The 230,686-nt window shown below is 58.3% G+C and carries 210 protein-coding genes and 4 tRNA genes (1 of these 214 cut by a window edge); 69 read left to right on the top strand and 145 right to left on the bottom strand.

Going from position 1 to position 230,686, the window contains the following annotated elements; translation table 11 throughout:
• A protein-coding gene (locus EIY72_RS10760) for an undecaprenyl-diphosphate phosphatase (RefSeq protein WP_093223849.1) crosses the window boundary here: on the top strand, positions 1-217 show its 3' portion. The gene continues 656 nt to the left of window position 1, outside the view; only the last 217 of its 873 coding nucleotides appear in the window; the start codon falls outside the window, past its left edge; the stop codon is at positions 215-217.
• 68 nt (positions 218-285) lie between these two features.
• Here the strand turns inward: EIY72_RS10760 and cysS are convergent, their stop codons facing one another.
• Together cysS and EIY72_RS10750 are read right to left on the bottom strand one after the other, a co-directional pair.
• The gene (gene cysS / locus EIY72_RS10755; RefSeq protein WP_093223852.1) at positions 286-1,668 is read right to left on the bottom strand and encodes a cysteine--tRNA ligase; all 1,383 of its coding nucleotides are present in this window, start codon (positions 1,666-1,668) and stop codon (positions 286-288) included.
• 16 nt (positions 1,669-1,684) lie between these two features.
• The gene (locus EIY72_RS10750) at positions 1,685-3,385 is read right to left on the bottom strand and encodes a glutamine--tRNA ligase/YqeY domain fusion protein (RefSeq protein WP_093223855.1); all 1,701 of its coding nucleotides are present in this window, start codon (positions 3,383-3,385) and stop codon (positions 1,685-1,687) included.
• 252 nt (positions 3,386-3,637) lie between these two features.
• Between EIY72_RS10750 and EIY72_RS10745 the strand changes: the two genes are divergently transcribed.
• Positions 3,638-4,141, top strand: coding sequence for a peptidylprolyl isomerase (locus EIY72_RS10745; protein WP_093223858.1), 504 nt, complete (start codon positions 3,638-3,640; stop codon positions 4,139-4,141).
• On the top strand, positions 4,138-4,887 hold the full coding sequence (gene lpxH / locus EIY72_RS10740) for a UDP-2,3-diacylglucosamine diphosphatase (RefSeq protein ID WP_093223861.1): 750 nt from the start codon (positions 4,138-4,140) through the stop codon (positions 4,885-4,887). The genes EIY72_RS10745 and lpxH overlap by 4 nt, the downstream gene beginning before the upstream one ends.
• A gap of 148 nt (positions 4,888-5,035) precedes the next feature.
• Here lpxH and EIY72_RS10735 read toward each other — a convergent pair whose 3' ends face one another.
• The 7 genes from EIY72_RS10735 to EIY72_RS10700 all read right to left on the bottom strand — a co-directional run bounded on the left by EIY72_RS10735 (position 5,036) and on the right by EIY72_RS10700 (position 16,346).
• Positions 5,036-6,568, bottom strand: a complete 1,533-nt coding sequence (locus tag EIY72_RS10735; RefSeq protein ID WP_093223864.1) for a DHA2 family efflux MFS transporter permease subunit — start codon at positions 6,566-6,568, stop codon at positions 5,036-5,038.
• A 230-nt stretch (positions 6,569-6,798) separates the two neighbouring features.
• Positions 6,799-8,001 (bottom strand): HlyD/EmrA/EmrK family protein, encoded by a 1,203-nt coding sequence (locus EIY72_RS10725; protein WP_093223867.1) that lies wholly within the window; start codon positions 7,999-8,001, stop codon positions 6,799-6,801.
• A 15-nt stretch (positions 8,002-8,016) separates the two neighbouring features.
• The gene (locus EIY72_RS10720) at positions 8,017-9,486 is read right to left on the bottom strand and encodes an efflux transporter outer membrane subunit (protein ID WP_093223870.1); all 1,470 of its coding nucleotides are present in this window, start codon (positions 9,484-9,486) and stop codon (positions 8,017-8,019) included.
• On the bottom strand, positions 9,483-9,956 hold the full coding sequence (locus tag EIY72_RS10715; RefSeq protein ID WP_093223873.1) for a MarR family winged helix-turn-helix transcriptional regulator: 474 nt from the start codon (positions 9,954-9,956) through the stop codon (positions 9,483-9,485). The genes EIY72_RS10720 and EIY72_RS10715 overlap by 4 nt, the downstream gene beginning before the upstream one ends.
• Before the next feature lie 275 nt (positions 9,957-10,231).
• On the bottom strand, positions 10,232-13,906 hold the full coding sequence (locus tag EIY72_RS10710; protein WP_093223876.1) for a translocation/assembly module TamB domain-containing protein: 3,675 nt from the start codon (positions 13,904-13,906) through the stop codon (positions 10,232-10,234).
• Positions 13,903-15,630 (bottom strand): autotransporter assembly complex protein TamA, encoded by a 1,728-nt coding sequence (locus EIY72_RS10705; RefSeq protein ID WP_093223879.1) that lies wholly within the window; start codon positions 15,628-15,630, stop codon positions 13,903-13,905. The genes EIY72_RS10710 and EIY72_RS10705 overlap by 4 nt, the downstream gene beginning before the upstream one ends.
• A gap of 65 nt (positions 15,631-15,695) precedes the next feature.
• Complete coding sequence (locus EIY72_RS10700) at positions 15,696-16,346, bottom strand: GNAT family N-acetyltransferase (protein ID WP_093223882.1); 651 nt, start codon at positions 16,344-16,346, stop codon at positions 15,696-15,698.
• A 260-nt stretch (positions 16,347-16,606) separates the two neighbouring features.
• Between EIY72_RS10700 and xthA the strand changes: the two genes are divergently transcribed.
• Positions 16,607-17,419, top strand: coding sequence for an exodeoxyribonuclease III (xthA, locus tag EIY72_RS10695; RefSeq protein WP_093223887.1), 813 nt, complete (start codon positions 16,607-16,609; stop codon positions 17,417-17,419).
• A gap of 132 nt (positions 17,420-17,551) precedes the next feature.
• Positions 17,552-18,892 (top strand): substrate-binding domain-containing protein, encoded by a 1,341-nt coding sequence (locus tag EIY72_RS10690; RefSeq protein WP_093223889.1) that lies wholly within the window; start codon positions 17,552-17,554, stop codon positions 18,890-18,892.
• 155 nt (positions 18,893-19,047) lie between these two features.
• Here the strand turns inward: EIY72_RS10690 and EIY72_RS10685 are convergent, their stop codons facing one another.
• Positions 19,048-20,277 carry an acyl-CoA dehydrogenase gene (locus EIY72_RS10685; RefSeq protein ID WP_093223892.1) on the bottom strand — a complete coding sequence of 410 codons (1,230 nt, stop codon included), beginning with the start codon at positions 20,275-20,277 and terminating at the stop codon, positions 19,048-19,050.
• A 165-nt stretch (positions 20,278-20,442) separates the two neighbouring features.
• On the opposite strand from EIY72_RS10685, the gene EIY72_RS10680 reads away from it, so the two are divergent.
• The 3 genes from EIY72_RS10680 (at position 20,443) to EIY72_RS10670 (ending at position 22,908) form a co-directional block, all read left to right on the top strand.
• Entirely contained in the window at positions 20,443-21,372 is a 930-nt protein-coding gene (locus EIY72_RS10680; protein WP_093223894.1) for a LysR family transcriptional regulator, read from the top strand.
• 133 nt (positions 21,373-21,505) lie between these two features.
• On the top strand, positions 21,506-21,907 hold the full coding sequence (locus EIY72_RS10675; protein WP_093223896.1) for a MerR family transcriptional regulator: 402 nt from the start codon (positions 21,506-21,508) through the stop codon (positions 21,905-21,907).
• A gap of 101 nt (positions 21,908-22,008) precedes the next feature.
• Complete coding sequence (locus tag EIY72_RS10670; RefSeq protein WP_093223898.1) at positions 22,009-22,908, top strand: hydroxymethylglutaryl-CoA lyase; 900 nt, start codon at positions 22,009-22,011, stop codon at positions 22,906-22,908.
• A gap of 652 nt (positions 22,909-23,560) precedes the next feature.
• On the opposite strand, the gene EIY72_RS10665 is transcribed toward EIY72_RS10670, so the two are convergent.
• A complete protein-coding gene (locus EIY72_RS10665) occupies positions 23,561-24,397 on the bottom strand; it encodes a M15 family metallopeptidase (protein WP_093223900.1) in 837 nt (278 codons plus the stop codon).
• 208 nt (positions 24,398-24,605) lie between these two features.
• Complete coding sequence (locus EIY72_RS10660; RefSeq protein WP_093223902.1) at positions 24,606-26,300, bottom strand: AMP-binding protein; 1,695 nt, start codon at positions 26,298-26,300, stop codon at positions 24,606-24,608.
• A 202-nt stretch (positions 26,301-26,502) separates the two neighbouring features.
• Between EIY72_RS10660 and EIY72_RS10655 the strand changes: the two genes are divergently transcribed.
• From EIY72_RS10655 to EIY72_RS10640, 4 genes are read left to right on the top strand one after another with little or no spacing between them, the layout of a single operon-like run.
• Positions 26,503-27,666 carry an isovaleryl-CoA dehydrogenase gene (locus EIY72_RS10655; protein ID WP_093223905.1) on the top strand — a complete coding sequence of 388 codons (1,164 nt, stop codon included), beginning with the start codon at positions 26,503-26,505 and terminating at the stop codon, positions 27,664-27,666.
• Positions 27,667-27,678: 12 nt separating this feature from the next.
• Positions 27,679-29,286: a carboxyl transferase domain-containing protein gene (locus EIY72_RS10650; RefSeq protein ID WP_093223907.1), complete on the top strand. Its 1,608-nt coding sequence runs from the start codon at positions 27,679-27,681 to the stop codon at positions 29,284-29,286.
• 13 nt (positions 29,287-29,299) lie between these two features.
• On the top strand, positions 29,300-30,112 hold the full coding sequence (locus tag EIY72_RS10645; protein WP_093223909.1) for a gamma-carboxygeranoyl-CoA hydratase: 813 nt from the start codon (positions 29,300-29,302) through the stop codon (positions 30,110-30,112).
• Positions 30,112-32,067 (top strand): acetyl/propionyl/methylcrotonyl-CoA carboxylase subunit alpha, encoded by a 1,956-nt coding sequence (locus tag EIY72_RS10640; RefSeq protein ID WP_093223911.1) that lies wholly within the window; start codon positions 30,112-30,114, stop codon positions 32,065-32,067. Before EIY72_RS10645 ends, EIY72_RS10640 begins: the two co-directional genes overlap by 1 nt.
• Before the next feature lie 39 nt (positions 32,068-32,106).
• Here the strand turns inward: EIY72_RS10640 and EIY72_RS10635 are convergent, their stop codons facing one another.
• On the bottom strand, positions 32,107-32,754 hold the full coding sequence (locus tag EIY72_RS10635; protein ID WP_093223913.1) for a LexA family protein: 648 nt from the start codon (positions 32,752-32,754) through the stop codon (positions 32,107-32,109).
• 129 nt (positions 32,755-32,883) lie between these two features.
• On the opposite strand from EIY72_RS10635, the gene EIY72_RS10630 reads away from it, so the two are divergent.
• Positions 32,884-33,225 (top strand): DUF6124 family protein, encoded by a 342-nt coding sequence (locus EIY72_RS10630; protein WP_093223915.1) that lies wholly within the window; start codon positions 32,884-32,886, stop codon positions 33,223-33,225.
• Positions 33,226-33,391: 166 nt separating this feature from the next.
• Here EIY72_RS10630 and EIY72_RS10625 read toward each other — a convergent pair whose 3' ends face one another.
• The gene (locus EIY72_RS10625; protein WP_132680127.1) at positions 33,392-33,694 is read right to left on the bottom strand and encodes a hypothetical protein; all 303 of its coding nucleotides are present in this window, start codon (positions 33,692-33,694) and stop codon (positions 33,392-33,394) included.
• 15 nt (positions 33,695-33,709) lie between these two features.
• On the opposite strand from EIY72_RS10625, the gene EIY72_RS10620 reads away from it, so the two are divergent.
• The gene (locus tag EIY72_RS10620) at positions 33,710-34,861 is read left to right on the top strand and encodes a M14 family metallopeptidase (protein ID WP_093223919.1); all 1,152 of its coding nucleotides are present in this window, start codon (positions 33,710-33,712) and stop codon (positions 34,859-34,861) included.
• 49 nt (positions 34,862-34,910) lie between these two features.
• Here the strand turns inward: EIY72_RS10620 and EIY72_RS10615 are convergent, their stop codons facing one another.
• Entirely contained in the window at positions 34,911-35,456 is a 546-nt protein-coding gene (locus EIY72_RS10615) for a cytochrome b (RefSeq protein ID WP_093223921.1), read from the bottom strand.
• Positions 35,453-36,538, bottom strand: coding sequence for a catalase family peroxidase (locus EIY72_RS10610; RefSeq protein ID WP_093223923.1), 1,086 nt, complete (start codon positions 36,536-36,538; stop codon positions 35,453-35,455). Before EIY72_RS10610 ends, EIY72_RS10615 begins: the two co-directional genes overlap by 4 nt.
• Before the next feature lie 158 nt (positions 36,539-36,696).
• On the opposite strand from EIY72_RS10610, the gene EIY72_RS10605 reads away from it, so the two are divergent.
• A complete protein-coding gene (locus tag EIY72_RS10605) occupies positions 36,697-37,203 on the top strand; it encodes a sigma-70 family RNA polymerase sigma factor (RefSeq protein WP_093223925.1) in 507 nt (168 codons plus the stop codon).
• Complete coding sequence (locus tag EIY72_RS10600) at positions 37,200-37,952, top strand: anti-sigma factor family protein (protein ID WP_093223927.1); 753 nt, start codon at positions 37,200-37,202, stop codon at positions 37,950-37,952. Before EIY72_RS10605 ends, EIY72_RS10600 begins: the two co-directional genes overlap by 4 nt.
• Before the next feature lie 26 nt (positions 37,953-37,978).
• On the opposite strand, the gene EIY72_RS10595 is transcribed toward EIY72_RS10600, so the two are convergent.
• The 7 genes from EIY72_RS10595 to EIY72_RS10565 all read right to left on the bottom strand — a co-directional run bounded on the left by EIY72_RS10595 (position 37,979) and on the right by EIY72_RS10565 (position 44,452).
• A complete protein-coding gene (locus EIY72_RS10595; RefSeq protein WP_093223929.1) occupies positions 37,979-38,950 on the bottom strand; it encodes a Csu type fimbrial protein in 972 nt (323 codons plus the stop codon).
• Positions 38,947-41,307, bottom strand: a complete 2,361-nt coding sequence (locus EIY72_RS10590) for a fimbria/pilus outer membrane usher protein (protein WP_093223931.1) — start codon at positions 41,305-41,307, stop codon at positions 38,947-38,949. The genes EIY72_RS10595 and EIY72_RS10590 overlap by 4 nt, the downstream gene beginning before the upstream one ends.
• Positions 41,308-41,409: 102 nt before the next feature.
• Entirely contained in the window at positions 41,410-42,153 is a 744-nt protein-coding gene (locus EIY72_RS10585) for a fimbrial biogenesis chaperone (RefSeq protein ID WP_231985603.1), read from the bottom strand.
• A gap of 72 nt (positions 42,154-42,225) precedes the next feature.
• A complete protein-coding gene (locus EIY72_RS10580) occupies positions 42,226-42,726 on the bottom strand; it encodes a Csu type fimbrial protein (protein WP_093223935.1) in 501 nt (166 codons plus the stop codon).
• A gap of 4 nt (positions 42,727-42,730) precedes the next feature.
• Positions 42,731-43,267: a Csu type fimbrial protein gene (locus tag EIY72_RS10575; protein WP_093223937.1), complete on the bottom strand. Its 537-nt coding sequence runs from the start codon at positions 43,265-43,267 to the stop codon at positions 42,731-42,733.
• Positions 43,268-43,287: 20 nt separating this feature from the next.
• Positions 43,288-43,824: a Csu type fimbrial protein gene (locus tag EIY72_RS10570; RefSeq protein ID WP_093223939.1), complete on the bottom strand. Its 537-nt coding sequence runs from the start codon at positions 43,822-43,824 to the stop codon at positions 43,288-43,290.
• Positions 43,825-43,924: 100 nt separating this feature from the next.
• Entirely contained in the window at positions 43,925-44,452 is a 528-nt protein-coding gene (locus EIY72_RS10565) for a Csu type fimbrial protein (protein ID WP_093223941.1), read from the bottom strand.
• A 275-nt stretch (positions 44,453-44,727) separates the two neighbouring features.
• On the opposite strand from EIY72_RS10565, the gene zapE reads away from it, so the two are divergent.
• Both zapE and EIY72_RS10555 read left to right on the top strand, forming a co-directional pair.
• Complete coding sequence (gene zapE, locus EIY72_RS10560) at positions 44,728-45,846, top strand: cell division protein ZapE (protein ID WP_093223943.1); 1,119 nt, start codon at positions 44,728-44,730, stop codon at positions 45,844-45,846.
• A 137-nt stretch (positions 45,847-45,983) separates the two neighbouring features.
• Positions 45,984-47,297, top strand: coding sequence for a leucine-rich repeat-containing protein kinase family protein (locus EIY72_RS10555; protein WP_093223945.1), 1,314 nt, complete (start codon positions 45,984-45,986; stop codon positions 47,295-47,297).
• A gap of 132 nt (positions 47,298-47,429) precedes the next feature.
• Here EIY72_RS10555 and EIY72_RS10550 read toward each other — a convergent pair whose 3' ends face one another.
• Entirely contained in the window at positions 47,430-48,134 is a 705-nt protein-coding gene (locus EIY72_RS10550) for a YebC/PmpR family DNA-binding transcriptional regulator (protein ID WP_093223947.1), read from the bottom strand.
• A gap of 221 nt (positions 48,135-48,355) precedes the next feature.
• Between EIY72_RS10550 and EIY72_RS10545 the strand changes: the two genes are divergently transcribed.
• Positions 48,356-49,774, top strand: coding sequence for a type VI secretion system Vgr family protein (locus EIY72_RS10545; RefSeq protein WP_093223949.1), 1,419 nt, complete (start codon positions 48,356-48,358; stop codon positions 49,772-49,774).
• Between the two features lie 3 nt (positions 49,775-49,777).
• On the opposite strand, the gene EIY72_RS10540 is transcribed toward EIY72_RS10545, so the two are convergent.
• Both EIY72_RS10540 and EIY72_RS10535 read right to left on the bottom strand, forming a co-directional pair.
• Positions 49,778-51,169 carry an FAD-dependent oxidoreductase gene (locus EIY72_RS10540; RefSeq protein WP_093223951.1) on the bottom strand — a complete coding sequence of 464 codons (1,392 nt, stop codon included), beginning with the start codon at positions 51,167-51,169 and terminating at the stop codon, positions 49,778-49,780.
• Positions 51,170-51,238: 69 nt separating this feature from the next.
• Positions 51,239-52,564 carry an MFS transporter gene (locus EIY72_RS10535; RefSeq protein WP_093223953.1) on the bottom strand — a complete coding sequence of 442 codons (1,326 nt, stop codon included), beginning with the start codon at positions 52,562-52,564 and terminating at the stop codon, positions 51,239-51,241.
• Between the two features lie 267 nt (positions 52,565-52,831).
• Here EIY72_RS10535 and EIY72_RS10530 point away from each other — a divergent pair, with 267 nt between their 5' ends.
• Complete coding sequence (locus tag EIY72_RS10530; RefSeq protein WP_093223955.1) at positions 52,832-53,704, top strand: LysR family transcriptional regulator; 873 nt, start codon at positions 52,832-52,834, stop codon at positions 53,702-53,704.
• A 121-nt stretch (positions 53,705-53,825) separates the two neighbouring features.
• On the opposite strand, the gene EIY72_RS10525 is transcribed toward EIY72_RS10530, so the two are convergent.
• Positions 53,826-54,689, bottom strand: coding sequence for a LysR substrate-binding domain-containing protein (locus EIY72_RS10525; protein ID WP_093223957.1), 864 nt, complete (start codon positions 54,687-54,689; stop codon positions 53,826-53,828).
• Between the two features lie 109 nt (positions 54,690-54,798).
• Between EIY72_RS10525 and EIY72_RS10520 the strand changes: the two genes are divergently transcribed.
• From EIY72_RS10520 to EIY72_RS10510, 3 genes are all read left to right on the top strand, one after another.
• A complete protein-coding gene (locus EIY72_RS10520; RefSeq protein WP_093223959.1) occupies positions 54,799-55,908 on the top strand; it encodes a 2-aminoethylphosphonate--pyruvate transaminase in 1,110 nt (369 codons plus the stop codon).
• Between the two features lie 150 nt (positions 55,909-56,058).
• Complete coding sequence (phnX, locus tag EIY72_RS10515; RefSeq protein ID WP_093223961.1) at positions 56,059-56,886, top strand: phosphonoacetaldehyde hydrolase; 828 nt, start codon at positions 56,059-56,061, stop codon at positions 56,884-56,886.
• 258 nt (positions 56,887-57,144) lie between these two features.
• Positions 57,145-57,702, top strand: coding sequence for a cytochrome b (locus tag EIY72_RS10510; RefSeq protein WP_093223963.1), 558 nt, complete (start codon positions 57,145-57,147; stop codon positions 57,700-57,702).
• On the opposite strand, the gene EIY72_RS10505 is transcribed toward EIY72_RS10510, so the two are convergent.
• The 21 genes from EIY72_RS10505 to EIY72_RS10405 form a co-directional block, all read right to left on the bottom strand.
• On the bottom strand, positions 57,699-58,619 hold the full coding sequence (locus EIY72_RS10505) for a 1-aminocyclopropane-1-carboxylate deaminase/D-cysteine desulfhydrase (protein WP_093223965.1): 921 nt from the start codon (positions 58,617-58,619) through the stop codon (positions 57,699-57,701). The two genes, EIY72_RS10510 and EIY72_RS10505, sit on opposite strands and share 4 nt — an antisense overlap.
• A gap of 185 nt (positions 58,620-58,804) precedes the next feature.
• Positions 58,805-60,844, bottom strand: a complete 2,040-nt coding sequence (locus tag EIY72_RS10500; protein ID WP_093223967.1) for an NADPH-dependent 2,4-dienoyl-CoA reductase — start codon at positions 60,842-60,844, stop codon at positions 58,805-58,807.
• Between the two features lie 520 nt (positions 60,845-61,364).
• A complete protein-coding gene (locus EIY72_RS10495; protein ID WP_132680126.1) occupies positions 61,365-62,096 on the bottom strand; it encodes a retron Ec48 family effector membrane protein in 732 nt (243 codons plus the stop codon).
• Complete coding sequence (locus EIY72_RS10490; protein WP_093223969.1) at positions 62,089-63,279, bottom strand: reverse transcriptase family protein; 1,191 nt, start codon at positions 63,277-63,279, stop codon at positions 62,089-62,091. Before EIY72_RS10490 ends, EIY72_RS10495 begins: the two co-directional genes overlap by 8 nt.
• Before the next feature lie 781 nt (positions 63,280-64,060).
• The gene (locus EIY72_RS10485; protein WP_093223971.1) at positions 64,061-65,284 is read right to left on the bottom strand and encodes an MFS transporter; all 1,224 of its coding nucleotides are present in this window, start codon (positions 65,282-65,284) and stop codon (positions 64,061-64,063) included.
• Positions 65,284-66,024 carry an alpha/beta fold hydrolase gene (locus tag EIY72_RS10480; protein WP_093223973.1) on the bottom strand — a complete coding sequence of 247 codons (741 nt, stop codon included), beginning with the start codon at positions 66,022-66,024 and terminating at the stop codon, positions 65,284-65,286. Before EIY72_RS10480 ends, EIY72_RS10485 begins: the two co-directional genes overlap by 1 nt.
• 42 nt (positions 66,025-66,066) lie before the next feature.
• Positions 66,067-66,924 carry a cache domain-containing protein gene (locus EIY72_RS10475; protein WP_093223976.1) on the bottom strand — a complete coding sequence of 286 codons (858 nt, stop codon included), beginning with the start codon at positions 66,922-66,924 and terminating at the stop codon, positions 66,067-66,069.
• 84 nt (positions 66,925-67,008) lie between these two features.
• Positions 67,009-67,869, bottom strand: a complete 861-nt coding sequence (panC, locus tag EIY72_RS10470; protein WP_093223978.1) for a pantoate--beta-alanine ligase — start codon at positions 67,867-67,869, stop codon at positions 67,009-67,011.
• 4 nt (positions 67,870-67,873) lie between these two features.
• Complete coding sequence (locus EIY72_RS10465; RefSeq protein WP_093223980.1) at positions 67,874-68,425, bottom strand: glutathione peroxidase; 552 nt, start codon at positions 68,423-68,425, stop codon at positions 67,874-67,876.
• A 24-nt stretch (positions 68,426-68,449) separates the two neighbouring features.
• Positions 68,450-69,574, bottom strand: coding sequence for an acyl-CoA dehydrogenase family protein (locus tag EIY72_RS10460; protein WP_093223982.1), 1,125 nt, complete (start codon positions 69,572-69,574; stop codon positions 68,450-68,452).
• Between the two features lie 42 nt (positions 69,575-69,616).
• Positions 69,617-70,417 carry a crotonase/enoyl-CoA hydratase family protein gene (locus tag EIY72_RS10455; protein ID WP_093223984.1) on the bottom strand — a complete coding sequence of 267 codons (801 nt, stop codon included), beginning with the start codon at positions 70,415-70,417 and terminating at the stop codon, positions 69,617-69,619.
• Positions 70,414-71,487, bottom strand: coding sequence for an acyl-CoA dehydrogenase family protein (locus EIY72_RS10450; protein WP_093223986.1), 1,074 nt, complete (start codon positions 71,485-71,487; stop codon positions 70,414-70,416). Before EIY72_RS10450 ends, EIY72_RS10455 begins: the two co-directional genes overlap by 4 nt.
• A complete protein-coding gene (locus tag EIY72_RS10445) occupies positions 71,487-72,635 on the bottom strand; it encodes an acyl-CoA dehydrogenase family protein (protein WP_093223988.1) in 1,149 nt (382 codons plus the stop codon). Before EIY72_RS10445 ends, EIY72_RS10450 begins: the two co-directional genes overlap by 1 nt.
• Before the next feature lie 112 nt (positions 72,636-72,747).
• Positions 72,748-74,055 carry an amidohydrolase family protein gene (locus tag EIY72_RS10440; protein ID WP_093223990.1) on the bottom strand — a complete coding sequence of 436 codons (1,308 nt, stop codon included), beginning with the start codon at positions 74,053-74,055 and terminating at the stop codon, positions 72,748-72,750.
• A 200-nt stretch (positions 74,056-74,255) separates the two neighbouring features.
• Positions 74,256-75,533 (bottom strand): cytochrome P450, encoded by a 1,278-nt coding sequence (locus tag EIY72_RS10435; RefSeq protein WP_093223992.1) that lies wholly within the window; start codon positions 75,531-75,533, stop codon positions 74,256-74,258.
• Positions 75,534-75,674: 141 nt separating this feature from the next.
• A complete protein-coding gene (locus tag EIY72_RS10430) occupies positions 75,675-76,178 on the bottom strand; it encodes a carboxymuconolactone decarboxylase family protein (RefSeq protein WP_093223994.1) in 504 nt (167 codons plus the stop codon).
• Position 76,179: 1 nt separating this feature from the next.
• Entirely contained in the window at positions 76,180-77,355 is a 1,176-nt protein-coding gene (locus EIY72_RS10425) for a thiolase family protein (protein ID WP_093223996.1), read from the bottom strand.
• The gene (locus EIY72_RS10420; protein WP_093223998.1) at positions 77,352-78,254 is read right to left on the bottom strand and encodes a 3-hydroxyacyl-CoA dehydrogenase; all 903 of its coding nucleotides are present in this window, start codon (positions 78,252-78,254) and stop codon (positions 77,352-77,354) included. The genes EIY72_RS10425 and EIY72_RS10420 overlap by 4 nt, the downstream gene beginning before the upstream one ends.
• Before the next feature lie 13 nt (positions 78,255-78,267).
• Positions 78,268-79,119, bottom strand: coding sequence for a fumarylacetoacetate hydrolase family protein (locus tag EIY72_RS10415; protein WP_093224000.1), 852 nt, complete (start codon positions 79,117-79,119; stop codon positions 78,268-78,270).
• Positions 79,119-80,183 carry an amidohydrolase family protein gene (locus EIY72_RS10410; RefSeq protein ID WP_093224003.1) on the bottom strand — a complete coding sequence of 355 codons (1,065 nt, stop codon included), beginning with the start codon at positions 80,181-80,183 and terminating at the stop codon, positions 79,119-79,121. Before EIY72_RS10410 ends, EIY72_RS10415 begins: the two co-directional genes overlap by 1 nt.
• Positions 80,184-80,531: 348 nt before the next feature.
• Positions 80,532-81,263, bottom strand: a complete 732-nt coding sequence (locus tag EIY72_RS10405) for a TetR/AcrR family transcriptional regulator (protein ID WP_093224006.1) — start codon at positions 81,261-81,263, stop codon at positions 80,532-80,534.
• A gap of 183 nt (positions 81,264-81,446) precedes the next feature.
• On the opposite strand from EIY72_RS10405, the gene EIY72_RS10400 reads away from it, so the two are divergent.
• Positions 81,447-83,078, top strand: coding sequence for an ATP-dependent acyl-CoA ligase (locus EIY72_RS10400; protein WP_093224009.1), 1,632 nt, complete (start codon positions 81,447-81,449; stop codon positions 83,076-83,078).
• 195 nt (positions 83,079-83,273) lie between these two features.
• Here the strand turns inward: EIY72_RS10400 and EIY72_RS10395 are convergent, their stop codons facing one another.
• The 4 genes from EIY72_RS10395 to EIY72_RS10380 form a co-directional block, all read right to left on the bottom strand.
• Positions 83,274-83,492 carry a hypothetical protein gene (locus EIY72_RS10395; protein WP_093224011.1) on the bottom strand — a complete coding sequence of 73 codons (219 nt, stop codon included), beginning with the start codon at positions 83,490-83,492 and terminating at the stop codon, positions 83,274-83,276.
• A gap of 269 nt (positions 83,493-83,761) precedes the next feature.
• Positions 83,762-83,950 carry an AbrB/MazE/SpoVT family DNA-binding domain-containing protein gene (locus EIY72_RS30100; protein ID WP_093224013.1) on the bottom strand — a complete coding sequence of 63 codons (189 nt, stop codon included), beginning with the start codon at positions 83,948-83,950 and terminating at the stop codon, positions 83,762-83,764.
• Between the two features lie 502 nt (positions 83,951-84,452).
• Positions 84,453-85,310 carry an SDR family oxidoreductase gene (locus EIY72_RS10385; protein WP_093224015.1) on the bottom strand — a complete coding sequence of 286 codons (858 nt, stop codon included), beginning with the start codon at positions 85,308-85,310 and terminating at the stop codon, positions 84,453-84,455.
• Between the two features lie 73 nt (positions 85,311-85,383).
• Positions 85,384-86,523, bottom strand: coding sequence for a glutathione-independent formaldehyde dehydrogenase (locus EIY72_RS10380; RefSeq protein ID WP_093224017.1), 1,140 nt, complete (start codon positions 86,521-86,523; stop codon positions 85,384-85,386).
• 249 nt (positions 86,524-86,772) lie between these two features.
• Here EIY72_RS10380 and EIY72_RS30095 point away from each other — a divergent pair, with 249 nt between their 5' ends.
• A complete protein-coding gene (locus EIY72_RS30095; RefSeq protein ID WP_093230643.1) occupies positions 86,773-87,009 on the top strand; it encodes a YgjV family protein in 237 nt (78 codons plus the stop codon).
• A 133-nt stretch (positions 87,010-87,142) separates the two neighbouring features.
• Positions 87,143-87,553: a response regulator gene (locus EIY72_RS10370; protein ID WP_093224020.1), complete on the top strand. Its 411-nt coding sequence runs from the start codon at positions 87,143-87,145 to the stop codon at positions 87,551-87,553.
• Position 87,554: 1 nt separating this feature from the next.
• Here EIY72_RS10370 and EIY72_RS10365 read toward each other — a convergent pair whose 3' ends face one another.
• The 3 genes from EIY72_RS10365 to EIY72_RS10355 form a co-directional block, all read right to left on the bottom strand.
• Complete coding sequence (locus EIY72_RS10365; RefSeq protein ID WP_093224026.1) at positions 87,555-87,794, bottom strand: DUF1652 domain-containing protein; 240 nt, start codon at positions 87,792-87,794, stop codon at positions 87,555-87,557.
• Positions 87,795-88,014: 220 nt separating this feature from the next.
• Positions 88,015-88,482 carry a DNA methylase gene (locus EIY72_RS10360; RefSeq protein ID WP_093224028.1) on the bottom strand — a complete coding sequence of 156 codons (468 nt, stop codon included), beginning with the start codon at positions 88,480-88,482 and terminating at the stop codon, positions 88,015-88,017.
• A 79-nt stretch (positions 88,483-88,561) separates the two neighbouring features.
• Positions 88,562-90,349: a thiamine pyrophosphate-requiring protein gene (locus tag EIY72_RS10355; protein ID WP_093224030.1), complete on the bottom strand. Its 1,788-nt coding sequence runs from the start codon at positions 90,347-90,349 to the stop codon at positions 88,562-88,564.
• Positions 90,350-90,677: 328 nt separating this feature from the next.
• On the opposite strand from EIY72_RS10355, the gene EIY72_RS10350 reads away from it, so the two are divergent.
• On the top strand, positions 90,678-91,154 hold the full coding sequence (locus tag EIY72_RS10350; protein WP_093224032.1) for a hemerythrin domain-containing protein: 477 nt from the start codon (positions 90,678-90,680) through the stop codon (positions 91,152-91,154).
• A 73-nt stretch (positions 91,155-91,227) separates the two neighbouring features.
• Here the strand turns inward: EIY72_RS10350 and cydB are convergent, their stop codons facing one another.
• A complete protein-coding gene (gene cydB, locus EIY72_RS10345) occupies positions 91,228-92,229 on the bottom strand; it encodes a cytochrome d ubiquinol oxidase subunit II (protein WP_093224034.1) in 1,002 nt (333 codons plus the stop codon).
• A 5-nt stretch (positions 92,230-92,234) separates the two neighbouring features.
• A complete protein-coding gene (locus EIY72_RS10340) occupies positions 92,235-93,617 on the bottom strand; it encodes a cytochrome ubiquinol oxidase subunit I (RefSeq protein ID WP_093224036.1) in 1,383 nt (460 codons plus the stop codon).
• A 228-nt stretch (positions 93,618-93,845) separates the two neighbouring features.
• On the opposite strand from EIY72_RS10340, the gene EIY72_RS10335 reads away from it, so the two are divergent.
• The 3 genes from EIY72_RS10335 (at position 93,846) to EIY72_RS10325 (ending at position 95,494) form a co-directional block, all read left to right on the top strand.
• Positions 93,846-94,292, top strand: a complete 447-nt coding sequence (locus EIY72_RS10335; RefSeq protein WP_093224038.1) for a low affinity iron permease family protein — start codon at positions 93,846-93,848, stop codon at positions 94,290-94,292.
• Between the two features lie 71 nt (positions 94,293-94,363).
• On the top strand, positions 94,364-94,900 hold the full coding sequence (locus EIY72_RS10330; protein WP_093224040.1) for a cupin: 537 nt from the start codon (positions 94,364-94,366) through the stop codon (positions 94,898-94,900).
• A gap of 201 nt (positions 94,901-95,101) precedes the next feature.
• Positions 95,102-95,494 (top strand): GFA family protein, encoded by a 393-nt coding sequence (locus EIY72_RS10325; RefSeq protein ID WP_093224042.1) that lies wholly within the window; start codon positions 95,102-95,104, stop codon positions 95,492-95,494.
• A gap of 43 nt (positions 95,495-95,537) precedes the next feature.
• On the opposite strand, the gene umuC is transcribed toward EIY72_RS10325, so the two are convergent.
• Positions 95,538-96,818 carry a translesion error-prone DNA polymerase V subunit UmuC gene (gene umuC / locus EIY72_RS10320; RefSeq protein WP_093230646.1) on the bottom strand — a complete coding sequence of 427 codons (1,281 nt, stop codon included), beginning with the start codon at positions 96,816-96,818 and terminating at the stop codon, positions 95,538-95,540.
• Positions 96,805-97,239: a LexA family protein gene (locus tag EIY72_RS10315; RefSeq protein ID WP_093224045.1), complete on the bottom strand. Its 435-nt coding sequence runs from the start codon at positions 97,237-97,239 to the stop codon at positions 96,805-96,807. Before EIY72_RS10315 ends, umuC begins: the two co-directional genes overlap by 14 nt.
• Positions 97,240-97,499: 260 nt before the next feature.
• Between EIY72_RS10315 and EIY72_RS10310 the strand changes: the two genes are divergently transcribed.
• Entirely contained in the window at positions 97,500-97,964 is a 465-nt protein-coding gene (locus EIY72_RS10310) for a GNAT family N-acetyltransferase (protein ID WP_093224047.1), read from the top strand.
• Between the two features lie 294 nt (positions 97,965-98,258).
• Here the strand turns inward: EIY72_RS10310 and EIY72_RS10305 are convergent, their stop codons facing one another.
• The 4 genes from EIY72_RS10305 to EIY72_RS10290 all read right to left on the bottom strand — a co-directional run bounded on the left by EIY72_RS10305 (position 98,259) and on the right by EIY72_RS10290 (position 100,585).
• Positions 98,259-99,014: an SDR family NAD(P)-dependent oxidoreductase gene (locus EIY72_RS10305; protein ID WP_093224049.1), complete on the bottom strand. Its 756-nt coding sequence runs from the start codon at positions 99,012-99,014 to the stop codon at positions 98,259-98,261.
• Between the two features lie 219 nt (positions 99,015-99,233).
• Positions 99,234-99,563, bottom strand: coding sequence for a YciI family protein (locus tag EIY72_RS10300; protein WP_092280721.1), 330 nt, complete (start codon positions 99,561-99,563; stop codon positions 99,234-99,236).
• A 49-nt stretch (positions 99,564-99,612) separates the two neighbouring features.
• A complete protein-coding gene (locus EIY72_RS10295; protein ID WP_093224052.1) occupies positions 99,613-99,942 on the bottom strand; it encodes a YciI family protein in 330 nt (109 codons plus the stop codon).
• Positions 99,943-99,982: 40 nt separating this feature from the next.
• Positions 99,983-100,585 carry an NADPH-dependent F420 reductase gene (locus tag EIY72_RS10290; protein WP_093224054.1) on the bottom strand — a complete coding sequence of 201 codons (603 nt, stop codon included), beginning with the start codon at positions 100,583-100,585 and terminating at the stop codon, positions 99,983-99,985.
• Between the two features lie 113 nt (positions 100,586-100,698).
• On the opposite strand from EIY72_RS10290, the gene EIY72_RS10285 reads away from it, so the two are divergent.
• Complete coding sequence (locus EIY72_RS10285) at positions 100,699-101,331, top strand: TetR/AcrR family transcriptional regulator (RefSeq protein ID WP_197678797.1); 633 nt, start codon at positions 100,699-100,701, stop codon at positions 101,329-101,331.
• On the opposite strand, the gene EIY72_RS10280 is transcribed toward EIY72_RS10285, so the two are convergent.
• Positions 101,328-102,221 carry a LysR family transcriptional regulator gene (locus tag EIY72_RS10280; protein WP_162276446.1) on the bottom strand — a complete coding sequence of 298 codons (894 nt, stop codon included), beginning with the start codon at positions 102,219-102,221 and terminating at the stop codon, positions 101,328-101,330. The two genes, EIY72_RS10285 and EIY72_RS10280, sit on opposite strands and share 4 nt — an antisense overlap.
• 165 nt (positions 102,222-102,386) lie before the next feature.
• Between EIY72_RS10280 and EIY72_RS10275 the strand changes: the two genes are divergently transcribed.
• Complete coding sequence (locus tag EIY72_RS10275) at positions 102,387-103,052, top strand: glutathione S-transferase family protein (RefSeq protein ID WP_093224058.1); 666 nt, start codon at positions 102,387-102,389, stop codon at positions 103,050-103,052.
• A 51-nt stretch (positions 103,053-103,103) separates the two neighbouring features.
• Here the strand turns inward: EIY72_RS10275 and EIY72_RS10270 are convergent, their stop codons facing one another.
• Positions 103,104-104,081 carry a zinc-dependent alcohol dehydrogenase family protein gene (locus EIY72_RS10270; protein ID WP_093224060.1) on the bottom strand — a complete coding sequence of 326 codons (978 nt, stop codon included), beginning with the start codon at positions 104,079-104,081 and terminating at the stop codon, positions 103,104-103,106.
• Between the two features lie 127 nt (positions 104,082-104,208).
• On the opposite strand from EIY72_RS10270, the gene EIY72_RS10265 reads away from it, so the two are divergent.
• Entirely contained in the window at positions 104,209-104,796 is a 588-nt protein-coding gene (locus EIY72_RS10265) for a TetR/AcrR family transcriptional regulator (RefSeq protein ID WP_093224062.1), read from the top strand.
• 1 nt (position 104,797) lies between these two features.
• On the opposite strand, the gene EIY72_RS10260 is transcribed toward EIY72_RS10265, so the two are convergent.
• Entirely contained in the window at positions 104,798-105,373 is a 576-nt protein-coding gene (locus tag EIY72_RS10260) for a TetR/AcrR family transcriptional regulator (RefSeq protein ID WP_093224064.1), read from the bottom strand.
• Positions 105,374-105,478: 105 nt separating this feature from the next.
• On the opposite strand from EIY72_RS10260, the gene EIY72_RS10255 reads away from it, so the two are divergent.
• From EIY72_RS10255 to EIY72_RS10245, 3 genes are all read left to right on the top strand, one after another.
• Complete coding sequence (locus EIY72_RS10255) at positions 105,479-106,360, top strand: NmrA family NAD(P)-binding protein (RefSeq protein WP_093224066.1); 882 nt, start codon at positions 105,479-105,481, stop codon at positions 106,358-106,360.
• A gap of 189 nt (positions 106,361-106,549) precedes the next feature.
• On the top strand, positions 106,550-107,299 hold the full coding sequence (locus tag EIY72_RS10250; protein WP_093224068.1) for an SDR family NAD(P)-dependent oxidoreductase: 750 nt from the start codon (positions 106,550-106,552) through the stop codon (positions 107,297-107,299).
• Between the two features lie 48 nt (positions 107,300-107,347).
• Entirely contained in the window at positions 107,348-108,097 is a 750-nt protein-coding gene (locus EIY72_RS10245; protein ID WP_093224070.1) for an SDR family NAD(P)-dependent oxidoreductase, read from the top strand.
• Positions 108,098-108,482: 385 nt separating this feature from the next.
• Here the strand turns inward: EIY72_RS10245 and EIY72_RS10240 are convergent, their stop codons facing one another.
• Positions 108,483-109,283, bottom strand: a complete 801-nt coding sequence (locus EIY72_RS10240; protein WP_093224072.1) for an SDR family NAD(P)-dependent oxidoreductase — start codon at positions 109,281-109,283, stop codon at positions 108,483-108,485.
• Between the two features lie 102 nt (positions 109,284-109,385).
• On the opposite strand from EIY72_RS10240, the gene EIY72_RS10235 reads away from it, so the two are divergent.
• Positions 109,386-110,126 carry a DUF2889 domain-containing protein gene (locus EIY72_RS10235; protein ID WP_093224074.1) on the top strand — a complete coding sequence of 247 codons (741 nt, stop codon included), beginning with the start codon at positions 109,386-109,388 and terminating at the stop codon, positions 110,124-110,126.
• Between the two features lie 82 nt (positions 110,127-110,208).
• Here the strand turns inward: EIY72_RS10235 and EIY72_RS10230 are convergent, their stop codons facing one another.
• The 4 genes from EIY72_RS10230 to EIY72_RS10215 form a co-directional block, all read right to left on the bottom strand.
• Positions 110,209-110,784, bottom strand: coding sequence for an aromatic-ring-hydroxylating dioxygenase subunit beta (locus EIY72_RS10230; RefSeq protein WP_093224076.1), 576 nt, complete (start codon positions 110,782-110,784; stop codon positions 110,209-110,211).
• Positions 110,785-110,879: 95 nt separating this feature from the next.
• A complete protein-coding gene (locus EIY72_RS10225) occupies positions 110,880-112,280 on the bottom strand; it encodes an aromatic ring-hydroxylating dioxygenase subunit alpha (protein WP_093224078.1) in 1,401 nt (466 codons plus the stop codon).
• A 122-nt stretch (positions 112,281-112,402) separates the two neighbouring features.
• A complete protein-coding gene (locus EIY72_RS10220) occupies positions 112,403-113,401 on the bottom strand; it encodes a fumarylacetoacetate hydrolase family protein (RefSeq protein WP_093224080.1) in 999 nt (332 codons plus the stop codon).
• Complete coding sequence (locus EIY72_RS10215) at positions 113,398-114,099, bottom strand: SDR family NAD(P)-dependent oxidoreductase (RefSeq protein ID WP_093224082.1); 702 nt, start codon at positions 114,097-114,099, stop codon at positions 113,398-113,400. Before EIY72_RS10215 ends, EIY72_RS10220 begins: the two co-directional genes overlap by 4 nt.
• A gap of 139 nt (positions 114,100-114,238) precedes the next feature.
• Here EIY72_RS10215 and EIY72_RS10210 point away from each other — a divergent pair, with 139 nt between their 5' ends.
• On the top strand, positions 114,239-114,637 hold the full coding sequence (locus EIY72_RS10210) for a Zn-ribbon domain-containing OB-fold protein (protein WP_093230652.1): 399 nt from the start codon (positions 114,239-114,241) through the stop codon (positions 114,635-114,637).
• Complete coding sequence (locus EIY72_RS10205) at positions 114,637-115,827, top strand: thiolase family protein (RefSeq protein ID WP_093224084.1); 1,191 nt, start codon at positions 114,637-114,639, stop codon at positions 115,825-115,827. Before EIY72_RS10210 ends, EIY72_RS10205 begins: the two co-directional genes overlap by 1 nt.
• A gap of 9 nt (positions 115,828-115,836) precedes the next feature.
• Here EIY72_RS10205 and EIY72_RS10200 read toward each other — a convergent pair whose 3' ends face one another.
• From EIY72_RS10200 to EIY72_RS10175, 6 genes are all read right to left on the bottom strand, one after another.
• Complete coding sequence (locus tag EIY72_RS10200) at positions 115,837-116,622, bottom strand: IclR family transcriptional regulator (protein WP_093224086.1); 786 nt, start codon at positions 116,620-116,622, stop codon at positions 115,837-115,839.
• Positions 116,623-116,710: 88 nt separating this feature from the next.
• Positions 116,711-118,297 (bottom strand): MFS transporter, encoded by a 1,587-nt coding sequence (locus tag EIY72_RS10195; RefSeq protein ID WP_093224088.1) that lies wholly within the window; start codon positions 118,295-118,297, stop codon positions 116,711-116,713.
• Between the two features lie 38 nt (positions 118,298-118,335).
• On the bottom strand, positions 118,336-119,220 hold the full coding sequence (locus EIY72_RS10190) for a fumarylacetoacetate hydrolase family protein (protein ID WP_093224090.1): 885 nt from the start codon (positions 119,218-119,220) through the stop codon (positions 118,336-118,338).
• Position 119,221: 1 nt separating this feature from the next.
• Positions 119,222-120,172 carry a VOC family protein gene (locus tag EIY72_RS10185; RefSeq protein ID WP_093224092.1) on the bottom strand — a complete coding sequence of 317 codons (951 nt, stop codon included), beginning with the start codon at positions 120,170-120,172 and terminating at the stop codon, positions 119,222-119,224.
• A 67-nt stretch (positions 120,173-120,239) separates the two neighbouring features.
• Complete coding sequence (locus EIY72_RS10180) at positions 120,240-120,998, bottom strand: SDR family NAD(P)-dependent oxidoreductase (protein WP_093224094.1); 759 nt, start codon at positions 120,996-120,998, stop codon at positions 120,240-120,242.
• A 50-nt stretch (positions 120,999-121,048) separates the two neighbouring features.
• On the bottom strand, positions 121,049-121,285 hold the full coding sequence (locus EIY72_RS10175; RefSeq protein ID WP_093224096.1) for a ferredoxin: 237 nt from the start codon (positions 121,283-121,285) through the stop codon (positions 121,049-121,051).
• A gap of 340 nt (positions 121,286-121,625) precedes the next feature.
• Between EIY72_RS10175 and EIY72_RS10170 the strand changes: the two genes are divergently transcribed.
• The 4 genes from EIY72_RS10170 to EIY72_RS10155 all read left to right on the top strand — a co-directional run bounded on the left by EIY72_RS10170 (position 121,626) and on the right by EIY72_RS10155 (position 125,402).
• The gene (locus EIY72_RS10170) at positions 121,626-122,888 is read left to right on the top strand and encodes an MFS transporter (RefSeq protein WP_093224098.1); all 1,263 of its coding nucleotides are present in this window, start codon (positions 121,626-121,628) and stop codon (positions 122,886-122,888) included.
• Positions 122,889-122,914: 26 nt separating this feature from the next.
• Complete coding sequence (locus EIY72_RS10165) at positions 122,915-123,235, top strand: 2Fe-2S iron-sulfur cluster-binding protein (protein ID WP_093224100.1); 321 nt, start codon at positions 122,915-122,917, stop codon at positions 123,233-123,235.
• Between the two features lie 20 nt (positions 123,236-123,255).
• The gene (locus EIY72_RS10160; RefSeq protein WP_093224102.1) at positions 123,256-124,491 is read left to right on the top strand and encodes an NAD(P)/FAD-dependent oxidoreductase; all 1,236 of its coding nucleotides are present in this window, start codon (positions 123,256-123,258) and stop codon (positions 124,489-124,491) included.
• Positions 124,492-124,568: 77 nt separating this feature from the next.
• Positions 124,569-125,402, top strand: coding sequence for an oxidoreductase (locus EIY72_RS10155; RefSeq protein WP_093224104.1), 834 nt, complete (start codon positions 124,569-124,571; stop codon positions 125,400-125,402).
• A gap of 59 nt (positions 125,403-125,461) precedes the next feature.
• Here EIY72_RS10155 and EIY72_RS10150 read toward each other — a convergent pair whose 3' ends face one another.
• The 5 genes from EIY72_RS10150 to EIY72_RS10130 all read right to left on the bottom strand — a co-directional run bounded on the left by EIY72_RS10150 (position 125,462) and on the right by EIY72_RS10130 (position 130,504).
• Entirely contained in the window at positions 125,462-125,812 is a 351-nt protein-coding gene (locus EIY72_RS10150; protein ID WP_093224106.1) for a nuclear transport factor 2 family protein, read from the bottom strand.
• 24 nt (positions 125,813-125,836) lie between these two features.
• Positions 125,837-127,138, bottom strand: coding sequence for an MFS transporter (locus EIY72_RS10145; protein ID WP_093224108.1), 1,302 nt, complete (start codon positions 127,136-127,138; stop codon positions 125,837-125,839).
• A 45-nt stretch (positions 127,139-127,183) separates the two neighbouring features.
• Positions 127,184-127,972: an SDR family NAD(P)-dependent oxidoreductase gene (locus EIY72_RS10140; RefSeq protein ID WP_093224110.1), complete on the bottom strand. Its 789-nt coding sequence runs from the start codon at positions 127,970-127,972 to the stop codon at positions 127,184-127,186.
• Between the two features lie 171 nt (positions 127,973-128,143).
• Complete coding sequence (locus tag EIY72_RS10135) at positions 128,144-129,175, bottom strand: hypothetical protein (protein ID WP_093224112.1); 1,032 nt, start codon at positions 129,173-129,175, stop codon at positions 128,144-128,146.
• A gap of 51 nt (positions 129,176-129,226) precedes the next feature.
• Positions 129,227-130,504, bottom strand: a complete 1,278-nt coding sequence (locus tag EIY72_RS10130) for a cytochrome P450 (RefSeq protein WP_197678798.1) — start codon at positions 130,502-130,504, stop codon at positions 129,227-129,229.
• A 182-nt stretch (positions 130,505-130,686) separates the two neighbouring features.
• Between EIY72_RS10130 and EIY72_RS10125 the strand changes: the two genes are divergently transcribed.
• Positions 130,687-131,352 carry a TetR/AcrR family transcriptional regulator gene (locus EIY72_RS10125; protein WP_093224114.1) on the top strand — a complete coding sequence of 222 codons (666 nt, stop codon included), beginning with the start codon at positions 130,687-130,689 and terminating at the stop codon, positions 131,350-131,352.
• Positions 131,353-131,400: 48 nt separating this feature from the next.
• On the opposite strand, the gene EIY72_RS10120 is transcribed toward EIY72_RS10125, so the two are convergent.
• The 8 genes from EIY72_RS10120 to EIY72_RS10085 form a co-directional block, all read right to left on the bottom strand.
• The gene (locus EIY72_RS10120; RefSeq protein WP_093224117.1) at positions 131,401-133,005 is read right to left on the bottom strand and encodes a phytoene desaturase family protein; all 1,605 of its coding nucleotides are present in this window, start codon (positions 133,003-133,005) and stop codon (positions 131,401-131,403) included.
• Positions 133,006-133,104: 99 nt separating this feature from the next.
• The gene (locus EIY72_RS10115; RefSeq protein WP_093224120.1) at positions 133,105-133,926 is read right to left on the bottom strand and encodes an SDR family NAD(P)-dependent oxidoreductase; all 822 of its coding nucleotides are present in this window, start codon (positions 133,924-133,926) and stop codon (positions 133,105-133,107) included.
• Between the two features lie 30 nt (positions 133,927-133,956).
• Positions 133,957-134,775 (bottom strand): enoyl-CoA hydratase/isomerase family protein, encoded by an 819-nt coding sequence (locus EIY72_RS10110; RefSeq protein WP_093224123.1) that lies wholly within the window; start codon positions 134,773-134,775, stop codon positions 133,957-133,959.
• The gene (locus EIY72_RS10105; RefSeq protein ID WP_093224126.1) at positions 134,772-135,743 is read right to left on the bottom strand and encodes a VOC family protein; all 972 of its coding nucleotides are present in this window, start codon (positions 135,741-135,743) and stop codon (positions 134,772-134,774) included. Before EIY72_RS10105 ends, EIY72_RS10110 begins: the two co-directional genes overlap by 4 nt.
• Positions 135,744-135,794: 51 nt before the next feature.
• Positions 135,795-138,326: an efflux RND transporter permease subunit gene (locus EIY72_RS10100; RefSeq protein WP_093224129.1), complete on the bottom strand. Its 2,532-nt coding sequence runs from the start codon at positions 138,324-138,326 to the stop codon at positions 135,795-135,797.
• A 35-nt stretch (positions 138,327-138,361) separates the two neighbouring features.
• Entirely contained in the window at positions 138,362-139,495 is a 1,134-nt protein-coding gene (locus EIY72_RS10095) for a YCF48-related protein (protein WP_093224132.1), read from the bottom strand.
• A 94-nt stretch (positions 139,496-139,589) separates the two neighbouring features.
• Positions 139,590-140,942: a DUF1329 domain-containing protein gene (locus EIY72_RS10090; protein ID WP_093224135.1), complete on the bottom strand. Its 1,353-nt coding sequence runs from the start codon at positions 140,940-140,942 to the stop codon at positions 139,590-139,592.
• A 30-nt stretch (positions 140,943-140,972) separates the two neighbouring features.
• Positions 140,973-142,634: a DUF1302 domain-containing protein gene (locus EIY72_RS10085; RefSeq protein WP_093224138.1), complete on the bottom strand. Its 1,662-nt coding sequence runs from the start codon at positions 142,632-142,634 to the stop codon at positions 140,973-140,975.
• A gap of 420 nt (positions 142,635-143,054) precedes the next feature.
• Here EIY72_RS10085 and EIY72_RS10080 point away from each other — a divergent pair, with 420 nt between their 5' ends.
• Positions 143,055-143,900 (top strand): SDR family oxidoreductase, encoded by an 846-nt coding sequence (locus EIY72_RS10080; protein WP_093224143.1) that lies wholly within the window; start codon positions 143,055-143,057, stop codon positions 143,898-143,900.
• A gap of 91 nt (positions 143,901-143,991) precedes the next feature.
• Positions 143,992-144,906, top strand: a complete 915-nt coding sequence (locus EIY72_RS10075; protein WP_093224146.1) for a DMT family transporter — start codon at positions 143,992-143,994, stop codon at positions 144,904-144,906.
• Here the strand turns inward: EIY72_RS10075 and EIY72_RS10070 are convergent.
• The 9 genes from EIY72_RS10070 to EIY72_RS10030 form a co-directional block, all read right to left on the bottom strand.
• Positions 144,873-145,658, bottom strand: coding sequence for a tyrosine-protein phosphatase (locus EIY72_RS10070; protein WP_093224149.1), 786 nt, complete (start codon positions 145,656-145,658; stop codon positions 144,873-144,875). The two genes, EIY72_RS10075 and EIY72_RS10070, sit on opposite strands and share 34 nt — an antisense overlap.
• Before the next feature lie 2 nt (positions 145,659-145,660).
• On the bottom strand, positions 145,661-146,860 hold the full coding sequence (locus tag EIY72_RS10065; RefSeq protein ID WP_093224152.1) for a phosphotransferase family protein: 1,200 nt from the start codon (positions 146,858-146,860) through the stop codon (positions 145,661-145,663).
• Positions 146,857-147,894, bottom strand: coding sequence for an amidohydrolase family protein (locus EIY72_RS10060; RefSeq protein WP_093224155.1), 1,038 nt, complete (start codon positions 147,892-147,894; stop codon positions 146,857-146,859). The genes EIY72_RS10065 and EIY72_RS10060 overlap by 4 nt, the downstream gene beginning before the upstream one ends.
• A gap of 228 nt (positions 147,895-148,122) precedes the next feature.
• Entirely contained in the window at positions 148,123-149,484 is a 1,362-nt protein-coding gene (locus tag EIY72_RS10055; RefSeq protein ID WP_093224158.1) for a DUF1329 domain-containing protein, read from the bottom strand.
• A 27-nt stretch (positions 149,485-149,511) separates the two neighbouring features.
• The gene (locus EIY72_RS10050; protein ID WP_093224161.1) at positions 149,512-151,179 is read right to left on the bottom strand and encodes a DUF1302 domain-containing protein; all 1,668 of its coding nucleotides are present in this window, start codon (positions 151,177-151,179) and stop codon (positions 149,512-149,514) included.
• A gap of 64 nt (positions 151,180-151,243) precedes the next feature.
• Positions 151,244-152,749 (bottom strand): aldehyde dehydrogenase family protein, encoded by a 1,506-nt coding sequence (locus EIY72_RS10045; RefSeq protein WP_197678799.1) that lies wholly within the window; start codon positions 152,747-152,749, stop codon positions 151,244-151,246.
• Positions 152,746-154,365 carry a GMC family oxidoreductase gene (locus EIY72_RS10040; protein WP_093224164.1) on the bottom strand — a complete coding sequence of 540 codons (1,620 nt, stop codon included), beginning with the start codon at positions 154,363-154,365 and terminating at the stop codon, positions 152,746-152,748. The genes EIY72_RS10045 and EIY72_RS10040 overlap by 4 nt, the downstream gene beginning before the upstream one ends.
• 48 nt (positions 154,366-154,413) lie before the next feature.
• On the bottom strand, positions 154,414-154,644 hold the full coding sequence (locus EIY72_RS10035) for a ferredoxin (protein WP_093224167.1): 231 nt from the start codon (positions 154,642-154,644) through the stop codon (positions 154,414-154,416).
• Entirely contained in the window at positions 154,641-155,921 is a 1,281-nt protein-coding gene (locus EIY72_RS10030) for a cytochrome P450 (protein ID WP_093224170.1), read from the bottom strand. The genes EIY72_RS10035 and EIY72_RS10030 overlap by 4 nt, the downstream gene beginning before the upstream one ends.
• 265 nt (positions 155,922-156,186) lie before the next feature.
• On the opposite strand from EIY72_RS10030, the gene EIY72_RS10025 reads away from it, so the two are divergent.
• The gene (locus EIY72_RS10025) at positions 156,187-156,786 is read left to right on the top strand and encodes a TetR/AcrR family transcriptional regulator (RefSeq protein WP_231985496.1); all 600 of its coding nucleotides are present in this window, start codon (positions 156,187-156,189) and stop codon (positions 156,784-156,786) included.
• 5 nt (positions 156,787-156,791) lie between these two features.
• Here EIY72_RS10025 and EIY72_RS10020 read toward each other — a convergent pair whose 3' ends face one another.
• Positions 156,792-157,703: a LysR family transcriptional regulator gene (locus EIY72_RS10020; protein ID WP_093224176.1), complete on the bottom strand. Its 912-nt coding sequence runs from the start codon at positions 157,701-157,703 to the stop codon at positions 156,792-156,794.
• A gap of 109 nt (positions 157,704-157,812) precedes the next feature.
• Positions 157,813-158,739, bottom strand: a complete 927-nt coding sequence (locus EIY72_RS10015; protein WP_093224179.1) for a quinone oxidoreductase family protein — start codon at positions 158,737-158,739, stop codon at positions 157,813-157,815.
• 239 nt (positions 158,740-158,978) lie between these two features.
• Between EIY72_RS10015 and EIY72_RS10010 the strand changes: the two genes are divergently transcribed.
• The 3 genes from EIY72_RS10010 (at position 158,979) to folE (ending at position 163,817) form a co-directional block, all read left to right on the top strand.
• On the top strand, positions 158,979-159,425 hold the full coding sequence (locus EIY72_RS10010; protein WP_093224182.1) for a hypothetical protein: 447 nt from the start codon (positions 158,979-158,981) through the stop codon (positions 159,423-159,425).
• Positions 159,426-159,625: 200 nt separating this feature from the next.
• The gene (locus EIY72_RS10005) at positions 159,626-163,189 is read left to right on the top strand and encodes an indolepyruvate ferredoxin oxidoreductase family protein (RefSeq protein WP_093224185.1); all 3,564 of its coding nucleotides are present in this window, start codon (positions 159,626-159,628) and stop codon (positions 163,187-163,189) included.
• A 61-nt stretch (positions 163,190-163,250) separates the two neighbouring features.
• On the top strand, positions 163,251-163,817 hold the full coding sequence (folE, locus tag EIY72_RS10000) for a GTP cyclohydrolase I FolE (protein ID WP_093224188.1): 567 nt from the start codon (positions 163,251-163,253) through the stop codon (positions 163,815-163,817).
• Positions 163,818-163,849: 32 nt separating this feature from the next.
• Here the strand turns inward: folE and EIY72_RS09995 are convergent, their stop codons facing one another.
• The 5 genes from EIY72_RS09995 to EIY72_RS09975 are packed head-to-tail and all read right to left on the bottom strand — an operon-like array spanning position 163,850 to position 170,026.
• A complete protein-coding gene (locus EIY72_RS09995; RefSeq protein WP_093224191.1) occupies positions 163,850-164,605 on the bottom strand; it encodes an SDR family NAD(P)-dependent oxidoreductase in 756 nt (251 codons plus the stop codon).
• Positions 164,606-164,628: 23 nt separating this feature from the next.
• Positions 164,629-165,684 (bottom strand): phosphotransferase family protein, encoded by a 1,056-nt coding sequence (locus EIY72_RS09990; protein ID WP_093224194.1) that lies wholly within the window; start codon positions 165,682-165,684, stop codon positions 164,629-164,631.
• Entirely contained in the window at positions 165,681-166,976 is a 1,296-nt protein-coding gene (locus EIY72_RS09985) for an acyl-CoA dehydrogenase family protein (protein WP_132680124.1), read from the bottom strand. The genes EIY72_RS09990 and EIY72_RS09985 overlap by 4 nt, the downstream gene beginning before the upstream one ends.
• Positions 166,977-167,000: 24 nt before the next feature.
• Complete coding sequence (locus EIY72_RS09980) at positions 167,001-167,738, bottom strand: SDR family NAD(P)-dependent oxidoreductase (RefSeq protein WP_093224198.1); 738 nt, start codon at positions 167,736-167,738, stop codon at positions 167,001-167,003.
• A gap of 47 nt (positions 167,739-167,785) precedes the next feature.
• Positions 167,786-170,026: a CoA transferase gene (locus tag EIY72_RS09975; protein WP_093224201.1), complete on the bottom strand. Its 2,241-nt coding sequence runs from the start codon at positions 170,024-170,026 to the stop codon at positions 167,786-167,788.
• A gap of 197 nt (positions 170,027-170,223) precedes the next feature.
• Between EIY72_RS09975 and EIY72_RS09970 the strand changes: the two genes are divergently transcribed.
• On the top strand, positions 170,224-170,631 hold the full coding sequence (locus EIY72_RS09970) for a VOC family protein (protein ID WP_093224204.1): 408 nt from the start codon (positions 170,224-170,226) through the stop codon (positions 170,629-170,631).
• Here EIY72_RS09970 and EIY72_RS09965 read toward each other — a convergent pair.
• Genes EIY72_RS09965 through EIY72_RS09955 form a run of 3 tightly spaced genes read right to left on the bottom strand, consistent with a single transcriptional unit; the run spans position 170,628 to position 173,418 of the window.
• Positions 170,628-171,407, bottom strand: a complete 780-nt coding sequence (locus tag EIY72_RS09965) for an SDR family oxidoreductase (protein WP_093224207.1) — start codon at positions 171,405-171,407, stop codon at positions 170,628-170,630. The genes EIY72_RS09970 and EIY72_RS09965 overlap by 4 nt on opposite strands.
• A gap of 23 nt (positions 171,408-171,430) precedes the next feature.
• Complete coding sequence (locus EIY72_RS09960) at positions 171,431-172,459, bottom strand: aromatic ring-hydroxylating oxygenase subunit alpha (protein ID WP_093224210.1); 1,029 nt, start codon at positions 172,457-172,459, stop codon at positions 171,431-171,433.
• A gap of 17 nt (positions 172,460-172,476) precedes the next feature.
• Entirely contained in the window at positions 172,477-173,418 is a 942-nt protein-coding gene (locus tag EIY72_RS09955; RefSeq protein WP_093224213.1) for a Rieske 2Fe-2S domain-containing protein, read from the bottom strand.
• 322 nt (positions 173,419-173,740) lie between these two features.
• Here EIY72_RS09955 and EIY72_RS09950 point away from each other — a divergent pair, with 322 nt between their 5' ends.
• The 3 genes from EIY72_RS09950 to EIY72_RS09940 are packed head-to-tail and all read left to right on the top strand — an operon-like array spanning position 173,741 to position 176,904.
• Positions 173,741-174,217 carry a MarR family winged helix-turn-helix transcriptional regulator gene (locus EIY72_RS09950; RefSeq protein WP_093224216.1) on the top strand — a complete coding sequence of 159 codons (477 nt, stop codon included), beginning with the start codon at positions 173,741-173,743 and terminating at the stop codon, positions 174,215-174,217.
• Positions 174,210-175,388, top strand: a complete 1,179-nt coding sequence (locus tag EIY72_RS09945) for an HlyD family secretion protein (RefSeq protein WP_093224219.1) — start codon at positions 174,210-174,212, stop codon at positions 175,386-175,388. The genes EIY72_RS09950 and EIY72_RS09945 overlap by 8 nt, the downstream gene beginning before the upstream one ends.
• The gene (locus EIY72_RS09940) at positions 175,381-176,904 is read left to right on the top strand and encodes a DHA2 family efflux MFS transporter permease subunit (RefSeq protein WP_093224224.1); all 1,524 of its coding nucleotides are present in this window, start codon (positions 175,381-175,383) and stop codon (positions 176,902-176,904) included. The genes EIY72_RS09945 and EIY72_RS09940 overlap by 8 nt, the downstream gene beginning before the upstream one ends.
• 15 nt (positions 176,905-176,919) lie before the next feature.
• Here EIY72_RS09940 and EIY72_RS09935 read toward each other — a convergent pair whose 3' ends face one another.
• Positions 176,920-178,572 carry a methyl-accepting chemotaxis protein gene (locus EIY72_RS09935; protein WP_093224226.1) on the bottom strand — a complete coding sequence of 551 codons (1,653 nt, stop codon included), beginning with the start codon at positions 178,570-178,572 and terminating at the stop codon, positions 176,920-176,922.
• Positions 178,573-179,121: 549 nt separating this feature from the next.
• Here EIY72_RS09935 and EIY72_RS09930 point away from each other — a divergent pair.
• On the top strand, positions 179,122-179,571 hold the full coding sequence (locus tag EIY72_RS09930) for an antitoxin Xre/MbcA/ParS toxin-binding domain-containing protein (protein WP_093224230.1): 450 nt from the start codon (positions 179,122-179,124) through the stop codon (positions 179,569-179,571).
• Between the two features lie 19 nt (positions 179,572-179,590).
• Here the strand turns inward: EIY72_RS09930 and EIY72_RS09925 are convergent, their stop codons facing one another.
• Together EIY72_RS09925 and EIY72_RS29900 are read right to left on the bottom strand one after the other, a co-directional pair.
• Positions 179,591-180,412 (bottom strand): inositol monophosphatase family protein, encoded by an 822-nt coding sequence (locus EIY72_RS09925; protein ID WP_093224233.1) that lies wholly within the window; start codon positions 180,410-180,412, stop codon positions 179,591-179,593.
• A gap of 265 nt (positions 180,413-180,677) precedes the next feature.
• Positions 180,678-180,824, bottom strand: coding sequence for a hypothetical protein (locus EIY72_RS29900; protein ID WP_165939594.1), 147 nt, complete (start codon positions 180,822-180,824; stop codon positions 180,678-180,680).
• Between the two features lie 1,003 nt (positions 180,825-181,827).
• Here EIY72_RS29900 and EIY72_RS09920 point away from each other — a divergent pair.
• Positions 181,828-182,478 carry a hypothetical protein gene (locus tag EIY72_RS09920; protein ID WP_093224235.1) on the top strand — a complete coding sequence of 217 codons (651 nt, stop codon included), beginning with the start codon at positions 181,828-181,830 and terminating at the stop codon, positions 182,476-182,478.
• Between the two features lie 971 nt (positions 182,479-183,449).
• Here the strand turns inward: EIY72_RS09920 and EIY72_RS09915 are convergent.
• Together EIY72_RS09915 and EIY72_RS09910 are read right to left on the bottom strand one after the other, a co-directional pair.
• Complete coding sequence (locus EIY72_RS09915; protein WP_093224241.1) at positions 183,450-184,016, bottom strand: site-specific integrase; 567 nt, start codon at positions 184,014-184,016, stop codon at positions 183,450-183,452.
• Positions 184,017-184,076: 60 nt separating this feature from the next.
• Positions 184,077-184,379, bottom strand: coding sequence for a hypothetical protein (locus EIY72_RS09910; protein ID WP_093224244.1), 303 nt, complete (start codon positions 184,377-184,379; stop codon positions 184,077-184,079).
• A 132-nt stretch (positions 184,380-184,511) separates the two neighbouring features.
• On the opposite strand from EIY72_RS09910, the gene EIY72_RS09905 reads away from it, so the two are divergent.
• Positions 184,512-185,462, top strand: a complete 951-nt coding sequence (locus EIY72_RS09905) for a DNA-binding protein (RefSeq protein ID WP_093224247.1) — start codon at positions 184,512-184,514, stop codon at positions 185,460-185,462.
• An 84-nt stretch (positions 185,463-185,546) separates the two neighbouring features.
• Here EIY72_RS09905 and EIY72_RS09900 read toward each other — a convergent pair whose 3' ends face one another.
• A complete protein-coding gene (locus tag EIY72_RS09900) occupies positions 185,547-186,458 on the bottom strand; it encodes a hypothetical protein (RefSeq protein ID WP_093224250.1) in 912 nt (303 codons plus the stop codon).
• Between the two features lie 1,066 nt (positions 186,459-187,524).
• Here EIY72_RS09900 and EIY72_RS09895 point away from each other — a divergent pair.
• The 6 genes from EIY72_RS09895 (at position 187,525) to EIY72_RS09870 (ending at position 196,363) form a co-directional block, all read left to right on the top strand.
• Positions 187,525-188,022, top strand: coding sequence for a hypothetical protein (locus EIY72_RS09895; protein WP_093224256.1), 498 nt, complete (start codon positions 187,525-187,527; stop codon positions 188,020-188,022).
• A gap of 768 nt (positions 188,023-188,790) precedes the next feature.
• Positions 188,791-190,662: a hypothetical protein gene (locus tag EIY72_RS09890; protein ID WP_093224259.1), complete on the top strand. Its 1,872-nt coding sequence runs from the start codon at positions 188,791-188,793 to the stop codon at positions 190,660-190,662.
• Positions 190,646-191,593, top strand: a complete 948-nt coding sequence (locus EIY72_RS09885; protein WP_157720944.1) for a TniB family NTP-binding protein — start codon at positions 190,646-190,648, stop codon at positions 191,591-191,593. The genes EIY72_RS09890 and EIY72_RS09885 overlap by 17 nt, the downstream gene beginning before the upstream one ends.
• Positions 191,590-193,671: a TniQ family protein gene (locus EIY72_RS09880; RefSeq protein ID WP_093224265.1), complete on the top strand. Its 2,082-nt coding sequence runs from the start codon at positions 191,590-191,592 to the stop codon at positions 193,669-193,671. Before EIY72_RS09885 ends, EIY72_RS09880 begins: the two co-directional genes overlap by 4 nt.
• A gap of 517 nt (positions 193,672-194,188) precedes the next feature.
• On the top strand, positions 194,189-195,319 hold the full coding sequence (locus EIY72_RS09875) for a nitrilase-related carbon-nitrogen hydrolase (protein WP_093224268.1): 1,131 nt from the start codon (positions 194,189-194,191) through the stop codon (positions 195,317-195,319).
• A 3-nt stretch (positions 195,320-195,322) separates the two neighbouring features.
• A complete protein-coding gene (locus EIY72_RS09870) occupies positions 195,323-196,363 on the top strand; it encodes an AraC family transcriptional regulator (RefSeq protein WP_093224271.1) in 1,041 nt (346 codons plus the stop codon).
• Between the two features lie 348 nt (positions 196,364-196,711).
• On the opposite strand, the gene EIY72_RS09865 is transcribed toward EIY72_RS09870, so the two are convergent.
• The 11 genes from EIY72_RS09865 to EIY72_RS09815 form a co-directional block, all read right to left on the bottom strand.
• On the bottom strand, positions 196,712-197,572 hold the full coding sequence (locus EIY72_RS09865; RefSeq protein WP_093224274.1) for a DUF2242 domain-containing protein: 861 nt from the start codon (positions 197,570-197,572) through the stop codon (positions 196,712-196,714).
• Between the two features lie 198 nt (positions 197,573-197,770).
• Complete coding sequence (locus tag EIY72_RS09860) at positions 197,771-199,642, bottom strand: SurA N-terminal domain-containing protein (RefSeq protein ID WP_093224277.1); 1,872 nt, start codon at positions 199,640-199,642, stop codon at positions 197,771-197,773.
• A gap of 233 nt (positions 199,643-199,875) precedes the next feature.
• Positions 199,876-200,148 carry an HU family DNA-binding protein gene (locus EIY72_RS09855; protein WP_002552737.1) on the bottom strand — a complete coding sequence of 91 codons (273 nt, stop codon included), beginning with the start codon at positions 200,146-200,148 and terminating at the stop codon, positions 199,876-199,878.
• Positions 200,149-200,296: 148 nt separating this feature from the next.
• Positions 200,297-202,693, bottom strand: coding sequence for an endopeptidase La (lon, locus tag EIY72_RS09850; protein WP_093224280.1), 2,397 nt, complete (start codon positions 202,691-202,693; stop codon positions 200,297-200,299).
• A 228-nt stretch (positions 202,694-202,921) separates the two neighbouring features.
• Positions 202,922-204,205, bottom strand: a complete 1,284-nt coding sequence (gene clpX, locus EIY72_RS09845; protein ID WP_093224282.1) for an ATP-dependent Clp protease ATP-binding subunit ClpX — start codon at positions 204,203-204,205, stop codon at positions 202,922-202,924.
• 112 nt (positions 204,206-204,317) lie between these two features.
• On the bottom strand, positions 204,318-204,953 hold the full coding sequence (gene clpP, locus EIY72_RS09840; RefSeq protein WP_090468346.1) for an ATP-dependent Clp endopeptidase proteolytic subunit ClpP: 636 nt from the start codon (positions 204,951-204,953) through the stop codon (positions 204,318-204,320).
• A 92-nt stretch (positions 204,954-205,045) separates the two neighbouring features.
• Positions 205,046-206,356 carry a trigger factor gene (gene tig, locus EIY72_RS09835; protein WP_093224284.1) on the bottom strand — a complete coding sequence of 437 codons (1,311 nt, stop codon included), beginning with the start codon at positions 206,354-206,356 and terminating at the stop codon, positions 205,046-205,048.
• A gap of 383 nt (positions 206,357-206,739) precedes the next feature.
• A tRNA-His gene (locus tag EIY72_RS09830) sits at positions 206,740-206,815 on the bottom strand.
• Positions 206,816-206,894: 79 nt separating this feature from the next.
• Positions 206,895-206,979, bottom strand: a tRNA-Leu gene (locus tag EIY72_RS09825).
• A 57-nt stretch (positions 206,980-207,036) separates the two neighbouring features.
• Positions 207,037-207,112: transfer RNA gene (locus EIY72_RS09820), tRNA-His, on the bottom strand.
• Between the two features lie 32 nt (positions 207,113-207,144).
• Positions 207,145-207,221 (bottom strand) — tRNA-Arg (locus EIY72_RS09815).
• A 274-nt stretch (positions 207,222-207,495) separates the two neighbouring features.
• On the opposite strand from EIY72_RS09815, the gene folD reads away from it, so the two are divergent.
• Positions 207,496-208,350 (top strand): bifunctional methylenetetrahydrofolate dehydrogenase/methenyltetrahydrofolate cyclohydrolase FolD, encoded by an 855-nt coding sequence (gene folD / locus EIY72_RS09810; protein WP_093224286.1) that lies wholly within the window; start codon positions 207,496-207,498, stop codon positions 208,348-208,350.
• Between the two features lie 237 nt (positions 208,351-208,587).
• Positions 208,588-209,526, top strand: coding sequence for a D-alanyl-D-alanine endopeptidase (gene pbpG, locus EIY72_RS09805; protein ID WP_093224288.1), 939 nt, complete (start codon positions 208,588-208,590; stop codon positions 209,524-209,526).
• A gap of 51 nt (positions 209,527-209,577) precedes the next feature.
• Here the strand turns inward: pbpG and EIY72_RS09800 are convergent, their stop codons facing one another.
• The 3 genes from EIY72_RS09800 to EIY72_RS09790 all read right to left on the bottom strand — a co-directional run bounded on the left by EIY72_RS09800 (position 209,578) and on the right by EIY72_RS09790 (position 210,787).
• Positions 209,578-209,793, bottom strand: coding sequence for a hypothetical protein (locus EIY72_RS09800; protein WP_093224290.1), 216 nt, complete (start codon positions 209,791-209,793; stop codon positions 209,578-209,580).
• 17 nt (positions 209,794-209,810) lie between these two features.
• Positions 209,811-210,017, bottom strand: a complete 207-nt coding sequence (locus EIY72_RS09795) for a DUF6021 family protein (RefSeq protein WP_093224292.1) — start codon at positions 210,015-210,017, stop codon at positions 209,811-209,813.
• 92 nt (positions 210,018-210,109) lie between these two features.
• Complete coding sequence (locus EIY72_RS09790; RefSeq protein ID WP_231985499.1) at positions 210,110-210,787, bottom strand: peptidase C39 family protein; 678 nt, start codon at positions 210,785-210,787, stop codon at positions 210,110-210,112.
• 233 nt (positions 210,788-211,020) lie between these two features.
• Between EIY72_RS09790 and EIY72_RS29895 the strand changes: the two genes are divergently transcribed.
• Positions 211,021-211,188, top strand: a complete 168-nt coding sequence (locus EIY72_RS29895; RefSeq protein WP_165939593.1) for a hypothetical protein — start codon at positions 211,021-211,023, stop codon at positions 211,186-211,188.
• A 71-nt stretch (positions 211,189-211,259) separates the two neighbouring features.
• On the opposite strand, the gene EIY72_RS09785 is transcribed toward EIY72_RS29895, so the two are convergent.
• Together EIY72_RS09785 and EIY72_RS09780 are read right to left on the bottom strand one after the other, a co-directional pair.
• Complete coding sequence (locus EIY72_RS09785) at positions 211,260-212,009, bottom strand: TerC family protein (RefSeq protein ID WP_093224296.1); 750 nt, start codon at positions 212,007-212,009, stop codon at positions 211,260-211,262.
• Between the two features lie 28 nt (positions 212,010-212,037).
• The gene (locus EIY72_RS09780) at positions 212,038-212,280 is read right to left on the bottom strand and encodes a hypothetical protein (RefSeq protein WP_093224298.1); all 243 of its coding nucleotides are present in this window, start codon (positions 212,278-212,280) and stop codon (positions 212,038-212,040) included.
• 135 nt (positions 212,281-212,415) lie between these two features.
• Here EIY72_RS09780 and nhaR point away from each other — a divergent pair, with 135 nt between their 5' ends.
• Positions 212,416-213,315, top strand: a complete 900-nt coding sequence (gene nhaR / locus EIY72_RS09775; RefSeq protein WP_093224300.1) for a transcriptional activator NhaR — start codon at positions 212,416-212,418, stop codon at positions 213,313-213,315.
• Here the strand turns inward: nhaR and EIY72_RS09770 are convergent.
• A complete protein-coding gene (locus EIY72_RS09770; protein WP_093224303.1) occupies positions 213,312-214,469 on the bottom strand; it encodes an MFS transporter in 1,158 nt (385 codons plus the stop codon). The two genes, nhaR and EIY72_RS09770, sit on opposite strands and share 4 nt — an antisense overlap.
• A 314-nt stretch (positions 214,470-214,783) precedes the next feature.
• Between EIY72_RS09770 and sstT the strand changes: the two genes are divergently transcribed.
• Complete coding sequence (gene sstT / locus EIY72_RS09765) at positions 214,784-216,016, top strand: serine/threonine transporter SstT (RefSeq protein ID WP_093224304.1); 1,233 nt, start codon at positions 214,784-214,786, stop codon at positions 216,014-216,016.
• Between the two features lie 187 nt (positions 216,017-216,203).
• Here sstT and EIY72_RS09755 read toward each other — a convergent pair whose 3' ends face one another.
• From EIY72_RS09755 to EIY72_RS09695, 13 genes are all read right to left on the bottom strand, one after another.
• On the bottom strand, positions 216,204-216,713 hold the full coding sequence (locus tag EIY72_RS09755; RefSeq protein ID WP_093224305.1) for a DUF1993 domain-containing protein: 510 nt from the start codon (positions 216,711-216,713) through the stop codon (positions 216,204-216,206).
• Positions 216,714-216,916: 203 nt separating this feature from the next.
• A complete protein-coding gene (locus tag EIY72_RS09750; protein ID WP_093224308.1) occupies positions 216,917-217,792 on the bottom strand; it encodes an SDR family oxidoreductase in 876 nt (291 codons plus the stop codon).
• A 163-nt stretch (positions 217,793-217,955) separates the two neighbouring features.
• On the bottom strand, positions 217,956-219,104 hold the full coding sequence (locus EIY72_RS09745; RefSeq protein WP_093224311.1) for an acetyl-CoA C-acetyltransferase: 1,149 nt from the start codon (positions 219,102-219,104) through the stop codon (positions 217,956-217,958).
• Positions 219,105-219,175: 71 nt separating this feature from the next.
• Entirely contained in the window at positions 219,176-220,231 is a 1,056-nt protein-coding gene (locus EIY72_RS09740) for an acyl-CoA dehydrogenase family protein (protein WP_093224314.1), read from the bottom strand.
• Between the two features lie 10 nt (positions 220,232-220,241).
• Positions 220,242-221,408, bottom strand: a complete 1,167-nt coding sequence (locus tag EIY72_RS09735; protein ID WP_093224316.1) for an acyl-CoA dehydrogenase — start codon at positions 221,406-221,408, stop codon at positions 220,242-220,244.
• A 10-nt stretch (positions 221,409-221,418) separates the two neighbouring features.
• Entirely contained in the window at positions 221,419-222,174 is a 756-nt protein-coding gene (locus tag EIY72_RS09730) for an enoyl-CoA hydratase family protein (protein WP_093224320.1), read from the bottom strand.
• A gap of 28 nt (positions 222,175-222,202) precedes the next feature.
• Positions 222,203-223,270: an NAD(P)H-dependent flavin oxidoreductase gene (locus EIY72_RS09725; protein WP_093224323.1), complete on the bottom strand. Its 1,068-nt coding sequence runs from the start codon at positions 223,268-223,270 to the stop codon at positions 222,203-222,205.
• Between the two features lie 2 nt (positions 223,271-223,272).
• Complete coding sequence (locus EIY72_RS09720) at positions 223,273-224,145, bottom strand: enoyl-CoA hydratase (RefSeq protein WP_093224326.1); 873 nt, start codon at positions 224,143-224,145, stop codon at positions 223,273-223,275.
• A 23-nt stretch (positions 224,146-224,168) separates the two neighbouring features.
• Positions 224,169-224,957: a CoA-transferase subunit beta gene (locus EIY72_RS09715; protein ID WP_093224328.1), complete on the bottom strand. Its 789-nt coding sequence runs from the start codon at positions 224,955-224,957 to the stop codon at positions 224,169-224,171.
• 12 nt (positions 224,958-224,969) lie between these two features.
• Positions 224,970-225,851: a CoA transferase subunit A gene (locus EIY72_RS09710; protein WP_093224330.1), complete on the bottom strand. Its 882-nt coding sequence runs from the start codon at positions 225,849-225,851 to the stop codon at positions 224,970-224,972.
• An 11-nt stretch (positions 225,852-225,862) separates the two neighbouring features.
• Positions 225,863-226,759, bottom strand: coding sequence for a VOC family protein (locus tag EIY72_RS09705; protein ID WP_093224333.1), 897 nt, complete (start codon positions 226,757-226,759; stop codon positions 225,863-225,865).
• Between the two features lie 382 nt (positions 226,760-227,141).
• Positions 227,142-228,263: an LLM class flavin-dependent oxidoreductase gene (locus tag EIY72_RS09700; RefSeq protein WP_093224338.1), complete on the bottom strand. Its 1,122-nt coding sequence runs from the start codon at positions 228,261-228,263 to the stop codon at positions 227,142-227,144.
• Between the two features lie 123 nt (positions 228,264-228,386).
• The gene (locus EIY72_RS09695; protein WP_093224341.1) at positions 228,387-229,571 is read right to left on the bottom strand and encodes an acyl-CoA dehydrogenase family protein; all 1,185 of its coding nucleotides are present in this window, start codon (positions 229,569-229,571) and stop codon (positions 228,387-228,389) included.
• Between the last annotated feature and the right edge of the window lie 1,115 nt (positions 229,572-230,686).

Here is a 230,686-nt window from a genome sequence, read left to right as displayed (position 1 = left end):
TTTGAAAGAGCTGTGGGTGTTGTTCCACGCGCAACTGCCGGCAGAGGCCTGGGCGCACCTGATTTTCGGCCTGGTAATCGCCAGCATCTCGGCGTTTTTCGCCATCTGGGGCCTGATGCGCTTCCTGGAGAAGTTCTCCACCTGGCCGTTCGTGATCTATCGCGCCGTGCTGGGGGTGTTCCTGATTGTCGCGGTCAGCACCGGACTGCTTGGCTGATCACTGAGCCTGGCCTGAAAAAACAAAACCCGCACTTGGCGGGTTTTGTTTTTTAACGGCTCAGGCCATCAGTCAGCCAGGCGCCAGGTCGTACCGCCCTTGCCGTCTTCCAGCACCACGCCCATGGCGGTGAGCTGGTCGCGGATACGGTCGGATTCCGCCCAGTCCTTGCCGGCCCGTGCCGCCAGACGCGCAGCAATCAGTGCTTCGACTTCAGCGGCATCCACACGCCCTTCGGCGCCGGCTTGCAGGAAGTCTTCGGCTTCGAGTTGCAACACACCCAGCACGCTGGCCAGTTCTTTCAGGCGCGCCGCCAGCCCCGCTGCTGCATCGAGATCGCTCTCGCGCAGACGGTTGATCTCACGCACCATCTCGAACAGCACCGCACAGGCTTCCGGCGTACCGAAGTCGTCGTTCATCACCTGGGTAAAGCGCTCGACAAAGGCTTCGCCACCCGCCGGCGCGACGCTCGGCAGGCCTTTCAACGCGTGGTAGAAACGCTCCAGGGCGCCCTTGGCGTCCTTGAGGTTGTCTTCCGAGTAGTTGATCGCGCTGCGGTAATGGCTCGACACCAGCAGGTAACGCACGACTTCCGGGTGGTACTTGTCGAGCACATCGCGAATGGTGAAGAAGTTGTTCAAGGACTTGGACATCTTCTCGCCATTGATGCGGATCATGCCGCAATGCATCCACGCGTTGGCGTAGGTCTTGCCGGTGGCCGCTTCGCTCTGGGCGATTTCGTTTTCGTGGTGCGGGAACTCGAGGTCGCTGCCGCCGCCATGAATGTCGAAGGTCTCGCCGAGGCAGCAAGTGGACATCACCGAGCATTCGATGTGCCAGCCCGGACGCCCGGCGCCCCACGGCGACTCCCAGCTTGGCTCGCCCGGCTTGACGCCTTTCCACAGCACGAAGTCCAGCGGATCTTCCTTCGCTTCGTCGACCTCGATCCGCGCACCGATGCGCAGGTCTTCGATCTTCTTGCGCGACAGCTTGCCGTAGCCCATGAACTTGCCGACGCGGTAGTACACGTCACCATTGCCCGGGGCGTAGGCGTAACCCTTGTCGATCAGGGTCTGGATCATCGCGTGCATGCCCGGGATGTGATCCGTGGCGCGAGGCTCCATGTCCGGCTTCTTGATGTTCAGGCGCGCTTCGTCTTCGTGCATCGCCGCGATCATGCGCTCGGTCAAGGCTTCGAACGACTCGCCGTTCTCGTTGGCGCGATTGATGATCTTGTCGTCGATGTCGGTGATGTTGCGCACGTAGGTCAGGTCGTAGCCGCTGAAGCGCAACCAGCGCGTCACCAGGTCGAACGCGACCATGCTGCGGCCGTGGCCGAGGTGGCAGTAGTCGTACACGGTCATGCCGCACACGTACATGCGCACCTTGTTGCCATCGAGCGGCTTGAAGACTTCTTTGCTCTTGGTGAGCGTGTTGTAAATCGTTAGCACGTCATAAATCCTTGAATCACTGGCCCCACGAATCACGCAGGGTCACGGTACGGTTGAATACCGGCTGACCTGGTTTCGAGTCCTTGATATCGGCGACGAAGTAACCTTCGCGCTCGAACTGGAAACGGTCTTCCGGCTGTGCGTTGCCAAGCGAAGGCTCAGCACGACAACCGGTCAGCACTTGCAGTGAGTCAGGGTTGATGTTGTCGAGGAAACTGGCGCTGTCTTCGGCCTTCTCCGGGTTCGCAGAACGGAACAGACGATCGTACAGACGCACTTCGCACTCGATGCTGGCAGCGGCCGGCACCCAGTGGATCACGCCCTTGACCTTGCGGCCCTCAGGGTTTTTGCCGAGGGTGTCCGGATCGTACGAGCAACGCAGCTCGACGATGTTGCCGTCGGCGTCCTTGATCGCTTCGTCGGCACGGATCACGTAGCTGCCGCGCAGGCGCACTTCGCCGTTTGGCTCCAGGCGCTTGTAGCCCTTTGGCGGCTCTTCCATGAAGTCATCGCGGTCGATGTAGATTTCACGGGCGAACGGCAGTTTGCGCACGCCGAGTTCTTCTTTCTGCGGATGACGCGGCAGTTCGAGGTTGTCTACCTGATCTTCTGGATAGTTGGTGATCACGACTTTCAACGGACGCAACACGCACATGGCGCGCGGGGCGTTCGCGTCCAGGTCCTGGCGGATGCTGAACTCGAGCATGCCGAAGTCGACCACACCGTCGGAACGGTTGGTGCCGATCATGTCGCAGAAGTTGCGGATCGACGCCGGTGTGTAGCCGCGACGGCGGAAGCCCGACAGCGTCGACATGCGCGGATCGTCCCAGCCATTGACGTGCTTCTCGTCCACCAACTGCTTGAGCTTGCGCTTGCTGGTGATGGTGTAGTTCAGGTTCAGGCGGCTGAACTCGTACTGGCGCGGGTTGGCCGGCACCGGCAGGTTCTCGAGGAACCACTCGTACAGCGGACGGTGGCTTTCGAATTCCAGGGTGCAGATCGAATGGGTGATGCCTTCGATGGCGTCCGACTGACCGTGGGTGAAGTCGTAGTTGGGGTAGATGCACCACTTGTCACCGGTCTGGTGGTGGTGAGCGTGGCGGATGCGATACATGATCGGGTCGCGCAGGTTCATGTTCGGCGAAGCCATGTCGATCTTCGCGCGCAGCACCCGTGCGCCGTCCGGGAACTCGCCGGCGCGCATGCGGGCGAACCAGTCGAGGTTTTCTTCCACGGAACGATCACGGAACGGGCTGTTCCTGCCCGGCTCGGTCAGGGTGCCACGGTATTCCTTGGCCTGTTCCGGGCTCAGGTCGTCGACGTAGGCCTTGCCGGACTTGATCAGCTCGACCGCCCAGTCGTGCAACTGGTCGAAATATTGCGAGGCATAGCGCACTTCGCCGGACCATTCGAAGCCCAGCCATTTGACGTCGCTTTCGATCGCATCAATGTATTCCTGGTCTTCCTTGGCCGGGTTGGTGTCGTCGAAACGCAGGTGCGTGACGCCACCGAACTCCTGGGCCAGGCCGAAGTTCACACAGATCGACTTGGCGTGGCCGATGTGCAGGTAGCCGTTGGGTTCAGGCGGAAAACGGGTAACGATCTGCGTGTGCTTGCCCGAGTCCAGGTCTGCCTGGATGATCGGCCGCAGGAAGTTGACCGGCACGGCAGGGCCGGTCTTGGCATTCGAGGTAGGGTCGACAGTGGGCTTGCTCATAGGATCCTTGAACGTACAAGTGCGTGGCCGTAATGCAGGCCGGACAAAACAAAGCCGCTATCATAGCCGATGCTGTCAAGTAGCTGACAGAGCGGGCCTTGTAAACGGTCATATTTAATAGGCTTTAAATGAAAAAACAGCCTCGAAATTCGCGCCTGTCACGCTAAACTGCGCACCTTGGCCAACACAGGCTGAACCGGTGGCGGGAGCCAATGTCCCAACACCCACGAATTCCCAAAAAGAGTACCGATCATGACTCAAGTCAAACTGACCACCAACCATGGCGACATCGTCATCGAACTGAACGCTGAAAAAGCCCCGATCACCGTGGCCAACTTCATCGAGTACGTAAAGGCCGGTCACTACGAAAACACTGTTTTCCACCGCGTCATCGGTAACTTCATGATCCAGGGCGGCGGTTTCGAGCCAGGCATGAAAGAAAAGAAAGACAAGCGTCCAAGCATCCAGAACGAAGCGGACAACGGTCTTTCCAACGACAAGTACACCATCGCCATGGCCCGCACCATGGAGCCGCATTCGGCTTCGGCACAGTTCTTCATCAACGTCGCCGACAACAGCTTCCTGAACCACAGCGGCAAGAACGTACAGGGCTGGGGCTACGCCGTATTCGGTAAAGTGACCGCCGGTACCGACGTTGTAGACAGCATCAAGAAAGTGTCGACCACCTCCAAGGCCGGCCACCAGGACGTACCAGCAGACGACGTGATCATCGAGAAAGCCGAGATCATTGAGTGATACTGCTGATTTCAGATTTACATCTGGAAGAGGAGCGCCCGGACATTACCCGGGCGTTTCTGGATTTGCTCGCCGGACGCGCCCGCTCGGCGAGTGCGTTGTACATTCTGGGCGACTTTTTCGAAGCGTGGATTGGCGACGACGCCATGACACCCTTTCAGCGCTCCATCTGCCAGGCCCTGCGCGAACTCAGCGACAGCGGCACGGCCATTTTTCTGATGCACGGCAATCGCGATTTCCTGCTGGGCAAAGCCTTCTGCAAAGCGGCTGGCTGCACCTTGCTGCAAGACCCGAGTGTCGTGCAGTTCAACGGCGAGCCCGTGTTATTGATGCACGGCGACAGCCTGTGCACCCGCGACGTCGGTTATATGAAGCTGCGACGCTACCTGCGCAACCCGATCACCCTGTTCATCCTGCGCCACCTGCCGCTGCGCACCCGCCACAAGTTGGCGCGCAAGCTGCGCAGTGAAAGCCGGGCGCAAACGCGGATGAAGGCCAATGACATCGTTGATGTCACGCCTGAAGAGATTCCGCGGATCATGCAGGAATATGGCGTAAAAACCCTGATTCACGGGCACACCCATCGCCCGGCCATCCACAAGTTGCAGCTGGGCGAGCAGGCGGCCCGGCGCATTGTGTTGGGGGATTGGGATCGCCAGGGTTGGGCGTTGCAGGTGGATGAAAGCGGGTTTGCCTTGGCGCCGTTTGATTTTTCCAATCCCCAACTGTCACTGCCGAGCGCCTGACCTCTTTGTGGCGAGGGAGCTTGCTCCCGCTCGGCGGCACAGCCGTCGCAAACCTGTCTATAGATTCTGCCCGTCGGACTCGATCGCCGGATTTGGGGCTGCTGCGCAGCCCAACGGGAGCAAGCTCCCTCGCCACAAAAAAGCTGTATCAATGCCCCGCGGATGCCGCAGGCCCGGCCTTGGCGGTAAACGGCGGCTTGGCCAGCCACACAATCAGTATCAACCCCATGAACATCCAGCCCAGCAAGGTGAAGTAATCCACCGTGGACAGGATGTACGCCTGGCTGACCACCGTCTGTTCCAGCTGCGTATAGGCCTTGGCCCCTGCCCCACCCAGTTGGCTCAACGCCTCGCGGGTGGCCGGATCGAAGGGCGTGATGCTTTCGGTCAGGTAGGCGTGGTGCTGGTCGGCCCGGCGAATCCAGATCCAGGTGGTCAGCGAGGCTGCGAAGCTGCCGCCCAAGGTCCGCAAGAAAGTCGCCAGCCCGGAACCGTCGGCGATCTGGCTTGGCGGCAGGTCCGACAGGAGGATGGTCAGGGTCGGCATGAAGAACAGCGCCACGCCTATGCCCATGAACAGTTGGACCATGGCGATGTGCTGGAAGTCGACCTCGTTGGTGAAGCCGGCGCGCATGAAGCAGCTCAGGCCAATGGCCAGGAACGCGCCCCCCGCCAGCACGCGCATGTCGAATTTCGGTGCGTACTTGCCGACAAACGGTGCCATCAGTACCGGCAGAATCCCCAGCGGCGCCACGGCAAAACCGGCCCAGGTTGCGGTATATCCCAATCGCGTTTGCAGCCACTGCGGCAGGATCAGGTTGATCCCGAAGAACCCGGCGTAGCCCAGGATCAGCACGATGGTGCCGTAGCGGAAGTTGCGATGGGCAAACAGCCGCAGGTTGACCACCGGGTGTTCATCGGTCAGTTCCCAGATCACGAAGAACGCCAGGGCGATCACCGAAATGACCGTACCGATCACGATGAAATTCGATTCGAACCAGTCGGCATCGTTGCCCTTGTCGAGCACGATCTGCAAGGCGCCGACGCCAATGATCAAGGCGATCAGGCCGATGTAATCCATAGGCTGGCGACTGGTGCTCACCGGGCGTTTTTTCATCTGCTGAGTGACCACCCAGGCCGCGAAGATGCCGATGGGCACGTTGATGAAGAAAATCCACGGCCAGCTGTAACTGTCGGTGATCCAGCCGCCGAGAATCGGCCCGGCAATCGGCGCGACCACCGTGACCATCGCCAGCAAGGCCAGGGCCAGCCCGCGTTTCGCCGGTGGATAAACGGCAATCAGCAAGGTCTGGGTCATCGGGTACAACGGCCCGGCCACCACCCCTTGCAGAACCCGGAAGCCCACCAGCTCCGGCATGGAGGTGGAAATACCGCAGAGGAACGACGCCAGCACGAACAGCAGCGTGGCCCAGACAAACAGCTTCACTTCGCCGAAACGACGGCTGAGCCAGCCGGTCAACGGCAAGGCAATGGCGTTGCTCACGGCAAACGAGGTGATGACCCAGGTGCCCTGCTCCGAACTCACACCGAGGTTGCCGGAGATGGTCGGCAGCGCCACGTTGGCAATGGTGGTGTCGAGCACCTGCATGAAAGTCGCCAGCGACAGACCGATGGTGCTGAGCAGCAGGCTGGGCGGCGTGAAAGACGCGTTATTGCTCATCGAAAATCCTATGAAGCCAGATGATCACAGATCCCCCCCCCCTGCGGGAGCGAACCTGTGTGGCGAGTGACCCTGTGTGGCGAGGGAGCTTGCTCCCGTCCGGCTGCGCAGCAGTCGCAAACCAGCCAACCCTGTCCAGTCTGATACCCCCGGTTGCCGGGCCAGGGGCCGCTTCGCGACCCAGCGGGAGCGAGCTCCCTCGCCACAAATGCCGCTCCTACAGGGACGAATCAGCGATTCGCGGTCTTGCTGACCGCTGCACTGTTGTCGTGGATCAGTTGCGTGATCATCGCATCAGCCTCGGCCAACTGACGGTCATAAACGTTGGTGCTGAACGACGCCTTTTGCGGCGGTTGCTGCGCCAGGACCGGTCCGCTCTGGTCACGCAGGTTCACCTCCACCATGGTCGACAGGCCAACCCGCAGCGGGTGCTTGGCCAACTCTTCGGCGTTGACGTGAATCCGCACCGGCACGCGCTGGACGATCTTGATCCAGTTGCCGGTGGCGTTTTGCGCCGGCAACAGGGCGAATGCGCTGCCAGTGCCGGCGCCAAGGCTATCGATGGTGCCGCTGTATTTCACGTCGCTGCCGTAGAGGTCGGTTTCGATTTCCACCGGCTGGCCGATGCGCATGTCACGCAGTTGGGTTTCCTTGAAGTTGGCGTCGATCCACAGTTGATCCAGTGGAATCACCGCCATCAGCGCCGTACCCGGCTGCACCCGCTGGCCCAGTTGAACCGAGCGTTTGGCCACGTAACCGGTGACCGGGGCAATCAGCACGCTGCGCGAGTTGTTCAGGTAGGCCTGACGCAGCTGTGCGGCGGCGGCCATGACGTCCGGATGCGACGACACCACGGTGTCATCGACCAGCGCACTGCTGGTCTTGAGTTTCTGTTGGGCGTTGGCCAGGGCGTTTTGCGCCGAGGTCAGGTCATCGCGGGCGTGGGACAGTTCCTCCTGGGAAATCGCGCCACCGGCGGCGAGGTTCTTGCGGCGATTGAAGTTGTCCTGGGCCTTCTGCACTTCGGCCTTCTGCGAGTTGACCTGAGCCTTCATGCCATCGACATCGCTGTAGAGGCCGCGCACCTGACGCACGGTACGGGCCAGATTCGCCTGGGCGTTTTGCAGGCCGATTTCAGCATCGTTCGGGTCGAAGTTCACCAGGACCTGACCCTCATGCACCAGATCGCCATCATCGGCGCCGATGCTCACCACGGTGCCGGTGACCAGCGGCGTGATTTCCACCACGTTGCCGTTGACGTAGGCGTCGTCGGTGCTTTCATTCCAGCGCCCGTAAAACTCGTGGTAGGCCCAGACGCCCGCGCCGCTCAGGACGACAGCGGCGGCAAGGATCAACAGCATGAATTTGCGCTTGCCCGAGTTCGGGTTGGCCGGGGTGTTTTCGGTGTTCGGAGCGGTGTCGGCAGTGGCCATGACAAATACCTTGAATTAATGGGTCAGCGTGGCTGGGTTGGCATTGGCCGAGGCAACGGCCTCAGGCTGGAAACCGCCACCCAGTGCCTGCATCAGTTGGATCGACAGGTCGATCTGCTCGGCATTCAGGTTGGCCAGTTGGCGCTGGGCCTGAAGCAGCTGTTGCTCGATGCTGAGCACGTCCAGGTAGTTGCCGATGCCGGAACCGTACCGCTGGACCACGGTGTTGTAAGAATCCTGGGCGATGTCGGTGGCATGCTGCTGGGCAGCGATCTGCCGGCCGATATCGCGCAGCTGATTGATGCTGTCACTGACATCCCCCAGTGCCTTCACCAGGCTTTTGTTGTACTGCGCCACCGCGAGGTCGTAGTCGGCATCACGGGCATCGAGGTTGGCGCGCAGGCGTCCACCGTCGAAGATCGGCACGGAAATGGTCGGTGCAATGTTGAAGAAGCGGCTGGCCGAACCGAACATTGCATCACCCAACAAGGATTCGGCACCGGCGGCAGCGCTGAGGTTCAAATTGGGATAGAACTGGGTTTTGCCGGCGTCGATGCTTTTGCTCGCCGCCTCCACTCGCCAGCGCGCGGCTACCAGGTCCGGGCGACGACCTAGCAGTTCGGCGGGCAAGACCGACGGCAGTGCCACGGCGCTCGGTTGCAGGATGTTCGGCCGGGCGATTTCGCTGCCACGATCCGGGCCTTTGCCAAGCAACACTGCCAAGGTGATTTTGGCGCTGTTCAGGCGCTTTTCGGCGTCGATCAGATTGGCCTGGGAAGTGGCCTCCAGGCTCTCGGTCTGCTGGAACTGGTACTGGCTGTCGATCCCGGCGGTCAGCCGGCGCTGGCTCAGGTCGAGCATTTGCCGGGTGCGTTTGAGGTCTTCGCTGGACAGGTCGTAGACGATGTGTGCCTGGCCCAGGTCGCTGTAGGCACGGGCAACGTCGGCAGCCAGGGTCAGGCGCGCGGCCTGCTGGTCGACTTCGGCGGCGCGAGCCTGGCCGAGTGCGGCTTCCCAGGCATCGCGCTGGCCGCCCCAGAGGTCGAAGTTGTAATTGAAACTGGCGCTGATGTTGCGCACGGTGTCATAGGCGCCGCCCTGCCCCAACGGGTCCTGATCCCGGGCCAGGCGTGAACGGCTGACACCGGCGCTGGCATCCAGGGTCGGCATCCGCGCGGCATCGGCTGCATAGACGGCGGCGCTGGCCTGATGGGCACGGGCGGCAGCGACCTGCATGTCTGGACTGTCACGCAAAGCTTCGTGGATCAGGCTGTCGAGTTGTGGGTCGCCGAGGCTTTTCCACCAGTCGCATTTCGGCCACGCCGCTGGCGAGAGAGTGACGCCGCTGAGCGATTGACCGCTCTTGAGGGTCTTCGCATCGGTGCTGACACCTTCGGTTTTCAGGCCGCTGTAGCTGGCGCAACCGGCCAGGGTCATGGCCAGCAGCACCAGGCTCACGCCGGTACGCAAGGGTTTGTTGCTCATTTATCACCTACCCGCAGCAGGGTGATCGGGTCACCGGCTGCCAGCAAAATTTTTTTCAGGATCACTTCCAGGGTTTTCAACTCATCTGGGGTGATGGCGCCGGCCAGTTCATTCATGGCTTCGGCACCGATGTGCGGTAACAGGTCGGCGAGGGTTTGCCCTTCCTCCGTGAGGACAAGCTGCACCTGTCGGCGGTCGGCCTCGGAGCGTTGACGGGCGAGAAAACCTTTCTGTTCCAGACGATCGAGCATGCGCGTCATCGAGCCGCTGTCCAGGGACAGATGGCGGCACAGCTCACCCGGCGAGTCGACGCCGTACTGGGCCATGATGATCAACACCTTGAACTGCGCGGCGGTGATGCCGTGGGGTTCCATGTGGGTGTCGATGATCCGGTCCTTGAGCAGCGCAGCACGTCCGAGCAGCAGGCCGAGATGGCAATTGTGGAAATCGTCGGGGGAGAAATGTTTCATCTGGCCACCAATTAGCTGCCTAGGCAGTGAATGTATGACGAGATGTTACTGCCTAGGCAGCGAATGTCAACGTAATAGTTAGGATGCTTAGCAAATAATTGACCAATGGTGTCGGGATTTCCCCCACCCCTGTGGCGAGGGAGCTCGCTCCCGTTCGGCTGCGCCGCAGCCGCCGGTTTTCAACGCGTGATGTATCAGGAGAGAAGAAGTATCAGGATTTGGGGCCGCTTCGCGGCCCAACGGGAGCAAGCTCCCTCGCCACAGGGGGGCTGGCGTTAGAAATCCCGCTTGTAGAAGATGTCCAGCGAACTGGCGATGCCGCCGGCGGCTTCGAGGTAGACCTTTTTGCTCAGTTTGTAGCGCAAGGCGATGGTGTTGGCCGGTTCGAACACGCCGACGCCATAACGCAGGCTGAGTTTCTCGGAAATATTGCCGCTGGCCACCACGCTGGTGGTGTTGCCACTGCCCTGGGTATCGAGCTGGAAGTCCTGGATGCCCAGGTCCTTGGCCAGGCCACCGGTGATCCCGGAACTGCCCATCAGGCCCAACCCGAGTGCGGCCTGGGCGAGCATGTTGTTGTCCTCGCCATTGCTGCTCAGCGGTCGTCCCAGCACCAGATAGGACAAGGCCTGCTCCTGGCTCATCGCCGGTTCCGAAAAGATCTGCGTGGTTGGCTGCTCGGCACTGCCGCTCAGGCGAATGCCGGCGATGATGTCGTCGGTCTGGCGAATCGCTTCGATATCCAGATAGGGCTGGTCGATGGGGCCGGCAAACAGCAAACGCGCGCGGCGCACCGATAGCCTCTGCCCGTAGGCGCGATAACGACCGTCGTTGAGCCACAGTTCGCCACGGGTGTCCATGTTGTCGCCGATGTGCACATGCCCTTGCACATTGGCGGTCAGGCCGAAGCCGGAGAAGGCCAGCTTGTCTTCACCGACCACCACCTCGATGTCCATTTTCATCGCCAGCGGGGTTTTGCCCTGTTCGGTTTGCCGGCCGATGATCACCGTGTCGTCGGAGACCTTGACGGTCGACGGCGGCAACTCGCGAATGGTGATCTCGCCCTTGGGCACCAGCACTTTGCCGGCGATGGACAACTCATCGCCACTCATCGAGATTTTCAGATCAGGCGCGACTTCCAGCTTGGCATAAGGCTCAACGGTGACAGGCAATTGCGAGCCCTTCAGCGCCAGGTCCACCATCAACGCCTGGCCCCAGGCGACATTGCCGTTCAAGCTGCCCTGCCCGGCCTTGCCACTGTTCCAGCCACCGTTCAGCTGCACACTTTCACCGGCGATCAGCGCCTGCAGGTGCAGGTTTTGCACCTCCATCGGCAGCTCCGGCCCGGACACCTGGCCGTCACTGAGTTGCACGCTGCCATTGACCTGCGGCGCCAGCAGACCGCCGGAAATCGTCCCGCTGCCATTCAAACGCCCGGTCAGTTTCTCGACCATCGGCACAAACGGCCGCGCGACCGACAGATCCAGGCCGCTCAGGCGGAACGAACCGGAGACCGGCTTGCTCTTGGGCAATGGATTGATCTGCGTCTGCACCATCAACTCGCCGAGCTTGCCGCCGACGAAGTTGAGCGAGGTATCGATGCGCTTTGGCGTGAGTTTGCTGGTGAGGATCAGGGTCTGGTAAGGGAAATCCAGCCACTGGTCCTTTTCCTTGACGCGCAAGGTGCCACCGTTTGCATCGAGACTGATCTGACCGTTCGGGCCACTGGCCGGCAGATCCAGTTGCAGGTCGGCATTGAGCCGCCCCTGCCAGGCGAAATCCTTCGGCAGCCATTGGGCAAGGCTGTCGATCGGGAATTGCTTGAGGTGATAACGCAACTTCGGCTCGGGCATCAACCGCGAGTCTTCGCCACACAGGCTGGCCTGGCCGGACGCCCAGCAATGGGCGCCGAAATTGACCTTGCCGTCGGCCAGGCGCTCAAGCTTGGCCGGGCCTTGCAGCTTCCAGTCCTGACCACCCGCCTGGATGTCGCCACTGGCCAGGCGCCCGCGCCAATTGCCCTTGTCGAGTACACCATCGAGTCCGAGGGCGAGCTTAAGCTTCGGTCCTTGCAGATCGAGCGTCAGTTTCTGGTTTTTGATGTCGCCCTGACCACTGGCGGTCAAGGTCCCCAGTGAGGTGTCACCGGCCTGAATGCCGCTGCCCTTGAGGTCGATTTTCGCCCGTTGTGCGCTATCGAGGGTGGCGTCGAGATTGAGGCTTTGCAGGCGATTATCTTCGTAGACCAACTGCGAGCCTTGCAGATCGAGTTTGCCTTGCGGCGCCTTGAGCGTACCGGCGACATCCACACGACCATTGACCTGGCCACGCAGTTGCGGCCAGAGCTGGGCCAGCCTTGGCAGCTTGATATCGATCTGTCCGACCAGCTTCTGATGCAGGCTGCCCTTGCCATTGATGCTGTTGTCGCCCAGGCGCACTTGCAGCGCATTGAGGTTCCATTGCTCACCGCCGCCATCGGCCTTGGCCTGGATGACAGCAGGCTGGCCGCGCAGCTTGCCCTTGAGGTCCAGGTCGGCCGTCAGGCTCAACGCTTCATTTTTCATCTCGCCCTTGCTGCGCAACGGCCCGGCCAGGGTACCCGGCAACTCCGCGACCCAGTACGCCGGGTTGATCGCCGACAGATCCAGTGAGGTGTCCCAGGCGATGCCATCGGCAAATTGCAGGTTCAGATAACCCTCGGCCTTGCCCTGCCCGGCCTGGAGCTGAATTTGTTGCAGGTAGATTTTCGTCAGGTCACCGGCAAATGGACTGGCCAGGGTAAAGGCCCCGGCAGGACCGTCCATGGCGGCAGCGAAGTGGCCGAGGTATTTGCCATCGGTGTAGGAGACTTCGCCAGTGAACGTGCGCAAAGCCACTTGCGGTTCATCAATCAGCGGATAGAGGCGATGCCAGGGGAAATCCAGCCAGTCGATTTTCGCTTCGGCGTTCAGGCCTTTGCTCCAGTCCACTTGACCGCTGAGCTTGAGACTCTGCTTGTCGTTGGCCGTCAGGTCCAACCCGGCGATTTGCGCGCCGCTGGCGTCGACCCTGCCTTGCAGGGCGAGCGCTACCGGGCCTTGCTCGGCCAGCAGCGTGGCTATGCCTTGCAGCGCGTAACCGTTTTTCAGGTCGCCAGCCCCCGTGAGCTCAAGCTGATTGAGCAGCAAGGTGTCCGGCAAATCGGCGCTGGCCTTGAAGCCATCGGCAGTGATTTTTACCTTCGCTGGTAGATTATCCGCCAGTGGTTGTAGCTCGCCGGTCAATTGGCCGTTGAGATAACCGCTGCTGTCAGCCTTCAGGTTCAGGGTCTTGAGCAAATCGCCGTCGACCTTCAAGGCCAACGCCCAAGGCCCTTCGCCCGGTGCCGGCAGGGTCAACGCACCTTCGGCCTTCAGCGGCCAGTTGCCACCCGGTTGCAGCGAGCCCGTCAGGTTCAGGCTCAGGTCGTCGCGCTGCAAGGCGAGCGAATCGATCTGCATGCCCTTGTCGGTCCAGTGCGCTGTCAGTTGCAGGCCCTTGAGTTGCTCGCTGCCGTTGAACAGCAGGCTACCGACTTTGACATCCCCCAATTCGATGGCAACAGGCAACTTCAGATCAGGAAGCGTGATGGGACCGCTACTGGCCTCCTCCGGCCCGGGCGGGAACTGCAGGCTGATCTGCTCGGCTTGTATCTGCTCCAGGCACAGGGTCATGCGCGTCAGGCACAGCGGCGACCAGGCAAATATCACCTTGGTCAGTTCAACCCGACTACTGCCCTGCTGCCACAGCACGTGGTCGGCACTCCACTGCCCGGCCAGCCGGCCCTGAAAGTTTTCCAGGGTCAAACCCGGTACAAAACCCAGAGCCCAGCGGCTGCCGGCGGCGGTTCCCACGACCGAGGCGAGGGTCAGGACGATCAGCAGCAACAGCGCCAGAATCGCCAGCAGCGTTATTTTCAAACCACGCTTCACAGCTCAGGCCCCATGGAAAAGTGCAGTCGAATGCCGCCATCGTCGTCCAGCGCATGGGCCAGGTCGAGGCGAATCGGGCCCACCGGCGAGATCCAGCGCACGCCGATACCGACCCCGGTCTTGAGGTTCGGCAGTTCGAGTGTATTAAAGGAATTGCCCTGGTCGACGAAGGTTGCGACCCGCCATTTTTCGGCGATGGAATATTGATACTCCGCGCTGGCGGTGACCATGTAGCGGCCGCCGATGCGGTCGCCCTGGTTGTTTTCCGGGGACAGGCTCTGATAGTCGTAACCGCGCACGCTCTGATCACCACCGGCGAAGAAGCGCAGAGACGGCGGCACCGATTTATAACCATTGGTGGCGCTGCCGCCGAGCTGCACCCGACCGAGGAAGCGATGGTTGTCGAACACCGTGGTCAGGCCCTTGACCAGCGCCGTGCCGTACACCAGGTTGTTGTCAGAACCCAGCCCTTCCTTGGCGACTTTGGTTTCGAATTGCAGGCGATAACCATTGTGCGGGTCAATGCGGTTGTCGCTTTTCAGGTACGAATAGCTCACGCCGGGCATCAGCAGGTTACTTAAGCCCGAGTCGTCACCGAGCCGATATTCCTCGCGCTGCCACTTCAACGACACCACGCGCTGCCAACCGCTGGGCAACTTGCTGTGCCACTCGGGGCCGAGGGTCAGCAGTTTGCTGAGGCTGTCCTTGTCGGCAATTTCTTCGTTCTGGTAGCCACCGGCGAACCGCAGCTTGTCGGTCAGCGGCGGGTCCAGGGGGATGTCATAGAACAGCCCGACGTTTTGTCGCGGCGCCGAGATTTCGGTCTCCCAGCCATAACTGTGGCCCTGGGCATTGACCCAGTGTCGGGTCCAGTTGGCCTTGGCCCGCGGGCCGACGTCAGTCGAGTAACCCAGGCCCAGGCCCATGGTGCGAGGCTTGCGGGTCTCCAGCTTGACGTCCACGGGAATCACCTCTTGGCTGGACGCCGTAGGAGCCGCGTCCACCCGCACGCTGTCGAAATAGCCGCTCGCTTGCAGATTCTGATTCAGCTCTGCGATCAATTCAGAGTCATAGGGCGTGCCGGCCTTGAACGGCACCATGCGTTGCAGCAGGTCTTCATCGAACGGCGTATCACCCTCGAACTTGACCGCGCCCATGTTGTAGCGCGGGCCACTGTCGTAGATCAATTCGATATCGGCCACACCGGCCCGAGGGTCGACCGCCAACTGCGAACGGGTGAAGCGGCCGCTGAAAAAGCCGAAGCGCGAGGCCTGATTCTGGATCAGCCGCTTGGCGTCTTCGTAGCGGCCGTGGTTGAGCACCGCACCGGTTTTCAGTGCGTCGCTTTTAGGAATGCGGAAGGACTTGAGGGACGCTGCCGGCCCCTCGACGCGTATCGTGACATTGCGCAGGTGCACGGGCTCGCCGGGGTCGATGGTCAACACCAGGCGTGGTTCCTTGCCAGCTTTCACTTCGCTGGCAATGTGCGGCTGGTAATAACCCAAGGCCTGGGCGGCCTTGCGCGCCTGCTCCTCGGCACCCCGACTGAAGCGCTGCAAGGCTGCTTCGTCACGATCGCCGAGGCTGCCGATATAGCCTTCTATATTGGCCTTCAGTTCATCGTTGGACGGTTTGATCCGCACATCCAATTCACTTTGCGCCAGTGCCGTGCAGCTGATGAACAGCATGAACACGCCACTGGTAATTCTTCCTGGAAACTTCATAGGCGCGGATGCTAACACGAGCTTGGGAGGGTCATAGAACCCGATCTGTCCCGAAAGTTCGTGAGCTAAGCCGTTGCCGTCTGTAAGACCTGTGGGTTGGGGTGGAAAAATACATGTTCGCGGACAGGTCCTACAGCAACTTCGCCGATTTCTTCATAACCCTGGCGCTTATAGAACGCCAGATAACGAGGATTGCCAGTGTCGAGGATCACCCCCTGGGAGTGCTCGTCCACAGCACACCAGTTGTGCACAGCCTGTAGCAGTTGCTCCCCAAAATGCTTGCCTTGAAACTGTGGATGAACGCCCAGCAACGGCAACATGTGCACGGAGTCGTTCGGCACACAGGCTTCGACGTCGGCGTGATATTCAAGGTAGCGCCGGGTGCAGCGAAAACCGGTGCTGAGCACCATGCGCAAGCGCCAGGCCCAGCTTTCCGTGACGCCCAGGCGACGTTGCGGCGGTGCAATCAAGGCAATGCCGATGAGCCGGTCGTTGACCAACAGGCCGATGGCGGGCAGGTCCTGGAGAAAATGCTGGTTCACCAGTTCACGTACCGTGGCACGCACCCGTTGCTCATAACCCGGGCGCTCGGCCTCGAACAGGTAACCGAATGTGGGTTCGTGTCGATACGCCTGATACAGCAGCGAGCGCGCTTCTCGGGCGTAGCCGCCGTCGAGCATGTGGATATCGGCAATGGCGGTGGAGGTTTCAGGCATGACGGTTGATCTCCCCGGCGCAACTCGAACGGCTGCGCTCTTGTTGTTACGAACCCAGAGGCGCTGACACAGTTCCTTACAGATCAGCCATCAGTGTAGGCAATGAAATCGCCTTCGCGAGCAGGCAGTGGGAGCGAGTTGCTCGCGATGAGGCCCACCCAGTGACTGTTAACCTGACAGACCGCATCGAAACGTCGTCCCCACACTGGCCCCTTCTGCCCATGTCAGCTAGCATCGCCCTTTTGCCAGGACTGCCGACCATGAAGATCGTCTCCTTCAACATCAACGGGCTGCGCGCTCGTCCCCATCAGCTGGCGGCGCTGATCGAAAAGCACCAGCCTGACGTGATCGGCTTGCAGGAAACCAAAGTCCACGACGAGCAATTCCCGCTCGCCGAAGTTCAGGCACTGGGCTACCACGTGTATTTCCACGGGCAAAAAGGCCATTACGGCGTCGCCCTGCTTTCCCGTCAGGAGCCACTGGAGCTGCATAAAGGTTTCGCCACTGATGAAGAAGACGCGCAACGCCGCTTCATCTGGGGCACGTTCGCCGACGCCAATGGTGTACCGATAACCATCATGAACGGCTATTTCCCCCAGGGCGAAAGCCGCGATCACCCGACCAAGTTCCCGGCCAAGGAGCGTTTCTACAGCGACCTGCAACAACTGCTGGAAAGCCGGTTCAAAAACGATCAGCCGCTGATAGTGATGGGTGACGTGAACATTTCGCCGGAAGATTGCGACATCGGTATCGGCCCGGACAACATGAAGCGCTGGCTGAAAACCGGCAAGTGCAGCTTCCTGCCCGAAGAGCGCGAGTGGATGGCCCGCCTGAAAAACTGGGGTCTGGTGGACAGTTACCGCCACCTCAACCCGGACGTGACCGACATGTTCAGCTGGTTCGACTATCGCAGCCGCGGCTTCGAAGACGAACCCAAGCGTGGCCTGCGTATCGACCTGATCATGGCCTCCCATGGCTTGTTGCCGCGGGTAAAGGCCGCCGGTGTCGACTACGAGCTGCGCGGGATGGAAAAACCCTCGGATCATGCGCCGATCTGGCTTGAATTGAGCTGATTTTTCCCGTTCCCCTGTAGGAGCGAGCCTGCTCGCTCCTACATTGACCCAGCCATTACACCGACTGTCATTTTTCAGAAACCTTACTGACTTATTCTCCCGGCACTCCCTTTGGCTTTGAAAGGTGCCGGCATGACGCTGCGCGTATTGTTCCTGATGATGCTGTGCCTTGTCTTGCCGCAGGCGGCTTTCGCTGCCGGCTTGCCGGTCCCGGATCAAGGCCCGGCGTTGCGCATCCAGGGCTCCAACACCATCGGTGCAGCATTGGGCCCGGCACTGGTCGAGGGCCTGCTGCAGGAACAAGGCCTGCGCAACATTCACCGCGAAGCAACGGACACGACCAACGAGTTGCGCCTCGTCGGTGAAAACGATCAAGGCAAACAGGTTATCGTGGAAGTGGCAGCACACGGTTCCAGCACGGGTTTTGCTGCCCTGAAAAACGCCAATGCCGACCTCGCCGCTTCATCGCGACCGATCAAGGACAGCGAACTGGCCAGTCTCAAATCCCTGGGTGATCTGAAAAGTCCCAGCGCCGAACAGGTCATTGCCATCGATGGCCTGGCGATCATTGTTCATCCGGACAATCCCCTGCACCTACTCGACACCGAGCAACTGGCGCGCATTTTCAGTGGCGAAATCAAAACCTGGGAAGAGGTCGGCGGCAAAGGCGGAGCGATTCATCTATATGCGCGCGATGATCAGTCGGGTACCTACGACACCTTCAAGGAACTGGTCCTCGCCAGCCATGGGAAAAAACTCGGCAATGCTGCGCAGCGCTTCGAATCCAGCGAGCAACTGTCCGACTCCGTGAGCGCAGACCCGCAGGCTATCGGCTTTATCGGCCTGCCCTACGTGCGTCAGGCCAAAGCCGTGGCGATTGTCGATGGACAATCCCAGGCGATGCTACCGCTCAACAATCTGATCGCCACGGAAGACTATCCGTTATCGCGCCGGCTGTTCTTCTACTTGCCCCCGACCGGAAAAAACCCGTGGGCCAATGCGCTGGCAGTGTTCGCCCAAAGTGCCAAAGGCCAGGCCATCGTTGCTGCCAATGGCTTCATTGCGCAGACCGTCCAGGCGATGGCGGTGACGCCCAATGCGTTGATGCCCGAGGGCTACCAGTCCCTGAGTCGCCACGCGCAACGCCTGTCAGTGAATTTTCGTTTTGAAGAAGGCAGCGCCACCCTGGACAACAAGGCCCGGCAGGACCTTGCCCGGGTGCTCGACTATATAAAGCAGAACCAGAAAACCCAGGGCCAGGTGACCCTGGTGGGTTTTGGCGATGCCAAGAGCGACCCGGCGCGGGCCGATCTGCTGTCGAAGCTGCGAGCCATGGCGGTGCGGCGGGAGTTGGTGAAAAGCGGCGTGGTGTTTCGCGATATTCGCGGGTTTGGCGCGCAGATGCCGGTGGCAACCAATAACGAAGATGAAGGCAGGATCAGGAACCGGCGGGTTGAGGTTTGGGTGTATTGAGTTGAAACATTGACCAATGTGGCGAGGGAGCTTGCTCCCGTTCGGCTGCGCAGCAGCCGCAAATCAGACAACCCGGCGCATCTGATACGACCGGGTCATCGGATTTGGGGCCGCTTCGCGACCCAGCGGGAGCAAGCTCCCTCACCACAGAAGTATTAGTGCCCGCTACGCATCATTTCCTTCGGCACGTACTTGCCAATCTCGAACTTGCCGATCGCCGCGCGGTGCACTTCATCCGGGCCGTCGGCCAGGCGCAGGGTGCGCTGCATTGCGTACATGTAGGCCAGCGGGAAATCGTTGGACACCCCTGCCCCGCCATGGATCTGGATCGCCCGATCGATCACACGCAAGGCCACGTTCGGTGCAACCACCTTGATCTGCGCGATCTCGCTTCTGGCCACCTTGTTGCCGACGGTGTCCATCATGTACGCCGCTTTCAGGGTCAGCAGGCGGGCCATGTCGATTTCCATCCGCGAGTCGGCGATCTTGTCGACGTTGCCACCCAGGCGCGCCAGCGGCTTGCCGAAAGCGGTGCGACTCACCGAACGCTTGCACATCAGTTCCAGCGCCCGCTCCGCCATGCCGATCGAACGCATGCAGTGGTGGATGCGGCCAGGGCCAAGGCGCCCCTGAGCGATTTCGAAGCCCCGTCCCTCACCCAGCAGTACGTTTTCGTACGGCACCCGGACGTTTTCAAACAGCACTTCGGCGTGACCGTGGGGCGCATCGTCGTAGCCGAACACCGGCAACGGACGCAGGATTTTCACCCCGGGGGTATCCACCGGCACCAGGATCATCGAGTGCTGTGCATGACGCGGTGCATCGGGATTGCTCAGGCCCATGAAGATCAGGATCTTGCAGCGCGGGTCGCAAGCGCCGGAGGTCCACCATTTCTTGCCGTTGATGACCCACTCGTCTCCATCACGCACGGCACGGGCGGCCATGTTGGTGGCGTCTGAAGACGCAACATCCGGTTCGGTCATGGCGAATGCCGAGCGGATCTCGCCACGCAGCAGCGGTTCAAGCCAGCGCTGCTTCTGCTCTTCGTTGGCGTAGCGCACCAGCACTTCCATATTGCCGGTGTCCGGTGCCGAGCAGTTGAACGGCTCTGGCCCCAGCAACGAACGGCCCATGATTTCCGCCAGTGGCGCGTACTCGAGGTTGGTCAGACCGGCACCGAGCTCGGACTCAGGCAGAAACAAATTCCACAGGCCTTCAGCCTTGGCCTTGAGTTTGAGTTCTTCCATGATCGCGGTCGGCTGCCAGCGGTCACCTTCGGCAACCTGACGCTCGAACACGGCTTCTGCGGGATAGACGTAGGTGTCCATGAACGCGGTAACGCGCTCACGCAGTTCCTGAACCTTGGGCGAATAAGCGAAATCCATGAGCAAGATACCTTCTTGGGGGAGGTTGTTTAGATCATGCAATCGATGCTAGAACAGCGTTGATAATTTACCTAGCCTATTCTCGGCGTGTATTAACATTCATCACCGATATATGATCGGCTGATCCTCACGGTCAGCCCGCACACACAATAAGAGAGCCGCGTAATGAATCTGAGCAAGGTCGATCTCAACCTTTTCATCGTCTTCGACGCGATCTATACCGAAGCGAACCTGACCCGCGCCGGGCAGATTGTCGGCATCACCCAGCCGGCCGTTTCCAACGCACTGGCCCGGCTGCGCGAGACGTTCAACGACCCGCTGTTCGTGCGCACCGCCCAGGGCATGGTGCCCACACCCATGGCCCAGAACATCATCGGCCCGGTGCGTAACGCGCTCTCGCTGCTGCGTGTGTCGGTACAGGAAAGTCGCATTTTCAATCCGCAGCAAGCGGTCAAGACCTACCGTATCAGCATGACCGACCTCACCGAGGCGGTGATCCTGCCACCGCTGTTCCAGCGCTTGCGTCGCCTGGCGCCGACCGTGATCATCGAAAGCTTCCTGTCCAAACGCCGGGAAACCACCAAGGAACTGGCGGCCGGACGCCTCGACTTCGCCGTTGATGCACCGCTCAACACCGATCCGCAAGTGCGCCACGTCAAGCTGATGGAGGACCGCTATGTCTGCGCCATGCGCAAGGGTCATCCGCTGGCGGGCAAGGAGAAACTCTCGCTGGATGATTATTTGGGCCTGACCCACATCCATATTTCCAGTCGCCGCAGTGGCCTGGGTTATGTCGACCTGGCGCTGGGCAAGATGGGCATCCAGCGCAAGATCGCCCTGCGCTCCCAGCACTATCTGATGGCATCGCAAGTCTTGCAGCAGACCGACATGGTCATGACCGTGCCGGAGCGCTTCGCCCGGCGTAACGACCTGCATGCCTTTTACCTGCCGGTCAACGATGTGCCACCGGTGGAGACGCACTTGTACTGGCACGAAAGCACCGACCAGGACCCGGCGAACCGCTGGATGCGCGAACAGATGATCGAGTTGTGCCAACAGGTGACGGCGCAGGAGAAAAAGCTCGAGAAAGTATAAGACGCAGCACAGCAGAGCCTTCATCGCGAGCAAGCTCGCGATGGGGTTAGCCCAGACACTGAAAAAACCTGCCCCTTGACGTAAACGTCAACCTGCCATTAGTTTAAGGTCATAACCTCATTCGAGCGTGCCCATGAGCAGCCAGACCTACAGCATCTCCGACCTCGCCCGCGAGCTCGACATCACCACCCGCGCCATTCGCTTCTATGAAGAACAAGGCCTGCTCAGCCCCGAGCGCCGTGGCCAGGAACGCATTTATTCGCCGCGAGACAAAGTCAGTTTGAAGCTGATCCTGCGTGGCAAGCGTATCGGTTTCTCGCTGGCCGAATGCCGTGAACTGATCGAGCTCTACGACCCGTCGAGCGGTAACACCAAGCAACTGCACAGCATGCTGGCAAAAATCAGCGAGCGCCGGGAACAGCTCGAGCAGCAATTGCTGGATATCGAACAGATGAAGCTCGAACTCGATACGGCCGAAGAGCGTTGCGTGCAGGCGCTGGAGCAGACGCTCAAGAATCAGCAATCGGTTCAATAAGCCGACACAAGCCCCCTGTGAGAGCGAGCTTGTCTCCGGGCGGCGATCCGACGATCACAGGGGTTCTCAATTCATTCAGACGATTACAACAGGTCAAACCCATGTCCCTTCCAACTTACGTACGCCTTGTCGAAGTCGGCCCTCGTGACGGCCTGCAAAATGAAGCCCAGCCCATCAGCGTCACCGACAAGGTGCAGCTGGTCGACGCACTGACCGCCGCGGGGCTTGGCTATATCGAAGTCGGCAGTTTTGTTTCGCCCAAGTGGGTGCCGCAGATGGCCGGTTCCGCCGAAGTCTTCGCACAGATCCAGCGCAAGCCGGACGTGGTCTATGGTGCCCTCGCCCCCAACCTGCGCGGGTTTGAAGACGCCATTGCTGCGGGGGTCAAGGAAGTTGCCGTGTTCGCGGCGGCGTCCGAAGCCTTTTCCCAGCGCAACATCAACTGCTCGATCAGCGAGAGCCTGGCGCGTTTCGTGCCGATCATGGAAGCCGCCAAACAACATGGTGTAACCGTGCGCGGTTACGTGTCCTGTGTATTGGGCTGCCCCTACGAAGGTAACGTCGCGCCGGAACAGGTCGCCCTGGTCGCTCGCGAACTCTACGCCATGGGCTGCTACGAGGTGTCCCTGGGCGACACCATCGGTACCGGCACTGCCGGCGCCACGCGCAAGATGTTCGATGTGGTTTCAGCCGATGTGCCTCGGGAAAAACTCGCCGGGCATTTCCACGACACCTACGGCCAGGCGATGGCCAATATCTATGCCAGCCTGCTGGAAGGCATCGCGGTGTTCGACAGCTCGATCGCCGGGCTCGGCGGCTGCCCTTATGCCAAGGGTGCCAGCGGTAACGTCGCCACCGAAGACGTGGTGTACCTGCTCAATGGCCTGGGCATCGAAACCGGCATCGACCTCGACGCCTTGATTCTCGCCGGCAGACAAATCAGCACGGTATTGGGTCGCCCAAGCGGCTCCCGTGTCGCCAAGGCCCGTAGCGCGCAATAAATGTGCGGGCGTGTATCCGGGTGTTACCGGTGTGTCTGAAACGTGGGCATAAGCGAGTAACACGGAAACAAATTGTAGGGTTTTGCCTGAGTCGGAAAACCCTACAAAAACATAACATGTTGATTTTAAAGGGCTTTATAAAGTTGGCACGGCTCCTGCTATCTCTATGGCATAACAAGAATAAAAAAATTGCGGCAACCCTAATAAAAACAAGACGTAACGACTCTGACATAACAAAAACAACACGGCAGAGACGCAGCTAACAGATTTTTTTGGAGAAGGTGTGCTTTTCAGGGTGCTTTTCGGAGTGACCCGCAACCGGGCAGAGAACAATAAAACTACCCTGAGGTAGCTCCCGAACTGGTTGGATCGCTTGGCGAGAAAGTAGATCAGCGCTCAAAAAAATACGTTTGCTCTTGATCCCGGATGGGGATCGCCAAAAAACAGCGGTAAAGGGCAACGGTTGCCAAAAACAACAACAGACCGACCCTCAATAATAAAAAAAGAGCACGCGCAACGACAAATTAAAGGGGAGCTTCGGCTCCCCTTTGTGCTGTCTGGTGTTCAGATTTGCTCCCTCCTGTGTTCGGAAATGCCACAAGCCAATCCGACTCCCCATGCGCACCTACTGGCAAAGCCAGTATGGAACCGATCACCTCTGGCGATACGCCTCCAGGGTATCGCCTACGCAACGGGCCCGACGAGCACCCGAATCTTGCTCCTCGGCATCGTTCAGACAACCACGAAAGAAGGCAACATACCCGTCGAAGTCCTTTGCCGCCTGCTCGGCAGAAACCGATGCCAGATGCTGGAGGAAGCTACGAGGTGCGACTTCGAAGTGCTGAAAATCAACCGGGTAGTTCCAGTATCCCCCCCAATGGATAAAACCATTGAAAGCGAAGGTATCGACTACAGGTTCAGCAAGACCGAAACGTTCCGGCTTTTCCGCTCGGAACTGCATGCGGTTGACATAGGCACGTGCCGAGGCAACCGGGTCGATCATCGCCTGCCCCGTGGCCTGGATGTCAATGAAGGGGTTTTGAATCGGATTCAGGTCGATTGCCGCACCGTAGGCATGGAGGGACCAACTACTTCCACCGGTAATCGGCCGCCCATTGAAAGCCGACGTATTGTTGTCGGCCATGGATGCTTTGTCGTCCCCCAAGTAATGCTCGAGACCTCGCGCCTTCCTCAAGGGAAACGCCGCTCGGTGAAGGTCGTCGAAAATGGTTTGTACGTAAGGTGCAAAGGCATCCAGCACCATCACCGAACCTTGCTCTGTGTGGCCTTCGAAATGGGTGAAATCGAAGGAAACCACCCGCAATCTGTCGCAGCCGACCGGATTCTCGTCAGTGATGACATTAGTCGCTTTCATCAACTCGCACAGCTCGGGCATAACGGGAAAAATACCTGCCTGGGCCCGCTCGCTCAAACCAATGAGCAGAAGCGCACAGACAATACCGGTCGCTAATGATTTTCTTTCGTCCATGACTATTGTTGCTCCTTTAATGATTAATGCCTCCGGGGCTGGAGACATGAAAAACATACAACAGAGGCAACTTGGGTCTCTCGAGTAAATTGTGTTGCTACGTGACCCGACCTCCTTGAAAACGCGGACAAAAAAATGCCGACACGGAGATCGGCATTTTCAGCACATACCTGCGACCATTATTTGCCCGTCAAAGACTCGGCAGGAGTTACAGGTTCACTTTGAGCTCCTCGATACTGATTTCGCGCATGCGGAATTTCTGGATCTTGCCGGTTACAGTCATCGGAAACTCCTCGACGAACTTGAAGTAACGCGGCGTCTTGAAGTGCGCGATGCGCTCCTTGCACCAGGCTTGCAGCTCTTGTTCGGTAGCGCTGTGGCCGGGGTGGAACTTGATCCAGGCAACGATCTCTTCGCCGTAACGCGAACAGGGAATGCCGATCACCTGCACATCCGCCACGGCCGGGTGGGTAAAGAAGAACTCTTCCAGCTCCCGCGGGTACACGTTCTCGCCACCACGGATGATCATGTCCTTGTTACGCCCGGCGATGCACACATAGCCCTCCTCATTCATGCTCGCCAGGTCACCGGTGTGCATCCAGCCAGCCTGATCGATGGCTTCCGCCGTGCCCTCCGGGTTGTTCCAGTAACCGAGCATCACGCTGTAACCACGGGTGCACAGCTCACCGATGGTGCCACGGGGCACCAGGTTGCCCGCCTCGTCGATGATCTTGCTTTCCAGTTGCGGTTGCGTGCGCCCCACCGTGGTAACGCGCAGCTCAAGTTCATCCGCGGGACCTGTCTGCAATGACACCGGGCTGGTTTCAGTCATGCCGTAGGCAATCTGCACTTCGCTCATGTGCATTTCGTTGATCACCCGCCGCATCACTTCGATAGGGCACGTGGCCCCGGCCATGATCCCGGTGCGCAAAGTCGACAGGTCGAACTCTGCGCGTTGCGGCTGATCGAGCATGGCGATGAACATTGTGGGCACGCCATAGAGCGCCGTGGCTTTTTCCTCGGCAACGGTATTGAGGGTCAGCAGCGGATCGAACGCATCGTTCGGATAAATCATGGTGCTGCCGTGAGTGATGCAGCCCAGGTTGCCCATGACCATGCCGAAGCAATGATACAGCGGCACTGGAATCACCAGGCGATCGTCCTTCGTCAGCCCGAGGCTCTCGCCGACCATGTAGCCGTTGTTGAGAATATTGTAGTGACTGAGGGTCGCCCCTTTCGGGAAACCAGTGGTGCCGGAGGTGTACTGGATATTCACCGGCTGATCGAAATGCAGGCTGTCCTGACGCTCGTGCAATTGCTCGACAGCCACACTGCCGGCCAGATCGGCCAGCTGTGACCAGGGCAGGAAACCCGAAGGAGGCTGTGGGTCCAGGCTGACGACACCGCGCAGGTCCGGCAGGCGCTCACTACGCAGCTGACCGATGGATTGATCAGCCAATTCCGGCACCAGGCCCTGGAGCATGGCGTGATAGTTGGACGTCTTGAAGGCCCCGGCGCAGACCAGCCATTTGCAGCCGGATTGCTTCACCACGTATTCGAGCTCGGAGCTGCGATACGCCGGGTTGATATTGACCAGAATCACGCCGATTTTCGCCGTGGCGATCTGGGTGATGCACCACTGGGCGCAGTTCGGCGCCCAGATGCCGAGACGGTCCCCGGCCTGCAGCCCCAACGCCAGCAACGCCCGGGCATGCAGGTTGGCCGCCTCCGCCAGTTGCCGCCAGGTGTAACGCAACTGCTGATGGCGCACCACCAGCGCCTCTGCGTCGGGATCCTGCGCGGCGGTGTAGTCGAACGCCTGACCGATGGTCATCGCCAACAAGGCCTTGTCCTGTGAACCACGGGTGTAACTGCGCTGCGGGCTTGCACTGGGTTGATCCATGACGACCCCTATTGTCTTTATTTAACGGGCTGACGCTCCCAAAGTTGGGTACGCGTTCTATCTTGAACTGCCCCTACTCTCGCTCAAGTTGACGTTAACGTAAAGGGCGATTGACAGCCATTCGTCACAGGTTTACGTTAACGTAAAGGTGAGAGCTGAATCACTGCCCTCCCCACCCTACAAAAAAGCCAAAAGGTGACCCATGAGCTACCCATCCCTGAACTTTGCCCTCGGTGAAACCATCGACATGCTGCGCGATCAGGTCCAGTCCTTCGTCGCCAAGGAGATCGCCCCGCGCGCTGCTCAGATCGACAGCGACAACCTGTTCCCCGCTGACCTGTGGCGCAAGTTCGGCGACATGGGCCTGCTGGGCATCACCGTGCCGGAAGAGTACGGTGGCGCCGGCCTGGGTTACCTGGCGCACGTGGTCGCGATGGAAGAAATCAGCCGTGGTTCGGCGTCTGTGGCCCTGTCCTACGGCGCGCACTCCAACCTGTGCGTCAACCAGATCAACCGCAATGGCAACCACGAACAGAAAAGCAAATACCTGCCGAAGCTGATCAGCGGCGAGCACATCGGTGCCTTGGCCATGAGTGAGCCGAACGCCGGTTCGGATGTGGTTTCGATGAAACTGCGCGCCGATAAACGCGGCGACAAATACGTGCTCAACGGCAGCAAGACCTGGATCACCAACGGTCCGGACGCCAATACCTACGTGATCTACGCCAAGACCGACCTGGAAAAGGGCCCGCACGGCATCACCGCCTTCATCGTCGAGCGCGACTGGAAAGGCTTCAGCCGCAGCAACAAGTTCGACAAGCTCGGCATGCGCGGCTCGAACACTTGCGAGCTGTTTTTCGATGACGTCGAAGTTCCCGAAGAAAACATTCTCGGCGTGCTCAACGGTGGCGTGAAAGTGCTGATGAGCGGCCTCGACTACGAGCGCGTCGTCCTGTCCGGCGGCCCGACCGGCATCATGCAGGCGTGCATGGACCTGATCGTGCCGTACATCCACGACCGCAAGCAGTTCGGCCAGAGCATCGGCGAGTTCCAGCTGATCCAGGGCAAGGTCGCCGACATGTACACCCAGCTCAATGCCAGCCGTGCCTACCTGTACGCCGTGGCCCAGGCTTGCGAGCGTGGCGAAACCACGCGCAAGGACGCCGCCGGGGTCATCCTCTACACCGCCGAACGCGCCACGCAAATGGCCCTCGACGCCATTCAGATTCTCGGCGGCAACGGTTACATCAATGAATTCCCCGCCGGCCGCCTGCTGCGCGACGCCAAGCTGTACGAAATCGGCGCGGGCACCAGTGAGATCCGTCGCATGCTGATCGGTCGCGAACTGTTCAACGAAACCCGCTAAACGGAGCTGCCCATGGCTACCCTGCACACCCAGCTCAACCCACGTTCAGCGGAGTTCGCCGCCAACAGCGCGGCGATGCTCAAACAGGTCGACGCCCTGCACACCCTGCTCGCCCAGGTGGCACAGGGTGGCGGGCCGAAAGCGCAGGAACGTCACACCTCGCGAGGCAAGCTGCTGCCCCGCGAGCGCATCAACCGCCTGCTTGATCCGGGCTCGCCGTTTCTGGAGATCAGCCAGCTGGCGGCATACTCGGTGTATGGCGAAGACGTGCCGGCCGCGGGCGTGATTGCCGGGATCGGCCGGGTGGAGGGCGTCGAATGCATGATCGTCGCCAACGATGCCACGGTAAAAGGTGGTTCGTATTACCCGTTGACCGTGAAAAAACACCTGCGCGCCCAGACCATCGCCCAGCAGAACCGTTTGCCGTGCATCTATCTGGTGGACTCCGGTGGTGCCAACCTGCCACGCCAGGATGAGGTGTTCCCGGACCGCGAACACTTCGGCCGGATCTTCTTCAACCAGGCCAACATGAGCGCCATGGGCATCCCACAGATCGCCGTGGTCATGGGCTCGTGCACGGCCGGCGGCGCCTATGTGCCGGCCATGGCCGACGAAGCGATCATGGTGCGCAATCAGGCGACGATTTTCCTCGCCGGCCCACCGCTGGTGAAGGCCGCGACGGGTGAAGTGGTCAGCGCCGAAGACCTCGGCGGGGCCGATGTACACTGCAAGATCTCCGGGGTCGCCGACCATTACGCCGAAAGCGACGAACACGCCCTTGCCCTCGCCCGCCGCAGCATCGCCAACCTCAACTGGCGCAAGCTGGGCGAGGTGCAGCAGCGCACGCCGATTGCACCGCTGTACAGCAGCGATGAGTTGTATGGCGTGGTCTCGGCCGACGCCAAGCAGCCATTCGATGTCCGCGAGGTGATCGCACGGCTGGTCGATGGCTCGGTGTTCGATGAATTCAAGGCGCTGTTCGGCACCACCCTGGTGTGCGGCTTCGCTCACCTGCACGGTTACCCGATCGCCATCCTCGCCAACAACGGCATCCTGTTCGCCGAAGCCGCGCAGAAAGGCGCGCACTTTATCGAACTGGCTTGCCAGCGCGGCATCCCGCTGCTGTTCCTGCAGAACATCACCGGCTTCATGGTCGGCCAGAAATACGAGGCCGGCGGCATCGCCAAGCACGGCGCGAAACTGGTTACGGCGGTGGCCTGCGCGAAGGTGCCGAAATTCACGGTGATCATCGGTGGCAGCTTCGGTGCCGGTAACTACGGCATGTGCGGTCGCGCCTACGATCCGCGCTTCCTGTGGATGTGGCCAAACGCGCGTATCGGCGTGATGGGTGCCGAGCAGGCAGCCGGTGTGTTGGTGCAGGTCAAGCGCGAGCAGGCCGAACGCGGCGGCCAGGGTTTCAGCGCCGAGCAGGAAGCCGAGATCAAGCAACCGATCCTCAACCAATATGAAGAACAGGGTCACCCCTACTATTCCAGCGCACGCCTGTGGGACGACGGTGTCATCGACCCGGCGCAGACCCGCGATGTGCTGGCCCTGGCCTTGTCGGCGTCGTTGAACGCGCCAATCGAACCGAGCCGCTTCGGCGTGTTCCGGATGTGATCGGGAGAACAACATGAGCGACTTCAACACCCTCGAACTGCTGACCGACCCGCGGGGTTTCGCCACCCTGTGGCTCAGCCGTGAAGAAAAGAACAACGCCTTCAACGCCGAGATGATCCGCGAACTGATCCTCGCCCTCGACCAGGTTGCGAGCGATGCCAGCCTGCGCTTCCTTATCCTGCGTGGCCGTGGCAAGCACTTCAGCGCCGGCGCCGACCTCGCCTGGATGCAGCAATCGGCCGAGCTCGACTACGCCACCAACCTCGACGACGCCCGTGAATTGGCGGAGTTGATGTACAACCTGGCCAAACTGAAAGTGCCAACCCTGGCGGTGGTTCAAGGTGCAGCCTTTGGTGGCGCTTTGGGCCTGATCAGTTGCTGCGACATGGCCATCGGCGCCGATGATGCACAGTTCTGCCTGTCGGAAGTGCGCATCGGCCTGGCGCCGGCGGTGATCAGCCCGTTCGTGGTGCAAGCCATCGGCGAGCGCGCGACACGTCGTTATGCCTTGACCGCCGAGCGCTTCGGTGGGCAACGGGCGCAAGCGCTGGGCTTGTTGTCGGAAAGCTATCCGCTGGCTGAACTGGAGCAGAAGCTCGATCAGTGGATCGACAATCTGCTGCTCAACAGCCCGGCCGCCATGCGTGCCAGCAAAGACCTGCTGCGCGAGGTCGGCGATGGCTCGTTGAACCCGGCCTTGCGTCGCTATACCGAAAACGCCATTGCCCGTATTCGTGTCAGCCCCGAAGGCCAGGAGGGCCTGCGCGCCTTTCTGCAAAAACGCCCGCCGAGCTGGCAAGCCGAAACCGTCAAGGAGCCCCGTTGATGAGCGCACCTGTCCTCACTACCCTGCTGGTGGCCAACCGTGGCGAAATCGCCTGCCGCGTGATGCGCACCGCCAAGGCCCTGGGCCTGACCACCGTGGCCGTGCACAGCGCCACCGACCGTGACGCGCGGCACAGCCGTGAAGCCGATATTCGTGTCGACCTCGGTGGCAGCAAAGCCGCCGACAGTTATCTGCAAATCGACAAACTGATCGCCGCGGCCAAAGCCAGCGGCGCCCAGGCGATTCACCCCGGGTATGGTTTTCTTTCGGAAAATGCCGGGTTTGCCCGCGCCATCGAAGACGCCGGCCTGATTTTCCTCGGTCCACCGGCCTCGGCCATTGATGCGATGGGCAGCAAATCCGCCGCCAAGGCGCTGATGGAAACGGCGGGAGTGCCCTTGGTGCCCGGCTACCACGGCGAGGCCCAGGACCTGGAGACCTTCCGCGCGGCCTGTGAACGCATCGGCTACCCGGTGTTGCTCAAGGCCACGGCCGGTGGTGGCGGCAAGGGCATGAAAGTGGTCGAGGACGTCAGCCAACTCGCTGAAGCCCTGGCCTCGGCCCAGCGTGAAGCGCTATCGTCGTTCGGCGACTCGCGGATGCTGGTGGAAAAGTACCTGCTCAAACCGCGTCACGTGGAAATCCAGGTGTTCGCCGATCAACACGGCAATTGCCTGTACCTCAACGAGCGTGACTGCTCGATCCAGCGCCGTCACCAGAAAGTCGTCGAAGAAGCCCCGGCGCCCGGTATTAGCCCGGAACTGCGCCGTGCCATGGGCGAGGCCGCCGTGCGTTCGGCACAGGCAATTGGTTACGTCGGCGCCGGTACCGTGGAATTCCTCCTGGATGCTCGGGGCGAATTCTTCTTCATGGAGATGAACACCCGCCTGCAGGTTGAGCACCCGGTCACCGAAGCCATTACCGGTCTCGACCTGGTGGCCTGGCAGATTCGCGTGGCACGCGGTGAAGCCTTGCCGATGACTCAGGAGCAGGTGCCGCTGATCGGGCATGCCATCGAGGTGCGCCTGTATGCCGAAGATCCGGGCAATGACTTCCTGCCGGCCACCGGTCGCCTGGAGCTGTATCGCGAATCAGCTCAAGGCCCGGGGCGCCGTGTGGACAGCGGCGTTGAAGAAGGCGACCAGATCTCGCCCTTCTACGACCCGATGCTCGGCAAGCTGATCGCCTGGGGTGAGGATCGCGAACAGGCGCGCCTGCGCCTGTTAAGCATGCTGGACGAGTTCGCCATCGGCGGCCTGAAGACCAACATCAACTTCCTGCGCCGCATCGTTGCGCACCCGGCATTTGCCGCTGCCGAACTGGATACCGGTTTCATCCCGCGCTATCAGGAGCAACTGCTGCCGGCACCGGCAACTTTGAGCGACGAGTTCTGGCAATCCGCCGCCCAGGCTTTTGCGCAGAGCCTGCCAAACGTTACCCGCGCCGATGACCCGGCTTCACCATGGGCAGCCGGCAACGGCCTGCGCGCAGGGCTAACCGACGAAATCACCCTGCACCTGAGCTGTGAAGGACAGGACCGTGCGCTGACGCTGAGCGATGCGGCAACGCGTCATTTTCGGCTCAGCGGCGAATACCTGGTGAACGAACATGAGGGCGTGCGCCGCAGGCATCGGGCGATTCGCCAGGGCCAAGCCGTGTATCTTCAGTGGGAGGGCGAACTGCGTCGTATCGAGCCTTACGACCCGATCAGCGCTGTCGAGGCCAGTCACAGCCATCAAGGCGGCCTGACCGCACCGATGAACGGCAGCATCGTGCGTGTGCTGGTGGAGGCCGGGCAGTCGGTCGAAGCCGGGGCGCAATTGGTGGTGCTGGAAGCGATGAAGATGGAGCACAGCATTCGCGCGCCCCACGCCGGGGTAATCAAGGCCCTCTATTGCCAGGAAGGCGAGATGGTCAGCGAGGGCAACGCGCTGGTCGAACTGGAAGAAGCCTGAAATGCAGACCGGTTCTGCGCGTGGCGCGGACCGGTCTGATCAGAATTTGACGGTAGCCTGCACCACGACGCCGAGGATTCGGCATTCATCGCTATACAAGGCTTTCGGATAGGTCGGATTGAGCGGGACCAGGTAACGCTGCCCGCCCTCTTCCAGCAGTTTGCGGAATATCGCCTCGCGGCTGTCCGGCCATTGCGCGATCACCAGTTTTCCGGGTGCTGCGTCCACTTCCGGGTCCACCAGGATCAACATGCCTTCGGGGATGCTCAGGCCGCTGGGCGCGGTCATCGAGTCGCCCGCCACCTTCAACCAGAATGCTGCGCCACGGGCGTGATAATCGGTGAGTTCAAAACTCCCTTTGGCGTAAACCGCCTGCTCGCCATCCCGAGCTTCGACGGGTTCGCGCCAGGTGCTGACCGGGTAGCGGAAGTACGGATTGTACTTTTGCGCCAGCGGCACTTCCTCCGTCGACGAGTCCAACGGCTCCCTGATCACCAGGGCCACCTCGAGAAACTCCAGCCCAAGTGCCTGCAGGACGCGATTCATGTCTTCGATAGCGGGTTCGCGGCGTTTGTTGAGCCAATGGCCGATGCCGCCCTGGGACATCCCGAGGCGGTCGGCGAGTATTTCCTGAGTGATTTTCAGTTCACTCATCTTGGCCTTGACCAATTCAATCCATTTATCCATGGGCGGCACGATACGTGGGCAACTTCGACCATCAAAACACAGATTGTATTATTTAATCTCTGGTCACGAATACAGATCGTATTAGTATGGATTCACGGATCTGAATTCACCACGGAGATCGCCATCGCCATGAACAACCCCGTCAACGACCTGCCAGACATGCAAATCGACACGTCACTCACCTCTCCCCAGGGCGTGGCTGCGGCCCAGCGAGCCCTCGACTATTACTTGAAACCAGCTGTTTCAGAAGAGGCCAACGAGCCGCGCTTCTTTGAGGTCAATAAGCACATCACCAGTGAAGAAGCACTGGTTCACGCGTCGGCCTTATTGAAGTGTGCAGTCGCCACGGCAAACGAGTCGGCCAACAATCTGCTGGGCGTCAATCGGGATCTGGCGTTTTCGACCGTGCACATGGTCGAAATGGCCAAAGCGATGATCGATCGATCGCTTGAGCGACATCACAACACTTGAGAGAAGGGGTAAATCAGAAGGACAGGAAAGAATTTTCCAATCGAATAGATAAAAACGTTTGACTTGCAAACGAGAATGATTATTATTGCAACAACTGGTCGCGAGATCAGTCGATGGACCAGGTGACCTTAGGTCGGTCTCCTGGACTATCTCCTCATCAGGCTAATCACGGTTTTTGACCCGGCTTTTTGCCGGGTCTTTTTTTTGGCCAGTTTTCTGGCTTTGGCTTCAGGCTAATGAAGTCTTTAGGTGCTGCAAATTCGATGGCGCGGATGATATCAAAAGAATGCCAATTGGCAAGCCAAGCTCGACGCCTTTGTCTCAGGGCACCGACAAATAGCACTTGAGAATCAATCGCATAAACACTAAGCTGCGCCGGCGTCAAGGAAGACGCCCCCCCCCGCTCCACGCCGCAATTTCCCTCGGTTTCCCCCCTGCCTGCGTGTAAAGTAACCGCCATAAAAATCATATTCAGGAACCGATTATGACCGTGGCTAAATCCTCTTTCGACATCAGTGCCAACTTTGACAGCGGCAACATCGAAGTGCTGGATATCAGCAACCCGCTGCAGGCGCTGCTGGCCATCAAACCGGATACCCGCAGTCCGCATTTCCAGTGGTTTCATTTCAAGGCCAGCGGCCTTCACGTTGGTCAGGAACACTGGTTCCGCCTGAACAACGCCAGCAAGTCCTCCTACAACAAGGCCTGGACCGGCTATCAAGCCGTCGCGTCCTATGACCACGTCAACTGGCTCCGTGTACCGACCATTTTCGAAGGCGACTGCCTACGCTTCAGCCTCGAAGCCACGGCCACTCACGCCTGGTTCGCCTACTTCGAACCCTACAGCCGCGGTCGCCATGACTGGTTGATCGAACAGGCGCTGACCAAGGCCGGCACCGAACTGCTGGCCACCGGCAAAAGCGTTGAAGGCCGTGATATCCAGTTGTTGCGTAAAGGCACCGGCGCCGAAGGGCAGAAAAAAGTCTGGATGATCGCCCAGCAACATCCGGGCGAGCACATGGCCGAATGGTTCATGGAGGGCGTGATCGAACGTCTGGAACGGCACGATGACCCGGTACTGAACAAACTGCTGGCCAGCGCTGACCTGTACCTGGTGCCGAACATGAACCCGGACGGTGCTTTCCATGGTCACCTGCGCACCAACGCCATGGGCCAGGACCTCAATCGCGCCTGGCAGAGCGCCAGCCAGGAAATCAGCCCGGAAGTCTTTTTTGTCCAGCAGCAGATGGAAAAGTACGGCGTCGACCTGTTCCTCGACATCCACGGCGACGAAGAAATCCCCTACGTGTTTACCGCTGGCTGCGAAGGCAACCCGGGCTACACGCCGCGTATCGCCAAGCTTGAAGAGCACTTCCGCAGTCACCTGAAGCACCTGACCAAGGACTTCCAGACCTCCCACGGCTACGTCCTCGATAAACCGGGCCAAGCTAACATGACCCTGGCCTGCAACAGCGTCGGTCAGAAGTACGACTGCCTGTCGCTGACCCTGGAAATGCCGTTCAAGGACAACAACGATGCGCCGAATGCGCTGACTGGCTGGTCGGGCAAGCGCTCGAAACAGTTGGGGAAAGACGTGCTGACCACGGTTGCCGACATGATCGACAGCCTGCGTTAACTACCTGCTGATAAAGTGGCGCATCCTTGCGATGCGCCACTTACTCAAATCAACCGCGATCCCGCCCCCGCAACATACTGTCCAGCACATCATCACGACGCACCCAGCCGTGAAACAACGCGGCCGCCAGGTGCAGCAACACCGTCAGAAACAGCAGATACGCCAGATAGCCGTGGGCCTTGCGCAAGAAGGCGAATACCTGAGCGTTGGCCGGCATAATCGACGGCAATTGCAACGAACTGCTGAGCATCACCGGTTCGCCCGACGCGGAAATCATCGCCCAGCCCAGCAGCGGCAATACCAGCATCAATACATACAGCAAGACATGCGAAGCCTTGGCCGCCAATGCTTGCCAGCCCGGCAAGTCGGCCGGCAGCGGCGGTTGCGTGGTGGAAAAGCGCACCACCAGCCGCACGATCACCAACAGCAAAATGGCGATTCCCAGGGGTTTGTGCAGGTGGATCAGCCATTCATGGCGCTCGGAAACCGAGGCGACCATGCCGGCGCCGATAAACAACATGGCGATGATCATCAGCGCCATCAGCCAGTGCAGCAGGCGCGCCAGCGGTGCGAAATGCTTAGGTTGAGTGCTCATTGCTGGGCCTCCTGTTTGGCGGCGGGCAACTGGCTGACTTCGCTGGTGCGGCGCAGGTAGGAATTGGAATAACCGGCGGAGCGGGCGGCGAGCAAGGGATCCTCGGAGCCCTCGATTCCGGCCGGCAATACCAGTGGGTCGTAGTTGATGTCCCGGCATTCACCGTTGAGTTGCGGCTGCGTCTTTTCCAGCACCAGGGTGCCGGCGTTCAACACTTTGCGCCCTTCCGGCCAGGCTTTGCTCGCATCGTTGACCGGGTCACCGGGGTTGGCGAGGGTGATGTTCAACTGCCAGCGCAATGGACCGGCGGCCATACGCTGCACCAAATCTTTCTCGAGGAAGTCATTGCCCTGTGGCGCCGTTGCGCCCGGTGCATCCTGAGCTACCGGGACCATGCTCCAGCGTACCGCCTGCTTTTGTCCGGCAGCATTGACCAGGTAAAACGCATTGACGCTGTTGTAGGTCTCGGTCACGTAACTGGCCGATGGCTTGGCGGTCTTGACCCAGGCCAGGAAAGGCGCGGACTCGGGGTGGGAAGCGAAAAAGGCCGGCACGGCCTTGGGATCCGGTTTGCCGGTGGCAGGGTCTGGCGACTGGGCCTGCTGGAACGCATAGAACGCCTCAGGCGTGCCTACCGGGAACACCGGCATGCTATTCATCCCGGTGCGCCATTGCTGGCCGTTGGCCTGGGTGAAGCGCAAAGCCATGCTGCGAATCGGCACGGCGTTGTCAGGGGCGTAGGGGTTGCCTGCCGGTAAGGCAAAACGTCCGACCACCGGGGTTCGTGCTTCATTGAACACTTGCGCAGTGGAGTAACTGCGCACCTCACCACTGCTCTCAAAATGCCCGATCACGCACACGCCCTTGGAGTGATTGCGGCGGAATCCCGGATGTACGCCGTTGTTGGTTTCCAGCACGTTGATCAGCTTTTTCGGTGTCAGACGTTGTGGGTCGAAGGTGCCGTTGACGTAGGCAAATGCCGCAGCCACGGCGGCGACGATGACCGCGATGCCGGCCAGGCGCAGGGTCAGGCTCGCGCCACTCAAGGGTGGCCGCTCGGGCGGTGATGATCGATCTACCATGAAAAACTCCAGGGCCGTCGGCCACAAGTGAGAAGAATCAAGCAGACGAACCGCCCACCGGTTTATTCCCTCGCGCGGTATTTATTTTTTCAGGCGTGGAATAACCTCGGACCCCGGGCGTCTCTCTAGTCCATAGCGTAGTGACTGGCCGGAACTTCATGCACGATATCGACGAACAACTGCGAGAAATCATTCCCAGGTTGCGCCGCTTCGCCGTTTCCCTGACGCGTAACACCAGCAGCGCCGACGACCTCGTGCAGTCGTGCCTGGAACGTGCACTGTCGAGTTGGGGCGACAAACGCGCCGAAGGCGATTTGCGCGCCTGGCTGTTTTCGATCCTGTATCGGCAGTTTCTCGACGCGCATCGGCGCTCCCGACGTTATGCGCGCATGCTCGACTTTTTTACCGGGCGCGACGACGCGCAGCCTTCGGTCGAGCGCACGGTCATCGCCCAATCGACCCTCAATGCCTTCGATCAATTGCCCACCGAACAACGCGCGCTGCTGTTGTGGGTGTCTGTGGAGGGCTTGAGTTACAAAGAGGTCGCCGAGATTCTCGACGTTCCCACCGGCACCGTGATGTCCCGCCTGTCCCGGGCTCGCCAGGCCCTGCGCCAACTCAGCGATGGCGAAATCAACCGCCCTTCCCTGCGGAGACTGAAATGATCAGCATGCCCCCGAGCGAGCGCGACCTGCACGCGTACGTCGACCATCAACTCAGCGACGCCGATCGCCGTCTGGTGGAGACCTTTCTGGCCAGTAACCCAACGATCGCCGCGCAAGTACTGGCCTGGCAGCAGGACGCCCAGCACTTGCGTGCCGCACTCGGTGGCGCCCTACAACAACCGGCCAACCCGGACCTCGACCCTGCGGTGATCCGCCAACGTCTCAAGCGCCAGTCCCGGCGCCACCTGGCCAGCGCAGCGATGCTGGTGATCGCGGTCAGCATCGGTGGTTTCAGCGGTTGGCAAGCGCGGGAGATGACCCTGGTCGCGACCGCCCAGCCCATGGCTGATGCACTGCAGGCCTATCGCCTGATTGCCCAGCAAGGACTGTTGCCGGCGGATTACCGCGCCAGTGATGACGGCGACATGCAAGGCTGGCTCGACCGTTACTTCACTCAGGCGCAACGCTTGCCCGACCTCTCCGGCGCAGGCTTCAAACCCGCCAGCGGGCGCTTGCTGAGTACAGAGCAAGGCCCGGCGGCGATGGTGGTATACGAGAATCAGGGTGGGCAGAAGATCAGTTTCTATGTGCGGCCACCGGGACCGAAGAATTATCTGCTGCCCCGGGGCAGTCGCAGCGATGGCGGCCTGCAGGCGGAATACTGGTCGGGGGCCGGCTACAACTACGCGATGGTCAGTCCGACGGATACCCCGGCGGCGCAGTTGCTCAGGCAGACAACACAATTCTGACGCCAACAGCGTGGAACTGCCCTTGTCTAGAACCCTACATCCAGCACCACATTGTCCAGATAGGTCCCCGCCGGTGGCGTGGTCTGGTCGGTGTAGATCTTCGCGTTGTAATTGAAAATCTGACTACCGGTGCCCAGGCCGTTGCCCGGATTGACTTCGGCATCGGTGCTGGACCGTCGCGCACTGCCGACGCTGCCCCAGCGCGTGGTACCGGCACTCTTGAAAATGTCATAGGCCAGGTAATTGCTGCCGGAGATCATCCGCCGCCGCCCGCCGGCGCTGAGCGGGTTTTGCCCATCGCTGAGGCCGACGGTGTAGGCACTGCCCTTGGTGCAGGCCAGGTTGATGGTCTGGCCGGTGACCGGGGTGAACGCACTGACCACCGGCGCGCTGCCGAAGGCAATGTTAGGCGCGGTGATCGTGCAGTCGTTGGCCACCGTCAGGTTGACCGTCAACGTCGTCGTTCCGCTGTTGATATCACGCCCCAGGCAAATGGAGCCGACGCCGATGCCCGAGCAGTAATTCCAGTTCCAGAAAATGCTCAGGGTTTCCGTATACACCCCGGCCGCGACGTTGCTGCCGATAATCGTGCCCAGATACAGCGGCACGGTTTTCGGTGTGGTTCCACCGAGCAACCCCAAGGCATCGATGATGCCGTTGCGGGCGAAGTCATAGGCGGTGCCCCTTGTCACCGGATAGCTGGTGCTGTTGTTGGCGTACAGGGTGTAACCGATGACGTCGCCGGTGGGGCCGACCAACCCCGACTGCGTGGACGTCACCGTTGCGTAAAAATGGTCGTTGTTGGTCAGCAACGTCAGCAAGGAACCGGTGCAACTCAAACCGCCGTTGAGAGTACTGGCAGGTTGCGAGGTGGTGCGCAGCGCAATCGAACTGAGCGTGCCAAAACCCGCCGGCGTCGTCGTTACCACCGAGCACAGTGCCGCGGCCGAGCCTGGCAGCAACAGTATTAGCGCCAGCAGCCAATGCCTGCATCTCATTGGCACACCAAGGGCCCGAGCAACGGGATCTGATCCTGATTCAGGTCGAGGGCGAACTGCACCGCACAGGTTTTGCCATCGGCCAGGGTCACCCGCAGGGTGTTCTGCGCCTGGAGGTTTTCCAGGTACACCAGGCCGTCCCAGCCGACCACGGTTTGCGTGCCGCTTTGCTCATGCACCACCCCGCTGCCCAGCGCCAGTTCATGCTGTTGCGCATCCACCAGCACGATGCTCGCGGCCACCACCCGGCTCAGCGGAAACTCCAGCAAATAGCCGCTGCCCCGGCGCACCGCAATGCGCTGCTCGACATTCGGACTGCGCACGTTGGCCGGCAGGTTCAGTGGATCGATTTCGTACTTGCCGCGGTAATAGGCGCTGCTCCACGGCACCAGCAGGTGGCCGTTTTTATCGGTCTGGCCAACCAGCTGATTTTCGTAGCGTACCGGGATGTCGGCGTAACCGTCGGTGCTCACCACGACAAAGGCATCGTCGATGCGATTGGCGGCAAACACTTGCTTGTCCATCCACACCAGCGAGCCGCTGGCGTCGGCCCAACGGGTTTGTGCATCGCTGGTGCCGTACACACCGGCCTGCAACTGCACCGATTGCAGGCGCCATGTCAGGTCGGCCTGGCGGTAATCCGGCCCGTCGCCTGTGGCGTAGCCAAGGTTGTAACCAAAACCGCCCTCGGTAGGCACCGACCGACTGTAATTGACCCGCTGCTGGCTTTGTCCGTTCTTGTTGCGCTCGCTGCTGATGGCCAGGCTGCCGCGCAGGTCGAACGGAATCACCAGCTGCGCTTGCACCGCCCAGTTGCTGTCACCGATCTCGCGGTTGGCCGACAGGTAGAAGCTGCTGTTGTGCCACAGCGGTTTGCTCCACGTCAGGTTGAGCAAGCGTGTGCGCGAATCGTCCGCGGCACGCACGTCGAAGTAACCGGCACCGAGGCTGCCCCAAGTGTCGAGGCTGACACTCAGCGTCGCCTGTTCGCTGCGCTTGCTCAGGCTGGTGAACGGGCTGTCGACCACGGTCAGGTCGGCATATTGGTCACGCCGTTGCAGGCGCTGCCAGGAGAAGCTCCAGCGCTGACTGTTGTATTGATAACCCAGGCTCACTTGCTGGCCGGTATCACCGTCGAAGCGGCTTTGGCTGAGTGCCGTGTTGAGCACACCGAAATTGCCCAGGCGCAGATTCCCGCCCAACCCACCCAGGGTCAGCGAATCCGAGGCCTCGGCGTGGCTTTCGAGGGTCAGGTTATCGCTCAGGCCGTAGCGCAAGCTGCCGGAGCTGACACCCGGCCCGTAACTGAAATCCCGCAGGCCATAGTCCTGACGCAGGGTCCCGGCCGCCACGGAAAAATCGCTCAAGCCCTTCTGCAACAGACTGCTGGTGACATAGAACGGCACGGTGGTCGACACCTGCCGACCCAGTGCATCGGTGGTGACCACCACCGCTTCGCCGGCACCGTTGATGAACGGCACATTGGTCAGTGTGTAGGGGCCTGGCTGCAATTCGGCGCTGCTGGACTTGTAGCCGTTGATGAACAGGTCCACCGAGGACGGCACCGCCGCTTCTCCGGCGAATTGCGGCAAGGGATAGGTCACCAGATCCGGACGCACGCCGAAGTCCCGGGACAGTTGCACCCCGCCCAGGCGAACCGAATTGCTCCAGGGCAAGGCCCCGCTGACCAGGTCACCGGCCTCGTAGGTCAACAGGCGCTCGTCATCGGAATAACGCCAGGTGGTGTCGTAGCGCAAGTAACCGTTGTCCAGCGTGCTGAGGGAATCGCCGGACAAGGTTTGGCGATACTGGCCGGTGTTGGACAAGGTGCCCCAGCTGTCGAACAACCGTACTTCGTTCCAGGCCGCGAGGTAGCTGCCCGCATCGTCGGTGTCATTGAGGTACAGGTCATAGTTGAACAGCGCGCCGAAACTGCTCAGCGCCTGGGTGCGCGGATAGGCGTCGCGACGACCGATGAATTGCTCCGGCAGCCAGTCCGGCGGCACCTCCAGCAGCAGGCGCTGGGCCGCACTGTCGTACTCGCTGCGCAATCCGGGCAGGCTGTCGAGGCCGACCTCGGCCGGGCTGTCTTGCGGCAGCTTCATGCCGGTGTCGCGCAGCGCCGATGCCGGCATGAACAGCTGTCCGTTACGTTGCGCCACCGCCACTACCCGTCCGGTATTCATCTGGTTGACCACCAACTCCAGAAACAGCTGAGCATCAGCCACAGCTTCCATGCCGCTCGGTGGCGGCGGCAGATCGTCAGCCCTCGCGGGCTCGGAACCGATCGCCAGGCACCAGGTGCCGCACACCGCCCACAACGAACACTGGAAACTGCGAGCCCAATCCTGGCTCATTAGCGCTTAACGTCCGTCATTGGACCGATCACTCCCGTGTTTCAACAGCCTGTGCGCAGAATTGCGGCGAGTTCCTTCGCCACAAAAAACTCATGCACGGACTTATCGCGCCAAGGGCACGCTCTGCACCTGCGGAGTACCATTGACCCGCACCTGCAACGCCGGATCCCCGGCCAGCGGTCCGGGTGCCGGCCAGCGCATGATCGCGCCGGGCAGGACATAACCGAGCAAACCTTCCACCAGCGGTTTGACCTGGCCGCCCTGCTTCAGGGCGACGTCGGTCAACCGCGCATGCACGGCGCCCTGGTTGCGTACTTCGACATAAGGCCGGCCGTCCACCGTCACCGAGCGCCAGCTCAGGTCCGGCAGGCCCGCGCCTTTCGGGTCGCGCTGGCGGGTGGTGTCCTGTTTGCTCCACAAGCCCGCGCCGTAAGCGAACAACGGCACCGAGTAACGCATCTGGAAACGAATGGCCGCGGCGGTCTTGCCGTCGTCGGCAGCGGGCGGTTTTGGCGAAGGGATTTCATCGATGATGATGCGATAGGCCAGCTCCTGCCCCGGAGGCACCTCTCGCGTCCGGGTCAGGCGTACCAGTTGTTTCTGCCCAGGCTCGATCTTCGCCACCGGCGGGCTGCCGATCACATCACGCTGATTGGCGTATTGATCGCTGAAGCCGCTCTGGTTCCAGGCAAACACACGGATTTGCAGATTGGCGGTTTCAGTGCCGCGGTTTTCCAGCCACAAGGCACTGGCCTGCTGATCCGCTTCCAGCACCGGATCAATCGGCCAGATCAATACCGAACTGGCCGCCTGCGCAGGCACCGCTGCCCAAAGCGCGATCCACATCACCACACTTGCGAGTGCTGTTCGCTGCAAAGTTAAAGACATCGTCCGACTCCTGTTGATCAAACCGCTCCGTCACCACGACAACTGCACTTGCAGCACATCGCTGTAAGTCCCCCCCGGCAGGTTGCCCGGTAGCTGCACCTGGCCGTAAATCGGCAGGCTGATGTTGTTGGCATCGCTGTACGCCACGGCCACGCTCTGGCCGATCCCCAGCGCCTGGCTGTAGGCAGCGTCACGAAACAGTTGATAGGCCACGCGATTGGCCGTACTGCCCAACTGCATGTGCCGTCCGCTGCTGTTGTACTGGCCGCCGTCGACACTCATGTTCAGGGTGACACCCGGCGTGCATTGCAACTGCACGCCGCCGGTCAACGCCACTTTCACCGTGCCCGTGGCCAGTGCCGAATTGCTGCCGAAGTTCAGGTTGCCGTAATTGGACACCCCGCCGACCACCAGGCACCCAGGGGTCACGGTGGCGCTGACCTGAAAGCTCTGGCTGGTCGCAGCCGGCAACGGCAGCGGCACACTGGCGCTGCACAGGAGGCACAACGCCGCGCATCCGTGGCGGGCCACGGCACTAGAACGTCAGTTCGACGGCGACTGTGTCGGTGTAGGTCCCGGCCGGCAAACCGGCCTTGCCCAGGGCCTGGCCATAGATGTTCACGGTTTGCGCCACGCCGGTGCTGGGCGCGAGGTTGATGACGCCGTCGATGGCCAACAGGTTCGAATGCCCGGCATCGGTGTAGAAGTCATAGGGCACATAGTTGGCAACGCCGTCATACAATGCACGGGAGCCCCCCGTCGACTTGCCGTCATTGGTCCCGGCACGCACCTTGACTGTCGGGTTGGTGCCGGCGGAGCAGAGAATCGACAGCGCGCCGCCCCCTCCGCCCAACACCTGCCCGGTGGCGGTGGTGAACAGGCTATTGGTGGTGCCGAAATTCAATGCACCGAAGTTCAGCCCTGTGGAACCACCCACACCGTTGACCTGGCAACTGCTGGTCAGGATCAGCGTGGAACTGATCTGCCCGGTGACAGTGGTGGCCGCCATGGCGCTGGACGCCAGGGTCAGGCCAAGCAATGACAAACCTATCCTTGATACATACGTCAGCATGGAGTCCGTCCTCTGTTGTTTTACCAGTCGAGCGTCACCGTCAGGGTGTCGGTGTAGACACCCGCCGGCAGCGCGCGAGTATTCGCCACCACCGCGCCAAACACCGGGATCGGTACTTTGGCTGCGCTGGAGACAGCGAAATTGTGTTGTTGACCGATGCTGTAGCTCTGGCTGCCACTGGCATCGACGAACAGCTGATAAGGGATGGTCTGGGAGCCATTGCTCAGGCGCCGGGTGTTGCCATCGCCGTGGGTACCACCGTTGATGCTGACGGTGAAACCGGTGACCGAAGGGTTGCAGGCGACATTCAATTTGCCGCTGCCCTCTTCGCTGAGACTGCTTTTGAGCGGGGTATTCCAGGTCGGGCCGTGCTGGCCGAAATCGAGGGTGCCAACGTCACTGATCGGGCTGTCGGGACTGGCACCGTTGGTCACCTCACAGGCGGCGATGATGATCAGCCGCGCGTGAATCTGCCCGCTGGCTGTCGCCGCTTGCGCGTCTTCAGCCAGAAGCATTGCCGAACCTGCCACGATCACCATCCAGTACTTGCCGATCATCACGCCAATCCCGACTCCCTCAGGATGAAAACAGTCGTCCGCCAGCGGACGCCCCTTCCTTGCACAACCCGGCTCCGCCCGGCTGCTTGATAAATTGTCGTCACCAGGTGACGGTCACCTTGACCAGGTCCGAATAGCGACCGACCTCGGGTATCTGCGCCAAGGGTTCGATACGCGCGTACAGCGGCAGCTCCACTGAACCGGTATCCGGCACCCGACCGCTCATCGGCACGTCCACAATCAACGGGATGCGTCGCGCGCTGTCCTGGTAAAGCCGATAGGGAATGGGCCGGCCATGACCGGCTCCGGTCGCCATGTAGCGCACGTCACCGACGCCGCCATGCAGGCCACCGTCGACGCGCAGTTGATAGGGCGTATCAGGGTTGCATTCCAGGCGTGGCAGGCGCTCGTTCATCAAGGCTGCACCCAGCGGTCCTGCCGGGTTGTCCAGCCGCGCCGTACTGCCAAAATCCAGCACACCCAATTGCTCGATGCCGGCGCTGCGTTGCAGCCCGACCAATTGACAGCCGCGCTGCACATCCACGCGTACCTGCACCTGAAGTTCTGCGCTCAGAGCCGGTGCAGCGAGCGCTACGCCGACGACGGCCAACACCACACGTCCATTCACGGCCCCATTCCTTTTGAGGGGTGGCTTGTGACAGTCAGACTAGCAACGCACAGGGATTACGCCAGTTTGCCCGACCGACCGGATCCGCGGCCAAGCCGGTGAATCGACGTCTTGCGCCCGCCTGGCAGGGCCGAAACCCTCAGGCAAAAAGTTGTACATGCCGCAGTTTTGCGTCCAACTTCTCTCGACACGACTGGATGGCAAATCCCCGCTCTGGTTACACTAAGCCGCCTCCGCTCACAGAGCCTGCCTGCCAATCAACGGGTGACATCACAGTGGCCGTCCGACCGCCCAAACGTCTGCGATTTGCGCCGCGCTGGCAGGCTTTGCGACGCCTGTTCGGCAAGACGGCGACGGCACCGACGAACGGTCGCATCATCCACGACTACTTTCGCCACAAGGCCCACACCCAGGGTTACACCCTGAGCCACAGTCAACAGCGTGTGATCGACTGCATGGCCCAACACGCTGCGGCTCTGCTGGGTGGCCCGGTGAAATCGCTCCCTGGCCTTTACCTGCATGGTGCAGTCGGGCGTGGCAAGAGCTGGTTGCTCGACGGCTTCTTCCAGGCCATTCCCTTCGCCGAAAAACAACGCCTGCACTTCCACGAATTCTTCACGCGCCTGCATCACGGCATGTTCACCCATCGGCAACAGCCTGACGCGCTGAAGACCACCCTGGATGAACTGCTCGATGGTTGCCGGGTGCTGTGTTTCGACGAGTTCCATGTGCACGACATCGGTGATGCCATGCTCATCACCCGGTTGTTCAAAGCCCTGTTTCAGCGAGGCATTGTGCTGCTGGTCACTTCCAACTACCCCCCGGAGGGTCTGCTGCCCAACCCGCTGTACCACGCCCGCTTCAGACCGGTGATCGATTTGATCAACGCGCGCATGCAGGTCATGGAAGTCGGCGGGCCTCATGATTATCGAAGCCAGGTCAGGATTCACGCACAGCAGCTATTTACCCAGGGTCAATACATCTGGCCAGCCAGCACCGCACAGCGTCAGACCTTGAACCTGCCCGGGCGCGACGCGCCTGCCGTTTTCATCGAGGTGGGCACTCGGCAATTCCAGGCGCGCTGGTACCAGGCAACCCGTATCGGTTTCACCTTTGCCGACTTATGCGACCAGCCCACCGCGGTGATGGATTATCTGGAGCTGTGTCGCCGTTTCGATCAGTGGGTCATCGATGACCTGCCGCTGCTGCGCGAGTGCAGCAGCGCCGCCCAACAGCGCTTCATCAACCTGGTGGACGTGCTGTACGACCAGGACAAGCACCTGACCTTGTTGGGCCAGCACTCCTTAAGGGAAAGCCTGAGCGGCGACGCCATCGATCTGGCGCGCACGCGCAGTCGGCTGGGGCAGTTGGTGGAAGTACGCGAACCCGATTGACGGTTTTTGCCTGGATCGCCTGGCCCTTTGGCGAGCAGGCTGGCGCCCAGCCTGACCGCCGCCACCGCTTTCCCGCTATCATGTCGCCCATTTGCGCAGCAATGCGCCTGTCACCTGATCAATAGCGAATCCTGTTCATGCATACCCTTGCTCAATTGCGCGCCGGCGAGTTGTCGGGCATCACGCGGCTGGATCTGGTCGAAGGCCTGACCGAGTTTCCCCGGGAAATCTTCGACCTGGCGGATTCGCTGGAAATCCTCAACCTCAGTGGCAATGCCTTGAGCGCGCTGCCGGAGGATCTGCATCGGCTGACGCGCCTGCGCGTGCTGTTCTGCTCCGACAACCGCTTCACCGAGCTGCCGACCTGCCTGGGCCAGTGCGCAGCGTTGACGATGATCGGGTTCAAGGCCAACCGCATCCGCCAGGTGCCCGGCGCGGCACTGCCACCGCTGCTGCGTTGGCTGATCCTGACCGATAACTGCATCGAGACGCTGCCTGGCGAGTTGGGCGAACGTCCGTACCTGCAAAAGCTCATGCTTGCCGGTAACCGCTTGCAGGTGCTACCGGAATCGCTGCGTCACTGTCATCGACTGGAATTGATCCGCATTGCCGCCAACCGGATGACCGAGTTGCCGCAGTGGTTGCTGGCCCTGCCGAGCCTGACCTGGTTGGCCTACGCCGGTAATCCGCTGGAAACCGAAGCCGACGCCAGCGCCCTTGAGGCCACGCCACGCATCGAGTGGTCGACCTTGCAGCTTGAGCACAAGCTAGGCGAAGGTGCGTCCGGGGTGATCCATCAAGCCGCCTGGCAAACGCCCGAGCAGCCGGCCATGCCGGTGGCGGTGAAGCTCTACAAAGGTGAAATGACCAGCGACGGCTCACCGCTGCATGAAATGAACGCGTGCATCACCGCAGGGCTGCACCCGAACCTGATCCGCGTCGAAGGGCGCATCGTCGATCACCCGCAACAAGCGGCGGGACTGGTCATGCAACTGATCCCGACGAGTTACCGCAACCTCGCCGCCTTGCCGAGCCTGGCGTCTTGCAGTCGCGATATTTATCCAGACGAACTGCGCTTCAGCGCATCGGTGGCACTGCGCATTGCCTCGGGTATCGCCTCGGTGGCCGAACACCTGCATGGCCATGGCATCACCCACGGTGACCTGTATGGGCACAACATCCTGTGGAATCAGCAAGGTGATTGTTTGCTGGGAGACTTTGGCGCCGCTTCGTTCCACGCCATTTCCGACAGCCCCGAAAGCCGTGCGTTGCAGCGCATCGAGGTGCGGGCGTTCGGGGTTTTGCTGGGGGAATTGCTGGCGCGTATCGACTCGGGACTGAGTGATGCGCAGCGAAAAGTACTGGAGGAACTGGAACAGGATTGCTGTCAGCCGCAGGTGCTGGCGCGTCCTGGGTTTGACGAAGTACTGGAGCGACTGAAAAACCTGTGACCGCTGTGCGGTCAATCGCGAGCATGCTCGCTCCTACAGGTTTTATGGGATCCCTGTGGGAGCGAGCTTGCTCCGGGCGGCGTTCCGACGATGACGGCCTGTCAGGCAACAGCACCGTCATTGACCCGCTGCTTAGCCCGCCAGACCGACGAACATGTCCTGCACGTCATCGTGGTTATCGAGGCCTTCCAGGAACGCCTCGACTTCGGCCATCTGCTCGTCGCTCAGGCCGCTGACCGGGTTCTTCGGCTGGTAACCCAGTTTTGCCGACAACACGGTGAAGCCTTGTTCCGGCAGGGCTTTCTGCACGGCGTCGAGGTCAGTCGGTTCGGTCAGGAACAGGGTCGCGCCGTCTTCACCCGGTTCGAAATCCTGGGCGCCAGCTTCGATGGCGGCCACTTCCGGATCAGCGTCCGGGCTGTCCGGCGAGGCTTCGATCATGCCGACGTGATTGAAGTCCCAGGACACCGAGCCGGAGGCGCCCAGTTGCCCCTTGCGGAAGGCAACGCGAATTTCGGCAACGGTGCGGTTGATGTTGTCGGTCACGCACTCAACGATCAACGGCACCTGGTGCGGTGCAAAACCTTCGTAGGTCACGCGATGATACTGCACGGTCTCGCCCAGCAGACCTGCGCCTTTCTTGATGGCGCGATCCAGGGTTTCCTTGGGCATCGAAGCTTTCTTGGCCTGTTCGACCACCAGACGCAGGTGCGCGTTGGTGGCAGTATCAGCGCCGTTGCGCGCAGCAATGGTGATTTCCTTCACCAGTTTGCCGAAGATCTTGCCCTTGGCGTTGGCTGCCGCTTCTTTGTGTTTAACCTTCCACTGTGCGCCCATTACTCACTCTCTTGTCTGTGCTGTGGCGCCGAGACATCTATTGGCCGACGCTTTGTGCAAGTTTATACGGCCTAAAGTTGGCAATCGACCAAAAATTCTGCCTTGCATCGACAACTTCACCACAGCGTGTAGGACGATTCGGAAATGCCGAGTTGCGCTGCCCCGAATGGGCTGCGGTTTCGTACTCTGCTTGCCCGTCATTCAAGGCAGCGAGCCGTTCTATGCACAACGACAAGGAAAGTCCCTTTAACCTGCGATTGCTCGACAATGACTTGAGCTTGCAGGTCGTTCGGTTCAGCGGCCGCGAAGGCCTGAATCAGCCTTATTGCTTTGATATCAATGTCATCGGTCTGGCGCCCGCCATCGATGTCGAGTGTTTGCTGGGCCGGCCGGTTTTCCTCGAAACGGGGGCGAATTCGGGGATTCATGGTGTCGTGCAGAATGTCAGCCTCGAATCTCGTGGCATCAACCGAATCGCCTACACACTGGCATTGGTACCCCGCCTGCAAGCCTTGAATCAACAACACCAGCGACGCATTTTCCAGCAACAGAGCGTGCCCATGATCCTGCGCCAGCTGCTCGACGAGCAGGACTGGCCCGCCGACAGTTACCGCTTCGAATTGACCACCGGTCACTATCCCGTGCGCCCGTTTTGCATCCAGTACGAAGAAAGTTCTTTGGGTCTGTTTCAACGACTGTGTGAAGAAGAAGGCATCCACTATCACTTCGAACACCAACGCAATGGTCACGTACTGGTGTTGGCTGATGACAGCCTGAGATTCTCCCCGGAGCCGCTGCTGATGCCCTTTCGCACAGAGAACGCGCAGTCCACGGAGCTGATGGTCAGCGAGTTGTACCAGCGCCATGTCGCGCCGTCGTTGGCGGCTCGGCAAGATGTGCCAAGCCCCGTTGCATTCAACGGCGATGACGCTGCGGCCAATCACGCGTTTGTCGCTTCGGCGCAGACGCTCAATCGCGGCACTGATGAGCAACGGTACCGCGATCAACGCAGTCGTCGTCACCTGGAACGCCTGCGCTGCCGACACCTGCAGGTCCAGGGCCAGAGCAATCATCGTGCGCTACACAGTGGCTGCATCATGCAATTGGCAGAACATCCGTTATCCCACTTCAACGATCAATGGCTGGTGATTGAGGCGACACATGAAGGAAGTCAGCCGTCGATTCTCGCCGACGACCCGGCCGCCATGGCCTCAAGCTATAACAACCGTTTCACTGCTGTCCCTTGGTCGACCGTCTTCAGGCCCGCCCTCGAGCAATCAAGGCCGAGCATCCCCGGCTATCAGCCTGCACGCGTGTGCGGGGTCCCCGGGCAAGCAGCGCGCATGGATGATCGCGGTCGAATAGCCGTCACACTCTGGCCGAACGAGCCAACAGCACCCGTAGAAACGCCAGGCCTCTGGCTGAACATCGCGCTCGCGACCCTCGATGCCCCTGCCCGACGGCCCTTGGCCGGGAGCGACGTGCTGGTCAGCTTTCTCGACAGCGACCCGGATCGCCCGGTGATTTGTGCTGTCATGCCGACTTGCGAAGAACCTCGCCCTGTCCCCCCGCGCGAACGCCCCGGCGATACGCGCCTGCTGCTCGACTGGCTGGTGAACCGGGCAGGCCCTGCGTCTTGACGTTCAGCCCTTGTCGGCCTTGCCGGCTGCCGCAGCGAACTTCGCCAGGCGCACGTCCAGATGGCGAGGACGATGGCCATGATCTTCGGCGCGCTCCTTGCGGCGTATGGCGTTGCGTACCATCAACGAGCCGAGGTAACGGATCGGCTCCGGCGGGAAAAACCCCAGCGGCCCGTTGATCAGCGGCGAACGGGTCCAGGGGTTGTCCAGACCCAGCACCATCGAAGCGAGAATCTGCCCGCCCATGTGGCACGGTCCGACGCCACTACCGGAATAGCCAAAACCGTAGAACACATTGCCGCTGGCGCTCATCTGCCCGAAAAACGGCAGCCCGGTCACCGAACGGTCCGAGGGGCCGTTCCAGGTGGCGTCGATCTTGACGTCGGCAAAGGCCGGGAAAAAATCCGTCAGGCTGCTGCGCAACAATCCCGCATAAGGCGACGGCTGATCAAACACCGGCAGCATCCGCCCGCCATAGGCAAAGGTATTGCCGCCCTTGCCAAGCATGATCCGGCCGTCCGGGGTGTTGTGGTAGTAGTGCACGAAAATCCGTGAATCGAGCACCGTGACGCCGCTGGTCAAACCGATTTCATTGAGCAAATCCGGTCGCGGTTCGGTGATCGCCATGTCGCTGGACACGATCGCCACACTGCGCTCGAACTGGGGAAACGCACGGGCCATCCAGGCGTTCATCGCCAACACCACCCGGTCGGCCCGTACGGTGCCATTAGCGGTTTGAATTCCTGCCGGCTTACCGTCCTCAAGCCCGGTCATTGCCGTGTTTTCATGGATTTTCACCCCCAATTGCAGCGCCACGCGGCGTAAACCACGCACCAGCTTGCCCGGCTGAACACTAGCGGCGGCCGGTGAAAACCAGCCTTCCAGATGCTTGGCCGAACCGGCCATGCGCTGAACGTCGGCCACCGGACGCTGGCTGAACGAATTGATGCCATGACGTTCCAGTGCGGCAATCACCGCATCAGTCGAGCCGACCTGGGCACGGTTGGTGGCGGTATAGAGCGTACCGTCGAGCCGGTAATCGGCATCCACTGCGTAGCGCTGGCAGAACTCACCGATGGCGTGAATGCTGCGCTCGGATTCCTTGACCAGACGCACCGCCTCCTCGACGCCGAACAAGCGCTCCAGGGTGAAATACTTGGCCGACCACGACAACGCACAGCCACCGTTGCGCCCACTGGCGCCGGCGCCACAAATGTCCGCTTCGATCAGCACCACGTCCAGCTCCGGGTTCTGCTCCTTGAGCATGATCGCGGTCCACAACCCCGTGTAACCGCCGCCGACGATGCACACGTCGGCGCGACAGTCGCCCTCCAGTGGCGCACAGGTTTGCGAGGTATCGGCCTTCAAGGCCTGGTCCAGCCAAAAGGGTCTCATGGGTCAATCTCCAGTCAGTCGCCCACACGTCAGCCTGCCGCTTGTGCAGCAGGCGACGCGGGACAGGATTCAGGTACGCAGCGGTTTGACGTTCATCGCCCGATTGGGCACGAAGGGATAGTGGGTACGCAGGCCACCCGGGCGACTGTTCCAGTGCGGGATCAGCACCAGTGCCGAGAACAGCGCGCAACCGGCGAAGATGATGAATACGGTGACCGAGTCGAAGTAGCCCGGCAGCAAGCCGCCCAGCACCGCGCCGACCGAGCCGCAACCGTTGACGAAGCCCGCCGCCGTTGCCCCGGCCTTGGCCTTGCCGAAATCGATCGCTGCCGCGCCACTGATCATCGAGTCCGGTCCGTACAGGGTCAGACCCATGACAAACAGCAGCGCCACCACCAGAACCACACTGCCGGTGTGCAACGCACCCATGAATAGTGCCAGGGTCACGGTCAGCGCCAACAGACTGAGCACGCAGGCCGGCATGCGTCGGGCGCCGAACAATTTGTCAGAAGCCAGGCCGATCATGATCGGGCCGAGCAAACCGGCCAGTTCAAACGAGGTCGGAATGATCGCTGCACCGACCTTGCCCACTGAGGGCATCTGCTCGAAAACAATCACCGGTCCCCACAACAGGATCGCGTAGCGCGCCGGTTTCAACATGAAGTACGCCAGCCCCAAAATCAGCACGGTGCGGTTGCGCAGGATCTCCTTCAGCGGTTCCAGGACGCTGATCTTGCTTTGTGCATGCGCCTCTTCGGCGGTCAGTTCCGGCTCCGGTTCTACGGCCGGCAGACCGACGTCTTCCGGCTTGTTGCGTTGAAAAATAAAAAACAGCACGGCGACCAGCCCAACCACCGCCGCACTGGAAACGAACGCCGCATGCCAGGTGCCATACAGCGTGTAGGCGAACCAGCCGGCAAAGGGTGATGCCACCAGGCCGCCAAAGGCGTAGCAGGAACTCCACAACCCCAGCACGCGCCCGCGCTGTTCGGCGGGAAAGAAACTGCCGAGGTTCTTGCACAGCCCGGACCAGCCCGTGGACTGCGCCAGGCCTTGAATCATCATGCAGGTGGCGAAAATCGGCAGTGTCGCGAAGTTGCCCATCACCAGCGCCGCGCCGGCGGAAATCAGCAACCCGCCGAGGACCACGACCCGTGGGCCGAAACGATCGGCAAGCATGCCCCAGGTGAATTGCCCAATGGCGTAAGCCGTCAGGTAGATGGCATCGAGGTTGGCCATGGCCATCTTGTCGAGCATGAAGGTCGGGTCTTCGGCGATGCCCAACTTGGCCACCGAAAAAGCTTTGCGGGTGAAATAGAAAGCAGCGTAGGCAATCCAGGTGATCAGGAAGATCTGCATGCGCCAACGCTTGATGGTGCCGATGTGCTTGTTCATTGTGGTTCTGACCTCAGGGTGTGAGTGTGCCGGCAGAATTGTGGGAAAACGCCTGTTTTTTTATTGTTGAGCACTGCGATATCGCCCTGTCCTTGTGGGGGATACCGGTCAGATGAGTCCTGTGTTGCACGCCCAGGCTCATGGCACCCGCTGCTGTTCGACTGACCAGTCAGCGGGGCTGAGGTGGATCAAATCAATTACTGATTAATAAGTGAAATCGATTTATCGTATTTCCAATATAAGGTCAGCTTGTTACTGGAGATTCGCATGTCGGTGTCCCACGCTCAGCTCAAAGCCTTCCACGCGGTGGCCGTGCATGGCAGCTTCACCAAGGCCGGCGAACGCCTGTTCCTGACCCAGCCGGCGATTTCCGACCAGGTGCGCAAGCTCGAAGAACGCTATGGCGTGCTGTTGTTTCATCGCAACAAACGTTCCGTTCGCCTGACCGACCTGGGCGAACGCCTGCTCAGCGTGACCCAGCGCCTGTTCGTGATCGAAGCCGAAGCCCAGGAGTTGCTTCAGGATTCCCAGGCCTTGCAAACCGGCAGCCTGATCCTCGCGGTGGATGCGCCGGTCCATGTCCTGCCACAGATTGCACGGTTCTGTGAACGCTACCCAGGCATCAGCGTGAAGATCGAAACCGGCAACACCGACGAGTCGTTGTTCCGACTGTTCAACTATCAAGCCGACCTGGCGTTGCTGGGCCGCGAAGTCAGTGATGAACGGCTGATCTCATTGCCTTTGCGCAACGATCCGATGGTCGCCTTCGTATCACGCCATCACCCGTGGGCCGATCGTGAATCCATCACCCTCGCCGACCTCGATGATACGCCGCTGGTGCTGCGGGAAATCGGCTCGGTGACGAGGCAAACCCTTGAGGAAGAAATGGCCGGCGCCGGGTTTCGCATTCGCCCGGCGATTCAGGTCGAAGGCCGCGAGGCGGCGCGGGAGGCGGTGGTGGTGGGCATCGGCATAGGCGTGGTGTCGGCGGCCGAGTTTGGTGCCGACTCGCGGGTGTGCGCGTTGCCGATTACCGATTGCAAGCGGCGGCTGACAGAGACCCTGGTGTGCCTGCGCGAGCAGAGTTCGCGGCGAGTGGTAGCGACTTTTCTTGAGATGGTGCGCGAGAGTCTGGTGTAGGCAGGTCCGGCCTCTTCGCGAGCAATCTCGCTCCCACAATTGATCGGTGTCATTCGACAACTTTCTATTCGACGCAGATCCAGTGTGGGAGCGAGCTTGCTCGCGAAGGCCGCACCTCGGTCTACCGTTCTGGCGCCAAGCCAAAAAACGCCTGGATCAAACGCAGATCCCGGCGCCGCTCCATGCAGCCGATCATGTGCCGGTTGACCAGGCCCTCGCCGATGATTGGCACCGCTGCCACCCGTGGATCGTGGCTGACCTCCACCGACGAGACCACACCCACACCCAACTCGGCAGCCACGGCTTCGGTCACCGCCTCACGACTGTCCAGCTCGAGCAACACCCGCGGCTGCACTTTGGCCTGGGCACAGGCCTCATCAAACGTACGTCGAGTGATCGAACTCGGCTCGCGCAATACCATGATCACCTGGTCCAGGTCCTTGAGCTGCACCCCCTTGGTCTTTTGCGCCCACGGATGCCCTTCAGGCACCAAGGCACAGATCCGCGATTCGCTGAGCGCCTGCAGATGCAGGCCCTTGCGCGGCTCAACTTCGGTCAGCACCGCCACGTCAGCATGCTCCGAGAGCAGCGCCGCCAGGGTTTCCTGCGCGTTGCCCAGGCGCAGATTGACCGTGATTCCCGGGTAACGCGCCCTGAGGCTCGCCAGCATCGGCATGACCATGTGCGGTCCGTCGGCCGCCACCTCCAGTCGTCCGGTGAGCAATTGCCGGTTGGCCTCCAGCATTACCTGCGCTTCTTCGGCCAGGCCGAACATGGCGCGGGTGATCGCCGCCAGCTTGGTGCCCTCCTCGGTCAGTTCCACCCGTCGGGCGGTGCGACGCAACAGGGTGATCTGGTAGTGCTCCTCCAACGCCTTGATGTGCCCGGTGACCGCCGGCTGGCTGATGAACAACCGCGCCGCCGCCCGGGTAAAACTGCCTTCCCGGGCCACGGCATCAAAGGCGCGCAGCTGAAACAGATTCATGAATAAGCCCTGCTGATGGTTGGCATAACAATAAACAATTTGATTGATAACTCGGCAAATTGCAATTTAAGCCCCGTAGCTTCATCCCATCGATTACGAGGACACGTGAATGAGTATTGCCGAACCTATCCTGCTCACCCCCGGCCCGTTGACCACTTCGGCCCGCACCCGTCAGGCAATGATGGTGGACTGGGGCTCGTGGGATGACCGCTTCAATCAACTGACCGCCAGCCTTTGCGAACAACTGCTGGCAATCATCAACGGCGCCGACAGCCATCACTGCGTCCCCTTGCAAGGCAGCGGCACCTTCGCCGTCGAAGCCGCCATCGGCACCCTGGTGCCACGCGACGGCAAGGTCCTGGTGCTGATCAACGGCGCCTACGGCAAACGCCTGGCAAAAATCTGCGAAGTGCTCGGCCGCTCCTTCAGCACCTTCGAAACCGCTGAAGACGAACCGACCACCGCCGCCGACGTCGACCGTCTGTTGCGAGCTGACACCGGCATCACCCACGTCGCGCTGATCCACTGCGAAACCAGCACCGGCATCCTCAACCCTCTGCCGGAAATCGCCCAAGTGGTTGCCGGGCACGGCAAACGGCTGATCATCGACGCCATGAGCTCGTTCGGTGCATTGCCGGTAGACGCGCAACAGGTGCCGTTCGACGCACTCATCGCCGCCTCGGGCAAATGCCTGGAAGGTGTACCGGGCATGGGCTTCGTCTTTGCCCGCAAGGAATCCCTGGCCAGCGCCGCCGGCAACTCGCACTCGCTGGCGATGGACCTGCAGGATCAGCACGCCTACATGGCCAAGACCGGCCAGTGGCGCTTCACTCCGCCGACCCATGTGGTCGCGGCGCTGCACGAGGCCCTGCTGCAATACAACGAAGAAGGCGGCTTGCCGGCGCGAAATGCGCGTTACTCCGCCAACTGCCAGGCGCTGATGGAAGAGATGTGCAAACTGGGCCTGCGCAGCTTCCTGCCGGCCGCGATCCAGGCCCCGATCATCGCCACTTTCCACGCACCGAAAGATCCGCGTTACCAGTTCAAGGAGTTCTACGAGCGGGTCAAGGCCAAGGGTTACATCCTCTACCCGGGCAAGCTGACCCAGGTCGAAACCTTCCGCGTCGGTTGCATCGGCCACGTGCAGCCGGCCGAAATGCGTGAAGCCGTCGCGACCATCGGCGAAGTGCTGCGCGAGATGGAAGTGCTCGACATTTAAGCCACACCCCACATTCCCCCTGTAGGAGCGAGCCTGCTCGCGATGGACGTCAACGATAACGCGGGGTACCTGACAGCCCTCGCCGTCCATGCCTCCTTCGCGAGCAAGCTCGCTCCTACAAAAACTACTTATTACAGGACACAAATCACCATGAACTACACCAACCCAACTCAGCTGCAAGCCGCCATCCTTGACTGGGCCGGCACCGTCGTCGACTTCGGCTCGTTCGCCCCGACCCAGATTTTCGTCGAAGCCTTCGCCGAGTTCGACGTGCAGGTGTCCATCGAAGAAGCCCGTGGCCCGATGGGCATGGGCAAGTGGGATCACATCCGCACCCTGTGCGATCAGCCGGAAGTCGCCGAGCGCTATCGCGCCGTGTTCGGCCGTACGCCGACCGATGACGACGTGACCGCGATCTACCAGCGTTTCATGCCGTTGCAGATCGAAAAGATCGCCGAGCACTCGGCGCTGATTCCCGGCGCTCTGGACACCATCGCCAACCTGCGCCAGCAAGGCATCAAGATCGGCTCCTGCTCCGGCTACCCGAAACAGGTCATGGATAAAGTCGTCGAACTGGCCGCCACCAATGGCTATGTTGCCGATCACGTGGTCGCCACCGACGAAGTACCCAACGGTCGCCCATGGCCCGCTCAGGCCCTGGCCAACGTCATCGCCCTGGGCATCGACGACGTCGCCGCCTGCGTGAAGATCGACGACACCGTACCGGGCATCCTCGAAGGTCGCCGTGCCGGCATGTGGACCGTCGCACTGATCTGCTCGGGCAACGCGCTGGGCCTGGACTACGAAGGCTATCGTGCGCTGGCCAGCGACAAACTCGACAGCGAGCGCAAGCGCATCCATGCCCTGTTCGAAGGTTCGCGCCCGCATTACATGATCGACACCATCACCGACCTGCCGCAGGTGATTGCCGACATCAACAAACGCCTGGCCAAAGGCGAGATGCCACAGTCGAGCTGATAAAAACGCACGCCCTTCTGTGGGAGCGAGCTTGCTCGCGATGACTTTCTGACATTCAGTACACATGTTGAATCTCACATCGTCATCGTCGGAACACCGCCAGGAGCAGGCTCGCACTCACAATGTTTCTGTCTATTTCCTGAATCAGCGCCATCCGCCACCCTCAGCGCCGGGCAAATCCGGCGAAACCGGATTACAGTTAAAGCATCCCGTCGAACAAGAACGGGCGCTTCAAACCGGACCTCTGAGGAACACCGTATGCCGTGGAAAAACTCCGATTCGCGCTACAGCACCGTGTCGATAGCGCTGCATTGGCTGATGCTGGTCCTGCTGGCCCTGGTCTACGCCGCCATCGAATTGCGTGGAATTTTCCCCAAAGGCAGTGGCGGGCGCACGCTGATCGTCGAATCACACTTCATGCTCGGTCTGACCGTGTTCGTACTGGTCTGGATACGTCTCTTCGCCCGCAGCCTCGGCCCGGCACCGCAAATTTTTCCTGCTTCGCCTCATTGGCAAACGACCCTGGCCAAAGTGATGCACTGGGCGCTGTACCTGTTCATGATCGCGATGCCGATGCTCGGCTGGATGGTTACCAGTGCCAAAGGCAACCAAGTGATGTTCTATGGTTTCGACCTGCCGATGCCGCTGGCCGAGAACAAGGATCTGGCCCGGCGCCTGCAGGGTTGGCACGTGCTCGGCGGCACCATCGGCTACTGGTTGATTGGCCTGCACGCAATCGCCGGCCTGTATCACCACTATGTGGTGGGCGATAACACCCTGCTGCGGATGATGCCCAAACGCATGACTCGCCCTTAGGAGCACAAGCCCCGTCGACCCTGCATGCCGCCGGTGTGGACGAAGATCAGCCGACTTCCCGAGGCGAACCGTCCTGCCACGACTTGTTGTTTGAGCGCCAGCAGTGCTTTACCGGTGTACAGCGGCTCGAGGGGAACAGCGCCGGCCTGCTCGGTCTGTTCGATGAATTCCAGCAACAACGGATCGACCTTGGCAAACCCGCCGCGACTCGCGTTCACCAGTTCATACAACGGATTGGCTAAACGTGCTTCCTGCACAATGCGCTCGACCTGCTGCGCCACGCCATGATCGTCAGGCACCGCCAGCGCACCATAAACCGGATGCTCACCGGCTTCGGCCAGCACCAGCCCCGCCAGGGTCGTTCCGGTTCCGCAGGCGAGCCACCAGCCGTCATGATCACGCCAGCCCAAACCCGCCAGTTGTTCGCGAACCGTTGATATCAATGGCATGCAGCCACGCGCCCCCGGCAGTCCCCCGCCACCTTCCGGCACCGGATGAAATCCCGGATAGCGTGCCTGCCAAGGCTCCCAGAAACCGGCTTCGTTACGCGCCCGATAACCGCCATATCCCAGCCAATGCAGTTCCATGCCGAGCGCCTGCAAATCCTCGACCGTGGGCGTTGCTTGTCGATGCCCCCGCAACAGGCCGACCGTGGCAAAACCGAAGCGCTTGCCGGCTGCCGCCAGCGCATGCAGGTGATTGGAATGCGCCCCGCCCAGGCTGATGATGCCTTCGGCGCCTGCCAGGTCGGCGGCTTTCAGGTGTTCAACGAGTTTGAACCACTTGTTGCCGCTGATCAGCGGATCGATCTGGTCCAGACGCAGGATGGCGACTTCGACTCCGGCGTGTTCGAGCCAGTCGAGTTGCAGGCGTTCGAGGGGGGCTTGGGGGAGCCAGTTCACGGGGGGAGAAAGCATCGATGCCGGCTCAGGGTAAAGAGCCGACATCTTAACAGTGCTTGTGGCGAGGGAGCTTGCTCCCGTTCGACTGCGAGCAGCCGCAATATCAGCAACGCTGGCGTGCCTGACACAACACTATCGCTGAAACAGGGAGTCCTTCGACCTCCAGCGGGAGCAAGCTCCCTCGCCACAGAACCTGCAAATTACAACTCCGCCGCCAACCGCGAACCCTGATTGATCGCGCGCTTGGCATCCAGCTCGGCTGCGACATCCGCACCACCGATCAAGTGCACGTTCTGCCCTGCCGCCACCAGGCCTTCCTGCAATTCGCGCAGCGGATCCTGTCCGGCGCAGATCACGATGTTGTCCACCGGCAACACTTGCGGTTCACCCGCTTCACCGATGCGGATGTGCAGGCCTTCATCGTCGATCTTCAGGTACTCAACACTGTTGAGCATCTGCACCTGCTTGTTTTTCAAACCGGTACGGTGAATCCAGCCGGTGGTTTTGCCCAGGCCGTCGCCGACCTTGGATTTCTTGCGTTGCAGCAGGAACACTTCACGGGCCGGCGCATGGGGCTGCGCCTTGACGCCGGCAACACCGCCACGCGCCTGCAGGTTCGCATCGATGCCCCACTCTTTCCAGAAGGCCGCACGATCCAGACTGGTGGCCACGCCTTCATGGACCAGGAATTCGCTGACGTCGAATCCGATGCCACCGGCGCCAATCACCGCCACGCGCTTGCCCACCGGCTTGCGCTCCAGCAGCACGTCCAGGTAGCTGAGCACCTTGGCGTTTTCCACGCCCGGGATGGCCGGCACACGTGGCGCAATACCGGTGGCCAGAATGATTTCGTCGTAACCGCCTTCGACCAGTTTCGCCACGTCGACCCGGGTGTTCAGGCACACCTCGACGTTCGTGGTCTGCAATTTGCGGCCGAAGTAACGAATGGTCTCGTAGAACTCTTCCTTGCCCGGTACACGCTTGGCAATGTTGAACTGGCCACCGATTTCGCTGGCCGAGTCAAACAGGGTCACCTGATGGCCGCGCTCGGCGGCAACTGTCGCCGCCGCCAGACCGGCAGGACCGGCACCGACCACGGCAATTTTCTTCAACTGCTGCACCGGCAGGTAGTTCAACTCGGTTTCGTGGCAGGCCCGCGGGTTGACCAGGCAGCTGGTCAGCTTGCCGCCGAAGGTGTGATCGAGGCAGGCCTGGTTGCAACCGATGCAGGTGTTGATTTCATCGGCACGGCCTTCAGCGGCCTTGTTGACGAAATCCGCGTCGGCGAGGAACGGCCGCGCCATCGACACCATGTCGGCATCGCCCTCGGCCAGCACCTGTTCGGCCACTTCCGGAGTATTGATGCGGTTGGTGGTGATCAGCGGAATGTTCACCGAGCCACGCAGCTTGGCGGTGACCTTGCTGAACGCCGCACGCGGCACCTTGGTGGCGATGGTCGGGATCCGCGCTTCGTGCCAGCCGATGCCGGTGTTGATGATGGTCGCCCCGGCCTGCTCGATGGCCTTGGCCAGTTGCACGATTTCTTCCCAGGTGCTGCCGCCTTCCACCAGGTCGAGCATCGACAGGCGAAAGATGATGATGAAGTTCGGGCCTACGGCCTCACGTACGCGACGGACGATTTCCACCGGCAGGCGCATGCGGTTTTCGTAGCTGCCACCCCAACGGTCGGTGCGGTGGTTGGTGTGGGCGGCGAGGAACTGGTTAATGAAATAACCTTCCGAGCCCATGATTTCCACACCGTCGTACTCGGCGACTTGCGCCAGTACCGAGCAAGTGACGAAGTCGCTGATCTGCTTCTCGATACCTTCCTCGTCCAGCTCTTTAGGCTTGAACGGGTTGATTGGCGCCTGGATCGCACTTGGCGCAACCTGCTTCGGGCTGTAGGCATAACGACCGGCGTGGAGGATCTGCATGCAGATCTTGCCGCCCGCATCGTGCACCGCGCGGGTGACGATCTGGTGTTTGCGCGCTTCTTCCTCGGTGGTCAGCTTGGCCGCACCGGAATACACCCCACCCTCGTCGTTCGGGCCGATACCACCGGTGACCATCAGGCCGACACCACCACGGGCACGCTCGGCAAAGTACGCCGCCATGCGCTCGAAACCGCCGGGCTTCTCTTCAAGGCCGGTGTGCATCGAGCCCATCAGGGTGCGGTTGCGCAGCGTGGTAAAACCCAGGTCCAACGGAGCCAGCAGGTGCGGATATTGAGCGGCGGTCATCGGTTACTCCACAACGAGCGATCACGGAAAATTGCGGGAGCTCTGCGGCCCCCATCTGTCATGCCGACAGACTAAAAGTCGCGTCGCTGTCACTCAATGACTGAAACTGACAACTTCATGATCTAAATGAGCAGCAACACTTGGCAAGCGTCGACGGGGGTCATACCCTAGTCGGCAAACCCAGCCATGAGTTTTCACTACGATTGGAATTCTTTTCATTAAGAATGGAATCGGCCAACCGACTCAAAAAACCTGGATACACCAAAAGGTGTGACAGGACAGGGTAAGCGGTGACGTTAAACGCCAGCTCTTAGCCTGATTCTACCTGCCACGAAAGTTCGGCATGGATCGTCGCTGCTCCCGCGACCGGCAGAAATCGGCCAATATCTGTCATTCTGGAAAATCTGTTACCCCCCGAAGCAGACATGTTGAGATGTCTCCTCCGAGGCATAGCGAAGGTGGAGATACCTCTGAAATTGCTATCGAAGCGAGATAGTTTCACATGTTGATTGTTTATAACTTATACGTATTGCCTCTTCAACAACTCAGGCACCTTATTCGAGAAACAAAAAGATTTGTTCAAGCTAGATATCAAAGCAAAAACTTGATCTTCAATCTCGTAAAATTCATTTCTAGGTTGGTGACTCAACGCGACTCCCAAACGACCTAGAGCATCGATAATTCTTTTCTGATGTGGCATATAGCGAAAAGAGCCTTGAATTGCAGTTCTTGCTTGCTCATTAGAAAATAGAATCTCATCATTTAAAGCTGCAATGACGCTACAATACTCATCAGAAATTGAAGTTTTCCCATCGCGCGAATTAGAAAAAATCAAATTATACCAAACAAAAGTATCTACAGATGTAGGCGATATGCGGTTGCGCTTGGAAACTTCTACCGCTAAATAATTTTGAAATATAGCAAAATGTGAAATATGGTTTGATAGCGCCGTAGCGTTTGCGCTATTCAAAAAACTCATGAGTGCAACTAATATCCCCCCTATCGTGGCAAGCCCGACAAGCAAATTCAAAGTTGCTGTTAAAATCAAGAAAGATTGGTCAAATAGTTCAAGAAATCTCTTAATGCATCCGTTATTGAAGCATAGAGGTCTAGCAAAAACACCATCGACACCGGTGACAATTAGAGTCATAGCGCTAAGCAGCACACCCATTGCAGCGACCATTAAAAGCCCTGCAGCAAGATAGTTTAAATGTGGATAATCGCGCCAGATTTCGCCGAGTTTTTTATTCATAATCAGGCTGCAAACCCTTTAATGACTTTCTAATTTCTTTGGTAATAGCTGGAAATGAACGTTTTAGAACAATCAATCTTTCTTGAAGTTTATAATACCGTTTTGCATACCAGTAAGTACTGCGTTTGGTATCACAGTCACGAGCAAGACGCTCCAGCATTGCGCTCGCGCGTTCGATGTCTTTTTTAGACGGCAAAGGAAATATTTTTTTAAGTCGAGCAAGCAGGGAATCGTATCGATCATGACCCACCCTTACTAGCTTATTAACTCGTCCCATGCAGCGGTTGAAATCGTGTCGATAAGCGTGAGTTGTTCTGTAGCCACGTTCTGATGCTAAATTTTCTAAGTTTTTTACAGCCGCCCTGATCCTTGCGACCTCTCCAGAAGGAAGGCGAGGTTGAGGAAACGCAACCCTTAATCCATGGACAGTCAAAGGTTCACTGGAAACATAAACAGATCGAGTTTTAACAACGTTAAGCGGGAGGTCCTTGCTTGTAAGCATCGCTCGAATAATGTCTAAAGAATAACCGAAGTCATAGTTAGATATTTTTGAGGAAACCGTTATATCATCCACTAGGCGCGTGTAGACAAGCCCCTTCCTCGACAGTCTTTGAACAACCGCACCTTCAACATCATGCAGGCACAAACTAGCAAGGTAACTTGAGGTTAAAGCCCCTTGGATTACATGGGACCTAAAACAGCAAATTTCGGCAAGCAACCCAGAAACTTCACTATCAAATTTCATAAAATTGCTAAATATATCGAGCACCAAATCTTTGTGAATATTATCAAAAAAATCTTTCACATCGACTTTCAATAAACTCTTCGCGCCACAGTGTTTTGCGGCACACGACACATAGTCTTTGTTGACCATGTTTTGCGTTTTCTGATCTCGTTGATTAGGTACGGAGCCAAAAAGATGATCCGGCCATTCAATAATACTGAGCTTAGAAAATATGCGCTTGTTTATTCTTCGCTGAATTTTCCGAAGCAAATAATGCGGGTTATAGACCAGCCTAACGCTCCCATCACTCTTAGGCGCCTGGGAAACAGTGTATTTTTCATCATCAGGAAGGGATAGCGCCCCGTAAATCTCATCGAGCGGTACAGAAAGCGCGCTACAAAGATTCTCAATACTTGAAATTGAACCAGCTGAAACTTTTTTAGGATTGAGTAGAGCCATTTTTAAATCCTATTAAAAATAGGTTTGACCAACCCATACGCAAGGGTGCAGCGAAGGATGATGCATTCATCGATTAGATCGCTGGCAGCTGCCATCCTTCACATGGCCAAACCTACCGTCCCTGTCTCCTCCACGTTTCTCGGAGGTGATCGGAGGTGCGAGCCTCCGGACAAGTCCAAAGTCAAAACTTCAGACGCTCGTACGAGCAAAATCCAGGATCTATAAAACAATCGATTGCAGCACATAAGCGGTACGCTTACGCAACCCTAATCTACATACGCGAAAAATTAAAAGCAATGCCTCACGTGGACGCTTACTGAACCAACGACAAAATTAATGGTCCCAAGTCAATTTTTCACGCTTGTGGGGCCGCGGCTAAGCTTCAAGCCACTACCCCTCTCGCAATGAAGCACTAAAAATTAATTTTTTCGATGAACCTCTACCATGAACTGCTCTTGCCGATGGAGATGTTGATCCAACACTATTATGAAAAATTACACGCCCCCGAAACGTCCGCTGCCGGCCTAAAGCGGGACCGCTATGGACATCTGCTATTGGCCGTTATCTGCCCTCTAAAAAGGGCATCCCAACGCTGGCTCAACCCGCCGACAGCCCCCCCCCAGTGCATTGGGAGTAATAGGCCAAGAGACATTCCATAAAGATCTGCTTAAGAACCTGCCTATCGTGAGTGGCAAAACCACTCGCTTAGTCCTCGAAAAAGCAAGAAGTGGAGCCTACGCCTCCAACCTCCCCCTCACTCAAACAGCGTTTAAGCTCACCCTTATTTATTATCAATGGCCTGAAGGTTGCTTTCGGTCGCTCGCCTACACAAACAGGCCACAATCAAAATTCCGCCCATCGACATCAGCGCAGCACACAAAAAAATAGCGGCATATCCGAATCCTGAAGCAATCAACCCCATGATTGGCCCAGCCATGCCCACGGCTATATCAAAAAACAAGGAAAGCGCGCTCAGTGCGGAATTACGGTTCGCCGCAGGCGTGCTGGCCAGGGTCTCCACTCCTAGTCCCGGATATACCCAAGACACCCCAATCCCGGTCAGCACTCCGCCGGCAATCGCGATGACAGGCGACGGTACCAGCCATATCAGCAGCATGCCCAGGGTTTGCACGAACAGGCAGCCACCCACCACTTTGTAGCCCCTGAATCGCTGCAACAAGCCCGGAGAGGTCAATCGGGCAAAGATAAATCCCACGCCAAAACCACTTAGACAATAAGCGGCGTGGTCCCAACCCTGACTACCGAAATACAGCGCCACGAATGCCGTCAGTCCGCCAAAACCGACCGAACTGCATACCAGCACCATACCGTTGGGCATGACCGTTAAAAACACGCGATGAAAAGCCAGTCTGGCACCTGCGACAATGGGCGCAGACCGCTTGCTCAGTGCCAAAAGCAGAAACGCCAGGCCAAGTAAAACGGTGCATAGCCCCACACTAAACAGACCCAGCGAATTTTGCAGCAACACGCCCAACGGTGCGCCAACCGCTGTACCGCCGTAGGCCGCTATTCCGTTCCAGGACATGACCTGGGCAGATCGGGACGAACCACACAAGCCAATGGCCCAGGTGCAACAAGGCGTGGAGATCATGGCTGTGGACGCCCCCAACAACAGTCTGCCCAGCAATAATAATGTAAGGATCAACCAGTGTTGCGCGTGCAAGACAATAGCCAACACCATCAGCATCCCGCTCAGCATCAGGCCACTGAACCCGCATACAACTGCCAATTTCGCCCCCAGGCGATCAGCCACGGCGCCGGCCAAGGGACGGGCCAGTAGGGTCGCGAGGTACTGCGAACTGATAACCAACCCGGCGAAAATAGAGGATTGTCCCAAGTCATTGAGGACAAAGCCCGGTAGCACCGCCAACGGCAAGCCACTGCACACGTACGAGATAAAATTGAAACCTACGATGGAGAGGATTAACCAATGGCTGCCGGCTGCCTGGTCCTTCTGCTGATTTAAAACACTGACTTCACCCATCAGCGAACCCGCTCAATGCCCCGAACGGCTTCAGCCAGAAGCTGCGGATGCGATATGAATGGCTCGTGGGCCGTATCTATCTCAATCACCTCCGTCGCACAGGCTCGTTGCGCAAAACGGCGCTGCCAATCTACGGGCAGGATGTTGTCGCGCTGGGTGATGATGTAGCTCGCGGAAATCATTCCAGCGTACCCCTCGCGACTGATCGACTCTGTGGCGACACAAGGTGGCGTCGTGTCCTGGCTGACTTCGCTTAACAACCACTCCAGAGTCTGCGCATTCAAATCCTGACCAAACATGGCGACGGCCATCTCTTGAGGAGTTGCATGCACTGGGTCCAGCGGCCAGCCAACGTGATCGCGACTTTCACCGTGCAAGGTAGAACCGAGCAACTGCAGGATGGACTGACCTTCATCCGGTAACGCGCAGGCCAGGAAAACCAGGTGCGAAAACAATTGCGGAGCGGCGAGCACCATTCTCGGCAGAACGGCCCCGGCGATGGAGTGACCGAGCAGGACAGCCTGACTCACCCCTGCTGAACGCAAATCCTGGTTCAGCTCTTCGACCACATCATCCAGGCGCAGAGATAAAACATCCCGACCGCGTTTCATCCCGCAACCAGGCATATCCAGCGTGATCACACGCTCAAAGCTTTTGGGTTGCTGGTGTAGCGCCTCCACAAAAGGTCCCCAGCACCAGGAACCGTGATTGCCGCCATGCAGCAATACCAAATCAGTCATGCACGCACTCCTTGTGATGGTTGCCGGTGACTTCTGTTTTGATCATTTGGCTGCATAGCAGCCTACCGCCACGACGTTACCATTCACCCGTTGCATAAAGGTTCGCTTGAATTCGTTCTGGCCGGTAATGGGATTGCGCCACTGGTAAGCAATTTCCCCGCTTTCATGGGTGTCCATCAGTTTGAGGATGTCCTCACCAATTGGCTTGCCATCGACTGAACGTAATGACTTGAAGTCAGTACCGATCAAACGGGGAGAAAAGCCGTGAGCGATGAACCGCTGGGTTTTCATATCCACCACGAACGCATAAAGATCATCCGGAGTCAGCTGCTTATCGTGCTGATTGATGCGTTCGAAGGTGGATTTGGCGTCATTGGCAACCTGCCCCGAAATCTGGCGCAGCAACTGTTGCGCCTGTTCCGGGCTGGATCGCGGCATGTAGTACCCCACCGAAATGATCCGATCGCCCACCCGTTGATAGAACACGCGCTTGCGTTCGACCTTGGCGTGCTGCCAGTTCCACCAGCGGTATTCGGCGCTGCGCACAATGCCGTCGTCCGGCTGGGCAATCGCTTGCTGGAACATCGTCTTGAGGTCATCGTCCAGAAAGCCGATCACCGGTTTACCTACCAATGAGACTGAAGGTCCACCGCTGGCCAGCATCACACCGGCGGTGTCCACCACGTAAATGTACAGATCACCATCGACGTAGGCGCCCTGCCGGCTGAACTCGGCAAGTGCGGCATCGCCTTTGGCCTTGTACTCGGTAACAGCCTTTACCAACAGGGCCTTGGCATGCTCCGAGTCGCCGCCATAGGCGTCCGCGGGCGTTTGCTGGGCAAAGCCAGTCAGAGAGAAAAAACTCAGGCAAACGGCAGCGATAGCTCGATACAGGCTCATGGGGATTCCTCGGGTGAACATTGCGCAGCCACGATTGACGAAGTCCGCGTGGGTCGCTGACTGCACGGCCGGTTGAGAGTCGATTCATTCACCTTGGCGAAGGTCCAGCGTCAGGTTATCGATGAGCCTGGTTTTCCCTATTCGGGCTGCCACCAGAATCACAAAATGGGTATCGATACTCGTCACCGGTTGCAGATTCAGGGCGTTGCGAACCTCGAAGTACTCCAGTTGAAACCCGGCGTCACTGATACGTTGATGACACTCGATCAACTGGCGCTCGCTCACGCGTTGCTCACTGCGGATCGACGCCGCCATTTGCTGCAAGCAGGCATAAAGCAGCGGAGCAACAGCACGTTCGCGATCAGTCAGGTAGCCGTTGCGCGACGACAACGCCAAGCCATCCGCAGCGCGGATCGTCGGGGCAGCAACAATGTCGACCATCATGTTGAGATCACGAACCATCGTTCGGATCACAGCCAATTGCTGGTAATCCTTCTGCCCGAAAACCGCTACATGTGGCTGCACGATGTTCAGAAGCTTGATCACCACCGTCGCCATGCCGTCAAAGTGGCCTGGCCGCGCTGCTCCGCAAAGGCCTTCCGAGACTTTCGGCACACTGATGAGCGTCTGGCTGTGCATTCCGTCCGGGTAAACCTGTTCCACCGTAGGTGCGAACAACACATCGCAGCCTGCGCTGACCAGTTTCTCCCGATCCGCTTCCGGTGTCCGAGGGTAACTGGCGAGGTCCTCATTGGCTCCAAATTGCAGTGGATTGACGAAGATACTCGCTACTACGTAGTCAGCCCTCTGTTTCGCCCAATGGACCAGGGCAATATGCCCGTCATGCAAATTACCCATGGTCGCCACCAGGGCGACTTTTTTGTTTTCGCTACGCGCACGGCCAACCAGAGCGCGCAACGCATTCACCGTGTCGACTGTCTGCACCGCGTTACGCCTCTTTGGCCAATTGCGCCTCAAGCGCGGCCAACAACCGGGGATCGTCGGCCGCAACATCCGGGGCGAATCGAGCGACGACCAGGCCCTGACGGCTGATCAGAAACTTTTCAAAGTTCCAGAGCACATCAGTCGTGTTGGCGGACTCGATGCCGTAGCCCTTCAACCGCTCACGAAACGGACCTTCGCCGATTGCATCAGACTGCGAAGCCGTCAGTTCGCTGTACAGAGCGTGCTGATCTGCGCCTACCACCGATATCTTCGAAAACAGCGGAAAGTGAATGCCATAGTTCATCGAACAAAATTCGACGATGTCTGCGTCACTACCGGGTTCCTGTTCCTTGAAGTTATTCGCCGGGAAACCCAGCACTTCGAAACCTTGGCTTTTTTTGCCCTGGTAGAGTTTTTCCAAGCCTTCGTATTGGGGCGTCAGTCCGCATTTGGACGCGACATTGACCACCAGAAGAACCTTGCCACGGTAGTCGCCGAGGCTGCCGCCGCTTCCATCGATCTTCTTCAGGGGAATGTCGTAAAGGGAATTGCTCATCTGCCTACCTCATACTGGGGTTCGTTAAAGGGTGCGGCCGATAATTTCTTTCATGATTTCCGAGGTACCGCCATAAATACGGGCGACTCGGGCATCCACCCAGGCACGACTGATCTTGTATTCGCTCATGAAACCGTAGCCACCGTGCAGTTGCAGGAACTCGTCGAGCAGCTTGCCCTGCATTTCCGAACCCAGCAGCTTGGCCATCGCCGCGATTTCCGGAGTCAGTTCGCCACGCATCACTTTGGCCAGGCAATCGTCGACGAATACCCGCAACATGGTGGCCTGAGCCTTGGCTTCGGCCAGTTTGAAACGGGTGTTCTGGAAGTCGAGCACCGGCTTGCCAAAGACCTTGCGCTCGCGGGTGTATCCAATGGTTTCCTCCAGTAGCGTGTCGATCGATTGCGCGGCGCGGATGGCAATGATCAAACGCTCCCAGGCCAGTTGGTGAGTCAGGTATTTGAATCCCATCCCCTCCTCGCCCAAGCGGTTACCCACCGGCACCCGGACTTCGTCAAAAAACAGTTCGGCGGTGTCCTGTCCTTTCAGGCCGATTTTTTCCAGCAAGCGGCCTTTGGCAAACCCGGCACGACTTTCCTCAACACAGATCAATGTCAGCTCTTTGGCGGCAAGATCGATCTTGGTTGCCGTCACCACCAAGCCGGCATTACCGCCATTGGTAATAAACGTTTTCTGGCCGTTGACGATGTAGTCATCACCGTCGCGTCGCGCCGATGTGCGCATGGACCGCAAATCGCTGCCGATACCCGGCTCGCTCATGGCGATCACACCGATCAACTCGCCGCTGACCATACGCGGTAGCCATTGCTGCTTCTGCTCTTCGGTGCCATAGGCAACGATGTAAGGCGTGACGATTTCCGAGTGGGTAGTGAATCCCACGGCAGTGGCATTGGCGCGTGCCAACTCTTCGATCATCACTGCCGAATGGCCGAAATCACCACCCGGTCCGCCATATTCCTCCGGCACGGTCGAACACAACAGGCCATTCTCACCAGCCTTGAGCCAGACCTCCTTGGGGACGATGCCGCTTTTTTCCCACTCATGCAGGTACGGCACGATTTCGCGATCAACGAAACGACGGGCCTGATCACGGAACATATTGTGGTCTTCTCGAAATACGCCACGCATTTTGCTTACTCCAAATCGATTCTTGTTGTTGGCAATGGGTGATCAGCGGTCCTGATAGTCGGGATTACGCTTGTCGAGAAAGGCTGACACCGCCTCGTGGTGGTCCTCGGTGTGGTGTGCCAACGCCTGATACGCCGCAGACAGCTCCAGCAATGAGTCCAGCCGCATGTGTTGACCCTCGCGTAACAAACGCTTGGTCAGGCGCAATGCGTGCCCGGGATTGCTGGCAATTCTGCGCGCCAGCGCCTGTGCCTCCGACTGCAGCGTTTCGTGCGTACAGACCTGCTCTACAAGCCCCCATTCCAACGCTTTCGCCGCATCGATGGCATCACCACTGAACGCCATCAAACTGGCCTTCGGGATACCGATAATGCGTGGCAACAACCAGGCACCGCCATCACCTGGAACAATGCCCAAACGCACAAAGCTTTCGGCGAAGATCGCCTTGGGTGCCGCCAGACGGATGTCACACATGCATGCCAGATCCAGTCCCGCGCCAATGGCCGGTCCGTTTACCGCAGCGATCACTGGAATATCCAATTCGTAGATCGCCAGCGGAATCCGCTGAATACCGTCTCGGTAGGTGTTGCGTAGCTCGTAGGGCGATCCGGCGAAGATTCCGCCACGCTCATGCATATCCTTGACGTTGCCGCCGGCACAGAACGCGGTGCCATTGCCGGTCAGAACCATGACCCGCACCGAGCGGTCCCGACGCAGTTCAGCGCAGAGGTCGACAAACTCCTGGATCTGCTCGGGCGTGGTCAGGGCGTTGCGTGTGTCCGGATGGTTCATGCGCACCGTGACGATGCCGCCTTCGCGCTCAATCTGAAGAAACGGACTCATACCGGATTACTCAAAAAAGTGGTTAAAGGTTGCTGGCCATGGTCGGTCAGCAGCGGCCAATACTGCTCGCTGCTACCCTGGCAAATCATTGAGCCAAGACGCTGACTCCACAGGCTGGCCGAGCCGAATTCGCTACGCCATGCCCATAACCGGCGGGTGAGCAAATGCAGCGGGTACTCTTCGGTAAAACCGATGGCGCCATGCACCGAATGAGCGATTCCGGCACCGACGCTGGAGGCTTCAGCGGTACTGATTTTTGCTGCGGCAATGGTCAGCGGCGCGAGGACGTCGCGGGACTCGGCGAAAGCCGCCTCAGCAGCAATTCCGGCTGCGGCAGCCTGCTCGGCAAACACTGCCAGTTGCTGTTGAATCGCCTGGAAGGAGCCGATGGCCTTGCCGAACTGCTTGCGCTCACCGGCGTAGGCGGCAGTCATATCCAGCAGGGCATGCAGCGCGCCGGCGGACTGCGCCGCACGCAACATCGCCCCGCCAAGTTCCAGCACATTGGCGTCGATTCCATTGGGCAGTGGCGCTTGCGCCAATACCGGGGCACAGGTGAAACCAAGATCATCCCGTGGCTCGCCGGCCACATTGAGGCACAGCGTCAATTCGCTGGCCGCACTGCGTTGAAGCAAAACGACACTGGGCACACCGGTGGCGGAACGCGCGATGGCCACCAGCGCTTCGACGTTTCGCCCCCATGGCACGGCAAACGCCGAGCCATATACGTGTTCGCCATCGAGTGTCAGATCTGCGCGGCTAGCCACACTCAGTGCGCCTGCTCGACCTTCCAGCCCAGCCTTGCTCAACAGCCAGTTGGCCAGGAGCGCTTCACCCACCGGGGCCGGTACCGAATAACGCCCGGCAGAACGAACCAGCACGTACATATCTGCCCAACTGGCCTCGGCGCCACCGAGTGCCTCGGACACCCCGGCCAGGGTGAATCCGGACTCGTCCAGGGCCGTCCATAAATCCGCCGGCCATTCGCCGCCCTCACAACCCATCACATAGGCCGGAGTCGCCAGGTCGGCAAACAGGCGTTCAATCGTCGCTTCGAATATTTCGCGCATTATCGCAACCCCATACCGCGGGCAATGATGCCGCGCAGAATTTCGCGGGTGCCCCCGCGCAGTGAAAATGAGGGCGCCATCTGCGTCAGGTAGGCCAGCACGCGAGCATGTTCGCTGCCTCCGTCCTGTCGTGGCTCGGTTTCCAGCAGCAATTGGGCAACCTCTGGAATCTCCTGCTCAAAGGCATTGCCGAGATCTTTGACACAGGAAGCCGCCCAGGCGGGATGTTCGCCCGCCGCCAATTGTGCGGTGACGGACAACGACATATTGCGCAAGGTCAGCAGCTTGGCCGAGAGGCGACCGATTTCCCGGGCCTGTAGCGCGTCGGGAGATTTGCCTACCGCATCAATCAGGGTTTTTAGCAACGCCATGCAACTGAGGAAGCGCTCAGGACCACTGCGCTCGAATGCCAGTTCAGCGGTAACCTGATCCCACCCCTTGCCTTCGGTACCGATCAAGGCGTCAGCGGGCAGCCGCACGTTGTCGAAAAATACTTCGTTGAAATGCTCGCCACCGGCAAGGTCGCGAATGGGGCGGATAGTGATGCCAGGGAAACTGAGATCGACAATGAACTGCGACATGCCTTCATGGCGAGCAGCCTGTTTCTCACCGGTACGCACCAATGCAATCATGTACTGTGAATGGTGGGCATTTGTCGTCCAGACTTTCTGGCCATTGAGCACCCAGCTCTCGCCATCACGAACGGCACTGCTCTTAATCGAAGCCAGATCAGAGCCGGAGTTGGGCTCACTCATACCGATGCAGAAGTAACTTTCGCCTCGGCATATCGCCGGCAGGTAGTGCTGCTTTTGCTGTTCGGTACCGAAGCGGTTGATCAGCGGTCCACTTTGCCGATCGGCGATCCAGTGTGCCGATACCGGGGCGCCGGCAGCCAGTAACTCTTCAATAATCACATAGCGGGCAAAAGGCCCGGCCTCTGCACCGCCATAGGCTTTGGGCAATGCCATGCCGACCCAGCCCCTGGCACCGATTTTTTGACTGAACGCGGCGTCAAAACCCATCCAGGACTCGGCTCGCAATGTGGACGGGTAATCGGCCAATGTGTCCTGAATGAACTGACGCACTTGCGCGCGAAGCACTTGTGCTTCGGCAGGAATATTGCTGTAGGTAAATTGACTGATGGCCATATGCGCTCTCTAACGCTGAACACAGGCGCAATCGCTTCGAATGAAGCGACCACAGAACGACAACCGCCCCCACAGTCGCCGTTGACCGACGACTGCAGAGCATTGCGGTTACTTACAACGCGGTTTGCGCGTCTGCCTGCGCGAACATTGCGTTGATGTCACCGGAGGTGACCGGTTTGTTGTCGTGACGACCATGGTCGGCGCCACCAAGCCCCAGGGCAGGCTCGATGCTGACGTGCGTCGCCTGAGCGCGCAGCGCGCCGACGGTGCAGTTTTCCCGACCGTGGATGGAGAACGGATCAAATGAGAATTCGCGCATTGCGTTCAAATGCGTGACCTTGTCGATCATCTCTTTGGGCAGATGCTGCAATCCTTCCCACGCTGTTTCCGGCGAGTTCGGCCAGGTGCAGTCGGAATGCGGATAATCGCTTTCCCACGTGACCATGTCGGCATTCAGGTAGTCGAGGTTTTTCAGACCGAAGTTGTCTTCGATGAAGCAGGTGATGAAGTGCTTGTTGAAGATGTCGCTAGGCATCTTCCCGCCGAAGTTGGAGTTGGTCCACGCGTTGTGGTGACGGTGGGTGAAGTCAGCACGCTCCAGCAGATACGGAATCCAGCCAATGCCGCCCTCAGACAGCGCCATTCGCAGATCAGGGAATTTCTTCCACATAGGCGCCCAGATCCAGTCGGCTGCAGAGTTGGCGATGGAAATCGGCATGGAAGTAATCCAGGCATCGATAGGCGACATGTCCGAAGCATGGTTGGCCTTCACACCGGTACCGATATGGCAGCAGATCACTACCTTGTTATCGCTGCAGGCTTTCCACAACGGGTCCCAGTAATCGCTATGAATCGATGGGTAACCATGAATGGCCGGATTGTCCGAGAGCGACAGCGCGTGCACGCCCTGCTTGGCCAGCCGCTCGACTTCAGCGGCCGCGGCTTTCATGTCCCACCACGGCACGATCATCAGCGGAATGAAGCGACCCGGTGCCGCGTTGCACCAGTCGTGCAGGTGCCAGTCGTTGTAGGCCTGGATGGCGGCCATCGACACATCGCGATCGGCATGCACCTGGAAGCGTTGCCCGGCGAAGCCAGGAAAGGTTGGAAAGCACAATGAACCGAGTACGCCGTTAGCGTTCATGTCGTCGACGCGGTCCTTGATGTTCCAGGTGCCACGACGCATTTGGTCGTAGCCCAACGGCTCCATGCCGTATTCCTCTTTTGGTCGACCTACTACCGAGTTCAGCCCCATGTAACCAGTGGCTTGCTCTTCGAACACCCAGACATCGCGGTCACCTTTTTTGACCACATGAGGCTCCCGCCCCTTGAAGCGCGCTGGCATGTGACGAGCAAAGGCATTTGGCGGCTCGATCGCGTGGTCATCGACACTGACGAGAATCAGATCTTCAACTTTCATTGTTTTCCCCTTCGCATTCGGGCTTGTTGTTGTGCCTGAATCATAGAGCACATCTTTATTTTATTAAACACATTTTTTGATTGTGTTCATATTTATTCTTGTGCTGAGGATACAAAAAACAGACAGGACGCCATACCGCGACAGGAAACGGTCCTGTCGCGGGGCCAAGAGGAGACTTTAGGAGGGAGTTTTTAAGGTGTTCAATCCCACAATACGTGCAGATAGTGCGGGCCACGTAGCTGCGCACCGACGATTTGCGGGCCCGGCTTGTCGGGGTCGAGCCGGATATTGGGCATCAAGTCGAGAATCGCATTCAGCGCGCAGTTGATCTCGGTTTTGGCAACGAACTGACCAATGCACATATGCGGGCCGAAGCCGAATCCAAACGAAGGCTTGGCCTTGCGGTCGATGTCGAATTTATCGGCGTTTTCAAATGCCTCTTCATCGCGGTTGGCGGACGTCACGATGCATTGCACCATCGCCCCTTTCGGGATCGGTATCCCGCGGATCTCCAGGTCCTTGGCGGCCTGGCGCACTTTGAACGTCGCCACGGGTTCAAAGCGTACAGCCTCATCGATGGCCTTGTTCACCAGGCTTCGATCATTGCGCACGCGTTCCAGCACATCGGGATTCTGCAGCAGCAAGGACATCAAGGTGCCAAACGTACGCGTCGTGGTTTCACTGGCAGCCGGCAACAGCGAACGTACGAAAGTGGCGATCTCATGATCATCCAGGGATCGCCCCTGGTACGCGACACGAATCAACCGGCTGATCAAGTCGTCCCCGGAAGCATCCGTAGCACGACGCTCGCTTACAACGTCCTTCACCACATCGTACAGCGCCTGAGCAGCCTGCATGGCCGCCCCACGGGCTGCGGCAGCCTTCTCAGGATCAACTTGAGGGCCCGCCAGAATCGCCAGCGCCCAGGCTGCGTACTGCTCGATCTGCTCTGGACGATCTTCGGGAAAACCGATCAGCGAATAGATCACCCGGATAGGAAAGTACAGGGCAAAGTCCATCAGGTCCGCGCCCTTGGCCGGCACCATCGGCTTGATGTACTCCTCACGGATCACCCGATCGATCCGCGTCTCCTTCCAACGATTCACTGTCTCTGGCATGAACACCGGTTGCAGCAGGCTACGGATGTTCTTGTGGGCATCACCGTCCATTGCCGTAAGGATCAATCCATCGAAAAACGCCCCCAGCCCCTCGGCGATAAAGCCGCTGGTAAAGGTCCCGGCATCGCGCATCACGGCCATGACATCATCGTACTTGAACAACGTGAAAGTCGGTCGATTCGCGTCCAGGCCGGCAATCGACGGCACTCCCAGACGCGCCATGAAGTTGTCTTGCAAAACGGGTGAATTAGCGCGCATTTCGCGGTATGTCGCGTGCAAGTCGATGTCATTGCTGCCGCGATAATTGCTGGCTACATCGGTAAAAACCTTGGCCAGATCGCTTTGTGCCGGTGTTGGCATGATCGTCTCCGCTGTTTTTGTCATTATTTTTTGGTTTGAACCTGCCGAAAAGCCGGAAGACCCACCTCGCAGCAGGCATCATCCGCGTAATACTTGACACTTATTCAAAATAAGATCAACTATTATGATCAACGACCAGATTCAGTAGGCCTGCTGCACCAGTGTCATCCGACCGCCTGCCAGCATCAGCGCGCAAAACAGACCCAGCTCCACCACCTGTTCAGTGGAAAAATACTCGGCAAGGCGGGAAAAATACTCGTCGTCGATGGCCAGGTAATCACTCGCAAATGATTCGGCGTAGTGCAAAGCCGCCCGTTCTGCGGGTGTGAAATGCTCACTGTCCGCCGCCATACAGGCGATGTCCTGTTCGGTAACGGTGTCGGATTTACGCGCCAGCTGGCAGGCCTGGCAGGTGGTGATGCTGGCGATCTTCAGTCGTACCAATTCGCGCAATCGCTCATCGAGCAAACTGTCGGTGTGCAGGCTTTCCATCAAGCCCAGCCACGCCAACGCCACTTCTGGACGATGCGCCCAGACCTGAACAGGCGCCGTTGAACTGAGCATTCGACTGCGTCGGCCACGCTCGACTGCGTGTTGCAACGCAGCCGGCATGGCATCGAGGGGAATTAGCGGCAAGCGCGCCATTTCAATCGAGCCGCTCTATGATGGTTGCCGTGCCCATACCGCCCGCACAGCAAATGGCTTGCAAACCATAACGCGCACCGCGGCGTTCGAGCTCGTTGAGCAAGGTCGTCATCAATCGGGCACCACTTGCGCCCAAAGGATGACCCAGCGCAATGGCGCCACCATTGACGTTCAACTTGCTGTGGGGCACACCGGTTTCTGCCATCCAGGCCAAGGGCACCGAAGCAAAGGCCTCATTGACCTCGAACAGATCGATGTCATCGATACTCAGCCCAGCTTTACCCAAGACCTTGCGGGTCGCCTCGATGGGCCCAGTCAGCATCAGCGTCGGGTCGGAGCCAACGGTGGTGAAGGCAACGACTCGGGCCCTCGCCCGCAACCCCAGTTTTTTCGCGGTTTCGCCGTTCATCAATAACAATGCCGCTGCCCCGTCGGAGATCTGCGACGAGTTTCCAGCCGTGATACGCCCGGTGTCCGGGCGAAAGCTGGTTTTGAGTGTCGAGAGTTTTTCTCGCGACGTATCGCGGCGAATGGTTTCATCGCGAAGCAGCGTGCTGACGGGTTCCGTCAGCTCCAGCTCACGCAACCCTTCGACCGCCACCGGCGTTATTTCATTATTGAAGTAACCGGCATCGCAAGCGGCAGCTGCACGCTGGTGACTGGCAAACGCGAAGTCATCCAGCGCCTCGCGAGTGAGCCCCCATTTATCGGCGATTCGCTCGGCAGCCTCGCCTTGACTGGTCAGCTCATAACGTTGCGCAGCCATCCAGCCGAATGCTTGCCCATGAATCTCGCGGTTACTGCCCATGGGCACGCGACTCATGTTTTCCGCGCCACCCGCCACGACAATGTCCGCGACACCGGCGGCTATCGCACCGGCGGCCAGGTGTACAGCGACTTCACCCGAACCGCATTTACGGTCAATGGTCAGCCCGGGAACACTGACCGGCCAACCAGCCCCCAACAACGCCGTACGGGCGATGTTGGCGGACTGTTCGCCGATTTGCGTTACGCAGCCAAAAATCACGTCGTCCACGGTGGTGGGCGACACGTCGACTCGTTCCAGCAAGCGGCTGATCACCAGTGAACCGAGGTGATCGGCACGCACTCCGGCGAGACTGCCGCGAAACCTGCCCACCGGCGTGCGTACAGCATCAACAATGACGATGTCTTTCATAATGCACTCGCCTTGAGCCCCGACCCTGGCACTTGCTTGCCTTCCTCATAACGGTAAACGCCATGCCCTGACTTGCGCCCCAATCGCCCGGCCGCAACCATTTTGATGATCAGCGGACAAGGTCGAAATTTTTCGCCCAGGGTCTGATGCAGATAACGCAATACCGACAGTCGAGTATCCCAGCCGGTCAGGTCACCCAGTTCCAGCGGCCCCATCGGATGGTTGAAACCGAGGCGTAGTGCAGTATCGATGTCCTCAGCGGTTGCAGTACCTTCCTGCAGCATCCACATCGCCTCGTTACCTAACAACGCCGACATGCGACTGGTGGTCAGCCCTGGCGACTCATTGACGACGATCGAAGTCTTGCCGATCTGTTCGCAGAGGGTGCGAGTACGCGCCACCACTTCATCACTAGTAGCGAGACCACGCACCAACTCCACCAACTTCATCTTGTGCACCGGATTGAAGAAGTGCATGCCGACCACACGATCTGCACAGTCCACCGATGCTGCAATCTCGGTGACACTGAGGGCCGAGGTGTTGGTCGCGATGATGGCGTCATCGGCCAGCAACGGCGCAGCCTGGCCAATGACCGCCTTTTTCACCGCCAACTGCTCGGAAACCGTCTCCACGAGCACGTTGGCACCAATGGCGGCTTCGCTCAAATCGCCACAGGTCAGCAGATTGGCCAGGGATTGGTGCGCCTTCTCCTCGCTGACCTTACCCAGGCGCACACCGTCGGTGAAGATTTTCTCGATGCTCGCCCTGGCCTGCGCCAATGCCGCAGAGTTGGTATCAACCAGCAACGTACTGAACCCGGAGCTGGCGAACGCATGTGCAATTCCGGTACCCATCAGGCCGGCACCTACAACGACTACTTTTTCTTGGTTGGCGCTCATGATCTGCTCTCTTTTAGGCTCGGTTCTTTTTACTGACCACATTGCGCAGCGTGCCTATACCTTCAACGCTGGCTTCGACCACATCGCCCTCTTTGAGGAACAGACCAGTCCCCATCCCCACCCCTGCCGGAGAACCCGTGAACAACACATCGCCCGCGGCAAAGCTCGAACGTTGCTGAACGAAGCGGATCAGTTGCCCCACATCCCAGGTCATTTCACCGGTGGAACCGTCCTGGCGCACTTCGCCATTCACTTTCAAGGTCAGGCGCAGTTTCGGCGAGCCTTGCGGGAACTCGTCCTTGGTGACGATCCACGGCCCCAGACCTGTTGTCTGGTCCTGACTCTTGGCCGCGAACAGATCCATGCCGATACCAGCCGGACCGCTACGCTGCAGGTCCCGGGCACTGACGTCATTACCGACCGTGTATCCGAGCACGCACGCCAACGGATTCTCCAGATCGATTTCCGGCGTGCCGATGACGGCGACCAGTTCGACCTCGTGATCAAGCTCCTCCGTTAATGGCGGGAAGCGAATCGGATCATTGGCACCAATCAGCGCCCCATAGGCTTTGAGGAACGCAACCGGTTGCGCCGGCGCACTCAAGCCGAACTCCACCAGGTGCTTGGCGTAGTTGGCGCCCGCTACCACCACCCGGTTGACGGGTTCGATCGGCGGCAGCAGACGTACCTTTGACAAAGGCAATGAAGAGCCGGAGAGGCGCACCGAGCTGATGCCGCGACCAGCCGCCACGGCTGGCGCCCAATCATTGAACTCACCGGAAATTGGCGTCACCTGGTCCTGGGCAACATCGACAACAGCCCAGAAAATACCCGTACCCAGATATTCACATCGCGCCAGCTTCATCAGGCACCTACCTTGCCCAGCTTGGTCGGGTCCAGGTGCAGCAAACGGCATGCGTTTTCATAGCGAATCTTGGCCATATCGGCATCGGACAGTTGCAGGCCGTGAGTCAGGTCGTGGCGTACGGCATCACTGCCGCCAAAGTTACTGCCGTACAGCACATGGTCAGCACCAATGATGTCGACCAACGCCTGACGCATTGGAACCTCATGCAGTTCTACGTCGAAGTAGAAGTTCTTCATGTATTCGAGCAGTGGCTTCTTGTTGTATTTGACGTCCAGGTTTTCGTTGGTCTTGGCCAGGCGACCGAGCTGGTACGGCACATACCCGCCACCGTGCGTGATGTACACCTTGAGGTCCGGGAAGCGATCAAGCACACCGCCGCAGATCAGATTCCAGAAGCAACGGGTTTCGTCGTACTGCATGCCGACGATTGCCGTGGTTTCGTAGCGATCGCTGTTGGCGTTCTTGCCCCAGGTGACAGACTGGTTGTAACCGTGCACAAAAATCGGCAAGTCGAGATCGCACAGGGTGCGCCATACCACGTCGAGTTCCGGTGAATCGAATTCCAGGCCACCGAAGTTGGCGCCCCCCGCAACCAGGCCCTTGGCCCCAAGCTCGGTGCAGGCATAGCGAATTTCAGCAGCAGCGGCTTCAGGGACATTGAGCGGCGCATGAGCCCAGAACATCAGGCGGTCCGGCGCTGCGGAGCAGTACTCAGCCAGAGTTCGGTTAACTGTACGAGCGAATGGCACGGCGAATTCGGCTTCAGTCCAGTACATGTAGCAGTGCGAAGGAACGGATACGACCTGCAGGTTTTGCCCCGCGGCGTTCATGCCCGCCAGACGTACTTTCGGGTCAGCCCAACGAGCAAAATACTCCTCCAGCTTCGGACCATTACCGGAACGTACGGCGGCCTTACGCTCTGGCGAACCCAGACCAAGAATCCAATCACCCACACGCAGCTTGATGTCACCGTCAGCGTGCTGCTCGAAAAACGGTCCCCAATGAGGATGTTGGTTGTAGTAGCCCGGATGGGGAGCGTGAGCGTGGAGATCGATAAGCATGTCTAGGTACCTCGAAGTTGGCACTTTTTGTTGGTTTGTTTAGCGCGGTGCCTTCCCATGATCAGACTCGATCCGTTGCGGGAAGGGTAAGCCGAACGGCTCGCTGCTAAGACCAAAGATTAAATTTAAATTGAGCAGAAATCAAAATTCTGTTCAATTTATTTTCATGCCGCTGGAAAAAGCCCGCGATAGAGCCTTCGAGACAATTTGAAAGGACCAAGAAACCGCCGAAAAACGCGCCCCGAGGGACAGAAAAGCAGGTTGAGGATCAGAAAGTAGACGCGCGCAGAAACGAAAAACCCCCGAAGATCGGGGGCTTTTACGCAACAGGAAGGAGTGATTGAGGACTTAGCGTCGAGTACGCGAGGTGGAACCCATGATCAGTGCACCGAGGAGCTTTTTCACCCGCACCGGGAACAAGCGTCGACCCGCCGCCTCCGGCACCAAAATTTCACTCAACACATAACGAATGATCATTTCGCAGATCAGCTCACGATCGAGGCGCACCCCAAGGCGATCATCCCAATCGTCGAAAACGATTCCCAGGCCATCCTGAAAACGCACGATCGAATCGTGGAAGATTCGTCGGAAAAAACCCAGCGCATAGTCAGGGGCGACTACCAGCAAGCGCCGCGCTCGACTCTGCTCGAGGTAGTTGTCGAGATAGGCAAACAGCGCATTTAGGCGCGCTTCCGGGTCACTGATATGGCCAAGCTCCTGGGACAGCGAACTGTGGAAACTTTCACGTTTATGCCGTGAAAAGGTGTCCAGAAGGTCCTCTTGTGAAGCGAAGTAACGATAAAAAGTCCCCCGCGAAACACCGGCGACCTGGCACACATCGAGGATAGAAATACGATCGGCACCCGACATCAGCACCACCTCTTCAGTGGCTTTGAGGATGTTGGCGATGGTCTCTTCCGAACGCCTGTTGGGTTTGACCTTGGTGCCTGCGACTGCTTTGGGGCCGGTGCGTCGCTCCAGCGACTTACCCGCTTCTGCACCAGCGTCCGGGACCACGGTTTTTTTCGTTTTAGGGGCCGGCGTAGGCGCTTCTGCTTTCAGGGATGCGGCTTTTGGCATGGATTGATGGGCTCATTGAGAGTGAAGATGAGTAACATTAGCACAGGATCTGTGCATAAATAACATTCTATGTTCAACTTATCCCTAAAGACATTTTAGGAATTTCTATTTAGAATCCAATTCTCCCTTCAAAATAAAATCAGGCACACCAACGGCTGTTGGTAGCTAAAATGGAGAAAATTCATGGGCAGCAGCGGCAATCCAGACACCTGGGCAGTGGGAGAACGAGACACTGTCATCGATGCGCTAAGTCGTGCAGTAGCAAGGCATCCAGACAAAGTATTGCTGGATTTCAGCGGAGATTTATACACATACGCTCAGGTTGACTCACTTTCTACAAAAATGGCCAACGCCCTTGCCACCCTTGGCGTCAAGGCGGGCGAAACCGTGCTGACCATGCTCGATAACAATATCGACGCCGTCACCACCTGGCTGGCGATCAACAAACTCTGCGCCGTGAGTGTGCCGATCAATACCGCCCTTAAAGGCGAATTCCTGCGCCACCAGATCGCCGACACCGGAACATCCATCGTGATCTGCGAATCGGCTTACCTGCCACGTATGACCTCGCTGGCTGAACAGCTGCAGGATGTGCAACATATTCTTTATCGAGGCACACCCGAAGCCTTGGTGGATTGTCGGATTCGCGTAGCGCCATTGGATGAGTTCCGTGGCCATGACACCACCCCGCTTCCCTCCAAACCGCAACCTTCGGATCTCGCCTGCCTGATCTACACATCAGGTACCACCGGCCCATCCAAGGGCTGCATGATCAGCTACAACTTCATGTGCAACCTGGCGCGCCTGCAACTGCGTGCCGGCCCTGCCAGCGCCGATGACGTAACGATTACGCCATTGCCGCTGTTCCACATGAATGCACTATGCGTGTCGATTATCGCCAGCATTCTGGTGGGTGCCCGCGCCGCGATTCTCCCGCGCTTCTCTGTTTCCAACTTCTGGCAGGAAGTCGAGCGCTCCGGAGCCACCATCGCCTCGATTCTGGGCGGCATGGGCGGCCTCCTCGCCCAGGCCCCGGACAATGAAGCCATGCTGCGTTGTGTCGGACAGATCCATACCGCACGCGGCAATCCCTACACCGAAGAAACCAAAAAAATCTGGCGTGAACGCTTCGGTACCAAGCTGGTCGGCGGCAATGGCTATGGACTGACTGAAGCCTGCGTTATCACCTCGCTGGCTGCCGGTGAATACGCAGCACCCGGATCATCGGGTAAACGTATCCCGGACTTCGACGTACGCATCGTCGACGACCTCGATCAAGAAGTCGCGCCGAACAGCGCCGGTGAAATCGTTGTGCGTCCACTGCGCCCGGACATCATGTTCCAGGGCTACTGGCGCCGTCCGGAAGACACCCAGAAGTTGATGCGCAACATGTGGTTCCACACCGGCGACATCGGCAAATTCGATGACGACGGGTTCTTCTATTTCGTCGATCGCAAGAAGGACTACTTGCGCCGTCGCGGTGAAAACATTTCCAGCTTTGAAATGGAAGCCGCTTTCGCTGTTCATCCGGCGCTGGCTGAAGTGGCGGTACATGCCGTGCCGTCGGACAAGGGCGAGGACGACGTGAAAGTCACGGCTGTTCTGCATGAGGGTGCCACGCTTGCTCCAGAGGAGCTGTTCCACTGGGCCACCGACTCTGTGCCCTACTATGCCCTGCCCCGCTATATCGAGTTCCGCAGCAGCTTGCCGAAGAACCCTCAAGGCCGGGTGTTGAAGTATCTGCTGCGCGATGAAGGTAAAACCCAGACTACGTGGGATCTGGAAACCACATCGATTGTGGTGTCCAAAAAGTAGTATTGCTCTACGGATGGCCTAAGCCCTCCAACGTAAAAGCCCGCTACCTGGCGGGCTTTTCATTTTCTCGTCCCCTCCCCGCCTAAAGCATCAGAGGACAGTGTGTGGGGCTATCGGTGTTGATTGCGTACGTCGCACAATCCGACTATCGACGTCCAAGCCTTCCCAAGAAGTTCACTGACCGGACTTTCTCTCCTATCTCCTATCGTCTGAAAGCGGTGTCTGTTCATCCGCCTCCGGGGTAGTCCTCTCACCTGGATCCTTCCAGTCTTCTGGACGATCATCACCTGGATTTTTCAACGGATCGTATTTGTTCGGATCGTCTGGATCTAGCATCGGTTCATCTGAATCTGGCTCAGACTTGGATGGATCAGAGCCTTGTGTTTGGTTTTGGAAAATGAATTCGTTAGACATACTCACCTCACCTATGAGGTCCAGCTTTTCTGGGCCGTAATGGTTTGAAGTTGATAGGTAAAAAGTGTGCGACTGAGTAGATGAGCGGGCAGTAAAAAAAGCCCGGCAGGCAGTTGGGCTATTGGAGTTGAACGGATTTGTTCCTCCCCCTGCAGCGTTACAGCCCCGTCATTCGCAGCCAGTTTGACCAGCGAACGAGGGAATGACGACCGGCAGAGAACGGCCAAAAGCAGCCGCTTGTGACCGATCGTCGTTGGCCGATTCGAGCCTCAGGATTTCGCATCAGTGTCGCGGATTGGCCTTAGCACTATCGATCCTTCAACCAGCTCGATGGTTAACAAATCCCCGAGACCGACGTTCATTGCTGCAAGGACATCCGGAGGAAGATCGATGATCACATCCCCGCTGCCATCGCCTGGGTCCTGACATTTCACAGTCGCCCGCACAGAATCACCCATTGGATACTTGCTCCACTCTCGGTAACTGAATCGAGTCGTTAACATAGAAGGCATTGCACGACGATAACGCTCGCGAACAAACCAAATGTAAAGATCCCGAATCCAAATGTAACTCCGAGTAGTAGCGGATGTTTCCACACGGCGCCATTCTCCAGAAATGACCAGTAAATGGTCGAATAGCAGGACGGGAGCAATATTTAAGCCAATTGGATTGCTCAGATCTAGAGCGGTCGCCTAAAAAAAATGCCCCAAAAGTGGGGGACTTCCGGCGTCATTACCGAGGGGGTTATCAACTACGAGAGGAGGCAAGATGAGTTCGCCTCACTGGCCACGTCAGGGACGAGCTGATTGGGCATTGTGGCCAGGAAGACGAATTTATACACATTAGCTCACTCCATCTTGTCTCGCTTTCGACTGCAATCAAACGAATACTCCTCCTGTCTTTCAGGGGATGAAGCCATGTGTTTTTCCTGCCTTTATCGCGAGCAGACAAGGGCCAAAACTAGAGAATTGGTTTCCCGCCCGTGACACCGTAGCGCTCGCCCGAGATGTAACTCCCCTCATCTGACGCCAATAGCACGTAGATGGGAGCGACCTCGACCGGCTGCCCAGGGCGACCCAAGGGAGTATTTGCACCAAAGTTTTTAACCGCCTCCTCGGTCATCGTCGACGGAATCAAGGGTGTCCAGATCGGCCCGGGTGCCACGCTGTTCACTCGAATCCCTCTCTTGCCCAGCATTTGCGCGAGGCCGGCAGTGAAGTTCGCGATTGCGCCCTTGGTGGTGGCGTAAGGCAACAGGGTTGGATTGGGCATATCGGAATTCACCGAACTGGTGTTGATGATCGAGCCGCCTTCGCCCATGTGGGGAAGTGACGCTTTACACAGCCGAAACATCGCCGTGACATTGACATCGAACGCCCGCAACCAGTCTTCATCTGGAATCTCCTCCAGTGTCTCGTAAGTCATCTGGAAGGCGGCGTTGTTCACCAGGACATCGATCCGCCCAAACTTCGCCACCGTGCCCTTCACGATCTCCAAACAGTGCTCATGATTGGCAAGATCTCCCGGCAGAAGCACACATTGGCGTCCGGCCTCTTCAACCCAACGCGCGGTTTCCTTCGCATCCTCGTGCTCATTCAGATACGAAATCGCGACATCGGCACCCTCCCGAGCAAAGGCGATGGCCACCGCGCGCCCGATACCGCTGTCGCCACCAGTGATCAAGGCAATCTTGTTGACCAAGCGTCCCGATCCCTTGTAGCTGCTTTCACCGCAATCAGGATACGGCTCCATCCGGCCTTGCTCTCCAGGAATAGGTTGTTGCTGCGGCTTAAAGGGTGGGGTTGGATAGTTTTTCATTACACGCTCCCTCCATCGTTCAGAGAAGTGCACCGGCAATCACGCTGTCGGCGCACCCGTTTGATTGACCCAATCAAGCAGCAGGCTTGAGCACAACCTTTGTCCAACCATTGTCACGTGCATCGAAATGTTTATAGGCATCCGGCCCTTCGGCGAGCTTCAACCGATGAGAAATGATCTGCGCTGGGTTGGCGCGACCGTGGTGAATCAACTCGGCCAAGCGACGGTTGTAAGCTTTGACGTTGGCTTGCCCAGTTCGAATCTGTTGCCCCTTAAACCAGAACGCGCCGAAGTCGAAGGCCATTTTGCCTACCTTCGCGAGTTCATTTTTTGCACCAGGATCTTCCGGAACAAATACGCCTACAACGCCAATGCCACCAGTCGCCTTGGTCGAAGCCACGAGGTTGTTCATGGTCAGGTGATTGGCTTCATGGCCATGCTTATCGCAGCACTGATAACCCACGCACTCGCATCCGCGATCAGTACCTTTGCCATGAGTCAGATTGAGAATCTGATCCACTGCCTCTTTCTCCAACGAGTTGATCGGCGTGGCGCCCATCTGTGCAGCAAGCTTTAAACGGTCAGGGTGATTGTCGACCACGAATACTTGGGAAGCGCCTTTGATCATGGCGGAATGTGCGGCCATCAAGCCGACCGGGCCGGCACCGTAAATGGCAATGCTTTCCCCCGGTAACAGGCCCGCCAGTTCAGTGGCATGCCACCCGGTCGGGAAGATATCGGACAGCATCACGTAGTCATCTTCACGCTCTTGCGCATCCTCGGGCAGTATCAGGCAATTGAAGTCACCGTAGGGCACGCGAAGCAGTTCCGCCTGTCCACCTTGATAGGGGCCCATTTCGGCAAAGCCGTAAGCGGCACCGGCACTGCCTGGATTGGCGGTCAGGCAAAAACCGGTAAGGCCCTTTTCGCAGTTCTCGCAGAATCCACAGCCAATGTTGAACGGCAGGCAAACGCGGTCGCCGATCTTAACTCGGTCTACCCCTGCCCCGACCTCAATCACCTCACCAAGATTCTCATGTCCAAAAACCCGTCCTGTTTCCATGGACGTGCGCCCTTCGTACATATGCAGGTCTGAACCGCAGATGTTGGTCGTGGTGATTCGTACCAGAACATCGGTTGGCTTTTCAATTTTGGCATCCGCGACGTTTTGCACGCTGACATCGCGCGGGCCGTTGTAAACGATGGCTTTCATGTTGTTCTCCCATTAGCAAAACGAAGAGAAATTTCGCCTGCTCAGACTTATCTGTCCGGGAGAACAGAACGGACGTTCAAACCAATGAAGTGGAGGCCTGACGAGTGGTAAAACGTCATGTTCTTCGCGAGAAATTATGAATTTTTTGCATCTGCTGCCATATCTATACCGAGTGCCTGGACGATCAGATATCTATACGTTCGCATCCCCATAAACGTCGCAGACAGCGAACCCCATGAGGGAAGTGCTTTGGCCTACATTGATTGGGTTCAATGGCCTGCAATGGTGGTGACCGTACTGGCTGCGTGGCTGATCGCGTCTCAACGCCCGTCCAAGAGAATGACTGGTTTCATCTGTTTCATTTTAAGCAACATCCTGTGGGTCATCTGGGGTGCCTATGCTGGAGCCTACGCTCTAATTTTGCTGCAGATCAGCCTATTTCTCATGAACCTGCGCGGGTTAAAAAAGAACCACAAGGGGCATTAACCATACGGGCGCTAATGCCCTTCTGAGGAGTCTCAGACGCTCAGTGGCCAGCTCTGTAACTCTTATAATTCGGCATACACTAGAGACTGGTCTCAATCATGTCGGAACGGCTGGCCGGCTAAGGACTCGCAGCGTGAACGTAAATTGGGAAGGAATATTGCCTATTGAAGGAGAGATCATCGTTGTTGAAGATGATCCAATGCTTCGCTCGCTGATGTGTGACATCGTCAAGGAAATAGGAGCTGAAGCTGTTGCTTTTGATACAGCGGACAATGCTTTGACTTATTTGCTGCAAGGACACGGACAGTGCCGCCTGGTAATTGTTGACCATAACGTTCCAGGCCAAATTCAAGGCACTGAATTTATTCAAATGGTGAGGGAGAAATGGCCTTCCATCGGGGCGATTTTGACGTCTGGCTACTTACTCGATTCGACGACGATACCGCCCTCCACCATCTATCTCCTCAAACCCTGGTCTCTGGACGACCTCGTGATCGCCGCAACCTCTTTCCTGCAGCCAGACAATCCAATACATAAAATCTAGCTCAGTGAAATGCCGTTTTCCTTGAGCTCATTTCACTCCGTAGCTCTCCGATCAGATTCGCTATTGCTCGACTCGACGTCAGGTTTTCAGTCGAAATAGCAGTGACCAGAAGCTCAATACGGTCAGTGGATGGCTCGAACACCTTGATCATCAACGATCCGTCCGGATTAACCGTACACGTACAGGAAAGAGGCAGAAATCCGCATTCAATGATGTGCCTCAGCTCAAGCTTCGAAATCATGGCGAGCGAACCTCGAAACGGTGGGATAGGGGCTCATTCAGTCTCGTATGAAAAAATCGCTAGTCAAGGAGCATGCTTAGCGATTTCACAACCAGTTGTTGCCAATCCCCCACAACTACCCGCGTAGATGTTCCGGATGAGTCACCTCCACCATTGCATCTGGCATTGTCAGAGACTTTGGCGACTCAAATCTAAGTCAAACCCGCCAGTTCAGCCTGCCCTATGATTTCTTCCGGAGTGGCGTACACAGAAGCTTTTTACTGAATACTCGTGCAGCTTCACGCATGAAAATCTCTACGGTCTTGGGGCCAATCCCTTCGAAAGCAGTAAGCCTGCGCTCAAAGTCCTGACGATCAGCACTGGCGCTCACCATATTCAACACCTTTCCCTCATATTCTGCGCTGAGTCTGGCCGCCAGCGCCAAAAGTCGCGCCGCAGTGGTTTCGTCGTAGCGAACGTAATGCGCTTCACCGAGCATCGCTACGAGCTCGCGTTGCGTAGTTTTGGCGAGCTTGCCTGGACTATCACGTTGGTACTGGTCGACGATCACTCGGTAGGCTTGTGCGGCAATCTCGGATTGAATCCGTTTACCCATTAAAAAACTGGCTAACAGCCATTTGAACAGGCCCTTCTCATTCGCACCCTCCAGGTCAATCTGCAAGTCCTGAGCACTGATGTTTTTGCGCATGGGGAATCCTCCTGCGACCCGGAGTCAAGCAAGTCGCCAACCTCAATTTGCCTTGCCTGACCTCACGGGCGGGAGGCGCTTACTTCTTGCGTGGAAGAACGGCACCCAACACTTGCTTGGCGGTTTGCACGAGCACACCCGCTTCGTCGGGATCACCTTTGAGCAACGTCGTGGCGAACTTTTTCGCCTGTTCCAGCTTGATGTGCGGTGGCAGCGGCGGAACATTCGGGTCGGTCTTGAACTCGATCAATACCGGAACGTCGCTGGCCAACGCCTGCTCCCACGCCGCCGCCACGTCCTCTTCGCGCGAAACGAAGATTCCCTTCAATCCGATGGAAATGGCGAACAGGTGATAAGGCACGTCCGGGATGTTCTGCGACGCCTCAAACTTTGGGTCGCCTTCCATGACCCGTTGCTCCCAGGTGACCTGATTCAAGTCTTCGTTGTTGAATACTGCGCAGATCCATTTGGGACTTTTCCATTGCCGCCAATATTTGGCGACGGTGATCAGCTCAGCCATGTTGTTCATCTGCATCGCCCCATCTCCCACCAGCGCGATGACTGGCCGTTCCGGGAAAGCGAATTTTGCGGCAATGGCATAGGGCACGGCGGCACCCATCGACGCCAGTCCGCCGGACAATGAGCACTTCATGCCACGGCGGATCTTCAAGTCACGGGCGTACCAGTTGGCGCATGAACCGGAATCGCTGGTGATGATCGACAGCTCTGGCAGACGCGGCGACAGTTCAAACACCACCCGTTGCGGATTGATCGGTTTTGCTTTTGCCAACGCGCGCTTTTCCAGGGTTTTGTCCCAGCGGCTACGCCACCCTTCTACCTTTTTGCGCCACTTGCGCGAAGTCTTCTGTTCAAGCAGTGGCAACAACGCCGCCAGCGTCTCACCAGCATCGCCGACCAGATTGACCTCCATGGGATAACGCAGACTGAGCATGCCGGGCTGCAAGTCTATCTGCACACCGCGTGCCTGACCTTCCTTGGGGAGAAACTCCGAATAGGGGAAACCCGAACCGATCATCAGCAGGGTGTCGCACTCGCTCATCAACTTGTAGCTGGGTTCGGTGCCGAGTAGTCCGATGCTGCCGGTGACCCAGGGTAATTCATCAGGCAACACGGCTTTGCCGAGTAATGCCTTGGCCACGCCGGCACCGAGTTTTTCCGCCACGGCAATCACTTGATCCGTCGCCTCCAGTGCACCTGCGCCGACCAGAATCGCGACCTTTTCACCCGCGTTCAACAACTCGGCAGCACGCTGCAGATCCGCTTCATAGGGGATGACTTTGGGCTTCGCATAACCGACACCGGAATGGACGGTGCCGTGGGCCCTGCCCGGAGCCTCGTACTCGACGTCCTGCAGGTCGTTCGGCAGGATGAGGGCCGTTACGCGACGTTCACCCAATGCAATGCGCACCGCGCGGTCAAGCAAATGACGGACTTGTGCCGGTACCGAGGCCTGCTGGACATAGGCGCCTGCGACGTCCTTGAACATCGACAGCAGATCCAGTTCCTGCTGATAGTGCCCACCGAGCGCCGCGCGAGCTTGCTGGCCGACAATCGCCAGTACCGGCATGTGATCCATCCGTGCATCGTAAAGCCCGGTAATCAAATGCGACGCACCAGGGCCGGAGGTTGCAATGCACACACCCAACTCCCCGGTGAATTTGGCATGCGCTGAGGCCATGAAGGCCGCCATCTCCTCATGCCTGGCCTGAATGAATTCGATCTTGCCGCCGGCCCGACTCAAGGCTCCGAATACACCGTTGATGCCGTCCCCCGGATAACCAAAAATTCGTGTCACGCCCCATTCACTGAGCCGTTCAATCAGGAAGTCGCCCACTGTCGTCGTCATGCCGCCCTCGTATTCAACTGATGCATCGAGCGTTTCCGGCAAGAATCTCGCCGGAAGGTGTAAGGGTCTGGACACCAAAGAACAGAGCGAAGTTCTAAGTAAAATCCTGGGTACTCGGGTGCTGGAATTTGTTGGCAATCTGCAATGGTTATCTTGCCGCTATGTGCACTTTGCACGGCGCCACCAGGTTCACCAGTCGCAACAGCCCTTGCTCCACCTGCGTTTTTGAAATGAACTCCGCTGGCACGTTAAATGCGGTTGCACATGGGGTATGCCCCGGCAACGCCGACTTATCGGGGTTGCACTTTCGCAAGCGCAGAGGTTCGCCATGAACGCCATTGATCTTTTGAAAGCCGACCACGAGAAAGTGAAATCCATTCTTGCCCAATTGAGTGAATCCACTGAACGGGCAACCAAAAAACGCACTGATTTACTGGGTAAACTCGAAATGGAAATCGCGATCCACACCAAGCTGGAGGAAGAAATTCTTTACCCGGCGTTCAAGGCAGCCGGCTCAAAAGAACAGGACATCATGTACTTCGAAGCCAAGGAAGAGCACCGCACCGTCGACTCGCTGGTTTTGCCCGATCTCAAGCTCACGGATCCTGGTTCAACGGAGTTTGCCGGACGGGTGAAAGTGGTCAAAGAGCTTCTGGAGCATCACATCGAAGAGGAAGAAACCGAAATGTTTCCTCAAGCGAAGAAGCTCCTTGGAAAGGCCCAACTCGATGACCTCGGGGAGCAAATGGAAGTGATGAAAGCGAGTTACAAAAAGGACTGGGTCGCTGGCAATGTTGCCGCGTAAAACAGACATCATACTGCCCGGCCACTCGCCGGGCTTTGCTCAATAAATCTTGACCTGAATTGCCCCTTCCCAGTCATTTTCGAGCAGGACGAACCTTGCCACTGAAGACGCTGAAACCGAAAGTGTTGTAGATCAGCGTGACCGGAATCAGTACCGCGAACCCGATCAGCATGAAGACCTGGCTATGGCGACTTGATGCAGCAGCCTGCAAGGTCAGTTGCGGTGGAACAATCAGCGGATAGAGCGCCACCACCATCAAGAGAAATGCCAAAACGAACACGCCCAGCGCTGCGAACAGTGGCAGTGCATGACGACGACTTCGCAAGCCCAGCGCAAAGACGATCAGCAATGTGATGAGCAGGGTCACTGCCGGTATCCACACACGCCAATCAGAGAGTCGATGTGCATAGCGGGAGTCCAATGCAGCCGTCCAGGCCACTAGCGCGATTAGCAGCACGACGGTCACGGCAGCCAGCACCTTCGCCTGAAGTCGGGATCGTCGCTGGAGTTCATCCACAGTACGCCAATACAACCAACAAGCCCCCAGCCACATGTAGCCCACGATGAGCACTGCACCACAGAACAAAGGAAACAGGTTGAGCCACTCGGTGCCGTTTCCGTTGTACTGCCCTGCCCCATGGGGCACGCCTTGAACGAGTGTGCCCAGTACGGCTCCCTGCGCTGCGCCCGCAAGCGCCGAGCCGCCGAGTAATAAACCATCGACCCCACGCCTGATGCGTTCGTTGGGTGAGTGATCCCGAAACTCCAAGGCTACCGCTCGCAGGATCAACGCGAGAAACATAAGAATAAAAGGCAGATAAAGCGCTGGCAGCAAGATGGCATAAGCCAACGGGAACAGTGCCAGCAGACCGCCACCTCCCAGCACCAGCCACGTTTCATTTGCATCCCAAATCGGCAAGATAGTCACCGCCATTGCTCGGCGATCCTTGGCGCAGCGCGTCAGCCCCATCAATATTCCAACACCCAGATCAGTGCCATCGAGCAGTACATAGTTCATCACCGAGAACGCCAGCGCTGCGGCAGAAAGCAGAACGATCCAGTCAGTCTCCAGCATGGATGCTACTCCTCAGGATGCCCGGTCTCATCCGCCAGCGTCGGTTGTGGCCCCAACTCGTCCTCATGCGGCGGCTCGCGCAGCAGTCGCAGGAGCACCAAAAATCCGATGCCGAAGATCAACAGGTAAAACACCAGGATGATCCAGGTCGAGTTGATCACTTGCTGGCGCGATACCGGCGACAGGCTGTCCGCTGTGCGCAGCAATCCATAGACAGTGAAAGGCTGACGTCCAACTTCGGTTACGACCCAACCGCTGAGCATCGCCAGCATTCCCGCGGGGGTCATCAACACACAGCTTTGGAGCATCCAACGTGCTGCGTACAACCGTTGTCGCCATCGCAGCACTAAGCTGATCAGCCCCAGCCCCAACATCAACAAGCCCAGGCCGACCATGACACGAAACGCGAAAAACACGGCTGGCACTGGAGGGATGTCTTTTGCAGGGAACTCATCCAGCGCCGCAATGGTGCCGGACAGATCATGCCGCAGATACAAAGAGCCGATCCGTGGAATCGCCACTTCCCAGTGATTGCGGCGCTCGGTCATATCGGGAATGGCAAACAGGCGTAAAGGCTCCCCCGCGCCTTCCGGCGGGCGCTCCCACGAGCCCTCAATGGCGGCAATCTTCTGTGGCTGAACCTTGAGACTGTGCTGGCCATGCAGATCACCAACGACAATTTGCACGGGCATCAGCACGGCAATCATCCACAATGCCATGGAAAATTGCAGGCGCGCTCGCGGGTTTTGCGGCTGCCGCAAAAGTTGCCAGGCGCTGACGCCGGCCACCAACGTGGCGGTACCCAGAAACGCCGCCAGCGTCATGTGAATCAGACGATAGGGGAATGAGGGATTGAATATGATCGCCCACCAATCCCCCGCCAGCAGTCGCCCATCCGTGCCCACGATGTAACCGGCAGGTGTCTGCATCCAGGAATTGGCCGACAGAATCCAGAATGCACTGATCATCGAGCCCAAGGCGACCGCGCAGGTGGCGAAGAAGTGCAGACGTGGCCCCACCTTCTTCAGACCGAACAACATGATGCCAAGGAAACCCGCCTCCAGGAAAAAGGCGGCGAGCACCTCATAGAACATCAATGGGCCGAGGATATAGCCCGCCTGGGTCGACAGCCGCGACCAGTTGAGCCCGAACTGGTATTCCAGAATGAGACCTGACGCCGTACCCACCGCCACATTCAGGGCGAACACCTTGAGCCAGTAGAGGTAAACATCCAAATAGATCTTTCGGCCATGCCACAGCCAGAGTCCTTCCAGCACCATCAGAAAGTTGGCCAACCCGAGGGTTAGCGCGGCCAGGACGATATGAAAACTGATGGTGATCGCAAATTGCGCTCGCGCCGCCATAAGCGCCGAATCAGCTGCGTCCATGCTTACGACTCATGGGATCACCGAGATTTTTAAAGTGCGCTTCGCCAACGTTGGACATGGCGTTTTTCCAAAAGGATCTAAACCGTTGACCCCCACGCAATAGGTTCATTCCGTAAATCCCATCCCCCTCAGATGGCTCGGTTTTTTGATGCGACCAAAGGAAAATGTAAAAAAGAATTTCAAGAAAAGCCCGGGGTCTATCACTCATCCCGGAAGAGGTTCGCAATCATGAAATTCTCAAAATTCTGTCAGGCTCTCTCCAACAGAGCGGGCAGCTCAAAAACTTTCCTGACCGCTATCGTGCTGATTCTTGTATGGGCAGCGACAGGCCCCTACTTCCATTACAACGACACCTGGCAACTGATCATCAACACGTCGACCACCATCATCACGTTTCTGATGGTGTTCCTCATTCAGAACACGCAAAACCGGGACAACGATATTTTGCACCTCAAAATCGACGAGCTCATTCGAGCGACGAAGGATGCGCAAAATAGCACCTTGTGCCTGGACAAAATGGGTACAAGCGACCTCAGGAAGTTGCGTGAACAGTACGTTTCGCTAGGGGAAGAAGGCGAAGTGACCATAGTAACGACTGAGCTTGACTCATCTACAAGCGGCATTCCCCTTGCCTCAGCATCAATTGAGCCAAATCAAACCGGTTGCCCGGGATAAGCGTCGGTAGTCTCGCTTGATGGAGCCTTCCGATCACTTCTAGACCAGGTTTCGCTAGTGGAGCGTTTCTTATGAATAAGTCACAGGCTGTCGACACTTCCGCGCAAAGCCTACTACTCGAACGCAATGGCTGGGTGCCGAATAACCCTCGACTGCCGGTACTCATTTACATTAAGGCCATGGCGGTTCAGGGAAGCGACCCAGCCGCCCTGTTCGAGAGCACTTTCCTTGCCAATGGCTGGCCACCGCAATGGCGCGATGGCGTCTACGACTATCACCACTATCACACCCAAGGACATGAAGTTCTGGGGATCGTCAGCGGCTTCGCGCGCTTGATGCTCGGCGGCCCGGAAGGTCAAGTACTGGAAGTCAGTGCTGGCGATGTCTTACTGTTGCCTGCTGGAACGGGGCACTGCAACACCGGATCCAGCGACGACTTTCTAGTCGTAGGTGCTTACCCACCAGGCCAACGTGCCGACATCTGTCGCGAGGCGCCCAGTGCGGAACAATTGGCGAACATTCGCAAACTATCCTATCCCGACCAAGACCCCGTTCAGGGAATGCACGGTGCTATCTTTCGGTACTGGGTTGATCCTTCACGAGGATAAAAACCAAGCCCGCTTGTCGTTGATTACCCATAAAAGTGTCGGCCATCGCAGGCTCTCCATTCTTTGGAATTATCGTGCTAAGGATTTCTCTGACTTAAACATCTAGAAAAGTCAGCAGGCCGAAAGAATCGCTGCGGTTGTTCTTACAGTGACTGGAAAGCAGTCATCCTAGGATGGGAGAAAATCCACGCAGGAGTGCTAATGCTCAAGCAAATCGGAAATGTCCAGATTCAAGACCAGCATCGAGCCAGCTGCCATTGCGGTGCCGTTGTACTGGAAATCCACTTGCCCAATGGCATTCCTTGCCCACATCGCTGTGACTGTTCTTTCTGCAAGCGCAAAGGAGCAATTGTTGCGGCAGTCCCTGCAGCGGATATCAAAGTGATCCAAGGTGAAGCGGCATTGGTAAAATATCAGTTCGGGCAGCATGTGGCCGAACACTTCTTTTGTGGTAACTGCGGCATCTATACCCATCATCGACGCAGCACAAACCCGAATGAGTTTGGGTTCAATATCGGGTGCCTGGAGGGAGTCAATCCCTACGACCTAAATGATGTACCTGTAGCAGACGGTGGACCTTGGCGTTCGCCATGAAAAACTGATTCAGATGGCATCTTGATCGTGATGGCTGCGGCGCTCACCTGCAGTACACAGTCCAAAGCTGATCTACTCGCGTAGTAAAGCTCTGACTCATCATCTCCCTTCTCATGCCCCAATCCGGATCAGTTGGGACACTGGCCAGACGCATCGTCCCCCTGCCCCACCTTCCATTAATGGCATCCAATACCCCCATAACCTTTTCAGTGGCAGCCGGCTGGGAGATCGCGAAGAGGTCTTCCGTGTACTCGCCTTTCTGACAAAGGTTTACCAGGAGAACCTCGGCCTTGCTGTATTTGAAGCCCGGTCGAAAAACTCGATCCACCGCATCCACAGCAGCTTTTGTCATCAATCGAACATCGTCAGTTGGGTACGGCAATTCGACCAGGACACCATTGGCGTATTTGGCCTCCTCCGGATTGAACATGCCGGTGCGTATGCTTACTCGAATCCTCTTGCACAGTGACTGCTGGGCTCTGAGTTTCTCTGTGGCCCGCATCATGTAGGTCGCTACGGCCTCTTTGATTGGAGCGATTTCGGTAAGACGCTTGCCGAACATCCGGCTGCAGCAGATCTCCTGCTTGGGTGGATCAGGCTCATCGAGCTCCAGACACGGCGTACCGGCCAACTCACGGGCCGTCTTTTCGATCACCACGCTGAATTTTTTGCGCAACATCCAGGGATCGGTTTTGGAGAGATCCCAAGCGGTCTTGATGCCCATGCCCTCCAAGTGCAAAGTCATCTTCCGCCCTACTCCCCAAACATCCGAGACCGAGCACTTTTTCAGCACCCAATCGCGCTTGATCTGATCACGAAGATCGACCACTCCGCCACTCTGCACTTGCCATTTTTTGGCCGCGTGGTTGGCGAGCTTGCTGAGGGTTTTCGTACCAGCGATTCCGACACCGACTGGAATGCCAGTGCTCTTGTAAACCTGCGCACGAATCCGCCGCCCGAGCGCCTCCAGATCGCCTAGAACACCAGCTAGATCAGCGAAGGCTTCATCGATGCTATAGACCTCGACGGCGGGCACCATCGACTCGATCACGCTCATCACCCGCTCGCTCATATCACCGTAAAGTGCGTAGTTGGATGAGAAGGCCACAATGCCGTACTGCTTGAGTTTGTGCTTGATCTGGAAGTATGGCTCTCCCATTTTCACAAACGGCTTGCTGTCTGCACTGCGGGCAATCACGCAGCCGTCGTTATTCGAGAGCACCACAATAGGTGTCTTGGCCAGGTCAGGTCGGAACACTCGCTCACAGCTCGCATAGAACGAATTGCAGTCGATCAGGGCGAATATAGGCTCAGGCTTTTGGATCATGGGCACGCACACTAAATGTCACCACACCCCATATGATGAGCTCGTCGCCCTCGAGAATGTAACGCGGCGGATAGCCAGGATTTTCGGACATCAAGATGATGTTGGGCCCACGCTTGCAAAGGCGCTTGCATACCGGCTCGCAATTCACTGCAGCGATCACGATGTGGCCATGCTCAGCGGTAATCGAGCGATCCACCACGGCCATATCGCCATCGAAAATTCCTGCACCTTCCATGCTGCTTCCCTCGATACGCACCAGGTAGATATGCGGTGCTCGGATGTCCAGCAACTCGTCGATAGAGATGTGCTGTTCGAGGTGATCTGCCGCCGGCGATGGAAAACCCGCAGGGACTTTGAAGGAGTAGAACGGTAGCTGAACTCCCCCTTCTGCCAAGGGGCCGAGGATGGTGACGCCCATGAAGAATGCCTTAACCAAAACTGTATATGCATACAGTTAACGTCGAAGGCGGCTTGCGGTCAATCTCGGGCTAAGAAAATTGCGACCGGTGGGTTGTCTAGGAAGATGTTTTGGAGATTGGCCACAGGCCCACGATTCCTTCAGGGCACTTGCGTTATCGTTGTCAGATCACCGCGCTACTTGATCAACTGCCCTCATTGCATCAAAGCTGTCCTGAATAAAAATCTGCTCATCATCCGTCACTCACTCAGGGAGAGCCCATGGAACTCATCCGTCACGCAACCTCTATAGATGCCCCCACCATCGTCCAGTTCATCATGGAAGAAGCACGGGAGGCCGAAGCCCTAGCATTGGATCAATCCATCGTTGAGAAAGGCGTGAAGAGCACGTTGGTCGGAGCGGTTCCTCGTTATTGGGTGGTCGTCAACCAAGCTGATGAAAGCATCATTGCGAGCGCATCCATCTATACGGAATGGAGCGATTGGAACAACGCCAACTACTGGTGGCTCCAGAGTTTCTATCTTGTGCCTTCGGCGAGAGGTCAGGGATTGGCGCAACGTCTGCTGCAGCAAATCGCCAATGAAGCTATCGAAGCAGGTGCGATTGAATTGCGCCTCTACGTGCATAAGGACAACCAACGGGCATCCGCGTCCTACGTTAAAGCCGGTTTCGATACCGCGCCCTACGACATTCTGATCAGGAAGCTTCCTCAAAAGATTGAGTAATTTGCTCCCCTTGATGATGAGACCATTTGTTCTCATAAGGGGCATCCCTGCAGGAGTGCGATTCAGTTACAGACGTTCAAGAAACAGACCTGCATGGCTGCTTTTTGTCGATTGATGCCTTGGTAAATAGACATCCATCGGCCAATAGCTGCCTGTGACAAATTGAACAGCCGCCAAGAGCGAGCACGTAACTGCCCTGCTGGTTACATCAAACCGATTGCGCTCGACATGTGGGGTAAATCCGTGGAATCCGGGATTGATGGCTGCCTAACGGACAGCCATCAATCCTTGTCTTTAAGCGCCGTAGCCACCGTCCACGCTGAAAATACTGCCATTCACAAAGCTCGCCGAAGGACTCACCAGGAATGCCACAGCGGCGGAAATCTCTTCCGGTCGTCCAAAGCGTCCCAGCGGATTAGCGTCTTTCTGCCAGCCTGAAAACGCTCCATCCTGCGGGTTCATATCGGTGTTGATAGAGCCGACCTGTATGACATTTACCGTAATACCTCGGGGGCCCAACTCACGCGCGGCGCCTTTTGAGTAACCCTCGATGGCTGCTTTGGTCGCGGCATAATCCGCCAGTCCTGGCACACCAACAAGCGAGGCAAGTCCGGAAGACATCGAAACGATGCGTCCCCCTTCAGTCATTACCCGGGAAGCTGCGCGTATGCCTGTGATAACGCCTCCCATGTTGATGGCAACCTGTCGGTCGAAACGATCGGTCTCGACCGTATCGATGATCGATCCAGTCTCAAAGACACCAGCGTTGTTCACAAGAATATCCAGCTTGCCAAATGTCGAAACCACATTGTTGATCAGTGCGATGACCTGACTTTCATCAGCTTGATCTGCCTGGAAAGCCTTGGCTTGTCCGCCTGCTGCTTCAATGGCCTTGACCACTTCGTTGGCTTTTTGCGCACTGGCCGTAAAGCTGATGGCGACAGTCGCACCCAGTTCGGCGAGCTGCTTGGCGACCGCCGCGCCGATGCCCCGCGCACCGCCAGTTACCAGTGCCACTTTGCCTTTCAGGTCCAATAAGGTACTTGTCATGGTTTTGACCTCAAAAATGATTCACTTTTCTGCCGGCGCAAAACGCTTCCAGAGAATAGGTCGTGACGGCAGTACGACGGCCGTCAGTTTCAAGGACTTTCTGGAGTGCTTCGAAAAGTCAGCAAAATGAGGAATCACTGCCCAGGGAGATGGGCAGTGACGTTGATTACCGAGTTCGAACCGACAGCCGATGTCAGAAAACCGGCCACACTAGCCACATCAAGTGTGGAACGGCACCCACATCATTTTCACTTCGACGTTGAGCAGACCTGACTTGACCGTAGGGTCGTCAGTTCCGATTTTGATGGCTTCTTCGAGGTCGGCGGCCTTGAAGATCGTCATGCCGCCATCTGCCAGTACGCCATTGAGGCCACCGGCCTTTTCCATGAATGGGCCGCTAAGAACGGTCAAGCCTTTCTCTTGCATTTCGATCATGTAGCCAACATGGTCCATGAACCCTGGCTGCTCGTTGTACTTCACGCCTTGGACCCAATTCGGGCCTGGCGATTGAAAGGCGACAAAATAATGTGGGCCGTTTTCGTCAATCATGATTCGGTACTCCAGAGGAAAAGGGGGAATCGAGAGCCGTGCCTACCGATCAGGTATGGAACGGCACCCACATCATCTTCACTTCGACGTTCAGAAAGCCGGACTTCACCGTCGGATCATCGGTGCCAATCTTTGTGGCTTCTTCGAGGTCGGCGGCCTTGAAGATCGTCATGCCGCCGTCTGCCAGTACGCCATTAAGGCCGCCAGCCTTTTCCATGAACGGGCCACTGAGCACGATCAGGCCCTTCTGGTGCAATTCGATCATGTAGTTCACATGATCCATGAACTCAGGTTGTTCGTTGTATTTGACGCCCGGAACCCATTTCGGTCCGGGGGTTTGGAAGGCGATGAAATAGTGTGGGCCGTTTTCGTCAATCATGCTTGGTACTCCAGAAGGATAGTTTGTTTCGAAAGAAAGGTTATTGAGAGATCAGGAAGTCATGCCCGCCCAAAGGGCCACCGGCTTGTTGCATTTTTCCGCCATCCTTGAGCCCACCGAGGTCAATGGCGCGAAAGCCCATCTTGTCGATGAATTCGGTTACGAATGCTTTGGCATCGCTGTCATCACCCGACACGAACAGCACCCTGCGCGCTTGCTCGTGGACAGGGCCGGCATTGAAATTCGTCATGATGATGTTGTTGAACGCTTTCACCACTCGGGCACCGGGTGCCAATTCAGCAACGATTTCGCTCGCGCCCCGCTCGCCCAGATCGGCCAGCACCCACGTTGGTGTGATCTCTAAAAAGGGGTTGGTCGCGTCGATAAGAATTCGATTGTTCCAGGCGGGCGTACTACCCAAGACGGCCTGGATGCTGGTCCATGGCGTTGCCAGCAATACCACCGGTGCGGCGGCAGCTTCGGCGAGGGAGACAACAGATGCCCTGGGGCCCAACTCAACAAGCGCGCCGGCCAATTTGCCTGCGCCGCTACGGTTGCTCAGCAGTACTTCGTACCCCTGTGCAATCGCGTGACGAGCAATAGACAGCGCCACGGTGCCTGAACCCAACATGCCAATTTTCATCAAGATCACCTCGCTATCGATGTTCTGAACCCGGGATAAATGTTTTTGGAGCGATCACTCCGATATGTAATACTAGGGCGATAGAAATCCCCTCGTCAAGGAATATTGGAGCGATGGAACCAAAATTAATCGAAGGCAAAAAACGCAGCCGTGGCCGCCCTTCGAATTTCGATCGGGCAACTGCCGTGCATCAGGCAATGAAACTGTTCTGGGAGTCGGGATACGAAGGTGCGTCTTTCGATAACCTGGTAGCAGCCATGGGCATCAGCCCGTCCAGCTTCTACAACTCGTTCGGCAGCAAGGAGCAGCTATACGCAGAAGCCACCAATGCCTATCTCGAAGCGTCAGGTGAATGGTTCATCGGTATCTTGAGTGCCCCAACGGATACGCGGACTGCTTTCAAACGTTTGATGGAGGCGACGGCGAGTGAGTTCACCCGAGACGACCTTCCCTCCGGTTGCATGATTTCCGTGGCCTGCGTACACGTGCCCCCGGCGCTGCAATCGGTTCGCGAGATGATGACCAATCACAGGGCGATGGCACGGCAGGCGATGGAGGCAAGGATTCAACGCGGAATCGAAGAAGGTGACATACCCGCGGACACAAATGTCGAAGCCTTGGCGGGTTACTTCAACGTCCTGGCCCGAGGATTGGCCGTGCAGGCAAGAGACGGAGCCAGCTCCGAACAATTGCTGGAGATCGTTCAATTCGCCATGCAAGCGTTTCCGGTCAGGCCTGAGCCTTAATCCGGTCCTCTGAGCCACGGATTGCGCTGGAACTCCTCCACCAGAAAATCCACCATTACCCGGGTCTTTTGTGGAATCCAGGATGAGGAAGGCATCACCGCGTAGATGGGGACGAACGCGGCATCGTAATCGGTCAGCAGCCTGACCAGACGCCCAGCCTCAAGGTCTGCGCCACAGGCAGACAACGGTGCTCGCAAAACGCCAAGCCCCGCAATCGCAGCTTCGCAGAGTGTTTCGAAAACGTTCACCCGATAAGGTCCGTCAACGTCGACTGAGACCTTCTCACCATCAGCCCCGATAAATGCCCACTCGAACGGCGTGGGATGACGCAGGTAAATCAGGCACGGCACTGAGCCCAAGTCACGTGGATGAACAATCGCAGGGTATTTCTCCAGGAACATCGGAGAAGCGACGGTGACCGGTTGCAGAGCGCCGAGCTTTCGCGCCTGGTGGGAGCTGTCTTTCATCTCGCCCACACGAATCGACAAGTCGACGCCATCACGAATCAGGTCCGTCGCCGAATCACTCAAGTTATGCTCCAGCACGATGTCCGGGTACTGTTCAAAGAAGCGCGGCAACAAAGGGGTTAGCTGCTTGCGCCCGAGCAAAATCGGAGTGGCAATACGTAACGTACCCGAAGGCGTCTGACGGGTATTGAGAGCATCCCCCAAGGCCATGGCGTACTGCTCAAGGATCAGCTTGGCTTGCTCATAAAACCGCTCGCCGGCCTCAGTCAGGAACAACCGCCGAGTGGTGCGCGAGAACAGCTTGGCCTGTAGCTGTTTCTCCAGATCGGTAATCTGTTTGCTGACCGTCGACTGGCTGATCGACAGTTCGTTTGCCGTGCGCGAAAAGCTGCCGATCTCGACCACTCTGACAAAAATTTCCAACGCTGAAAATCTGTCCAAACTGCCCCTCAACCGCCTTTAGCACTGACCTGTATTTATTCCGGTCGACGATAAATTTTATCGCTGACCAGCCAATTATCACTTCTGAACCGGTCAATTAATCTGGCCCTGCACAACATCCTCACCATTCAGTTTCTGGAGTCAGTCATGACCATCAGCATCTACGGCGACAGTGGTTCCGGCAGTTTTCGCCGTGTATGGGCCGCAGCAAAACACATGGGTATTCAGTTCGAACACACCCCGGTCGACCTGTTGAAAGGTGAAAGCCAGGCAACGGAATTTCTGGCGATCAATCCCATCGGTCGCGTACCGGTTCTGGTCGATGGCGCCACCGTCCTCTCGGAAGCTTCGGCCATCAATTTGTATCTGGCGGAGAAGTTTGACTCGCCTTTACTGCCCAAGGGCAACGCTCGGTATGAAACGTTGCAATGGATGTTCTGGTCCGCGGAACACTGGCGGGTGTTTTCGTCTTACCTGTTCAACGAACGCATTGGTAAACGCGTGATGGGCGTTGCGGAAGATCCGACGCTGGTCGAGTTCATCTTTACCAACATCCGCAGCAACGCCGCCATGCTCGACCAGCACCTCGCAGGCAAAACATTTATCGTCGGCAACCAAGTGACCTTGGCCGACTTTGATGTCGCGGCCCCGTTCTCACAAATGGCCAGAACCAAAACGCCATACGATGAATTCCCGAACATCATGGCCTGGCAACAACGCCTGCTGGATGAAGTGCCGGCTTGGAAAGAAACCAAGGCATTGCTTGATGACCGCATGGACCGGGCATTCGCTGCGTTTGGTATCACGTTCTGATTGGACGGATGGTCGGGGCGCCACACCTTGGCGCCTCTACCACCCACCCCCTCAACGAGCGCCGTTTACTTCGAGCAACACCTTGCCGCCTTTCTGCGTGTGAATGATTGCTTCCTTGAACGATGCCAGGGGATAGATCGCAGACACAGGCACCATGAGTTTGCCGGTCCTGATCAACTCTACGGCTTCACGCAATATCTGCGGGACTTTCGGCCGGAAAGCAGGTTTGTTCTGATAAAAGTTATGCATCGTGATGCTCTTTCTCATGAGCGGCCTGAAATCACCCGGTGCCGACATATCACCGCTCATTTGTGCGTAGTTGACCAGCGAACCGCCCGACGACAACGCGCTGACCAATCGGGCAGTCGCCGTCCCGCTGATTCCGCAGAGCGCCAAACGCACTGCACCGTCACCAATCATCGCTTGTACCCGTTCAGTGGCATCGTTCTCGTCCACCAGCACAATGTCGCCGCCTGCTACCTCGACTTCAGCGACTTGCTCCTGGCGCCGGACAAGATTGACTGTGCGCAGCCCCCTTCCCTTCGCAATTGCAATGACTGCCCTGCCGACTGCGGAGTTCGCACAGTTTTGCACGACCCAATCACCAGGCTTCATGTCGACGAACTCACTGAGTAACAGCGCGGCCGTCGGCGGATTGATCCGCAACATGGCCAACTGCTGAAGATCCACTTCCGTGGGCAATGCGAAGAGATCCTCTGCGGGAATAACCATGCGCTCACGCCAGGTAAAACTGTACAGCGGCGGCGTTACACGGTCGCCGACCTTGATGTTTTCAACACCTGCTCCAACCTGCAAAACGATGCCGACGGCTTCATTACCGACCAGACTCGGCAGCGGCGGATGGACCGGAAAATTTCCGCCGAACAACAACAAATCGTTGTGATTGACCGGCGCGAACTCTACGCCGATCAACACTTCACCCTTCTCGGGTGGCGGTGGCTCCGCAATGTCGACCAGTTCAAGACCTTCAAGAGGGTCGCCGTAAGCGGTGATCTGGATCGCTTTCATTGGGAGTACCTGATCAGGGGGTTCAAATGTCTATTTCACGCACCTATCATAGTGATCGCTTTCAAAAACATCCATTGTAATAAAAGCGATCACAATAAATGGACAAGTGTAGTTCAGGAGTCGAACCGTGAAGGTTTCAAAGGAACAAAACGCCAGCAACCGTGAAGCGCTCATTGCTGCGGCGTCCAGCTTGTTTCAGCAACAAGGCTTTGCCGCCACCGGCGTTGCGCAGATCAGCGAAGAGGCGGGGCTGACACAAGGCGGCTTTTACGGTCATTTCAAGTCCAAGAGCCTGCTGGTCGAAGCCGCATGCCGACAATCACTCGCCAACGGACGAGACTCCTGGTACGCCTTGTTGGGCTCAGGGGCGAATGACCTGGACACGCTGGTTGACGCGTATGTTTCCAATGAGCACGTCGAAGCCATTGCCGAGGGCTGCCCCATGGCGGCGTACAGTTGCGAAATCAAAAGTCAGGATGAGACCGTTAAAGACACCTTCACCCATGGGTTCGAGGATATGGTCGCCATCCTCCAAGAAGTGCTCGCCGGGAGTTTCCCGAACGAAGCCGCTCGACGAGAAGCATTGTTTTTCATGTGCAGTATGGTTGGCAGTGTCGCCATGGCGCGGGCGACCAAATTTACGAACTCTGACCTCGCCGAAGAAATCATTGCAGCAACCAGGGAGAATTTGAAATCACTTGCCCATTCGGCTTGAACTAAGCCTCCGGCAACCCCGGCTGAATCAAATGGTGGCTGGCAGTTTGTAGAATTTCGCTTGAAAGCGCAGGGTCCATGGCCATTCTCGATAAGGTGAGTGCACCCATCATCGTGCACATCGCGATCAGCGCTCGCGCCCGTCCGGACTCGGCAGTTCCTGGCCCAGCTTGGGTCGCTAACAATTCAATCACCCTTTCCAGACCTTGGGTCGCGATCTCTTTGACCTGCTCATTGCTACGTACCAGTTCACTCCCGAGCGCCGCATAGGGACAGCTCTTTTCCAGAGCATCGCGGTGATCGGTTGAAAGGTAATGCCCTATAGCCGCATTGAATCCGCCAACATTTGTGACCTCCTCAAATTCCGCTACCAGCGTATCGACTGCCATGTCGCACGCCTCGGCCAGCACCTGATCTTTCGATTCGAAGTGGCGATAAAACCCGCCGTGCGTCAGGCCCGCTGCTGCCATCAGGCCAGAGAGGCCTGTGCCGCTGATGCCACTCTTGCGAAACTCGGCGCTGGCGGCCTCAACAATTCGTTGCCGGGTTTCGCTGGTTTCCTGCCGTGATTTGCGCATTCGGATAATCCTGATCAACGGTGTTTGACTTAGATGTTATCTAACATCTATATTTATGACGAGCGTAATATTTAACCCCTTGCTGCACAACCTGAGGCAACCAACATGACCCAAGCCACGATTCTCGTAACGGGTGCAACCGGTTTCACCGGTCGTCAAACCATCGAAATTCTTACTGCCAAAGGTGTCCCAGTCAGGGCCTTGGTGCACAAGGAAGATGAACGCTCGGCAGAGCTTCGCGCTCTTGGTGCCGAGGTTGTGCTCGGTGATCTACTGGACTTGAATGCCGTGCGCAGCGCACTTGAAGGCATTCGCACCGCCTATTTCGTGTACCCGATTACCCCTAGCTTGATCGATGCTACTGCGCGTTTCGCACAAGCAGCGAAGGAAGCGGGTGTCGAAGCGGTCGTCAACATGTCGCAGATTTCAGCGCGCCGTGAAGCCAAGAGCAACGCGGCCCTTGATCACTGGACGGCAGAGCGCGTATTCGATTGGTCGGGGCTGGCAATGACTCACCTGCGCCCGACTTACTTTGCACAGTGGCTGATCTACCCGCACTTCCGCTCGCACATTATGGAAAAAGGTGAAATCCGCCTGCCGTTTGGGGACGGTCGCCATGCCCCTATCGCCGCGGAAGATCAGGCCCGCCTGATTGCGGCCATTCTGGAAAACCCGAAACAACATGCAGGCAAGACCTACACGCTGCATGGCCCCACCGAACTGAATCAGCAAGGCGTCGCCGACGCTATCGGTGAAGTCTTGGGACGCAAGATCCGTTATCAACCAATCAGTCTCGAAGAATACAAACACGAACTGCTTGAAGCCGGTTTGCCCGCGTTCATGGTTCAGCACTTGGGCGAAGTCGCCTTGGACTACCAGCACGGTGTGTTTGAAGGCGAAGACACGATTATTGGCGAAGTCACCGGACAAGCACCGATGTCCGTACAAGCGTTCGTCACACTTCACAGAGGTTTGTTTAATTCGTGAGGCGTACAGGGCGAGCCCGTGTTCTACACGGGCACTCACCCACGCTGCGCATCTCATAACACTGTGCTGATTTATTCCACATACCGATAGGTTTTATCGCGGTACGGGTAATTATCACCGGCCCCTCACCCGCTTAGTCTCGCTCGACATTCACCAACGAATGTTTTCAGCAAACACAGGATTGAGCTCATGCAAAAAATATTGGCCGGCAAAGTCGCACTGGTCACTGGCGGTTCACGCGGTTTGGGCGCGGCGACCGCCAAGGCCCTGGCCGAACAAGGAGCCGTCGTCGCCATCAGTTACGTGTTCGCCGAAGAGCAGGCACAAAACGTCATCGAATACGTCACCGCACAAGGTGTCCTCGGCGAAGCTTTTCAAGCGGACCAGGCCGATGTCCACGCGGCACAAAGCCTGGTTGATCGGGTTATCGGCAGGTTCGGTCGTATCGACATTCTCATCAACAACGCGTCCATTGATCAGTTGGGCAGAGTTGATGATCCCACCCGCGATGCCGCTGCGTTTGAACGTTTCTGGGCCGTTACGCTGTCGGGCTTCATGGCGACGGTGCGTGCGGTATCCAAGGTACTCAGCGACCATGGCCGGATCGTCATGATCGGTTCAAACCTGGGTAACCGCCCCGGCATGTCGGGTATTGCTGATCTGGCAGCCATGCGCGCAGCCATCGATGGCTATTCCCGAGGCGTCGCCCGAGACCTTGCTGAACGCAACATCACCGTCAACGTTGTCCATGCCGGGTTCATGAAAACAGACCTGAACGCACATTTGCGAGACGCTCTGGCGCCATTGGTCGAGCGCTTGTGCTTCCCAAGATACGGACGTCTGGAAGAAGTCGTCGCACCGATCCTCTTTCTTGCCAGCCCTGCCGCGTCTTACATCACCGGGACCATCATCGATGCCGATGGCGGCTACAACATCTAGTCGCCTTAACATGTCAATGACTCGGCTGAAATTCGTGGGAAATGCACCATGCAGAAATTTGAAGGGAAAGTTGCGCTTGTCACAGGTGCCAGTTCAGGGATTGGCTTGGCAACAGCTCACCTGCTGGTTGCACATGGTGCGCACGTATTCATCACTGGCCGTCACCAAGCCAACCTGGATGAAGCTGTGCGTCAGATCGGTCGGAATGTGACAGGCATTCAGGGTGATATCGGCAATATCGACGACCTTGAACGGCTGTTTCAGATCATCACCGCAGAGAAAGGCCATCTGGACATGGTGTTTGCCAATGCAGCGGTTCAAGCCAGCGCATCGCTGGGAGCGATAACCATTGAGCAATACAACCGTATCTTTGATGTGAACGTGCGCGGCACGTTACTCACCGTTCAGGGTGCCTTACCACTGTTGTCGGATGGTGCGACTGTATTGTTGATGGCATCCGTTGCCGCCTCAAAGGGAAATCCATCGAGGAGCATTTATGGCGCTTCAAAGGCGGCGATTCGATCTTTTGCACGCTCGTGGGCAAATGACCTCAAGTCCCGCGCCATTCGTGTCAACGCGCTCAGTCCCGGTCCTACCGATACTGCCGCATTCAATTCGCCAGGAGTACCCTCCGAGCAAACCGCCCAGATAAAGCAACGAATAGCATCCTCCATCCCTCTTGGCCGGCTCGCCCGATCTGAAGAAATCGCCAAGGCCGCGCTTTTTCTACTGTCAGATGACAGCAGCTTCATCACAGGCTCAGAGATGTTCGTGGACGGCGGCTTTACCCAGCTTTAATAAGAACAGCCAGACCCGTTCCCACCTCTTAAAAGTAGGGGCTTATTCAAAAAGTAAAATGTGTTGAAAGCGCCGCTCGTTGAGCAACGCTTTCAGCCAATTGCTATCTTTCGCCACCGTCCGCTTTGGGTCGTTAGCTGCCTACCACAGAGGCAAGCAGCATCCCGCCTTGAGCCGAGCAAACCAAGAGGCGTCCTGGTAATTTCCAACACCCATGCGTATTCGCTTTGGATGAGGGAAGGTTTTCAATCCTGCAGCAGTACCCTCTCGCGTTCCAACAGCTTTCTCGCAAAAGACCGAACGGCACACCCGCTCACCCAAAGGCACACGTTGTCGTTAACGCCCTTCTTGAGAAAGCTCACCCCAGTGTTGAGACAGCGTGAAATCAATACTCACGCACGGGTATACCCTTCGGACGGGAGTTATAACCTGGCAAATGCAGACCTCCGTCAACGTGAATGGTCTCGCCAGTGATAAAACGCGACATCTCCGACGCCAGGAACACCACCACCGGCCCGATGTCCGCTTCGGGTTCACCGCAGCGACCCAGCGGACGCATCGAGGCGGACATTTCTGCGAAGCCAGGGTTTTCCGCAGCGAGCTTGTGGAAGGTCGCACCCATTGCGGTCGGTGCAATGGCATTGGTACGGATGTTGAACCGTCCCCACTCAGAGGCAGCGCTGCGGGTCAGGCCGACGATCGCCGATTTTGCCGTGTTGTAGTCGCCATGCAACCAGGCGCCGATCTCGATATCGATGGAGTAGAAGTTGATGATCTTGCCGCCGCCACGCGCTTTCATATGCGGCAGCGCAGCCTTCATCGCCCACCAGGCCGCCCACACCGTGGAACCGAGGGTTTGCTCGAGCATTGCGTCGGTTTTTTCTTCGAGGAGGACATTGGGTGTCGGCGCGAAGGCGTTGTTGACGAGGATGTCCAGGCCGCCAAACTGATCCACGGCCAGTTGCACAGCGGCCTCTATATCCGCCTTGTTGCATACGTCCGTCTTGATGAAGACAGCCTTGCCACCCAACGCCTTCAATTCGGCGACTACGGCTTCTCCGCTGGCCACGTCCAGTTCGGCAACCACCACGGCGGCGCCTTCTTTGGCAAAATTCAGCGCAATGCCGCGCCCAATGCCGCCTCCGGCACCGGTAATCACCGCTACCTGTTCGTTTAGCAGAGCCATAGCCACCCCTTTTTCTTGTTTTTTAGTGAACATTATTGGATATAGTGTTCAAATATAACCGATTTTCTCTGTCTGAACAGCACCGGAAAAAGGATATTGAGGATGAGTGTATTTCACCGCCGCGTGGAGATCATTGCCACCCGTGCCAGTGATGCGGGTGAAGTCCGCGCCGCTCTGGAAGACGACTTTCACCACTTCCGTGTATGGGTTCGCCATCGAGCCGGCGAAGTGAGCGCCATTGGCGGTGAAGCGCTGCGTCATCCCTACTCGCTGTGCCCACAAGCGTGTGATCAATTACAGCAACTGCTGGGCATGAAGCTGGACCGCGTTGCGCATTCAGTTACCCGACAAACCGATGCCAGTCATCAATGCACGCACTTGCTCGACCTGGCGGGCTTGGCTATCGCTGCCGCCACGCGCGATACCCACCATCGCCGCTACGATATTGCAGTGGGTCAGCGCATTGACCAGCGCACGCGTGCCACCTTGCGACGCGATCACGACGAGCTATTGAGTTGGGCAGTAAAGGGTACTGTGCTCGAAGGACCCTCGCCCTACACCGGCATCAACCTTCGTGAAGGCATGGCGCGCTGGGCATTGAGCACCCTGAGTGAAGAAATGGCCGAAGCCGCTTTGCTACTTCGCCGCTGCACGCTGATCTCGATGGGTCGCGCCTACAACCTCGATGAGCAGGTCCACGCGGTGAACTCCGGTCTGTGCTACAGCCAGCAATCCGAGCGCGCCGAACAGGCACTGCGGATGAAAGGCTCGACCCTGGACTTCAGCGATGATCCATCGCAGTTGTGTGCCAAGGATCAGCAATGGCTCTGGCAGCGCCTTTAGTGGTGCGGCTCCTCATCAAGAGGAGCCGCACCAATACCTGCATTGCACGGCGATCCGGGTTCGAGGCGGAGCGCCGAACAAACTAGAGGAAGACAGCCAGGTTGGGGGTTCCGAGAACTGCCTGATCGAGGATGACCTCGCGTCGTGAGAGCTTGAACCCTGCCTCACCAAGCCGCAGCACATCACGACGCTCACCGCTGATGATATCGACATGGTGATCGTTGAAGCGGCTACGGGTCAGCAACAGGTAACTGGTCACCACAAACTCATCGCTCTTGTCGGTTTCTTCGACAAACACGTTGGTCACCAGGCGTCGTGTGCGCGAGGGAGGATCTTCCGCCCAGGCACTTTTGCCGGACAAGCGCAAAATTCGCCCCATGATCGAGCGGTAATCATCGTGGTAGTGCTGGACCGTGCGCACAATGGTGGTGCTCAGCTCAGACGCAACACGCGTCTGGCGTAGCGGCACGGTATACACCAGATCGGTGTCCAGGCGTTCAGCCCACTCTTGCAAACGAATCTGGTCGAGCAGTGTGGCTTCCTCGTAGAGAAAGGTCACTACGTCGTTGTAAATCGGTGAGCCCACCGGCACTCGCTTGGTGCCGACTGGGGAACCCGGCTGGATATCCTCCACACCGCGTTGTTGAACCTGAGCCATGAGTCATTCCCTCACTTTTATTCTTGTACTTGTTAACGCTGTTTCCGGCGATTGCGGCCCCTGAGGACCGCAATCGAACCAGGGTCGACGGGCGTTTATTGTTCGTCCGGTGCGGTCATCAGCTCATGCCAGTACAACCACCAGTGCCACTGGGTATCGTCCTTGGTGAAACCTTCGTTGACGATACCGGGGCCAGGCCAGCCTTCAGGTGCGCCGGTTTCAAAACAGGCCTGGTATTTCAGCGTGCTCTTGCGGCCCATCGCACCTTTGGCAGCCAGGGTCATGTGCGGCCAGGTATCGGAGTCATCCTGTTCGACCATGCCCGAAGTGCCGAACAGCTGGATGGTTTGCTTGAGCATCTTGTCGCGCAATTCTGGCGAAGCGTCCTTCTCGGCAAACACCCAGTTGACGAACTCCAGCTTGTCCGGACCGCGTGGCACGTAGGCGTGCAGGGTCATCGAGCCAACGACACTGCCGTCTGGCTGTGGAATGTAGACAAAGCCAAACAGAATGTTCGGGAACATCCCGCCGACTTGTGGCGGCATGCTGGTCAGCACCTTCAATTGATCTTCCGACAGGTTGCGCGCCAACTGCTCGATCATGTCAGCGGTCATGCCGGCCGGAGGCAGCGCCTCGAGCTTCTGCTGGACGGACAGTTCAGCCGGATCGAGACCGGTCAGACGCTTGATCTTGCGAGCCAGATCGATGCAGCGAAGTGCGTGACCGTGTGGCGAGCTGATCTCGACACCGATCATTTCCGGGCTGAGGTCGGCGGTTTCGCCCTCACCTTTTTTGGCGTAGTTGCCCACTTCGCCGAGCCAGCGGTGCAAAGTCAGGGTGTGAAAACCGTCGGCTGCCGACTGCTCGCCAGCCGTCTTCCAGTTGGCATTGACGATAAAGCGCTGCGGTGGGCCGAGCACTTCCATGCCCTTGTCCGAGCGGCAAAACAGCATGTCGTAATACCACTTGGCATCACCCAAGAATTCTTCAAATGACGGGCCTTCAACGTTCCATGTGGCAAACACCAGGCCACCATACAGGGTGACGCGTGCCTTTTTCAGGCCCAGCTCCGATTTGGGCAACATCTTGCCGTGCATGCACTCGCGCTCAACCGGCGAGCCGATGAAGTCGCCGTTGGGACGGAAGGCCCAGCCGTGGTAGATGCATTTGTGGATTTGCGTGTTGCCACAGTCGGCGGTGCTGATGCGCATGCCGCGGTGCGGGCAGACGTTGAGGTTGACGAATACCTCACCTTCTTTGCCACGAGCAACAATGACCGAGTCGGAGCCCATGTCACGGACCATGAAGTCGCCGGAGTTGGGGATTTCCGATTCGTGCCCCAGCAGGACCCAGATCTTGCCGAAAATCTTCTCCATTTCCAGCTCGTAGATTTCGCGGTCCGACAACACGCGCATCTGTACTTCACGGCTGGAGGGATAGATGAGATCGGATACTTTGGTTCCATCAGACAATACGGGGCTTGTTCTTGTTAGCATGATTGCCTCCTGATCAGAGCGTCACAACGGTAGTCGCGACGAAATATAAGACACTTTTCCTATTTCTGTACATAGAATTCGCTTCGAGATGTAAGCAAATCCTTCATTCATGCGCAGGACCATCAATTCCTTACAGCCGCCGTGCCCACTTGAGTACGCAGCACACCGATGCCATCGATCTCCAGCTCAACCACATCGCCGGGCTTCAAATAGCGCAACTGCTCTAGCCCACAGCCGTTACCCACGGTGCCCGAGCCCAGGAACTCGCCGGGATACAGGGTTTCCGAGCGAGAAACATGGGCGATGACGTCTTCAAAACTCCAGCGCATGTCGCGGGTATTACCGCGCCCCCATTCCTCTCCGTTGACCCGGGCAATCATGTTCAGGTCATAGGGATCCCCCAGTTCATCAGCGGTGACCAGGCACGGCCCCATGATATTGGCGGTGTCGAAATCCTTGCTCTTGGCCGGGCCGAGCATGCCGGGCATTTCCAGGGCCTGGGCGTCTCGGGCACTCATGTCGTTGAAGATGGTGTAACCGACGATATGGGCGCGGGCAGCCTCTCGGCTGATGTCCTTGCCGCGTTTGCCGATGTAGCAGCCGAACTCCAGCTCGAAGTCCATTGCCCGACTGAAGCTCGGCCACTGGAACTCATCGTCAATGCCAATCACAGCAAAACGGTTGCCCTTGTAGTAGATGGGCTGCTTGTTGAAGGTCTCGATCACCCGGTCGTCGGCGCGAGTGTTCATCGCCTTTAAGGTGGCGTCCGGATCTTCGGTGCGCAACGCACGAGCACGACGGGCCGCCGCGAAACTTTGACGTAGATGAAGTTCGAAACAGGAGCAATCGCGCATTTGTGGCGGAGGCTGAATCGGTGCTCGCAGTTTCACACTGGAACGCTCCAGCACTGCCGCCGATGGCGCCTTGGCCACGAGCGAACGCGCCAGCTCCAAAGCCGGCTCACCGGCTTCCACCAGGGCCAGAATACTGGTCAAGGCCACACTGTCGCGGCTTTCCAGCAAGCGATACGCGTTTTGCAGGTCCAGCACTTGCTGATCCTGATTCAACAGCGCACCCGCGCGATCAAAACCGTCGGCGTCGGTATAGGTCACCAGTCTCATACGCGACCACTCACTGGCAGCAACGCGCCGGTGACCGCGGCGGCATCGTCCGACAGCAGAAACGCAACCACGGCCGCCAGCGCCTGCGGCGTGACCCAGCGGCTGCTGTCGGCATCAGGCATGTCGGCACGGTTGGCGGGGGTGTCGATAATGCTTGGCAACACAGCGTTAACCGTCACACCACGGTCCTTCAGTTCCTCTGCCAAGGCTTCGGTCAAGCGCGCAACACCGGCCTTGGAAGCCGCGTAGGCGCCCATTCCGGTTGCTGCCTTGACCGATGCCAGTGCACCGATGTTGACGATGCGCCCGGCGTGGGAAGCCAATAACTGTGGCAGCGCCGATTGCGAACTGACTACGGCAGTGCGCACGTTCATCTGATAAAGGCGATCCCAGGTCTCCAGGGTGCCACCTTCGATGGTTTCCCAGGCAAAACCGCCGGCAACATTGACCAACCCATCAATACCACCCATCTGTGCCGCGACTTGCGTAAATGCAGCACTGGCGGACTCGCTCGAGGTCAGGTCGACACTACCGAGGCACAACAGGTTCTCGGTATCCAGCAAGACAGCCGGGACTTCGGCCCGGTCCAGCAACGCAACCTTCGCGCCACAAGCCAGCAGGCACTTACCCAACGCGCTGCCGAGAGCGCCAAAGCCGCCGGTGACGACAATTCTCTTGTCCAGTAATGACTGGGACATCGTGAAATCCTCTTGTTGTTGTTTTACCGCGCGGACGGTCGAGCCGCGCCTTCTTTCAGGTGAATATATGACACTTTTAGAAAATATGTACAAATGATACCGTATGACTTCAAGTCAAACATTCACCTGCGGACCGCTGATGCCTAGAAAACTTCCTGCACTCAACGCCGACAACCGCGCCTTCTGGCAAGGCGGCGAACAGGGCGAATTGCTCATTCATCACTGTGCGGCCTGTAGCCGCTATTTCCATCCGCCCGCACCGTTGTGCCCCCACTGCGCCAGCTTCGAAGTGGCGCCCAAAGCGGTGTCCGGCAAGGGCAAAGTGCTCAGCTACACCATCAACTATCAGGCCTGGAACCCCGACCTTGAGGTGCCCTATGTGGTCGCGATCATTGAGCTGGCGGAACAACCTGGCCTGCAGTTCGTGAGCAACGTGGTGGGCCTGCCGGTCACGGATGTGCACATCGACATGCCGGTACGGGTCAGCTTCCTCAATGTCGAGGATGTTTGGTTGCCTCTGTTCGAGAAGGATCAGTGATGTTCGATCATCGTTATGAAAAAGACGTCGCCATCACCGGCATCGGTCAATCGGAAATCGGCAGACCGTCAAGCAAATCGGCAATGCGCCTGACCCTGGACGCATGCCTGGAAGCCATCGCCGACGCGGGCCTGCAGCGCAGCGACATTGACGGTGTGGCCTGCTGGCCGGGTGACAACAACAATGGCGACCCGTTTTCGCCGGTCGGCCCCAGCGCCCTGAAAAGTGCCCTGGGACTCAACGTCAACTGGTTTGGCGGTGGCTATGAAGGACCCGGCCCGCTCACCGGAGTGATCAACGGGGCCATGGCGATTGCGGCCGGCCTGTGCAAACACGTACTGGTATTTCGCACCATCACCGAAGCGTCGGCCCGCATGACCAACAAACAGGCGGGTGCGCTGACCAATAAAACCCAGGGTCGCGACAGCAGCTACGCCTGGCAATGGTTTACACCCTTCAATGTGCAGTCAGGCATCAATCTGATGGCACTGTATGCCCAGCGTCATTTCCATGAATACGGCACACGCCCCGAACAGTTGGCACAAATCGCCCTGACGTGTCGGCAGAACGCCATGCGCAATCCCAAGGCGCTGTATCGCACGCCGATGAGCATGGACGATTACATGGCCTCGCGGATGATTTCCTCGCCGTTACGCATGTTCGATTGCGACGTGCATTGCGATGGTTCCACCGCCATTGTGTTGTCGCGCCGCGAAATCGCTCAAGATCTGCCAAACCAGCCGATTCGCATCGAGGCCATGGGCGCAGCGCTGAATCAGCCGTGGTCGTGGGACCAGATATCGCTGACCAAAATGGCGGCTTTCGACGTCGGCCAGATGATGTGGGCACGCACCGACTACACCCCGCAGGACGTCGGCTCCGCGCAGTTGTATGACGGTTTTTCGATTCTGACCATGATCTGGCTGGAAGCCCTGGGCTTGTGCCCTGCCGGAGAAAGTGGCGCTTTCGTTGATGGCGGTAGCCGCATCGCCCTGGATGGCAGCCTGCCACTCAATACCAACGGCGGGCAGCTCTCGGGTGGCCGAACCCATGGGCTGGGCTATGTGCATGAGGCTTGCCTGCAACTGTGGGGGCGTGCCGAAGGTCGGCAAACCCGTGAACACAGTGTCAGTACCGTAGCCGCCGGTGGCGGCCCGTTGGGAGGCAGCCTGCTGCTGGTACGCGAGTAACGTCGTGTCTCAGTAGAGAACGCCGGCCACTTCGTTACAGAATTCGATCAGTGCCTTGCCCAGGTCGGCAAGGCCTGCTTCATCCCGTTGCCCGCGGAACATCACGGCTGAAACCGTGAAGTCGATGCTGTGGTTCGGCGAATAGACCGGTGCGGCAATCGCCAGGATGCCGCCGGAAAAATGCCCATCGTCCAGCGCCCAACCGCGCTCGGCCGCTTGTCTCACCTCTTCGCGGTAAACCTCCAGCGATAAAGGCTGTGCCCAACGAATGGTGTCGAAGCTGCCCTGCACTTCCGGGTCGTCGAGGTCGATCTGGGTCGCGAACAGGCGTCCACTGGCGCCCATCAGGATCGGCAGGCGCTGACCTTCAGCCATATCGATACGCACATCGGTCGGACTCGCAGCAGAGGCGACAATGACAATGCGGTCCGGGCTCATTTTGCGCCACAGAGTGATGGTTACCCGTTGGCGCGCGGCCAGGTTTTGCAACAAGGGCTTGGCCATCTGCACGCGATGTCCCTGTGTGACCACCTGTTCGACCAGGCGCGCAAGGCCCAAACCCACCGAATAGCGTTTGGACAGTGCGCTGAAATCGACAACATCCTCCTGCACCAACGTACGCAGGATGTTGAAGCAAGTACTGGGGTTTATTTTCAATTGGCGGGCAATGTCCACCGAGCGCTCCGGTGTTCCCACCTGGCTGAGATAGCGCAGAATGCGTATGGCGTTGGAAACGGGCTTGACGAGGGTTGCGCCGGCCGCTTTGGTAGTGTCGTTGACGTCAATGAAGTCCATGCCCGATCCAGTCACTTTGAGGTGCCGGCATTCTAACCTGAGAATGAATAACGACGTAAAAGTTTTATCTGGAAATTACCCGAACAATTTAGTGAGTTTGCTTCTCCAGTGGCTGGTAAATCAGCCGACGGGTTTGCAGGTCTTCGCGACGAAAACGCTCAAGGCGGCGCTCCTGGATCTGGTCGGCCTGGGTCACCCGAACTTGCTGACGCAAGTAATCCAGCCACGACTCGACAATGAAACGCTCACTGAAAAGCTGTGAGTCGGCCATGTCGCGGTACAAGCGCCAATTCTGCGCCCCATTGCGCCTACGCGCCTTGCCCACGGCATACACGGCCTTCAGAAAGTCGTCGCGATCGGCAGCGGCCACCTGATACACGATCTCGACCGATACCGGTCCTTCGCCATGTAACTCAAGGCTGCCCTGCTGCAGATTGTCGGCCACGTGCACTTCGGCAAAATCAGCTTCCTGCCCGAGTTCTATTCGACCGTTGCGCGTCAGCAGTATGCCGACCAGCAACAACAGCGTTGCCAGTAACAGGCTTTCGGTGACCCCCAATACCTGCGCCAGCGTACCCCAGACAGCGCCACCAGCGGCCATCGCGCCCATGAGGATCAATACGTAGACCGACGCGACCCGTGCACGCACCCAGTTGGCCGCGTACGTCTGCACAACCGTGGAAATGGTCGCGTTGACCGCCATCCAGCCAAACCCGGCGAGCAACATCATCACGCAGACCACATAGTGATTACGCGACAGTGCAGCCGTCAGGGTGGCAACCGCAAAGGCGACGGTGCCGCCGATCAGCAAATGCCGCATGCTGAGCGAGCGATACAAGCGCGGCAAGACAACAGCTGCCAATACAGCACCCGCTCCCAGAAACGCCATGAGCAAACCGTAACCACCTGCCTCCATGCCCAATTGCCCCTTGGCAACCAATGGCATCAATGCCCACAAGGCACTGGCACTGCTGGTAAACACCAGGACCTGCTTCAGCGCATTGAACAGCACCGCCGAATGGCGGATGTAGCGCAGACCGCTGCGCATGCCACCGGTCAGGGTTTCCGGTGGCAAACCCGTCGCTGGCGGATTGGGTTTGAGGGTAAAGAGAAAGAGCAACACGGCGAGCAAGCACAGCGCTATTACCAGAAACACCGAGGCGGAGTTCCAGTAGGCAATCAGCGCGCCCGCGAGCGCTGGCCCCAGTGCTCGGGTGGCATTGATGGCGATGCCGTTCAGCGACACCGCTGCCGGCACCTGGTCCCGCGAAATGACGCTGACCATGGTCACCATCCATGCCGACATTCCCAAGGCGCTGCCGGTGCCCAGCACGAAAGTGAATGCCAACAATCCCCAGGTTTCCAGACGCGCGCTGTACGCCAGTGCGCAGAGCACCAGGGCAGCGAACAGCATCAAGCACTGGGTAATGATCAGCCAACGACGACGCTCCACCCGATCAGCTATCACGCCACCGGGGAAGGCAAACAGAAAGACCGGCAGAGTTACGGCGGTTTGTACCAGAGACACCATTGCCGCCGATGTGCTTAACGTGGTCATGATCCACGCCGCCGCGACCGTCTGCATCCAGATCGCCATGTTGATCACCGCCCCTGCCAGCCATAAGCCGCGGAACGCCTTGTTGCGAAACGGCGCCCACGCCGAGCCCTCGCTCATCAATACTCCTCAGCGTTTCAGCCTGTCGAAAAGGTTGTTCAGTTTTCCAGCGGTTGACCCAGTCGCCCGACTGCACGCGCGGGGGTGAGCTGACGTGGTGGAGCGATGGTATTGCGCAGTCGACCGATGCCCTGGATGTCGGCCTCGATCCGATCACCAGGCTGTAAAAAGCGCCCGCTTTCCAGGCCCACGCCGTGGGTTGACCCGGTAAACACCAGATCCCCGGGACGCAGGCTGATGCGCGCATCCAGATAATTGAGCAGCTCGTCCAGGGCAAAAATCATCTGCCGTGTATTGTCTTGCTGACGAAGCTCATCATTGACGCTCAGGCGCATGTCCAGTGCGGGCTGGCCTGCTATTCCCAATTCATCCGCCGTGACAATCCAGGGGCCGACCGGGGTGGTACGGTCCATGGCCTTCTGGGTCAACAGGTCAAGGCGCCCAATCTGTTTACCGGCGTCGCGCGCACTGATGTCATTGCCCACCGTGTACCCCAGCAAGCAATCGCTGGCATTGGGCTGTGCCCCCAGAGGGCGCCCAACCACGGCGACCAGTTCCACTTCGTAATCGAGCTGGCGGGTCAACGGCGGATATTCGATCTCATCCTCGGCACCAACCAGCGCAGACTCCGGCTTGATGTAAGCCAGCGGGTGCGCAGGCGCATCACTACCCAGGCGCTGGAGATGGCTCAGATAATTGAGCCCTACGCCAAACACCCTGGCGCCCGTCTCCAGTGGCACAAGCAGACGTGCCGCAGACATTGGCAACCACTCACCCACCAGATCGAGCGCTTCCGGCTCAAGCTCCGAGCCTAGCCCGGCCCACTGGGCGAACGGCGCGTCAATCCTGCGCAGACGCTCGTCATGCGCGTCAATCAACGCCCAAAACGCCTGCCCAGCCAACTCGACCCGCGCCAGGCGCATGTCAGCGTTTGGCCAGATAGATGGGCAGGTACTCGGGGTCGAGTACTTCTTCCGGCGTCTTGACGCTGGTGCCCAGGATCGGCCCGACCATTTCGTGGCCCCACAGGCTGAGCTTTTCTGGGTTCAACTCGTAGGGGTCGCCCTGCCAGGGCTCGATTTCCGCGATGGTTTCGAAGGCAAATCCGGACGGGTTGAAATGATAGAAGGACAGATGCGGATCCTGGGCATGTTGACCCAGGGTCATCATCATCGGCAGTTCACGCTGACGCACGATGTCGTAGGTTTCACCGACGTCGCGCACATTGCGCACAAACAGCCCGACGTGTTGCACGCCCATACGGCCCGGACCGTGACCGTAGGCAATGTCATGACTGGTGTGGTGGTTGAGCTTGGAACGGAAGAAACCGGTGCGCCCCTTGCCCGCGCCCGCGCCATACCAGCTGAAACCCATGACATTGAGCAGGAAGTCTTCCAGTTCCGGGGTGTAGTCCGGGGTGATCAGCACCACATGGCCGGCACCACGCTCATCAGCGAGGAAACCGCTGTGTGGACGCCCAGGCTGGAACGAGCGCGGCAACCACTTTTGCCCGTAGAACAGTTCATGCTGGTAGCCCACCGGGTCGCGAAAACGGACGAGCTCACGCACGCCTCGCATCTCACACAATTTTGCGTCGCCACGGGTGTATTCGACATTGGCTGCCGCGAGTTTTTTGATACCGTCCTCGAAGGCCATGCGCCCTACCGCTTCCCAGCCAATGTAGGCAATGCGATCTACTGTGCCTGGATGAAAAGCGAAGCGATGGCGACGATCGTCGATCCTGAAGTACAGCGACTCGGGGTCACTTTCAGGATTCTTGCCGATACCGAAGCCCATCACCTGCGGGCCATACTCACGCCACGCTTCAAGGTTGGGGGTCTCGAACCCCATGTAACCGATACCAATGATGTCCACGTTATTTCACCTTGTTATTGTTCGAGATGAAAAGGTGCCGATGGCACCTGCCCTGCCGTCACGCGTATCAGATCGCCAGTAACCCGCCATCGATAACGATGTCCGAACCGGTAATGAACGACGCCTCGTCAGAAGCGATGAAAACCGCCATTGCCACGACTTCTTCTGGCTCGCCAGGCCGATCCATCAAGACACCGTCCAGCAACATGGCGCGCATTTTCGGGTCCTCCAGGAACGGCCGAGTGCCCGGAGTGGCGACAAAGCCGGGGCTCAGGCTGACTGCGCGAATGCCGAACGGCGCCCCTTCCACAGCAACTTGTCGGGTGAAAGACACCACTGCGCCCTTGGCGGCTGAATGCGCAGCAATGCCCGCAACCTTTGAACCACCCCAGGCGGCAGTCGAGGACACGTTGATGATCACCCCGCGCTGCTCAGCCAAGTGATTCCAGGCATATTTTGTGGTGTAGAACAGCAGGTCGATTTCGTTGCGCAGCGTGAATTGCCAATCTTCAATCGACATTTCACTGACCAACCCGAAACGGGCAGCGGACGCATTGTTGTACAGAATGTCGATGCGGCCATGTTCAGCGACAGCGGCATCGATCCAGGCCTTGGCCTGTTCATGATCACCGAGGTCCACCGGTGCCGAGCCGTAAAGGGTGAAACCCTCGGCTCGCATCAAGGCTGCGGTCTCTTCATGACCTTCGGCATTGAAGTCGCAGCCGACCACAATCGCCCCTTCGCGGGCAAAACGCAGCGCCGCGGCCCGGCCCTGGCCACCACCGGTACCGGTGATCAATGCAACTTTGTTGGGTAAACGTCCCATCCGCACATCCTCAACGCTGTAGTTATCAGTGACGACTGCTGCTCACACCCTCAAACGCCTTGATCTTCCGGTGTCAGGGGCTCAAGCCAGATCGCCTCCGCCGGGCAGGCGGCGGCACCTTCACGGGCTTCTTCCTCCAGTTCGGGCGGTACACGGGCATCGTCCATGTACACCAGACCATCGGCATCCAGTTTGTACAGGCTGGGGCAGATTGCGGCACACAGACCGTAACCACAGCAGCGGCTACGGTCTGCCACAGCTTTGAATTGCGCTTTTTCTGAACTCACTTTTTTTCTCCTTATCAGGTCCAGTCGCAGCAAATTATGAACACTTATTTATTTTATGTGCAATTAATTTTTATCGCGGATATGCTGGCAGTCATCGGCGCTCGCAAAACACCTTGGTGGGCTTGAAGCGACTGGATGTTGAACAGACTGATTCAAAAGGCCTGTTTGACGCAGGAAATTCGTTTGTCTGTGAGTCAGATGGCTGTGCTGGACAAAGGGAAAATCCTGATTTTATTCTGAATAAAAGATCGAATTCTGTTTAAAGAACCTGCGCGCAGTCGTGACTCCCGTCACCTGCAGCAGTGCTTGGCTCAACAAAACCTATAAGGAAGCCAACCCCATGCACCCTTCAAAAAATGAAGCGGCCATTGATCTTCACGAATTCCGCCAAGGCTGGAAGATCCTCATCCTGGCGGTCGCCGGCGTTGCCATCAGCATCAATGCCGCCCTGCTCTACGGCTTCGGCACGTTGGTCGTGCCCTTGGGCGATGCGTTTGGCTGGAGCAAAAGCGAACTGCAGGCGTGCATCACCTTTCTGTTTGGGGGGGCGGTGGTGTCGTTGCAGCTCGTGGGCTGGTTCAACCTGCGCTATGGCATGAAGCGCATTACCGTCATCTCCCTGTTGCTGTTGTCGATCGGTTACCTGGCGACCACTCAACTGACTCAATCGATTTGGTCGATGTACATCGCCTTTGCCTTGCTGCCAATCGTTGGCATGGGCGCCCTGGCCGTGACCTGGACGCAGCTGATCAGCCTGTGGTTCGACCGCAATCGCGGCCTTGCGCTGGCCATAGGGCTTTCCGGTACCGGGGTGACCGCCGCCACCATCCCACGCTTGATGGCCTGGGGCATTGAGCAATGGGATTGGCGTGCGGCTTTCGTGATTCTCGCGCTGCTTAATTTGCTAGTGCTGCTACCGCTGATTCTGCTGTGGTTCAAGCTGCCCACTGCAGCAAATGACCGGGACAGCAGCAGGGCTCTGGAACAGCTACCAGGCATGGGGTTTCGCGAAGGCATGGGTTCGTTGAAGTTCTGGACCTGCAACCTGGCACTCAGCCTGGTGATCTCTTCAATTGTCGGCATGGTCACCAGCACCGTGCCCATGCTGCAAGCCAGGGGTCTTTCCGCTGCCGAGGCTGCAACAATTTTTGGCGGTTTTGGCATTTCGCTGATCTTCGGCCGCATGCTGATTGGCTACCTGCTCGATCGCCTGTGGCCGCCGGCGGTGTCGGCACTGAGCCTGGTGCTGCCGGCCATCGGCTGCTTCATCTACCTGAGCCCGACCACTGAGTTCGCGCCCCTGCTGCTGGCAGCGGTATTGGTCGGTTTTGGCGCCGGGGCAGAATTCGATATTGCCGCTTTCCTGATTGCGCGCTACTTCGGTTTGCGTGAGTACGGCCGCCTGTTTGGCGTCCATCAAGGTCTCAACACCGTGGCCTCGGCATTGGCCCCGTTGCTTTTCGCCTATCTGCTGGCACGCACCGGTTCCTACACGGCGATGCTGGTCTACAGCGCCGCCTGCTGCCTGATCGGCCCCCTTTTGTTACTGACCCTTGGGCGGGTGCCGCGTTTCCATGCGCAACCACTCCCCAGCCAATCCTGAGCCCCCAACAAAAACTGGAGCAGAACATGCCCACTCTGACGTTTATCGAACACAACGGCACCGCCCATCAGGTCAAAGGCGACATTGGCCAATCGGTCATGCAAGCCGCGACCTTCGCTTCGGTACCGGGCATTCCCGCCGACTGCGGTGGTGCTTGCAGCTGCGCCACTTGCCATACCTATGTCGACGATGCCTGGCTGAGCAAAGTACAAGCAGCGGAAAGCATGGAAAACGACATGCTCGAATACGCGTTCGAGCGCCGTGACAACAGTCGACTGAGCTGCCAATTGATCATCAGCGAAGAGATGGACGGCATGGTATTGCACTTGCCTGCTTCGCAATTCTGAACACGTTCCAAGGAGTTGTCATGACCCTCGCCTCAGTCGTTATTGTCGGTGCTGGCCAAGCCGGCTTCCAGGTCGCCACCTCATTGCGCCAGGAAGGTTACGAAGGCCGTATCACCCTGATCGGCGATGAGCCCGGCCTGCCTTACCAGCGCCCGCCGCTGTCGAAGGCGTACTTGCTTGGCAAGATCCAGGACACCAATCTGTTGTTCCGTCCGGCCGACTTTTATACGGCACAGCGCATTGATCTGCTTCACGACCAGGTGACGGCCATTGACCGCCAGAACCGTCGCGTAGTCCTGGCTTCGGGCGATGCCATCAACTATGACCACCTGGTCCTGGCCACCGGCGCTCACAACCGACCATTGCCGGTACCGGGGGCTGAATTGCCACAAGTCTTCGGCATCAAGACCAAGGCCGATGCCGATGCGCTCGCGCCGCTGGCGAAGGCAGCGCGCAACGTCGTGGTCATTGGTGCCGGCTTCATCGGCCTGGAGTTCGCCGCCGTGGCCGCGGCGCTAGGGGCCAACGTACATGTACTGGAACTGGCCGAACGGCCGATGGCACGAGCCGTGTCCCGGGAAATGTCCGAACTGTTCCGCCAGGCGCATGAACAATGGGGCGTGCACTTCGATTTCCGCGAGGGATTGAGCCGCATCGACGGTGACAATGGCAAGGTCTGCGCCGTGCAAACCGCCGATGGACGCGCCCTGCCCGCCGATCTGGTGGTGTTTGGCATTGGCGTGATTCCAAATGCGCAACTGGCAACGGAAGCCGGTCTGGCGATCGAAAACGGCATCAAAGTCGACGCCAACTTGCTCACCTCCGACCCAAGGATTTCAGCCTTGGGCGACGTTGCGAATTTCCCTTGCCTGCAGAACGACGAAAAACATACCCGTTTGGAATCGGTACAGAACGCGGTGGATCAGGCCCGCGCCGTAGCCGCCCGCCTGATGGGCAAACCGGCACCCTACGGCGCCCTGCCATGGTTCTGGACTGACCAGGGTGACCTCAAGTTGCAGATTGCCGGGCTCTCCAACGGCTACGACAGCACCGTTGTCCTGGGTTCGGCCGCGGACAAGCAATTGTCGGTCCTGTGTTTCCGCAATGATCGATTGGTGGCGGTGGAGTCCTGTAATCGCATGGGCGATCACATGGCTGCGCGCAAGATTCTCTCGCGTGCGCCCAGGCTGACCGCAGCCGAAGCCTCGGCAGAGGGCTTTGACCTCAAAGCCTGGGAAGCGGCCAACCGCGACTGACTCCCACGCCCCCTCCACACCCATAGCCGCACCCTGCACTGAGTGCGGCTTTTTCATGCAATGACTGGAGCCATGCAATGAATAAAGTCTGGTTTGTCACCGGTGCGGCCCGAGGCCTGGGCGCCGCCATTGCCAAAGCCGCCCTGGACGACGGGGACAAGGTTGTGGTCAGCGCAAGACGCGTCGAATCACTGCACAGCATCTTTTCCGAATACGGCGACCGTGTACTGGCCGTGGCACTCGACGTGACCGACGGGGCCCAGGCACTGGGTGCCGTAGAGTCCGCGGTGGAACGCTTCGGTCGAATCGATGTGCTGGTCAACAATGCCGGCTACGGCCAACTGGCACCCTTTGAAGACAATCTCGCCAGTGAAGCCGACCAGCAATTTGCAACCAACGTGTTCGGGGTGTTTAACGTCTGCCGCGCGGTATTGCCCGTCATGCGCCGGCAGCGAAGCGGTCACGTCTTCAATGTGTCGTCGATGGGCGGTGTGGTGGGGATGGGCGGAGCGGCACTGTATTGCGCGTCTAAATTTGCCGTAGAGGGTTTTTCCGAATCGCTTGCCCAGGAAGTGGCTCAGTTCGGTATCAAGGTGACGCTGGTGGAGCCCGGCGTATTCCGTACCGACTTCCTCGACCCCAGCTCCGCGATCTTTGGCACACGGGGACTTGAAGATTACGCAGCCTTCACTGCCAAGATCAAAAACGCGTCGGCCGCCTACAACCACCAGCAAACCGGCAACCCGGCAAAACTGGGCGAAGCGCTGGTGCACCTGGCCAACAGCGAGCATCCACCGTTGCGCTACCTGGCAGGCTCAGACGCCTACCAGCAAGTGAGCGAAAAGCTCAACAAAATGCTTGCTGAAATCGAACTCTGGCGCCACCTGTCCTTCTCCACCGATGGTGTATAGCCATCCTTACCAACAGCGCAAGCATCGCGCCTGCGCTGTTCGCATCAAGGCTTCAACACTTACAGGTTAATGAAGTACCTCACAAACAACTTCCCTTCCTCGAACCGATACAACTCAATTGTCTCGATGCCACCTTCCTGCTCGCGAAAAGCATTCAGGTGATGACACGCCGCTTCATTGCCATTGACGATACATTGGCGCACTTCGACGCGAATCTTCGGTTGCTGCTGCGCCCACATCCCTTCCAGAACCTGCCAGGCATCGTGCTGTGGCTTGCCCACGTATTCGATACTCAGGCCATTGCTCGATACGCTGCGGTAGTGCGCGAAAAAACCTTCTTTGTCACCCCGGTTCCAACAGTCGATCTGACCGTGCAGGAAGTGTTCGATTGCGTGTTTGTCCATGCTCATTGCACATTCATCCTCGGATAAGGTTCAGGCGTGTTGCTGTGTTTGCAGGGCTTGTTGTCGAGCCAGAAAAGCCGGCTCCATCTTCAGCCACAGCAGAATGGTCGGGCCGATGATGGCGCAGCAGAAACAACACACCAGCACCGCCGAGTAGCTGCCGTACACGTCATAAAGATGACCGAACAGCATGGGCACCAACCCGGAAACAACTGTGATCAGGCACAAGTGCAAACCGAAGATTCGCGCGTAGTCTTTCAGGCCGAAATACCGTGCCATCAGGAATGCCGCCAGATCGAACTCGGCCCCGGCACTGGCGCCAATGCACAAGGTGGCGAGCACCAGCAACGGGATGTTCTGAGCGCCCCCGAAAAGAAAGATGGCACAACCCAACGCGGGTAGCGCCAGGCTCACGGCCGCGACCACAGAAGGCGAATAGCGGTCCAACAGATAGCCCACCAACAAGCGCCCACCGATGATGGAAATGCCGAACGTACTGAAAATCTGACTGGCTTCCTGAGCACTCAGGCCCTTGCTTTGCAGCATCGGCACCATATTGGTGACCATACCCACGGTCAACGACACCGATAAAATCAGGGCGACGTTAAAGCCCCAGTAGGTGCCCGAACGCAACGCCTGTTTGAAAGACATGCCGCTCAGCTCGGGAAGCGCCTCCTGCACCGTCGAATCGGAGCGGACGGCCTGCGCTGGCATGCGCAACCACATCAATGACAGCGGCAGCGTGAACAGCAACGGCATCGCACCCAGGGCAATGAAACCGGCTTGCCAGCCGTAGGCAGCAATCAGTCGCGACAACAGCGGCGGCAGGATCATCGCCATCAACCCCGTGCCACACAGGATTACTGCCAATGCCAGGCCACGATTACGCTCGAACCAGAAATTGACCAGCTGCGTCCAGGTAATCGCAATGGTCCCCGCACACACTATCGGCATCGCAAAAAACGCCAGGTACAACCAGCCAATCGAACCCTGAATTCGAGTGATCGCGAAGTAGCCGATGATCTGCAGTACGATCGACACGATCGCCACGCGGCGCAAGCCGTAGCGACGATAGAGCGGCCCGACCAATTGCGTGGAAATCGCCACGCCGGCGAACAGAAAGGTGATCGATGCCTGCAAGTCACCCCGGCTCCAGCCAAAAGCCTGTTCCAGCGGAATGACCAGGGTTCCGAAGGCATACAGCAGGGCAGCCGTTATGCTGGTGCAAATGCCGAACAGCCCCAGTAGTACCACATGCCAGCCACGCTTGAACTCAGAGAAGTTATTACCCCCAAGCGCCCTTGCATTGCCGTTGTGTTGTTCAGTTGTCATGACCTGACTCCTGGTGCAGCCGCCTTCACGGCCACGCGACATGATTTATTGGCCCTTGAGGATTTCTTCGACTTTTGGCAGCGCGATCATCGTGGCGCCACCGTCCACCAGCAGCGAAGTACCGGTGATGTACGAAGCCTCGTTGGAGCTCAAAAACAACACGGCATTGGCAATGTCCGCAGACTCCCCCAAACGCCCTACCGGGAAATGTGCAGCAAGTTTATGCGGCAGTTCGTTACCCAGGGTTTCCAGCATGTGGTCTGTGCCGATAAGCCCGGGCTCCACGACATTAACCAGGATGTTCATCGCACCAAATTCCACCGCCAGCCCACGAGCGAATGCATTCATGAAGGCTTTGCTGGAACCGTAGGCAATCAAGCGTGGTGTGTATTTGCGGTTGGCTTCGCCGGAAGAAATGAAGATCAACCGGCCTTTGTCGACAGCCTTGGAAAGGTACGGTGCACTGTCCTTGGCCAGCCAGAACAGCGATTGAATGTTGCTGCGAACGATATGGTCGAAGGTATCGTCGGCCATTTCAGCGATCAGTCCGTGACTGGTGTCAGCGGCGCAATGCACCACGATATCCAGGCCGCCAAAGTGCTCGATGCCACCCTGTACCATCGCCTTGATCGCATCGCGATCGGCGATATCGCCGCCGACCAGGCAGGCTTGAGCGCCCAGTACCTTGATTTGTTCGATGGTTTCTTCGCCATATCGAGCGGTGCGTGCCGATACCACGACCTTGGCGCCCTCTCGGGCATAGGCCAGAGCGATGGCACGTCCCATGCCTCGACCGGCACCGGTGACCAGCACTACTTTGTCACGGAATTTCATCGCGGTTCCTCATTGTTGTTATTAGTAGAGGCTACTGATGCAACGCGAAATCTCCGTAGGACCGAACTTGCTAGCGATGGGCGTGGGCGACATGTCAGATGACCAGCGGCGCTCTCAGATTCATCGCGAGCAAGCTCGCTCCTACAGACGGCGTTCAGGTTTCCTCGGAGATCAGAGGTCTTTACCGGGTACGTTGCGCGCCGAACCGTTACGCCGATCCGACTCACCCCAACCCAGCCAGTGCGACGGCTCGCGGGTATCACCCACCCGACGCCAGCGCCCTTCTTGCTGCGCGGTGATCGGGAAACCGCCGACAAAGTCGATCATCTCGCCCTTCTCGTCCGGCAAGAACTCCCACTCTTCCTTGCCTTCAAGCACGATTTTCGCGGACTTCAGGAAGTAGCTGCCGTCCTTGTGTTCGGTTTGCCCTTCGATATCGGTGGTGACCCGCACTTCGCCTTTTTCATTGTTGAAAATGGCGTAGCCCAGGTGGTCGTGACCCACCATGAAGGAGCCGGTATCCCAGGTGCCGTCCTTGTAGACGGTGACAAAGGACCACCAGATCACGTGCTTGTTGTTGTTCACCACCAGGTCTTTCTTGAAGTGGATGGCGCCACCTTCAGCCATGTAGAACTGGTCCAGGGCCATGGCACCTTTTACCGGGCGCCCTTCGCACACACCGGCGATGTCCCACAGTTGCGAAACGTAGAAGGTGCCCCACTCCACGCCCGGCAAGTACCACTGAAGTCCCGGGCCCAGCAGGCGACCTTCGAGGTGAAACAGACCCTCTTCTTTCCAGGTCAGGCGTTCACTGCTGGCGGTGATCTCCCAGGCGTTTCCGGCCTCACCCGGCTGACTGGCCCAGCGTGCGGTATCACCTTCCAGGCTGTGCACCGGCAAGGGAGTCAGCGCTTGCCTGGCCATTTTTTCGTGGTCCATGCGCAGGTTGACGTTGTCGACGTGGTTGTTCAGGTAAAAGAATTTGGTCGGATTTGGCGTGCCATTGGGCGCCATCAGCGAGCGGACGAATGAATAAATGTTGCCCTGCTCGTCGCGCACCGATCCGAACGGCGAACTCTTGCTCAGGTGCAGGCCAAAGAAGCCGCGCTCGGCCGACATCGAGGCGCCGGTCACTTTGTGCGGCCCGACCAGTTGTTGAAAGCCGAAATCACCGCGCTCTGGAATGGTTTTGAACGTTCTCATAGTGCCCTCTGTTGTTTTTGTTGAGGCTTGGAAACGGTGCTGTAATCCGGCTCAGTCCCAGATCACTGGCAGTTTGGAAACCCCACGCAGCTGTGCCCCGGCGATCTGCGGTACAGGTTCGTTCGGGTCGAGACGCAAGTTGGGGAACAGGTCGAGAATCGCGTTGACCGCGCAACTGATTTCAACCTTGGCAACGAACTGGCCGATGCACATGTGCGGGCCGAAACCGAAACCGAAGGACGGCTTTGGTTTACGGTCAATGTCAAAGACATCCGGGTTTTCGAAGGCGTCTTCGTCACGGTTGGCAGAGACCACCATGCATTGGACGAAAGAACCCTTGGGAATCTTCACACCATGAAACTCCACTTCCTTGGCGGTCTCGCGCACCTTGAAGGTGGCCACCGGCTCAAAGCGCGTGGTTTCGTCCATCAACTTGCCGATCAGCGATCGATCGGCTTTCACCCGATCCAGCAATCCGGGCGTAGTGAGTAGCAGCGTCATGACCGAACCGAACATACGCGTGGTGGTTTCGCCAGCAGCCGGCAGCAATGAGCGGGTGAAGGTGATGACTTCGTGGTCATCCAGCGTGCGGCCTTCGTATTCGGCGCGCAGCAAGCGGCCGATCACGTCGTCACCCTGGCTGCCATCGGCACGACGTTGCACCACGACTTCTTCCAGGGCGTCATACAAACCTTTGACGGCGATACCGGCCTGACGCCGCGCCTCGACCATTTTGTCCGGATCGATCTGGTTGCCACCGACAATCGCCAATGCCCAGGCGGCGTATTGCTTGTATTTGGACGGTTCGTCCGAAGGAAAACCCATCAAGGCGTACATGACACGAATCGGCAGTTCCAGGCCGAACTTCATCAGGTCGGCCTTCTTCGCGGGCAGCATCGGCTGGATGTATTCTTCGCGAATCACCTGGTCGATTTGCGGGCGCCATTTGTTCACGGTGTCCGGCATGAACGCCGGTTGCAGCAAGGCACGTACCTTGCGGTGCTCGTCGCCGTCCATGGCCAGGATGATCAGACCATCGAAAAACGCGCCGAGGCCTTCGGCAATGAAACCGCTGGTGTAAGTCGCGCCATCGCGCAGAACAGCCATCACGTCCTGATATTTGAACAAGGCGTAGGTCGGGCGAGTGCCCTGCTGGGTACCGGCATTGGTCGGGACACCGAATTGAGTGATGAAATCGCCCTCATAGATCGGCGACTTCAAGCGCTGTTGGCGGCACACCGCGTGAATATCGAGGTCGGTGCCACGATACATTTCCGATACCGCGGAATAGGCGGTTGCCAGGTCCAGTGCTGCGCTTTCGTTGCTCATCAGGATCTCCTGTCTTGTTTTTCTTCTGCTTGCACACCAAGATTGCCCGGCTGCCGATCTATGGTATGCGGTTGTGTCGGCACAGGTGGCCCGCTTCGTTTGACTCGGGGTCAAACGAAGCCCACCGGTAAAATGCTTCAAAGTGTGAATTGTCAGAACCCATCAGGCATGAGGAGTACGAGGTGGCGGTAAAGGCCGGAGAAGGTGGCGAACAGGGCAAGCGCAACACCATGAATCGCCTGCTCGCGGCCGCGCGCGTGGAGTTCGCCAGGAAGGGACTGGCCGGTGCGCGAGTGGAAGAGATCGCCCGTGAAGCCGGCGTCACCAAGCAGCTGGTCTACCACTACTATGGCTCGAAGGAAGGTTTGTTCGTGGCGGTGCTGGATGAGTCCTCGAGCAACATCATGTCGGAGCTGGTCAACCTGAAGGTAGAAGAACTGGCCCCACCGCAAGCAATGCGGACCGTGCTCAATCATTTCTTCGACCAATATCGCTTCGACCCCTTCCTCGGTAGCCTCGCGCTGGAAGGCATCCGTTATCACGACGCGCACCAGACGCCTCGCAATCATTTTCTGGAAATGGCCCCCGCGTTGATCAACAAACTCGATGGGATTCTGCTGCGCGGGGCCGCCAGCGGCGACTTTCGTGCGGATATCAACCCGAGGCTACTGCTGGCCAGCGCTTCGCTGGTCACTACCGGTTGGTTCACCAACCGCTACTCGATGTCGGCGCTCGCAGGGTTGGATACTGACTCCGCGGAAGGCATGGCCACGTGGCGCCAATACTCGGCAGACTTTGTCCTGGCCAGCATTTCCCTGGGCGCAAAAAAAAACGCCGACAACACTTAGCGGCTGTCGGCGTGGTACTAAACAAAATCGGTGTGTGGGCAGGCCTGCTCAGTTGCCCTTTTTACTCAGGTATTTGCTGACTCGCTTGGCTGCCAGTCGACCGGCCATGCCGTTTACACCGCCACCCGGATGAATGCCCGCACTGCCCAGGTACAACCCTGCCACCGGCAAGGTATCACCACCCAAGCCATAAGCCGGACGCATGGTGCTTGAGCGCATCGACGTGGTGTCGATGTGCACTACGCAGCCATTGACGGTGTTCAAGCGCGCAGTGAAATCCGGGGCGGCCTCGATGCGACGGCCAATCACCTGCCCCTCTATCCCATCGATATAGTCGTACAACTGCGCCTGCACCTGATCCGCCACCCGCTCACGCAATGCATCCCAGCCCTCGTTGGGGTTCACCGGCATGACCGGCGGATAGATGTACAACACATCCTGGCCCGCCGGTGCTTGTGAAGGGTCGGCGGCGCTCGGTGCAGCCACGGTGATGTAAGGCAACTTGGGTACTTCGCCACGGGCACAGGCGGCAAAGTTTTCCAGCACGGCCTCTTCGGTACCGATCAAAAGAACGGTTTTGCGCAGGTCCACACCGTCCCCACGCGCTGCGGCATAACGTGGCACGGAAATCTGCCCGCGCAAGGCAACGTCGATCTTGAGCGGTCCCGAGCCCCTGCCATTCGCTGGAGCCATGGCGATGCGTGTCAGTAAATGTTGGGGAATCTCACCCCGAGTAACCATGTCCAGCGCCGGTTTTGGATGGCAGCCGGCAATCACGGCCCGGGCGGTAAACTGGCGGCCATCGGTCAATTTGACGCCTTTGATCTGGCCGTCTTTCGCAACGATTTCACCGACGCTGGCCGATACCAGCACCTTGCCACCCAGCTCTTCCAGACGTGACTGCATGGCATTGCTCAATTGCTGCATGCCACCGATCACTCGGCCAACGCCAAAACGATGCAGGAACCCCAGCAAGGCGTAATAGATCCCACCGCCATCGGCGCTGATATCACCGGCCAGCCCCGTCAATGCGCACATCGCGGAAATGGTGACGGGATGTTCGAAGCGTTCGCGTGCTGCCTGCAGGGCGGAGCCGGTCATCAACGCCATCAGCTCGGGCTTCAAGGCCTTGTGCTTTATCGCGGTACCGAGCATCCTCAATTTGACACCCAGATTCGACTTGGCCGGATCGACACGCATCATCGGCAGCGCAATGTCGAGGAACATGTCGATTACCTTCATGAATGCCAGAAATGCCTCGGCGTCCTTGCTACTGAAGCGGCGGATCTCGGCAGCGGTTTTCTCACGATCACGCCAGAAAATCAGCGACTGCCCGTCCGGATGCAGGTACACGTAGCCGGGGGCCAGCTCGACCGACTTGAAGCCGTGGCGCTCAAGTCCCAGTTCCGCCGGAACATGTGCGTGTACACGCATCGACATCATGTCCAGTGCACAAGGATGAACCAGATGCTGAGGAGCTTCGGGTATCAGGTACCCCGAAGACGCCATGCCGCCGACCTTGTCCAGCGCCTCCAAGACCAAGACCTTCTTGCCTTCCATGCCCAGATAACAGGCCGCCGACAAGCCGTTGGTGCCACCACCGACCACGATCACATCGAAATCAGTGTTTCCCGCTGTTTGGTTCTGATTCATCACTTGCTTCCATGACGTCATTCAACCACGGCGGCACGAAGCGCGGCTGTGGTGGCGAAGAGGCGCCCCGGTGCACCCTTGGCACATCGGGGGGCAACGTTACATGCCGGTGCGTCCCATCTGCGCGAACAATGCGCGCATCGCGACCAGTGAGGGGGTGTGGCTGCTGAAGCCACCGTCGGCCACCAGGGTGGTGCCGGTGACGAACGAGGATTCATCGCTGGCCAAAAAGGCGACCACATCGGCGATTTGCCGGGGGGTACCGAGCTCGGCGGTACAGTGGTTATCGCGCAGGATGTCGAGCAGAGGTTCGGGCATGGCGTGCTCTGAAGGTGCCAGGCCGATTTGTACCGCGTTACCCCGTATACCTTGCTTGCCGTACTGCGAGGCCACCATGCGCGGCAACATCATCAAGCCCGCTTTGGACGTGGCGTAGCCGGTGAGGGACATATCGCCCTGCATGCCCAGACCCGAGGTGGCGTAAATGATCGAACCCTTGCCCTGCTCCAGCATGACCGGAATGACATGCTTGGTGCAGAGCACAGCGCCGCGCAGGTTGACGGCGATGGCGCGGTCCCAGGCCTGCATGTCGAGGTTGACGAAATCACGATCGAGTTGACGTTGCTCGGCATTCAGGATGGCGGCGTTGTTGTGCAGAATGTCGATACGGCCAAGGCGCTCCTTCACTTGAGCAACCATGCTCTGCACTGCGTCTTCCGAAGAAATATCCGTGGCAATTGCCAGGGCCTGGTGGCCCTCGGCAATCAACGACTGGGCAACAGCCGTTGCTCCTTCGAAGTTGATATCGACGACCGCAATGCTCGCGCCATGGGACGCCAGTACTCGGGCGCACTCAGCCCCAAGACCACCGCCCGAGCCGGTAATGATGGCCACCCGTCCTGCCAGTTTTCCTGTACTCATGTCCGTTCCTTATTGTTTTTGGGGGACGTGTCACTCGCCGGTAAAACGCGGTTCGCGCCGCTCGCTGAAGGCCAGCGCCGCTTCGCGGGCGTCCTTGGTCGGGGCCAGCAAGGCGAACAGATCGAGCTCCAGGTCCAGGCCTCTTTTCAGGTCCATTTCCAGTGCCGCGCGAGCCGCCTGTTTGACATACGCCGAGGCGGTCGGTGGTTTGCTGGCGATGCGCTGGGCAAAGGCCCGTACTTCTTCCAGCAACTTGGCGCTGTCACTGGCCAGTCGACTGACCAGACCAATGCGCTGCGCTTGTTCTGCGCCCATCCGGTCGCCAGTGAGCAGCATGTCCAATGCCTGTCCTGGCGCTACCACCCGGGACAGACGCTGTGTACCACCACCACCAGGGATCAGTCCCAGACCGGTTTCCGGCAGTGCGAAAACGGCATCCGGAGTCGCGAAGCGAATGTCACACGCCAGCACCAGTTCCAACCCACCTCCCATGCAATAGCCGTGGATGGCGGCGATGACCGGTTTGCTGATGCGGTCCAGTGATTCGATCCAGCGCACGTTTTCCATGCGCTGGCGCACCTGCAAGCTGGACTCGGGGCCACGGCGTTCCTTGATATCGGCACCGGCACAAAAGCCTCGTTCGCCCTCGCCGCGAATCACGATTACGCGAATCTCGGCGTCTTTCTGCAGAAGTGCCAAGGCCTGGGGAACACCCTGGCGAATGTCATCGTTGATCGCGTTAATCTGACCGGGCCGGGTCAGAACCACCCAACCCACCCTGCCATCACGCTCCAGACGCACGGCCTCGTTGATCAACACAGGAAGTTGCGGGTTTTGCGCTGTGCTCATGCAGGGCACTCCTCGAACTCGAAGACCTGACCGTCAAGTTCCTGCGGGTCGATCTTGATCAGCGCACGACCACCCACCGCCTCCGACGATTCAATCCACTGGAAGCGAGTGCCGCGTGCGCGCAGATCTTCGGCTTTGGCGGCCAGATCGTTGACACCGATACGGATGTAGTACGGACCCGGCCCCCAGTTATTGACGTAATGGCCGGCGTCGGTGTTCCAGTAAGTCGCCTCGATCACGTCCAGGGTCGCGCTGTTGGGAACGGTGAAGCCCATACGCGCACGACGGTAACCTTCGCTGCGGATGTTTTCGACCGGACCGCTCGGCTCCCAGTCGAGGTTGGACGACACCTTGCGCAGCGTTTCATCCAGATCACGGACCAGGAAGCCACGCGCCGTCACGCGGACCATGTCGCCGGGTTTGAGATCACGCGGTTGCATCGGCGGCAACTGATAGGTTTCCGGCGGCATCTGTAGCGGTTCGGTCGGCATGATTTCAATGCACAACCCACCATCCACGTCAGGCTGGTAGTACGGCTTCTCAGGTGTCGCGCCCAGCCAAAGGCGATCAAACGGCATTTCCGGTGTGCGTTGCGCCATGCGGAACGGCAAGCGCCGGCGCATCAACTTGTCCACCAGTGCGTCGAACTTGTCGCCGTGCAGTGCCAGCACGATGGAGTGGGTGATCATCGGCCGGTGGTGGCCCTGGAAGGTTTTCAGGCTTTCCAGAAAGTCATGAAACAACGGGTCGCCGGGATTGGGACGATCCAGGTGCCACTGCGGTTCGATGCGCGTTGGCGACACTGCCAGGGATTTGTGCACACGCAGAAAGTGCGCAATGTACGGGTGGTTGTCGAACGCCTGGCGCCAGCGCTCATGTTTGTAGATTCCGAGCTTGTCGACCAACATTTCCGTCATGCCGTCTGGATCCGGAACCATCATGTCGGCACTCATCAATAACTCGAACATCGTCCTCTCCTTGCAATTGTCAGCCCGGGTCTGTGCCCGGCTATGCGTTAGTCAGCGAGCGCGCCGTGGCATGGCTAGCTCGGTCAATGCGTGATGGGGGGTGTCGGCTGCCGGCTTGCGCGATTCCTGCTGCGCGCGGGCGTCCTCCAGATCGAGGGTCAACCCTTCTTTGGAGTTGCCCTTGGGATTGAGCAGGTAGTGCGACAACGCCGGGATGAGTACAAGCGCACCGAGCATGTTCCAGAGGAACATGAAGGTCAGCAGGATGCCCATGTCGGCCTGAAACTTGATCGGTGACCAGGCCCAGGTAATCACCCCGGCGGCCATGGTCAGGCCGACGAGTGCGACGACCCGACCGGTGAAGTCCAGCGAGCGGCGATAGGCGACGGCCAGACTGCCACCGCGTTCCTGCACGGCCAGTTGCACACTGAGCAGGTACAGCGCGTAGTCCACGCCGACACCAACACCGACAGCGATGACCGGCAAGGTGGCCACTTTCAGGCCGATGCCCAGCCAGACCATCAGCGCCTTGCAGATAATGGTGGTCATCAACAGCGGAATCAGCGCCACCACGGTCGCACGCCAGCTGCGGAATGTCAGAAGACAGAGCAAGGCCGTGGCGCCATACACCGCCAGGTACATGGTGATGATGCCCTTCTCCACTTCGATGTTGGTCGCCGCTTCGATGCCGGCATTGCCCGCGGCCAGCAGGAACTCGATGGGCTGTTCGGCATTCGCGGCCGTGCTGTTGTCCTTGGCAAAGTCCTCGGAGACTTGCAGCACCCGGCTCAACGTATCGGCCTTGTGGTCTGCCAGGTAGGCAATGATCGGCGTTACCGAGCATTGCTGGTTGGTGATCCCCGGAGCGGAAATCATGGCGGCATCCACCGCCGAGTTGGTAATGGCCTGGTCGCGGCTGATGCTCAGCCATTTCGGGCTGCCTTCGGCCATGCCGGAACTGATCATGCGCACGGTTTCGGCCAGCGATTGCGTGGTCTGTACGCCTGGCGTCTGGCGCAGGCGCCAGGCCAGCTTGTCCATGCTTTGCAGGGACTGGTACAGGCGGCAGCTGTCCTCATTGGTCTTCATGATGACCACGAACTGGTCACTGGACAGCCCATAATTGGCGGTGATGTAGGCGTTGTCGCGGTTGTAGCGGGAATCGGCGCGCAACTCGGGCGCACCCGGATCAAGGTCGCCCACCTTCAAATGCATCATCACCACGCTGCCGGCCAGCGTCACCAGCAACGACAAACCAATCACAGCCGTGGCCATTGGCCTCTCGGTGAACCGGTCCAGGCCATGCCAGATGCGCCCGAGCACACCGCGATTGGCCTCGCCGGCCTGATCTTTGGCAATGGCAATACGTGCGGCTTTCTTGCTGACACCGAGATACGAAAGCGCCACGGGAATCAGCAGGAGCTTGGTGAAAATCAGGACTGCCACGCCAATACTGGTCGTCAGGGCCAGATCGCGAATGACCGGGATATCAATGATCACCAGCACCGCAAAACCGACGATATTGGTCAGAAGTGCAGTCAGCCCAGTGAGGAACAGGCGGCGAAAGGTATAACGCGCCGCCACGTACTTATGGGTGCCGCGGCCGATGTCCTGGAGGATGCCGTTCATTTTCTGGGTGCCGTGGGAAATACCGATGGCGAAGATCAGGAACGGCACCAGAATCGAGTAAGGGTCGAGGTCGTAACCCAGTATCTGCATCAACCCCAGCAGCCAGACGACACCGGCCACCGCCACACTCACCAGCAGCAACGTGCTGCGCAGGCAACGGGTATAGAAGTAGACAAACAGTCCGGCAATGACCACCGACGCACCGAAGAACAGCATGACCGAATACAGGCCGTCGATCAGGTCACCGACCAGCTTGCTGAAGCCGACGATGTGGATACCGACCTTGTCGCTCTCCAGCGAACGGATCTGCTGCTCCAGTTGCCGGGAAAAATCACCGTAGTCCAGCGGCTTACCCGTTTGCGGGTTGGTGTCGAGCAACGGCGCGACAATCATGCTCGACTTGCTGTCGTTCGCCACCAGGTTGCCGACAATGCCGGCACGCATGATGTTGCGACGCAGCGCCGAGATCGATTTTTCACTGCCGTTGTAATCCGATGGCATCACTGCACCGCCATCGATGCCCTCCTCCGTCACTTCTTTCCAGCGGACGATGGGCATCCAGAGCGACTTCATCCAGGAACGGTCGACACCGGGGATCAGATACAAGGTGTCGTTGACCTTCTGCAACGCCAGCAGATAGTCAGCGTCGTAGATATCACCGGTCTTGTTCTCCACCACTACGCGAATACTGTTGCCCAAACCCGGAAGCTGGTCTTTGTAGGCCAGGTAATTCTTGATGTAGGGACTGGAGCTGGGAATCATCTTTTCGAAACTGGCATTGACCTGCAGCTTCGTCGCGAAAAAGCCTAACACCACGGTAGCGAGCAGGCAGGCAATGACGACCAACATGCGGTGACGGAAAATCACCCGTTCAAACCAGCCTCCGGAGTTCTTGTCGAAATCCTCAAGGTTGGCAATCACTGGCATCCCGCTGTTGAATTTTTGCTCGACCATTTTTTCTTTCTCGTAGAGGAATCGTGCCAGCGGCCTTATTTGGCCTGGGCAATATCGATGACCTTGGCGCCGGTAAAGCGCGTGACAACCAGGCTTCCAGCCTGTTCGGTGGCACTGGCCGCGTAGATCTCACCCACCCGCGCATCCGCCAGCGGGGTGACCTGCAAGCTCTGTCGATCCAGATTGGCCAACTGCCCTCCCTGGCTCACGATGACCAACGCCTCGCCCAGCTCGACAATGCTGACCAGGCTGCTGTTGAGGTGTGTTTCCACGGGTTGCCATTGTTGACCATCGTCACGACTGGCAAACAGATTGCCGCGCAAGCCGTAGGCCAGCAGCAGGTGATCGAAAGCGCGAACACCGAAGTAGGTACCGGTATAGGGCGTGTCGATTTTGACAAAACGTTGTTGCTGACTGTCGAGGCGCAACAACAGGCCCTGTTCACCACTGATATAGAAAGTACCGGCGCGTTCAGCCAGGCCATACAGGTGCATGCGGCGCTCGTTGTCACTGCGCTCGATCCAAGGTTCCCAGTGCTGGCCGTCGTCGGCACTGTGCAACAGCAAGCCGAAGGCACCGACGGCAAAACCATTGCCTTGTGCATCGAACATCACATCGAGAAAGGGTGCAGCCATCACGCCGGGGGTTGCCGAAGTGCTGACGGCTGTTGCAACTTCTTTGATTAATGCGGCTGCAGTCTCATCGCCTGCTTCAGCACGCGGACCGTAGTAGCCGTTGAGCAGCGTCAGAAGCCGGCGTCCATCGAGCTGGACTTGCCAGCTAAGGCCACCGTCTGTGGTGTGCAGAATCAAAGCGTCGTGACCGACGATCCAGCCATTGCGCTCATCGCGAAAACGAACCTGCACCAGGTCGCTCGACACCGGACTATCGACTTGCTGCCAGGTCTTCCCCGAGTCGGTGGAACGCTGGATCAGGCCATGCAATCCGACACTGACCAAGGCATCGCCTGCCCTGGCGACAGACAGCAATGGCGCGGGCAAACGCTCGTCAACCCGTGGTGCGGACACGTCCAGCGAGTCCGCAGGCACGGTGATCGCGCTAAAGGCAGGCGACGTCGTCACCGCCGCACTCACGCCAATGGTCAGCGTGATCGCCAGCAGCAGACGCGACGCCGAGAAGAAAACAGAATCAGGGCAAGGGCTAATCATTATTTTTATTCCTTATCCATCGCGCGGCATGAACCGCCCTGTCCTACCCGTATGGCTTGATGCGCAAACCAACGGGCGGGACAGGCGGTGAACGTCAGCGCTGGGTGACCCGGGCTACGATGGCCTCAGGGTTCATATCGCGCTCGCTGAGCGGCTTGTCGATGAACTTGTAACCACCCTTGAGTGCATCATTGAGCAATGCGTACATGCCTTTGTTGAAGTCGTAAACGACGTTCTTCACGTTGTATGGAATGTTCTTGTCGTAGAGCTGCACGCCACTGAGGAAGATCGAGCGATACAGAGCGCCGCTCTTGTCCCAGGCGTCATACAGGCCAACACCGAAGGTGTCTTCATCCAGGTAGTACGTGCGCTTGCTGTAGACGTGGCGCATGCCAGGTTTCAACGTGGCTTCCACCACCCACACACGATGCAGTTCCCAACGCTCGTTCGCCGGGTTGGCGTGGTGCGGCATGAACTGATCTTCCTGCTTGGTCCCGAAGTAGAACTTGTAGGCGTTGTACGGGATGTACATTTCTTTTTTGCCGACCAGCTTGTAGTCGAACCGGTCCTGGCTGCCGGAGAACATTTGCAGTTCATCGAACAGCGTCACACCGCCCTGGCTCGCTACCGGGGTGTCGAAGGCGAACTCTGGCGCCAGCTTGACCCGACGCTGACCCGGGGAGTAGCTGAAGGAACGACGGGCCTTGGCCAGCGGATCGAGGAAGTCGGTCAACACCACCACTTCTCCGGAGCGACGCGCCGGATAGTCGTTACGCGAGAACACTCGGGCATACATCAACGCATCACGATCGGACTGGGTCACCTGGTAGTAAGGCGTTTCTTCGAACGTCGCCTGCTCCGCAGTTTTGGTGATCGAACCATTGGCATCGATGACCCAGCTGTTGGAGGACGAGGTAGTGGAGTAGCCGGTGCCGATCTTGTAGCGCACCTGCTGGTTCCACATGACTTCGTTGCCGGTTTTCGGAATCGGGAATGGCAAGCCGCCACGGCAAGAGGGGTCGACGGCGAGGCCGTCCTTCTGAATCTGGCAACTGCTGGCATTGCGCACAGTGGCGTCGAGCACTGCCTGCGGATAGGCGGCAGTACGGTGGCTTGGGTAAATGTCGATGTAGTAGGTCGGGTATTTCTTGATCAGGGTTTTCTGCCCCTCACTGAGTTTGTCCGCATATTGGTCGACGTTTTTGGCATCGATACGAAACAACGGCTTTTCATCCTTGAACGGGTCAACCCAAAAACCGCTGTCAGGCACGAAACCAGCTGGAGCCTTGGTCAGGCCTCCGTCGTAGGCAGGAATGCTGCCATCGGCATTGCCCGCCTTGGTTGCACCGAACGGGGTCAGGGTTTTACCAAGGTCGGAGACATCAGCCGCCAGTGTGTAGGTCGCCATGCTCATCAGGGCAATGGATAAGGCAAGTTGTCGTTTCATGAACACATTCTCCGATTCTTATTGGATTTGTCAGAAGGAGGTCTTGAAGGTAAATGCCAGCCAGCCACGGTCTGTGCCGCCTACGTTGCCGTTACCGGCGACGGTGCCATTGGCCAGGGTTTTGGAACGGGCATCGGTGTCTGCATAACGCAGGCCGAACTCATACAGTTGGGCGTAGGTGAGTTTGACGCCGACGGAGTACGACAGCGCGCCTTCGTTGCCGCCACCTGCAGTCGCTGCGTTGCCGTGCAGACCGTAATTGACTGTCAGCGGAACGTCCATATCCCAGGACGGAAAGATTGAAATGTACTGTGGGGTGTAGTTGACCGCGACCGCATAGTAGTCACGCGACGAGCAGCTATCGGACTCGTCACCGGAGCCAGGGATAGTCGGTGTTCTGGCATTGACGCAACCTGCCTCGCCCACGCCTTTGTACAACTCTTCGTGCTCGGTCACTCGCTTCAGATGGCTGTAGGCGAATTCGCCGACCAGCGTGGCGTTGTCCGAAATGAAGTTCCGCGGCACGCCGTACACAGCGTTGGCGATAAAGTGGATGGTGTCACCGCGCGGGCCTTCGTCATCCAGGGCACTGACACCGGTGGCATTCAGCGCGCCATTCATCCGATAGGACAACTCGGAGCCCACTGCTACGGTATTGAACACACGAGAGAAGCTCAAACCTGCCAGTTTCACGCCTCGCGGATAGACAACCCGATAAGAGCCCAATGCCGCCTTGACCTGCGGCGCCAGCCAAGGCTGGTAGTCGTCGAACTGACGATAGTAGGCGCCGAAGGTCGATTCGATTTCCTCGACGTTGAGCTTGCCCATCACACCCCAGTTCTTGCCATCACGCCCGAACTTGGAGTCCTGACGCTGCAGGGTCGCACCGTTGGCGGCCAATGGCAGCTGGTCCGGACCTTCAAACAGCGGGTCCGCCGCGCCGAAATAGGTGCCACCGTAAGGAATCCGGGTCGGCTCCCATTCATAGAAGTACTGGGCTGCCAGGGACAGCTTGTCGGTGACCTGGGCTTTTGCCGACAGTTGACCGACCGGCAGGAACACTTCCTTGGTTTCGATGCCCGGGCTGGTGGAGGCCTTCACGCCATCACTGGGTGCCTGGGAGTAGGACACGGCGTGCGCGCCGAACAGCAGGCTCTCACCCCAATAGTTGGTATGACGACCGGCCTTCACGTTGACCGGCACGTCACCGATGTTGAAGTTGCGCCACAGAAACGCATCGAGGATCTCGCCCGATGGGCCGTGCATGTAGCGGTCCACTTCATCGCTGTATTTGTTGTTGTGATAGCTGGTCGCAAAGCCCGGGACATTGCTGCGAACGTCGTCGTCAGCATAAGCCTGGTCAAACCAGCCAGCCGCACTGAGGCGCGCACCCCAATCGTTCAGATAGGAAAAGTCGAACTCTGTTAACACATCGAGGCGATTTGTCACAATATCGTTTTTATCGAACTTCCCATCCGATTCGTCGAAGTTCGGCGTTTTCATGATGTGGCTGTCTTGACTATCCGTCCGCATGCCCAGGTTGTAACGGATCGTATTGTCCCAACGCACGCGGTAGTCCGGGTTCGGCATGTCGAACGAGGCTGCCATCAAGCCTTGCGCACTGCCAACCATCAACAGTGTGAGCGCACCTTGAGTCAGAACCCGCCGACCCTGATTGGTCTTCTTTTTCATACACACTACCCTTTTATTTTTATTTTCAGTCGTTAAGTGCACACAAACATCCATTTCAGCGATCCGCAACATCCCGCACGATCGCCGCAAAAGCCTCCAAAAACCCCGCTCATGAGGCCTGGCAAGCATCCAGGACCACCTTCCTCTTCAGCTGAAAGCTACCCTAGCGGATCATCAAGCAAAATTCCACATAAAGATTCACATTCTACATTCAGAATTTCAACCTCAAAATTGTGGCCCTTAGGTTCAATCAGAGGAGATGGCAGGCCTAATACTGCACATATAACTCATAATTGTTCAAATAAACTTTGACGATTTTCTCCTTTCGGCTTTCAATAGCCCCGGCATACCCACGGATTGGGCGGTGTCTGGCAGCCGGCAGGCGCTACGAATCCCTGGAAAAAAACAAAAGGAGCCATCATGAACATTGATTTGAGCGCCAAACGCGTCATCGTCACGGGCGCTTCCCGGGGCATCGGTTTAGCCATTGCCAAGGCGTTCGCCGCTGAAGGCGCACGGGTAGCGATCTGCGCCCGCAGCGAGACAGCGGTCCGCGAAGCCGGGGAGTTGCTTGCAGAACACGCCCAGGCGGTCATTGCCCGGGTTGTGGACGTAACCGACACCGAAGGCGTCAAGGCGTTTGTGGCAGAAGTGGCCAGCAGTTGGGGCGGTGTTGATGTTCTGGTGAACAACGCGGGCCAGGGTCGTAGCGGCAATATCGACACCCTGACCCCGGAAGCCATTCTCGAACACGCGAACATCCTGCAGATGGGGCATTTCCGCTTCGTTCAGGCCGTGGTGCCGTACATGCGTGAGCAACGCTGGGGACGAATCATCGAAATAAATGCCCTGGCCGGCGCCATTCCGACGCCTGACGGCATTCCTTCGGTCATCAACCGTGCATCCTGCATCGCCCTCTCCCGCTCGTTGGGTATGTCGTTGCCCAAGGACAACATACTGGTCAACAGCCTGAACATGGGCTGGATCGATACCGGTCAGTGGGATCGTCACTACAAGGAAATGGGGCCTGGGGTCAGCCGTGAGGAGTTTGACGCCATGGTGATGAAGGTCGTACCGCTGGGACGCTACGGCAAACCTGAAGACGTCGCCGGCATGGCGCTTTTCCTCGCCAGCGAATACGCCAGTTTCATCAGCGCGGCCTCGATCGACATCGCTGGCGGCATGGGTGGGCAGATAGCCTATTTCCCGACTCTCAAGCGCGATTTTGCCGCTGCCATTGCGGCACGCAACGCGGCGAGCGAATAACCCGATTGCGTTTTCTGGAACTCTCGGACAGCCAGGCAACTGGCTGATGGTCCCGGTGCGCCCGGCGCATCTCTCACGTCGGCGCACTGCAATGAACTTGTTGCTCCCCATTCTTGCCACACTGATCTGGGCTGCCAGTACGGTGGTCAATCGCCTGTCGGTCGGAATTATCGATCCGGCGGCGATTTCCTTCTATCGCTGGTTGACCGCCCTGTTGGTATTGTCACCGGTGGTATTGCCCAGGGTTTGGCGCTTGCGCCGGCAGATTCGTCCTCATCTACCCAAACTGCTGTTGCTGGGCCTGCTTGGCATGTCGCTCTACCAGTCGTTGGCCTATTTTGCCGCGTATACCGTTACCGCTACGTCCATGGGACTGATTTTGGCAACCATGCCCCTGCTCACCGTGCTGCTGGCTTTTCCGGTACTCAATACCCGTCCGACAGCGTCATTGCTGATCGGCGCCCTGATTTCGTTTGCCGGTTTGGCCTGGTTACTGGCAGCCGGAAACCTGCCGTCGCTTTGGCAGCATGGCGTAGGCCAGGGTGAACTCATGATGCTGCTGGCTTCGCTGTCTTATTCCCTGTACTGCGTGCTGGTGAAACGTTGGCAAATACCCCTGCCGACCTGGGAAAGCCTCTATGTGCAGATTCTCTGCGGCACGCTGTTACTGATTCCACCTTTTGTGCTGGCGCCCTCGATAGCCCTGACGGCCGAGAACATCCCGCTGGTACTTTTCGCTGGTCTGTTCGCTTCGGCACTGGCGCCTGGCCTGTGGATGCGTGGCCTGCAAAACCTGGGGGCAGAAAAGACCGCGGTGTTGATGAATCTGGTCCCCCTGTTCACGGCGATCCTGGCGATCAGCCTGCTTGGGGAAACGTTGCATCTGTACCACGCAGTGGGAGGTGGATTGATTCTGCTGGGGATCGGATTGGCGCAATCGAAGCCCGCGCGGGTCCAAACCCGCGCAGTCACTCAGGCGATCAGCAAAGCATCGCGCAATGTCTGAAAATCGGCGGGACTCAAGCCGCTGAAGCGTTGCAGATAGCGGTCCAGGCCACCATATTCGGCTTCGATGACCCGATAGGCAGCATTCAAATACTCAGGTCGGGCATCCAGTATTGCGTCCAATGCCGCCTCACTGACCGACCGACCTGCCATCCTGCTCACCGCGTGACTGATCGCCTCCTGGCGTGCTGCACTCAACTGACTGAAGCGTCGCGCCGAGCACAAGTAGTCGTCCATGATGCTTTCAGGCGCCACACCAAGGGCATGTAGCAGCAGCATCACCACTACACCCGTGCGGTCCTTGCCTGCCGTGCAATGAATCAGCACCGAGCCTTTGTCTTGGGTGAACAGTTTGAACAATGTCGGCAGCAGGGGCGCCAGCAAGCCCGGCAGTTGCCGATAGACCGCCAGCATCATGTCCTGCGCGTCTTCTGCCTTGGGGTTGTCTGTGAGCATCGCAGCAACACGCGGATCGGCACGTACATCACCGAGGACTTCCAGGTGAAGTTGCTTGATTGCAGCGTCAGGCACCCGATTGGGGTAACGATCCCGCTCGCCGTTACTGCGTAAATCGCAGACTGTCCGTAATCCCAGGCGTTGAAGCGTCTGCCAGTCTTCATCAGTCAAACTGTGCAACTGGTCTGCACGCAATAGCGCATCGCTGCCGATACGTCGCCCGCAGCGGGCGACCATGCCTTTGAGGCTGCGAAAATTGTCCGCGCCCTTTAATCGCAATATTTCCTGATGGAGCAAGCTCAATCCTCCAGTAAATGTTGATAGGCTGACGTCAACGGCCGCGCGCCCTGCCCCAGTATCGGCGTTCGACGTGGTTTTCGGCGATGAGTCAGCAAGCGCACGGTGTCGAAATCCTCGGCAGCAGCAAAAAAACGCTCCACCATCGGCAAGCCCGATTGTCCCCAATCATCCATGTTCGACATCCACGTCTGCATGCCCCAGACCGGCCATCGGCGTAATTGCTCCCAAGCGGCATCCTGATCGAGCACACCCTCGGCACCGAGACTGAGCAACTTCTCCCGGTATACCCGAAGCAGACGCTGAGCGTCAGCCTCGCGCTCGGCCACTGTCAATGCGCCGATCATGAAATACGCGACATCCCGCCATGGCCGACCGCGACGAGCCAGCTGCCAGTCCAGCCAGATGCGTTGACCATCGCTGCGCAGAAAACTGTTGCCCTGATGCGAATCGCCGTGGATGACACAACCGGGCGAAGTCTGCTCCCGCTCAAAGGCCGCCAATTCATCGAACGCATGACTGAACAACTCCGGTGTCTCGTACATCCACGCCGGCAGCACACGCCGGTAGTCCGGTTTGCGCAGATTGACCTTGATGTAGTTGTACATGCGCAGCAAGCCGTCACAGTCCACCGGGTTGGCCATCGACACCGGTAACCAGTCCTGCGCCTGCAAACTCGAATGACCCCAAGTGGCGCCGTGCAGGGAGGCCAGCGATTCCAGCCCCCGAGCAACACCGTCCACACCCAGATGATCGGTACTGTGACCGAATTGCCCGGCCGCCAGCCCGAGGTCCTCCATCATCACCACACCACGGCCACCCCCATCGGCGTCCCAGTCAGTGAAATAAGTGGCCGGCAAAGGGGCGTCGGTCCAACCGTGGGCCAAATGATAAAAGCGTGATTCGAGCTCGCAGATATCACCGCTTTCAAACCCCTCGGACCAATTCGACTTCAGGCAAACATGCGCGGGAATTCCCGCGCGTTGTCCGACCTCGTTCAATTGGAGTCTGACGCGGTATTTGGTAGTGTGCCCATTGCGCACCTCCACCGCAGACAGCGCCAGCACTTCTATGCCCGGGTAGCGCGGCTGCAATAGCCGCGTAAGCCACGCCGCCGAGACCTCGTCAAGGTAACGAGGCAGACGGCCGTCACGCTGCGGATAAGGCCGCCCGGCCGGTACGCTCGGCAAGCCGCCCGTCACGGCGTCAGCACCCGATTGGCGCTGGCCGGCACGCTCAACTTGAGCAACTCAATAGCGTTGCCGCTGCGAATCCGCTCGCGGTCATGGGTGGACAGGCCCAGTCCTTCCGTCAGATCGCCATGGTCGTAGGCACCACCGAAATTGGTCCCGTACAGCAGGCGATCTGCGCCGACCACCTCCGCCACGCCACGGCGCAGCCCAGGGGCATGCACATCGAGGTCGAAATAGAAGTTCTGCATGTATTCCAGCAGTGGTCGTTTATTTCGTGAATCCGGTGCCATGGCCCGGTTGAGTTCGCTCAAGCGCCCCAGCTGGAAAACCGCCATGCCGCCGGCATGGGTGATGTAGGTCTTCAGGGTCGGGAAAACGTCCAGGGCACCGCCGCAGATCAGGTACCAGAAGAACAGGGTTTCATCGACGCAATCCCCCACGATCGAGGTGGTTTCAAACTTGTCGTCGGTGTGTTTTTCACCCCAGTAAATCGACTGGTTGAAGCCGTGCACCATGATCGGTACATCGAGTTGAGTGAGCTTTTCCCAGACGGGAAACAGGCGTTCGTCGTGAGCCTCCAGGCCATTGAAGTTGGCCCCACCCACGCAGACACCCTTGGCGCCGAGTTGGGTCACCGCACGTTCGATTTCCCTGGTGGCATTCTGAGGGTCCGCCAGGTTGGCGTGGCACCAGAAGTCGAAGTGATCCGGATCAGCACGACAGAACGCCGACAACTCGTCATTGCAGATGCGTGCATATTCATTGGCGAAATCACCAGCCCAATACATGAAGCAGTGCGACGGCGTGGACATCACCAGTTTATCCACGCCTCGCTCCGCCATTAGTTTGCGCCGGCTGGCGTGGCTCATGCGCGCCAGGATATTGGCCTGCGCTTCGGCATCCGTCGCGGCCTTGGCCGGTTGTTTGGTCCCGAGGGAAAAGTGCCCCACGGTCAACCCCTGCACTTTCATGAAGGGCCCCCAGAACTCGTGGCGGTTCAGCATGCCTTCCGTCAGCAAATGGGCGTGGACATCGATCAGCATGGCGTTCTCCTTGTTGTATTAGCCAGCGCAGCGCATCACCGTTTGGCAGGTGAATGGCTCGAATTGAGGTCTGAATACCTCGCCACAAATATAAACACATTTTTAATATGTGTTCAGTTAATTAATAATAAATTGGGCGATTTCGAAGACTGAAAAACACCCGATTGGCAAAAACGGGCAAAAAAAAGCGGCCCATTCAGGCCGCAAACGTGTGTGCAATCGTTCGAATCAGCGCTGCGTTTCCTGAGCGACAATCGACTCGGGTTTCATGTCTCGCTCGGACAGAGGTTCATCGTGCACTCGGTAGCCACCCTTGAGCCCATCGTTGAGCAGTGACCACATGCCTTTGTTGAAGTCGTAACTGACGTTCTTCACCGTGTACGGCAAGGTTTTGTCGTACAGCTGCACACCACTCTGGAACAGCGCCCGGTACAGCACCCCACCCTGGTCCCAGGCGTCATACAGGCCGGCACCGAAGGTGTCTTCATCGAGGTAGTAGGTACGCTTGCTGTAGACGTGGCGTTTGCCCGGTTTGAGTGTGGCTTCCACCACCCACACACGGTGCAGCTCCCAACGTTCACAGGCCGGGTTGGCGTGGTGCGCCATGAACTGCTCTTGCTGACCACAGCCGAAGTAAAACTTGTAGGCGTTGTACGGAATGTACATTTCCTTGCGCCCCACCAGTTTGTAATCGAAGCGATCCTGGCTACCCGAGAACATCTGCAATTCATCAAACAGGTTTACCCCACCCTGGTTGGGGACTGGCGTGTCGTAGTTGAATTCCGGCGCCAACTTGATACGGCGCATGCCTGGTGTATAGCTCCAGGCTCGGCGTGGCTGGCTCTGCGGGTCGAGGAAGTCGGCAAGAATGATCAGTTGCCCGGCACTGCGGGCCGGATAGCTGTCCATCGCCCAGGCACGGTAATACAGTTGTGGATCACGATCAGCCTGCTTGACCTGATAGTACGGCGCTTCCTCCATGGTGGCGGACTCGGCTGTCTTGGTCACCGAACCCTGGGAATCCACCACCCAGCTATTGGACGAAGACGTGGTGGTGTAGCCCGACCCTTTGTAGCGTAGTTGCTGGTTCCAGATCACTTCGTTGCCATTCTGCGGCAAGGGGAACGGCAAACCGCCCCGGCACACTGGGTCCACCGCCAGGTTGTCCTTGGTGGTATGACAGGTACTGGCATTGCGCGCAGAGGCATCGAGTATCTCTTGCGGATACGCGGCCGTGCGATGGCTCGGATAAATATCCAGGTAATAGTCGGGAAATTTGCCGAGCAGCATTTTTTGCCCGCCACTCAATTTGTCGGCGTACTGCTCCATGTTTTTCGAATTGATGCGTAGGATCGGTTTTTCGTCCTTGAAAGGGTCGACCCAGAATCCGCTGTCGGGCTTGAAACCCGGAGGAATCTGCCGCAATCCGCCGGTGTACGGCGGGATGCTGCCATCGGCATTGCCCGCAATGATCGCGCCGAAGGGTGTCAGGGTCTTGCCGATTTGTGCCACTTGATCGGCGGGTGCCGCAGCCATACTGCAGTTGGCGATGCCCAACAACGCCAACGCAAACGCAAATTGTCCTTTCATGATCAGTTACTCCGCTTGTTGGCGTGTTCAGATGGAGGTTTTAAAGGTGAAGGCCAGCCAGCCACGGTCGGTTCCGCCGACGGCGCCGTTGCCACCGACGGTGTCCCCCGGAATGTTCTTCGACTGGGCATCGGTGTCGGAGTAACGCAGGCCAAACTCGTAGCGCTGGGCGTAGGTCATTTGCACGCCGGCCGACCAGGTCAATGCACCTTCATTACCGCCACCGGCGCTGGCGGCGTTGCCGTAGAGGCCGTAATTGACGGTCAGCGGCACGGTCATATCCCACGAGGGGAAGACCGACAGGTACTGCGGCGTGTAGTTGACGGCGAAGGCTGCGTAATCGCGGGTTGAACAACCATCGCTCTTGTCGCCCGAACCGGGTGTACCTACACGTGGATCGACACAGTTAGGACTGTTCTCACCCAGGTAAAGCTCTTCGTGCTCGGTCACTTTGCGCAGGTGGCTGTAGGCAAACTCGCCAATCAAGGTGGCGTTCGGTGCGATGAAGTTTCGCGGTACGCCGTACACGGCGTTGATGACAAAGTGGTAGGTGTCGCCACGAGGTCCTTCGTTATCAGTCGGGTCGACCCCCACTGCGTTCAAGGCTCCGTTTTGGCGATAAGAGATCTCACTGCCCACCGACACCGTATCCAGGACCGTCGACAAACTCAGGCCGACAAGCTTGACGCTACGTGGGTATACCAGACGATAGGTCCCGGTCGCGGCCGAAACTTCCGGCGCCAGCCAGGGCTGATAATCATCGAACTGGCGATAATAGGCGCCGATGGTTGACTGAATGGCATCAACATCGTACTTGGCCATTACCCCCCAGTTGGCAGAGTCACGACCGTATTTGGATTTCTCCCGGTTTAAGGAGAAACCTGGCGCGACCGGCAGGCGATCCGGACCTTCAAAAAACGGGTCTGCCGCGCCGAAGTAAGTTCCGCCGTACGGAATGCGGGTGTAGTCCCACTCATAGAAATACTGCGCGGCCAATGTGAGATTGTCAGTGGCCTGGGCTTTGACGGACACCTGCCCGATGGGCAAGAACACTTCCTTGGTCTCGATACCCGGGCTGGTCACCGCCTTGGCGCCGTCGAGCGGTGCTTGCGAATAGGAGATCGCATGAGCCCCGAACAACAAACCCTCACCCCAATAGTTGGTGTGCCGACCGATCTTGACGTTCACCGTGGAGTCGCCCACGCGCAGGTTTTTCCAGAGGAAGGCATCGAGAATTTCCCCTGACGGGCCTTCGACGTAGCGCTTTACTTCCGAGCTGTAGTGGTCATTGTCGTAGCTGGTCTGGAAACCGGGAACGTTACTGTGCACGTCGTCGTTGTGGTAGGCCTGGTCATACCAGCCGGCGGCACTGAGTCGCGCGCCCCACTCCTTGCGGTAGGAAAAATCGACTTCGGTGAGCAAGTCGACCCGGTTGGTGACGACGTCATTCTTGTCGAACTTGCCGTCCGACTCATCGTAGTTGGGATTGTTCATGATGCGCCGGTCCTGCCCCTCCATACGCATGCCCAAGGTGTATCGCAAGGTGTTGTCCCAACGCAGTTGATAATCCGGGTTGGTCAGCTCGATGGGCACGGCCATCGCCGCGCCACTGTAGTCGAAGGCCAACTTCCCCACCGCCAGCAGCATCACAACCCGCTGAGCTCGCATGCGCCCCTTTTTACTCATGTGTTTCATGCAAACCACCTTTTGTTTTTATTGTCAGTCGTTTCGTCTGCACCCTCGTTCAAGGGCGCCCTGGCTAGCGCCCGATGGGGTAGATGATGGATTTTTCCTGGGTGAACTCCTTGAGCCAGTTCGGTCCGAACTCACGCCCCAGGCCCGACCGTTTGTACCCGCCGATCGGCGCATACGGCAGGCTGCCGCTGCCGCCATTGAGGTAAACACTGCCGGCGCGAATCCGTCGGGCCAGGGCATAAGCCGTGGCGGCATCTGCTGAAGCCACCGCACCGTTCAGGCCAAAGCGCGAATCGTTGGCGATGGACACGGCCTCATCGTCATTGTCAAAGCCGATCACCACACCCACCGGCCCGAAGATTTCCTCCTGCGCAATGAGCATGTCGTTGCGCACGTCATCGAACAGGGTGATGTCGGTGAAGAAGCCTTGGCGCAAATGCGCAGGTCGCCCCCCGCCACAAACCAGCGTCGCCCCGGCATCGCGACCGCTGGCAATGAAGTGTTCGACCTTGGCCCGCTGCGACTCGCGAATCAGCGGCCCCATCATCACGCTCGGATCCGCCGGATCACCCACTTTCCATTGACCGGCAATGGCCTTGGCACATTGCACGAACTGTTCACGTACCGAGTGATGCACCACAAAACGGGTCAGCAGTGCGCAACCCTGCCCGGCGTTGACCGCCAGTCCCGCAACAGCGCCGAGGGCCGTCGCTTGAATGTCCGCGTCGGCGCGCACGATCAACGCCGATTTGCCGCCCAGCTCCAGGTGCACGCGTTTGAGAGTCGGTGCAGCCTGGCTCATGATGCTCACACCCACAGCTTCCGAACCTGTGAACGAGACCATGTCCACCCGTGGATCACTGCTCAACAGGCTGCCCACCTCAACGCCACCGGTGATGATGTTCAGCACACCTTTGGGCAAACCGATCTCTTCGGCAATCTGACCAAACAGCAGCGCCGAATAGGGGGTAAAGGGCGATGGCTTGAGCACCAGGGTGTTGCCGGCCAGCAACGCGGGAAACACTTTGGCCAGGTTGAGCAGGAACGGAAAGTTGTAGCCGGTGATCCCGGCGACCACGCCTATGGCTTCCCGCTCCACCGTGCCGCTGCCGAGAATCATCGACCCGGTCGGGTTGAACGGATCGGGATTGGCCTGCACCGGAATCTGCACGCTATCGCTGTGCAACGACTGCTCGATGGCCGTCAGTACATGGCCCAACGGCATGTCCACCTGCATGGCATAGGTGACGCCTTGCGAGCAGCCGACTTCAGCGATGATCAGCGCCGCAATCTGCTCACGCCTGGCCACCAGTGCAGCATGCATACGCCGCATATGGTCGGCACGCTCGGCCATGCTCAACCGGGGCCACGGGCCGTTGTCAAAAGAGTTGCGCGCAGCCGCAATGGCGGCCTCGGTGCTGTGCAGATCGCCGGTCGGCGCATGCCCGATCACTGCTTCCGTCGCCGGGTTGAGCACGGCTTCACGCGGCCCATCGGCGCCCACCCACGCACCGTCGATGTACAACTTGTCCAGTTGAGTAAAGGGGACACTCACAGTGCTCTGGTTCATCGTGTTGTGATTCCTGAGGATTTGCCTGTAATGAGTTCTGCTGCGCGCATGGCGATCGCCATGGCCGGGGCATTGGTGTTGCCGGAGACCAGGCAAGGCATCACCGAGGTGTCGACTACGCGCAGCCCCTCGACACCCCGCACGCGCAGCTGCGGATCAAGCACCGAAGCGCTATCGCTGCCCATGCGACAGGTGCCGGAAACGTGGAAAGCGGTTTGGCCGAAGCGCCGGAACGCCGCAAGAATCTGCTCGTCGCTTTCCACCCCCGGGCCGGGTGTCAGTTCTCCGACGAGGAAGGATTTGAGCACTGGCTGGTCGGCCAGGCGGCGGAACCAGCGGAACAAGGCAATCGCGGAGGAACGATCGATGTCGGCACTCAAGTAATTGGCGTTGATCTGCGGCGGCACGGAGGGGTTCGCTGACCGAATGCGCACCTCGCCCTGGCTCTGGGGCCGCAGGAAATAACCGCCGATGGTCAGACCGGGCTGCTTGTCGATTGCAACCTTGTTACCGTCGCCATCCATGGAATAGAGGCTGACTCCGATTTGTGCATCCGGCAGGTCCAGCTCGGGGCGGGTCTTGATAAAACCACCGGCCTCATGGGCCGCATGGGTCATTGGCCCCTTCTTGCGCAGGAAGTATTGCGCCACCGCACCCAGCAAACCCACACCATGGAAACAGTGATTGAAGCTGCCGCTGGTCACCCGGTACTGCATGGCCATGTACACATGCTCACGCAGATTGCGCCCGACGTCCGGAGCATCCTGCAGCACTTCGATACCCAGTGAGTTCAATAGCCCGGCCGGGCCGATGCCGGACAACTGCAACAGCTTGGGTGATTCGATGGCACCGGCACACACCATCACTTCACGACGTACCTCGAACCGGTTCTTTCCGTCGCTGTTGCTGACCTGTACGGCACTGGCGCGGCGCTTGTCGAACACAATGCGCTGCACGTCCGTGTCGGTCATCACTGTCAGGTTGGGACGGTGGCGCACCGGGTCGAGAAAGGCTTTTGCGGCACTGAATCGCTGGCCTTTCCAGGTGGTCTGCGGCTGATAACCAAAGCCGCCGTGCAGCACGGAGTCGACATGGTTGGTATCGTCCGTTTGCGCCACCCCGAGCTCGCCGGCGGCGCTGATGATTGCATCGCACAGGGCATGCCGGGTGGGATGGACGGTGACCTTGAGCGGCCCACCGACACCGCGCCATTTGCCCTTGCCCAGTTGATGATCTTCCAGGGCAACGAACTGACGCCCCATGTCACCCCAGCCCCAGCCCGTGCAACCCTGTGCTTCCCAACTGTCGTAATCGGCGGGCGTGCCTCGCACATAGACCATGCCGTTCACTGAACTGGAGCCACCAATGGTCTTGCCCTTGAGCCATTGCTCGTCAGTCATGCCTTCGCCACGCGCAGCCTGGTAGCTCCAGACATGGGGATTGCCAGGGTTGAGCAATTTGCCGATGCCACGCGGCATGGCGATCAAGGGGCTGGTGTGATCCGGTCCGCTTTCGATCAGCAGGACGGAGATCCTGGAGTCGGCGGACAATCGATTGGCCAACACGCAGCCAGAGGAACCCGCACCAATAATGATGTAGTCGTAGATTTTGCTCATTGTTGTTCTTCTTTTTGCTGGTTGCTGTAAGCCTGCGACCGTCGGCGGTCAGTCGGCCTTTGGCGGCGCCTGCCGGGTTTCGGCCGGTGTATCACGCACTTCGATTACACGTTCAGGACAGGCCCGGGCACCTCGCTGGGCCAGCCCCTCCTGCCCCGCAACCACGATGAAGCCATCGCTGGCGATGTAACCGTTGTCATCCAGCGGGTAGAGTGACGGCGCGACGTTGTGGCAACGGGCATGGCCGACGCAGCCGGATTGGTTGATCAGCACTTTCATGCGCTGGCCACCGCTTGAGAGGAAACCTCTGTCGCCGCACCCGCCAGGTCCCACTGCAAGTGCAGCTCTTCCATGCCGAACACACCGAAAGCGTTGAATCGAGGCGTACTGTCATCAGCGATGCGAAACGGTGGCAGCCGCTGTAACCAAAGCTCCAAGGCGATACGCAACTCCCGGCGAGCCAGGTGGGAGCCCACGCAACGGTGCACACCATAGGAAAACGCCATGTGAGGCGCAGCACCCGCACTGCGTAGAAAGTCGACCTTGTCGGCCTCGTCGAACACTTCAGGATCGAGGTTGGCCAGCTCAGTACTGATCAACACCATGTCGCCCTTCTTCATCATCGCGTCGCCGATTTGCACGTCGCAGGTGACCGTGCGGCGCATATTGACGATTGAATATGAGCGCAACAGTTCTTCCACGGCATCGCCGATCAACTCAGGGTTTGCTCGCAGTTGAGCCTGCTGTTCCGGGTGGCGCGCCAGATGGCGAAAGAACAGACCCAGGCAGGACGTCACCGTGTCCAGACCGGCGATAAAAATCAGGAAGTTGATGCCAAGCATTTCGTCATCGGTGAGCGGCCGGCCATCGATCTCGCTGGTCAGCAGGTAGCTGGTGAAGTCATCCCCGGGATTGGCGCGACGCTCGGCGATGTGCTGGCGGATCCAGGTGGTGATGGCTCGCGCATTGTCGGTCACCGTTTGCATGTCAAAGCTTTTGATCAGTGTCTGCGTCCAGTGCTGGAACAGCGGCCGATCTTCCAGTGGCCAGCCCATCAGCGTAAGGAAGATCAGGGTGGGAAAGGGTTTGGCAAATGCTTCGTTGAAATCGCAGCGGCCCTGGGCGATTACCTCGTCGATCAGTTGATTCGCCAGCAAGCGTATGTCCTGTTCAAGCGCCTCGACCTTCCTGGGGGTGAACAACGGATTAAGCAGTGCACGGTATTTGGCGTGTTCCGGCGGGTCGATTTCCAGCGGCGCCAGACGCCAGCTTTCACCGAGCAACATCGAATAGGGTGTCAGGCCCACACTGCTGAAGGTTTGCGGGTCTTGCAGAATACGCCGCAAGTCTTCCGCACGGCGAGGCACCCAAGTACCCGGCAGGAAACCCAGGCGTGGAATCCAGAAAATCGGCGGGGTCGTCTGGTGCAACGCAGCGGCCCACTGATAGGCATTTTCACCTTGCGCGGTGAGCTCCGCCCACAGGTCGAAATCACGGACCAGGTGCGGCGGGATATGCGCGGGAAAAGGCTGGGGCGTCGCATCGGCATGGCTCATTATTGTTCTCCAGTGTCTCTGTCGGACTGGAGAAACGGTACTGCCGGCGGGTGGTCGCCACAACGGACGGAACGGCGATTTTGTTCGGCAACCCGATATTTCATTAACACTTTCGATAAATATGTCCTAAAACATATTCTGCAGATATGAAACAACACAGCCATGTTTCACTCAGCACCGTCGGGCGACACCTGCGCCAGACGCCAAGACTCCAATAAAAAAAGCTCTGCAGAGGTACAGGATGTCTCACTTAGCTCGTGTGCAAATGTTCGACAAAAACATCCCTAGTCAACGCCACGCCTTACGCTCCCAACGCACCCGTGAGCTGCTGCTCGACCACATGTACCGCCTGGCGCTGGAAAAGGGCTACGAGGGAATTACCGTCCAGCAACTGCTCGATAGTTCAGGCGTGGCCCGATCGACCTTCTATGCACACTTTCGCGACAAGGAAGACCTGATCGTCGCAGGATACGAGGCCATCGGCATTCCCGCGACGAAGGTGACCGAGGTCGATGGCGATCGCCGCGTCGTGCTGGATGTCTCAACCTGGCTGTTCAGCGCGACCGAGCGTCACGCCGCATTGACTACGGCATTTTTCAGCGGGCCGGGGCAGAACGTGATTCTTGCCCATCTGGAAAACATCCTGATCATTCAGGTGCGTGAACATTACCGAAAACAGGGCCTATACCAGACCGAGCGCATGCGAGGCGAAGCGGCCGTGCGCTGTTTTGTCGGCGCATTGGTGGGGCTGTGGTTGTGGTGGGTGCGTCATGACTACCCGAACTCGGCGCAGGAAATGACCGAGACTTTCGACAGCCTGATGAATAACGGGACCTGGCCGCCGACCTGCAGCGTCAGGGAGTAGCCACGCTACGAGGCACACGCCATGATCAGAAACTGCCGGAACGCTTGAGCCGGGTCGGACAAACGATGATTCGGCAGCCAGATCAGCCCCAGTTCCATTGGTGGAATGACATCCACCAGCGGGCGGACTTCGATCTTTTTACCTTCCAGAGACCAGGCGCGGTAGAGCATGTCGGAAAGAATGGTCACGCCGAAACCATGGGCCACCAAACCCCGCAGCGCTTCCATCGAAGAGGTGCGAAAGGCCACCTTGGGCGCCAGGCCACGGGACTCCCAGTAACGCAATGTCGACACATCCCCCTCATCCAGCGTGGCAAGGATGTAGGCGTGTTCGGCAACGTCCTCCAGGTTGATCGACGTTTTCGACATGAGCGGGTGCTGACTGGCGAGCCAGAGTTGCCGACGGGAACGTATCAGCACCTGATGCTCAAAACCGCCCAGGCTGGGTGTGTTGGAGACGATGGCCAGCCCCAGGTCGAGATCGCCATTGCTCACCGCGGTTTCTATGCTGTGGCGATCCATGTCGACCAGATCGATGTCCACCTGCGGGTAGCTGCGTTTGAACCGCGCCAACAGCGCGGGCAGGAAATAACCCAGCACCGTGTAAGACGCTCCTACCCGCACGGTGCCTCGCATTGTGTGCCCCAGAAACAGCGGCTCACTGAGGGCATCCTGCAGGGTGTCGAGAATATGCCGTGCGTGCTGGGCGAACTTGTTGCCTTCAGCCGTCAGCGTCACGCCATGGGGTAGGCGATCGAACAAGCTGACACCCATGGACTCTTCCAGGTGCAGAACCGCGGCGGTAATGGCCGACTGCGAGACGTGCACTTTCAGCGCTGCCTGCGAGAACTGCCCGGCGTCGGCAGCCGCCACGAAGTAGCGCAGTTGGCGCATCGAAATATCTTTGCCCTTGTTCATCCCGACTTCCGATACCGGTCATGACAGCAAAACACCGCAGGCACGACTGCGCCCGGCAGATGCAGGAAATGCCGAAGCGCCCGTTGAAGGGCGCCGTGCAATGAAACCTTCAGCGGCGAATGGTGGCCGTGATCTTGGCGTGCGGTCCATTGACCTGAGCGGCCCAGGCTTCGGCGGCCTGATCAAGGGTGTAATCCAGATAATCCACCTGGATCTGCTGCTCTTTGGCGATCTTCAACAGGCGCAACCAGATTTGCTCGCGGTCAGCGGGCGGACGCTGGCCAGTGCCGATGCAAGACAAGCTGCGGAACAACAGATCGGCGATATCCAGATTGAGCTGGCGTCCGGCACCGGTGCCGATGGTCATGATCCGTGCGCCCCAGTTGGTGGCTTTCAGAGACGTCAGCATCGGCTGACCGCACACCAGGTCGAGGACCACGTCAAAACCACCGCCAGCTGCTTCTTTGAGCGCACCGACATCATCGCTGCCGCCCAACGTGACCACTTCGTCTGCGATGCCTTGCGCCTTCAAGCGGCCCAACGCTTCGGCCGAGCGCGCGGCCCCCACCACCTTGCCTGCACCCATACCGCGGGCCAGTTGTAACGCGATCTGGCCGAGGGTTCCGGTGGCACCGAGGATCAATACTTTCTCGCCCTTCTGAATCGCCGCTTTTTCCAATGGCACAATGGCGCCGGTCGCGGCGATGCCCATGCTGATTGCAGTTTTATCGTCGACGTCATCAGGCACAGTCCAGACTTCCGCCTGAGGTACCAGGGTGCGTTCAGCCCATGCTCCGAATGGCAACACCGAACGCTCACCGAAATACACGCGGCGACCATCTGGCGCACGGCCTACGCCCTCACCGCGAATGACACAGGGATACTCGACACCCAAACGATAGGCGCCCAATACATCCCAGCCGCCAAGACCGGCAGTATCGACATCAATCAGCACCGCGCCTTCTTGCGGCTCTGGCTCACGAAACTCACCGACTACCGGTAGCGCGTTACGCTCGGAAATGACTGCTGCACGCATGGGGTTCTCCTTTTCTGTTTTGTTTTCAGTCTGTGCCCGGGCAGATAATTGAACACATATCTGTTATTTGTCCATATATTTACTCAAATCAAGCGGTTTTTGTCTGCCCTTTCCCGCCTGCAGCGTGAAGCCTCGACCCGCGCAACAACACCCTCTGTCCGCCCCTCCCGCAGGAAAATGCCCAGTGAGCTATACCGAAAATCCCCGCCTTGCACTTTTTTCAGCACAGGAGGTTGATCATGAACACGAGAAATCCAATGGCGGCGCTGATGACCGCTGTGGTGATCCTCGGGTGTACGAACTCATCCAGTCAGACGGTCACTTTCCCCCTATCGGCTACCCCTCAGAACCTCGGCCAGATCGCCAATACCACCTTGGCCAGCCAGGGCAACCAGACCGGCTTCACCTTTGTCATCAGTGGGGTTCCCAGCGGCACCCTGCGCCCCTTGAACCTCTATACGTCGATCCATAAAGGCAGCTGCAAACAGCCCGGTCCTGTTGCGTACGAGATGAATGACCGGATCAACACCAACCGCATTTCTTCGACACGCGGCTGGACTTATTCAAGAAGCGCCCCGGTCGCTCTGTCAGCGCTGTTTTCCGGCGATTACTACGTGGTTGTCACCACCACACCGGCCGATGGCAACATCGATATTTTCTGCGGAGATCTCAAACAAACAGCGTAGTGAAAATTGACGTTTCACCGCACTCAACACCCTGCGCAACACCGTAAAAAACACGCTGCATTCCGGTATCTGAATATCCAATATCAGGCCGTCGTTTTTGTGATTTTACGATCCCGCCCACCGCTCCCTAGACTCCAGCCAATAACGAGGCAACGCCGTTCTCCTGGCGCCGCCATGACAATAAAGCCTGGAGGATGAGCATGAGTGCGTCCCCGTCCCTGGATGACAAATACATCCAGCACAGCGGAAAAGTTTTACTCACCGGTATTCAGGCCCTGGTACGTCTGCCCCTGATGCAGCGTCAACGGGACCTGGCCAATGGTTTGAACACTGCCGGGTTCATTTCCGGCTATCGTGGCTCGCCCTTGGGTGGTTTTGATCAGGCATTGTGGAAAGCCCGGAACTACCTCAAGGAGCACCACACGGTGTTCCATCCAGGCATGAACGAGGACCTTGCCGCCACATCGATCTGGGGCACGCAACAGGTCAATATCTTTGAAGGCGCCACCTACGATGGCGTATTCGGCATGTGGTACGGCAAGGGCCCAGGCGTCGACCGCTGCGGCGATGTGTTCCGACATGCCAACGCTGCCGGCACGTCCCAATTCGGCGGTGTACTGGCCATTGCCGGTGATGATCACGGCGCTCGCTCCTCCTCGTTGCCACACCAGACCGAGCACATTTTCAAAGCGGTGATGATGCCGGTACTTGCACCCTCAGGCGTGCAGGAATACCTCGACTACGGCATGCACGGCTGGGCCATGTCGCGTTACTCCGGCTGTTGGGTGGCACTCAAGGCGGTGGCGGACACCGTAGAAAGCGCAGCCGTCGTCGATATCGACATCCACCGCGTCCAGCCGGTTATTCCAGATATCCCACTGCCGGAAGGTGGCTTGAATATCCGTTGGCCAGATCCGCCTCTCGCGCAGGAACAACGACTGCTGGAACACAAACTGTACGCCGCCCTCGCCTACGCCCGCGCCAACCGGCTCGATCGTATTGTGATGGACTCACCGAAAGCGCGAATCGGCATTGTCACCTCGGGCAAATCCTACCTCGACGTCTGCCAGGCGCTAAAAATCCTCGGCATCGACGAAGCGCTCGCGCAGCAGATCGGACTGCGCGTGTACAAGGTCGGCATGGTTTGGCCCCTGGAGGCCGAAGGCGTGCGGCAGTTCGCCGAGGGCCTGGAGGAGATTGTGGTGGTGGAAGAAAAACGCCACCTGATCGAGTACCAGTTGAAGGAAGAACTCTACAACTGGCGTGAAGACGTGCGTCCACGCATCGTTGGCAAGTTTGACGATAAGGGCGAATGGAGCCTGCCGCACACCGACTGGCTGCTGCCGGCAGTCAACGACCTCACACCGGCGATGATCGCCCGCGCACTGGCCAAGTGTATTTTGCGTTTGCATCAGAATGGTCCGTTGCAAGTTCGCCTCGCAGTGCTGGACGCGCAGCTGGCCAGTAAACACCAGTTCAGCAACCTGATGGAGCGTGTACCCCATTACTGCTCAGGTTGCCCGCACAACACATCGACCAAAGTCCCGGCGGGAAGTCGAGCCCTGGCCGGCATAGGCTGCCACTACATGGCAGCATGGATTTATCCGCAGACCCAGACTTTCAGCCAGATGGGCGGCGAAGGCGTGGCGTGGATCGGACAGGCGCCATTTACCAAAACCGAGCATGTGTTTGCCAACCTCGGTGACGGCACCTATTTCCACTCCGGCATTCTCGCCATCCGGGCTGCCATCGCTGCAAAAGTGCAGATCACCTACAAGATCCTCTACAACGATGCCGTGGCCATGACCGGCGGCCAACCGGTGGATGGCAGTCTCAGCGTCGCACAGATCAGCCGGCAGCTTGCCGCCGAAGGCGTGCAACGCCTTGTCGTGGTCAGTGACGATGTCGAGAAGTACCAGCACATCCATGATCTGGCCGACGGCGTGCCGGTGCTGCGCCGCGACAAAATGGAGGAAGTGCAGGAACAATTGCGTCAGTACAAAGGTGTGTCCGCAATCATCTATGACCAGACCTGCGCTGCGGAAAAACGTCGACGTCGTAAACGTGGCAAGTTCCCGGATCCGGCACGCCGAGTGGTGATCAACGAAGCGGTGTGTGAAGGTTGTGGTGATTGCAGCAGCAAGTCCAACTGCATGTCAGTGGTGGCCGTGGAAACCGAGTACGGTCGCAAACGTGAAATCGACCAATCCTCCTGCAACAAGGATTTCACCTGCCTTAACGGTTTTTGCCCAAGCTTCGTAACCGTCGAGGGCGGCGCGCTGCGTAAACCCAAAGCCCTTGCGTCGAGTGCGGAGGATTCTTGGGACCTGCCCACGCCACCCACCGTCTCGCTGAATGAGCCGTACAGCATTCTGGTGACTGGCGTGGGGGGAACCGGTGTGGTGACCATCGGCGCGCTGCTGGGGATGGCCGCGTTTATCGAAGGTAAAGGCACCCTCAACCTGGACATGGCCGGCATGGCGCAGAAAGGTGGTGCGGTTTGGTCACATATCCGTATCGCCGAACACCAGGAACAACTGTTCGCCCCCCGCATCGCCGAAGGTGAAGCCGCCCTGCTGTTAGGCTGCGATCTGGTGGTCAGCGCCAATACCGAAACCCTGTCCAAGCTGCGTCATGGCGTGACCCATGCCTTGATCAACAGCGAAGAAACCATCACCAGTGCTTTTGTCCGCACCTTCGCCCAGCAGGCGGAAAGTGGTGACTTGCTGAAGCACCCGGACCCGACCTTCCAGACTGGCAACATGTCAGCGCAAATTGCCGAGGCAGTCGGGGCTGCTCAAGCGGACTTTGTCGACGCCAGCAAAATTGCTACGGCCTTGATGGGTGACTCCATTGCCACCAACACGTTCATGCTCGGCTATGCCTACCAGAAAGGATGGTTGCCCGTGGGCAAGGCGGCACTGCAAATGGCGATCGAGATGAACGGCACGGCGGTGGCATTCAATCTCTCCGCCTTTGCCTGGGGCCGACGTAGTGCCCATGACCTGCCGCGGGTATTGAGCAAACTGGAAGCGGCCAAGGTGAAAAGCGCAGATCGCCAACTGTCGCAAAGCCTCGAAGAAACGCTGGCACGTCGCGTGGAGTTTCTCACGGCTTACCAGAATTACGCTTATGCCCAACGTTACTGGCAACGCGTCGATCAATTCATCAAGGCGGAAACCGCCTTGCTGGGACAACCCGGAAAACTGTCGGCAAGCGTTGCGCGTAACTACTTCAAAGTGTTGGCGATCAAGGATGAGTACGAAGTGGCCCGTCTGTTTACCGATGGACAATTCCTCGAAAAAATCCAGGCCAGCTTCGAGGGCGATTACCGCTTGCGCTTCCACCTGGCGCCACCGGTACTGAACGATAACGGCTTGGGTCGCGAACCGAAAAAACGCAGTTTCGGGCCATGGATGCTGCAGGGATTCAAGCTGTTGGCCAAACTCAAGTTCCTGCGCAATACCTGGCTCGACCCATTTGGCCGTACCCATGAACGCAAGGTGGAACGCAACTGGTTGGCCGATTACGAAAGCATTCTCGACGAGGTCCTCAGCGGCTTGAGCATCGACAAGCTCGGCCTGGCTCAGGACCTGGTGGAGCTGCCTGAAAGTGTTCGTGGATATGGACCGGTCAAGGAGCGTTTCCTGGCTCATGCCCAACAGCGTCGGGCGCAGCTGCTGGAGCAGTGGAGCAATGGAGCCGCCGCCCAGTTCCATGATGCCAGTCAGGACAACCGCAAAATCGCGGTCACTCAACTGTAAGCCTTGCCCGGGCCGCAGCCTGTGTGGCCCGGGAGATTGACGAGTTGAACAAGGACACCTCATGAATGAACAACTGACCCGAAACTACCGTGAGATTCTCCAGGGTGTCGGTGAGAATCCGCAACGTGAGGGCTTGCTGGACACACCGGCACGCGCGGCGAAAGCCATGCAGTACCTGTGTCACGGTTATCAGCAAAATCTCGAACAGGTCGTCAATGGTGCGCTGTTTGAATCGGATAACGATGAGATGGTCATCGTTCGTGATATCGAGCTCTATTCGTTGTGCGAGCATCACCTGCTGCCGTTCATAGGCAAGGCCCATGTCGCCTACCTGCCAACGGGCAAAGTACTGGGGCTTTCGAAGATCGCGCGGATTGTCGACATGTTCGCGCGCCGCCTGCAGATTCAGGAAAACCTGACCCGTCAGGTGGCCGATGCGATTGCCCGGGTGACCGATGCCGCCGGCGTCGCTGTGGTGATCGAGGCAAAGCACATGTGCATGATGATGCGCGGAGTGGAAAAGCAGAACTCGGTCATGAGCACGTCGGTGATGCTGGGCGTGTTCCGTGATTCATACAACACCCGCCAAGAGTTCCTGCAGTTGATCCGCAACAGCCAGGGGCAGTAAGCCTGAGAGTCCTCAGGCTCGCTGCATCCCGTTCAACTGAGCATCAACATTCCACCGTCGATGACCAGCGTTTGTCCGGTGACAAAACGCGAACCGTCCCCGGCAAGAAACACCAGCACCGGCGCCAGGTCGCGGGCGGGTTCGCCCAGGCGCCCGCCAATGGGTACTTGCCCAGCCATGTAAGCATCATGCTGCTGCAATTGTTCGCTGCTCATGCTTTCACGGGTGGCCTCGTACATCGGCGTCCACATCGCCGGTGCAATGGCATTGACGGTAATCCCCAAGGGGCCCCACTCCCGGGCTACGGTGCGTGTCCAGGCCAACACTGCACCTTTGCTGGCTGCGTAATGGGCTTTACCGGGTTGTCCGAGCACGCCGGCTGCGGAGGCGAAGTTGATTATGCGCCCACCACTGCCCTTAAGCCGTTCATAGGCCGCACGATTGGTCAGGAAGGTGCCTCGAGTATTGACCGCGAACACCTGTTCCCACTCTTCCAGGGTAATTGCATCAGCGCTGGCATTCGGTGCGATTCCTGCGGCGTGCACCAACACATCCAGTCCCTTGAGTCGATCACAGGCCCAGGCAAAAGCGGCGTCCACTGATTGACTGTCGGAGATATCGCAGATTCTCGTCTCTGCCCAACCACCCCCGACACCCGTCATCGGTGCAGCATCGCCAAGGTCAAGACTGACGACATGCGCGCCCTCCTCGACAAAGGCTTTGACCACCGCCGCGCCAATGCCACGGGCACCCCCTGTGACGATGATTCGTTTACCTGCCAACTGCATGGACGATTCCTCTTCGGGTTGTTTTAAGAGCCTGCCTGATCAATACGGCGCAATGCCGAAGCAAACAGGCGCAATGCCGAGGCATGATGCTTTTCACCGGTGATCATCGAGGCTTTGCCGGCGCAGGCACGCGCATGGCTGACTTCGAGGAAGATGCCGAGCTTGAAGCCGGCCAAGACCAGGTACCAGTTGAAATGGTTCAGCGACCGCGAACTCCCGGCGCGGTAGTGGGCAACAAGCTCTTCGCTGCTGCAAAAGCCATCCCACGGGTGCACTTCGATAGTACCGGCACCTCGACCATCGGCACCGGGCCAGGTGACCACCAGCCAGGCCAGGTCGAGCAAAGGGTCGCCGATGGTCGCCAGTTCCCAGTCGACGATGGCCGCCAGCTCCCCGCTGTCGGGTTGGAACATCACGTTGGACAGGTGAAAGTCACCGTGCTGGATACCGGCTTGAAACTGTTGCGGGCAATGTTGGTTCAACCAGTCGGCCAAGCGTTCGAGACCCGGCAGACCGGCAGCCCCCGGCCAACCCGGGTAGTCTTTGACGCTGTCCAACTGAACCAGCCAGCGTGATACCTGACGCTGATGAAAACCCTCCGGCCGCCCGAAGTCCGCCAACCCGACCGCCTCGTGATCGATCTCACCCAGTCGCAACAGCGCGTCCACCATGGCCAGCCCCATACGCCGACGCAGTGCCGGCTGTACGGCATGTGGTGTCGGCAAGCCCTCGGTATTATTGGGATTGAAACCCCGAACCGGCTCCATCAGATAGAAACTCGCGCCCAAAACGTTCTGGTCGGCGCAATCGGCGATCAGCCTGGCATGGGGTACCCGTGAACCGGCCAATGCCTTGAGCAAACGTGCTTCGCGGGCAATGGTCTTGCTGCCGACTTCGCGCAGTTCCGCAGATGGCCGACGCAGTACAAAGTCGCGCTCACCCCGGCGCAATCGCAGCAACAAATTTTGTGTGCCTCCAGCCAGGCGTTGCGCCCCCACGATAGGTCCCCTCTCCAGCCCCATGGTGTCCATCCACTGCGACAGACGCTCGAGGTCGACCAGCTCTTGCCAGTCGTTCATGCCTCCAGCTCGCTCAGACTGGCCAACACGTCAGCGTACTTTTCCCGGGCACGGGCTGCCGCAGTAGGTCGGTGATAATCGGGGAAGCATTCGTCGCAGGGCTGATAGTCACGCAGCAACTGCTTCGCCACCGTGACTTTGTGCACTTCGGTCGGTCCGTCGGCCAGGCCCATTTGAAAAGAGCGAACGATGTAGCCGGTAAACGGCATTTCTTCGCTGACCCCCAGCGAGCCATGCACGTGCAAGGCGCGAGCGGCGATGTCATGCAACACCTTGGGCATGATCGCCTTGACCGCAGCGATGTCTTTGCGCACCCGTTTGTAATCCTGATAGTGATCAATACGCCAGGCTGTGCGCATTACCAATAGACGAAACTGCTCCAGCTCGATCCACGAGTCGGCAACCTTTTCCTGGACCATTTGCTTGTCTGCCAAACGACTGCCCTGAGTCTTGCGCGACAGCGAGCGTTCACACAGTGCATCCAGCGCCTTCTGTGCCTGACCGATCACGCGCATGGCGTGGTGGACACGACCGCCGCCCAGACGTACCTGAGCCACCACAAACGCCTGTCCCGGCGCACCCAACATGTCACTTGCTGGCACACGCACGTTATCGAAGGACAGGTAGGCGTGGGTTGCGGCCGGATCATCGGCAATACCGACGTTGCGGATAATCTGCACCCCCGGAGCGTCGGCGGGAACGATAAACATCGACATGCCTTCGTACACCGAAACCGTTTTGTCCGTCACCGCCATGACGATAAAAAACGAGGCATAGCGGGCATTGGAGGCAAACCATTTTTCCCCGCTCAGCAACCAGTCATCCCCGTGCCGCACCGCTTGCGTGGTGAAGACGGCCGGGTCTGCGCCCCCCTGAGGTTCGGTCATGGCGAAGCAGGAAACGATGTCGCCGTCGAGCAAGGGTTGCAGATAACGGCGCTTCTGCTCCTGGGTGCCGTAATGCGCGAGGATTTCGCCGTTACCCGAGTCCGGCGCCTGGCAACCGAACACTATCGGACCGAACAGTGAGCGTCCGAGAATCTCATTGATCAAGGCCAGACGTACCTGGCCATAACCGGCGCCCCCCAGTTCCGGCCCCAGGTGGCACGCCCACAACTTGCGCGCCTTGACCTGTGCCTGCAAGGGTTTGACCAATTGCTTGAACAGCGGGTCATGGATATTCCACGGACTGCCCAGCACGTGATCGAGGGGTTCGACTTCGGTACGCACGAAACGCTCGATCCAATCCAGCTCCACTTGAAACTCAGGATCTGTCTGAAAGTCCCAGGCCATGGTAGATCTCCTAGCAAATAACGATCAGGCGAGCAGCATGCCGCCGTCGACCAACAGGGTTTGACCGAGCACGTATCCGGCCAGCGGCGAGGCGAGAAACAAGGCAACGTTGGCCATGTCCCGGGGCGTTCCAAGACGTCCTTGCGGGATGGCGCGCAGTGCCCCTTCCAGGCGTTTTGGATTGCTGGTGGTCACCCGCGTGAGCTTGGTTTCCACCAGTCCCGGGGCAATGCCGTTCACCCGGATACCGTCACGGGCCCAGGCTTCAGCCAGGGTCCGGGTCAGCCCGAAAGCGCCAGTCTTAGACGCGTTGTAGGCGGGGTTGCCGCGGGTTGAGTGAAACGCGGCTGCCGAGCTGACCGTGATCATCGAACCCTTGGCCTCCCTCAGCAGCGGATGAAACTTCTGTGCACACATCATCAAGCTGGTGAGGTTAACGTCGAGCACACGCTTGAAGCCTTCGGTGAGAAACTCCTGACGGTCGTAGAGCACCGTGCCCTGCGCTTGAACAAGCACATCCAACCGCGTGAAAGGCACACTGACAGCCTCAATCAGCGCCGCATCCGCAACATTGACCTGAGCGTAATGCAACCCTTCAAGATCAGAGTCAGCCGAGTCCTGATACGCCTCGGCAGTGGCACGCGTGCCCCACACATGTACCTCGGCGCCGCGCTGGCGAAAGCTCTGCGCAATGCCGTTGCCAATACCGCTGGAACCGCCGATGACCAACACGGTTTTGCCGCTGAAATCCAACTCGTCCATGGGTAATCCTTGTGCGTTTAAATAAAGACTGCCAATCGAAAGACCTGTCACGACAAGGCCGCCAGACCTGTGCTAACCAAATGATCAAGTTCGCTTCCGGCAATGCCGAGGCTTTCCAGCACTTGCCTTGTATGCTGGCCGAGGGCGGGCGGTGGACGATGCAGCGATAACGGCAAATCGCCGAAATCCCAGAATGCGCCGATCTGCTGCATATCGCCGTAGACCTCGTGGCCATAATGGGCATGCAACCCCGCTGCGGCATGTTCAGGGCTATCGAGAAAGGCATCCATTTGCGCTTCCAGCACCGGCTGTGCCGGAATGCGCCTGCGCGCCAACTCATCGAGCGCCACCTGCCGGCTGAGGCCTGAAAAGTAAGCATCAGGCTGCCCGTCCGTCAGCGTGCGTAAACGCAGCGCCTCGTCTTCCTGCAGAGCGACCACTACCAGCCAGGCATCACTGCATTGGTACATGCGGTGGTCGTCACTCAGCCCGGTCTGATTGGCGTCCATATGGGCGACCGGCGTGAGGCTGCCGTCCTCCAACATCACAGCTTCGCTCATCGACAACAACGTGGCGCCCAGCAATGACGAGCTGACCATTTGCCCCACGCCAGTACGGTTGCGTTCGTACAACCCAAGCAGCAAGGCATAGAGCGAGGACAGACCGGCAAAAAAATCACCGACACCAAAACGCAGCCACATGGGCGCCTGGCCTTCCCCTCCCTGCTCGACCTCCCAACCACAGGCGGCTTGCATCAGTTGGTCAAAGCCCGGCCAATCCGCACGCGGCCCGCTCGCCCCATAAGCACTGACATGGCAATACAGCAATTGCGGGTTAAGTGCCTTGAGGCTGTCGTAATCGACCTTGAGTTTGCGCGCGGCCGGCAAACGCATGTTGTGGTGCACCACATCGGCCCAACGCGCCAGCGCTTCCACAGCAGGCCCGGTTTGCCGGTCACCCAACTGCAGCGCCACGCCCAGCTTGCCGCGCTGGGTACCGCTGAAAATCCTTTCAAGGCGGCGCATCGCATCACCTTTGGGTGCTTCGACCTTGATGACTTCAGCCCCAAGGTCAGCGAGCAACATGCACGCAAAGGGACCTGCCAGGTAGGCGCCGAGGTCCAGCACTTTCAGGCCATGCAAGGGAGGCAGAGGCGCCGGACCATCCTGTGACTGCGTAGGCTGAATCTCGACAAGTGCATCGAGCAGTGCGGCGTTCCCTTCCCCCATCAGCGGCGCACTGGCGCCGGTTCGTGCAGGTGGATGGACCTTCCAGGCAGCCCCTGGCTGAAGGGTCTTGCCCAACTGCACATCGTCCACTTCAACCACATAGCCATTTACCCGGGCTTGTTCGTCAAAGTAGATATCGCCAAAAGGCGCGGCTATCTGTGCAGCAACATCGTGCTGCCAGAAATGCTCGACCCACTCCTGCGCAGGCCGCGTAGCGATGATCGCCCTATTGGCGCCGAAGTTGGGTGCGACATGGCTGGGCGGCCACAATCCGTTCAGGCGAGCGACTTCGGTTTCTCCAAGTTCACTCAGCGCGGCGGCCATCCAGGGTGATTTGTCCGGAGAATAGTGCACATGCAACCAATGCCCATCGGCACATCGGTGCAACGGGATCGGAATGTGTTTATCCAGGCCTTTGGCAAAGGCCGCTGTCGGTGTTTCAGCGCGGTTCCAATGCATGGTCATGGGCACAAGCGCGGCCTGGGCCAGGCTCGTATGAGCGATGCCTCCCTTGCCATCCCTTTGACGCGCCAGCAAGCGCGCCATGACCCCGATCACGCACAGCCAGCAGGCCAGCCAATTGGCAAAGGGCATGCGTATGAAAGCCGGACCAGAACGGTGCGCCGGTTGCTCGTCCAGCAGCCCCAGGCGCGCCAGGATCAATGTTTCGTGGGGAATGTCATTGGCCAGCGCATGACGCTGCGGCCAGCCGCCGATAGCGGAGATGACCAGCCGAGGAAAATCTGCGGCGAGTTGCTCGTCCGCCAATCCATGGGCTTGCGCCTGTGCAGGTGTGAAATCGTGCAGCAGTACATCGGCACTGGCCAGCAGCTGCTGCAACTGTTGGCGGTCGGCGGTATTTTCCAGACTGAGCACAACACTGCGCTTGCCGCGATTGAGCACCGCAAACAATGCCGGTTGCTTTCTGGCAGGGTTATCCGGCGGCTCGACCATCACCACTTCTGCGCCCGCCTCGCCCAGTTGTAGTCCGGCAGCCGAACCGGCAATGCCGGAACACAGGCTGATGACGCGGGTACCTTCAAGGATTGCCTGGCTCATGCAGCACCTTTGAGTGTCTGTTCTGCCCATCGCGCTCTGCAGCAAAGCTGCAGAGCGCATCCATGGCGTCACTCTAAGTCGCCTTAACCAAATTCCATAGCTGGATTAGCATTCCGAATATAGAATCATAAATTCAAATATGAACACAAATGTGAAATACGTTCATTTATCGGACTTTGCCACCCAAGGACCTCGACATGATTTTGCGTATGGACCACTTCACCGTCGTCTCCGACCAGTTGGAGGCAACACGGGATTTCTACAGCCGGATACTTGGCTTGATCGAGGGGCCACGTCCGCCGTTTCCGGTTCCCGGTTACTGGCTGTACGCAGGCGATCAGCCGGTCCTGCATGTGGTAGGTGTGTCTGAGATGCCGCAACCACGACGCGGCGCGCTCGACCATATGGCCTTTCATGCCCAAGGCCTGCAGAAGGTTTGGGCACACCTTGAACATCATGGCGTGCACTTCAAAGTGATCAGAGCCCCCGGCACACCGCGCACCTGGCAGCTGTTCATGCAGGACCCCAACGGGGTCGAAGTGGAGCTGGATTTCGAGGCCGACGAAGTACCGCCCGTCGATTGGAAAAACCGTGCAGGCGGTTAGATCAAGCCTGAGTAACTACCGCCGTCGATCTGCAGATTCTGCCCGGTGATATAACTGGCCTGAACCGAACAGAGAAAAGCGCAGGCCGCGGCCAATTCACTCGGCCGGCCGAATCGTCGGGCAGCGATGGGCCTCAACATTTCCGCCCTGGCCTGCTCCATATCGAGCTGACGGTGCTTGGCTACCTGCTCGGTCATGAAGCGCAGGCGATCGGTTTCAATTCGCTCGGGCAACAGGTTGTTGATGGTCACGTTGTCGCGCACCACCTCAGCTGACAGTGCCTTGCTGAAAGCAGTCAGCCCGGCACGCGCTGCTGTGGACAACCCCAAGGGCAAACGGGGTGACTTGACCATGGCCGAGGTGATGTTGACGATGCGGCCAAATCCTCTCTCACGCATACCGCCCACCACTGCCTGAATCAGCAGAATGCCCGAGAGCATGTTGGCCTCAATGGCGGCCTGCCAGGCCGCGTGGTCCCAGTCTTCAAAGCGCCCTGGTTCTGGCCCGCCATTGTTGGTCACCAGAATGTCCGCATCCGGACACGCGGCCAGCAGCGCCGCTCGCCCATCCGCCGTGGATAGATCCGCGACCACCGTACGGGGCACTCGACCGGTACTGCTGAGGATGTCCTGGGCTGTTTGCGCCAGGGATGCCGCGTCGCGGCCATTGATCAGCACTTCACAGCCTTCCTGCGCCAATGCCAGGGCACAGGCCTTGCCCAACCCTCGGGAAGATGCGCACACCACCGCCTTGCGCCCGGCAATGCCCAGATCCATTGGTTATTCCTCTTGTTGTAAGGTCATTCATCCATACCCAACAAGGCGCTGATGTTGCGTCCAGGTTCGGCATCACTGCCGTAGGCGAATTGACCTGCGCGTTGGCGTTGCGCCAGTTGCTCCATCTGATAGCGATAGCGCGTACCTGGCGTATCGAAACGCGAGTGCAAGTCACGCCGTTCGTCGACCTCGAAGTAACGCTGGTTCTGCGGGCGCACCACGGAGTTGTCCTGCGGCTGGATGATGTAGTTGATGCGCGGCATCACATAACGAAACGGTGCAGGTGCAGCAGTGGTGTTGAACGTGACGTCACAGCGCGAGCGGTGTTTGCCTACCGGCAGGAATGGCTGGAGGTTGGGCACGTCATAACCCGGGCGAAAACGCGGATAGGAGATGCACACGTTGCTGCGCAAGTGAATGTGCAATACCGCGCGAAAGTCCTGGTACTTGGCGCGCACGCCGCCGACCCAGCGCATGATTGGCGCGACTGATTTCTGCGCGACGGTGCGGGTACGGGTTACCGTTTCAGAGGTCCATTGCACCTCCACCACATCCGACTCACTGATGCCGTCGCCAATGGTATTGGCGTGCAGGAAATCGGCGTGGGTCAAGTCGATAAGGTTCTCTACGGACAGCGCCGACGTCGCATCAAAACGTACCGTTCGCTGGGTATAACCAGGAAGACTGCCATCCAGCGGTAGAAACGGAATATGGGGTAGCAACAGCGCGTCGGCATTATCCGGATTGCCGTACCAGACCCAGATGTAACCGTAGCGCTCTATCAACGGATAGACACCCCGGCCGCCGGTAAATGCCGTCAATTGCGCTGCCTTTTCCGGTCGATGAGGGTGAAACTCAGCCGCCATCGGCTGCCCGTTATCCCGCCACAGGTAATAGGGCTGTGCGTGAATGATGCGCCGGATTGGCCGTGCACTGAGATCACGGCTATGGGCCACCGGAAACCAGGTGTCACGCAGGTCATAGTTGATCGGTGTCCAGTCGCCTCGAACCTTGCCTGACGGGGTTTCATGGGTAGAAAGTACGGCTTGCATGGTCAGTTCTCCTGTGCTCAGACGACAGCGCTGACGGCAATCAAGTTGGGCTGGCGCAAGCTGCGTAGTTCGCGTGACGAGGCCTCAAGCAAGGCGGCAATGGCTACACCGTCAATCAGACTGTTCACTGTGAAAAGCGGTTGTTTGCGCAGACGTGCCAGACGCCAGCGCAGGGGTGCCTTGGCCGGTGCCTGCTGATGTACGTAACCCCGCCAACACAGACTGGTGGTGCCACGGCGATTGGCGCCCGTCGAGATCATCAATGTGATCAGCGGCAACTCATCCTCACTGAGCAGGTCCACCCGAGTCATCCCACCTTGCAGTGCTACGGCCGTGCGCACAAACAAGGGGTAGTCCACGACAAATTGCGAGGGCAGAAACTGCGTAGTCCATACCGCGCCGCGCTCCAACACCGCGCGCCCCTGCTCAAGGCGTAAATCGCCAAGGAAGAAGTCGGTCATGCGCACATGGGAAAGCGCCATCAGGCACTGCGGACCGTCAAGCATCGCTGCCAGGAACTGCTCGTGCTGCATGTTGACGATGGTCGCGCCGGTGAATTCGCGCCCGCTCGGTTGATAGTCGTCGCTGGGCAGTGTGCTATGCGGTGTCCCCTCCCCCAACCACACATGGACAAACCCGTTCGCCTCGCTGACCGTGAAGGCACGTGCACCATAGCGAGCAGGCACACGCTCGCCCGCATGCAGGTTGGGGATCTGCGTGCAACGGCCTGTGGCGCCGTCGAAGACCCACCCGTGATAACCGCATTGCAAACCGGAATCCACCACCCGCCCCAAGGCCAGTGGCACGCGTCGGTGTGGGCAACGGTCTTCCAGCGCAAAAGCCTGGCCGGCAGCGTTGCGGAACAGCACCAGTTCCTCGCCGGCGAAGGTCACAGCCAATGGCGTTTGATCATTCACGGCCTCGGAAAGCGCCATGGCCCACCAGCCTGGGGTCATCATCGAGCTGCCTCATTGTTGTTGTGTTTTTGGGCACGTGCGTTGAACGCAGTCTGCGTCAACGGTAGCGCTTCGGGCGTGATAGATCAAACGAAAATAGACATTTTACTAATTTTTGTTCAGTTGTTTTTCATCAGACAAAGCAGAGTATTTAAGGCCTGCACAGCGAAATAGACATCTAAAACACAAACGAACGATCGATATACAGGCCACTTAATTGAACATTTGATACATTTATGATCAGTTTTAATTTTAAAAAGCTGGCAAACACTCCATAAGCCTGATTACCATGAGCTTGCTCATTGACCTCAAGGCGTACTGAACAATGAACCACTCCACCCTTGGCTTTGTCCTTCATGACGTCGCTCGCTTGATGCGTAAGCGCTTCGAGCAATGGGCACGCGCGGCCGACCTCACGCGATCGCAATGGCAAGTCCTGGCGAAACTCTCCATTCATGAAGGCATTCACCAGAAAGGTCTGGCTGATCTGCTGGAAATCGAATCGGTCACGCTGGTGCGTCTGCTGGACAAAATGCAGGAGCGTGGCTTGGTCGAGCGCCGTAATCACCCCACGGATCGCCGCTGCTCACTGCTGTTTCTCACCCCGGCGGCGCACCCGCTGCTGCAGTTCATGCGCACCATTGGCGAACAGACCCGACTGGAAACCATGGTGGATTTCTCCACCCAGGAGCACGACCAATTGCTGCACTACCTCGAACGCATGCGTGAACACCTGCTGGCTGCCTGTGGCCAGCCAGTGGATGAGCCTCCAGGTTGCGCAGGCGAGGTGAAACATGGCTGAGCCCACCGTCCAGCGCCCTCCTGTGCACGCCGAGGCCCCAGCGCTCGAACACCTGGAAAAAACGCTGCAGGCTTCTGAAACCTCACCCCTGGATCACGATCCCCGGCAATTGCCGGAGCCGGCACGACAACACTGGCGTACCGGACTGTTTCTATTGGCGCCCATCGCCATCGCGGCCTGTGCCGCGTGGTACGTGTTTGGCGGGCAGACGGTGAGCACTGACAATGCGTATATCCAGGCGGATCGGGTGGGGGTTTCCACTGATGTGGCCGGGATCATTGCCGCAATTGAAGTCAGGGATAATCAGGCCGTGAGCAAAGGCCAAGTCTTGTTCCGTCTGAAAACCGAGCCCTTTGAGATTGCCTTGGCCAGTGCTCAGGCCCAGCTCGAAAACGCCCGCAACCAGATTCTCTATTTGAAGGCCAGCTACAACCAGTCATTGGCCGAGATCGCCCAGGCGGAAGCCCGGCTGCCGTATTTCCAAACCAATTTTCAACGCCTGGAAAAGCTGGTCAGCGTGGCTGCCGTTTCCAAGACTCTCTACGACGATGCTCATCGTGACCTCGACAATATCCGCCAGCAGATTGCCGTCGCCAAGGCTCAGGCTGCAGCTGCGCTGGCGCAATTGGGTGGGCGGCTGGACAGGCCTCTCGAACAGCACCCGTCCTATCTTCAAGCACTGGCAGCACTGAATGAAGCCAGACGCAATCTGCGCAACTGCGTGGTGACGGCGCCATTCGACGGCATCGTGACCAACGTCGACGCATTGCAAGTCGGTGCTTACCTGCAACCACCGCAATCGGGTTTCAGCCTGGTTTCAAGCGAGCGTTTGTGGGTGGCCGCCTCGCCGAAAGAGACCGAATTGACCAACGCCCAGAGCGGCCAAGGCGTCACCATCGAGGTAGACACTTACCCTGGCGTGACCTGGCATGGCACAGTCGACAGCATCAGCCCAGCCTCCAGCGCCAGCTTCTCGCTGCTGCCGGCGCAGAACACGACCGGGAACTGGGTCAAGGTTGTACAGCGAATCCCGGTGCGCATCCGCATTGACGACACCGCCGGCAAACCACCGCTGCGCCATGGCATGAGCGCCGTGGTCGATATCGACACCGGCAAAGCCCGCGGCCTGCCGAAACCACTCGCAGCCTTGTTCGTCCTCCGCCATGAATGAGGTAACCGGACCACTACCGCCTTCGCCACTGCGATTACTGATCACACTCTGCGTCGTACTGGCAGTCGTCATGCAAGCGCTGGATACCACCATTGCCAACGTTGCCCTTCCCTATATGCAAGGCAGCGTGTCGGCCAGTGCCGATCAGATCAACTGGGTACTGACTTCTTACATCGTGGCAACAGCCATCATGACACCGCCCTCGGCTTTCCTGGCCCGTCGCTTCGGTCGCAAACGAGTATTGCTATGGTCGATCTTCGGTTTTGTTCTGGCGTCAGTGCTCTGCGGCATCGCTCGTTCCCTTGAAGAAATTATCCTGTTCCGTTTGCTGCAAGGGCTGGCAGGGGCGGCTTTGGTGCCGTTGTCGCAAGGCATCCTGCTGGATATCTATCCGTTGAAAGAACGCGGCTCGGCAGTCGCCTTGTTTGGGGTCTCGGTCATGGTCGGCCCAGTGCTGGGCCCGATGCTGGGCGGCTGGCTCACGGAGCACCTCAGCTGGCGCTGGGTATTCTTCATCAATTTGCCGATCGGCTTGCTGGCTTTTATCGGCATGACGCGTTTCGTTCGGGAAACACCTGCCGACAGAACGGCACGCCTGGACTGGCTGGGATTCGGTTCGCTCAGTGTGGCAATTATGGCGATTCAGTTGTTTCTCGATCGAGGCGAACAACTGGGCTGGTTCGACTCCGGGGAAATTATCCTCGAAGCGCTGGTAGCGTCCGTGGCTTCCTACATATTCCTTGTTCACACCTTCACGCACGACAAACCCTTTATCAGCCTGAAACTGTTCAAGGACCGTAATTACTCGGTGGCCGTAGTGTTCATATTCATCATCGGCATCACCTATCTGGCTTCGCTGGCGCTGATGACACCCTACCTGCAAACCCTCATGGGGTACCCGGTGCTCACCGCCGGCATGGTTATGGGACCGCGTGGCCTGGGCACGATGCTCAGCATGTTCGTGGCCGGCAAGATCATCGGTAAAGTTGATATTCGCTGGATATTGTTTTGCGGCCTGATGCTGTCGGCCTGGTCGATGCACATGATGACGGGCTGGACGCCGGCGGTGTCGATCGACACCATTGTCTACGTGGGCTTTGTCCAGGGCGCCAGTTTGGGCCTGTTGTTCGTGCCGTTGACTACCATAGCCTTCACCACGCTGCCTGCGCATCTGCGTGGCGATGCTACCGGCCTGTACAACCTGTCACGTAACGTCGGCTCCAGTGTCGGTATCTCGATCGTGACGGTGCTGCTGGCGCAAAACACCCAAATCAATCACGCCGAAATCGGCGCGTATGTGACACCTTTCAACCGATTGTTCGATGCCTGGCCAGTCAGCCAGCACCTCAATCCGTTAACAGCAGCAGGACGCGCAGCACTGGACGGCATGATCACCGTCCAGGCCAGTTGGGTGGCCTACCTGAATGACTTCAAGTTGTTGATGTGGCTATCCCTGGGTGTCGTTCCATTACTGCTGATATTCAAGGCACCGAAGAAGACTGGCAACGCTTCCTGATCACTGATGATTCGGTCACACTTCAAAACGGAAACGCCCTACCGCCAGATTGAGCTCATGGGATAGCTCACGCAAGGAGACCACGGCGCCGGAGACCTGATGCGTGATCGCATCGCCTTCCCCGGCCATGCGCGCAATGTGCTCGACGTTGGCCACAATGCCCCGTCCGCCTTCGCTCTGCACACTCACCGCATCGGCAATCCGATCCACCCCGCGGGTAGAGTCCCCCACCAGCTCGGCCGCCTGCTGCAAGGTATTTTCCAACTCGCTCAGCAGTCGACCGCTGTCGTCGAGGGCGACAGTCCCCGCCTGCAACGCTTCATCGACGGTCTCGGACTGGCTCTCCAGTTTCAGCGTCAGTTCATTGATCGAGTTGGCTGCTGTCGCCGAACGTTGTGCCAAATTACGCACTTCGTCTGCCACCACGCTGAAACCACGCCCGCTTTCACCGGCACGTGCCGCTTCGATGGCCGCATTCAGTGCCAACATACTGGTCTGCGCGGAAAGGTCCTTGACCTGGCCGATACTGGCCGTGATCGCCGTCGTGCTTTCGACGAAATCGCCCACAGAACCGCGAATAGCGGTAAAGGCATGGCGCACACTATCGATTTTCTCGAGCAGTCGAGACAGCGCCAAATGCCCGTCCTCTGTACCGCGCAAACTCGCCTCGGCACAACTGCGCAGGCTTTCTGCATGATTGGATATGACCGCCATCCCGTTACTCATCTGTTCAATGGTCATTGAAACGGCACCCACCGCGCCGGATTGAGCCGAGGAACTCTCGGCCACTCGCGCCGAAGTCCCTACCAGCTCCTCAGCCGAAGCTCCGACCGAAGCTGCAACGCCGGCAACCTGACGCATGGCCTGTTGAAAGCTTTCAATCAGTTCGTTAAAGGCCTGCGCAGTGCGGGCAATTTCATCTCGCCCCATTACCCGCACGCGTCGGGTCAAATCACCATCACGCAACTCGATAGAGGCCTGTTCAATTTCCCGGATCGGCCGGATGATCTGGGCACGCAACAGTAGACTGACCAACACAGCCAGTGTGCTGGCCGCCAACAACACGACAACCAGCATTTGTGACAACTGGTGCTGTGTGGTGCTGGCGGAAGCAAACGCTTCAGATGTCAGTTGTGCCTGCAGACCAAGCAAGCGATTGAATTGACCTTGCAAACCATTGTTGTCAGCGCGTACTCGCCCGAGCAGGGAGGCAGCCTCGATTTGATCGCTCAAGGTTGTACGCTTGAACTCCGCCAGCCCCTCACCGACTACAGAGGCCTGGTCCTGTACTGCACGGTAAAGCTCTTTCTCCTCATCTCCCAGGCGCGTCTCGCGGGCTACCTTGTCCAATCCGGCCTGCATCTCGTCCACACTGGCTTGCATGTCCTCCAGATAGGACTCCAGCTCCTCCGAAGATGCCTGCCCATTGGATTCCAGGATGCGCGCGCCGATGGCATAAGCACCGACCATCGCTGCCTGCGAGGCCGCAGCTGTCTCCAGCACCTGGCGGTACTGCTGGAAACGCAACTGGTCAATTTCTTCGATCACCGCTTGTTGCTTGGCCAGCCCTTGATAGGCCAGACCCGAGACGACAAGCAGAGCGAGTACAAATAAGGAGGGAAGCACGAGGAGCTTGGCGCCAATTGAGACGCCTTTCAGGAATGACATGGCGGTTACCGATTTTTTGTATTTATGGGGTACGACTGAGTAGCCGATTCGCTTTATTCATTCTTTATACAGTATTTGATTCTTCTATGAGAATAGCTACGAAATTTAGTCAACCGCATTTGGAGGTAGCTCAGCTAGCCCTGGAGAAGCCAAACTTCGAGCGAAGCCGCATTTGGAGGCTAGAAAATCGAAATTCGAAAGTGATGCATAGGGTCGACTAACTAGTAGTCTGCTGGTGTGACCCTCCCCCTCCCTTCCTGCCACCTCCCAGCTGCAAATCGTATCCGCTGCAACAAAAGCCCGCTCTAGCAGCTCAGTTAGACAAGCTTTGGCCGCCTTGCACCGCACACTGCGGATTTGCCCTTTGAAAAGTCGAGTGGCTGGGGGGCCTCCTCAGGGCTAAAATCGCAGTACCAGCGACATGTCGCGTACAGTGGGAACTCATTTAATCCTGCTTTTCGAGACATCGCCGATTAGCAACAACCGGGCGATACCTAACGAGATTGCCAGAATGCTCGTTATAACCGCTGCCTTCCGCATGGCCCCACCATGATTGCAAACCTTATGTGCAAAGATGCTTACCGTGATTATCGGGTTCGGTTAGAGCTTCTCCTGCATATTCCCACCAACGCGTCAGAGCAGGATATCCACGACCTTATCGAGGCTGGGTTCTTGGCTGATAGCGTCATGGTTCTTTACGAAGCCGGCTCGATTGGTCTAACAGAGCGCAATCAGATTATCTCGCTTAGAAATCTCAAAAAACGGTTGGCAACACATCAGCTACTCACGGTGTACGAAAGTGATCGGATGTTCCGATTTGCTCACATCATAGCCATGACCGTGACGCTATTTGGGAGCAACGAGAAGGCAAAGCGGTGGCTTTCTAAACCCAAGGATCGTTTCTCAGGAAAGACCCCATTTGCGATGCTTTCTACATTCCAGGGCACGCGTCTAGTTGAGGAGATGCTGATTCAGGTAGCGGAAAGCATTGCATTTTGATCTCGTATACGATGGATCATCAGAAAGCCTCCTTGAAAATACGATCCCATTCACGGGCTAACAAGATACGACACGCCGACACTGAACCACCGAAGCAGCGTTGTGAGACCGTTTGCATATGGGCTTCAGTTACATATGTGATCGTTTGCCCCCGCTCATCGAATAAAACGCCACCTGCGCCTCTCAAGAGTGCATGACCGGCGACAACGTCATGCGCGGATACCGGATAGAGCGAAACACCGCAGACGCCCTCCCCGGCGGCGACTTTGGCGAGACGATAGGCAATGGAAGGCATGGCCACAAAGGTGCTGGGTTGGCAGAGTTCACTGTTAAGTTCAGGCTTATTGATTGCCGCGGCACTGACCATCACGAACTCGTCGCTCGACAACCTTTTGGCAGAAAGCCGTGTATTGACTGGCTGTCCATTACGGCTCACCTCGGCCATCCCTTCTGCCCAGGCAATGCAATCAGGCACGCCCTCAATAGTGACGGGAGCGTACACCACACCTAACACTGGGGTTTGCTCGTGCAACAGACCTATTGAAAGGGCTGAGCCTTTGAGTCCCTTAAGAAAGTCCGCGGTCCCGTCGTTCGGATCAACGACCCAACACCATGAATGACCGGTCAGACGATGACCGGTTTCCTCGCCCCAAAAGTCGCAAGGAAGAAGCCTCAGCAGGTGTTGATGTAAAAACTGTTCGATTTCTTCGTCGACGGCGGCCTTGTCACCCTGCCCCCGTGGTCCGTCCATTCTCGCCCACTCGGCAATCAGCAGTTGGCCGGCACGAACAACGACCTCGATGGTCTGGGTGAGCAGTTGTACAAGGTTGGGGTTTTGCACGAGAAGGGATGCCCTAAGGTTGGGTGGGGGGAATGCAATGGTCCTCGCCCGTCAGCCGCCCAATTGGCTATCGGCCAGACAGGCAACGCCGCCTATCAAAATCGGTGTGTGCCCTACTTGACTTTTATCCTCAAGATTCGATGCCACCCCCTCAAAACTACACCTGCAAGTCTGTTGATATTTGATGTACTTACGCACAGCGGAGGGGGGTTCGCTGCCCCAAGACGCAGCCCGTTGGTGGGTTAAGGATTGTCGAATCACTTTTTCATATACGTCCTTGTGCTTCGACCTGTGCCCGCAAGCAAGCCGCTTGCCCCTGCTGGGTGATGACGAACGTATGCCCTTGCGCAACTAACACCAGCAGGCGACGCATCCGACTGCGAGCCTGGCTTTTGCTGTAGGTGATGCGCATGGCCGATACCCCTGACTAGATCTCGATTTAGAGTAGCCTTTTCACCCCCCACACTGTGACCTGAGTGCACCGACGGCACCGCCCAACGCGAGGTGGGTGCCCCCCCCAAATTTGATGACTGATAACGCCTAAAATTCTAGGCGTTACCGGAGTAAATCTGGCGTTGTGCCTAAATACCCAGGCACTAGCGCAAAGCAGTGGCTAGTCTCACGCTGGTCGGGCTACCACGAAGACTGCTGGAAAACCCGCATTGGTTTCCGACGAGGGTGGCCCTGAAACTAACCCTCGCGCTGGGTGGAGTTTCGAAGTAGGCACGGGGAGTCGAAACCACCACATCCTTCACATTTTACTTCACATATTCTTCTGATTGCCCTTCAGCAACTACGGCGCTTACAGAGCAGGATTCAACACACGTAAGACTCAATGGCTTCACATTTTTCGCGCGCCTCCCGAGCATATAAAATACCGCATGGCCACGCCGCACGATGGCCCTCGGCAAGCCCAAGACCTCCGAAACGCCTCCCTTTGCGAGTTGACCTTCATGCGCCTGCAATGTAGCTAATAGGCAAGTGCCCAAACCACAGGGCGTAAGCGTAGGCAGCCTGGACTATCGGGCCGCCTGATCAGCTCGAAGGCGGCAGCGGGCAGAGACGTCAAGATCAAGAACAGCGACGTCAGTCGGACGGAGACCTAAAGACCGTCTGCGGGCGCTACCGAAGCAGTAACATCCATGGACGGTTTCCCGGCGAAGAGGACGAGCGATCGCTGAAGGCTCAGCTCATTGGCCCGGGTGAATCCCTCGTGCGCACCGGCGCTGGCGGCCTCAGCGGTAGGGGGCTTACTGACCTAACACCGGCTGACGACAGGGTCCGAGTGCCGCAGCCCACTGATTCGCCGCTTCGGCCCTGGTCGACATTGCCTCAGCGCCAATGCACCTTGCACGACAAACCGCCTATCGTTCAATACGGTGGGCAAGCCTCAAGTCGCCCTTGAAGGAGGCAGCATGTCAGCAAAGAAAATCGAGGTCCGCCGCGGTTCAGACGGGTACACACCGACATCTGAACAGGCGGACGGGATCCAGCTCCACATTGAGCTGCCGGCAATAAGCGGGCACGCAGCAGACGTGTACCTCGATTGCCTCGAGGTCTTGAACTGTGTGTTTCTCGGCGCCCAGCCCCAGGCGGCCGATACAGAGGAGCCTGCCTCAGGCCTCAGCGCACCCTGCACGCTGAGTCCGCGCACCTTGTTCAGGGAGGCGGTCATGCTGGCGGAGGCGCGGCAGTTGGTCCTGCAAGACGGCGACTGGGTGACCATGGCGGGCTTGTCCCAACTCACCGGACTCGAACCTGCAGCGCTCGCCGTCGGCCTCCGGGCGTGGCTGCGCGACGGCACTATCATCAGCGTGAGCGACCGGCGCCAGGAGTACTTTCCAGCGTTCGCGTTTGGCGACGCAACGGAACCGCGGCCCATCGTCGAATTCGCCGCGGTGGTCAAAGTGCTGCGCGAAAAAAAGGACGGCTGGGGCATGGCGTTCTGGTTCGTCTCGAGCAATCACTTCCTGGGCGGCTATCGCCCCCAAGACTTGCTGCGATCGACACCGGAGCGCGTGCGCCGCGCGGCGGAAGCAGAGGTGGCGGGGATACTGCATGGTTAGTCCGCTGGTCGCTTGGGCGGCAAGCCGGTGTGTGATGGCACCCGGAGACACTCTTTTGCAGGTTAAATAGCCTTGTCTGGCACAGGGCGTATATATCAGTGCCGGACTTGGGCCGTGGTAGCCTTAACAAGGCACTTTTGCAGGACATCTGCACCGTGCGCAGCCGGGAGCAGCCGGGCAATACCGGGACCCGGATAATGCATTGGGCGAGCAACTGAAAAGGTAAAACGCACATCAGCTGCAGCGATGCGTCAGTGGAAAAATACCGCCGACCAGGTGACGCTCGCCCGTTCAAACGGACAACTAGCTTCGGGCAGTCATCAACAACACTAGCACCTCCACATCCATCTTGAGCTGCAACAAGACACTAAGCGACTGCTCTCTACTCACTTGGGCGAAGCGCAACGCACCCGGCAATTGAGGACGCTCCGTTGCCAGTATCTGGGACTTACTTTGACTGCTCGCCTGCACCAGTGAAATTGGGTGGAAGGCACGGGCCGGTTCCCGCCAGCAATCCGATCGGTTCCAAGTCTCACCTGCCAACAGGGCGGCGTCCAAAAATCGATTCGCATTTGCCGAACGCGCCCTGAGCGCCGCCTGCGCTGCGGCCGTAAATTGCTCAGCGGCCTGCCAATTTTTTCGTTCTGACTTTGCGCTTACCTTTCATCACGGCTCTCGAAGCGAATCACGAACATCTACTCCCGACAGACATTGAGACATGGCCGGACCGCCTTGGGACTTCTCCCAATTCGACGCTCGTTGCTCGAAAGTTACCACTCACGTTGATCAGGGTGGGCCACGCGTCTCCTTGACGTACCGTCAACCATGGCCATCGCCCAAAAAAAGTGCTGGGGTTTGAGAATCTTGCTTTCTCAAACCTGTTAAATCACTCACCTCAAGCGCCAATCAGTCATCTTGTACAGCTGTAATAACATAGGCCGTAGCTCAGTACGAAATCGTCGCTGACGCAGTCATTTCGACTCGGGCGCGCTGTCACGTCGCCAATCGCCGAAGGGCGCGTCGGCCTCCACGTAGCGCAGGGCACTGTGCACGTCACGCCAGCCGACATACTCCATCAGGGCTTTTGGGCTCCATTGATTGCGCGTGGCCCAGGTCGCAAAACCGCGGCGCAGCGAATGGCCGCTGTAGCGCTCGCCGGCGACACCACCGCGGGTCAACGCCCGACGCAGCACCCGCGCCACGCTGTACGGGTGCAAGGCAGCCGGGGCGAGATGGCCCCAGCGGTCGATGCTGCAAAACACCGGCCCCGCCTGCAGTTGACTGAGGGTCAACCACTGCTCATACGCTTGCACCGGGCACAGCCGTTTTAACGCCGGCACACTGACAGTGCGGCCTTGATGCTCACGGTCGGATTTGCTGCTGGACAAAAACAGGCTCAGCCCTTCACCCACCACCAACTGATTGGTCTCAATCCTCAGGCGACACAGATCGTCGCTGCGAAAGGCGCGCCAAAAGCCCAGCAACAACAACGCCCGATCGCGACAAGCGCGCAAACGCTCAGTCGGATTAGGCGACATCTCCTCCAGCAGTAGGGCCGTAACACACTGCTCCAGCTCGCGCAGTTGCAGGGGCTCGGCCTAGCGCACTGGCCGTGGATGCAAGGCCTGAATACCCCGCAACACGTCGCGCACTTGCGGGGCTTTGGTCGGGTCGACAAACCCATGGTTCAGATGCCAACGCGCCAGGGCTGCCAAGTTACCGCGCAAGGTGCTGATCGACAGGGCGTCAGCGTGCTCGGCGAGGTAACGCACAATGCTGTCACTCGAGGCTGGGAGAAATCCACCCCAACCCACCTCATAATGCGCGACGGCTTGCTGGTAGCGGCGCGTAGTGCTTTCCCGCCTTGCCGCTTGCAGGTAACGCTCCGCGGCCGTGCTCATACCCGCCCTCCTCTGCACTAGGGTGGTCCAGGCTTGGTTCAAACCGACTGTCGAACGCAACCAGAAACAAGGCAACTGCCTGTGCATGCGCCATACTGCATGACACCTGCAAATTCCACAGGAGCTGGCGACATGGCCCGTGGCGGGATCAATAAAGCCCTGGTGCACGCCGCGCGTGACGCCTTGTTAGAGCGTGGACTGCATCCAAGCATCGACCTGGTCCGCGTTGAGTTAGGTAACACCGGCTCGAAAAGTACGATCCAGCGCTACCTGAAAGAACTCAACAGCATTGAGGCCGCCAGCCACGCACCACTTGGAACCCTCAATGAAAAATTGACTACCTTGGTGAGCAGTTTAGCCGAGGAGCTAAAACAAGAGGCGCGGGAGGCCGTAGCAGAGGAGCAAGAGCAACTCGAACAGCAGCAAGTCAGCTATGCAAAGGAGCACGCGCAAATACGCGAGCAGTTGGAGCAAGCGCTGACCACCATCACCCACCTCGCTAGCGAACTGGAACAGCAGCGGCAGTGCGAACGTGGGCTGCGCGAGCTCTTGCAAAGCAGTGAGGGCGAGCGCCAACAATTGCGACAGCTTGTGGCAGGCCAGCAACAGCTACTCGAAGAGCGGGCCCAGCAACTGCAATCTTTGGAGGATAAACATCGGCATGCTCGGGAAGGGCTCGAGCACTATCGACAGGAACAACTGAATCAGCGAGGGCAAGAACTGCGCCGGCACGACGAGCAAACTAATCAGCTACGCCAGGAACTTCGTTCCATGCAGAACGTGCTACTAGCCAAACAGGAAGAGCTGGTCCAGGTGTACCGCGAGCAGGAACGCCTGCTGAATGAGCATCGGGCACTGCACGCAGAGTTGCGCCAAAAAAACCAGACGCTGTACGAAACTCAACAGGCCCACGACGCGCTGGTGACATCGCGACAACAATTACAGACCGATCACGCCGTACTACGGGAGCGGGTCAGGCCGTACTTGCTGCGGCATCGCGAAGATCGTCGTCAGTTGCGCGAGCTCGCGCGACAAAATGAAACACTGCAAACACTCTTGCGCCAATTGGCGCCCTCCGCCTAAGCCTACGATTCACTTTAGAAGGTTACTTTGCGCCTTGCTCCGCTCAACCGAGATAGCCAAGCCGCCGTGCGGTGCAGTTAGCAACTAGAGTCGACCTACAGTAGACGTCGCATGTGCACCGACGCCCAGTACAGATTGTCCATGGCGAACAATCGCGCTGGTGATCCTTTCCTGAAAGCGACGGGGGATATCCGGCCGAAATGTCTCGTGCAGCGACCGGTCGATCGCTTGTAGTAGGGACAAATTTCGTCGTTCCACCAACTGCCATATCCAGATAAGACACTCTTCTCCCCACTCACTGACATACTGGTTGGCGATCAGGTGATCTCCCAACTCGTCGAAGGCGACCAGATAATCCAAGAACTCCACGCTGTTATGCGGCCACATCCTCGCATCCACCGCCATGCGATTGTCCTTGATCAGATCATCCAATAGTTCATACAGCTCGACCGAAATGCAACGGCACGGAGGTCGCAGGCAAGCCAAGGCAAAGAATGGAAAAAAGTTCTTGGCAGCCCAGGCCTGCTGAATCGCGAAGCGTTTTGCCTGGCACCTGAGATAACAAATCAGGTAACCCAGTTGGCTCCAATCCGGACATTCAAAAAGGCTCGACATCTCGAGCGCATGATGGGTACTCAATGGATCACCGTTCAATCGAAAAAAAGAAATGCCGGTGTCAAACGCCGTGTGAGGTGTTCGAAAGTTCAAGGTGAACCACAGCAAATTGTCGTAGACCTCGCGGAGATCACTAAACTCCTCGAACCATGCCTTCCGAGTTTGGTCACGCACAATTGCCCCTTTGAAACGGCGGCGCCACGCTTTCAGTAAGCCCCAAGGCACAGGTTCTTTTTCAGACGCGCCGGGGCTCTTTCGGTCCTGCCAAGCGGCCATCGCATACGGGCTGGGAGCGCACTTGGCGTTCATTGCCAACGCGGCAATCAGCACCTGCCCCCGCACACTCTCTACATGTGTCGACACTTCGCCGAATGGGTACATGAGCAACCTCCTCACACTGAACCTGCAGAGAGTGTAGTTCTACAACATGTTGTTGGTGCGTCCAGCACGGTCGATGAGAGGCTGCGGACAAGCTTGTACCAATGCTGAATTTTTTACGCGGCGACCTACTTATCCAACTGATTATTATAGGATTATTCCGGATCAAAAAAATTGATGCTGCAGATAGGTAGGTGTCTCTAGGCGGCGAATTTGGTAATAATCAATTTGACGCTATCTGAAGGTGGAACATTCGGCCTAGGTGAGGCACGCCCAATACCAAGCCTTCCTCAACTTCAGCGCATCGCTGAACTAGCGATGAAAAGCCCCCTGGCTTTCGGCAGTCGTAATAAAGAGGCCGCCCGCCTTACCAAACGTACGGCCCGTATGCATTGTGGAGATCGCCACCATGAGTACAGAAGCTCCCATTGACGCGTTCAAGTTCCTTCGCAGCGACTCCCGTTTTCTAGCGGCAGAACTGAAGGGAGTCGATGCCTCGCCATGCACTGCATCGATGGCCTCGGACGTCTCCAATCGAACTCTCTTCATCTGGCGGCTGTGTAACGGTTCATCGCTGGCGAAGGCCACTGTCTTAGCCCTTAACTCGATCCTTGAAAGGGCATCGGTCGCTGCTCCTAGGGAATCGCAGGTCGGACAATACGGCGAGTATGGCAATTCCGAGTACATAGTCACCTCTGCGCAAGATGATTGTGTCTGGCTTGAGCGGAAGGATTCTTACCGCCGAAATGCAGCGAAACTCGATTCCCTGGTGACTCCTCTTCCCTCACACAAAGCGCTTCCTAACCGCGCTTGTCATGCGAGTTGGGGCCACCGCGAAGTTAAAACAACATCGTCCTAGACCAGCACCGCCGGCTGGATCGCCAACCGTAGCTCATTCAGCTACTGACTCTGGAGAAAATGCACTCAAGTTATCGGTAACAGGGGCTGTCGCGGCTATCGCTCGCGCATGACATTGCTCGCCAAATCGCGCAATTGAATGAACGCCTCTTCACCGACAGCAGCTCACGGTGCCCACATTGACCACTGTGTACCTAGAGGAGAACCGGTGATGGACAGGTTTGATCGCTGCATTCCTGATGACGAGCTGGCCATCTGCTATGCGCAACTTCTGCACTTTAAAACCCGCCCAGCATACGTTTGCCATTCAGTGGAAATGCACGCAATTTTTGGTGACGTGCACAGACGGGATCTGTCCTACTCATTGCAGCACGCTATCCACGTGACGTTGACCAATGGAGTACGTTGCGGAGAGGAGGGACCTCAATACATTGTGGACTCTGCGTTGGACACCAGAGAAATCCCACATGCTCTGAACGACATTCACCTTGACGTGAGGTTCGACAATTCAAATCGTCACAAGCAGAGCGCGAAAGTCGAACGATTCTTCCACGACTTTAATCTCTACCTGATTAAAGGTATTGCGGATGACAGCAGCACAGCAAACACCTACACCATAACACTTCGCAAGAAATTTGAAGAGTGGCTGAAGACTTATCAGCAAGGTTCTAATGCTATCAAGCCCGACACTCGCAAACTCGGCCACTAGTTGCGCCAGAAATTTTGTCTTCATGTCGGCGACAAATAAGTAAGATTGTGTACGTAAATACTATCAACCAGCCAGGTAATCATAGCTGATTACCGCCAGCTCTAATATCAGACCCGTGCCTGATGCATTGGAGACAAACGATGGAAGGTCATATACAAGTCCGCAAGCTCGCCCAACGAGAAGGATACGGCAAACACCTGCTGTTTTTCCCATCAAGGAAGAACCATACCCAAGTTGTGTGCCACAGCACCCTTGAGTCAGACTATTGTGTGCACTTAGAATACGACCCAAGAGTAATTCAGTACGTCAGTCAACCACGGGAATTACAACTCCTAATCAATAACCGTCAGCGCCGATATCGCCCGGACTTCAAGGTCGAAACGTCCGAGCTATGCTACTACACGGAGGTGAAAGTAAATTTCAGCGAACTATCTTCGCGCTGGATTACAACACTTCACGCAGCACAGGAAACTCTACACAGACAAGGGCTCCAATTGGTATTGGCCGACCTCCCCTATATTCGCCCCGCAGAACGGTTGAGAAATCTGAAATTTTTGTACTTTCACTCATTTAACGTCTGCCCAGATGAGTTCGGCGGATGTTTGCGGCTATTGTCCACACTGCATTACCCAATCAGCTTGCGCCAACTACTGATGCACCCATCCCAAGTCCGCGAGCGGGCAATATATAGAGCTCTCTTTGAGCGGTTGCTAAATTTTGACCACAGTCAACGCCTGACCCTAGACACACCGATTTGGGGAGTTCGTGATGAGCATTAGCGAACCGAAAGTAGGCGCGCAATATAGGCTCGACGGTCAGGTCTACGAGATTGTAAGTATAGATGGTAGCGACATTGCAATGTGCTCCCTAATTCATCAATACCGCCGTTTCATTGACCGCGACATGTTTGCCAGCATGGAGCAAAAAGGCAAATTGATTCTGCACCAACGTGCCCCCATCGATATTAGCCCTGCTGCCCGTTTTGCATCAATGCCGGAGTTGCAGCAAAAAATGGCGCGAACACATTTTGCTTACGCACTGGAGTGCCTGGAGAACCTTGACGGCAGGCTTCCACGCATCGCCGGTGAGGCGATGATCAAACGAGTCGCAGACAGAATCCAAGATGACGATCGACCTAGCCTATCTTCCGTCAGGAGATGGAAAAAAAGGTTATCGGATAATAACTGCAATCCCTTATCGCTGCTCAGGTTGGCGCCTAAACCTCGCCCTAAACGACTACCAACTTGCGCTGAAGAACTCATACAGCACTATATAGACACGGTGTACTTGCAAAGAGAACGACCGTCCATCACTCATGCATATAAGTTATTAAAGGGGCACATTGCCAAAGAAAACAGAGACCGTGCCAAGTATAGTACTGAGAGGTTAAAAGTACCATCGTACGCGACTTTCCGTCGGCGGATATTGCAGAAAGATAGCTATTACGTCACCCAAAAACGGGAGGGGACGAAATCCGCCAGAAGAAAGAACAAATTTAGCGGTCATCTGTATATCGATGACGACCCGTACTCCGTGACTCTCTTTGATAGTCACAAGATGAATGTGTGCGTCAAGGATCATCGAACGGGTGTAGTCGGACGGCCAGTACTCTCGGCACATATTGTACCTGCCACAAGGGAAAACTCTGGGTGGGACATTTCCCTAGGCGCACCCTGTGCGGAGAAGATGATGCGAGCGACGATACGAGCAATCATCAAAAACGGTAAGATGGCGGGAATTGGTGGAGATCATGGCTCGGAGATTCTAAACAACTGGACGATTACAACGTTCAAAACCTTGGGCATCAACCCTAATTACGTTCCCATTGATGATCCTGACGCAAAAGCCATGATCGAACGTTTCTTCGGTACCGTAAGCACCGGATTTACCAATAATCTTCCAGGCACAACCAAAGGCTCTCCAGAGGCACTAGGTGATTACTCCTCGAAAGAATATGCCTGTTTGACCCTAGAGCAATTACGCACAGCCTATGAATCTTGGCTCGAGGTGTACCATAACACTTGGCACGAAGAATTATATACCAGTCCAGCACAAAAGAAGATTCAATTATGTTCACTCGCGCCCCCAGCCGAGCAATACACCGAAGAGGAACTAAAAGACTTGTGTGTAAGCAGGTGGTATTTAAGGCTCGACGGCGGACGAGTCTATACTAAACACCTAAGTTGGTTCGGGGCTGGATTACCTGAGGTTCGCCAGAAACTTAAACGAGATCAAAAGGCAGTGGTCTACTACAATCCTTGTGACCTCGGCACCGTCTGGGTGGCACACCCCGAAACGCCGGATGACAGACATCCGGCGACAGCCACTGATCCAGACTACCAAAACGGCCTGACACTCAGCGATCATGAATTAGTTGTAGCGCAGCTATTGCAAGAAAGGAATAACTTCAACGCTGATATTGCTCTAATAAAACTTTATGAGCTCAACGAGTACGTGAAAGCATGCAAAGAAAGTAGTCAGAAAAAAAGCAAACCAATCAATATGACTCCCACAACTAAAGATGAAGAGATGGACAACTCTTCATTGGATACTTGCATTGAGGGAGGCCTAACTACAGATGACGAAGACTTCATTACTCTTTATACGGCAGTTGGAGACGATGATGAATCCGATCACTAAAGCGAAGCTTCAGCACTTCAAAGAGCTTACGATCCTACACCCCTCCTATTCGGACGCGCTGGAGTCACTCCATCGTTCAATCGAAGCGGCAGATGTGCTCGGCGAAAACTGTGGTGCAGTACTACTAGGAGACTCAGGCACGGGTAAAAGCCGTATTTGTCAACAACTAACTGCCGAGTTCCCACCTGCGCGCTTTGTAAAGTCGGAGGACGGGATTCAAAAAATCATGCCAGTCGTTTCATGCCTTGTGCCGAACGACACTACTGTCAAATCTCTTATGGCCAGGTTATTGAGGGAATTTGGAGCTTATCGCCCCTACCAAAATCAGGAAGCCTTGGAAAGCTGTCTATTCCAAACGCTCGTAAGCTGCCAGACAAAACTTCTCATACTCGATGAGTGGCCCCACCTCTATCGATCTGGCACCAGCCAAGCAATCAAAAATGCGGCTGACTTTGTTAAGGTTCTAATGGACGTATTCCAAAGACCCGTACTATTAGTTGGCGAGTGCGAAACTGAAAAAATTATCGATTTGCGCAGCGCACTCACCGATCGTTTTCCATACCGTGCCTACCTACAACCTTTCTCCCTGAGCACACCGGAAAACTGGAATACGTTTTCCAAGGTGCTTCGAGCCTATGCGACGCATTTAAAAACTGAAATTGGCTTCGTCAACACACCCGCATTCACAGATGAAAAAATGGTACTTTCCTTTTATGTAGCAACAGGAGGAAATTTCCGAGGTTTATTTAACATTTTGTTTGCTGCCATAATGGCAGCGCTTAACAGAAATGATGAAAACCTACTCATCGACGATTTGGCTGCGGGCTGTAATCGTGTAAAGGTTTCACTTCGCCTTACAAAAGAAAATCCATTCGAGATGACCATTGGCCAGCTTAAAAAGGCAATCACAAGCAGCAGGAAGAAAAAATGAGCCCACTCATATTTTTTCCGATTCCGAAAGATGGGGAGAGCGCAATGTCGTTGATATATCGCTGTGCAATTGGCAACGGCATCTCAACGAATCAGTTCCTCCTGGATGCCCATAATCATCAGCGTAACTCCATGATTTCTGTGCTTTGGAAAGCCCATGCAGCCTGCAACTTACTAACCAGTCATTCGTCTTTTGAACCGCATGAGAAGGCTAGCATCCAAGCGTGTTTTTTTACCCCTTCAGGACCAAGTTCGCGAAGTGGAATAAACGTTGCGGGAGTTTCTTTTGCGCCTTCAGTAGTAAGAACAGATCTGGCCCTTTGCCCTGGTTGCGCTCGCGAGGGCTTCCTCAATCAGATGCATGCCTTTAATTTTTCGGATGTGTGTCCTGTACATGGAGAGTTGTACATTGAGAAGTGTCCAGAATGCAAGAACAAACTCGAATGGCGGAGCATAAATAATTATTTCTGCCCCTGTGGCTTTGATTTACGCCTCACACCTACTGTACTTGCAAACAACCATACGAGTCAATTACTCAGTACAGCATTGAACAATAAAGATACGCAGTTCTTCACTACCTTCATTGCAGCCATGACCGCGATGAGCTTTGCGCATACATGTGACAATCGGTCATTCATCCTTGAAAGTTGCACCAAGATAGCAACTGGCAACAAAACTTTTTTCTTTCGAGAATTGGAAAAACTGCAAGACCGATTCCCCAGCCTCCACCGTCGAGCACTACTAGCACCATTTCTGCTCAGCGCAAACCCAACACTTAGTCAATATGCAAAAGAATACTATTTCAGTGCGTGCCAGACCCGCCCTGTGAGTCATGCTGCCAACTGCCAGTGTGGGGAACTTGTATTTGAGTCCGAGGAAATAAAGCTGATATTTGGCTCCAATGAGAATGTTATGGCATTGCGGAACGAACACCGCTGCGTGTACTCTTCATCTCGGCGCACAATTCGAAAAACCTTTCAGTGCCCCGAGCTATGCAAGACGCTATATTCCCACAAAGATATTTTGTGGGAGCGGGATGATACTCCAGCAGAGCCATTGCACGAATTTGAGCTTTTGAATCATATAGCCGCAGCAGAACTTTTAGGCACAACGCCAAAAACCGTACGTCGACTTATAAGCTCCGGCTTATTGAAGGGAGCGAAGCTGGACAACTCATCAAGAATAGCCACCACGCTAGGAGAAGTAAATAAATTTAACGACAACTACGCCCTTAAGTCTGAGATAATCAGAAAAAGCGGGTTTTCCAACAACGAACTAAGAACTCTTCTTTTAAACTTAGCCCCGATAGCTATTCGGACCACACGCTACGCAAGAAAACTCTTAGTTTATCAAAGAAAACACCTTCCCGAAGATCTGCGCCAACGCCTTGATCGACGAAATATGAATATCTTAAAACATCTCCCCTACTCTAGCGGACTAATAACTTTCAACATCGCTTCCGAGCGTTTACGCATGCCCGTTAAAGATGTGGCTGAACTTGTGAGATTGGGAATATTGAAAACAGCCCCTGGGCCGATCCGGAGAGGTAGAAGTCATAGAGAATATTGCACTGAGGAAGGAATGAGGAACGCACTGATCTGGAGAGAAAAACACCTATCAGTATCGGAGGTTGACGAAGCGACAGGTTGCGACTCGCGCATCATCCACTCACGCTTTATTAACACGGGATATATAGAGTGCATATGGCTGGAAAGAGCCTACATTACACTAGATGATGCAAAGAAAATTAATGAGCATTATCGCAACTATATTACAACGACATCCCTTTACACAAAATTTAGAGTTTCCAAATCAGTTGTATCAGGTCTTATTGACGCAAAAAAAATAACACCCCTACCTCTATGTCATCCAGACTCTATAAACGGGCATACAGTCTTAAGGCTAGACGAAGTTAACAATATACTTACTGAGCACCGCAAAAGTCAGCGTAAGATAAGTACTCAACCAAAGACTACGAAGCCCCTGCGTAGAATCTATAGTCACTACCTGACGACTCCTGCAACACTTCAGTCTATAGCACAGTCTATAGGCATAGAATCATCAATAACAAGAAAGTAAACCGGGCCCTCGCTAACAAATGCTACCGATTACGGCGATCCCAAGGCCTTAGCAAAAAACCCCAAGTCCACCGAATAATAATATTATTGAGATTACTGACAACCGCACGGTATAGAACGAAAAGCATGTAACGTTTTTACGTTTCGTCTAGCCCAGATCTTAGATTAACATCGACCTCACAAAAGCTACCTCCCTAGAAAATATATGTAGTTGAGTTATATCGACCAGTATTTACACCAAAGCTAGATCCCTGCCGACGCCCGCTCCCCTTTCGCTAAAAATCTGCACCCAAGAAAGATCAACTGTTCTCCCATTTTTCTCTTTCGATCTGGCCCCTTGACCGGACCTAGTTTTGAGGTGCAATTACGATGCTTAATTCGCAGGAAAATACCAATTTGGGTGAAAATAAAAATTCTGCTAACATGAAAAAAAATTAATAACCTATTGATTTTCGGTAGCTCAAAAGTTCAGGATCAATGAAAATCCATGCCAGCCCGTGGCCGTTGACTGTTCACCCATGCGTAAATTTCTGTACCTGACGTTTTCCCTGGCAGTGATCGCTGCCCTCACGACCTACGCGATGTGGGCCGCGGACCGTCCGATGGGGCATTACCTCTCGGACCTGCGCATCAGCCTGGCCGTCGATCAGGGCGCCCCCGCCGATCACGGCAATCTGCTGGGCATCCAGCCCGAATTGTTCCCCACTGACTATCAAAGCCCCGAACGCCTGCACCGCAAGCTCGCGGCCTATCTGCAGAAAGCCCAGGCCCAGGGTTTGTTGAACGGCAAAACCATCGTGGTATTGCCGGAGCACATTGGCACCTGGCTGATGGTCAGCGGCGAGAAAGACGAGTTGTATCAGGCCAGCTCCCTCAAGGAAGCGATGAATTGGCTGGCGGTGAGCAATCCGCTGAAGTTTGTCCGTGCCCTGATCAGCGCCGAAGGTGGCAACCGGCTGGATGACGCGCACCTGCGCATGAAGGCCAAATCGATGGCCAAGGACTACCAGGCGCTGTTCGGCGGACTGGCCAGGGAATTCCACATCACCCTGGTGGCGGGCTCCATCGTGTTGCCCGAACCCAGCATCGTCAACGGCACCCTGAAAATCGGCCGTGGCGCGCTGTACAACAGCAGCGTGGTGTTCAACAGCGATGGCCTCCCCATTGGCCAACCGCAACGGCAGATGTATCCGTCCTTCGCCGGACACGATGCGATCAAGGCCAACAGCGAGCATGTGCTAAATGCAGTCGACACCCCGGCTGGCCGGCTCGGTGTACTCATCGGTCGCGACAGTTGGGACCCGGACAATTACCGCAGGCTTGATGACCAGAGTGTGCAACTGGTCGCTGTACCGGCATTTGTTCCCGGCCACGGCACGTGGGACCAGCCGTGGCGTGGCTACCGGGGCTCATCGATTCCGGCGTCTTTCAGACTCAACGCCGGGGATGTCAGCGAAGGTCAGGCCTGGCGAACCCTGACCCTGACCACACACGCACCGGACAGCCGTGCCATCGCCGGCATGAGCGTATTCCTTCGGGGGCACTTCTGGGATCAGGGCAGTGCCGGCCAGAGCTTCCTGAACCGTAACGGCCAGCAGTTCGCCAATGACAACGCCCGTGGCGCGCGCATGCTCAATGTCTGGTTGTAGCCCATGAAACCGCTGCCGATGCGTCTCGGTGATCTGTCGGTAGGCTTCGTCCACAGCCTGGCCGACGCGGTGCGTAGTCATGACGTGGACCCACAGCCGCTGCTCGAACAATACGGCCTGGATACGGCCCGCCTGAGCGAAGCAGGTGCGCGGCTGTCGATACCGCGCTACATGCGCCTGGGTCACGCGGCCATTCAATTGACTGCCGACCCGGCTCTCGGCTTGCGCATGGGACAGCTCAGCCGCTTGAGTCAGGCCGGCCTTGCTGGCGTGACGGCGGCCCAGGCACCGACAGTACGCGAAGCGGCGCGCTGCCTGATTCGTTTCGAAGCGCTCTACGGCTCCAACTATCGCGGTCAATCCAGCTTTCACGAAGACGCCCAAGGCGCCTGGCTGCGCTTCTACTCCATCAGCCCCTACAACGCCTACAACCGCTTTGTGGTGGACTCGATCATCGCCGGGTGGTTGCAGCAATTGTCCGGCCTGAGCCCTGCCCCACTGCGCGCCGAACGCATTGAAATCGAATTCGAAGCACCCGATTACCGCGCGGCCTATGAGGTGCTGGGTGACTGCCCGATTCAGTTTGGTACCGAGCACAATCAACTGCGCTTGAGTCTTGCGAGCCTCGCCCAACGTAACCCCGAGCATTGTCCGAGCACCTGGCGGCACTTGCTGCAACTGTGTGAACGGGAGCTGGAGCAACTGACACGCACCCGCAGCCTGCGAGAGAGAATCATCGCATTGCTGGGACCGTTGCTCAGTGGTGGTCGGGAACCCGACCTGGAAGAAGTGGCGGCACGCCTGAAGCTGCCCACCTGGACCTTGCGTCGCAAACTGGCCGAAGAAGGCACGCAGTTTCGGGCGATTCTCAACGACACCCGTCGCGACCTGGCCATGACCTACATACGCGATACCGAACTGGCCTTCGGTGAAATCGCCTACCTGCTGGGTTTTGCCTCAGCCGAAGCCTTTCAACGCGCATTCAAACGCTGGAATGGACAGACGCCTGGCGAATTTCGCCGCAGTCATCGCCAATCCGCCTGACGCTTACAGCTCGGTAGCGTCTTCTGCAGGCTCCGGCGGATCCAGTTCGAAAGCCTGGTACTCGAGCAACTCTTCTTGATAATCATCCATTTTTGAATCCCCCAACACACCTGTAGAAACGTCTGAGTTAATGACCTGCAACCTGAGCATAAAGTGCCCGGGTGAAAGAAAAATGACGCTGGCACGACAGGTCGTCGCTACTGAATAAAACGTAGCAGGCGGTCAGGAATTTATCACGGGATTTTTCGCTGAAAGCCGCAGAACAGCGGCCTGGTTTGATGCGGGTCAATCTTTGCTTGCGGGACGGAATCGCTGTCGATCAAGCCGATCCCGTCACGCGAACGTCCATCACTGGCCGGAAGCAGGCATCGCCGGGATCGGCTCGCCAGGTGGCGGCATGTCGGCCGGGTTGCTCGGTGGCGTAATGACTTCCTCAGGCGCCGCCGGCTGAGCGTTATCAACCGGAGTAGCCGAAGGGGCTGGTGCAGGTGCTGGCACTACCGTTTCAGACGCAACTGGCGTTGCCTCGACTGGTACTGGCGCCAGTACCGGTGCCGCCGGGATCGACTCTGCGGCAGGCGCAGCTGCGGGTGTTGGCGCGAGTGCAGCCGGCGCAGCCTTGGTTTCAGGCACACCCAGGTCGGTCTTCGGCTTCTCGGTAATGTGTGCAGCCTTCTTCGCTTCCGCCGGCAGGAACATTTCGATCAATCCAAAGAAGCGATCGTAGAACTTGGCCGACGTTACGGTTTCACTGGCAACCTTGACCATCGAGTCGTCGGACGAGCCGATCGGCATCGACACCGAACCCAAGACGCCGACGCCGAGGCTGGCGGAGTTGTTGGTCTTCTTCAGCGCGTAGCGATCCTGCAGGGCGTTGGCGAACACCGTGGCGTGATGCTTCTCGCTGCCGTCATCGGTGCACACGACACTGAAGCTGATCTCCATGTGATTTTCGCCGGTCTGCTGGAAACTCTTGTGACCGGAAATCAGTTTGGGATCGTTGCTGGTAATGATGTAGCCCTGGCTGAGCAAGGCACGACGGGCGGCTTCACAGCTTTGCGCGTCGCTGACCGGGTAGTTGCGGGAAAACGTACCGGAATCGTCAAACTTCTCATGCTCATAGATGGCGCCCTTGTTCGACGAACAACCGGCCGCAACGGCCAGCACGGCGGCCAACACGGCAACCCGCATGGGAAATGATTTAGACATTGAACATCCTGAGGAAAACGGTTCGGGGCGTATTGTGCTACAGATCGAAGCTTTGCGGAGCATCGATTGTGTCTTAAAACGGTTACAGGTGGGTTGACCCCGAAATGAAGAAAAAGTCACCCGGGCAATCGATGTACGGTCCAACGAAAAAACCCCAGCTTTCGGCTGGGGTTTTTTGTCGTGGAACTCAGGCAGGCATCAGTAACGCTTGATGTCCGCTTCGCTTTCCAGCTGCTTGCGATAGGCAGCAAAGTCTTGCTGGCCAATACGCGAAGCGAGGTAGCGACGGTATTGCGCCTTCTCTTCGTCAGTTGGCGTTGCTGCGTCGTTCACCCCGTTGAGGCGCACGATCATCAGGCTGCCGTCAGCCAGCGTCACGCTGGTGAAGGTCGGCTTGTCCTTGGCAGCCGGTTTCGGCATGCGGAACAGCGCCTGCAACACAGCCGGGTCAACCCCTTCCTGAGCGCGGGTGGCCGCTTCGACAACCTTCCAGTTCTGACCGTCGACCGCCTGGTTCAACGGCGTCTTGCCATCACGCAGGTTGGCGATCACCTCGTCAGCCTTGGTCTTGGCCGCAGCACTGGCGTGCTCCTTGGCCAACTGCACACGGATCGCCGAAGAAACCGTTTCCAGCGGCAGCTGCGCAGGCTTCAGGTGCTCCTTGGCACGCAACACGATCACGGTTTCCGGATCGAGTTCGATGGCCGTGCTGTTGGCACCTTCGTCCAGTACTTCCGGGCTGAACGCCGCGGTGATCACCGCACGATTGGCAGCAATGCCTTCGCCACCTTCACGGCCGAACGGCTTGGAGGTGTGCACGGTCAGCTTCAGGTCCTGTGCAGGCTGTGCCAGATCGGACGCTTCGAACGCCGCGTCTTCCAGTTGCTTGCTCGCTTCAACGAAACGTTGCTCGACTTCCTGGGTTTTCAAGGCATGCGTCAGCTTGTCTTTCAGGCTGGCCAATGTAGGCACTTCAGGTGCTTCCACGCCCAGCAGCTTGATCAGGTGGTAGCCGAAATCTGTACGGATCGGCTCCGACACCTGGTCCTTGTTCAACGCGTACAGGGCTTTTTCGAACGCAGGGTCGTAGACCCCAGGACCGGCATAACCCAGGTCACCGCCGTTGTTCGCCGAGCCAGGGTCCTGGGAGAACTCCTTGGCCAGTGCTTCGAACTTCTCACCCTTGGCCAGACGCGCCTGGATGTCTTCGATCTTCGCCTTGGCTTGCGCTTCGGTAGTCTTGTCGTTGACTTCGATCAGGATGTGCGCAGCCCGACGCTGTTCGGACAGGTTGGCAATTTCTTTCTGGTAAGCCGCTTGCAGGTCTTCGTCCTTGACGGCGACCTGATCAAAGAAGGAAGACTTCTTCAGCTCCAGGTAATCGATGACCACCTGATCCGGGGTCATGAACTCTTTGGCGTGCTCGTCGTAGTAAGCCTTGACCTCATCATCGGTCAGCTTCACGGCGGCCGGGTCAGCCTTGATGTTCAGGGAGGCGAAGTCGCGGGTCTGCTTTTCCAGATGGGCGAAAGCCAGTACCTGTGCGTCGGTGACAAAACCGCTGCCAGCCAGACCGGCGCGCAGTTGGCCGATCAGCATTTCCTGGGCCAGCATCTGGCGGAACTGCATGCGGCTGTAGCCGAGCTGGCGAATCACCTGGTCGAAACGCTCAGGACTGAACTTGCCGTCGACCTGAAATTCAGGCGTTTGCAGGATCACTTGATCAAGAGCGGCTTCGGAGAAAGCGAATTTGGATTTTTCTGCGCCTTGCAGCAGCAGTTTGCGATCGATCAGGCCCTTGAGAGCCGATTCGCGGAGCATTTTTTCATCGAGCAGCGAAGCGTCGAAATCCTTGCCCAGTTGTTGCATGAGCTGACGGCGTTGCATATCGACCGCCTGGCTCAGCTCGTTCTGGCTGATCTGTTCGCCATTGACCTTGGCCGCATCATTGCTGTGCGTGGTGGCCTTGAAAATGGCGTCGAAACCGGTCAAAGCCATCAGTGCAACGATGACCCCGATAATGGTCTTGGCAATCCAGCCTTGTGAATTGTCCCTGATATTCTGCAGCATGCGTCCCCCAGAAACGGTTGAACTTCAAAATTAGGCAACCGTGGAGCGTGGGTAGAATCCGGATAGAAGAAAGGCGCATCCGAGGATGCGCCTTCTCGTAACTGGCGGAGCGGATCGAGGGTTCGAACTGGCGACCCTCGGCGTCTTGAACCGGCGACCTGCCCTCAGACTGCCGCTCCGCTGCCAAGTCAGGCATGACCCCGACCCGGATGGGTAAAAACCTGAATCGAAACTTAGTTGACAGCTTCTTTCAGTGCTTTACCGGCTTTGAAACCTGGTTTTTTGGCTGCTGCGATTTCCAGAGTCTTACCGGTCTGTGGGTTACGACCGATGCGAGCTGGACGATCAGTTACGGAGAAAGTACCGAAACCAACCAGAACAACAGAGTCGCCAGCCTTGAGAGCGCCAGTGACGGATTCGATTACAGCGTCCAGCGCACGGCCAGCAGCAGCTTTCGGGATATCAGCGGATGCAGCGATAGCATCAATCAGTTCCGACTTGTTCACTCTAAGTCCCCTTATATCTATTTGAGTATGATTCTAAGTTTTTTTGGTGAAAGCAAAAACGAGTGCTGAATGGCCTACAGACACTTAAGAGCCGCTTTATAACAAGGGCTCTAAAAAACTGTCAACAAGCCCCCCAGGCAAATACGTACTAATGCGTGCTAATTCTTTCCTTGGAATCCGACTCGCGTTTTTCGTCCTTCGCGACAATCTCCGGAGCCACATCCGGCAAGGGCTCCGGCGCGTATTGCAGCGCAATTTGCAGGACCTCGTCAATCCATTTAACCGGTTTAATCTGTAGATCCTGCTTGATATTGTCCGGAATCTCTTTGAGATCACGCACGTTCTCTTCAGGAATGATCACTGTCTTGATTCCACCGCGGTGGGCAGCCAGCAGTTTTTCTTTCAAACCACCAATTGCCAGGACCTGGCCACGCAAGGTGATTTCGCCGGTCATGGCGACATCGGCTCGCACCGGGATGCTGGTCAGGGCCGAGACAAGGGCGGTACACATGCCCACACCGGCGCTAGGGCCGTCTTTCGGCGTCGCCCCTTCCGGCATATGGATGTGCGTGTCGCGCTTCTCGTGGAAGTCCAGAGGGATCCCCAGGCTCTTCGCCCGGCTACGAACCACGGTCAACGCAGCGGTGATCGACTCGACCATCACGTCACCCAGGGAACCGGTCTTGATCAACTGGCCCTTGCCCGGTACGACGGCGGCTTCGATGGTCAGCAATTCGCCGCCCACCTGGGTCCACGCCAGGCCAGTCACCTGACCGATCTGGTCCTGCTGTTCAGCCAGGCCATAACGGAACTTACGCACGCCCAGAAAGTGCTCCAGCATGTCTGCGGTCACTTTCACCGAGAAGCGTTTTTCCAGCGCATGCTCCTTGACCGCCTTGCGACAAACCTTGGCAATCTGGCGCTCCAGCCCCCGTACACCGGCTTCGCGGGTGTAGTAGCGGATGATGTCGCGAATGGCTTCTTCGTCGAATTCCAGCTCGCCTTTCTTCAGGCCGTTGGCCGTGATCTGCTTGGGCGAGAGGTATTTGACGGCGATGTTGATCTTCTCGTCTTCGGTGTAACCCGGCAGACGAATCACTTCCATCCGGTCCAGAAGCGCCGGTGGAATGTTCATCGAGTTCGAGGTGCACAGGAACATCACATCGGACAGGTCGTAATCGACTTCCAGATAGTGATCGTTGAAGTTGTGGTTCTGCTCCGGATCGAGCACTTCCAGCAATGCAGATGCCGGATCGCCGCGCATGTCGCTGCCCATCTTGTCGATTTCATCGAGCAGGAACAGCGGGTTGCGCACGCCCACCTTTGTCATCTTTTGAATCAATCTTCCCGGCATCGAACCGATGTAAGTACGGCGATGACCACGGATTTCCGCTTCGTCACGCACGCCACCGAGGGCCATGCGCACGAATTTACGGTTGGTGGCATGGGCAATCGACTCGGCCAGGGAGGTTTTACCCACCCCAGGAGGACCGACCAGGCACAACACCGGACCACGAATTTTCTTCACGCGCTTCTGCACGGCGAGGTATTCGAGGATGCGTTCCTTGACCTCTTCCAGACCGTAGTGGTCCGCATCAAGAATGTCTTCGGCGCGCGCCAGATCCAGACGGACCTTGCTCTGGGCCTTCCAAGGCACCTGTACCAGCCAGTCGATGTAGGAGCGGACCACGGTCGCTTCTGCCGACATCGGCGACATTTGCTTGAGTTTGTTCAGTTCCGCGGTGGCCTTGGCCAACGCGTCTTTAGGCAGACCAGCGGCGTCGATACGCTTTTTCAGTTCCTCGACTTCGTTGTGGCCTTCGTCGCTGTCGCCGAGTTCTTTCTGAATGGCCTTCATCTGCTCATTCAGGTAGTACTCGCGCTGACTGCGCTCCATTTGCTTTTTGACGCGACCACGAATGCGTTTTTCGACCTGCAGCAGATCGATCTCGGCATCGAGCAACGCCAGGACGTGCTCGACCCGGGCCGACAAATCGATGATTTCGAGGATTTCCTGCTTCTGCTCGATTTTCAGCGCCATGTGGGCAGCCATGGTATCCACCAGGCGACCAGGCTCGTCGATGCTGTTGAGCGACGACAGGACTTCAGCCGGGACCTTCTTGCCCAACTGCACATATTGCTCGAACTGCGACAGCAGGCTGCGCACGAAGACTTCCGACTCACGCTCAGGTGCGTCGACTTCTTCGATCAGGGAAACTTCGGCACGGCAGTGGCCGTCCACTTCGATGAAACGCTCGACGGTACCGCGTTGTTCGCCTTCGACCAGCACCTTGACGGTGCCATCAGGCAGCTTGAGCAACTGCAGGACAGTCGCAATGGTACCGACGCGATACAGGGCATCTTCACCAGGATCGTCGTCAGCCGGGTTTCTCTGGGCCAGCAGCAGAATCTGCTTGTCGCCCGTCATCGCGGCCTCGAGGGCTTCGATGGATTTCTCGCGCCCCACGAACAGCGGGATAACCATGTGCGGATAAACCACGACATCACGCAATGGCAGGAGAGGCAATTCGATGGTTGTCTTCATGATTTCGCCTCTACGGCGGCCATAAGGCCGTAAACAGATGGAAGTAAGCTTGAAACCAAGATGGGGGCTAGTTTCGAAAAAAACAAGCGGATAAAAAGATCTCTTGAAGATCGCGGGCCTGGACGACTACACAAAAGCCTCGAACGCCCAACAGCTATCGCAGGCATGCCCGCGCCCACAATAGCAAAGGGGCCCGAAGGCCCCTTCTTTATTTCAGCTGCGTGACGCTTAGGCGTCTGGCGCGGCCTTGGCAGTCGGCTCACTGTTTTCGTAGATGTACAGTGGCTTGGACTTGCCTTCGATAACACTTTCATCGATGACGACCTTGCTCACCTCAGACTGCGAGGGAATTTCGTACATCGTGTCGAGCAGCACACCTTCGAGAATCGAACGCAGGCCACGGGCACCGGTTTTACGCTCCAGGGCACGCTTGGCGACCGATTTCAGTGCATCTGTACGGAACTCCAGATCCACACCTTCCATCTCGAACAACTTGGCATATTGCTTGGTCAAGGCGTTTTTCGGCTCGGTGAGAATCTGCATCAGTGCAGCCTCATCAAGCTCGTCCAGCGTCGCCAGAACCGGCAGACGACCGACGAATTCCGGGATCAGGCCGAACTTGACCAGATCGTCTGGCTCGACTTCACGCAGGGATTCACCGACTTTCTTGCCTTCTTCCTTGCTGCGCACTTCCGCGTTGAAGCCGATACCACCCTTGGTGGAACGGTTCTGGATGACCTTCTCCAGGCCGGAGAATGCACCGCCGCAGATGAACAGGATGTTACGCGTATCGACCTGCAGGAATTCCTGCTGCGGATGCTTGCGACCGCCTTGAGGCGGAACGGAAGCGACCGTGCCTTCGATCAGCTTGAGCAGGGCCTGCTGCACGCCTTCACCGGAAACGTCCCGGGTGATCGACGGGTTGTCGGATTTGCGCGAAATCTTGTCGATTTCATCGATGTAGACAATACCCATCTGGGCCTTTTCCACATCGTAATCGCATTTCTGCAACAGCTTCTGAATGATGTTCTCGACATCTTCACCCACGTAACCCGCCTCGGTGAGGGTGGTAGCGTCGGCGATGGTGAACGGAACGTTCAGCAAGCGGGCCAGGGTTTCGGCAAGCAGGGTTTTACCCGAGCCTGTCGGGCCGATCAGCAGGATGTTGCTCTTGCCGAGTTCGACGTCGTCATTCTTTTTGTCACGCTGGTTCAGACGCTTGTAGTGGTTGTACACCGCTACGGCCAGAACCTTTTTCGCACGCTCCTGACCAATCACGTACTGATCAAGGATGCCGCTGATTTCTTTAGGCGAAGGCAATTTATGCGCGTTGCTTTCAGCCTGTGCTTCCTGCACCTCCTCACGGATGATGTCATTGCACAGGTCGACGCACTCGTCGCAGATAAAGACCGAGGGGCCGGCAATCAATTTGCGCACTTCATGCTGGCTTTTGCCACAGAAGGAGCAATAGAGCAGCTTGCCGTTGTCCTCGCCGTTGCGGGTGTCAGTCATTCGTTCGATCCAAATCCGATAGGCTTGCAACACAAGATGAAGGCTATTGCGGGCTTTTTCAAGCCCGCCAGTGATCAGACTCGCCGACCACGCCTATTTTGAGCTGCTTATTTTACGCGGGGCGCTGGCTGATCACTTCGTCGATCAGCCCGTACTCACGGGCAGCTTCTGCACTCATGAAGTTGTCACGATTGGTATCGCGCTCGATTTCTTCAAGGGTACGGCCGCTGTGCTTGGCCATCAAAGTATTGAGGCGCTCACGGATGAAGAGGATTTCCTTGGCATGGATTTCGATATCCGACGCCTGGCCCTGGAAACCGCCCAGTGGCTGGTGAATCATCACACGCGAGTTCGGCAGGCAGTAACGCTTGCCTGGGGCACCGGCGGTCAGCAGGAATGCGCCCATGCTGCACGCCTGACCGATGCAGGTGGTCGACACGTTAGGCTTGATGAACTGCATGGTGTCGTAGATCGACATGCCTGCCGTTACCGAGCCGCCCGGGGAGTTGATATAGAGATGGATGTCCTTGTCCGGGTTTTCCGCTTCAAGGAACAGCAGTTGCGCACAGATCAGGTTGGCCATGTAGTCCTCTACCGGGCCCACCAGAAAGATCACTCGCTCCTTGAGCAGGCGCGAGTAGATGTCGTAGGCGCGTTCGCCACGAGCGGACTGCTCGACAACCATCGGGACCAGGCCGCCTGCGGCCTGGATATCAGAGTTCTGCTGAATATAGGAATTACGGAACATGCTCTGCAGTCACTCCCAAATAGTTATGTCTTGAATGCACATAAGCCAGCTCGAAGGCTGGCTTATGTGTGTGCTTCTTAACGCAGAAACAATCAGTCGGCTTGTGGAGCTTCTACCGGCTTGACCGCTTCTTCGTAAGAGACCGATTTGTCGGTCACGCTAGCTTTCTGCAGAACAGTATCCACAACTTGCTCTTCCAGCACAACCGAACGAACTTCGTTCAGTTGCTGCTCGTTTTTGTAGTACCAGGACACAACCTGCTCAGGCTCCTGATAGGCCGAAGCCATTTCCTGAATCATCTCGCGAACGCGGGCTTCGTCAGGCTTCAGGTCGAACTGCTTGACCACTTCGGCCACGATCAGACCCAGTACTACACGGCGCTTGGCTTGCTCTTCGAACAGCTCGGCCGGCAGTTGATCAGGCTTGATGTTGCCACCGAACTGCTGAACAGCCTGCACGCGCAGACGGTCAACTTCGTTGGACAGCAGTGCTTTAGGCACTTCGATCGGGTTGGTGGCCAGCAGACCGTCCATGACCTGATTCTTGACCTTGGACTTGATCGCCTGACGCAGTTCGCGCTCCATGTTCTTGCGAACTTCGGTGCGGAAGCCTTCCAGACCGGTTTCCTTGATACCGAATTGAGCGAAGAACTCTTCGTTCAGTTCTGGCAGCTTTGGCTCGGAAACAGTGTTGACAGTCACGGTGAACTCGGCGGTTTTACCAGCCAGTTCCAGGTTCTGATAGTCCTCTGGGAAGGTCAGGTTCAGAACGCGCTCTTCACCCGCCTTGGCGCCCACCAGGCCTTCTTCGAAGCCAGGGATCATGCGGCCGGAACCCAGCACCAGCTGAGTACCCTTGGCGGAACCGCCAGCAAACACTTCACCGTCGACCTTGCCGACGAAATCGATGTTCAGCTGGTCGTCGTTCTGGGCAGCACGATCGGCCACTTCGAAACGGGTGTTCTGCTTGCGCAGCACTTCCAGCATTTTGTCCAGGTCGGCATCAGCCACGTCAGCGCTCAGGCGCTCTACGGTGATACCTTCGAAGCCGGCAACGGTGAACTCAGGGAACACTTCGAATACGGCTACGTATTCCAGGTCTTTACCCGCTTCGAGCGACTTTGGCTCGATCGATGGCTGACCAGCCGGGTTCAGCTTCTGCTCAACCACAGCTTCGTAGAAGGAAGACTGGATCACGTCGCCTACCGCTTCCTGACGAGCATCAGCACCGAAACGACGCTTGATTTCGCTCATTGGCACTTTGCCTGGACGGAAGCCAGCAATCTTGGCCTTTTGGGCGGTCTGCTGCAGACGCTTGTTGACCTGGCTCTCGATGCGCTCAGCCGGCACGGTGACGCTCATGCGGCGCTCAAGAGCAGTAGTATTTTCAACAGAAACTTGCATGGATATTCCTCGTTGCACAGACGTTAGCCGGCCGTTTCCGACCCCAGAATCAAGGGCATGCATTCTAGTGGGTCAAACTCAAGAAGTCACCCTACTGAAAACGGGTAAAAAAACAGCAGGCAATTAATAGGTGCGAATGCACGGATGCACCTCGCCCCAATGGCAAATACAACCCATCAAGCCAGGGCTCTGCAGCAACCCTTCTATATAGAAGAAGCGGCCTGACATCTCCCTGACAGCCGGACTTGCGCACAAGACCGGCGGGCAGCGCAGCATCATCGAGACACATAAATTCGACGAAACGCCCCGCCCCGCGGCCCCGAACCTGCGGCCGCTGAAACAAAAAAGGCGCCAGACTTTTCAATCTGGCGCCTTTCGGAATATGGGGTGGACGATGGGGATCGAACCCACGACAACGGGAGTCACAATCCCGTGCTCTACCAACTGAGCTACGCCCACCATATTGCATGACAAAGAAGCCAAACAACGTCTTCTTTGTTTAAGTTCAACCAGGCCAACGGCATGAATGAAGCTTATTTGGTGCGGATGAAGAGACTCGAACTCTTACGCCTCGCGGCGCTGGAACCTAAATCCAGTGTGTCTACCAATTCCACCACATCCGCGGAGTGAAGCCTTTAAAGCAAAGGCGCCAGACTGTTAATCTGGCGCCTTTCGAAATATGGGGTGGACGATGGGGATCGAACCCACGACAACGGGAGTCACAATCCCGTGCTCTACCAACTGAGCTACGCCCACCATATCGCGTTACTTGTGCCAAAGCTGCCTAATGGCGCACCCGGCAGGACTCGAACCTGCGACCATCCGCTTAGAAGGCGGATGCTCTATCCAGCTGAGCTACGGGCGCCTTGTTAGCTGTACCCTTGGAGGACTACAAACTAAGTGCTTTCCAGTCTCGCAAAACCTTGATTTCGCTCGACCTTCCTAACCAGTGCTAGGCTGTGCCCGACAAGTGCGACGAATAGTATAGAGCCCCCCGAAGGTCGTCAAATCCTTTTTAAAAAAAATTCATTTAATTAAAGGGCTTAGCTGAATTTGCAGACCAAGCGCCTTTGCCCTCACCGCATGACATGCGAGAATGCGCTCTCTTTTTTTCCCCTCTCGATGGTTAATCACGCGCAATGACTGCACAACTAATCGACGGCAAATCGATCGCCGCCAGCCTGCGCCAGCAGATCGCCCAACGGGTCAACGAGCGTCGCCAGCAAGGTTTGCGCACGCCTGGCCTCGCGGTGATCCTGGTCGGCAGCGATCCTGCCTCTCAGGTTTATGTCTCGCACAAGCGTAAAGACTGTGAAGAGGTCGGCTTTCTCTCCCAAGCCTATGACCTGCCTTCCGAAACCACTCAGGAAGCGCTGACCGAACTGATCGATCGCCTCAACGACGATCCTGCGATCGACGGCGTTCTGCTTCAGTTGCCGCTCCCCGAGCACCTGGATGCCTCGAAACTGCTCGAGCGCATTCGCCCGGATAAAGACGTCGACGGTTTCCACCCTTATAACGTCGGCCGCCTGGCCCAGCGTATCCCGCTGCTGCGCCCATGCACGCCAAAAGGGATCATGACCCTGCTGGAAAGCACCGGTGTCGATCTGTACGGAATGGACGCGGTCGTTGTCGGTGCCTCCAACATCGTCGGGCGTCCGATGGCGATGGAATTGCTGCTGGCCGGCTGCACCGTGACCGTCACCCACCGCTTCACCAAGGATCTGGCCGGTCACGTCGGTCGTGCCGATCTGGTGGTGGTTGCCGCCGGTAAACCGGGCCTGGTCAAGGGCGAGTGGATCAAGGAAGGCGCGATCGTGATCGACGTCGGCATCAACCGTCAGGACGACGGCAAGTTGGTCGGTGACGTCATCTACGAAACCGCCCTGCCCCGCGCCGGCTGGATTACCCCGGTCCCGGGCGGTGTTGGCCCGATGACCCGCGCCTGCCTGCTGGAAAATACCTTGTACGCGGCCGAAACCCTGCACAGCTGAGTTTTGTTACAAGCGTCAACCGGTGAATAAGGAACCCGCCCCATGGCGGGTTCTTTTTTGCCCCAAAAAAATGCACCACCCTGCACCTGAAAATGACTTTTTTTTCATGTTTCCCGGGACTTTTACCTGTTGTTTGAACAACCATCGACAGTTATTCAGCCATACTCCAGAATGTCGCGTTTTTTAAGAAATAGCCCGTTACAAAACGGCTTATCAACACATTACGAGTCTGCCAGCGTGAAAATCCGTCTTTCCATCCTGAGCCTATTTTTTGCAGTTACAGGGACATTCATCACGCCAATCGCCAGCGCTGGCGAAACCACCGCTGCGCCCCGGGATACCTCACACCTCAAGCTCGCGTCCGGCAGCGCCTTGCTGATGGACTTGCAGACCAACAAAATCATCTATGCCAGCAATCCCGACGTGGTCGTCCCTATCGCTTCGGTGAGCAAACTCATGACCGGTCTGGTGGTGGTTGAGGCCCATCAGAACATGGACGAATACATCAACATCAACATCAACGACACCCCGGAAATGAAGGGCGTGTTCTCGCGGGTCAAACTCAACAGTGAGATGCCGCGTCGGGAAATGTTGCTGATTGCCCTGATGTCCTCGGAAAACCGCGCTGCCGCCAGTCTGGCTCACCACTATCCGGGCGGGTACGCGGCATTCATTGCTGCCATGAACGCCAAGGCCAAGGCACTGGGCATGACCAACACACACTTCGTCGAGCCCACCGGCCTGTCGCCGCGCAACGTGTCCACCGCTCGCGACCTGAGCAAGCTGTTGATCGCCGCCCACAAACATCCAATATTGACCGAGCTGAGTACCACCAAGGAAAAAACCGTTTCTTTCCGTAAACCCAACTACAGCCTGGGCTTTCGCAACACTGACCATTTGATTGGCAAGCCGAACTGGAACATCGAACTGACCAAAACCGGTTTCACCAATCAGGCCGGCCACTGCCTGGTACTGGTGACGCACATGGCCAATCGCCCTGTGGCGCTGGTGATCCTCGATGCCTACGGCAAATACACCCACTTCGCCGATGCCACGCGCATTCGCAACTGGGTCGAGACCGGCCATGGCGCCGAAGTGCCTTCGGTAGCGCTGCAATACAAATCGGAAAAAAACCTCAAGCATCGCCAGGGCGGTGTGGTTGAAGCGTCCCAGTAAAGCTGATGAACATAAAAAAGCCCCGGTTATCCGGGGCTTTTTTGTCGGCGATCAATCATTGGGCAATGGCATCTGGTCGTCATCGGGAATGCCGTCCCCCGCCATCGGTTCATTCCAGCCCTTGGGCTTTTCCGTCGGTACAACGGCCGGGCGCGCCAGTGGGTCGCGCAACGGGCTATCGGGATCCATGACTGGATCGGCCCCCGCGTCCGGCACTGTCGGCACATTTTCCGGACGCTTGTCGTCGAAACTCGAATCGGTAGACATACGCACCTCTGTTGCACTCAAGGCTTGAGATCAGCCAGTGGATCGTAGGGTTTGGCGGGCGCCTTGGGATTATCCCCCGGTTTGACGTCTCGGGGTGCCTTCGCCGGTCCGACGGGATCAACCTGGGGATCGGCGAGGTCGGGAGAGTCGGGATCGAAACCCAGCTCATCCCCGGAGGAATGCTCTGACGAATGCGGGCCAACGGGCGTGGTGGAATGAGCCATGGTCGCCTCCTGATCGCGGCCCGAAGAGTTCCGGGCCTGTATCAATCAGAAACTGGCGGCTAACGATGGTGCCCTGCGGGTGACCAACGGGCTTACTGGGCTGCCAAAGCCTTTTTCGCTTTGGCCGCGGCTTGCTCCTGACCGGCCTGGGCCAGTTCATTCGCCGCCTTGAGCCAACGCTGTTGATCGACATGTGCCGGCAGTTGCGTCGGGTTCTGGATCAGCACCGCCCAGCCACCGGCATCCTTGAACGCGGATTCAAAACTGCCGAACTTCATCATCTCGCGCTGATTCATGCCGGCACGCAGCAGCACTGTCTGCTTCTGGCGGTTGTAGCCACTGAGAATCGCATAGCGCGGTTCAGCCCACATCGCCGAGCCCTCGGTGAAGCGCACCATCACCGGGTAACCCGCCGCCACCTGCGTGAGCAACGCCGGCAGGTTGCTGTCCAGCGGATACACCATCATTCCGTATTCGCGAGCCAGACTCTGCATGTTCTGCTGCAACTGCCCTTCGCCGCCCGGCAAGTGCAAGGGTTTTTCCAGCAGGCCCGGCGTAATCACCACGCCCTGCTGGGACAGCATGCTGGCCAGCACCTGCGGTCCGCTCTGGAAGGCATCACCGCGATAGAACCGGCCGCTCAGTTCAACGCGATCGGGCAAGCCCCTGATTTCGGGCGCGACTGCGCTACTCGAGCACCCCGCCATCGCGGCAACGCTGCCGGCAATCAGTGCGGCCGAAAGAAATCGAGACATTTCTCTTACCATCATCACTCTCTTGTTCAGGCGCCAGGCGATCGCCTACCCGGCTTCGGCGTCGATCATAGGGTGCCGCGCGACCGCGGTATAGCCTTAAACCATAGTGGCATCCATTCGATAGAGCGAACTGGTTGATACCAGGCGACCTTTGGTCAATTGCCTGAAATACCCCGACGACTAGACTGTCACCTGAAGAGAGAGAGAACGAGCGTGTCAGCCCGCAGCAGGGCAAAGAGGAGGCGCGAATGAGCCTGACCATGATTATCGTGATGTTGGTAGCCGGCTGGCTGGCCGTGGCCGCCGCCATGCTGTGGGGCGTCTTGCGTATCGCTCGTCGGCATCATCACCCTGTACCACCGGAAGCCGAAACGAAAACCCCGGAATCGACCACCCGCCCTGCCAGCGCCCACTGATTTTCATCGTGCAAACAAAAACGGCCGCCTGCACTCGATGAGTACAGGCGGCCGTTTCATTCAGCGGGGGATCAAGCGTCAGCCTTGACCTGCTTTTGCTTGGCCCGGCGCGACATCATGTTCAGCACCTCGATTGCAGCCGAGAATGCCATCGCCGCATAAACGTAGCCTTTCGGTACGTGGGCGCCGAAGCCCTCGGCGATCAGCGTCATGCCGATCATGATCAGGAAGCCCAGCGCCAACATGACCACGGTCGGGTTGTCGTTGATGAACTTGGCCAACGGATCAGCCGCGAACAGCATCACCAGCACCGAAGCCACTACCGCGATGATCATGATCGGCAAGTGCTCGGTCATGCCGACAGCGGTGATGATGCTGTCGATGGAGAACACCATGTCGAGCATCAGGATCTGACCGATGGCGGCGGCAAAGCCCAGGGTCACGGTCGAGGTCTTCGATGTCGGGTCTTCCGGTGCCGGATCCATGCTGTGATGGATCTCGGTCGTGGCTTTCCACAACAGGAACAGACCACCGGCGATCAGGATCATGTCTTTCCAGGAGAAGGCGTGACCCAGGATTTCAATCACTGGGGCCGTCAACTGCACGATGAACGCGATGGTGCTGAGCAAGCCCAGACGCAGGATCAACGCCATGCCGATACCGATGCGGCGCGCCTTCTGCCGGTGCTGCTCGGGCAGCTTGTTGGTCAGGATCGAGATGAAGATCAGGTTATCGATGCCGAGCACGATTTCCATGACCACCAGGGTCGCCAAGGCGATCCAGGCGGTGGGGCTTGCAGCCAGTTGTAAAAGGTAGTCCATGGTCAGTCCTGACTCGTTTTAAGACGGTTTAGATTTCCTGGGAAGAAGATTCGGATTTTTCCTCATCTTTTTCCGTTGATTCCTTTTTGCCGCTCAAGCCGCCTGTGGCGTCACTGAGGGCTTGTTCGGCGGCCTTGTGGGTATCGTCGATAGCCTGCTTGGCGCTTTCAGCGGCCTTGCCCATTAACTGTTGCGCGCTTTTTTCGGCCTGGTCGCAACCGGCCAGTACCAGTAAAGACGTAATCAGCAGCGCGGTGGCTTTAAGCTTCATGATGCATTCCTCGATAGAACAAACGGGTCCTAAACGATGGCCCGTTGATAGCGATGCATTCTAGGCAAGCAAACACTTCAGGAAAATTCGTATTTTTACCGGGTATACTTCGATTTTTACGAACTGTACCTCCTCATGCTGAACTACCGACAACTGCACTATTTCTGGGTCGTGGCCAAGACCGGCAGCATCGTGCGCGCCTGCGAGCAACTGAACCTGACACCGCAAACCATCAGCGGGCAGATCTCACTGCTGGAACAGACCTACGGCATTGAATTGTTTCGACGCGTCGGCCGACAACTTGAACTCACCGAAGCCGGTAGACAGACCCTCCCCTACGCCGAACAGATGTTCCAACTGGGTGGCGAACTGGAATTGATGCTGCGTGCCCAGCCCAACGAGCAACAGATATTGTTCCGCGTCGGCGTGGCCGATGTGGTGCCCAAGTCAATTGTGTATCGGCTGATTGCGCCAACCATGGAACTGAGCGAGCCCCTGCGCATCACCTGTCGTGAAGACAAGCTCGAACGTTTGCTGGCGGATCTGGCGATCCAGCGTCTGGACCTGGTGATTTCCGACAGTCCCATGCCTTCGCACCTGGACATCAAGGGCTACAGCCAGAAACTCGGCGAGTGTGGCATCAGTTTTTTCGCCACGAGTGAATTGGCCACGCGCTACGACAACGACTTCCCGCGCAACCTGCACGGTGCACCCTTGTTGATTCCCGGCCCGGAAACCGTGGTGCGCAGCCGACTGCAGCGCTGGTTCGCCGAGCAGCAGATCCAGCCGCAGATCGTCGGCGAATTCGATGACAGCGCCTTGATGCAGGCCTTCGGTCAGTCAGGCAGCGGGATTTTTATCGGCCCGAGCGTGATTGCCGACGAGGTGAAACGCCAGTGCGGCGTGGAGGTGATCGGTCAGACCGACGCGGTGAGCGAATCGTTTTACGCGATTTCAGTGGATCGCAAGGTCAAGCACCCCGGCATTGTTGCCATTACCGAAGGTGCCCGACGCGAGCTGTTTACCGGGTTTTAAGCTGCGCAGACTTCCCGCGGCTTGAGCACCATCAACACCATGGCGAGGAAAATCGACAACAGAATGAAGCCGGCAGCGGCGAAACCGACAAACCCCAGACCGGCACTGTCGATCACCCGACCGCCAATGATCGCGCCCAGACCGATGCCGAGGTTGGCCCCGGCAATGTTCAGCGACGCGGCGAAGGCCGGTGCTTCAGGCGCCGCTTTCATCAGTCGCACATGACTGACCAGGAACAGCGCCGCCTGGGTCACGCCCCAGATGCCCATCGCAGCGGCCAGGCCCAGGGACGAATTGATGTTGGGCACCAACGCCACCATCCCGGGAATCATGAACGCGCAGAACATCACCGAAGCCATCAGCGGATGGCGATCCACCGCGCGACCGCCCAGCGAGTTACCGATCAAACCGACCGCGCCGAAGCCCATCAGGCACCAGCCGACCACGGTGCCGTCAAAGCCGGCCAGGCGTTCAAGAATGTCCGCCAGATAGGTGTAGGCGGTGAACATGCCGCTGAACACCAGAATCGACAGCAACACATGACCCAGCATCAGCGGGCTGCGCAGGATCCTGAACTGCGATCGGAAACTGACCTGATGCTGGTGCAGGCTGGTTTTCGGCAGATAGACAAACAGCAACAACGCCTTGGCGAACGCGATCACCGCCAGGATGCCGAAGGCACTGCGCCAGCCGAACGCATCGGAAATCAGCGTGCCGACCGGAATGCCGAATACCGTGGCGCAGACGATGCCGAAGCCGATTTTCGCGATCGCACGTCCGGCATAATCGGGGCCGACGATGTCCACGGCGGTTTCGCTGGCCAGCGCCCAGAACACCGGTAGCCCCAGTGCCGGAATCAACCGGGCAATGGCCATCACCCAGATGTTCGGTGCCATCATGGCCAGCGTATTGGCCAGACCGAACAGGATCAGGATGCTGATGAACAGCTTGCGTCGCTCGAAACGGGCGAAGTACGCCGTCAGGAATGGCCCGAACAGGGCCACGGTGAACGCGAACAGCGTCACCAGCAACCCCGCTTGCGGGATGCTGACGTCGAGGTCACGGGCAATCGCCGGCAACAGGCCGACGATGATGAACTCCGTGGTCAGCACCGTGAAACCGGCGGCCGACAACAGAAAAACGGGCAACAGCATGGGAAACTCCGGAAAACGACGACACCAGCGATAGCCCGGAGGCTCACTGGCAGACATGAAAAATGAGAGGGAAGGATCTTAACAGAGTGTTTCAGAACAGGGTTGCACAAACCTGCCTGATTCGTTGAGCGCGCCGGTGACAGTTCGTCACAGTCTGAAAGATCAGTCCTACGCTGTGATAAAGTCCGCGCCCCGAAAAACGTACAGCATGTGTTTATCGGTCGTTTAAAGCGCCGATATCGCGCTAACCCTCGGTTTTCTGCCTGCCCCCGCAGCGAAATCATGCATTTATAAAAAATCAGAGATGCCGTTTTATGACTGCTTCATCCCCTTCTCTCCTGCAACGCCTCAAACGCTTGAGCCTGGTTACGCAAATCGTGATCGGCCTGATCGCCGGTATTGCCCTGGCTTTTCTGGCCCCCGAGGCGGCGAAATCCACGGCGTTCATCGGCAAAGTGTTCGTCTCGGCGTTGAAAGCCGTGGCGCCGATCCTGGTCTTCGTGCTGGTCATGGCCTCGATTGCCAACCACAAACACGGCCAGGAAACCCACATTCGGCCGATTCTGTTTTTGTACCTGCTCGGAACCTTTGCTGCGGCCGTGGTCGCGGTGGTGGCCAGCATGATGTTTCCGTCGAGCCTGGTGCTGTCCACCCACGACGTCGCGGTGACGGCCCCGGGCGGGATTGGCGAAGTGCTGCAGAGCCTGCTGCTGAGCGTGGTGGATAACCCGGTCAGCGCGCTGATGAACGCCAACTTCATCGGCATTCTGGCGTGGGCCATCGGCATGGGCGTGGCGATTCGTCATGCCGGCGATGCCACCCGTGAAGTGCTGGGTGACCTGTCCAATGGCGTGACCCTGATCGTGCGCGTGGTGATTCGCTTTGCACCGCTGGGGATTTTTGGTCTGGTGGCGTCGACATTGGCCACCTCGGGCTTCGGCGCACTGATCGGTTATGCGCACCTGCTGGCCGTGCTGCTCGGCTGCATGCTGTTCGTGGCGCTGGTGATGAATCCGCTGATCGTGTTCTGGAAACTGCGCCGCAATCCGTACCCGCTGGTATTGACCTGCCTGCGTGAAAGCGGCATCACCGCCTTCTTCACCCGCAGCTCGGCGGCGAACATTCCGGTCAACCTGGAATTGAGCAAACGCCTGGGTCTGCACGAAGACACTTATTCGGTATCGATCCCGCTGGGCGCAACCATCAACATGGCCGGTGCGGCGATCACCATTACCGTACTGAGCCTGGCGGCGGTGCACACCCTGGGTATCGCCGTGGACATTCCGACCGCCATCCTGCTGAGCGTGGTCGCCGCGATCTGCGCCTGTGGCGCATCGGGCGTGGCCGGCGGTTCGTTGCTGCTGATTCCACTGGCGTGCAGCCTGTTCGGCATTCCCAGCGAGATTGCCATGCAGGTGGTGGCGGTAGGCTTCATCATTGGGGTGTTGCAGGACTCGGCGGAGACTGCGCTGAACTCGTCGACCGATGTGCTGTTCACGGCAGCGGCTTGCCTGGGTGAAGAAGCAAAAGCAGAGCGCCTGGCCTGACACAAATCCCTGTGGGAGCGAGCTTGCTCGCAAATGCGTAGTGCCAGACAGCTTTAATATCGAATGACACACCGCTTTCGCGAGCAAGCTCGCTCCCACAGGTTTCGTGGTGTTGCGGATAATGCCTACCCATAAAAAAGCCCCCGCAGCCCAAGGCTGCGGGGGCTTTTTTTTGTAGCCGGACGGTTTAGAACGCGCCCATGTAATCACGCTTGCCCACTTCCACGCCGTTGTGGCGCAGCAGTGCGTAAGTGGTGGTGACGTGGAAGAAGAACTGCGGCAGGCCGTAGGTCAGCAGGTACGACTGACCGCTGAAGCGCTTCTCTTTAGGCGTGCCCGGACGGGTCACGATCTCGATGCCTTCCTTGCCGATGATCTGCTCAGGCTTGATCGAACCGATGAAGGCCAGGGCCTTGGCAATCAATGCCTGCAGGTCTGCGAAAGTGGTTTCGGTGTCGTCGTACTTCGGCAGCTCGACTTCGGCCAGGCGACCGGTCACGCCCTTGCTGAAATCAACGGCGATCTGCACCTGACGCACCAGCGGGAACATGTCCGGGAACAGACGTGCTTGCAGGAAAGCATTCGGGTCGATGTTTTTTTCGGTGGCGTGGGCTTCGGCTTTTTTCAGCACGTCACTGAGGGCGTTGAGCATTTGCTGGAAAACAGGAACGGAAGCGTCGTACAGGGAAATGGTCATGGCAGGTCTCGTGTGGTGACGGAGGGAAACGCCGACCACCTGTGGGAGCGAGCTTGCTCGCGATGGAGGTTAACGATAACGCGTTCTGTCTGAATAAACGCGTTGCGCATGATTCCATCGCGAGCAAGCTCGCTCCCACAGGTGACCGGCTTGAAGTGCGTGGCCGATTATAGCCATGCACGCCCTCCCGGCACGGTTCTTTTTCAGCTGCCGTACACTTTCGCCGCCGGAACGGCCTCAGCCATAAGCTGCGCGACCGCTTCCCCCATCTCGCCGACCGCCCAACGCCCCTGACGGTCCAGCTGCGGACCACGGCGCCAGCCATCGGCAATCGACAACTTGCCGCCCTCGACCTCGAACATCTGCCCGGTGACTTCGGCCGACGCTTCAGAACCGAGCCACACCACCAGCGGCGCGACGTTTTCCGGGGCGAAGTAGTCGAAACCTTCCTCGGGTTTCTTCATGGTGTCGGCGAACACCTGCTCGGTCATGCCGGTGCGCGCCGCCGGTGCCAGGGCGTTGGCCGTGATGCCGTAGCGACGCAATTCAGCCGCCTGCACCAGCGTCAGCGAAGCGATGCCGCCCTTGGCCGCCGCGTAGTTGGACTGGCCGATGGAACCCTGCAAGCCGGCGCCGGAACTGGTGTTGATGATCCGCGCAGCGACCTTGGCACCGCCCTTGGCCTGTTCGCGCCAGTACTTCACGGCGTGACTGGAGATGCAGAAATGGCCCTTGAGGTGCACGGCGATCACACTGTCCCAGTCCGATTCGGACAGGCTGGCGAACATGCGGTCGCGGCAGATGCCGGCGTTGTTGACCACCACGTCGAGGGTGCCGAAGGTTTCGATGGCCTGGCGCACGATCAACGCCGCCGAGTCATAGCCGGTGATGTCGTCGCTGTTGGCCACGGCACTGCCGCCCTGCCCGAGGATCTCGCCGACCACAGCCAGTGCGGCTTCGCGGTTGATGTCGTTGACCACCACTTTCGCGCCCTCGGCGGCGAAGGCCAGCGCGTAGGCACGGCCCAGGCCACCGCCGGCACCGGTGATGATCACGACGCGGTTTTCACAGATTTTCATGTTCTACATCCTTCACATTCTTCACTGATCGACACCGTCCCCTGTAGGAGCGAGCACGCTCGCGATGGTCGTTAACGAATACACGGGGTATCTGGATAACCACATCGTTCTTGCGTCCATCGCGAGCGTGCTCGCTCCCACAGGTTCGGTGGGTGTCTTCAAATCACAGCCGTTCGATAATCGTCACGTTGGCCTGCCCGCCGCCCTCGCACATGGTCTGCAAACCATAACGGCCACCGCTTCGTTCCAGCTCATGGAGCAAGGTGCACATCAGGCGGGTGCCGGTAGCGCCCAGAGGGTGACCGAGGGCAATCGCACCGCCGTTGACGTTGGTTTGATCATGGGGATAACCGGTCTCTTTCAGCCAGGCCATGGCCACCGAAGCGAAGGCTTCATTGATCTCCACACGGTCAATGTCTTCGAGCTTCATGCCCGCGCGTTTCAGCGCATAAGCGGTCGCCGGGATCGGTGCGGTGAGCATCCAGATCGGGTCTTCGGCACGCACGCTGATGTGGTGGATACGCGCACGCGGCGTCAGGCCGTAACGCTTGAGCGCCGCTTCCGAGACGATCAGCATCGCGCTGGCCGCATCACAGGTCTGGCTGGACACCGCCGCCGTCACCCGGTCGCAGCCGAACAGGAACTCCAGCTCGGCCATTTTTTCCAGGCTGGTCTGGCGCGGTGTTTCGTCGTGCAGCACACCGGCCAGGGGCACGATTTCACGGTTGAAGCGACCCTGTTCGATGGCCTGCAGTGCACGGCGATGGGACTCAAGGGAATAGGCTTCGAGCTGTGCCCGGGACAGGTCCCATTTCTCGGCGATCATCTGCGCCGAGCGGAACTGCGTCGGCGGCTGCGCGCCGTAGCGTTTTACCCAACCCTCTGAGCCGCTGAACGGATCGCTGAAGCCCAAAGGCTCCGCAGCGATCATCGCTGACGAGATCGGAATCTGGGTCATGGTCTGCACGCCACCGGCAACCACCACATCCTGGGTACCGCTCATCACCGCCTGGGCGGCGAAGTGCACGGCCTGCTGGGAGGAACCGCACTGGCGATCGATGGTGGTACCCGGCACCGCTTGCGACAGCCCCGCCGCCAGCCAGCTGGTACGGGCGATGTCACCCGCCAACGGGCCGATGGTGTCGACGCAACCGAAGATCACATCGTCGTAATCGTCATCGGGAATGTCGTTGCGCGCGACCAGCGCACGCAGCACATGGGCGCCCAGGTCAGCTGCGTGAATCTGGCTCAGACCCCCCTTGCGCCGCCCGGTGGGCGTACGCAGGGCGTCGACAATATAGGCTTCAGCCATGGTTTACCTCGATGAAGAAATTAAAATCGGGCGCCGATCACCTGTGGGATGTAGTCGCCCTTACTGACGGGTTAGAACGTACTGCCCGCACCCAGCTCTCGGTTGTCGTCAAACAGGGCCGCTCGAATCCTTCCTTTGTGCAGGCCACGATCACCCCAGACCTTGTCCAGCGCCCAGGCGCGTTTCATGAACAGGTGCAGGTCGACCTCCCAGGTGTACCCCATGGCACCATGGGCCTGGATGGTGTTCTTTGCCGCGAGCATTGCCGCTTCCGCGGTGGCCAGCTTGGCGTGGGACACCAGTACGTCCTGTCCTTGCTGTTGCTCGGCCAGCGCATAGGCGGCGCGATACAACGGGCCTTTGGCGAATTCGATCTGCACCGCGACGTTAGCCATCAAGTGCTTGACCGCCTGGAACGAGCCGACCGGCTTGCCGAACTGTTTGCGTTCGAAGGTGTAATCCACCGCCAGGTCGACCATGCGTTTGGCCAGCCCCAGCAATTGCGCGGCACTGCCCAGCGCACCGCGATTGAACGCCGCCGCCCACAGGCGACGACCGTGCTCGCCCGATGCCACACAGGTGGCCGCTGTCGGCGTCCACTCGACCTGGTACAACTGACGGCTTGGATCAACCGATTCGTTGCGGGTCAAACCCACGGCGGCGCGCTCCAGCGCATGCACTTCATCGCCATGGGCCAGCAACAACAGATCGGCGACATGGGCATCGCTGACCAGCGGATTGCCTGGCTCGCCCACCGCCAGACATGCGTCGCCTTGCGCTACCCGCGCCAGCCAATGCTGTTTGAGGGCTGCGTGTTGCTCATTGAGACCTGCGAGCAACGGCACGCCGATCAGCATGGTGTCCACCAGCGGTTCCGGCAGCCCGGCATACCCGCATTCCTGGGCAATCAACACGAAGTCCAGCTCGTTCATGCCCATGCCGTCCTGCGCCTCGGGCACGGTCAGCGCGGTCAGGCCCAGCTCCACCAGTTGCGCCCAAAGCGATTCACTGCGACCGCTGTCGCTCTGCCACAACTCGCGGATGCGCTCCGGGGTGACTTCGTTGATCAGAAAGCTGCGGACGTTGTCCTGAAACAGCAGTTGGTCGCGGCTGAAACTAAAGTCCATGGTCTATTCCTCAGGCACGCGGCATGCCGAGCATGCGTTCGGCAATGATGTTGCGCTGGATCTCGTTGGTGCCGGCATAGATCGGCCCGGCCTGGGCAAACAGGAAACCTTCCAGCCAGTGACCGACATCCCCGGCCGCCGGCGCCTCGGGCAGCAACTCGCCACGCAGGCCGAGAATACTCAGGGCGGTGTCGTGCATGCGCTGGTCGAGTTCCGACCAGAAGATCTTGTTGGTCGACGACTCCGGCCCGATCTTGCCGCCCTGCACCAGTTGCGAAGCGGTCATGTAGGTGCTCAAGGTGTACGCCTCGGCGTCGAGCCAGGCGCGCATCACCGCTTCACCGATGGCCGGATCGCGGTCCGCCTGCTCGCGGTTGGCCTGGTACAACTGCACCAGACGCTTGGCGGTTTCCTGGAATCGCGCTGGCGAACGCAGCAGCAAACCGCGCTCGAAGCCGGCGGTGGACATCGCCACGTGCCAGCCCATGCCTTCGCCGCCGAGGGCGTTTTCCACCGGCACCTTGACGTCGTCGAAGAAGATCTCGGCGAAACCCGGCAAGCCATTGAGCTGCGGGATCGGCCGCACGGTGATGCCCGGCGTGTCCAGCGGCACCAGGATGAAGGTCAGGCCGTGGTGGCGCTGGGACTGCGGATCGGTGCGGAAAATACCGAACACCCAATCGGCCCACACGGCACGGGTCGACCAGGTTTTCTGGCCGTTGATCACGTAGTGGTCGCCGACGCGCTCGGCCTTGGAACGGATCGCCGCCATGTCGGAACCGGCACCCGGCTCGGACCAGCCCTGGGCCCAGATGTCCTCTCCCGTGGCCATGCGTGGCAGAAAGCGCGCTTTCTGCTCATCGCTGCCGTACTCCATCAAGGTCGGGCCGAGCAGGAAGATGCCGTTCTGGTTGACCCGCGCCGGGGCACCGGAACGGTAGTATTCCTCTTCGAAAATCAGCCACTCGATCAGGTCGCAGCCACGGCCGCCAAGTTCGGTCGGCCAGGTGACCATGCCCCAACGGCCTTCGTTGAGCTTGGCTTCCCAGGCACGGTGCTGGGCAAAACCCTGTTCGGTGTCGAACGACTGCAGCGGTTCACTCGGTACGTTGGCTTGCAGCCAGCTCCGTGCCTCGGCACGAAAAGCCTGCTGGGCCGGGGTATAGGTCAGGTCCATGGGTATGCCTTCAGCCGTTGAATCGGGCATCGCGTTTCTCGACGAACGAGTCGCGTGCTTCCTGAGAGTCCAGTGAGCGGTAGGCTTCGAGGGTGAAGCCCTGCTCCCAGCGGTATTTGTCTTCCAGATTGCCGTCTTCGATGCCGGTCAACGCTTCCTTGGCCAAGGCGATCATGCCCGGGCTTTTGGCGGCGATGGCGCGGGCGATCTGCAACGCGGCTTCACGCAGGTCTTCACGCTTGACCACCCGTTCCACGGCGCCCAGACGGTAGGCTTCGGCGGCGTCGATCGGCTCGCCGGTGAAATACATGTGACGGACTTTCTGCACCGGGAACAGACGCTGCAAATGCGCGCCGCCGCCCATGGCGCCCCGGTCGACTTCCGGCACGCCGAAGGTCGCGCATTCGGAGGCAACAATGATGTCGGCGGCGCCGCACAGGCCGATGCCGCCACCGAGGACGAAGCCGTGCACAGCGACTATCACCGGTTTCGGGTTGCGGTGAATGGCCTTGAAGCTGTCGTAGTTGCCCTTGTTCACCGCGACGATCAGGTTGCCGTCGGCGGCCAGTTCCTTGATGTCGACCCCGGCGCAGAAGCCGCGACCTTCAGCACGAATGACGATCACCCGCACGTCACTGTCGCGCCCCAGGCGTTCGATTTCGCTGGCGATATCCGCCCAGCCCTGGTTGTTGAAGGCATTGACCGGCGGGCGGTCGAACACCAGTTCGGCAATGCCGTTATCGATACTGACGCTAAAGGGTTTCATGATGTCTTTCCTTCACAAGCGGGGCCGTTCACGACACACGGCGGCACAGCTCGCCCAGGCGCGCTTCGGCGTCGCGGACGATCTGTTCAATTAATTGGGCGCAGCTGGGCAAGCTGTCGATGGATGCAGCGATCTGCCCGGCGGGCAACACGCCGGCGGCCGGTTGCCCGTCGACCATGGCTTTCTGGATCACCATGGGTGCGTTGGCGGCCATGATGCTTTGCGCGGCGGTCAACTCCCCGGCACCGCGCATCTTCAGGGCGCTGCCGAGCAATTGAGTCAGGCTCATGCCGGTGTGACGGCGATAGGCCAGGCCACTCTGCAAGGCCAGCAGCAAGCGTTTGAGGCCACCGCTGTTCTCCAGCTGGTTGAGCAATTCGTTGCGAATCATCCGTTGCGGCATGCCGTCGATGGCGCGGCTGATGATGATCGCGGCCGGGTCCTTGACCGCCAGGTAACGCAACAGCGTCGCCTGGGGCACCGGGCTGTCGGCGCTCATCAGGAAGCGCGTGCCCATGGCGATGCCTTCGGCACCGTAGGCCAGCGCCGAGACCAGACCCTTGCCGTCCTTGAAACCACCGGCGGCCACCACCGGCACCGACACTGCATTGACCACCTGGTCGAGCAGCAACGAGGTCGGCACTGAGCCTGTGTGTCCACCGCCCTCGCCGCCCTGTACGGTCACTGCATCGGCGCCCATCTCCACGGCTTTCTGTGCGTGCTTGAGTGCGCCGACCGTGGGCATGCACACCACGCCGGCGTCCTTCAGACGGCTGATCATTTGCTTGCCCGGCGAACGGCTGTAGCTGACCGCACGGACTTTATGGCGCAACACCAGCTCGACGATCTCGCCGGCATTGGCCTGGTACATGTGGAAATTCACGCCGAACGGTTGATCGGTCAGGCGTTTGGTCTGCAGGATGGCCGCTTCCATCTGGTGCGGTTCGATAGTCGCCCCGGCGAGAAAACCGAAACCACCGGCATTGCCCGTGGCCGCCACCAGTTTCGGGTCGGCGACCCAGCCCATGGCGGTCTGGATGATCGGGTAGCGGCAACCGAGCAACTCGGTCAGACGGGTATTCAACGAGATCGCCATGCTCACGCCTCACCCGACTTGCGCTGGGAACTGGCCATGGCCTTGGCGTCGTAACCGCCGAGACGGTCGCCAGACACCAGTTCGTTGTGTGCGTGGGCGAAGTGATGCAGACCGAACACCATGTCCATGGTCGCGCGCTTGCCCATCAGGTCCTCGGCGTTGTTCACCGCCTGCTTGCTCAGTTGCAAACCGAGGCGCGGCATCTGCGCGATGCGCCCGGCGATGTCCAGGGTCTGTTGCTCCAGCTCGTCACGGGGTACCACCCGGTTGAGCATGCCCATCTGATAGGCACGGGGCGCCGGCATGCGTTCGCCGAGGAAGAGGAATTCCTTGGCGATGCGCGGGTTCAATTCATGCACGTGGGCGAAATATTCGACCCCCGGAATGCCCATGCGCACCACCGGATCGGCAAAGTACGCGTCCTCGCTGGCGACGATCAGGTCGCAGACCCAGGCCAGCATCAGGCCGCCGGCAATGCACGCGCCCTGGACCATGGCAATGGTCGGCTTGGGCATTTCGCGCCAGCGCCGGCACATGCCCAGGTAGACCTCCTGCTCACGGGCGTAGAGAAACTCACCACCCGGCTTGTTCACATGGTCGTACCACAGGCTGGCGCGGTCGAAGCTTTTGTCGACATCACGCCCCGGCGTGCCGATGTCGTGCCCGGCGGAGAAATGCTTGCCGGCGCCACGCAGCACGATGACCTTCACCTCATCGTCGTCACAGGCCCGGCGAAACGCCGCGTCCAGCGCATAAGTCATCTGCGAGTTCTGCGCGTTGTGGAACTCGGGGCGGTTCATGGTCACCAGCGCCACCGCACCGCGCACCTCGTAGAGCACCACCTCGGCCTGATTGTTATCGTTATGTTCAGCCATCACTTGTCTCCGCAACGCGTTGCTCAGCGTTGGCCTGGCGGGTTGTCTTTGAGTTGCAGGGCGCGCAGGTTGTGCGGGTCCAGACGCTGGATCAGCTGCAATTGCTCGGCGGTTGGTGCCACCGTGGTCGGGCAGTTTTCCGGGACGTGCAGTTCGAAACCGGTGTTGTCCTGCACCTGCGCCACGCTCACGCCGGGATGCAGCGAGCGAATGCGCATCTGCCGCATCGGCCCGAGGAAATCCAGCACACAGAGGTCGGTGACGATCAGGCGGATATCGATGTCGTCCAGCGACCAGCCGCGGGCCAGTCGCGCCGGGTTGTAGCCGACCGAGGCGACCATATCGACCTCACCTTCGACGAACACCCGACGGTTGTGACTGGGCACGCAAAAGGAGTTGGCGTGGCTGATCGAGTTGCCGGGAAAGCCGCGTACCCCGAGCATCTGCGCCTTGGGCTTGGCGTAGTCGCCGATGCAGGAAATGTTCGCCTGGCCAAACCGGTCGATCTGGGTCGGGCCGACCAGCGCGTGACGCTTGCCGCCCCAGACGTTATCGAAAATTCGCGAGAAGCCCATCCAGCTGTCGCGCTTGGGTTCATAGCCGTTGCGTTTGCCCACCGGTACCGGTTCGGCAACCATGTAGGCTTCGGAGTCGGTCATCAACAGCTGCGGGTTGCTGCTGAGCATGGCCAGTGAAGCGGCCAGGCGCGGGATCACGCCGATGCCGGTGGCCAATACTTCGCCGTCCTCGCGCCAGGCTTCGGAGGCGGCGCAGATCATCAGTTCGGCGAGGCTGTAAGTCGTAGTGCTCATCGGAAGGCTTCCTTAGAAAATCGGCAACGGCAGTTCACGGATCGCAGCCAGGCCGCCGACCTTTTCCAGATACTGTTCATGGCTGCAGTCGACGTAGTCACGCACGTAGCCTTCCCAGCCGTCGGCCGCCTGGACCGTGGCGTTGTAGGCCTTGAAGTGCGCAACGTCGAAGCCGTACAGCGGCGCGCAGGATGACGGATGCGCACCGCCCGGCACATGGGCAACGGCCGTGGTCAGGTTGCGTTCCCAGAACACTTGATGGGCGCGGCTGCTTTCCTGGTGGAAATAGTCGCTGTCGACCAGTTCATCGCAGGTCACGTAGCTGTGGCTCGCGGCGCGCACGAACAGATCGTCCATGTAGTGATCCGGGCCACTGATCTGGCACACACCGCGCTTGTCAGCACGGTCGACATGCACCAACGCGGCGTCGAGCTTGAGCGCCGGCATGGCCACCCAGTCCTTGCCATCGGCATAGGGTGAGGCGATCAACTTGATCTGGCGGTTGTGGCGCAACACGTCAGTGCCCAGCCCCACCGCCGTCGGAATGAACGGCACGTTCATCGCCGCCGCGCGCAGACCGAGCAGCAGCATGCCTTCATCGATTTCCATCACTTCAATCGCTGCTTCCTGGCGGGCCTTGCGGAAGTAAGGCTCCAGCGGAATGAAATCCAGCGAGACGAAAGCGAACACCAGCTTTTTGATCTTGCCGGCCGCGCAGAGCATGCCGACGTCGGCGCCACCGTAGGCGACCACGGTCAAGTCCTTGAGGTCCGAGCGCAAAATCTCGCGCACCAACGCCATCGGCTTGCGCCGCGGGCCCCAGCCACCGATGCCGATGGTCATGCCGTCACGCAGTTGGCCGACAATCTCGGCGGTGGTCATTTGCTTGTCCATCGTCATGTTCCTCATTGGCGACCGACACTGAAGTCGTGGCCCCAGTGGCTGACCACGGTGCTTTCGAACGGCGTGTGGCGGTCCCAGTCGACCACCAGGCCATCGCAGCCGTACTCCAGGTCAAACCCGGACGGGGTCTTGATATAGAAAGAAATCATCTGGTCATTGGTGTGCTGACCGAGGGTCGCCGACAGCTTCACGCCATTGGCGTGCACGCGGTCCAGAGCGCGCCCCACTTCGTCCAGCGCATTGACCTCGACCATCATGTGCACACAGCCGTGGGGCATCGGGCACTCGAAAATCGCCAGCGAGTGATGCCGGCCGTTGTTGCAGTGCAGGAAGTGAATCCGCTTTTGCGGCTCGGCCGGGTCCGGGGTAAAGCGAACCTTCATCAGGTCGGACAGACCGAAGCCCATCACCTGCTCATAGAAATCCCGGCAGCGCTCGAAGGCTGGCGCCGGCAGCACCACATGGCCCATGCCGAGGTCGTTGGTGACAAAACCCTTGACGCCCACCGGCGAGACGAAACGGGCGAAGTCCTGCAACGGGCCCCAGAAGATTTCATGGCGGTTGCCGTCCGGATCGCTGAAGTGCACCAGCTCCTGAACCTTGCGCAGTTCGGCCTCGGCCGCGGTGCCTCGGGTCACTTGTACATCGGCCTGTTGCAGCTCGCTGACCGCTTGCTCCAGCGCTGCTTTGCCGGCCACTTCCCAGCCGCAGGCACCGAAACCGTTGTCGGCATTTTTCTGCACCAGGATGCGGTAGTGGCGCTCGTCCATCTTCAGGTACAGCTGGCCGTCTTCATCGTTGCCAATGACCATCATGCCCAGCACCTGGCTTGCGTAGTGGCGCCATTGCGCCAGGTCGCTGGATAACAGGGTGACGTAACCCAGACCGCGGATATCCATGGATGCACTCCTCGTTGTTCTCAGGCGGTGCCGCCCTTCGGCAACTGCCGGGGGAGACTTTATGTAGGGCCTATTCAAGCGGGTTCGGACAGGGGCAACATCGTCCAATGGGACTAGCGGATTTGTTTGCTACAGGCATAAAAAAACGGGCCTTGGGGACCCGTTGGAAAGGTGGCCTGGCGTCCGTGCCAGCCTGCAGCACAAGGGCTCGATCGCCTTGTGCTGAAATTAGTGGCGAGGGAGCTTGCTCCCGTTCGACTACGCAGCAGTCGTCGCTTTGAACTTATTGCGACCGCTTCGCGACCGAACGGGAGCAAGCTCCCTCGCCACAGATCAGGTCAGAATGAGGAACATTTGTTATGAGCCTTGATTCGCCCGGACATCACGCCTTGCGAAAATGCGGAATCACCTTCTCGCCAATGTTCTTCAGGGTCTCCAGCTGCGCCCACTGCGGCACGGTGCCCATCTGGCAGATGAAGAGGATTTCGTCGGCGCCGGCGTCGATCAGGCGCTGCACGTAACCGATGCAGTCCTCGACTGTGCCGTAGGCGTGGTTCGGGTTCATCATCGCCATGGTCGGGTCGGAGAAATCGACGCTGACTTCTTCGGAAGCGAAGCGCGACTTGATCACGCTCTGGCCGTTGCCGTCGACGAAAGTGTCGTCTTTCCACTTCTCCGGGTCCGGACGCTCGCCACCGCCGTACCAGTAGCCCAGGGATTCCATGAAGTAACGCTGACCGCGGATACCGATGCGGCGCGCTTCTTCGTTGTCATCGAGGACGATGGCCGGGCACAGTGCGGCGATGTGGCGGTTGGGGCGGAAGCCCACTTGCTTCTTCTCGTCGCGATTATCAAAGGCGGTGTGATAGACCTCGACCTTCTTGGCGATTTCTTCCGGACCACCGAAACCCAGCACCAGCGCGCCCATGCCGCGACCGCCGGCATTCTTCAGCGACTCGGTGTTGGTGCACGCCAGGTACATCGGCGGGTGCGGGTCCTGATACGGCTTTGGATGGATCGGACGCTTGGGGATCTGCACGAAGTCGCCGTTGTGCTCGATCTCATCCTGCACGAACATTTTCGGAATCAGGTACATCATCTCGTCGATCTGCGGCTGCAGGGTCGCCAGGTCGTAGCCGAAGGTGCCGGCCTCTTGCTGGGTACCGCCCTTGCCCACGCCGAAGTGCACACGCCCCTTGGACAGCAAGTCGAGGGTGGCAATGCGCTCCGCGACTTTCACCGGGTGGTTCATCGCCGGCGGCAGGCAGACCACACCGTGGCCGATACCGATGCGCTCGGTCTTGCCGGCGACGAAAGCCAGCATGGTTTCCGGAGCGGACATGTGCGAGTAGTTGCTCAGCGCGGTGTGCTCAACGCACCAGAAAGTGTCGAAGCCGAGCTTGTCAGCCAGCACCGCCTGCTCGACGGTATCCTCAAAAATCTTGCGGTCGCCTTCACGGCTGGAATCCACCGTCTGGGCTTCGTAAATCAGGGAAAATTTCATGGTTGTTCCTTGTGCTTATTTGGATGCGCAGTCGGCGCCAGAAGCCTGTGCCTTGCGCCCATGCTCGGGTATTGGCAGGGCGCTCGAATCACGCAAACGGACTAGCCTGATGCTGTAAAAAGGTCAGAGGAAAAAGTCGTTGCTGTCCTGGCCCATGCTGACGCCACCGAGGTTCCAGGCATACTTGGCCGGGCTGTTGGCGACGTGGGCGCGCCCGGTGTGGATGTCGCGGAACGCACGGTTGATCGGGTGACTGCGGAAGATGGTCGAAGCGCCGCTGTTGAACATCAATTCGCCCACCGCCTTGCCACACTTGTCAGCCACCAGCGCCGAGTCGTACCGCATCTTCACCCGCTCAGGCATGCTCAACGGTTCACCTTTTTGCGCACGCTCGAGCATCAGGGCGAAGTTGCGGCGCAGCACGGTCTTGCATTCATCGACGCAGACCAAGGCGTTGGCCAAGGCCGCTTGCGCAGCCGGGTCCTGGACCATCTTGCGTCCGTCGTTGACGCCGACACGGGCACGGTTGTGCTCGACAAACTGATCCACCGCACCTTGCAAGGCACCGATGGCCGAGGACGACACCGCCCGCACGAAAATCTGCCCGAACGGCAGACGGAACAACGGCGCGGTATTCACCGCATTGCCCGGGCTGTTTTGCATGAAACCGTCGAAGGCCCGGTGGGTGCGGTACTCCGGCACGAAAGCGTTCTCCACCAGGATGTCGTGGGAGCCGGTGGCTTCGAGGCCCATGACATTCCAGTTGTCGAGAATCTGGTAGTCGCTGCGCGGCACCAGGAAGGTCCGATAATCCGGCGCACCACCCGCCTCGGCCGGCGGCACCAGGGCGCCGAGGAACACCCAGTCGCAATGCTTGCTGCCGGACGAAAAGCCCCAGCGACCGCTCAACCGGAAACCACCCTCGACGCGCTCAACCTTGCCCACCGGCATATAGGAAGACGAGATCAATACACTGGAATCGCTACCCCAGACATCCTGCGCGGCACGATCATCGAACAACGCCAGTTGCCAGTTGTGGATGGCGACCACCCCGAGCACCCAGGCCGACGACATGCAGCCTTCGGCGAGTGTCATCTGCACATCGAAGAAATCCTTGGGCTCCAGCTCGTAGCCTTCCCAACGCGCCGGTTGCAGGATGCGAAAGAACCCGGCGTCCTGGAAATCTTTCAGAGTCTCTTCAGGCAGCTGCCCGGCTTGCGCGGCATTCAGGGCGCGTTCACGCAGGATCGGCACCAACTCACGGGCACGTTGGCTCAGACGCTGGCGAATCAGGTCTTGGTTGAGCATTTTTATTGTTCTCCTTTGTTCACCCCATCCGCCGGGGCGCGCGTGCAACGGGGCGGATGTAGCGCCCCTACACTGGCATTCAAACAATGCGTAACGGAGTGGGCATCCCTCAAACGGACCATGTGGTTTTTTTGAGGGAGGCATCTGAAGTTGGATTGCTGAGCAGGCTGGTTTTCACATTGGGTCCGCGGTATTGACTCAGACCCCGAGGCCATGGAAGTCCCTTGTGGGAGCGAGCTTGCTTCGGGCGGCGTTCCGACGATTGTTTTGTGCTGAGCTTTTTTTGTTGGGTGTACATATCCATTGCTGCGGTAACGGCCTCCGGCGGTTCCGCTCTTACAGCGGGTCACTTGGAAAAGCGCCAAGTAACCAAGCGCTTTTGCCCCTTTCGTTCGGTGCCTCGCTGTGGCTCGGCATGCCCTCGCTCCGGTCCTGCTCCGTGGGCCCGCCGCCATCGGCCATCCATGGCCGGGGGCGGCTACCGCGGCATCCCTGCCGCGGTGCCCACTGTGCAGAACCTCCACTCGGCCTCTCGATGGGGCGTGCACCGCAACAGCGCCCGAGGCGGCCTACCGGCCGGCCTGATTGTTTTTGGTATGCGTTACCCTGTGGGAGCGAGCTTGCTCGCGATGGGCGTCAACGATGATGCGGGGTGTCTGGAAGCACCGGTTGTTCCAACTTTTTTCGCGAGCATGCTCGCTCCTACAGAAGGCGGTGCATCTGTAAGAAATAGCGTGGCTGTCAGGCCGTCATCGCGAGCAAGCTCGCTCCCACACTTGGATTAGGTACAGCCGCAGGTTTCAGGTCGGCTGTCAGGCCGTCATCGTCGGAACGCCGCCCGGAGCAAGCTAGCTCCCACAGAAGAGCAGAAGCAGAGCAAGAGCAAGAGCAAGAGCAAGAGCAAGAGCAAAAACATCAACCACGCACACCACCCGCTCTTCACCACTCAACAGGATGAGCGTTAGCTCGGCTGCAGCTTTTGATCTACAGGCCCCGTCGGCAGGCTGAGTGGAGGGGTTTATCCGGGGGTGGGAGCGTAGCGACCGTGCGGCGAAGCCGCACACATCGAGAGGAGGTGCAGCGAAGCAAACCGTAGGCGATGCCCCCGGATGAAT

This window comes from Pseudomonas vancouverensis (assembly GCF_004348895.1).
GTDB lineage: Bacteria > Pseudomonadota > Gammaproteobacteria > Pseudomonadales > Pseudomonadaceae > Aquipseudomonas > Aquipseudomonas vancouverensis.
This window is presented reverse-complemented; position numbering and strand designations above follow the sequence as displayed.

Coding starts and splice junctions, on each gene's coding strand:
- EIY72_RS10750 (WP_093223855.1), bottom strand. CDS start 3,385: ATGAGCAAGCCCACTGTCGACCCTACCTCGAATGCCAAGACCGGCCCT.
- EIY72_RS10745 (WP_093223858.1), top strand. CDS start 3,638: ATGACTCAAGTCAAACTGACCACCAACCATGGCGACATCGTCATCGAA.
- EIY72_RS10735 (WP_093223864.1), bottom strand. CDS start 6,568: ATGAGCAATAACGCGTCTTTCACGCCGCCCAGCCTGCTGCTCAGCACC.
- EIY72_RS10725 (WP_093223867.1), bottom strand. CDS start 8,001: ATGGCCACTGCCGACACCGCTCCGAACACCGAAAACACCCCGGCCAAC.
- EIY72_RS10720 (WP_093223870.1), bottom strand. CDS start 9,486: ATGAGCAACAAACCCTTGCGTACCGGCGTGAGCCTGGTGCTGCTGGCC.
- EIY72_RS10715 (WP_093223873.1), bottom strand. CDS start 9,956: ATGAAACATTTCTCCCCCGACGATTTCCACAATTGCCATCTCGGCCTG.
- EIY72_RS10705 (WP_093223879.1), bottom strand. CDS start 15,630: ATGAAGTTTCCAGGAAGAATTACCAGTGGCGTGTTCATGCTGTTCATC.
- EIY72_RS10700 (WP_093223882.1), bottom strand. CDS start 16,346: ATGCCTGAAACCTCCACCGCCATTGCCGATATCCACATGCTCGACGGC.
- xthA (WP_093223887.1), top strand. CDS start 16,607: ATGAAGATCGTCTCCTTCAACATCAACGGGCTGCGCGCTCGTCCCCAT.
- EIY72_RS10690 (WP_093223889.1), top strand. CDS start 17,552: ATGACGCTGCGCGTATTGTTCCTGATGATGCTGTGCCTTGTCTTGCCG.
- EIY72_RS10685 (WP_093223892.1), bottom strand. CDS start 20,277: ATGGATTTCGCTTATTCGCCCAAGGTTCAGGAACTGCGTGAGCGCGTT.
- EIY72_RS10680 (WP_093223894.1), top strand. CDS start 20,443: ATGAATCTGAGCAAGGTCGATCTCAACCTTTTCATCGTCTTCGACGCG.
- EIY72_RS10675 (WP_093223896.1), top strand. CDS start 21,506: ATGAGCAGCCAGACCTACAGCATCTCCGACCTCGCCCGCGAGCTCGAC.
- EIY72_RS10670 (WP_093223898.1), top strand. CDS start 22,009: ATGTCCCTTCCAACTTACGTACGCCTTGTCGAAGTCGGCCCTCGTGAC.
- EIY72_RS10665 (WP_093223900.1), bottom strand. CDS start 24,397: ATGGACGAAAGAAAATCATTAGCGACCGGTATTGTCTGTGCGCTTCTG.
- EIY72_RS10660 (WP_093223902.1), bottom strand. CDS start 26,300: ATGGATCAACCCAGTGCAAGCCCGCAGCGCAGTTACACCCGTGGTTCA.
- EIY72_RS10655 (WP_093223905.1), top strand. CDS start 26,503: ATGAGCTACCCATCCCTGAACTTTGCCCTCGGTGAAACCATCGACATG.
- EIY72_RS10650 (WP_093223907.1), top strand. CDS start 27,679: ATGGCTACCCTGCACACCCAGCTCAACCCACGTTCAGCGGAGTTCGCC.
- EIY72_RS10645 (WP_093223909.1), top strand. CDS start 29,300: ATGAGCGACTTCAACACCCTCGAACTGCTGACCGACCCGCGGGGTTTC.
- EIY72_RS10640 (WP_093223911.1), top strand. CDS start 30,112: ATGAGCGCACCTGTCCTCACTACCCTGCTGGTGGCCAACCGTGGCGAA.
- EIY72_RS10635 (WP_093223913.1), bottom strand. CDS start 32,754: ATGGATAAATGGATTGAATTGGTCAAGGCCAAGATGAGTGAACTGAAA.
- EIY72_RS10630 (WP_093223915.1), top strand. CDS start 32,884: ATGAACAACCCCGTCAACGACCTGCCAGACATGCAAATCGACACGTCA.
- EIY72_RS10625 (WP_132680127.1), bottom strand. CDS start 33,694: ATGATTTTTATGGCGGTTACTTTACACGCAGGCAGGGGGGAAACCGAG.
- EIY72_RS10620 (WP_093223919.1), top strand. CDS start 33,710: ATGACCGTGGCTAAATCCTCTTTCGACATCAGTGCCAACTTTGACAGC.
- EIY72_RS10615 (WP_093223921.1), bottom strand. CDS start 35,456: ATGAGCACTCAACCTAAGCATTTCGCACCGCTGGCGCGCCTGCTGCAC.
- EIY72_RS10610 (WP_093223923.1), bottom strand. CDS start 36,538: ATGGTAGATCGATCATCACCGCCCGAGCGGCCACCCTTGAGTGGCGCG.
- EIY72_RS10605 (WP_093223925.1), top strand. CDS start 36,697: ATGCACGATATCGACGAACAACTGCGAGAAATCATTCCCAGGTTGCGC.
- EIY72_RS10600 (WP_093223927.1), top strand. CDS start 37,200: ATGATCAGCATGCCCCCGAGCGAGCGCGACCTGCACGCGTACGTCGAC.
- EIY72_RS10595 (WP_093223929.1), bottom strand. CDS start 38,950: ATGAGATGCAGGCATTGGCTGCTGGCGCTAATACTGTTGCTGCCAGGC.
- EIY72_RS10590 (WP_093223931.1), bottom strand. CDS start 41,307: ATGAGCCAGGATTGGGCTCGCAGTTTCCAGTGTTCGTTGTGGGCGGTG.
- EIY72_RS10585 (WP_231985603.1), bottom strand. CDS start 42,153: ATGTGGATCGCGCTTTGGGCAGCGGTGCCTGCGCAGGCGGCCAGTTCG.
- EIY72_RS10575 (WP_093223937.1), bottom strand. CDS start 43,267: ATGCTGACGTATGTATCAAGGATAGGTTTGTCATTGCTTGGCCTGACC.
- EIY72_RS10570 (WP_093223939.1), bottom strand. CDS start 43,824: ATGATCGGCAAGTACTGGATGGTGATCGTGGCAGGTTCGGCAATGCTT.
- EIY72_RS10555 (WP_093223945.1), top strand. CDS start 45,984: ATGCATACCCTTGCTCAATTGCGCGCCGGCGAGTTGTCGGGCATCACG.
- EIY72_RS10550 (WP_093223947.1), bottom strand. CDS start 48,134: ATGGGCGCACAGTGGAAGGTTAAACACAAAGAAGCGGCAGCCAACGCC.
- EIY72_RS10545 (WP_093223949.1), top strand. CDS start 48,356: ATGCACAACGACAAGGAAAGTCCCTTTAACCTGCGATTGCTCGACAAT.
- EIY72_RS10540 (WP_093223951.1), bottom strand. CDS start 51,169: ATGAGACCCTTTTGGCTGGACCAGGCCTTGAAGGCCGATACCTCGCAA.
- EIY72_RS10535 (WP_093223953.1), bottom strand. CDS start 52,564: ATGAACAAGCACATCGGCACCATCAAGCGTTGGCGCATGCAGATCTTC.
- EIY72_RS10530 (WP_093223955.1), top strand. CDS start 52,832: ATGTCGGTGTCCCACGCTCAGCTCAAAGCCTTCCACGCGGTGGCCGTG.
- EIY72_RS10525 (WP_093223957.1), bottom strand. CDS start 54,689: ATGAATCTGTTTCAGCTGCGCGCCTTTGATGCCGTGGCCCGGGAAGGC.
- EIY72_RS10520 (WP_093223959.1), top strand. CDS start 54,799: ATGAGTATTGCCGAACCTATCCTGCTCACCCCCGGCCCGTTGACCACT.
- phnX (WP_093223961.1), top strand. CDS start 56,059: ATGAACTACACCAACCCAACTCAGCTGCAAGCCGCCATCCTTGACTGG.
- EIY72_RS10510 (WP_093223963.1), top strand. CDS start 57,145: ATGCCGTGGAAAAACTCCGATTCGCGCTACAGCACCGTGTCGATAGCG.
- EIY72_RS10505 (WP_093223965.1), bottom strand. CDS start 58,619: ATGCTTTCTCCCCCCGTGAACTGGCTCCCCCAAGCCCCCCTCGAACGC.
- EIY72_RS10500 (WP_093223967.1), bottom strand. CDS start 60,844: ATGACCGCCGCTCAATATCCGCACCTGCTGGCTCCGTTGGACCTGGGT.
- EIY72_RS10495 (WP_132680126.1), bottom strand. CDS start 62,096: ATGAATAAAAAACTCGGCGAAATCTGGCGCGATTATCCACATTTAAAC.
- EIY72_RS10490 (WP_093223969.1), bottom strand. CDS start 63,279: ATGGCTCTACTCAATCCTAAAAAAGTTTCAGCTGGTTCAATTTCAAGT.
- EIY72_RS10485 (WP_093223971.1), bottom strand. CDS start 65,284: ATGGGTGAAGTCAGTGTTTTAAATCAGCAGAAGGACCAGGCAGCCGGC.
- EIY72_RS10480 (WP_093223973.1), bottom strand. CDS start 66,024: ATGACTGATTTGGTATTGCTGCATGGCGGCAATCACGGTTCCTGGTGC.
- EIY72_RS10475 (WP_093223976.1), bottom strand. CDS start 66,924: ATGAGCCTGTATCGAGCTATCGCTGCCGTTTGCCTGAGTTTTTTCTCT.
- EIY72_RS10465 (WP_093223980.1), bottom strand. CDS start 68,425: ATGAGCAATTCCCTTTACGACATTCCCCTGAAGAAGATCGATGGAAGC.
- EIY72_RS10460 (WP_093223982.1), bottom strand. CDS start 69,574: ATGCGTGGCGTATTTCGAGAAGACCACAATATGTTCCGTGATCAGGCC.
- EIY72_RS10455 (WP_093223984.1), bottom strand. CDS start 70,417: ATGAGTCCGTTTCTTCAGATTGAGCGCGAAGGCGGCATCGTCACGGTG.
- EIY72_RS10450 (WP_093223986.1), bottom strand. CDS start 71,487: ATGCGCGAAATATTCGAAGCGACGATTGAACGCCTGTTTGCCGACCTG.
- EIY72_RS10445 (WP_093223988.1), bottom strand. CDS start 72,635: ATGGCCATCAGTCAATTTACCTACAGCAATATTCCTGCCGAAGCACAA.
- EIY72_RS10440 (WP_093223990.1), bottom strand. CDS start 74,055: ATGAAAGTTGAAGATCTGATTCTCGTCAGTGTCGATGACCACGCGATC.
- EIY72_RS10435 (WP_093223992.1), bottom strand. CDS start 75,533: ATGCCAACACCGGCACAAAGCGATCTGGCCAAGGTTTTTACCGATGTA.
- EIY72_RS10430 (WP_093223994.1), bottom strand. CDS start 76,178: ATGGCGCGCTTGCCGCTAATTCCCCTCGATGCCATGCCGGCTGCGTTG.
- EIY72_RS10425 (WP_093223996.1), bottom strand. CDS start 77,355: ATGAAAGACATCGTCATTGTTGATGCTGTACGCACGCCGGTGGGCAGG.
- EIY72_RS10420 (WP_093223998.1), bottom strand. CDS start 78,254: ATGAGCGCCAACCAAGAAAAAGTAGTCGTTGTAGGTGCCGGCCTGATG.
- EIY72_RS10415 (WP_093224000.1), bottom strand. CDS start 79,119: ATGAAGCTGGCGCGATGTGAATATCTGGGTACGGGTATTTTCTGGGCT.
- EIY72_RS10410 (WP_093224003.1), bottom strand. CDS start 80,183: ATGCTTATCGATCTCCACGCTCACGCTCCCCATCCGGGCTACTACAAC.
- EIY72_RS10405 (WP_093224006.1), bottom strand. CDS start 81,263: ATGCCAAAAGCCGCATCCCTGAAAGCAGAAGCGCCTACGCCGGCCCCT.
- EIY72_RS10400 (WP_093224009.1), top strand. CDS start 81,447: ATGGGCAGCAGCGGCAATCCAGACACCTGGGCAGTGGGAGAACGAGAC.
- EIY72_RS10395 (WP_093224011.1), bottom strand. CDS start 83,492: ATGTCTAACGAATTCATTTTCCAAAACCAAACACAAGGCTCTGATCCA.
- EIY72_RS30100 (WP_093224013.1), bottom strand. CDS start 83,950: ATGGGTGATTCTGTGCGGGCGACTGTGAAATGTCAGGACCCAGGCGAT.
- EIY72_RS10385 (WP_093224015.1), bottom strand. CDS start 85,310: ATGAAAAACTATCCAACCCCACCCTTTAAGCCGCAGCAACAACCTATT.
- EIY72_RS10380 (WP_093224017.1), bottom strand. CDS start 86,523: ATGAAAGCCATCGTTTACAACGGCCCGCGCGATGTCAGCGTGCAAAAC.
- EIY72_RS10365 (WP_093224026.1), bottom strand. CDS start 87,794: ATGATTTCGAAGCTTGAGCTGAGGCACATCATTGAATGCGGATTTCTG.
- EIY72_RS10360 (WP_093224028.1), bottom strand. CDS start 88,482: ATGCGCAAAAACATCAGTGCTCAGGACTTGCAGATTGACCTGGAGGGT.
- EIY72_RS10355 (WP_093224030.1), bottom strand. CDS start 90,349: ATGACGACGACAGTGGGCGACTTCCTGATTGAACGGCTCAGTGAATGG.
- EIY72_RS10350 (WP_093224032.1), top strand. CDS start 90,678: ATGAACGCCATTGATCTTTTGAAAGCCGACCACGAGAAAGTGAAATCC.
- cydB (WP_093224034.1), bottom strand. CDS start 92,229: ATGCTGGAGACTGACTGGATCGTTCTGCTTTCTGCCGCAGCGCTGGCG.
- EIY72_RS10340 (WP_093224036.1), bottom strand. CDS start 93,617: ATGGACGCAGCTGATTCGGCGCTTATGGCGGCGCGAGCGCAATTTGCG.
- EIY72_RS10335 (WP_093224038.1), top strand. CDS start 93,846: ATGAAATTCTCAAAATTCTGTCAGGCTCTCTCCAACAGAGCGGGCAGC.
- EIY72_RS10330 (WP_093224040.1), top strand. CDS start 94,364: ATGAATAAGTCACAGGCTGTCGACACTTCCGCGCAAAGCCTACTACTC.
- EIY72_RS10325 (WP_093224042.1), top strand. CDS start 95,102: ATGCTCAAGCAAATCGGAAATGTCCAGATTCAAGACCAGCATCGAGCC.
- EIY72_RS10315 (WP_093224045.1), bottom strand. CDS start 97,239: ATGGGCGTCACCATCCTCGGCCCCTTGGCAGAAGGGGGAGTTCAGCTA.
- EIY72_RS10310 (WP_093224047.1), top strand. CDS start 97,500: ATGGAACTCATCCGTCACGCAACCTCTATAGATGCCCCCACCATCGTC.
- EIY72_RS10305 (WP_093224049.1), bottom strand. CDS start 99,014: ATGACAAGTACCTTATTGGACCTGAAAGGCAAAGTGGCACTGGTAACT.
- EIY72_RS10300 (WP_092280721.1), bottom strand. CDS start 99,563: ATGATTGACGAAAACGGCCCACATTATTTTGTCGCCTTTCAATCGCCA.
- EIY72_RS10295 (WP_093224052.1), bottom strand. CDS start 99,942: ATGATTGACGAAAACGGCCCACACTATTTCATCGCCTTCCAAACCCCC.
- EIY72_RS10290 (WP_093224054.1), bottom strand. CDS start 100,585: ATGAAAATTGGCATGTTGGGTTCAGGCACCGTGGCGCTGTCTATTGCT.
- EIY72_RS10285 (WP_197678797.1), top strand. CDS start 100,699: ATGGAACCAAAATTAATCGAAGGCAAAAAACGCAGCCGTGGCCGCCCT.
- EIY72_RS10275 (WP_093224058.1), top strand. CDS start 102,387: ATGACCATCAGCATCTACGGCGACAGTGGTTCCGGCAGTTTTCGCCGT.
- EIY72_RS10270 (WP_093224060.1), bottom strand. CDS start 104,081: ATGAAAGCGATCCAGATCACCGCTTACGGCGACCCTCTTGAAGGTCTT.
- EIY72_RS10260 (WP_093224064.1), bottom strand. CDS start 105,373: ATGCGCAAATCACGGCAGGAAACCAGCGAAACCCGGCAACGAATTGTT.
- EIY72_RS10255 (WP_093224066.1), top strand. CDS start 105,479: ATGACCCAAGCCACGATTCTCGTAACGGGTGCAACCGGTTTCACCGGT.
- EIY72_RS10250 (WP_093224068.1), top strand. CDS start 106,550: ATGCAAAAAATATTGGCCGGCAAAGTCGCACTGGTCACTGGCGGTTCA.
- EIY72_RS10245 (WP_093224070.1), top strand. CDS start 107,348: ATGCAGAAATTTGAAGGGAAAGTTGCGCTTGTCACAGGTGCCAGTTCA.
- EIY72_RS10240 (WP_093224072.1), bottom strand. CDS start 109,283: ATGGCTCTGCTAAACGAACAGGTAGCGGTGATTACCGGTGCCGGAGGC.
- EIY72_RS10235 (WP_093224074.1), top strand. CDS start 109,386: ATGAGTGTATTTCACCGCCGCGTGGAGATCATTGCCACCCGTGCCAGT.
- EIY72_RS10230 (WP_093224076.1), bottom strand. CDS start 110,784: ATGGCTCAGGTTCAACAACGCGGTGTGGAGGATATCCAGCCGGGTTCC.
- EIY72_RS10225 (WP_093224078.1), bottom strand. CDS start 112,280: ATGCTAACAAGAACAAGCCCCGTATTGTCTGATGGAACCAAAGTATCC.
- EIY72_RS10220 (WP_093224080.1), bottom strand. CDS start 113,401: ATGAGACTGGTGACCTATACCGACGCCGACGGTTTTGATCGCGCGGGT.
- EIY72_RS10215 (WP_093224082.1), bottom strand. CDS start 114,099: ATGTCCCAGTCATTACTGGACAAGAGAATTGTCGTCACCGGCGGCTTT.
- EIY72_RS10210 (WP_093230652.1), top strand. CDS start 114,239: ATGCCTAGAAAACTTCCTGCACTCAACGCCGACAACCGCGCCTTCTGG.
- EIY72_RS10205 (WP_093224084.1), top strand. CDS start 114,637: ATGTTCGATCATCGTTATGAAAAAGACGTCGCCATCACCGGCATCGGT.
- EIY72_RS10200 (WP_093224086.1), bottom strand. CDS start 116,622: ATGGACTTCATTGACGTCAACGACACTACCAAAGCGGCCGGCGCAACC.
- EIY72_RS10195 (WP_093224088.1), bottom strand. CDS start 118,297: ATGAGCGAGGGCTCGGCGTGGGCGCCGTTTCGCAACAAGGCGTTCCGC.
- EIY72_RS10190 (WP_093224090.1), bottom strand. CDS start 119,220: ATGCGCCTGGCGCGGGTCGAGTTGGCTGGGCAGGCGTTTTGGGCGTTG.
- EIY72_RS10180 (WP_093224094.1), bottom strand. CDS start 120,998: ATGGGACGTTTACCCAACAAAGTTGCATTGATCACCGGTACCGGTGGT.
- EIY72_RS10170 (WP_093224098.1), top strand. CDS start 121,626: ATGCACCCTTCAAAAAATGAAGCGGCCATTGATCTTCACGAATTCCGC.
- EIY72_RS10165 (WP_093224100.1), top strand. CDS start 122,915: ATGCCCACTCTGACGTTTATCGAACACAACGGCACCGCCCATCAGGTC.
- EIY72_RS10160 (WP_093224102.1), top strand. CDS start 123,256: ATGACCCTCGCCTCAGTCGTTATTGTCGGTGCTGGCCAAGCCGGCTTC.
- EIY72_RS10155 (WP_093224104.1), top strand. CDS start 124,569: ATGAATAAAGTCTGGTTTGTCACCGGTGCGGCCCGAGGCCTGGGCGCC.
- EIY72_RS10150 (WP_093224106.1), bottom strand. CDS start 125,812: ATGAGCATGGACAAACACGCAATCGAACACTTCCTGCACGGTCAGATC.
- EIY72_RS10145 (WP_093224108.1), bottom strand. CDS start 127,138: ATGACAACTGAACAACACAACGGCAATGCAAGGGCGCTTGGGGGTAAT.
- EIY72_RS10140 (WP_093224110.1), bottom strand. CDS start 127,972: ATGAAATTCCGTGACAAAGTAGTGCTGGTCACCGGTGCCGGTCGAGGC.
- EIY72_RS10135 (WP_093224112.1), bottom strand. CDS start 129,175: ATGAGAACGTTCAAAACCATTCCAGAGCGCGGTGATTTCGGCTTTCAA.
- EIY72_RS10130 (WP_197678798.1), bottom strand. CDS start 130,504: ATGAGCAACGAAAGCGCAGCACTGGACCTGGCAACCGCCTATTCCGCG.
- EIY72_RS10120 (WP_093224117.1), bottom strand. CDS start 133,005: ATGAATCAGAACCAAACAGCGGGAAACACTGATTTCGATGTGATCGTG.
- EIY72_RS10115 (WP_093224120.1), bottom strand. CDS start 133,926: ATGAGTACAGGAAAACTGGCAGGACGGGTGGCCATCATTACCGGCTCG.
- EIY72_RS10110 (WP_093224123.1), bottom strand. CDS start 134,775: ATGAGCACAGCGCAAAACCCGCAACTTCCTGTGTTGATCAACGAGGCC.
- EIY72_RS10105 (WP_093224126.1), bottom strand. CDS start 135,743: ATGTTCGAGTTATTGATGAGTGCCGACATGATGGTTCCGGATCCAGAC.
- EIY72_RS10100 (WP_093224129.1), bottom strand. CDS start 138,326: ATGGTCGAGCAAAAATTCAACAGCGGGATGCCAGTGATTGCCAACCTT.
- EIY72_RS10095 (WP_093224132.1), bottom strand. CDS start 139,495: ATGATTAGCCCTTGCCCTGATTCTGTTTTCTTCTCGGCGTCGCGTCTG.
- EIY72_RS10090 (WP_093224135.1), bottom strand. CDS start 140,942: ATGAAACGACAACTTGCCTTATCCATTGCCCTGATGAGCATGGCGACC.
- EIY72_RS10085 (WP_093224138.1), bottom strand. CDS start 142,634: ATGAAAAAGAAGACCAATCAGGGTCGGCGGGTTCTGACTCAAGGTGCG.
- EIY72_RS10080 (WP_093224143.1), top strand. CDS start 143,055: ATGAACATTGATTTGAGCGCCAAACGCGTCATCGTCACGGGCGCTTCC.
- EIY72_RS10075 (WP_093224146.1), top strand. CDS start 143,992: ATGAACTTGTTGCTCCCCATTCTTGCCACACTGATCTGGGCTGCCAGT.
- EIY72_RS10060 (WP_093224155.1), bottom strand. CDS start 147,894: ATGCTGATCGATGTCCACGCCCATTTGCTGACGGAAGGCATGCTGAAC.
- EIY72_RS10055 (WP_093224158.1), bottom strand. CDS start 149,484: ATGAAAGGACAATTTGCGTTTGCGTTGGCGTTGTTGGGCATCGCCAAC.
- EIY72_RS10050 (WP_093224161.1), bottom strand. CDS start 151,179: ATGAAACACATGAGTAAAAAGGGGCGCATGCGAGCTCAGCGGGTTGTG.
- EIY72_RS10045 (WP_197678799.1), bottom strand. CDS start 152,749: ATGAACCAGAGCACTGTGAGTGTCCCCTTTACTCAACTGGACAAGTTG.
- EIY72_RS10040 (WP_093224164.1), bottom strand. CDS start 154,365: ATGAGCAAAATCTACGACTACATCATTATTGGTGCGGGTTCCTCTGGC.
- EIY72_RS10035 (WP_093224167.1), bottom strand. CDS start 154,644: ATGAAAGTGCTGATCAACCAATCCGGCTGCGTCGGCCATGCCCGTTGC.
- EIY72_RS10030 (WP_093224170.1), bottom strand. CDS start 155,921: ATGAGCCATGCCGATGCGACGCCCCAGCCTTTTCCCGCGCATATCCCG.
- EIY72_RS10025 (WP_231985496.1), top strand. CDS start 156,187: ATGTTCGACAAAAACATCCCTAGTCAACGCCACGCCTTACGCTCCCAA.
- EIY72_RS10020 (WP_093224176.1), bottom strand. CDS start 157,703: ATGAACAAGGGCAAAGATATTTCGATGCGCCAACTGCGCTACTTCGTG.
- EIY72_RS10015 (WP_093224179.1), bottom strand. CDS start 158,739: ATGCGTGCAGCAGTCATTTCCGAGCGTAACGCGCTACCGGTAGTCGGT.
- EIY72_RS10010 (WP_093224182.1), top strand. CDS start 158,979: ATGAACACGAGAAATCCAATGGCGGCGCTGATGACCGCTGTGGTGATC.
- EIY72_RS10005 (WP_093224185.1), top strand. CDS start 159,626: ATGAGTGCGTCCCCGTCCCTGGATGACAAATACATCCAGCACAGCGGA.
- folE (WP_093224188.1), top strand. CDS start 163,251: ATGAATGAACAACTGACCCGAAACTACCGTGAGATTCTCCAGGGTGTC.
- EIY72_RS09995 (WP_093224191.1), bottom strand. CDS start 164,605: ATGCAGTTGGCAGGTAAACGAATCATCGTCACAGGGGGTGCCCGTGGC.
- EIY72_RS09990 (WP_093224194.1), bottom strand. CDS start 165,684: ATGAACGACTGGCAAGAGCTGGTCGACCTCGAGCGTCTGTCGCAGTGG.
- EIY72_RS09985 (WP_132680124.1), bottom strand. CDS start 166,976: ATGGCCTGGGACTTTCAGACAGATCCTGAGTTTCAAGTGGAGCTGGAT.
- EIY72_RS09980 (WP_093224198.1), bottom strand. CDS start 167,738: ATGGACGAGTTGGATTTCAGCGGCAAAACCGTGTTGGTCATCGGCGGT.
- EIY72_RS09975 (WP_093224201.1), bottom strand. CDS start 170,026: ATGAGCCAGGCAATCCTTGAAGGTACCCGCGTCATCAGCCTGTGTTCC.
- EIY72_RS09970 (WP_093224204.1), top strand. CDS start 170,224: ATGATTTTGCGTATGGACCACTTCACCGTCGTCTCCGACCAGTTGGAG.
- EIY72_RS09965 (WP_093224207.1), bottom strand. CDS start 171,407: ATGGATCTGGGCATTGCCGGGCGCAAGGCGGTGGTGTGCGCATCTTCC.
- EIY72_RS09960 (WP_093224210.1), bottom strand. CDS start 172,459: ATGCAAGCCGTACTTTCTACCCATGAAACCCCGTCAGGCAAGGTTCGA.
- EIY72_RS09955 (WP_093224213.1), bottom strand. CDS start 173,418: ATGATGACCCCAGGCTGGTGGGCCATGGCGCTTTCCGAGGCCGTGAAT.
- EIY72_RS09950 (WP_093224216.1), top strand. CDS start 173,741: ATGAACCACTCCACCCTTGGCTTTGTCCTTCATGACGTCGCTCGCTTG.
- EIY72_RS09945 (WP_093224219.1), top strand. CDS start 174,210: ATGGCTGAGCCCACCGTCCAGCGCCCTCCTGTGCACGCCGAGGCCCCA.
- EIY72_RS09940 (WP_093224224.1), top strand. CDS start 175,381: ATGAATGAGGTAACCGGACCACTACCGCCTTCGCCACTGCGATTACTG.
- EIY72_RS09935 (WP_093224226.1), bottom strand. CDS start 178,572: ATGTCATTCCTGAAAGGCGTCTCAATTGGCGCCAAGCTCCTCGTGCTT.
- EIY72_RS09930 (WP_093224230.1), top strand. CDS start 179,122: ATGATTGCAAACCTTATGTGCAAAGATGCTTACCGTGATTATCGGGTT.
- EIY72_RS29900 (WP_165939594.1), bottom strand. CDS start 180,824: ATGCGCATCACCTACAGCAAAAGCCAGGCTCGCAGTCGGATGCGTCGC.
- EIY72_RS09920 (WP_093224235.1), top strand. CDS start 181,828: ATGTCAGCAAAGAAAATCGAGGTCCGCCGCGGTTCAGACGGGTACACA.
- EIY72_RS09915 (WP_093224241.1), bottom strand. CDS start 184,016: ATGTCGCCTAATCCGACTGAGCGTTTGCGCGCTTGTCGCGATCGGGCG.
- EIY72_RS09910 (WP_093224244.1), bottom strand. CDS start 184,379: ATGAGCACGGCCGCGGAGCGTTACCTGCAAGCGGCAAGGCGGGAAAGC.
- EIY72_RS09905 (WP_093224247.1), top strand. CDS start 184,512: ATGGCCCGTGGCGGGATCAATAAAGCCCTGGTGCACGCCGCGCGTGAC.
- EIY72_RS09900 (WP_093224250.1), bottom strand. CDS start 186,458: ATGTACCCATTCGGCGAAGTGTCGACACATGTAGAGAGTGTGCGGGGG.
- EIY72_RS09895 (WP_093224256.1), top strand. CDS start 187,525: ATGGACAGGTTTGATCGCTGCATTCCTGATGACGAGCTGGCCATCTGC.
- EIY72_RS09890 (WP_093224259.1), top strand. CDS start 188,791: ATGAGCATTAGCGAACCGAAAGTAGGCGCGCAATATAGGCTCGACGGT.
- EIY72_RS09885 (WP_157720944.1), top strand. CDS start 190,646: ATGAATCCGATCACTAAAGCGAAGCTTCAGCACTTCAAAGAGCTTACG.
- EIY72_RS09880 (WP_093224265.1), top strand. CDS start 191,590: ATGAGCCCACTCATATTTTTTCCGATTCCGAAAGATGGGGAGAGCGCA.
- EIY72_RS09875 (WP_093224268.1), top strand. CDS start 194,189: ATGCGTAAATTTCTGTACCTGACGTTTTCCCTGGCAGTGATCGCTGCC.
- EIY72_RS09870 (WP_093224271.1), top strand. CDS start 195,323: ATGAAACCGCTGCCGATGCGTCTCGGTGATCTGTCGGTAGGCTTCGTC.
- EIY72_RS09865 (WP_093224274.1), bottom strand. CDS start 197,572: ATGTCTAAATCATTTCCCATGCGGGTTGCCGTGTTGGCCGCCGTGCTG.
- EIY72_RS09860 (WP_093224277.1), bottom strand. CDS start 199,642: ATGCTGCAGAATATCAGGGACAATTCACAAGGCTGGATTGCCAAGACC.
- lon (WP_093224280.1), bottom strand. CDS start 202,693: ATGAAGACAACCATCGAATTGCCTCTCCTGCCATTGCGTGATGTCGTG.
- clpX (WP_093224282.1), bottom strand. CDS start 204,205: ATGACTGACACCCGCAACGGCGAGGACAACGGCAAGCTGCTCTATTGC.
- clpP (WP_090468346.1), bottom strand. CDS start 204,953: ATGTTCCGTAATTCCTATATTCAGCAGAACTCTGATATCCAGGCCGCA.
- tig (WP_093224284.1), bottom strand. CDS start 206,356: ATGCAAGTTTCTGTTGAAAATACTACTGCTCTTGAGCGCCGCATGAGC.
- folD (WP_093224286.1), top strand. CDS start 207,496: ATGACTGCACAACTAATCGACGGCAAATCGATCGCCGCCAGCCTGCGC.
- EIY72_RS09800 (WP_093224290.1), bottom strand. CDS start 209,793: ATGTCTACCGATTCGAGTTTCGACGACAAGCGTCCGGAAAATGTGCCG.
- EIY72_RS09795 (WP_093224292.1), bottom strand. CDS start 210,017: ATGGCTCATTCCACCACGCCCGTTGGCCCGCATTCGTCAGAGCATTCC.
- EIY72_RS09790 (WP_231985499.1), bottom strand. CDS start 210,787: ATGATGGTAAGAGAAATGTCTCGATTTCTTTCGGCCGCACTGATTGCC.
- EIY72_RS29895 (WP_165939593.1), top strand. CDS start 211,021: ATGAGCCTGACCATGATTATCGTGATGTTGGTAGCCGGCTGGCTGGCC.
- EIY72_RS09785 (WP_093224296.1), bottom strand. CDS start 212,009: ATGGACTACCTTTTACAACTGGCTGCAAGCCCCACCGCCTGGATCGCC.
- EIY72_RS09780 (WP_093224298.1), bottom strand. CDS start 212,280: ATGAAGCTTAAAGCCACCGCGCTGCTGATTACGTCTTTACTGGTACTG.
- nhaR (WP_093224300.1), top strand. CDS start 212,416: ATGCTGAACTACCGACAACTGCACTATTTCTGGGTCGTGGCCAAGACC.
- EIY72_RS09770 (WP_093224303.1), bottom strand. CDS start 214,469: ATGCTGTTGCCCGTTTTTCTGTTGTCGGCCGCCGGTTTCACGGTGCTG.
- sstT (WP_093224304.1), top strand. CDS start 214,784: ATGACTGCTTCATCCCCTTCTCTCCTGCAACGCCTCAAACGCTTGAGC.
- EIY72_RS09755 (WP_093224305.1), bottom strand. CDS start 216,713: ATGACCATTTCCCTGTACGACGCTTCCGTTCCTGTTTTCCAGCAAATG.
- EIY72_RS09750 (WP_093224308.1), bottom strand. CDS start 217,792: ATGAAAATCTGTGAAAACCGCGTCGTGATCATCACCGGTGCCGGCGGT.
- EIY72_RS09745 (WP_093224311.1), bottom strand. CDS start 219,104: ATGGCTGAAGCCTATATTGTCGACGCCCTGCGTACGCCCACCGGGCGG.
- EIY72_RS09740 (WP_093224314.1), bottom strand. CDS start 220,231: ATGGACTTTAGTTTCAGCCGCGACCAACTGCTGTTTCAGGACAACGTC.
- EIY72_RS09735 (WP_093224316.1), bottom strand. CDS start 221,408: ATGGACCTGACCTATACCCCGGCCCAGCAGGCTTTTCGTGCCGAGGCA.
- EIY72_RS09730 (WP_093224320.1), bottom strand. CDS start 222,174: ATGAAACCCTTTAGCGTCAGTATCGATAACGGCATTGCCGAACTGGTG.
- EIY72_RS09725 (WP_093224323.1), bottom strand. CDS start 223,270: ATGGCGATCTCGTTGAATACCCGTCTGACCGAGTTGCTCGGTTGCCGC.
- EIY72_RS09720 (WP_093224326.1), bottom strand. CDS start 224,145: ATGGCTGAACATAACGATAACAATCAGGCCGAGGTGGTGCTCTACGAG.
- EIY72_RS09715 (WP_093224328.1), bottom strand. CDS start 224,957: ATGAGCACTACGACTTACAGCCTCGCCGAACTGATGATCTGCGCCGCC.
- EIY72_RS09710 (WP_093224330.1), bottom strand. CDS start 225,851: ATGGACAAGCAAATGACCACCGCCGAGATTGTCGGCCAACTGCGTGAC.
- EIY72_RS09705 (WP_093224333.1), bottom strand. CDS start 226,759: ATGGATATCCGCGGTCTGGGTTACGTCACCCTGTTATCCAGCGACCTG.
- EIY72_RS09700 (WP_093224338.1), bottom strand. CDS start 228,263: ATGAAATTTTCCCTGATTTACGAAGCCCAGACGGTGGATTCCAGCCGT.
- EIY72_RS09695 (WP_093224341.1), bottom strand. CDS start 229,571: ATGCTCAACCAAGACCTGATTCGCCAGCGTCTGAGCCAACGTGCCCGT.